The sequence below is a fragment of the Nocardia sp. NPDC051929 genome, from assembly GCF_044548645.1.
GTDB lineage: Bacteria > Actinomycetota > Actinomycetes > Mycobacteriales > Mycobacteriaceae > Nocardia > Nocardia sichangensis.
Window position 1 is genome coordinate 1 of the sequence record NZ_JBIUCG010000011.1, and the last position, 229,745, is coordinate 229,745.

At 66.5% G+C, this 229,745-nt stretch carries 203 protein-coding genes and 14 pseudogenes; 93 read left to right on the plus strand and 124 right to left on the minus strand.

Annotation, left to right across the window (positions count from 1 at the left end; all coding sequences use genetic code 11):
• Positions 1–148: 148 nt before the first annotated feature.
• Complete coding sequence (gene istB, locus ACIHAX_RS15755; protein ID WP_397278090.1) at positions 149–1,000, minus strand: IS21-like element helper ATPase IstB; 852 nt, start codon at positions 998–1,000, stop codon at positions 149–151.
• Positions 997–2,349 (minus strand): annotated as a pseudogene (locus ACIHAX_RS15760) (Mu transposase domain-containing protein). The gene istB and the pseudogene ACIHAX_RS15760 overlap by 4 nt, the downstream one beginning before the upstream one ends.
• A gap of 432 nt (positions 2,350–2,781) precedes the next feature.
• Here ACIHAX_RS15760 and ACIHAX_RS15765 point away from each other — a divergent pair.
• Positions 2,782–3,150 (plus strand): hypothetical protein, encoded by a 369-nt coding sequence (locus ACIHAX_RS15765; RefSeq protein ID WP_397278092.1) that lies wholly within the window; start codon positions 2,782–2,784, stop codon positions 3,148–3,150.
• Positions 3,151–3,533: 383 nt separating this feature from the next.
• Here ACIHAX_RS15765 and ACIHAX_RS15770 read toward each other — a convergent pair whose 3' ends face one another.
• Together ACIHAX_RS15770 and ACIHAX_RS15775 are read right to left on the minus strand one after the other, a co-directional pair.
• Positions 3,534–3,677: a hypothetical protein gene (locus ACIHAX_RS15770; RefSeq protein ID WP_397278094.1), complete on the minus strand. Its 144-nt coding sequence runs from the start codon at positions 3,675–3,677 to the stop codon at positions 3,534–3,536.
• A 430-nt stretch (positions 3,678–4,107) separates the two neighbouring features.
• Positions 4,108–5,409 carry a hypothetical protein gene (locus tag ACIHAX_RS15775; protein WP_397278096.1) on the minus strand — a complete coding sequence of 434 codons (1,302 nt, stop codon included), beginning with the start codon at positions 5,407–5,409 and terminating at the stop codon, positions 4,108–4,110.
• A 682-nt stretch (positions 5,410–6,091) separates the two neighbouring features.
• Here ACIHAX_RS15775 and ACIHAX_RS15780 point away from each other — a divergent pair.
• Complete coding sequence (locus ACIHAX_RS15780; RefSeq protein WP_397278098.1) at positions 6,092–6,310, plus strand: hypothetical protein; 219 nt, start codon at positions 6,092–6,094, stop codon at positions 6,308–6,310.
• Between the two features lie 235 nt (positions 6,311–6,545).
• Here ACIHAX_RS15780 and ACIHAX_RS15785 read toward each other — a convergent pair whose 3' ends face one another.
• Complete coding sequence (locus ACIHAX_RS15785; protein WP_397278100.1) at positions 6,546–7,094, minus strand: Imm21 family immunity protein; 549 nt, start codon at positions 7,092–7,094, stop codon at positions 6,546–6,548.
• 232 nt (positions 7,095–7,326) lie between these two features.
• Here ACIHAX_RS15785 and ACIHAX_RS15790 point away from each other — a divergent pair, with 232 nt between their 5' ends.
• From ACIHAX_RS15790 to ACIHAX_RS15805, 4 genes are all read left to right on the plus strand, one after another.
• On the plus strand, positions 7,327–7,956 hold the full coding sequence (locus tag ACIHAX_RS15790) for a glyoxalase (RefSeq protein WP_397278102.1): 630 nt from the start codon (positions 7,327–7,329) through the stop codon (positions 7,954–7,956).
• A 41-nt stretch (positions 7,957–7,997) separates the two neighbouring features.
• Positions 7,998–8,432, plus strand: coding sequence for a YdeI/OmpD-associated family protein (locus tag ACIHAX_RS15795; RefSeq protein ID WP_397278104.1), 435 nt, complete (start codon positions 7,998–8,000; stop codon positions 8,430–8,432).
• Between the two features lie 586 nt (positions 8,433–9,018).
• A complete protein-coding gene (locus tag ACIHAX_RS15800) occupies positions 9,019–11,313 on the plus strand; it encodes a molybdopterin-dependent oxidoreductase (RefSeq protein ID WP_397278106.1) in 2,295 nt (764 codons plus the stop codon).
• Positions 11,310–11,822 (plus strand): winged helix-turn-helix transcriptional regulator, encoded by a 513-nt coding sequence (locus ACIHAX_RS15805; protein WP_397278108.1) that lies wholly within the window; start codon positions 11,310–11,312, stop codon positions 11,820–11,822. The genes ACIHAX_RS15800 and ACIHAX_RS15805 overlap by 4 nt, the downstream gene beginning before the upstream one ends.
• A 256-nt stretch (positions 11,823–12,078) precedes the next feature.
• Here the strand turns inward: ACIHAX_RS15805 and ACIHAX_RS15810 are convergent, their stop codons facing one another.
• The gene (locus ACIHAX_RS15810) at positions 12,079–13,716 is read right to left on the minus strand and encodes an MFS transporter (protein ID WP_397278110.1); all 1,638 of its coding nucleotides are present in this window, start codon (positions 13,714–13,716) and stop codon (positions 12,079–12,081) included.
• 331 nt (positions 13,717–14,047) lie between these two features.
• On the opposite strand from ACIHAX_RS15810, the gene ACIHAX_RS15815 reads away from it, so the two are divergent.
• Positions 14,048–14,635 (plus strand): TetR/AcrR family transcriptional regulator, encoded by a 588-nt coding sequence (locus ACIHAX_RS15815; RefSeq protein ID WP_397278112.1) that lies wholly within the window; start codon positions 14,048–14,050, stop codon positions 14,633–14,635.
• Between the two features lie 69 nt (positions 14,636–14,704).
• Here the strand turns inward: ACIHAX_RS15815 and ACIHAX_RS15820 are convergent, their stop codons facing one another.
• Genes ACIHAX_RS15820 through ACIHAX_RS15840 form a run of 5 tightly spaced genes read right to left on the minus strand, consistent with a single transcriptional unit; the run spans position 14,705 to position 18,369 of the window.
• Entirely contained in the window at positions 14,705–15,109 is a 405-nt protein-coding gene (locus ACIHAX_RS15820) for a hypothetical protein (protein WP_397278114.1), read from the minus strand.
• Entirely contained in the window at positions 15,106–16,374 is a 1,269-nt protein-coding gene (locus ACIHAX_RS15825) for a molybdopterin-dependent oxidoreductase (protein ID WP_397278116.1), read from the minus strand. Before ACIHAX_RS15825 ends, ACIHAX_RS15820 begins: the two co-directional genes overlap by 4 nt.
• Complete coding sequence (locus tag ACIHAX_RS15830) at positions 16,371–17,027, minus strand: methyltransferase domain-containing protein (RefSeq protein WP_397278118.1); 657 nt, start codon at positions 17,025–17,027, stop codon at positions 16,371–16,373. Before ACIHAX_RS15830 ends, ACIHAX_RS15825 begins: the two co-directional genes overlap by 4 nt.
• Positions 17,024–17,713: a DUF2064 domain-containing protein gene (locus ACIHAX_RS15835; RefSeq protein ID WP_397278120.1), complete on the minus strand. Its 690-nt coding sequence runs from the start codon at positions 17,711–17,713 to the stop codon at positions 17,024–17,026. The genes ACIHAX_RS15830 and ACIHAX_RS15835 overlap by 4 nt, the downstream gene beginning before the upstream one ends.
• Entirely contained in the window at positions 17,710–18,369 is a 660-nt protein-coding gene (locus tag ACIHAX_RS15840) for a glycosyltransferase (protein ID WP_364425718.1), read from the minus strand. Before ACIHAX_RS15840 ends, ACIHAX_RS15835 begins: the two co-directional genes overlap by 4 nt.
• A gap of 124 nt (positions 18,370–18,493) precedes the next feature.
• Here ACIHAX_RS15840 and ACIHAX_RS15845 point away from each other — a divergent pair, with 124 nt between their 5' ends.
• Genes ACIHAX_RS15845 through ACIHAX_RS15855 form a run of 3 tightly spaced genes read left to right on the plus strand, consistent with a single transcriptional unit; the run spans position 18,494 to position 21,592 of the window.
• Positions 18,494–19,840: a hypothetical protein gene (locus ACIHAX_RS15845; protein ID WP_397278122.1), complete on the plus strand. Its 1,347-nt coding sequence runs from the start codon at positions 18,494–18,496 to the stop codon at positions 19,838–19,840.
• Between the two features lie 5 nt (positions 19,841–19,845).
• Entirely contained in the window at positions 19,846–20,556 is a 711-nt protein-coding gene (locus tag ACIHAX_RS15850; RefSeq protein WP_364425607.1) for a response regulator transcription factor, read from the plus strand.
• Positions 20,549–21,592, plus strand: a complete 1,044-nt coding sequence (locus ACIHAX_RS15855) for a sensor histidine kinase (protein WP_397278124.1) — start codon at positions 20,549–20,551, stop codon at positions 21,590–21,592. The genes ACIHAX_RS15850 and ACIHAX_RS15855 overlap by 8 nt, the downstream gene beginning before the upstream one ends.
• Here the strand turns inward: ACIHAX_RS15855 and ACIHAX_RS15860 are convergent.
• Entirely contained in the window at positions 21,576–22,634 is a 1,059-nt protein-coding gene (locus ACIHAX_RS15860) for an NAD-dependent epimerase/dehydratase family protein (protein ID WP_364425603.1), read from the minus strand. The genes ACIHAX_RS15855 and ACIHAX_RS15860 overlap by 17 nt on opposite strands.
• A gap of 385 nt (positions 22,635–23,019) precedes the next feature.
• On the opposite strand from ACIHAX_RS15860, the gene ACIHAX_RS15865 reads away from it, so the two are divergent.
• On the plus strand, positions 23,020–23,352 hold the full coding sequence (locus ACIHAX_RS15865) for a hypothetical protein (protein ID WP_364425601.1): 333 nt from the start codon (positions 23,020–23,022) through the stop codon (positions 23,350–23,352).
• Here the strand turns inward: ACIHAX_RS15865 and ACIHAX_RS15870 are convergent.
• On the minus strand, positions 23,343–23,828 hold the full coding sequence (locus tag ACIHAX_RS15870; RefSeq protein WP_397278127.1) for a hypothetical protein: 486 nt from the start codon (positions 23,826–23,828) through the stop codon (positions 23,343–23,345). The genes ACIHAX_RS15865 and ACIHAX_RS15870 overlap by 10 nt on opposite strands.
• 661 nt (positions 23,829–24,489) lie before the next feature.
• Positions 24,490–24,753: a hypothetical protein gene (locus tag ACIHAX_RS15875; protein ID WP_397278129.1), complete on the minus strand. Its 264-nt coding sequence runs from the start codon at positions 24,751–24,753 to the stop codon at positions 24,490–24,492.
• An 8-nt stretch (positions 24,754–24,761) separates the two neighbouring features.
• Between ACIHAX_RS15875 and ACIHAX_RS15880 the strand changes: the two genes are divergently transcribed.
• The gene (locus ACIHAX_RS15880; protein ID WP_397278131.1) at positions 24,762–25,148 is read left to right on the plus strand and encodes a hypothetical protein; all 387 of its coding nucleotides are present in this window, start codon (positions 24,762–24,764) and stop codon (positions 25,146–25,148) included.
• A gap of 443 nt (positions 25,149–25,591) precedes the next feature.
• On the opposite strand, the pseudogene ACIHAX_RS15885 reads toward ACIHAX_RS15880, so the two are convergent.
• Positions 25,592–25,795 (minus strand): annotated as a pseudogene (locus ACIHAX_RS15885) (recombinase family protein); the annotation flags it as partial.
• Positions 25,796–26,077: 282 nt separating this feature from the next.
• Positions 26,078–27,448 carry an FAD-dependent monooxygenase gene (locus ACIHAX_RS15890; RefSeq protein ID WP_364425595.1) on the minus strand — a complete coding sequence of 457 codons (1,371 nt, stop codon included), beginning with the start codon at positions 27,446–27,448 and terminating at the stop codon, positions 26,078–26,080.
• A 48-nt stretch (positions 27,449–27,496) separates the two neighbouring features.
• Here ACIHAX_RS15890 and ACIHAX_RS15895 point away from each other — a divergent pair, with 48 nt between their 5' ends.
• From ACIHAX_RS15895 to ACIHAX_RS15905, 3 genes are all read left to right on the plus strand, one after another.
• Positions 27,497–28,120 carry a TetR/AcrR family transcriptional regulator gene (locus ACIHAX_RS15895; protein WP_397278133.1) on the plus strand — a complete coding sequence of 208 codons (624 nt, stop codon included), beginning with the start codon at positions 27,497–27,499 and terminating at the stop codon, positions 28,118–28,120.
• A 678-nt stretch (positions 28,121–28,798) separates the two neighbouring features.
• Positions 28,799–29,416 carry a hypothetical protein gene (locus ACIHAX_RS15900; protein WP_397278135.1) on the plus strand — a complete coding sequence of 206 codons (618 nt, stop codon included), beginning with the start codon at positions 28,799–28,801 and terminating at the stop codon, positions 29,414–29,416.
• 610 nt (positions 29,417–30,026) lie between these two features.
• Positions 30,027–30,362 (plus strand): DUF732 domain-containing protein, encoded by a 336-nt coding sequence (locus ACIHAX_RS15905; protein WP_397278137.1) that lies wholly within the window; start codon positions 30,027–30,029, stop codon positions 30,360–30,362.
• A 1,025-nt stretch (positions 30,363–31,387) separates the two neighbouring features.
• Here the strand turns inward: ACIHAX_RS15905 and ACIHAX_RS15910 are convergent.
• A complete protein-coding gene (locus ACIHAX_RS15910) occupies positions 31,388–32,026 on the minus strand; it encodes a TetR/AcrR family transcriptional regulator (protein ID WP_397278139.1) in 639 nt (212 codons plus the stop codon).
• A gap of 86 nt (positions 32,027–32,112) precedes the next feature.
• Here ACIHAX_RS15910 and ACIHAX_RS15915 point away from each other — a divergent pair, with 86 nt between their 5' ends.
• The 4 genes from ACIHAX_RS15915 (at position 32,113) to ACIHAX_RS15930 (ending at position 34,731) form a co-directional block, all read left to right on the plus strand.
• A complete protein-coding gene (locus ACIHAX_RS15915; RefSeq protein ID WP_364425585.1) occupies positions 32,113–32,772 on the plus strand; it encodes a methyltransferase domain-containing protein in 660 nt (219 codons plus the stop codon).
• Positions 32,769–32,954, plus strand: a complete 186-nt coding sequence (locus tag ACIHAX_RS15920) for a hypothetical protein (protein ID WP_364425583.1) — start codon at positions 32,769–32,771, stop codon at positions 32,952–32,954. Before ACIHAX_RS15915 ends, ACIHAX_RS15920 begins: the two co-directional genes overlap by 4 nt.
• Before the next feature lie 157 nt (positions 32,955–33,111).
• A complete protein-coding gene (locus ACIHAX_RS15925) occupies positions 33,112–34,356 on the plus strand; it encodes an MFS transporter (protein ID WP_397278142.1) in 1,245 nt (414 codons plus the stop codon).
• A gap of 3 nt (positions 34,357–34,359) precedes the next feature.
• Entirely contained in the window at positions 34,360–34,731 is a 372-nt protein-coding gene (locus ACIHAX_RS15930) for a metalloregulator ArsR/SmtB family transcription factor (protein ID WP_355079489.1), read from the plus strand.
• A gap of 219 nt (positions 34,732–34,950) precedes the next feature.
• Here the strand turns inward: ACIHAX_RS15930 and ACIHAX_RS15935 are convergent, their stop codons facing one another.
• The 3 genes from ACIHAX_RS15935 to ACIHAX_RS15945 all read right to left on the minus strand — a co-directional run bounded on the left by ACIHAX_RS15935 (position 34,951) and on the right by ACIHAX_RS15945 (position 36,857).
• On the minus strand, positions 34,951–35,343 hold the full coding sequence (locus ACIHAX_RS15935) for an RDD family protein (protein ID WP_397278144.1): 393 nt from the start codon (positions 35,341–35,343) through the stop codon (positions 34,951–34,953).
• A gap of 95 nt (positions 35,344–35,438) precedes the next feature.
• On the minus strand, positions 35,439–35,753 hold the full coding sequence (locus ACIHAX_RS15940) for a hypothetical protein (RefSeq protein WP_397278146.1): 315 nt from the start codon (positions 35,751–35,753) through the stop codon (positions 35,439–35,441).
• Positions 35,754–35,834: 81 nt separating this feature from the next.
• Complete coding sequence (locus ACIHAX_RS15945) at positions 35,835–36,857, minus strand: YncE family protein (RefSeq protein WP_397278148.1); 1,023 nt, start codon at positions 36,855–36,857, stop codon at positions 35,835–35,837.
• Positions 36,858–36,945: 88 nt separating this feature from the next.
• Here ACIHAX_RS15945 and ACIHAX_RS15950 point away from each other — a divergent pair, with 88 nt between their 5' ends.
• Positions 36,946–37,446: a hypothetical protein gene (locus tag ACIHAX_RS15950; protein WP_397278150.1), complete on the plus strand. Its 501-nt coding sequence runs from the start codon at positions 36,946–36,948 to the stop codon at positions 37,444–37,446.
• Positions 37,447–37,508: 62 nt separating this feature from the next.
• Here the strand turns inward: ACIHAX_RS15950 and ACIHAX_RS15955 are convergent, their stop codons facing one another.
• Genes ACIHAX_RS15955 through ACIHAX_RS15975 form a run of 5 tightly spaced genes read right to left on the minus strand, consistent with a single transcriptional unit; the run spans position 37,509 to position 43,474 of the window.
• Positions 37,509–39,143, minus strand: a complete 1,635-nt coding sequence (locus tag ACIHAX_RS15955) for a bifunctional 3-(3-hydroxy-phenyl)propionate/3-hydroxycinnamic acid hydroxylase (protein WP_397278152.1) — start codon at positions 39,141–39,143, stop codon at positions 37,509–37,511.
• Positions 39,140–39,496, minus strand: coding sequence for a DoxX family protein (locus tag ACIHAX_RS15960; RefSeq protein ID WP_397278154.1), 357 nt, complete (start codon positions 39,494–39,496; stop codon positions 39,140–39,142). The genes ACIHAX_RS15955 and ACIHAX_RS15960 overlap by 4 nt, the downstream gene beginning before the upstream one ends.
• Positions 39,493–41,409, minus strand: coding sequence for an acyl-CoA synthetase (locus ACIHAX_RS15965; RefSeq protein WP_397278156.1), 1,917 nt, complete (start codon positions 41,407–41,409; stop codon positions 39,493–39,495). Before ACIHAX_RS15965 ends, ACIHAX_RS15960 begins: the two co-directional genes overlap by 4 nt.
• The gene (locus ACIHAX_RS15970; RefSeq protein WP_397278158.1) at positions 41,406–42,344 is read right to left on the minus strand and encodes a fumarylacetoacetate hydrolase family protein; all 939 of its coding nucleotides are present in this window, start codon (positions 42,342–42,344) and stop codon (positions 41,406–41,408) included. Before ACIHAX_RS15970 ends, ACIHAX_RS15965 begins: the two co-directional genes overlap by 4 nt.
• A complete protein-coding gene (locus ACIHAX_RS15975; protein WP_397278160.1) occupies positions 42,341–43,474 on the minus strand; it encodes a VOC family protein in 1,134 nt (377 codons plus the stop codon). The genes ACIHAX_RS15970 and ACIHAX_RS15975 overlap by 4 nt, the downstream gene beginning before the upstream one ends.
• Positions 43,475–43,607: 133 nt before the next feature.
• Between ACIHAX_RS15975 and ACIHAX_RS15980 the strand changes: the two genes are divergently transcribed.
• A complete protein-coding gene (locus ACIHAX_RS15980) occupies positions 43,608–44,267 on the plus strand; it encodes a TetR/AcrR family transcriptional regulator (RefSeq protein WP_364425560.1) in 660 nt (219 codons plus the stop codon).
• Positions 44,268–44,466: 199 nt separating this feature from the next.
• Here ACIHAX_RS15980 and ACIHAX_RS15985 read toward each other — a convergent pair whose 3' ends face one another.
• The gene (locus tag ACIHAX_RS15985; RefSeq protein WP_397278162.1) at positions 44,467–45,174 is read right to left on the minus strand and encodes a TetR/AcrR family transcriptional regulator; all 708 of its coding nucleotides are present in this window, start codon (positions 45,172–45,174) and stop codon (positions 44,467–44,469) included.
• 38 nt (positions 45,175–45,212) lie between these two features.
• On the opposite strand from ACIHAX_RS15985, the gene ACIHAX_RS15990 reads away from it, so the two are divergent.
• Positions 45,213–47,459, plus strand: coding sequence for a molybdopterin-dependent oxidoreductase (locus tag ACIHAX_RS15990; protein ID WP_397278165.1), 2,247 nt, complete (start codon positions 45,213–45,215; stop codon positions 47,457–47,459).
• A gap of 11 nt (positions 47,460–47,470) precedes the next feature.
• Positions 47,471–49,177 carry an FAD-dependent oxidoreductase gene (locus ACIHAX_RS15995; RefSeq protein WP_397278167.1) on the plus strand — a complete coding sequence of 569 codons (1,707 nt, stop codon included), beginning with the start codon at positions 47,471–47,473 and terminating at the stop codon, positions 49,175–49,177.
• 24 nt (positions 49,178–49,201) lie between these two features.
• Here ACIHAX_RS15995 and ACIHAX_RS16000 read toward each other — a convergent pair whose 3' ends face one another.
• Positions 49,202–49,474 (minus strand): hypothetical protein, encoded by a 273-nt coding sequence (locus tag ACIHAX_RS16000; RefSeq protein ID WP_364425552.1) that lies wholly within the window; start codon positions 49,472–49,474, stop codon positions 49,202–49,204.
• A 92-nt stretch (positions 49,475–49,566) separates the two neighbouring features.
• Positions 49,567–50,475: an NmrA family NAD(P)-binding protein gene (locus ACIHAX_RS16005; RefSeq protein WP_364425550.1), complete on the minus strand. Its 909-nt coding sequence runs from the start codon at positions 50,473–50,475 to the stop codon at positions 49,567–49,569.
• Positions 50,476–50,554: 79 nt separating this feature from the next.
• Between ACIHAX_RS16005 and ACIHAX_RS16010 the strand changes: the two genes are divergently transcribed.
• Complete coding sequence (locus ACIHAX_RS16010; protein ID WP_364425548.1) at positions 50,555–50,965, plus strand: helix-turn-helix domain-containing protein; 411 nt, start codon at positions 50,555–50,557, stop codon at positions 50,963–50,965.
• Positions 50,966–51,026: 61 nt separating this feature from the next.
• Positions 51,027–51,683 carry a hypothetical protein gene (locus ACIHAX_RS16015; RefSeq protein WP_397278170.1) on the plus strand — a complete coding sequence of 219 codons (657 nt, stop codon included), beginning with the start codon at positions 51,027–51,029 and terminating at the stop codon, positions 51,681–51,683.
• Between the two features lie 168 nt (positions 51,684–51,851).
• On the opposite strand, the gene ACIHAX_RS16020 is transcribed toward ACIHAX_RS16015, so the two are convergent.
• The 5 genes from ACIHAX_RS16020 to ACIHAX_RS16040 form a co-directional block, all read right to left on the minus strand.
• Complete coding sequence (locus ACIHAX_RS16020; protein ID WP_397278172.1) at positions 51,852–53,516, minus strand: regulator; 1,665 nt, start codon at positions 53,514–53,516, stop codon at positions 51,852–51,854.
• Positions 53,491–54,243: a cysteine hydrolase family protein gene (locus tag ACIHAX_RS16025; protein WP_397278174.1), complete on the minus strand. Its 753-nt coding sequence runs from the start codon at positions 54,241–54,243 to the stop codon at positions 53,491–53,493. The genes ACIHAX_RS16020 and ACIHAX_RS16025 overlap by 26 nt, the downstream gene beginning before the upstream one ends.
• The gene (locus ACIHAX_RS16030; RefSeq protein ID WP_397278176.1) at positions 54,240–55,628 is read right to left on the minus strand and encodes an allophanate hydrolase; all 1,389 of its coding nucleotides are present in this window, start codon (positions 55,626–55,628) and stop codon (positions 54,240–54,242) included. The genes ACIHAX_RS16025 and ACIHAX_RS16030 overlap by 4 nt, the downstream gene beginning before the upstream one ends.
• Before the next feature lie 63 nt (positions 55,629–55,691).
• The gene (locus ACIHAX_RS16035; protein WP_355079529.1) at positions 55,692–56,360 is read right to left on the minus strand and encodes a GntR family transcriptional regulator; all 669 of its coding nucleotides are present in this window, start codon (positions 56,358–56,360) and stop codon (positions 55,692–55,694) included.
• Between the two features lie 385 nt (positions 56,361–56,745).
• Entirely contained in the window at positions 56,746–56,970 is a 225-nt protein-coding gene (locus ACIHAX_RS16040; protein WP_364425536.1) for a hypothetical protein, read from the minus strand.
• Positions 56,971–57,211: 241 nt separating this feature from the next.
• On the opposite strand from ACIHAX_RS16040, the gene ACIHAX_RS16045 reads away from it, so the two are divergent.
• Positions 57,212–57,961: a hypothetical protein gene (locus ACIHAX_RS16045; protein WP_397278178.1), complete on the plus strand. Its 750-nt coding sequence runs from the start codon at positions 57,212–57,214 to the stop codon at positions 57,959–57,961.
• A gap of 221 nt (positions 57,962–58,182) precedes the next feature.
• On the opposite strand, the gene ACIHAX_RS16050 is transcribed toward ACIHAX_RS16045, so the two are convergent.
• On the minus strand, positions 58,183–58,737 hold the full coding sequence (locus ACIHAX_RS16050) for a VanZ family protein (protein ID WP_397278180.1): 555 nt from the start codon (positions 58,735–58,737) through the stop codon (positions 58,183–58,185).
• 580 nt (positions 58,738–59,317) lie between these two features.
• Between ACIHAX_RS16050 and ACIHAX_RS16055 the strand changes: the two genes are divergently transcribed.
• Both ACIHAX_RS16055 and ACIHAX_RS16060 read left to right on the plus strand, forming a co-directional pair.
• Positions 59,318–63,847: a HAMP domain-containing protein gene (locus tag ACIHAX_RS16055; protein WP_397278182.1), complete on the plus strand. Its 4,530-nt coding sequence runs from the start codon at positions 59,318–59,320 to the stop codon at positions 63,845–63,847.
• Complete coding sequence (locus ACIHAX_RS16060; protein WP_397278184.1) at positions 63,847–66,228, plus strand: SpoIIE family protein phosphatase; 2,382 nt, start codon at positions 63,847–63,849, stop codon at positions 66,226–66,228. Before ACIHAX_RS16055 ends, ACIHAX_RS16060 begins: the two co-directional genes overlap by 1 nt.
• Positions 66,229–66,456: 228 nt before the next feature.
• Here the strand turns inward: ACIHAX_RS16060 and ACIHAX_RS16065 are convergent, their stop codons facing one another.
• The 3 genes from ACIHAX_RS16065 to ACIHAX_RS16075 form a co-directional block, all read right to left on the minus strand.
• Positions 66,457–67,404, minus strand: coding sequence for an anti-sigma factor RsbA family regulatory protein (locus ACIHAX_RS16065; protein WP_397278186.1), 948 nt, complete (start codon positions 67,402–67,404; stop codon positions 66,457–66,459).
• Positions 67,401–67,748, minus strand: coding sequence for an STAS domain-containing protein (locus tag ACIHAX_RS16070; RefSeq protein WP_356964031.1), 348 nt, complete (start codon positions 67,746–67,748; stop codon positions 67,401–67,403). Before ACIHAX_RS16070 ends, ACIHAX_RS16065 begins: the two co-directional genes overlap by 4 nt.
• Positions 67,749–67,978: 230 nt before the next feature.
• On the minus strand, positions 67,979–68,608 hold the full coding sequence (locus ACIHAX_RS16075) for a hypothetical protein (RefSeq protein WP_397278188.1): 630 nt from the start codon (positions 68,606–68,608) through the stop codon (positions 67,979–67,981).
• A gap of 98 nt (positions 68,609–68,706) precedes the next feature.
• Between ACIHAX_RS16075 and ACIHAX_RS16080 the strand changes: the two genes are divergently transcribed.
• Positions 68,707–69,381 (plus strand): TetR/AcrR family transcriptional regulator, encoded by a 675-nt coding sequence (locus ACIHAX_RS16080; RefSeq protein ID WP_355079546.1) that lies wholly within the window; start codon positions 68,707–68,709, stop codon positions 69,379–69,381.
• A complete protein-coding gene (locus tag ACIHAX_RS16085; protein WP_397278190.1) occupies positions 69,378–70,016 on the plus strand; it encodes a polysaccharide deacetylase family protein in 639 nt (212 codons plus the stop codon). The genes ACIHAX_RS16080 and ACIHAX_RS16085 overlap by 4 nt, the downstream gene beginning before the upstream one ends.
• A gap of 606 nt (positions 70,017–70,622) precedes the next feature.
• Here the strand turns inward: ACIHAX_RS16085 and ACIHAX_RS16090 are convergent.
• The 3 genes from ACIHAX_RS16090 to ACIHAX_RS16100 all read right to left on the minus strand — a co-directional run bounded on the left by ACIHAX_RS16090 (position 70,623) and on the right by ACIHAX_RS16100 (position 73,103).
• Complete coding sequence (locus ACIHAX_RS16090; protein ID WP_397278193.1) at positions 70,623–71,483, minus strand: fumarylacetoacetate hydrolase family protein; 861 nt, start codon at positions 71,481–71,483, stop codon at positions 70,623–70,625.
• A gap of 85 nt (positions 71,484–71,568) precedes the next feature.
• Positions 71,569–72,255 carry a VOC family protein gene (locus tag ACIHAX_RS16095; protein ID WP_397278196.1) on the minus strand — a complete coding sequence of 229 codons (687 nt, stop codon included), beginning with the start codon at positions 72,253–72,255 and terminating at the stop codon, positions 71,569–71,571.
• Between the two features lie 5 nt (positions 72,256–72,260).
• Positions 72,261–73,103, minus strand: coding sequence for an alpha/beta hydrolase (locus tag ACIHAX_RS16100; protein WP_397278198.1), 843 nt, complete (start codon positions 73,101–73,103; stop codon positions 72,261–72,263).
• A 94-nt stretch (positions 73,104–73,197) separates the two neighbouring features.
• On the opposite strand from ACIHAX_RS16100, the gene ACIHAX_RS16105 reads away from it, so the two are divergent.
• The 3 genes from ACIHAX_RS16105 to ACIHAX_RS16115 all read left to right on the plus strand — a co-directional run bounded on the left by ACIHAX_RS16105 (position 73,198) and on the right by ACIHAX_RS16115 (position 74,768).
• Positions 73,198–73,845: a TetR/AcrR family transcriptional regulator gene (locus tag ACIHAX_RS16105; RefSeq protein WP_379252345.1), complete on the plus strand. Its 648-nt coding sequence runs from the start codon at positions 73,198–73,200 to the stop codon at positions 73,843–73,845.
• Between the two features lie 24 nt (positions 73,846–73,869).
• Positions 73,870–73,998, plus strand: a complete 129-nt coding sequence (locus ACIHAX_RS16110) for a hypothetical protein (RefSeq protein ID WP_397278200.1) — start codon at positions 73,870–73,872, stop codon at positions 73,996–73,998.
• Between the two features lie 416 nt (positions 73,999–74,414).
• Positions 74,415–74,768, plus strand: a complete 354-nt coding sequence (locus ACIHAX_RS16115) for a DoxX family protein (protein ID WP_355079559.1) — start codon at positions 74,415–74,417, stop codon at positions 74,766–74,768.
• 334 nt (positions 74,769–75,102) lie between these two features.
• Here the strand turns inward: ACIHAX_RS16115 and ACIHAX_RS16120 are convergent, their stop codons facing one another.
• Genes ACIHAX_RS16120 through ACIHAX_RS16130 form a run of 3 tightly spaced genes read right to left on the minus strand, consistent with a single transcriptional unit; the run spans position 75,103 to position 77,805 of the window.
• A complete protein-coding gene (locus ACIHAX_RS16120; RefSeq protein ID WP_397278202.1) occupies positions 75,103–76,008 on the minus strand; it encodes a LysR family transcriptional regulator in 906 nt (301 codons plus the stop codon).
• 50 nt (positions 76,009–76,058) lie between these two features.
• The gene (locus ACIHAX_RS16125) at positions 76,059–76,994 is read right to left on the minus strand and encodes a dihydrodipicolinate synthase family protein (protein ID WP_397278204.1); all 936 of its coding nucleotides are present in this window, start codon (positions 76,992–76,994) and stop codon (positions 76,059–76,061) included.
• A gap of 25 nt (positions 76,995–77,019) precedes the next feature.
• The gene (locus tag ACIHAX_RS16130) at positions 77,020–77,805 is read right to left on the minus strand and encodes an SDR family oxidoreductase (protein WP_397278206.1); all 786 of its coding nucleotides are present in this window, start codon (positions 77,803–77,805) and stop codon (positions 77,020–77,022) included.
• A gap of 313 nt (positions 77,806–78,118) precedes the next feature.
• On the opposite strand from ACIHAX_RS16130, the gene ACIHAX_RS16135 reads away from it, so the two are divergent.
• Together ACIHAX_RS16135 and ACIHAX_RS16140 are read left to right on the plus strand one after the other, a co-directional pair.
• Positions 78,119–79,132, plus strand: coding sequence for a zinc-binding dehydrogenase (locus ACIHAX_RS16135; protein WP_397278208.1), 1,014 nt, complete (start codon positions 78,119–78,121; stop codon positions 79,130–79,132).
• The gene (locus ACIHAX_RS16140; protein WP_397278210.1) at positions 79,119–80,279 is read left to right on the plus strand and encodes a DUF3500 domain-containing protein; all 1,161 of its coding nucleotides are present in this window, start codon (positions 79,119–79,121) and stop codon (positions 80,277–80,279) included. Before ACIHAX_RS16135 ends, ACIHAX_RS16140 begins: the two co-directional genes overlap by 14 nt.
• A gap of 94 nt (positions 80,280–80,373) precedes the next feature.
• On the opposite strand, the gene ACIHAX_RS16145 is transcribed toward ACIHAX_RS16140, so the two are convergent.
• A complete protein-coding gene (locus ACIHAX_RS16145) occupies positions 80,374–80,871 on the minus strand; it encodes a TetR/AcrR family transcriptional regulator (RefSeq protein ID WP_397278212.1) in 498 nt (165 codons plus the stop codon).
• 616 nt (positions 80,872–81,487) lie between these two features.
• Between ACIHAX_RS16145 and ACIHAX_RS16150 the strand changes: the two genes are divergently transcribed.
• Complete coding sequence (locus tag ACIHAX_RS16150) at positions 81,488–82,525, plus strand: MCE family protein (RefSeq protein ID WP_397278404.1); 1,038 nt, start codon at positions 81,488–81,490, stop codon at positions 82,523–82,525.
• 70 nt (positions 82,526–82,595) lie between these two features.
• Here the strand turns inward: ACIHAX_RS16150 and ACIHAX_RS16155 are convergent, their stop codons facing one another.
• The 5 genes from ACIHAX_RS16155 to ACIHAX_RS16175 all read right to left on the minus strand — a co-directional run bounded on the left by ACIHAX_RS16155 (position 82,596) and on the right by ACIHAX_RS16175 (position 87,989).
• Positions 82,596–82,793, minus strand: a complete 198-nt coding sequence (locus ACIHAX_RS16155) for a ferredoxin (RefSeq protein WP_397278214.1) — start codon at positions 82,791–82,793, stop codon at positions 82,596–82,598.
• Between the two features lie 12 nt (positions 82,794–82,805).
• Positions 82,806–83,990, minus strand: coding sequence for a cytochrome P450 (locus ACIHAX_RS16160; RefSeq protein WP_397278216.1), 1,185 nt, complete (start codon positions 83,988–83,990; stop codon positions 82,806–82,808).
• Positions 83,991–84,655: 665 nt separating this feature from the next.
• Positions 84,656–86,245 carry an FAD-dependent oxidoreductase gene (locus tag ACIHAX_RS16165; protein ID WP_397278218.1) on the minus strand — a complete coding sequence of 530 codons (1,590 nt, stop codon included), beginning with the start codon at positions 86,243–86,245 and terminating at the stop codon, positions 84,656–84,658.
• A complete protein-coding gene (locus ACIHAX_RS16170) occupies positions 86,242–87,138 on the minus strand; it encodes an alpha/beta fold hydrolase (RefSeq protein ID WP_397278220.1) in 897 nt (298 codons plus the stop codon). Before ACIHAX_RS16170 ends, ACIHAX_RS16165 begins: the two co-directional genes overlap by 4 nt.
• The gene (locus ACIHAX_RS16175) at positions 87,135–87,989 is read right to left on the minus strand and encodes an alpha/beta fold hydrolase (RefSeq protein ID WP_397278222.1); all 855 of its coding nucleotides are present in this window, start codon (positions 87,987–87,989) and stop codon (positions 87,135–87,137) included. The genes ACIHAX_RS16170 and ACIHAX_RS16175 overlap by 4 nt, the downstream gene beginning before the upstream one ends.
• Positions 87,990–88,101: 112 nt before the next feature.
• On the opposite strand from ACIHAX_RS16175, the gene ACIHAX_RS16180 reads away from it, so the two are divergent.
• The gene (locus ACIHAX_RS16180; RefSeq protein ID WP_397278224.1) at positions 88,102–88,812 is read left to right on the plus strand and encodes a TetR/AcrR family transcriptional regulator C-terminal domain-containing protein; all 711 of its coding nucleotides are present in this window, start codon (positions 88,102–88,104) and stop codon (positions 88,810–88,812) included.
• Positions 88,813–89,108: 296 nt separating this feature from the next.
• Here ACIHAX_RS16180 and ACIHAX_RS16185 read toward each other — a convergent pair whose 3' ends face one another.
• Together ACIHAX_RS16185 and ACIHAX_RS16190 are read right to left on the minus strand one after the other, a co-directional pair.
• Positions 89,109–90,404, minus strand: coding sequence for an amidohydrolase family protein (locus tag ACIHAX_RS16185; RefSeq protein ID WP_397278226.1), 1,296 nt, complete (start codon positions 90,402–90,404; stop codon positions 89,109–89,111).
• Between the two features lie 569 nt (positions 90,405–90,973).
• Positions 90,974–91,402 (minus strand): SRPBCC family protein, encoded by a 429-nt coding sequence (locus tag ACIHAX_RS16190; protein WP_397278228.1) that lies wholly within the window; start codon positions 91,400–91,402, stop codon positions 90,974–90,976.
• A 527-nt stretch (positions 91,403–91,929) separates the two neighbouring features.
• Between ACIHAX_RS16190 and ACIHAX_RS16195 the strand changes: the two genes are divergently transcribed.
• The 5 genes and pseudogenes from ACIHAX_RS16195 to ACIHAX_RS16215 all read left to right on the plus strand — a co-directional run bounded on the left by ACIHAX_RS16195 (position 91,930) and on the right by ACIHAX_RS16215 (position 95,842).
• A complete protein-coding gene (locus ACIHAX_RS16195; RefSeq protein WP_397278230.1) occupies positions 91,930–92,154 on the plus strand; it encodes a hypothetical protein in 225 nt (74 codons plus the stop codon).
• 22 nt (positions 92,155–92,176) lie between these two features.
• The gene (locus tag ACIHAX_RS16200; protein WP_397278406.1) at positions 92,177–92,608 is read left to right on the plus strand and encodes a TSUP family transporter; all 432 of its coding nucleotides are present in this window, start codon (positions 92,177–92,179) and stop codon (positions 92,606–92,608) included.
• Between the two features lie 252 nt (positions 92,609–92,860).
• A pseudogene (locus ACIHAX_RS16205) lies at positions 92,861–92,956 on the plus strand (zf-HC2 domain-containing protein); the annotation flags it as partial.
• A 33-nt stretch (positions 92,957–92,989) separates the two neighbouring features.
• A complete protein-coding gene (locus tag ACIHAX_RS16210; RefSeq protein WP_355079577.1) occupies positions 92,990–93,601 on the plus strand; it encodes a hypothetical protein in 612 nt (203 codons plus the stop codon).
• A 14-nt stretch (positions 93,602–93,615) separates the two neighbouring features.
• A pseudogene (locus ACIHAX_RS16215) lies at positions 93,616–95,842 on the plus strand (heavy metal translocating P-type ATPase).
• A gap of 39 nt (positions 95,843–95,881) precedes the next feature.
• Here the strand turns inward: ACIHAX_RS16215 and ACIHAX_RS16220 are convergent.
• The gene (locus ACIHAX_RS16220; protein ID WP_397278232.1) at positions 95,882–97,792 is read right to left on the minus strand and encodes a cytochrome c oxidase assembly protein; all 1,911 of its coding nucleotides are present in this window, start codon (positions 97,790–97,792) and stop codon (positions 95,882–95,884) included.
• A gap of 344 nt (positions 97,793–98,136) precedes the next feature.
• Here ACIHAX_RS16220 and ACIHAX_RS16225 point away from each other — a divergent pair, with 344 nt between their 5' ends.
• Together ACIHAX_RS16225 and ACIHAX_RS16230 are read left to right on the plus strand one after the other, a co-directional pair.
• Positions 98,137–99,303 carry an MFS transporter gene (locus ACIHAX_RS16225; protein WP_397278234.1) on the plus strand — a complete coding sequence of 389 codons (1,167 nt, stop codon included), beginning with the start codon at positions 98,137–98,139 and terminating at the stop codon, positions 99,301–99,303.
• A 151-nt stretch (positions 99,304–99,454) separates the two neighbouring features.
• Positions 99,455–100,471: a hypothetical protein gene (locus tag ACIHAX_RS16230; RefSeq protein ID WP_397278236.1), complete on the plus strand. Its 1,017-nt coding sequence runs from the start codon at positions 99,455–99,457 to the stop codon at positions 100,469–100,471.
• Between the two features lie 7 nt (positions 100,472–100,478).
• Here ACIHAX_RS16230 and ACIHAX_RS16235 read toward each other — a convergent pair whose 3' ends face one another.
• Complete coding sequence (locus ACIHAX_RS16235) at positions 100,479–101,654, minus strand: acyl-CoA dehydrogenase family protein (protein ID WP_397278238.1); 1,176 nt, start codon at positions 101,652–101,654, stop codon at positions 100,479–100,481.
• A 123-nt stretch (positions 101,655–101,777) separates the two neighbouring features.
• Between ACIHAX_RS16235 and ACIHAX_RS16240 the strand changes: the two genes are divergently transcribed.
• Both ACIHAX_RS16240 and ACIHAX_RS16245 read left to right on the plus strand, forming a co-directional pair.
• Positions 101,778–103,577, plus strand: coding sequence for a CoA transferase (locus ACIHAX_RS16240; RefSeq protein ID WP_397278240.1), 1,800 nt, complete (start codon positions 101,778–101,780; stop codon positions 103,575–103,577).
• Positions 103,574–105,226, plus strand: coding sequence for a class I adenylate-forming enzyme family protein (locus tag ACIHAX_RS16245; protein WP_397278242.1), 1,653 nt, complete (start codon positions 103,574–103,576; stop codon positions 105,224–105,226). The genes ACIHAX_RS16240 and ACIHAX_RS16245 overlap by 4 nt, the downstream gene beginning before the upstream one ends.
• 53 nt (positions 105,227–105,279) lie before the next feature.
• Here ACIHAX_RS16245 and ACIHAX_RS16250 read toward each other — a convergent pair whose 3' ends face one another.
• The 17 genes and pseudogenes from ACIHAX_RS16250 to ACIHAX_RS16330 form a co-directional block, all read right to left on the minus strand.
• Positions 105,280–106,050: a metal ABC transporter solute-binding protein, Zn/Mn family gene (locus tag ACIHAX_RS16250; protein WP_397278244.1), complete on the minus strand. Its 771-nt coding sequence runs from the start codon at positions 106,048–106,050 to the stop codon at positions 105,280–105,282.
• 8 nt (positions 106,051–106,058) lie between these two features.
• Entirely contained in the window at positions 106,059–106,901 is an 843-nt protein-coding gene (locus ACIHAX_RS16255) for a metal ABC transporter permease (RefSeq protein WP_364425498.1), read from the minus strand.
• Positions 106,898–107,533, minus strand: coding sequence for an ATP-binding cassette domain-containing protein (locus ACIHAX_RS16260; RefSeq protein WP_397278247.1), 636 nt, complete (start codon positions 107,531–107,533; stop codon positions 106,898–106,900). Before ACIHAX_RS16260 ends, ACIHAX_RS16255 begins: the two co-directional genes overlap by 4 nt.
• Before the next feature lie 128 nt (positions 107,534–107,661).
• A pseudogene (gene sigC, locus ACIHAX_RS16265) lies at positions 107,662–108,195 on the minus strand (RNA polymerase sigma factor SigC); the annotation flags it as partial.
• A gap of 391 nt (positions 108,196–108,586) precedes the next feature.
• Complete coding sequence (locus ACIHAX_RS16270) at positions 108,587–109,084, minus strand: hypothetical protein (RefSeq protein ID WP_397278249.1); 498 nt, start codon at positions 109,082–109,084, stop codon at positions 108,587–108,589.
• A 454-nt stretch (positions 109,085–109,538) separates the two neighbouring features.
• The gene (locus ACIHAX_RS16275; protein ID WP_397278251.1) at positions 109,539–110,174 is read right to left on the minus strand and encodes a hypothetical protein; all 636 of its coding nucleotides are present in this window, start codon (positions 110,172–110,174) and stop codon (positions 109,539–109,541) included.
• Positions 110,175–110,770: 596 nt separating this feature from the next.
• Entirely contained in the window at positions 110,771–111,211 is a 441-nt protein-coding gene (locus ACIHAX_RS16280; RefSeq protein ID WP_355078196.1) for a DUF1931 family protein, read from the minus strand.
• A 13-nt stretch (positions 111,212–111,224) separates the two neighbouring features.
• Positions 111,225–112,949: an FAD-dependent oxidoreductase gene (locus tag ACIHAX_RS16285; RefSeq protein ID WP_355078067.1), complete on the minus strand. Its 1,725-nt coding sequence runs from the start codon at positions 112,947–112,949 to the stop codon at positions 111,225–111,227.
• Entirely contained in the window at positions 112,927–113,193 is a 267-nt protein-coding gene (locus ACIHAX_RS16290; protein ID WP_083865197.1) for a UBP-type zinc finger domain-containing protein, read from the minus strand. Before ACIHAX_RS16290 ends, ACIHAX_RS16285 begins: the two co-directional genes overlap by 23 nt.
• On the minus strand, positions 113,190–113,642 hold the full coding sequence (gene trxA / locus ACIHAX_RS16295) for a thioredoxin (protein ID WP_379252338.1): 453 nt from the start codon (positions 113,640–113,642) through the stop codon (positions 113,190–113,192). Before trxA ends, ACIHAX_RS16290 begins: the two co-directional genes overlap by 4 nt.
• 14 nt (positions 113,643–113,656) lie before the next feature.
• Complete coding sequence (gene clpB, locus ACIHAX_RS16300) at positions 113,657–116,290, minus strand: ATP-dependent chaperone ClpB (RefSeq protein WP_397278254.1); 2,634 nt, start codon at positions 116,288–116,290, stop codon at positions 113,657–113,659.
• Positions 116,272–116,600: pseudogene (locus ACIHAX_RS16305) on the minus strand (chaperone modulator CbpM). Before ACIHAX_RS16305 ends, clpB begins: the two are co-directional and overlap by 19 nt.
• On the minus strand, positions 116,597–117,502 hold the full coding sequence (locus tag ACIHAX_RS16310) for a DnaJ C-terminal domain-containing protein (protein ID WP_397278256.1): 906 nt from the start codon (positions 117,500–117,502) through the stop codon (positions 116,597–116,599). Before ACIHAX_RS16310 ends, ACIHAX_RS16305 begins: the two are co-directional and overlap by 4 nt.
• A 6-nt stretch (positions 117,503–117,508) precedes the next feature.
• Positions 117,509–118,024, minus strand: a complete 516-nt coding sequence (locus tag ACIHAX_RS16315) for a nucleotide exchange factor GrpE (protein WP_364425480.1) — start codon at positions 118,022–118,024, stop codon at positions 117,509–117,511.
• An 8-nt stretch (positions 118,025–118,032) separates the two neighbouring features.
• A complete protein-coding gene (dnaK, locus tag ACIHAX_RS16320; RefSeq protein WP_364425478.1) occupies positions 118,033–119,916 on the minus strand; it encodes a molecular chaperone DnaK in 1,884 nt (627 codons plus the stop codon).
• Between the two features lie 3 nt (positions 119,917–119,919).
• Positions 119,920–120,422: pseudogene (locus ACIHAX_RS16325) on the minus strand (general stress protein).
• 566 nt (positions 120,423–120,988) lie between these two features.
• Positions 120,989–121,285: a putative quinol monooxygenase gene (locus ACIHAX_RS16330; protein WP_397278258.1), complete on the minus strand. Its 297-nt coding sequence runs from the start codon at positions 121,283–121,285 to the stop codon at positions 120,989–120,991.
• 346 nt (positions 121,286–121,631) lie between these two features.
• Here ACIHAX_RS16330 and ACIHAX_RS16335 point away from each other — a divergent pair, with 346 nt between their 5' ends.
• The 4 genes from ACIHAX_RS16335 (at position 121,632) to ACIHAX_RS16350 (ending at position 125,460) form a co-directional block, all read left to right on the plus strand.
• The gene (locus ACIHAX_RS16335) at positions 121,632–122,771 is read left to right on the plus strand and encodes a glutathione-independent formaldehyde dehydrogenase (protein ID WP_356964064.1); all 1,140 of its coding nucleotides are present in this window, start codon (positions 121,632–121,634) and stop codon (positions 122,769–122,771) included.
• An 81-nt stretch (positions 122,772–122,852) separates the two neighbouring features.
• Positions 122,853–123,266 (plus strand): heme-binding protein, encoded by a 414-nt coding sequence (locus tag ACIHAX_RS16340; protein ID WP_355078076.1) that lies wholly within the window; start codon positions 122,853–122,855, stop codon positions 123,264–123,266.
• Positions 123,267–123,376: 110 nt separating this feature from the next.
• Positions 123,377–124,672, plus strand: a complete 1,296-nt coding sequence (locus ACIHAX_RS16345; protein WP_364425475.1) for a DUF2254 domain-containing protein — start codon at positions 123,377–123,379, stop codon at positions 124,670–124,672.
• A gap of 422 nt (positions 124,673–125,094) precedes the next feature.
• Positions 125,095–125,460 (plus strand): MerR family transcriptional regulator, encoded by a 366-nt coding sequence (locus ACIHAX_RS16350; protein WP_364425473.1) that lies wholly within the window; start codon positions 125,095–125,097, stop codon positions 125,458–125,460.
• A 7-nt stretch (positions 125,461–125,467) separates the two neighbouring features.
• On the opposite strand, the gene ACIHAX_RS16355 is transcribed toward ACIHAX_RS16350, so the two are convergent.
• Positions 125,468–125,875, minus strand: a complete 408-nt coding sequence (locus ACIHAX_RS16355; protein ID WP_355078079.1) for an ATP-binding protein — start codon at positions 125,873–125,875, stop codon at positions 125,468–125,470.
• A 490-nt stretch (positions 125,876–126,365) separates the two neighbouring features.
• Between ACIHAX_RS16355 and ACIHAX_RS16360 the strand changes: the two genes are divergently transcribed.
• A complete protein-coding gene (locus ACIHAX_RS16360) occupies positions 126,366–126,569 on the plus strand; it encodes a cold-shock protein (RefSeq protein WP_067806012.1) in 204 nt (67 codons plus the stop codon).
• Between the two features lie 128 nt (positions 126,570–126,697).
• Here ACIHAX_RS16360 and ACIHAX_RS16365 read toward each other — a convergent pair whose 3' ends face one another.
• Positions 126,698–126,991 carry a DUF1330 domain-containing protein gene (locus ACIHAX_RS16365; RefSeq protein WP_364425468.1) on the minus strand — a complete coding sequence of 98 codons (294 nt, stop codon included), beginning with the start codon at positions 126,989–126,991 and terminating at the stop codon, positions 126,698–126,700.
• A gap of 188 nt (positions 126,992–127,179) precedes the next feature.
• Here ACIHAX_RS16365 and ACIHAX_RS16370 point away from each other — a divergent pair, with 188 nt between their 5' ends.
• The gene (locus tag ACIHAX_RS16370; RefSeq protein WP_364425466.1) at positions 127,180–128,082 is read left to right on the plus strand and encodes a LysR family transcriptional regulator; all 903 of its coding nucleotides are present in this window, start codon (positions 127,180–127,182) and stop codon (positions 128,080–128,082) included.
• 609 nt (positions 128,083–128,691) lie between these two features.
• Here ACIHAX_RS16370 and ACIHAX_RS16375 read toward each other — a convergent pair.
• Positions 128,692–129,921, minus strand: a complete 1,230-nt coding sequence (locus ACIHAX_RS16375) for an alpha/beta fold hydrolase (protein WP_397278262.1) — start codon at positions 129,919–129,921, stop codon at positions 128,692–128,694.
• A gap of 181 nt (positions 129,922–130,102) precedes the next feature.
• On the opposite strand from ACIHAX_RS16375, the gene ACIHAX_RS16380 reads away from it, so the two are divergent.
• The 3 genes from ACIHAX_RS16380 (at position 130,103) to ACIHAX_RS16390 (ending at position 133,467) form a co-directional block, all read left to right on the plus strand.
• Entirely contained in the window at positions 130,103–130,663 is a 561-nt protein-coding gene (locus tag ACIHAX_RS16380) for a TetR family transcriptional regulator (protein ID WP_379252323.1), read from the plus strand.
• An 817-nt stretch (positions 130,664–131,480) separates the two neighbouring features.
• Positions 131,481–132,860 carry a DEAD/DEAH box helicase gene (locus ACIHAX_RS16385; RefSeq protein ID WP_397278264.1) on the plus strand — a complete coding sequence of 460 codons (1,380 nt, stop codon included), beginning with the start codon at positions 131,481–131,483 and terminating at the stop codon, positions 132,858–132,860.
• Between the two features lie 154 nt (positions 132,861–133,014).
• On the plus strand, positions 133,015–133,467 hold the full coding sequence (locus tag ACIHAX_RS16390) for an excalibur calcium-binding domain-containing protein (RefSeq protein ID WP_397278409.1): 453 nt from the start codon (positions 133,015–133,017) through the stop codon (positions 133,465–133,467).
• A gap of 327 nt (positions 133,468–133,794) precedes the next feature.
• Here ACIHAX_RS16390 and ACIHAX_RS16395 read toward each other — a convergent pair whose 3' ends face one another.
• Positions 133,795–135,201: a selenium-binding protein SBP56-related protein gene (locus ACIHAX_RS16395; protein ID WP_397278266.1), complete on the minus strand. Its 1,407-nt coding sequence runs from the start codon at positions 135,199–135,201 to the stop codon at positions 133,795–133,797.
• 308 nt (positions 135,202–135,509) lie between these two features.
• Complete coding sequence (locus ACIHAX_RS16400) at positions 135,510–136,022, minus strand: hypothetical protein (RefSeq protein WP_397278268.1); 513 nt, start codon at positions 136,020–136,022, stop codon at positions 135,510–135,512.
• Between the two features lie 51 nt (positions 136,023–136,073).
• On the opposite strand from ACIHAX_RS16400, the pseudogene ACIHAX_RS16405 reads away from it, so the two are divergent.
• Positions 136,074–136,511: pseudogene (locus tag ACIHAX_RS16405) on the plus strand (TetR/AcrR family transcriptional regulator C-terminal domain-containing protein); the annotation flags it as partial.
• A 632-nt stretch (positions 136,512–137,143) separates the two neighbouring features.
• Positions 137,144–137,350 (plus strand): hypothetical protein, encoded by a 207-nt coding sequence (locus tag ACIHAX_RS16410; protein WP_364425452.1) that lies wholly within the window; start codon positions 137,144–137,146, stop codon positions 137,348–137,350.
• Between the two features lie 411 nt (positions 137,351–137,761).
• Here ACIHAX_RS16410 and ACIHAX_RS16415 read toward each other — a convergent pair whose 3' ends face one another.
• Positions 137,762–138,217 carry a DUF6802 family protein gene (locus ACIHAX_RS16415; RefSeq protein WP_397278270.1) on the minus strand — a complete coding sequence of 152 codons (456 nt, stop codon included), beginning with the start codon at positions 138,215–138,217 and terminating at the stop codon, positions 137,762–137,764.
• 362 nt (positions 138,218–138,579) lie between these two features.
• Positions 138,580–139,221: a maleylpyruvate isomerase family mycothiol-dependent enzyme gene (locus ACIHAX_RS16420; RefSeq protein WP_364425448.1), complete on the minus strand. Its 642-nt coding sequence runs from the start codon at positions 139,219–139,221 to the stop codon at positions 138,580–138,582.
• A 71-nt stretch (positions 139,222–139,292) separates the two neighbouring features.
• Between ACIHAX_RS16420 and ACIHAX_RS16425 the strand changes: the two genes are divergently transcribed.
• Both ACIHAX_RS16425 and ACIHAX_RS16430 read left to right on the plus strand, forming a co-directional pair.
• Complete coding sequence (locus ACIHAX_RS16425) at positions 139,293–140,219, plus strand: MerR family transcriptional regulator (RefSeq protein ID WP_397278272.1); 927 nt, start codon at positions 139,293–139,295, stop codon at positions 140,217–140,219.
• Positions 140,220–140,756: 537 nt separating this feature from the next.
• Positions 140,757–142,349 (plus strand): HD domain-containing phosphohydrolase, encoded by a 1,593-nt coding sequence (locus ACIHAX_RS16430; RefSeq protein WP_364425444.1) that lies wholly within the window; start codon positions 140,757–140,759, stop codon positions 142,347–142,349.
• 209 nt (positions 142,350–142,558) lie between these two features.
• Here the strand turns inward: ACIHAX_RS16430 and ACIHAX_RS16435 are convergent, their stop codons facing one another.
• The 3 genes from ACIHAX_RS16435 to ACIHAX_RS16445 all read right to left on the minus strand — a co-directional run bounded on the left by ACIHAX_RS16435 (position 142,559) and on the right by ACIHAX_RS16445 (position 145,470).
• The gene (locus ACIHAX_RS16435) at positions 142,559–144,337 is read right to left on the minus strand and encodes an ATP-binding cassette domain-containing protein (RefSeq protein WP_397278411.1); all 1,779 of its coding nucleotides are present in this window, start codon (positions 144,335–144,337) and stop codon (positions 142,559–142,561) included.
• A gap of 293 nt (positions 144,338–144,630) precedes the next feature.
• Positions 144,631–144,894: a hypothetical protein gene (locus tag ACIHAX_RS16440; protein ID WP_397278275.1), complete on the minus strand. Its 264-nt coding sequence runs from the start codon at positions 144,892–144,894 to the stop codon at positions 144,631–144,633.
• 378 nt (positions 144,895–145,272) lie between these two features.
• Positions 145,273–145,470: a hypothetical protein gene (locus ACIHAX_RS16445; protein ID WP_397278277.1), complete on the minus strand. Its 198-nt coding sequence runs from the start codon at positions 145,468–145,470 to the stop codon at positions 145,273–145,275.
• 788 nt (positions 145,471–146,258) lie between these two features.
• Here ACIHAX_RS16445 and ACIHAX_RS16450 point away from each other — a divergent pair.
• Together ACIHAX_RS16450 and ACIHAX_RS16455 are read left to right on the plus strand one after the other, a co-directional pair.
• Positions 146,259–146,744 (plus strand): hypothetical protein, encoded by a 486-nt coding sequence (locus ACIHAX_RS16450; RefSeq protein WP_397278279.1) that lies wholly within the window; start codon positions 146,259–146,261, stop codon positions 146,742–146,744.
• 19 nt (positions 146,745–146,763) lie between these two features.
• Positions 146,764–147,093, plus strand: a pseudogene (locus ACIHAX_RS16455) (Mu transposase domain-containing protein); the annotation flags it as partial.
• Positions 147,094–147,098: 5 nt separating this feature from the next.
• On the opposite strand, the pseudogene ACIHAX_RS16460 reads toward ACIHAX_RS16455, so the two are convergent.
• A pseudogene (locus ACIHAX_RS16460) lies at positions 147,099–147,227 on the minus strand (ATP-binding protein); the annotation flags it as partial.
• Between the two features lie 131 nt (positions 147,228–147,358).
• On the opposite strand from ACIHAX_RS16460, the gene ACIHAX_RS16465 reads away from it, so the two are divergent.
• On the plus strand, positions 147,359–147,919 hold the full coding sequence (locus ACIHAX_RS16465) for a helix-turn-helix domain-containing protein (protein WP_355078098.1): 561 nt from the start codon (positions 147,359–147,361) through the stop codon (positions 147,917–147,919).
• Positions 147,920–147,956: 37 nt separating this feature from the next.
• On the opposite strand, the gene ACIHAX_RS16470 is transcribed toward ACIHAX_RS16465, so the two are convergent.
• Together ACIHAX_RS16470 and ACIHAX_RS16475 are read right to left on the minus strand one after the other, a co-directional pair.
• Positions 147,957–149,078, minus strand: coding sequence for an alpha/beta hydrolase (locus ACIHAX_RS16470; RefSeq protein WP_397278281.1), 1,122 nt, complete (start codon positions 149,076–149,078; stop codon positions 147,957–147,959).
• 833 nt (positions 149,079–149,911) lie between these two features.
• Positions 149,912–150,382, minus strand: a complete 471-nt coding sequence (locus ACIHAX_RS16475) for an RDD family protein (protein ID WP_356964096.1) — start codon at positions 150,380–150,382, stop codon at positions 149,912–149,914.
• A gap of 594 nt (positions 150,383–150,976) precedes the next feature.
• Here ACIHAX_RS16475 and ACIHAX_RS16480 point away from each other — a divergent pair.
• On the plus strand, positions 150,977–151,570 hold the full coding sequence (locus ACIHAX_RS16480) for an RDD family protein (RefSeq protein WP_397278284.1): 594 nt from the start codon (positions 150,977–150,979) through the stop codon (positions 151,568–151,570).
• Positions 151,571–151,709: 139 nt separating this feature from the next.
• Here ACIHAX_RS16480 and ACIHAX_RS16485 read toward each other — a convergent pair whose 3' ends face one another.
• The 8 genes and pseudogenes from ACIHAX_RS16485 to cmdF all read right to left on the minus strand — a co-directional run bounded on the left by ACIHAX_RS16485 (position 151,710) and on the right by cmdF (position 159,022).
• Positions 151,710–152,198, minus strand: a complete 489-nt coding sequence (locus ACIHAX_RS16485) for a hotdog fold domain-containing protein (protein WP_364425435.1) — start codon at positions 152,196–152,198, stop codon at positions 151,710–151,712.
• 27 nt (positions 152,199–152,225) lie between these two features.
• Positions 152,226–152,873: an enoyl-CoA hydratase/isomerase family protein gene (locus tag ACIHAX_RS16490; RefSeq protein WP_397278286.1), complete on the minus strand. Its 648-nt coding sequence runs from the start codon at positions 152,871–152,873 to the stop codon at positions 152,226–152,228.
• Positions 152,874–152,884: 11 nt separating this feature from the next.
• Positions 152,885–153,502, minus strand: coding sequence for a helix-turn-helix domain-containing protein (locus tag ACIHAX_RS16495; RefSeq protein ID WP_364425431.1), 618 nt, complete (start codon positions 153,500–153,502; stop codon positions 152,885–152,887).
• Positions 153,503–153,930: 428 nt separating this feature from the next.
• Positions 153,931–154,191, minus strand: a pseudogene (locus ACIHAX_RS16500) (aldehyde dehydrogenase family protein); the annotation flags it as partial.
• Positions 154,188–154,419: pseudogene (locus ACIHAX_RS16505) on the minus strand (helix-turn-helix domain-containing protein); the annotation flags it as partial. The pseudogenes ACIHAX_RS16505 and ACIHAX_RS16500, both read right to left, overlap by 4 nt.
• Positions 154,420–154,586: 167 nt before the next feature.
• The gene (locus tag ACIHAX_RS16510; RefSeq protein WP_355078106.1) at positions 154,587–155,837 is read right to left on the minus strand and encodes a phophatidylserine decarboxylase associated domain-containing protein; all 1,251 of its coding nucleotides are present in this window, start codon (positions 155,835–155,837) and stop codon (positions 154,587–154,589) included.
• A 15-nt stretch (positions 155,838–155,852) separates the two neighbouring features.
• Entirely contained in the window at positions 155,853–157,403 is a 1,551-nt protein-coding gene (locus ACIHAX_RS16515) for an amino acid adenylation domain-containing protein (RefSeq protein ID WP_397278289.1), read from the minus strand.
• 2 nt (positions 157,404–157,405) lie between these two features.
• On the minus strand, positions 157,406–159,022 hold the full coding sequence (cmdF, locus tag ACIHAX_RS16520) for a tyrosine 2,3-aminomutase (RefSeq protein ID WP_355078108.1): 1,617 nt from the start codon (positions 159,020–159,022) through the stop codon (positions 157,406–157,408).
• A 637-nt stretch (positions 159,023–159,659) separates the two neighbouring features.
• Between cmdF and ACIHAX_RS16525 the strand changes: the two genes are divergently transcribed.
• Entirely contained in the window at positions 159,660–159,974 is a 315-nt protein-coding gene (locus ACIHAX_RS16525; RefSeq protein WP_397278291.1) for a hypothetical protein, read from the plus strand.
• A 129-nt stretch (positions 159,975–160,103) separates the two neighbouring features.
• On the plus strand, positions 160,104–160,274 hold the full coding sequence (locus ACIHAX_RS16530; protein ID WP_397278425.1) for a hypothetical protein: 171 nt from the start codon (positions 160,104–160,106) through the stop codon (positions 160,272–160,274).
• 191 nt (positions 160,275–160,465) lie between these two features.
• On the opposite strand, the gene ACIHAX_RS16535 is transcribed toward ACIHAX_RS16530, so the two are convergent.
• Positions 160,466–160,975 (minus strand): putative immunity protein, encoded by a 510-nt coding sequence (locus ACIHAX_RS16535; protein ID WP_355078110.1) that lies wholly within the window; start codon positions 160,973–160,975, stop codon positions 160,466–160,468.
• Positions 160,972–161,571 carry a putative immunity protein gene (locus ACIHAX_RS16540; RefSeq protein ID WP_397278293.1) on the minus strand — a complete coding sequence of 200 codons (600 nt, stop codon included), beginning with the start codon at positions 161,569–161,571 and terminating at the stop codon, positions 160,972–160,974. The genes ACIHAX_RS16535 and ACIHAX_RS16540 overlap by 4 nt, the downstream gene beginning before the upstream one ends.
• Before the next feature lie 571 nt (positions 161,572–162,142).
• Between ACIHAX_RS16540 and ACIHAX_RS16545 the strand changes: the two genes are divergently transcribed.
• From ACIHAX_RS16545 to ACIHAX_RS16555, 3 genes are all read left to right on the plus strand, one after another.
• Complete coding sequence (locus ACIHAX_RS16545; RefSeq protein WP_355078112.1) at positions 162,143–163,042, plus strand: AraC family transcriptional regulator; 900 nt, start codon at positions 162,143–162,145, stop codon at positions 163,040–163,042.
• 146 nt (positions 163,043–163,188) lie between these two features.
• Positions 163,189–163,569: a peptidase inhibitor family I36 protein gene (locus ACIHAX_RS16550; protein ID WP_364425428.1), complete on the plus strand. Its 381-nt coding sequence runs from the start codon at positions 163,189–163,191 to the stop codon at positions 163,567–163,569.
• 242 nt (positions 163,570–163,811) lie between these two features.
• Positions 163,812–165,053, plus strand: a complete 1,242-nt coding sequence (locus tag ACIHAX_RS16555) for a hypothetical protein (protein ID WP_397278295.1) — start codon at positions 163,812–163,814, stop codon at positions 165,051–165,053.
• A 578-nt stretch (positions 165,054–165,631) separates the two neighbouring features.
• Here the strand turns inward: ACIHAX_RS16555 and ACIHAX_RS16560 are convergent.
• On the minus strand, positions 165,632–166,516 hold the full coding sequence (locus ACIHAX_RS16560) for a hypothetical protein (RefSeq protein WP_397278297.1): 885 nt from the start codon (positions 166,514–166,516) through the stop codon (positions 165,632–165,634).
• A gap of 270 nt (positions 166,517–166,786) precedes the next feature.
• On the opposite strand from ACIHAX_RS16560, the gene ACIHAX_RS16565 reads away from it, so the two are divergent.
• Positions 166,787–168,292, plus strand: coding sequence for an FAD-binding oxidoreductase (locus tag ACIHAX_RS16565; RefSeq protein ID WP_397278299.1), 1,506 nt, complete (start codon positions 166,787–166,789; stop codon positions 168,290–168,292).
• Between the two features lie 89 nt (positions 168,293–168,381).
• Here ACIHAX_RS16565 and ACIHAX_RS16570 read toward each other — a convergent pair whose 3' ends face one another.
• Entirely contained in the window at positions 168,382–176,877 is an 8,496-nt protein-coding gene (locus tag ACIHAX_RS16570) for an amino acid adenylation domain-containing protein (protein ID WP_397278301.1), read from the minus strand.
• Positions 176,878–176,934: 57 nt separating this feature from the next.
• A complete protein-coding gene (locus tag ACIHAX_RS16575) occupies positions 176,935–177,312 on the minus strand; it encodes a hypothetical protein (protein ID WP_364425418.1) in 378 nt (125 codons plus the stop codon).
• Between the two features lie 325 nt (positions 177,313–177,637).
• Here ACIHAX_RS16575 and ACIHAX_RS16580 point away from each other — a divergent pair, with 325 nt between their 5' ends.
• The gene (locus tag ACIHAX_RS16580) at positions 177,638–178,387 is read left to right on the plus strand and encodes a TetR/AcrR family transcriptional regulator (RefSeq protein WP_397278303.1); all 750 of its coding nucleotides are present in this window, start codon (positions 177,638–177,640) and stop codon (positions 178,385–178,387) included.
• A 106-nt stretch (positions 178,388–178,493) separates the two neighbouring features.
• On the opposite strand, the gene ACIHAX_RS16585 is transcribed toward ACIHAX_RS16580, so the two are convergent.
• Positions 178,494–179,579: a protein kinase family protein gene (locus ACIHAX_RS16585; protein ID WP_397278305.1), complete on the minus strand. Its 1,086-nt coding sequence runs from the start codon at positions 179,577–179,579 to the stop codon at positions 178,494–178,496.
• Between the two features lie 448 nt (positions 179,580–180,027).
• On the opposite strand from ACIHAX_RS16585, the gene ACIHAX_RS16590 reads away from it, so the two are divergent.
• The 3 genes from ACIHAX_RS16590 to ACIHAX_RS16600 all read left to right on the plus strand — a co-directional run bounded on the left by ACIHAX_RS16590 (position 180,028) and on the right by ACIHAX_RS16600 (position 183,864).
• Complete coding sequence (locus ACIHAX_RS16590; protein WP_397278307.1) at positions 180,028–181,200, plus strand: hypothetical protein; 1,173 nt, start codon at positions 180,028–180,030, stop codon at positions 181,198–181,200.
• Between the two features lie 661 nt (positions 181,201–181,861).
• Entirely contained in the window at positions 181,862–182,245 is a 384-nt protein-coding gene (locus ACIHAX_RS16595; protein WP_397278309.1) for a GFA family protein, read from the plus strand.
• Between the two features lie 290 nt (positions 182,246–182,535).
• Positions 182,536–183,864 (plus strand): cytochrome P450, encoded by a 1,329-nt coding sequence (locus tag ACIHAX_RS16600; RefSeq protein ID WP_397278311.1) that lies wholly within the window; start codon positions 182,536–182,538, stop codon positions 183,862–183,864.
• Positions 183,865–183,950: 86 nt separating this feature from the next.
• On the opposite strand, the gene ACIHAX_RS16605 is transcribed toward ACIHAX_RS16600, so the two are convergent.
• Positions 183,951–184,238, minus strand: a complete 288-nt coding sequence (locus tag ACIHAX_RS16605) for a hypothetical protein (RefSeq protein ID WP_364425407.1) — start codon at positions 184,236–184,238, stop codon at positions 183,951–183,953.
• Between the two features lie 67 nt (positions 184,239–184,305).
• Here ACIHAX_RS16605 and ACIHAX_RS16610 point away from each other — a divergent pair, with 67 nt between their 5' ends.
• Positions 184,306–186,315 (plus strand): polyprenyl synthetase family protein, encoded by a 2,010-nt coding sequence (locus ACIHAX_RS16610; RefSeq protein WP_397278314.1) that lies wholly within the window; start codon positions 184,306–184,308, stop codon positions 186,313–186,315.
• A gap of 57 nt (positions 186,316–186,372) precedes the next feature.
• Here the strand turns inward: ACIHAX_RS16610 and ACIHAX_RS16615 are convergent, their stop codons facing one another.
• Together ACIHAX_RS16615 and ACIHAX_RS16620 are read right to left on the minus strand one after the other, a co-directional pair.
• Positions 186,373–187,173, minus strand: a complete 801-nt coding sequence (locus ACIHAX_RS16615; protein WP_397278316.1) for a hypothetical protein — start codon at positions 187,171–187,173, stop codon at positions 186,373–186,375.
• A 14-nt stretch (positions 187,174–187,187) separates the two neighbouring features.
• Complete coding sequence (locus ACIHAX_RS16620) at positions 187,188–187,793, minus strand: ABC transporter ATP-binding protein (RefSeq protein WP_355078198.1); 606 nt, start codon at positions 187,791–187,793, stop codon at positions 187,188–187,190.
• Between the two features lie 438 nt (positions 187,794–188,231).
• On the opposite strand from ACIHAX_RS16620, the gene ACIHAX_RS16625 reads away from it, so the two are divergent.
• Both ACIHAX_RS16625 and fxsT read left to right on the plus strand, forming a co-directional pair.
• On the plus strand, positions 188,232–188,678 hold the full coding sequence (locus ACIHAX_RS16625; protein ID WP_356964133.1) for a hypothetical protein: 447 nt from the start codon (positions 188,232–188,234) through the stop codon (positions 188,676–188,678).
• Between the two features lie 101 nt (positions 188,679–188,779).
• The gene (fxsT, locus tag ACIHAX_RS16630; protein ID WP_397278318.1) at positions 188,780–191,713 is read left to right on the plus strand and encodes an FxSxx-COOH system tetratricopeptide repeat protein; all 2,934 of its coding nucleotides are present in this window, start codon (positions 188,780–188,782) and stop codon (positions 191,711–191,713) included.
• 547 nt (positions 191,714–192,260) lie between these two features.
• On the opposite strand, the gene ACIHAX_RS16635 is transcribed toward fxsT, so the two are convergent.
• The 3 genes from ACIHAX_RS16635 to ACIHAX_RS16645 all read right to left on the minus strand — a co-directional run bounded on the left by ACIHAX_RS16635 (position 192,261) and on the right by ACIHAX_RS16645 (position 197,431).
• A complete protein-coding gene (locus ACIHAX_RS16635) occupies positions 192,261–193,175 on the minus strand; it encodes an SDR family NAD(P)-dependent oxidoreductase (protein ID WP_397278320.1) in 915 nt (304 codons plus the stop codon).
• A 1,254-nt stretch (positions 193,176–194,429) separates the two neighbouring features.
• Entirely contained in the window at positions 194,430–196,511 is a 2,082-nt protein-coding gene (locus tag ACIHAX_RS16640) for a trypsin-like peptidase domain-containing protein (RefSeq protein ID WP_397278322.1), read from the minus strand.
• 158 nt (positions 196,512–196,669) lie between these two features.
• Positions 196,670–197,431, minus strand: a complete 762-nt coding sequence (locus tag ACIHAX_RS16645; RefSeq protein ID WP_364425390.1) for a BTAD domain-containing putative transcriptional regulator — start codon at positions 197,429–197,431, stop codon at positions 196,670–196,672.
• Between the two features lie 370 nt (positions 197,432–197,801).
• Here ACIHAX_RS16645 and ACIHAX_RS16650 point away from each other — a divergent pair, with 370 nt between their 5' ends.
• The 4 genes and pseudogenes from ACIHAX_RS16650 to ACIHAX_RS16665 form a co-directional block, all read left to right on the plus strand.
• Positions 197,802–198,248, plus strand: a complete 447-nt coding sequence (locus ACIHAX_RS16650; protein ID WP_397278324.1) for a DoxX family protein — start codon at positions 197,802–197,804, stop codon at positions 198,246–198,248.
• Positions 198,245–198,796: a dihydrofolate reductase family protein gene (locus tag ACIHAX_RS16655; RefSeq protein ID WP_355078137.1), complete on the plus strand. Its 552-nt coding sequence runs from the start codon at positions 198,245–198,247 to the stop codon at positions 198,794–198,796. The genes ACIHAX_RS16650 and ACIHAX_RS16655 overlap by 4 nt, the downstream gene beginning before the upstream one ends.
• A gap of 261 nt (positions 198,797–199,057) precedes the next feature.
• A complete protein-coding gene (locus ACIHAX_RS16660; protein ID WP_364425386.1) occupies positions 199,058–199,789 on the plus strand; it encodes an alpha/beta hydrolase in 732 nt (243 codons plus the stop codon).
• A 184-nt stretch (positions 199,790–199,973) separates the two neighbouring features.
• Positions 199,974–200,072 (plus strand): annotated as a pseudogene (locus ACIHAX_RS16665) (SGNH/GDSL hydrolase family protein); the annotation flags it as partial.
• Between the two features lie 31 nt (positions 200,073–200,103).
• On the opposite strand, the gene ACIHAX_RS16670 reads toward ACIHAX_RS16665, so the two are convergent.
• Positions 200,104–200,952 carry a helix-turn-helix transcriptional regulator gene (locus tag ACIHAX_RS16670; RefSeq protein ID WP_364425384.1) on the minus strand — a complete coding sequence of 283 codons (849 nt, stop codon included), beginning with the start codon at positions 200,950–200,952 and terminating at the stop codon, positions 200,104–200,106.
• A gap of 138 nt (positions 200,953–201,090) precedes the next feature.
• Here ACIHAX_RS16670 and ACIHAX_RS16675 point away from each other — a divergent pair, with 138 nt between their 5' ends.
• Positions 201,091–201,870, plus strand: a complete 780-nt coding sequence (locus ACIHAX_RS16675) for an NAD(P)H-dependent oxidoreductase (RefSeq protein ID WP_397278327.1) — start codon at positions 201,091–201,093, stop codon at positions 201,868–201,870.
• A gap of 331 nt (positions 201,871–202,201) precedes the next feature.
• On the opposite strand, the gene ACIHAX_RS16680 is transcribed toward ACIHAX_RS16675, so the two are convergent.
• A complete protein-coding gene (locus ACIHAX_RS16680; protein ID WP_355078141.1) occupies positions 202,202–202,792 on the minus strand; it encodes a TetR family transcriptional regulator in 591 nt (196 codons plus the stop codon).
• 84 nt (positions 202,793–202,876) lie between these two features.
• On the opposite strand from ACIHAX_RS16680, the gene ACIHAX_RS16685 reads away from it, so the two are divergent.
• A complete protein-coding gene (locus ACIHAX_RS16685; protein WP_397278329.1) occupies positions 202,877–203,242 on the plus strand; it encodes a hypothetical protein in 366 nt (121 codons plus the stop codon).
• A 19-nt stretch (positions 203,243–203,261) separates the two neighbouring features.
• The gene (locus ACIHAX_RS16690) at positions 203,262–203,918 is read left to right on the plus strand and encodes a maleylpyruvate isomerase N-terminal domain-containing protein (protein ID WP_364425377.1); all 657 of its coding nucleotides are present in this window, start codon (positions 203,262–203,264) and stop codon (positions 203,916–203,918) included.
• A gap of 112 nt (positions 203,919–204,030) precedes the next feature.
• On the opposite strand, the gene ACIHAX_RS16695 is transcribed toward ACIHAX_RS16690, so the two are convergent.
• Positions 204,031–204,555, minus strand: coding sequence for a thioesterase family protein (locus tag ACIHAX_RS16695; protein ID WP_397278331.1), 525 nt, complete (start codon positions 204,553–204,555; stop codon positions 204,031–204,033).
• A complete protein-coding gene (locus ACIHAX_RS16700) occupies positions 204,552–205,448 on the minus strand; it encodes a hypothetical protein (protein WP_397278333.1) in 897 nt (298 codons plus the stop codon). Before ACIHAX_RS16700 ends, ACIHAX_RS16695 begins: the two co-directional genes overlap by 4 nt.
• Positions 205,449–205,735: 287 nt before the next feature.
• On the opposite strand from ACIHAX_RS16700, the gene ACIHAX_RS16705 reads away from it, so the two are divergent.
• On the plus strand, positions 205,736–206,383 hold the full coding sequence (locus ACIHAX_RS16705; protein WP_355078146.1) for an HAD family phosphatase: 648 nt from the start codon (positions 205,736–205,738) through the stop codon (positions 206,381–206,383).
• Between the two features lie 203 nt (positions 206,384–206,586).
• Here the strand turns inward: ACIHAX_RS16705 and ACIHAX_RS16710 are convergent, their stop codons facing one another.
• The 8 genes and pseudogenes from ACIHAX_RS16710 to ACIHAX_RS16745 all read right to left on the minus strand — a co-directional run bounded on the left by ACIHAX_RS16710 (position 206,587) and on the right by ACIHAX_RS16745 (position 212,833).
• Entirely contained in the window at positions 206,587–206,910 is a 324-nt protein-coding gene (locus ACIHAX_RS16710) for a putative quinol monooxygenase (RefSeq protein ID WP_364425370.1), read from the minus strand.
• A 45-nt stretch (positions 206,911–206,955) separates the two neighbouring features.
• Positions 206,956–208,179 (minus strand): acyl-CoA dehydrogenase family protein, encoded by a 1,224-nt coding sequence (locus tag ACIHAX_RS16715; RefSeq protein WP_355078148.1) that lies wholly within the window; start codon positions 208,177–208,179, stop codon positions 206,956–206,958.
• A 193-nt stretch (positions 208,180–208,372) separates the two neighbouring features.
• Complete coding sequence (locus ACIHAX_RS16720) at positions 208,373–209,398, minus strand: phosphotransferase family protein (RefSeq protein ID WP_397278335.1); 1,026 nt, start codon at positions 209,396–209,398, stop codon at positions 208,373–208,375.
• Positions 209,398–209,850 (minus strand): MaoC family dehydratase, encoded by a 453-nt coding sequence (locus ACIHAX_RS16725; RefSeq protein ID WP_397278414.1) that lies wholly within the window; start codon positions 209,848–209,850, stop codon positions 209,398–209,400. The genes ACIHAX_RS16720 and ACIHAX_RS16725 overlap by 1 nt, the downstream gene beginning before the upstream one ends.
• A 22-nt stretch (positions 209,851–209,872) precedes the next feature.
• Positions 209,873–209,950, minus strand: a pseudogene (locus tag ACIHAX_RS16730) (beta-ketoacyl-ACP reductase); the annotation flags it as partial.
• A 56-nt stretch (positions 209,951–210,006) separates the two neighbouring features.
• The gene (locus ACIHAX_RS16735) at positions 210,007–210,630 is read right to left on the minus strand and encodes a TetR/AcrR family transcriptional regulator (RefSeq protein ID WP_356964162.1); all 624 of its coding nucleotides are present in this window, start codon (positions 210,628–210,630) and stop codon (positions 210,007–210,009) included.
• A gap of 223 nt (positions 210,631–210,853) precedes the next feature.
• Positions 210,854–211,846, minus strand: coding sequence for a serine hydrolase (locus ACIHAX_RS16740; RefSeq protein ID WP_364425365.1), 993 nt, complete (start codon positions 211,844–211,846; stop codon positions 210,854–210,856).
• A gap of 66 nt (positions 211,847–211,912) precedes the next feature.
• Complete coding sequence (locus tag ACIHAX_RS16745) at positions 211,913–212,833, minus strand: NADP-dependent oxidoreductase (RefSeq protein WP_397278338.1); 921 nt, start codon at positions 212,831–212,833, stop codon at positions 211,913–211,915.
• 174 nt (positions 212,834–213,007) lie between these two features.
• On the opposite strand from ACIHAX_RS16745, the gene ACIHAX_RS16750 reads away from it, so the two are divergent.
• Positions 213,008–213,685 (plus strand): HD domain-containing protein, encoded by a 678-nt coding sequence (locus ACIHAX_RS16750; RefSeq protein ID WP_397278340.1) that lies wholly within the window; start codon positions 213,008–213,010, stop codon positions 213,683–213,685.
• 70 nt (positions 213,686–213,755) lie between these two features.
• Here the strand turns inward: ACIHAX_RS16750 and ACIHAX_RS16755 are convergent, their stop codons facing one another.
• The 4 genes from ACIHAX_RS16755 to ACIHAX_RS16770 form a co-directional block, all read right to left on the minus strand.
• Complete coding sequence (locus ACIHAX_RS16755) at positions 213,756–214,520, minus strand: glucose 1-dehydrogenase (protein WP_397278342.1); 765 nt, start codon at positions 214,518–214,520, stop codon at positions 213,756–213,758.
• Positions 214,521–214,597: 77 nt separating this feature from the next.
• Positions 214,598–215,443, minus strand: a complete 846-nt coding sequence (locus ACIHAX_RS16760) for a helix-turn-helix transcriptional regulator (RefSeq protein WP_355078156.1) — start codon at positions 215,441–215,443, stop codon at positions 214,598–214,600.
• 265 nt (positions 215,444–215,708) lie between these two features.
• On the minus strand, positions 215,709–216,926 hold the full coding sequence (locus ACIHAX_RS16765) for an NAD(P)/FAD-dependent oxidoreductase (RefSeq protein ID WP_397278416.1): 1,218 nt from the start codon (positions 216,924–216,926) through the stop codon (positions 215,709–215,711).
• 24 nt (positions 216,927–216,950) lie between these two features.
• Positions 216,951–217,499 (minus strand): AAA family ATPase, encoded by a 549-nt coding sequence (locus ACIHAX_RS16770; protein WP_397278344.1) that lies wholly within the window; start codon positions 217,497–217,499, stop codon positions 216,951–216,953.
• 212 nt (positions 217,500–217,711) lie between these two features.
• Between ACIHAX_RS16770 and ACIHAX_RS16775 the strand changes: the two genes are divergently transcribed.
• Positions 217,712–218,908: an Ig-like domain-containing protein gene (locus ACIHAX_RS16775; protein ID WP_364425354.1), complete on the plus strand. Its 1,197-nt coding sequence runs from the start codon at positions 217,712–217,714 to the stop codon at positions 218,906–218,908.
• A 73-nt stretch (positions 218,909–218,981) separates the two neighbouring features.
• Here the strand turns inward: ACIHAX_RS16775 and ACIHAX_RS16780 are convergent, their stop codons facing one another.
• On the minus strand, positions 218,982–219,929 hold the full coding sequence (locus ACIHAX_RS16780; protein ID WP_364425352.1) for a zinc-binding dehydrogenase: 948 nt from the start codon (positions 219,927–219,929) through the stop codon (positions 218,982–218,984).
• A gap of 88 nt (positions 219,930–220,017) precedes the next feature.
• Here ACIHAX_RS16780 and ACIHAX_RS16785 point away from each other — a divergent pair, with 88 nt between their 5' ends.
• Positions 220,018–220,470: a MarR family winged helix-turn-helix transcriptional regulator gene (locus tag ACIHAX_RS16785; RefSeq protein WP_379252260.1), complete on the plus strand. Its 453-nt coding sequence runs from the start codon at positions 220,018–220,020 to the stop codon at positions 220,468–220,470.
• Here ACIHAX_RS16785 and ACIHAX_RS16790 read toward each other — a convergent pair.
• The 3 genes from ACIHAX_RS16790 to ACIHAX_RS16800 all read right to left on the minus strand — a co-directional run bounded on the left by ACIHAX_RS16790 (position 220,467) and on the right by ACIHAX_RS16800 (position 222,108).
• Positions 220,467–220,595 (minus strand): hypothetical protein, encoded by a 129-nt coding sequence (locus tag ACIHAX_RS16790; protein WP_397278347.1) that lies wholly within the window; start codon positions 220,593–220,595, stop codon positions 220,467–220,469. The two genes, ACIHAX_RS16785 and ACIHAX_RS16790, sit on opposite strands and share 4 nt — an antisense overlap.
• 153 nt (positions 220,596–220,748) lie before the next feature.
• Complete coding sequence (locus ACIHAX_RS16795) at positions 220,749–221,165, minus strand: VOC family protein (RefSeq protein ID WP_355078161.1); 417 nt, start codon at positions 221,163–221,165, stop codon at positions 220,749–220,751.
• A 187-nt stretch (positions 221,166–221,352) separates the two neighbouring features.
• Positions 221,353–222,108 carry an alpha/beta hydrolase gene (locus ACIHAX_RS16800; protein ID WP_397278418.1) on the minus strand — a complete coding sequence of 252 codons (756 nt, stop codon included), beginning with the start codon at positions 222,106–222,108 and terminating at the stop codon, positions 221,353–221,355.
• Between the two features lie 442 nt (positions 222,109–222,550).
• Between ACIHAX_RS16800 and ACIHAX_RS16805 the strand changes: the two genes are divergently transcribed.
• The 4 genes from ACIHAX_RS16805 (at position 222,551) to ACIHAX_RS16820 (ending at position 227,631) form a co-directional block, all read left to right on the plus strand.
• Positions 222,551–223,480 (plus strand): universal stress protein, encoded by a 930-nt coding sequence (locus ACIHAX_RS16805; protein WP_364425349.1) that lies wholly within the window; start codon positions 222,551–222,553, stop codon positions 223,478–223,480.
• A 261-nt stretch (positions 223,481–223,741) separates the two neighbouring features.
• A complete protein-coding gene (locus tag ACIHAX_RS16810; protein ID WP_364425347.1) occupies positions 223,742–224,062 on the plus strand; it encodes a metalloregulator ArsR/SmtB family transcription factor in 321 nt (106 codons plus the stop codon).
• A gap of 93 nt (positions 224,063–224,155) precedes the next feature.
• Positions 224,156–225,982 carry a phosphoenolpyruvate carboxykinase (GTP) gene (locus tag ACIHAX_RS16815; RefSeq protein ID WP_397278350.1) on the plus strand — a complete coding sequence of 609 codons (1,827 nt, stop codon included), beginning with the start codon at positions 224,156–224,158 and terminating at the stop codon, positions 225,980–225,982.
• Positions 225,979–227,631 (plus strand): SulP family inorganic anion transporter, encoded by a 1,653-nt coding sequence (locus ACIHAX_RS16820; RefSeq protein ID WP_397278352.1) that lies wholly within the window; start codon positions 225,979–225,981, stop codon positions 227,629–227,631. The genes ACIHAX_RS16815 and ACIHAX_RS16820 overlap by 4 nt, the downstream gene beginning before the upstream one ends.
• Before the next feature lie 150 nt (positions 227,632–227,781).
• Here the strand turns inward: ACIHAX_RS16820 and ACIHAX_RS16825 are convergent, their stop codons facing one another.
• Positions 227,782–228,117: a spore germination protein GerW family protein gene (locus ACIHAX_RS16825; protein ID WP_397278354.1), complete on the minus strand. Its 336-nt coding sequence runs from the start codon at positions 228,115–228,117 to the stop codon at positions 227,782–227,784.
• Positions 228,118–228,369: 252 nt separating this feature from the next.
• Between ACIHAX_RS16825 and ACIHAX_RS16830 the strand changes: the two genes are divergently transcribed.
• Together ACIHAX_RS16830 and ACIHAX_RS16835 are read left to right on the plus strand one after the other, a co-directional pair.
• Entirely contained in the window at positions 228,370–228,897 is a 528-nt protein-coding gene (locus tag ACIHAX_RS16830; RefSeq protein ID WP_364425341.1) for a flavodoxin domain-containing protein, read from the plus strand.
• Between the two features lie 179 nt (positions 228,898–229,076).
• A complete protein-coding gene (locus ACIHAX_RS16835; RefSeq protein ID WP_397278420.1) occupies positions 229,077–229,724 on the plus strand; it encodes a response regulator in 648 nt (215 codons plus the stop codon).
• The last annotated feature ends 21 nt before the right edge of the window (positions 229,725–229,745 follow it).

The following is a 229,745-nucleotide window of genomic DNA, read 5'->3' on the forward strand; positions in this document are numbered from 1 at the left end:
AGCCATGTACGGCAGAGCACGATTCGACCTACTCCGGCTCCGTGTCCTGGCCACCTCGTAGCAACCGGACCCATCATCGAAAGTGGGACAGAGCCCCGAATCTCCCCAACCGGGCTCATCGAAATGCCTCACCCGTGGGCGGTCCCAATCATAGGGGCTGTCGGTTCCCGGTAGTCGCCCGCCGGAGGTTGTCCGCAGTCGCCTGGGGATCGCGCAGCCGGTAAGAATCGCCGTCGAGGTTGACGACCATCGACCGGTGCAGCAGCCGGTCCAGCAGCGCGGCGGCGACGGTGTTGTCGCCGAGGATCTCTCCCCAGGACCCGACACCCCGGTTGGTGGTGATCACGATCGAGGTCTTCAACAAGCGTTGCGATACAACCTGAAACAGTGCTGACGCCGCCTCCGCCGGCAACGGCAGATAGCCCAGTTCATCGATCACCAGCAGCGCCGGACCAGCGTAGAAACGCATCGTCGTCGCCCAACGACCCTCGATCGCGGCCCGATGACAACGCGCCGCGAGATCGGCGGCGGTGGTGAAGTAGGTGCGGTAACCGGCGTGCGCTGCCGCTCGCGCGAGCCCGGTCGCCAGATGCGTCTTGCCTGTGCCGGGCGTTCCGATGAGCAGGACGTTGGTGGCGGTTTCCAGGTAGCGGCAGGTGCCGAGCTCGTCGAGCAGCGGCCGGTCGATCCCTGATGCGGCATCGACATCGAAGTTCTCCAGCGACGCCGGGGTCGGCAAGTTCGCGAACCGCAGCCGGCCGGTGAGGCGGCGCGCTTCGGTGTCCTCGACCTCGATCCGCAACAGCTTCTCCAGTGTCGCTGTAGCCGAAAGGTTTTGCATGGTGGCGTCTTCCAGCACCTGTGGTAGCGCTTCGGCGGCGGCATGCAGCTTGAGCGTGGCCAGATGTGATCGCAGTTGCTGGTAGCGGGTCGCGGTCTCGTCAGCGCCGACCGCCTTGGTGGCGCGGCGGGGAGTTTTCTTCGGGGTGGGGCTGGTCATTTGCGGCTCCTGGCGGTGGCGGCGCGCTCGTAGGCGGCCAGATCGGTGACCGTCGCGGTGGTGGCGTCCGTGTCGACGGTCGGGTTGGGGTCGGCTGCTGCGCGCAGCGCGGCCGCGGCGGCTCGGGCGGCGTCGCCGGGTGGGATGCGTTCCTTGCGGCGGTGCGGGCGGCCGGTGTTCGCCGCCGCCATCGCGGCGGCGTCCAGCGCGACGACATGACCGTGGTCGCGGACGGTGGCGCCGATCCCGTCGGCGGCGCGTTCGTGGCGGGCGATCACGATCCCGGCGGTGGTGGCGATGTCGATGTGGTTGCCGCGCAACGGTTGCGCGACAATCACTGTCGCCGATGCCAGCTCGGGTGGAACCCGAGTAGCGGTTGCCGCGCCAGGACACCATCGCCTGCCTGGATGCGACCCGGGGTTCGGCGACCATCGCCGGATAAGGCTCGGCGGGCATGGGCCGCAACGGTTCCCGCGCCGCGACCGTCGCGACGCTCGCGCGACCGTCGGCGGTGGGGCGCAGCCGGGTATCGCCGCGCAGTGAGCAGAACCTGTCGAGGGAGTCTTGGGCTTGTTCGACAGTCACCTCGTCGGCGAGTGTGCGCCACCAGCGTTGCGCGGCAGTGTGATTGGCTTTCTCGACCACGCCTTTGCGGTTCCCCCGCCGGGGCGGGCAGATCGCCGGCACCACCGCGTAATACTTGACGACCGCGGCGAACGACGCGGTGACCTGCCCGCTGGCCGGGTGGCAGACCGTCGACATGCGGTCGAACCGCCACGACCCGGTCACTCCGCCCAGCGCTCGGGCGACGCGGTCCAAGCCCTCGATCAGATGCGGCTGATCGGTCGACGGGGCGAGGTAGCCGCGCCAGCGGCCGGAATGGGCAACGACCCGACGAGCAGGTGGGCGTTGGCGCCCCACCCCCAGGCTGCTGGTGGGTCCGGCAGATCAACCCAGTCCCACTGGGTTTCACCACCAGGCGCGTGCGGGATGACGGCGTTAGGGCGTTCGGTCGCGGTCCGGCATGCCTCGCAGACCGGCCGCAGTCCGCGGGCGCGGATGTTGCGGGTCAGCGACTGATACGACAACGGGAACCCTAGCGGCTCCAGCTCGTCCATCAGGGTTTGCGCCCACAGGTGTGGGTCCTCGGTCAGGCGGGCGGTGACGTAGTCGACGAACGGCTCGAACGGATCTGGCCGGTGGCGTTTGCGGACGCCGGGGGTTCGTTGCCCGGCCAGATACGCGCGAATTGTCTTGCGATCGCGGCCGGTGTGGCGGGCGATCTGGGAGATCGTCCAGCCTCGGGCGCGTAGGGCACTGATTTCCACATCTTCCTCACGTGTCAACATGGAAAAGCGGGCCTCCTCCGAAAGGAAACTGCTGGTCAGGTGTGGTAACCACCAGCATTGGAGGAGGCCCGCCCTTCACGGCGGAGCCACACGGGACAAATGGGGAATCTCGGTCAAGTCACCCAGGTGGGTACCTTTTCGGCTGGTGAGGATGAAAGGGTGCCCAGTGGGTGTATTTCTCCGAAATGTGTACAAAGTGGGTAGCTCTTTGATCTTGACGTCCTGAGCGCTCGTCTTGGAGGCTTGTAACGGGCGGAGTGCCGAATCAGTTTAGGTTGGGCAGCTTTCGTCTTCGAGACCGGACGGTTGGCGTCATGACACTGGCAAGCACGTTGGGCGCTGGGAAGCGTGGCTCCTGCTCGGATAGCGGTTGTGGAAGCTGTCGCGACGAAACGGCCGCCGCCCGGTCTGTCGCGAGTGAGGAATCGAAGCGTGAGCACAAGGTCTGAAGAATGGTCACCCGGGCGAGTACCGGCAGGCTGGGGCGTCTCGGAAACTGAGCCCGCTGCAGCCAGGCACCCGCGCCGCGCTGGTCGCCTGGCTGGCCGAACGCCGCCGCCTGCTACGCGGCCACCCGAACAGGTCGCGCTGTTCCTCACCGAACACGCCCCGCACCGGCGCCTGGCCGTGCGCACCGTCGCCGACGCCGGCCTCGACATCTCGCCGGGCACGGTGCGTGCCACCGCCGAACAACGCATGCTGCGCGAAGGCCTCCCGCCCACGGTCGTCGCCGCCCGCCTCGGGCAGCAAGCCCCCGACTCGGGTCCGGGCACTGCTCGGCGCCGCGCCGCGGCCGCGTAACCGCCTCGCGCTCACCGCCGGTGAGCAGCTCGGCATGTCGTGAATTCCTCCCGCCGCGAACCTGATGGATCAGTGTAAGACTTACCCTGGCTGTCACGGACAACCTAGTTACGTCGTCCGCGCACAGAAAACACGACACTGAAAAATGCCGTTCCAGAGTCTATGTGGATTTGAGCATGCTTGTTTTGGTCTGGTGTCGACAGCGGCTGCCCCGGCGGTTGGCGTCCGCCCGAGGCTATGATCGTCGGCAACCTGCACGGATGGGTCGCTCGCCGCAGCGGCGTCCACCTCACGGCCAGCAAGCCTGAAAGCACAATTCGCCATGTATGTCAGCGGGTGAACCGCCTGGCTGCGCACACCCTCGCGAAGCCCGTAGGCGACCGTCAAGCCGTCGAGCGTGCCCGCCTCGAACTCACCGCAGCGGCCTGGTGCTCCGTGACGAACGTCGAAAGCCCCGCCCAGGAGAGCAGTTTCGCGATCAACGGCCACTTGCGCAGCCGCAGCAGCGCGGTCGCCACCGCGAGCATGACCGCCGCGCCGACCTGCCCGACCGGCGAAGCGGCTCACCGAGACCGAGGTCACGGCCGGGTTCTACGGGGATCTGTTCCGGCCCCCTGGACAGCCCCTGTCGGGGCCAGAGCCCTGGTATGACGCCGACGACGTCGAACCCGGGTTCGAGCAGAAGCTACTACCTGCACCCATTCCGCATCACCGGTCACATTCCCCGCGCAGTTCCCAAGCCACCGTCGGCACGTCGCGTGGTGAGCTGGATCATGAGCGACTCCCTGTGCCGCTTCCGAAGACCGGCAGCGGCTCAAGGAGATCCTCGCTTCGAGCACCGAACTATCCGCTCTGGTCGCGTTGGACATCCCTCATGACCTACCGAGCCTTATTGTCGCCGCGTAGGTCATCGTCAGACACCATCAACAGACCCGCGGTTCGGAACGTCGGCGCGGTTCACGGCCGTCGAGGCTGTCTGTCCGGGTAGAGAGCTTCGCGAACTTTGGGTATGCAGTGTTCCAAGACGCTTTCGACATCACAGACGTTCAGGCCGGATGACATCGACCTGTCCCAGTGTTCTGCCTGGAACAATGGTCGTTGCAGCCGAGCCCGAGGGCTGTGATCCCGTGGCCGCTCAGCGACCTGGGTTGCCATGGCTACGGTAAAGGCGACCGCAGCAGGCCACAGCCGCTCGAACGCCACTCCAGCCATCCGATACATCTCGCGGTATTCAGCAGGTCCCGAATCGCCATCGAAGTCTCCGTAGCTATCGGAGACGAGTTCGTCCCGTACCGACTCCATGAAGCTGACGCGGCAGGTGGATTGCAGTTCTGGGAAACTTCGGCCGACTGCGGCGATGATGGCGTTCAATGAGGCACCACAACCGAGGTCGGCCAGCGCAATCGGTCGCTGAGCTGCGGGCGGCAGCCATATCCATGTTTGCAACGAGTCGGCCCACCACTCTTCGGGTACCCGCCAACCGGGGGATCGTTCTTTCCACTGCTGCTTCAACCATCCCAGCAGGTCGGCCCCGCCAAGGCAGCCCAGCAGAACCTGGGCCGCCGCCCAGCCAGCTGGTGCCGCCACACTTTCCGTGGCAGCGAAGTCGAGGTCATATGCGAGCAGCGCAGGATCGAGGTCGATATCTGCATCGAAGATGCAGCACGGACACACCTCGAGCCGGGAATCCAGCATGTCGCGCGCTTCGAATAATCCATCTGAGGGGTAGCGGTCCCCGCAGATGTCACACGTCGCGCGTTCCGGGATGTCACTCTGGTCGCGGTGACGGGCTTCGCTGATCAAGCTATTGATCTCGGTGACGATCTCGGTGAAGGGCTGGTTGGTGGAGACTTCCCTTGGTTCGAACCCGACGACACGCTGCAGCTCGTCAGAGTAGTTGTACATGCGCGGGGCGGTCACGATGATCTCCAGCGGCGATCCCAGATCAAATGCATTCGGATCGTCGGGGTGCTCGTCACCGGTCAAATTCCGTTGAACGGCGGCACTCACCTCCCGCCCAATGTTTACCGTGGCTGGTCCCGCGTAGATCCATAGTCTGCCGCCCATCGGGAACTGGTCGGCGATCACCGGCCAGCCAGCTGCTCGGAACTCCGCGACGAGGCTGTCGTGCAACGTCGTCGCGAGTGGAACCTCCGCTGCCTTGAGTTTGTTCAGAGAATTGGCGGCGTCCAAATACGTCTTGCCGGTCGCTGCGGCGAACGCGCGGGTTTCTTTCTTCCGCCGATGATTACGGGTCATGCCTGCCTCCTGATCCGGCACGGCTTCCCACGCTCCGCGCTAGAAAGTCACGGGCACAATGATGGTTTAGAGTGGCGCGATCAGCAGACCCTGACCGTGGAACACCGGCAACGGCGTGGGCGTCGATATCCGGCATGGCGCGGGCCAGCGCCGCGGCCCGTATACACTGTAGTCCACGACAAGCGATTTGCGCAGCGCGCTGCGAGGTAGACACACTCAGGCGGGAAAGCTCGCGGACGCGTTGCGTCCTCCGGTGTTGGACAAGGATCAGTTCGCGCCGTTGTTGGAGGAATCGGTCATGCAGAAGTTGACCGGCGATCCCCACGCTCGCGATTCGAACAGTCGAGCGAATGCCCGCGACGGCGGCCGGTCGCTACTGGTGTCAAGAAGTTCGGCGGTGTCTCATCTGTTCAGCCTCGCCCGCGAGCCACGGCAGACTTTGGCCTTGCCCGATCTGCCGTGCGGTGACTGCGGTCGACCACACCCCACCGGGTATCAGCGACCTACCCACTGCGGATTGCCGATCCCATGGATCACCCTGGTCGCCGAAAGCTCTCACGCGCAACTGCGACCGCACTGGCGTCGTGTTGACCGGACTAATGATCGGCACACCGTCGAGTATCCGTAGATCCGCGATACAACTCGATACAACTCATCACCTGTTCAGGAGCAAGGAGATCAGGTGTTCGATGCAGTTGTTCGCGATCTTGAGACCGTGTCGGCGCTGCCACGGTGGGGTCGGGTCGAGCAGGTGTACGGTTCCGTCCCGTGGCGAGTGGTCGACGATGCAGGTGTTGGGGTGGAACCGATTCGCCGCTATCTCGGGGAGTTCGTCGCGCAGTCCAGCAGCACGGGTTCAGTGCGCAGCTATGCATATGCGCTGCTCCGATGGTGGCGGTAGCTGCGCGTTATCGGGGTGGCGTGGGATCGGCCGACGCCCAGGGAGGGCCAGGATCTGGTGTTGTGGCTGAAGCAGGCCGCCAAGCCACGGAACTCGCCGCGCACGAAGTCGGTGGCGACGGCCGGTGCAGTCAATCCGATTACGCGGAAGCGTTACCTGAGCGATCGTTACGCAGGCCGCACGATCCGTCACTTCACGCAGTGAGATCTTGTCAAGAACTGTGGGTCAGTAAGGTTCAGGCAACCTCCGTTCCGGTGGTGTCGTTGAGGTGCTTGTCGACGGTTGGCTGGAGCTGAACGAGGATCATCCAGTTGCCCGGGTTCTTGATGTAGGTTGCCCGGACTCGGTAACGCCCTGGATCGAGGGCGATGTGAAGCTGGTTGTCGAGTTCGATCTCAGTTCCCGGCCAGGCCGAGTCGAAAAGCATGACGGGTTCTCGTATTTCCCAGACGAGGTCTTCGCCTGGATCCCATATGATGTGTTCTTGTAATGCTTGCCGCGCTGCGGCGACAAGTTCTTCTTCGGAGTCTGCCGCTGCCCATCGCAGGAACGTCCGCTCGGCTGGGAGATATGTCGTGCGAGCGGGTTCGTCTCCAAGGACCAATGCCTGCTGCGAGCCGACTGTGACCAGGCCGATGTACCCCTCAACCGAACAGGCTCGGCCGTAGTCGCCCCATGTTTCTACGGGTCCGTCCATGCCGGATGCGCCGCGCCAGTGACCAAGTTCTGATTCGGGGGCGATCAGCAGGGGGCCTCCAGCGGACTCGACCCATGTGTAAAGCATGACGGCTCACTCTATGTGCGTTTGTCTGTCGGCGGCGGCAACCATGCGGCGGAGTCCGCGCGACACTGACCTGAGCGACGTCATTTCCATGCGCACACCCCGAAGGTCTTCTGCTCGGTCATGGGGACCGGGCCGCCGCGGTCCACCAACGAACCACCTACTGGATTCTCCGTAGCGGGTTCCGTGGTCGGCACGGATGGCACCGGGGTGGCCCGTTCCTATCGTTATGGACATGGAGATCACCACGAAGACCAGCACCGACATCACCATCGAACTCGAAGTGGCCGACCCCCGAGCCGCCACCGCGATCTACGAGTCCGCCTTCGGGCTCGGTGACCGGATCGGGTTCCGCGCCTCGCAGACACCCAGCACCGGATTCCGCGGATTCCTGCTGTCGCTGGTCGTCTCCCAGCCCTCCGCGGTCGACAGCCTCGTCATCACCGCCCTCACAGCCGGGTTCACCATCGTCAAACCGGCCAAGAAGAGCCTGTGGGGATACGGCACGGTCCTGCAAGCACCCGAAGGCACGATCTGGAAGGTCGACACCTCCAACAAGAAGGACGTCGGGCCGTTCACTCGCGAGATCGACAACCTGGTATTGCTGCTCGGCGTGGCAGATGTCAAGGCCAGCAAGCAGTTCTACGTCGATCGCGGGTTCACGGTCGCGAAGAGCTTCGGCGGCAAGTACGCCGAGTTCGCCAACCCGGGTTCGCCGGTGACCCTGGCGATGTATCCGCGCAAGGCCGCCGCCAAGGACGCCGGGATGTCGCCGGAAGGCAGCGGATCGCACCGCATCGTGATGGACAGCGGCATTGGTTCGTTCACCGACCCGGACGGGTTCATGTGGGAAGCCACGGCCTGAGCCCACAAGTTGACCAGCGGCAGAACAACAGGAGAAGGCTCATGAAGTTTCGGACCCACGTCGAACCGCCCGAGCCCATGCGTGGCCTGGAAGTTCCGCCCGAAGTGGTAGCCGCGCTCGGCGAGGGCGCGCGGCCACCGGTGACGATCACGATCAACGGGCATTCCTGGAAGAGCCGGGTCGCCCTCATGCGCGGCCGCTACCTGCTCGGCCTCAGCAACGCCAACCGGCAGGCCGCGGGTGTCGAGATCGGCGAGGAAATCGAGGTCGAGGTCGAACTCGACACCCAGCCTCGTGTCGTCGTCGAACCACCGGACTTCGCCGAAGCTCTGGACGCCGACCCCGTCGCCCGCGCCGCGTACGACGACCTTGCCTACAGCCGCAAGCGCGAGCACGTGCACGCCATCGAGAGCGCGAAGAAGCCCGACACGCGTCAACGGCGCATCGAGAAGGCCATCGCCACCTTGCAGGGCTGAAATTCGGTAGCGATACTCCGCCGACTGGCTACACGGGTCAGAGGAACGCCACCAGTGCCAGTAACTGAATCCGCTTCCGACCCGACGGCACCCAAGGAAGCGGGGGAACCTCAATCACCGGATGAATTCGAGGCAAGCTACCATCACCCGGTTCCGGCTGGAACTTGATTACCCCGCCCTCCAACAATGCGGGGGAACCTCAGGGACTGGGCACGGTCCCACTGATCGACATGGCACCGAGCAGAGTGGTGGTTGCCTGGAATGAAGGTGACACCAACCCCCTGATCCGATCGTTCGTGCAGATAGCCACGATCGCATACCTCGATCCCCCACCTCGGCCGTCAAGGCGACCCGGTCCACTAGGCGAACGAAGAGCGCGCCTCGGGACGCACCGAAAGTGACCCGTCGCTGCACGAGCAGTGGCTGATTCGGTTCGCAGATCCGGACACAGCGTCTGGCTGCGCCACACCGCCGCCGAGTGCATCGACTTCACAACCGGGGCCGCGCCGAATGGGCAACACCACTGCCAGCGCCGTTTCCGCCGGTGTCAGTAGCGCTAGTGAACTCACTCCCTTAGTATGGCGAGATGACGGAGTGGCGGCCTACGGCCTGCATCCTGTGCGAGTGCAACTGCGGCATTCAGGTACTTGTCGGACCTGATGGCCGGACGTTCGAGAAGATTCGCGGGGACAAGCAGCATCCCGCTTCAGCGGGGTACACGTGCAACAAGGCGCTGCGGCTCGACCACTACCAGAACGGGCGCGCGGGCCGGCTCACCGCCCCGCTGCGCCGCCGCACGGACGGCGGTTTCGACGAAATCGATTGGGACACAGCGATCTCGGAGATCTCGACCGGACTGCGGGAGATCGGCCGCCGCTACGGCGGCGAATCGATCTTCTACTACGGTGGCGGCGGTCAGGGCAACCACTTGGGCGGCGCGTACGCTCCGGCGACCATGGCCGCCTACGGCATGCGATATCGCTCCAGCGCCTTGGCCCAGGAGAAGACCGGCGACTTCTGGGTGTCGGCGCGGATGTTCGGTCACCCGCTGCGTTCCGATGTCGAGCATGCCGAAGTAGCGCTGTTCATCGGCAAGAACCCCTACCAGTCGCACGGATTCCCACGCGCGAGATCGGTGCTCAAGGAGATCGCCCGCGACCCGAACCGGGCGATCATCGTCCTGGACCCGGTGCGCACCGAGACCGCCGAGATGGCCGAATTCCACCTGCAGTTGCAGCCCGGCACCGACGTGTACCTGCTGATGGCGATGGCCGCCATGCTGGTGCGCGACAACCTGATCGACACCGGCTGGCTGGCCGAACACGCCGAGGGGCTCGACGAGGTTCTGTCCGTGCTGCGCGCGGTGCCGATCGAGAAGTACTGCGTCATAGCCGATGTCGACCTCGAGCTGGTCACCGCCGCCACCCGGAGGCTGGCGCGCGCGGAGTCGGTGGCGGCCCTCGAGGACCTCGGCGTCCAGATGAACCGCTATTCCACGGTGGTGAGCTACGTCGAGAAGCTGCTGTGGCTGTTGACCGGCAACCTCGCCAAACCTGGAACGCAGTACGCGTTCACCGGGCTGACCGCGCTCGGTCACGACCGCGGACATCCGGCCGGACAGTGGCCGACGAGCCCGGTGGTGGGCGCACCCATCATCAGCGGCTTGGTGCCGTGCAACGTGATCAGCGAGGAAATCCTCACCGATCACCCGGCACGCTACCGCGCGATGTTCATCGAGAGCAGCAATCCGGTGCATTCGCTGGCCGATTCGGCGCGGATGCGCGAGGCGCTCGCAGCGCTGGAACTGGTCGTGGTGATCGACGTGGCGATGACCGAAACCGCGCGGCTGGCCGACTATGTGCTGCCCGCTCCCACCCAATTCGAGAAGTACGAAGCGACGTTCTTCAACTTCGACTTTCCCCGCAACATCTTCCACCTGCGCAGGCCGGTGCTGCCGGCGCCTGAGGGCGTGCTGCCGGAACCGGAAATCCACGCCCGCTTGGTCGAGGCGGCGGGCGCCCTCGGCGAACAGGATTACGCACCGCTGCGCGCCGCCTTGGCGCAGGGCAGAGACGCCTACGCGCTCGCGATGCTCACCGTGTCGGCCGATCCGGCCAAAGCCAAACTGGCTCCGGTTCTGCTCTACCGTACGCTGGGCCCGACCCTGCCCAACGACGCGGCCGCCGCCGCGCTGTTGTGGGTGGCCGCGCACAACTGCGTCCGCAAGTTCCCCGCGAGCGTCGAACAGGCGGGGTACGGGACGGGTTTGCCCGCAGGCGAGCGATTGTTCGAGGCCATTCTCTCCGGTGAACACGGCATCGTCACCACCGAGGACAGCTACGAAGAGACCTGGAACCGCCTCCGCGGCAAAAAGGTCCAGCTGGATATACCGGAGCTGCTGGAAGTGGTGGCGGGCCTGCCGGATATGTCCGCCGATTCCGACGACTGGCCATTCGTGTTGTCCGCCGGGGAACGCCGGGCTTTCACCGCCAACACGATCATGCGCGACTACGGCTGGCGCAAGCGCGACGGTGCCGGTGCGCTCCGCATCAGCGCCATCGACGCGCAGCGACTCGGGCTGGTCGCCGGCGATCGGGTCCGCGTCACGACTCCTCGCGGCAGCGCGGAGGTGGCGGTCGAGCCCACCGACCGGATGCGATCGGGGCACCTGTCGCTGCCCAACGGCTTCGGACTCGAGGTCGCAGAGGCCGACACCGAGACGATCAGTATCGGGGTAGCGCCCAATGAGCTGACCCGATTCGACTCCCGCGACGAATGGGTCGGTACGCCTTGGCACAAATACGTAGAGGCCAGGCTGGAGGTATTGCCGAACGACACGGCGACCGACACCACGACATTCCTGGATACGGTCGAGGCATGAAGCGCACCACCTTCGCCAACTGGCCGTGCACCGTAGCCCGCACCGTGGATCTGATCGGAGACTGGTGGACTCCCCTCGTTCTGCGGGAGGCCTACTACGGTGCGACGCGTTTCGAGGAATTCGAACGCTCCCTGGGCTTGAGCCGCAACGTCCTCAGTCAACGGCTGACCCGGCTGGTGGACGAGTCGCTGCTGGAGCGAGTGCCCTACCAGCAACGACCGGTGCGGTACGAATACCGGCTCACCGAGCAGGGCCGCGACTTCTTCCCCGTCATCACCGCGATGATGCGCTGGGGCGATCGCTGGCGCGCACCCAGCGAAGGCCCCCCGATCACGCTGCACCACAACAGCTGCGGGCACGACATCTACGCCGAGACGGTGTGCGCGCACTGCCGGGAACCCTTGCGGCACAGCGATGTCAGCGCTCGGCTCGGGCCCGGATTCCCCGAACGACTGAGGGAGACCGCGCTGGCGACCGGACGATTCGACGACAACCCAGCGCAGCCCTAGCCTCGACGCCCGAATCGGCTGCCGAATTCGAAGAATTCCGCTCTCGGCGACGTCCGCAGTGCTGGCGATTCGGTGGTCGCCGAGCCCGCTGTCGCCACATCAGTGACGCGGGCCGTCCCCGCTGTTCTGTGAACACGTCCTGCCCTACGGGGGCGGTCGAGTTGGACATGAACTCCCCCAAGCCCCCTCAGCGGCGGCCGAACCCTGAGCAGTTCGGGCGAGACCGATTCCCTTTCGGCGGTAGCAGAGGTCAAAACTACCTGGATCGCGTCCGAAGTGGCTTGGGCTTCTCCCTGTAGGCGAGGAGAACGGAATCTTCAGCGGGTTTCCATGGCAGGAAGACGGCGATGGCGGCCGCGACGAGCAGTGACGCCGAGACCGTCACATAGGATGCGAGCTGGAACCCCTCCATCGATGCGGATTTCATCGCGTAGATCAGATCGGCCTTCTGTTGCGCGAAGGCGGGGCTGGTCGGGCGCCTGACCATTTCCATCACCGCGATGACGCTCTCGCGAGCGAAGCTCTTCTCGTTCGGGGTCATCAAGAAGTCGGGGACGGCATCGATCCGCGGGCCGATCTCGGATGTGTACACCGAGGCCATGATCGATCCCAGCACCGCGACCCCGAGCGTCCCGCCCGCTTCGCGGGTGGTGTCGTTCACCGCCGACCCGGCTCCTGCCTCATCGAGGGTCACCGAGGACATGATCGATTCCGTTGCCGGGCCTTGCACGATCGCCAGCCCCAAGCCCATCAGCACCATCGAGACAAGCACCGGACCGACATACGGTGTCTGCACCTTCACCTGCCCGGCGATGAACATCCCGACGCTCATCACCACCAGACCGAAGACGATGACGGCAGTGGTGCCGACTCTCTGCGCGGTCAGCGTGGCCAGCGGGGCGCCGACGGCGATGGAGGCCGCGAACGGCAGTGAGTGCAAACCGAATTGCAGCGGCGACAGCTCCATCACTCCCTGGAAGTAGGAAGTGATCATGAACAAGAACCCGAACATGCAGAAGTAGGCGACCGCGATCGCCGCCGCGGGCAGGGAGAACCGGCGTATCCGAAACAGGTTCATGTTCAGCACGGGCGAGGCGGTGCGCGTCTCCCGTCGGATGAACACCGCGAAGCAGACCACCGCGAAGACGAAGCCCATCAGGCTGATCGGGGCGAGCCAGCCTCGATGCGGGGCCTCGATGACAGTCCACACCAAGGCGGTAACGCTCATCAACGACAGGGCGATACCGACGACGTCGAGCCTGCCGACGTGTGCGCCCTTCGACTCAGGGACCAGCATGCGGGCGAGCACGAGGAGGACGAGGGCCACGGGAATGTTGACCCAGAAGACCGAGTGCCACGAGAAGTGCTCCAGGAGCCAGCCTCCGGCGGTGGGGCCGATCGCGATGGCGAACCCGGCCATCGCCGTCCACGCCGCGATGGCGATGGCCCGTTCCCTGGTGTCGGTGAAGACGTTGATGATCATCGCCAGGGTGGCTGGGAACACCGCGGCGGCGAACACTCCCATCGCGGCGCGGGCGGCGATCACTTGCCCCAGATCGGTGGCCGAGGCGCCGGCCAGGGACATCACCGCGATGCCTGCCAACCCGAGAACCATGACCTTGCGGCGGCCATAGCGGTCTCCGAGGTGACCGAACGCCAGCAGCAGCCCCGCGAAGGTGAGCGTGTAGGCGTCGACCACCCACTGCAACCCGCTGAAGCCTGCGCGCAACTGCACTCCCAGTGAGGGCAACGCGACGTTGACAACGGTGTTGTCGAGCACCACGAGCAGTTCCGCGACACAGATGACGACGAGGGCAGCCCACCGGCCCCGTGCTCCCAGGTCTGCGGTGTCCACTGTCGGTGCGGGTGGTGCTGCAACAGATGAGTGGGGCATAGCGAATCGGCTCCTCGTGATCGAAACAGGGCGCCGCCTCGGAAGGCGCGGTGAACGGCCCGACTGTCCGCGGCGGCCGGGCCACCAGGGTCGGCAGCCACAGCGGCGCTGGCGGCGCAGCTCGGGACCGAGCCAGGCTTTCGATACGCGGGCGCCATCGACCACTTCTTGCAAATTTGCCCGTTACGGTCGGTAACACTTAGTCACGTTAGTAGAACAGCTGGTCTATTACAAGGCGCAGAGCAACGCAATATCCAGGCTGTCCTGCACAGGGGCTCGGGTCAGAGAAGACGAACTGGTCTAGTGTGGCCATCGCTAGGCTGGTTGATCTGTGCCGCAGGCGAGGAGGGCGCATGGCCGTGAACGCGCGAAGGCGTTTGATCGAGAGCGCGATCGAGCTGATCCGACGTCGGGGGTGGCCGGCACGGGAGTGGCCGACCTACTCGAACAGAGCGGCACCGCCCGGCAGTCGATCTACACACACTTTCCTGGCGGAAAGACCGAGCTGATCGAGGAATCCGTCCGGACCGCAGGGGCCTGGATCGAGCAGATGATCCAGCAGATGGCCGAGACGCTCACTCCACTGGAAATGCTGCGGGCTTTCGTCGAGTACTGGAAATGGGTACTGGTAACCAGCGACTACCAGTCCGGATGCCCGATCGCCGCGGGGGCATACGGTGGAGCGCCTGGGGCCCGAGAACTGGCCAGCCAAGCATTCCGGCGCTGGGAAGACCATCTGGCCGAGCAGGCCATCGCCCGAGGCGTAGCCGCCCATACGGCACACAGCCTCGCGACGACAACAATCGCAGCTATCGAAGGCGCAGTCATGATGTCGATCGCAGACCGCAGCATCACACCCCTCAACCGCACCTACGACCAGCTTCGCGAACTGTTCCAGATCCATTTCCAGGCGCACTGACCGGCCTCGATCGAGCGCCCACAACGCGACAGCGGAGGACACATCGTCGAACTTCGATCCGGATCGAGGTCATCGAAGGCATCGGCGCAAGAGCAGGATGACGACGACGAGCGACCATACGACGACCAGGGCGGCGGTCAAGTTGAGCAGGTAGGCGCGATCCAGCACGGTCGGATTGTCGGGCATCGCGTGTCGACGGCCGACAACTGGCGCGGCGATCACGGTGAGCGTGACGGTGCATACGGCGCCGCACGCTGCGGTCGCCCACCAGCCAGAGGGGAGTATTCGTCTCGCGCCGAGTCCGATGGCCGCCGACAGTGGAGCGAAGACGGCGTCGTGCAGCAGGATTCCGCCGCAGAACCACGCCACGACGGACAGCAGCTCCGCGGGGGCGAAGCTCAGCAGTGCGGTGATGCCGTACCAGCCGAGCCCGATGCCTGTTACGAGTAAGGCTGCCCGTGCGGCGGTGATCACGACAGCACCTCTATTCGGGAAAGCCATTTCGTCTGCAGCACGCCCGGTCGGTTCGGCGCGATGAGACGGCACGGGTAGCCGTGGTCGAGGTCGAGCGTTTGCCCGTTCAGCGTCAGCGCGATGAGCGTGTCCGGGTCGATGACATGATGCGCGGGCAGGACCGAGCTTCGATAGATTCCACCGGCTTCGAGGGAATCGAAGCGCACGTCTCCCCCGCTGTAACCGACCGCGGCGAGTAGCTCGCGCAGCCGGACACCGGACCAAGAGGCGGATGCCGACCACCCTTCGACGCACGCGATCGGCAGTCGGGCGCTGGTTTGCGGTAAGGCGGCCAATTCCTCTCGAGTGAACTGGTGTACCCGGTTACCTGCTGTGATGACCAGCCGGTAGCCCGGATCGCGTGCGAGATCGGCGACCGCGGCCGCAGCCGCTGATCTGTTGACGGGAACACCTTGCGGTCCTTCTCCGCTACGGGGCGCGAGGATCGCGGTCCAGCGCAGGAATGGGACAGTCTGGCCCGATATCGCCAGCGCGCCGACTGTCGCGGAAACCCATGCCGCGTTCAGGACCGCACGGCGGGAAATTCGGGAGACGTCGGTCGCGGGACCGACTGCGATCGGATTGTCACGTGCTTTCGCCGCGGAGAAGTCATTGGTCGATAGTGATGCGGGCGCTGACGACTGTGCTGAACTCACGTCGGATGCCGCATCGGCCGCCGAATCGAGCGGACGGCTCAACACATCGCGCACCACAGGCAGCTTCACCGCCAGATGCACCGCGAGGGCCCCGATCGCGACGTGTGCCATCGCATAGTGCGCTGTGGGGAAGAAGAATCTCCACGGATAGTACTGCGCGATGTTCGCAAGCCCTGTCGACAGTTGGAATACGACTGATCCCACCAGCAAGCCGATCGATCCACGTTCGGCGATCCACAGGGGCGATCGCAGGTTCGGTCGTCGGAACAGCCTCGGATAGACCGCCCAGAGCTTCACCAGCAGCAGCGGAATGGCGGCGACTCCGGCGATGACGTGCGCGCCCTGGCTGAGCCGGTACAGCCACACGGGTCGCGTGGGCCACCAGAACCAGATCGGTGGATGCTGGATCCAGTGGCTGACCAGACCGGTCGTGAAGCAGATCAGGATCGTGATGCCGAGTGGGATACCGACCCGGCCGGCGAGTTCCGGCCCGCGTGGTCCGGGGCTGAAACGCTCACTGCCGCTAGTAGATTCGTGCGGTCGCTGCTCGGCGGAGTCGCGTGCGGTCATGCGAGCGCCGCCGCTGCGGTGGTCCTGTCGCGGTCTAGCCAAGCAATGTGTCGCCCAGCCACCTCGACTGTCGTGCGCACCCGGAAGCCCGCGGCCCCGGCCAGAGGTTCGGCGTACTCGACGCCGACCCGGGTCCACGAGAACCACGGCCCCGCCGAGGTCGCGGTCTCCACGCGTATACGCTGGGTGACCATACCGCTACCGGGACGGTCGAATTCGATCACGGCGACCCCATCGCTCGCGAGCAGTTCACCGACTCGGCGCAGCAAACGATCAGGATCGGCGCCGATGCCGATGTTGCCGTCCGCCAGCAGCGCGTAAGACCATCGTCCGGCGCCGGGCAGCGGTCCGAACATATCGCGCTGCAGAGCGGGCGCGCCGCGACCTCGCGTGATCGCCACGGCCGTGGCGGAGATGTCCACGCCGAGGGCGATGACGCCGCGCCGCAGCAGCGTGGCGACCAGTCGCCCTGGTCCGCAGCCGAGGTCGATCGTCGGCCCGTCGCACTCTCGGGTCAGGGCGGTGTCGGCACGACGGTCGGCAGAGTCGGAGGAGTTCAGCCACCGTCGGGTCGGCAACGCGCGTCGGGTTCCGTCCCCGGCACGGATCCAGCATTCGGCGCCGGTAAGTGCCCGGTCGAACACTCCGCTCATCGGATCGCCAAGTGTCGGCCGCGTAGGCGGTGCACCGTCTCGGCGAACTGTCCTGAAGTGGACGCGGCGACGCGCAGGGCGTCTTCGAACAGGTCGACGTCGGAATGGGTGGGCAGCGTGCGCACATGAAGTCCGCATTCTCGCACGGCCTTTCGAGTCAGCAGGCCGGTGCGCGGGGTCGACATCGGCACGGTGATCAGGGCGCGCGCGGGCTGCGGTGTGGGCAAACCGAGGGCCCACCAGCCGCCGTCGGTGGCTGGGCCGAGGACGGCGTCTTCGGTGTCGACGAGTTCGCCTGCGGCGCAGGTCAGTTGATCGGCGCCGATCTGCGGTGTGTCCATGCCGATCTGCAGCACTGGCAGTGCGGCCCGGGCCGCGTCGGCGTGCGCGTTGGCCAGTCGCTCTCCGAAGGTGCGGCCGCGCTGTGGCAGGACCTGGACCCGGGTCAGCAGTTGCCGTAGTTCGCCCTGGCGCTCCGCTGCGGTCAGGTCGCCGGTCAGGGCGACAACACGGTGTGCGACGTTGCTGCGCAGCACGGCGTCGAGCGTGTCGAGCAACGACGCTGCGGCGAGGTCAGCGGCCTCGTGCGATGTGAGCGGCGGTGTGAGACGTGTTTTGGCGAATCCGGCGACCGGCGCCTTCGCCAGTACCAGCAGCGTCGCCGCTACGGTTGTCGGCCGTCTCATTTCAGGACCGCCCAAAAGTCGGCCGTGGCACGCACCGAGCCGCGCAAAGAGCCGGATACTTTCGACGCGCCACCGGCTCGTGGCCGGTAGGTGATGTCCTTTTCCACTATTCGCCAATTGGCTCGCGCCGCACCGATGAGTAGTTCCAGCGGGTAGCCGAAGCGGGTGTGCAGCGGGCCCAGCGCGAGCAGCGCAGAGCGTCGTGCGACTCGCATCGCGGCGATGTCGTGGACCGGCACACGATATTTGTGGCGCAATCGACCGGCGATTATCCGGTTGCCGAGGTGTGCGTGCCAGGGCCAGACGCCAGGGTGGACGGGTTTGCGTCGGCCGACCGCGAGGTCCGCGCCTGCCAGCACCGCCCTTACGAGCATCGGCAATTCGGCGGGGTCCATCGAGCCGTCTCCGTCGAGGACCGCGATCAACTCGGTCTGCGCCGCGGCAATACCCGCTTGAACCGCGGCGCCGTATCCGGGCTGTGGTTCGGCGATCACCCGGGCTCCCGCCGCGCGGGCGACGGCCGCGGTGGCGTCGGTGGATCCGTTGTCGACAACCAACGTTCGGTAGCTGCCGGGAATGGCCGCCAGAACGCCGGGCAACGCTTCAGCTTCGTCGCGGCACGGGATGACGACGGTCACTCCGTCTCGCTCGTCCATGGATTGGGTCACCGTGCCGACGCTAGGCGCAAGGACGCGTCGGAGGGCCTCGAAACTCGTGACGAAACTCTGACGTTATGCGAATCGCTTCCCTTCTCCGCTGATCCGGGAATCGCGCGAGCCTATGGTGACCTCTGTGCACGATCTCACCGAAGCCGCACGGGGCCATGCGGTCCGCCTGCGCGGCGATGTACTCGCCGGCGGCGCCGCCTGCGCGCTGGTTGCCGCAGCGTTCATCATTCCGCGAATTTTCAGCGAACAATGGCGCCGCTCGCTCTACGCGGGGACGGCCCCGATCTTCGGCGTATGGCTGCCACACGTTGGATGGGGCACCGTCCCGGCGATCTTGCTAGCCGGAGCGATCGTCACGTCCGGTCCTGCGGTCGCGGCCCGGTTGTCGTGGCGGCGGCTGCTGGGTGCGTCCTACGCTGCGTCGGTGTGCTGGGCGCTGTCGCTGGCGCTGATCGACGGATGGCAGCGGGGTTTCACCGAGCGTCTGATGGATCGCAACGAGTACCTGTACGAGGTTCCCGGGGTCACCGACTTGGCCGCGATGCTTCGCGGGTTCTCGGGACGAATTCTGGACTTCCAGCCTGACTCGTGGACCACGCACGTCTCTGGCCATCCTCCAGGGGCGCTGTTGTTCTTCGTGCTCTTGGAGCGGGCCGGACTCGGTGGCGGGACATCGGCGGCATGGGCCTGTCTGCTGATCGGGTGCAGTGCGGTGATCGCCGTGGCTGTCGCGCTGGACGCGCTCGGTGCTCGGGCACGCGCGCGGGCAACGTTGCCGTTCCTCGTGCTCGCGCCCGCGGCGTTGTGGATCGCGGTATCGGCCGACGCGGTTTTCGCCGCTGCGACCGCATGGGCTGTCGCATTGCTCGCTGTCGCGGCCCGTTCCGGCCGCGTGGCGGCTGCTGTCGGGGCGGGAGTGTTGTTCGGCCTCGGCGCGTATCTCAGTTACGGGCTGGTGCTCATGGCTTTTCCGGCTGCGGCCGTGCTCATCGCCGGTCGGACGGTGCGGCCGCTTCTTCCCGCGCTCGGGGGTGCGCTCGGGGTGGCTCTGGCGTTCACCGCCGCCGGGTTCTGGTGGCTCGACGGATACCACTCGGTGGTTCAGCGCTACTATCAGGGAATCGCCGCCGAGCGGCCGTTCGGCTACTGGTGGTGGGGAAATCTCGCCGCCACCGTGTGCGCTGTCGGTCTGGCCACCGTCGCGGCGATGCCGGGCGTGCTGGCCCGGTGGCGCTCGAGGGACCCGGCTGCGCTGCTGGTGGTCGCCGGGTTGTGCGCTGTCCTCCTCGCCGACGCCAGCGGTTTGAGCAAGGCCGAGACCGAGCGGATCTGGCTGCCGTTCGACGTGTGGCTGCTCGCAGGCACCGCTTTCCTGCCCGGGCCGTCGGTCCGGATCTGGCTTACGGTGCAAGCGGTGGGCACGTTGCTGCTGGTCCATCTGATCCTGACGAATTGGTGATTGCCATGTGCATACTTGTCGCCGACGACGACCCCGTAGTGCGGGAGGTGGTGCGCCGCTACCTCGAACGCGACGGCCTCACCGTGATCGAGACCGCCGACGGGGCAAGCGCCACGGCGGCGCTGGCCCGCCGCGACGACACCGAGCAGGTCGAGCTCGCGGTGCTGGACGTGATGATGCCTGCCCCCGACGGCATCGACATCTGCCGGTCCGTTCGCTCCGGGGCGCATCCGGACATGCCGATCATTCTGCTCACCGCGCTCGGCGAAGAAGAGGATCGGGTGCTCGGGCTGGAAGCGGGCGCCGACGACTACGTGACCAAACCGTTCAGCCCACGCGAACTCGCGCTGCGGGTGGCGTCGGTGTTGCGCAGGTCCCGGCTTCCGGTGACCTCTGGCCAACCGATATTGCGCGACGGCGGCATCGAGGTGCGCCCCGCGGCGCGATTCGCGACCGTCGACGGTGTGGCGGTGGACCTGACCCCGCGTGAGTTCGACCTGCTCGACTTTCTGCTCCGGCATCCGGGTACGGTGTTCAGCCGCGAAGATCTGCTGGCACGGGTGTGGGGTTGGGACTTCGGCGATCTGTCCACGGTCACCGTGCACGTCAAACGACTGCGTGCCAAGCTCGGCGACCAGCACCGGATCGACACCATATGGGGACGCGGCTACGCGTGGAAACGCGCCGGTGACGAGCGCGAGGCTTCGCATGGATGAGTCGACGGCGCACATCATCCTGTTCACCGCGGCCGGTTCGGTGCCGGTGGTCCTGCTCGGCGCGATCCTGCTGCACGCGGCGGGCAAGCGGTCGCTGACCAGCAGCATGGTCGTGCTGGTTCTGGTCCCGATTCTCTCGGCGCTGGCTGGTATGACCGTGGTCAGTGGTCTGATGTTCACCGCCGAACTGCATCGCACCCTGCTCGTGCTCCTCGTCGTCTCCGTGGTCACCGTGCCCGCGGCGGTGCTGCTCGGCCGGCAGCAGGCCCGCAAGACCGTCTGGGAGAAGCAGATCCGTGAGCAGGAGCGAGCCGCCGAACATGCCAGGCGTGAGCTGGTCGCATGGGTGAGCCACGATCTTCGTACCCCGCTCGCGGGTATCCGCGCCATGACCGAGGCGCTCGCGGATGGCGTGGTGGCCGACAGCGCCGACGTATCGCGCTACGCCGCTCAGATCGGCCGGGAGGTGCACCGGCTTGCCGGCATGGTCGACGATCTGTTCGAGATGTCGAAGATCAGCGCCGGTGCGTTGCGGCTGGAGCCGGAGCTGCTCGACCTGCGTGAACTCATCGATGAGGTACTCGCCGCCCACCGCGTGACCGCCGAGCGCGCCGCGGTCGCGCTCCATGCCGAGCACCCGGACTCCGCGATCACGGTGACCGCTGACGACCGGGCCCTGGGTCGTGTGCTGGCCAATCTCGTGTCGAATGCGATCGCGCACACCCCGCCCGGCGGTCAGGTGGCGATCTCGGCCGGATCCGACGACGGGCATGCCTGGGCGCGAGTCGACGACACCGGCCCGGGCATCGCCGAGAACGATCTGCCGCGCATTTTCGAGGTCGCCTACCGGGGCGCGTCCACCCGATCGCAAGTAGCCGCCGACGGCGTACCGGTAGGCAGCGGCATGGGACTGGCCATTGCCGCGGGCCTGGTCGAAGCGCACGGTGGCGACATCACCGCGCGCAATCGCGAACAGGGTTGCCGGTTCGAAGTGCGGCTGCCCTCTCCAGGGCACCGAGTCAGATCGTCGGCGTGAGCGCCCCGGTCGTCGCACGCAACGGCGCGAACGCGAACTCCGCGAGCCCCTCCCGCGGCCCTACTCGCGCACAGAACCCCAGCGCCCGCCGCGCTGCCTCGGGACTGGCCACGATATGGCGGACGTCGCCGGGCCTGAAGTCGCCGGTGACGACCGGAGGCAAGCCATCGCGGGCGCTCGCCAGTACCGCGGCGACCTCACCGATCGTGATGGGCTGTCCCGAGCAGATATTCAATGCCGAGAATCCGGGCAGCGGTTGCTCGACCGCGGCGAGATTCGCGGCCGCGATATCGGTGACGTGCACGAAATCCCTTGTCTGCCCGCCATCTTCGAACACGCGCGGCCGATGCCCCGCTTCCAGGGCCGACCGGAATATGGCCGCGACACCGGAATATGGCGTGTCCCTGGGCATATCGTCGCCATACACATTGTGATAGCGCAGCGCCGTGGCCATGCCGCCGGTGGCGGCGCTCCACGCCGCCGCATAGTTCTCCTGCGCCACCTTGCTGGCCGCATACAGGCTGCGTGGCCGAAGTGGAGCGTCCTCCGGCACCGGTTCCCAGTCCAACGCTGACCCTGTCTCCGCGCAGCGATGTTCGAACCGTCCGCGTTCGAGATCCGCCGGAGTACGCAGCCCTGCTTCCACAACCTCTCCGCGCGCGTTGCGGTAGCGGCCCTCGCCGTAGACCACCATCGACGACGCCAGCACCAGCCTGCGGCAACCGGCTTCCGCCATACCGGCCAGCAGAACCGCGGTGCCCAAGTCGTTGTGCCCGGCGTAGGCGGGCGCGTCCGCGACGCTCACTCCCGCCCCAACGACAGCGGCCTGGTGACACACCACGTCGATGCCCCGCAGCAACGGCTCGAGGCCGCGGCGATCGCGGACGTCGACCCGATGGACACCGTCAGGGGCGAGTGCACCGTGGCCATGTGCCGACGGCAACATCAAATCGACGGCGATCACCTCGTGACCGGCCTCCGACAAGGTCCGGCGCACCCGCGATCCGATGAATCCGGCAGCGCCGGTCAGCATGATCCGCATCGGCCTCACCCCTCGCCGACGCTGCTCGTGCGGGCTCCGCCCGCGAAATCCACGTCCATGAGGTGATTCTGTCCACATGACAGCCGCAAAAGTGTGTTCGACCATCGGCGCGTCACGGTTTCGTCACTTCTGCTACACAGCTCCGGCCGGGCTCTCCGGTGACCGCGCGGACCGATCCCCCGTCGAGCGACCTGGAGAGCACCCTCTCTCAGAAGAACAACCAGCCTGCTCCCGGTGGTATGGAGGTTGTGTTCAACTTGCTGAAGACACAGGCGTCCGTGTCAGGCCGACACGCACACTTCGACCCCACCAACGGCTGGCGCAACGCCGACCGCGCCGCGCCGTTCGATTCCTGGTTATCGGGCAACTTCGGAAAGGGGAGACCGTGCGCCACATCGACGACGCGATCGGCACCGACGAGACGGTGCTGCCGATGGCGGTGCACATCGAGGACTTCCTCACCGACCTGGCCAACGCCAACCGGCCTGCCGACACCCTCCGGGCCTATCGCGGAGACCTGACCGCCTTTGCCGAGCACTACGACGGAGACCTGGCGGGGATGGGCGTGAATCCGGTGCGCGTTCCTGTAGCTCAACGCCTGAGGTCCCCGAACACAACGAGAACCGGCCAGCGGATATCTGGCCGGTTCTCGCGTTCCACGGTCGCACGCTGCGCCGCAGTCCCGTGCGGACCGAGGCGGGCCGAGGACTATTCCTGAGTCAGAGTCAGGGTCCGGTTCTCGGTGGTGTCCTTCTGGATCTCGACCTGGCTCATGTCCTCGGCGTCAGGCGGCAGGTAGGCGAACGCGGCGGTGATCTCGACCGCACGGTCATCGTAGTAATACGTCATGAGTTCAATGCCGTCGCCGTCGTGAGCATCTGCGCGATTCGGGCCCTCGCCGTAGTCGTAGCCCAATGGCACCCTGACCTTCGTCTGCCGAGATTCGCCGTCACAGGTCACCCGATCCAGGGCCTCGTCTTTCATGCGGACGGGTCGGCCTTCCGGGCTTTTGAACCGTTCGGACTCGACCTTGACCCACAGGGCGTTGGCCTGGCCGGGTTCGCAGACGTAGGTGATCTCGGCGACGACCCACCAGCTGTAGTCGCCGTGTGCGTCTGGGAACGCTCTCCCGATCCATATGCTGGTCGTTGCGCTGGCCGGCCCGGCCACATTGACCAGTACAGCGGCGGTCAACGCGAGTATCGAAGCGAAAAGTCTTCCACGAACCACTATGTGCGCCTTTCGGTGTCGGTAGGTGGTGGAAAAGATCCGTCGAGCGGACAGCAGCCTAGACCACGCCACACAGCAGTTATGCACGAGTCCTATAAGTGACACCAGAGGGGTTTGCGCGAGTCCCAGGGTAAGCGCGAACCCCAGGTCGGCGACATGGTGCGGATCGGCTCCACGGCAGCGCATATTCCCCGCGCGGCCCGCGCGATGGGAGATTAGCGGCGACCCCAGTTGCCCAATCCGCCGCTGATCTCCGCCGTGGTCCTGTCAGTGCCCGCTGCGATGCTGGTACCCAACGGGTTTCGGCATGAAGGGCGGCGGTGAACGACAACGGCCAGGACATGCCAGGGCTGTTCTCCATCGAGATCGCCGCCGACCCGATGCTGGCCGGGTTCGCCGCCGCGCTGTCCGACCGCGACGACCTCGCCACCCGCTCGCGGGAGACCTACCTCGAACGCGTCGGACACTACCTGGGCTGGCTGGCGGCCGACCGCGGCCACGACGACGCCCTGCACTCCCCCGGCGGCCGCAACCGCGCCGTCGACGCATACCTCACCGCGGCCATCGAGGAACGCGGGATCGTCGGGCGCACCGTCAATCTCACCCTCACCGCGCTCACCGTCTTCTACACCTGGCTCGGCCTGAGCGCCCCGGCCACACCGCGGGTGGTGGTGGAGCCGATCAACCCCCGCACCCTCGGCCCCACCGAGCAGCGCGCCCTGCTGCGCGCCGCCGCGGCGCGCGGGCCGCGGGCGTTCGCGATGATCGTCCTCGGCTTGGACGCCGGGCCGCGGAAGTCCGAGATCGCCGCCCTAGCGTTGACCGGCCTGGATCTGGCCGACTGGCCCGGCACGCTCGCGATCACCGACTCCACCGGCAAAGTGCGCACCCGTCCCTTTGCAGCCGGGCACCCGCGCCGCGCTGGTCACCTGGCTGGCCGAACGCCGCCGCCAGCTACGCGGCCACCCCGAACAGGTCGCCCTGTTCCTCACCGAACACGCCCCGCACCGGCGGCTGGCCGTACGCACCGTCGACGACGTCATCCGCGCCGTCGGCACCGACGCCGGCCTCGACACCTCCCCCGGCACGCTGCACGCCACCGCCGAACAACGCATGCTGCGCGAAGGCCTCCCACCCGCGGTCGTCGCCGCCCGCCTCGGGCAGCAAGCACCCGACCGCGACCGGGTCCGCGCCCTGCTCGGCGGCACGGCGGCGCGCCCGCGTAACCGTCTCGCGCTCACCGGCAGTGAGCAGCTCGACTTGTTCGGCGACATCGCGATGTAGACGCGTGGCGCCGAACAGCGCGCTACGCGTCTGTTGCGGGTACGAGGGAGTCGATACGGACGCTGAAGGGGTAGCGGCCCGGTGCCTCGAGGACAGACTCGACGAGGGCGTGGGTGTCGTCTTCGAGTACGAAAAGGGATTCCGGTAGCTTTCGCCGAAAATCGGGCGGATATGCCGTAATCGGCTGGTAGAGAGCAGTTTTCGTGTTGCGATCCGGGTGGGACTACGTCCGTGGTGTGGGGCCGCTGGCGATGCGATGGTGGAGCGGCCGACGCTGCATTCCTCGGCGAGGTCGGCCAGGCTCGCGTCGTCATCCGGGTCGTGGTAGCGGCGGTGGATTGTTTTGCGTGCTGCCAGAGGCAGTTTCGGCTGTTGCCCTTGAGCCGGCCTTTCGCGCGGGCTTTGGCCATGCCCTCGCGGGTGCGCAGGTGATTCAGGTTCGCCTCGAACTCGGCGACCATGGCCAGGGTTTGCAGAAACACCTTGCCGAACGGGTCGTGCCAGTCGTAGATCGAGTTGCCGAGCCCGAACACTATGTCTTGCTTCCGAAGGCTGGTCAGGATCTCGCTGGCTTCGGCCATGTTGCGGGCGAACCGGTCGAACTTCGCCGTGGTCAGCACCACCTGGCGTTTGTAACTGACCGCGGCGGAGGAGGTGACCGCGGCGAGTGCGTTGTCGAGCCCGGTGCGGTTGCGGCGGGTGGTGCCGCAGGGGGTTCATCGGAACAGTTCGCGGAACAACCTCTACGGCACACCGTGACCAGGGCCGGAGTGCAGCGGCTGCGGTGTTCCGCTGACCGATCGGCCAACGGAACACCAGGCCCAGCGACGTCGTTCGTACTTCGGTCGGGATGGGATGGCCGCGTGTTGAACACCGCGTAGGAGAAGAAGGGCCTCCGCGATATACCGACCACCTGCCCGAAGGCGGCGCTAGCTGTACGAGCTGCTCACGAAACCGTCGGGGCGGACCAGCACCGTCCCGTATGGCCAGCTATCAACGAGGTGCACTGGAATGTCGGCCTCCACGCCGGGATCGGCCGTGAGTACACACCACTGCGATCCGACGAGATCCAGCGTGGACACCCCGTCGGCCACCCACATGTGCGGCAGGCGAGATCCTGGGGACCCGTCGAGGTCGAGGGCTACGTCCTCGGTGGAGGGGAGTTCCGCGCCGCCGTACCGGTAGCCCAGGTGCACCACCGGCGCGTTGATCGCCCCTGCTTTCTTGCGCGCCTGTGCCATGTCCTTGCCCCAGTGCAGGGACGGATCGTTGAACCGCAGGCGTGCCTGTTCCATCGTCATGAGGGCCACCGGATGGCGTTCGGCGTGATAGGTCTCCAGCAGTTCGGGCCCGGCCTCACCGCGCAGCACGTGTGCGAGTTTCCACGCCAGGTTGTGGGCGTCGGCGATGCCGGTGTTCAACCCGAACGCGCCCAGTGGGGGGATCGCGTGCGCCGCGTCGCCCACCAGGAAGACCCGGCCGACGGACAGGCGATCGGCGACCTGGCCGCGTCCCCGGAACCGAAGCACACTCCGGATCTCCACTTCGATGGACGGGTCGCCGAGCGCGGTGCGGATGAGTTCGGGAGTCGGCTCGGTGTCGAGGCCGGTGAGGAACACCCACTCGCGTGCGCCGTCGACGGTCACCAGCAGGCCGGTCGCGTCCGGATGCTCGATATTGCACATGGCGAACGGCTCGCTCGGACGCAGATCAGCGCGGAACAGGACACTCGTCGTCTCCCGACCCATCACACCGGGACCGGTGAGGCCGACACCGAGGACCTGCCGGACCCGGCTGCGCACCCCGTCGGCCCCCACTAGATAGCGCGCCCGCACGACACGCCCGTCGGACAATGTCGCGGTGACGCCGCCGGAGTCCTGCTCGAAGGAGTCGAGCGCCACGCCGAACTCCACGTCGCCGGCCTTGGCGATCAGCACGCGGTCGAGAAGGTTCTGACCGCACGTGCCGCGGATCCGGGCCGGGGTGTAGGTGAGTTCGGCTGCGGTCTTCGCCTTCCACTCCACGCCTTCGGCGAAGTCGGCCTCGGCGAGCGTGCGCCCTCTGATCTTGCCCGCCCGCAAGTCGACCGCAGCCTCGTTGACGGCGTGATCCAGGCCGACCTCGCGCAAGATCTCCATCGACCGCGACCCGATGCCGGTGGCCCTGGGGTGGGGCGAAAGGTCCGGCTTCTCCTCGACGACCAGGGGCTCGACGCCGTGGTGGCGCAACAGCACCGCGAGCATCAGCCCGACGGATCCGCCGCCCGCGATCAAAACATCCGTGGATACAGCCTGCTTCATAGTTCAGCCCTTCGATACAGTGAATTACGAAATACACTGTATCGAAGTATGCGATGTATTGTACGAGCTGCGATCCGGCTGGCCGACGCGGGCGGGCTGGCGGCGGTATCGCTACGCAAAGTTGCCGCCGATCTGGAGGTCGGGCCGATGCGGCTGTACGGCTACATCGCCACCAAAGAGGAACTGCTCGATCTCATGGTCGATGCGGTCTATGCCGAGATGCGGCCGGTCGGAGACGGTTGGCGAGCGGTGCTGCGGTCTCTGGCCGAAACCACCCGGCAGGCCGCGCACCAGCACGAATGGTTCGCCGACCTGATCGGTGGACGGCCCCAGCTCGGGCCGCACGCGCTGGCCAGAGGAGAAGCTGTGGTGGCCGCGATGAGCGGCGTCAACGTGGACATCGTGATGCCGGTGGTCGCGGCGGTCAATGCCTATGCGGTCGGTGCGGTGCGCCGGGAGATCGCCGAGCGGCGCGCCGAGCGGGCCACCGGGATGAACGAGAAGCAGTGGCAGGCCATCTCCGGGCCCTATCTGGAGCGAACCTTTGCCACCGGCCGATTCCCCGCGCTGGCCACGGTCATACGCGACGCCGCCCACCTGGACGCCGACCAAACTTTCCGCACCGGCCTAGAGTTTCTCCTCGACGGCATCCAAGGCCACATCGCGAGCTGACACTCAGCCGAGAGACCAAGATAGGCGCCGCCCATGGCACCAACTCGGCGTTGACGCGCTGAGACGACGCGACTTCCAACGCCTGAAGTCACTATTCCGCGGCGGTGACGGCCTTCTCGACAGGGTGGCCAGCCCGACCCCGGCGCGCGTTCTGCCGGATCACGCGGCGGCTGCGAGGCCGGCGCCGGTGGGGTGGGTGTCTGGTTGTCGCCGGTGCTCCCCGCAAGCAACGCTGATGAACCACACAACGCTAGCCGAAAACCCCACGGCCTAGAGTCATTTGAACACTGCAAATGGACACCTGCGTAGACACGGTGGTGCGGGAGCAATTGACGGCTGCCGTTGCGGGCGCGTCACCGCACAGCCAGGCCAGAGCACCTGAGCGCAGCGGCCAGATGGGCCAGAACCTCACACTATCGAGTGGATTCCGAAGCTCGGATGAGGGTGGTGTTCCGGCGGGGACCATGGGGCCGCCTGGTTCCAGAGCAACCACCACGTGTAGTCGCTGGTCTCCGCGCACCACCACTCCGGCGGATGAACGCCGGACAGTTCTGCCCCGCCCTGTATGCCAGAAAGTCCCGAATGGTGGAGCTATCGCCGCCTGGCTGTCGGAGGGGAACGCTACCGTCCCCTCATACGCGCCTGCACCGAAACGGGCGACAAGAAAAGGAGCCACCATTGGACGAAAAGCTCTCCCCCGCTGACCAACTGGCGTCCGACTTGCGGAGGCGTACCAGGCCGTCGAACGAGCTTCCCGCGATCGTGGCCCTCGACGCTGTGCTCGCGCGCACCGACGACATCGTGATCGCGCTCAGCGGTGCCCGCGCCTACACCCAGGGAATCGAACTATTCCTCCGGCTGCACGTTCGCCAGCCCGGCGCTGTGTCGGCTACCGCGGCCTTCGCAGGACTCCACGGAGGCGGTAGCGACCAGTATCTACTCGGTGTCGAGTTCGCCGACGGCCGCACCGCGACAAACATCGACGACTCCCCCTCGAATGACAACAGCACAACCGCGGTGTTGATGTCAGGTGGTGGCGGTGGCAGCCCCGACTTCAGCAGCTACACCTACTACCTGACACCCGTCCCGCCACCGGGACGCCTGTCGATAATCGTCGCCTGGCCGACCGCTGGAATCGATGAGCACCGCGTCGAACTCGACGCAGAACCCTTCCGCAGCGCCGCCGAACGGGCACAGGTCTTGTGGCCGGAACAACCCACCTCGACGTGGAACCCACCGTCCTCCCCACGCCCCGATCTCGCACCCGGCGGCTGGTTCGCTCACGCACTGAACTGACCACCAGTACGGGCTACGACACGGGGCCGGAGCAGTGTTGACGAGTTTCATCGCAGGTACGGGCGTCAGTGAAACACGTTGTTCAGCGACTCGACCGGCCTCCGTACGGGTCGACGGGATTGGCTTGCAGCCCTCGGCTAGCGTCCCCTCGCACCCACCGGCAGACTTGACATATACAACTCGCGCAGTCCTTACTCCCCCGCTGTCGTAGTAAGGTCCCGCACGCCAAAATGCAGATCCTCCCCGGGACCAGGCTGCTCGGAGCCGCCCGGCCTTCAGCGAGTTTGGGTGCTCCACACCGCAGACGACGCTTGAACAGTGCGACACCCAACCGATGTCGTCACTGGAGCACATTGAATCCTCCCGGCATGTCCGGAGACCCCCGCGGGACATGCTCGGCGAGGCCAGCCCGCCCTTGGACGAGCCGGAATGAGAACAGCCGTCATCGATGACAAGGTAGCGCGCCCCCGTCCGCGCACCGGGCCTTTCCCGTGCGTCCAGCGCGCCGCAGGGGGTGGCCGACTCATCCCTGGGGTGGCTACTTCCGGGCGCGCCGGGACGGAATCATTAAATCCCACAGGCACAACACCTCTCGAACAGGAACCACATCATGGGGATCACCCGCAACCGCTTCCGCACCTTCGCCGTCGCGACCGCCCTCACCGCCGCCGCGCTCGGCGCAACCGTGCTGGGCGACACCATCGCCACCGCCGACCCGAGTGCCGAGGGTTCCTTCCTCGAGGAGATCAGCCTCAACAACGCCACCCTGCCCGGCAAGAAGGCCGACGAGATGGTCGCCGCCGGGTACGCAACCTGCGATCACCTGCGCGGCGGCACCTCGGTACTCGACGAGATCTCCGCGGTCGAGACCACATACCAGTTCCACCAGGGCGTGCTCTTCGTCAGCGCCGCCACCACCAACCTGTGCCCCGGGTTCGTCGGCTAGCTGTGATGTCCGGGCGCTCCTTGTCCGTCGTTGGGGCCAGCGGCCGAAATGTCGGCCATACGAGTACCAGTCCCAGCAGTTCGTCGAGGACGGCCCATTCGTTGGGTTCGGTCGGCATCGTCGTCCCTCTCGCCGGAGTGTTCGCGGAAATGTCGAAGCCGAAGCGCAAGCAGTGCCCTGGCCGCGTCGTTGGTCAGCGCGGGTGGGCTGTCGGGGCAAACCACTTCGATGATGCCAGGCTCATCGCCTTCTCTGTTAACCCTGCGATTGTTGGGTCTCAGCAGACATGCTGGGACGCCACGCTTTCAACGCCCAGTGCTGGACTGAAGATGGCAGAACGCGCAGTCGCCTCGGAAGACTCAGCGCATGTCCGCAGAGAGGATGTGCGGACTAGCCGAAGCAGCGTACGGGCGCGCATCGAAAGCCGATGGCAGTGGACCGAGGGCGAAAGAGTCTGTCCTGCAGTCATTACGGAAGCAAGCCAGCGATGTGGACGAAACCCGAACTTGCAGCGCACTCCGCTGAAAGCAATGCCAGCTACGCCCGGATGCGTCTCGATTGTCCCACTAATCCTTGCGATTCGGTGGACTGCACCCTGCGACTCCATGGTCGTACTCGAAACTGGCTCGGTCGGAAAGAAACAAGACCAGCTTGGCGGCACGCGCGAGGGAAGCGATGAACCAGGCATGGACATGACAGTCTCCTGACTGCCTGTCCGCCGATTCTCCGGAATCCAGGTTACCGCAGCAGGAACACCGCCCCGGACACACCGGGCGACGTGGTCACCACGGCTGCTGGCAACCCCGCGACGAAGGCCGGAGCACTACACCCGCCTCCAACTCCGGGGACTGTGGCAGCCGGCCGGGCGGCCCGTCCTCGCCGATGACTCCCGGCGAATCAGGAGCCACGACTGGCAAGCCCGCTACGGTGCAAAACACCGCCCAACCCGGCGGTGCCGCAGGACTTGGTGGCCATCCGCGACCGCAACCCCTCGCGCCGGATCGGAAGCGCCAGGGAGGCCGATATCAGACTTTGCTGGCGCCGTCGTCGAGTAGTGCGCGCAATGTCATGTGGGCGATGTGGGTTTCGAGTCGTTGCCGGTCGGGCATGACGGCGGCACGGAAGCGGTGTCCCGCTAGGAAGGACAGCACCGCCCATGCGGCCGCTTGCGGGTCGAGGTCCGCGCGCAGTTCCCCGGTTCGCCGGCCCCGCGTGATCATCTCGGCCAGGACGTCGGCGAGTTCGCCCATGTGGTGGCGGACCGCCTGCTCGACAGCGGGCTCGGCCGTCATGGTCATGGCGTCGGCGAAGATCACTCCGAGCGAGCCGGGTGCGTGGAGTTCATCGATGTGGCCGGGGCTGAGCAGGTGGGCCAGCAACGTGGCGACGGAGTCGGTTTCGGAGGCGACGGTGCGCATCATGGCGCACATATGCCTGGAGGCGTGTGCCACGACAGCGGCGTAGAGCGCGGCTTTGGAGCCGAAATTCTGGAACAGCACCGGCTCGGTGACACCGACACGAGCCGCGATCTGCGCCATGGTGGCGCGCTGGAACCCCGACTCGGCGAACATCACAGTGGCGGCGCCGATGATCGACGCGCGCCGGTCCGCGGCGCGTAATCGAGTGCGCCGCTGTTCGGCGGGATCGGAGGATGCGCGTGCCATGCAGTCATCGTATCCGCCCTTGCCCAACAACTTAGTTACGACTAAGTTATTCACCATCTTAGTCGTCACTAAGTTAAGGAGGGGCCATGGGCCTCGGACATTTGATGCATCACACCCCGAACCCGGACACCGCGGGACTCACCATCGACCACGGCGGTACCTACGACGTGTTCGGCGCGGTGTTCTTCGGCGGACGACGCGACCGGATTTATCGCCGCCTCGCCGAGTTGAGCGGCGCCCGCCCGAGTGACCGCGTGCTCGATATCGGTTGTGGGACCGGATATTTGACGCGCCGCTTGGCCGCGGTAGCCGATGCGGGGACGGTGGTCGGTGTCGATGCGTCGGCGGCGGTGCTCGAGCGCGCCCGCAAGATCACCACCGAACGGAATTGCACCTACTCCGTCGGCGTCGCCGAATCGCTTCCCGGCGAGGACAGTTCGTTCGATGTGGTGACCAACTGTTTGATGCTGCATCACCTGCCGGAGGATGTGCGCGCGACAGCGCTGGAGGAGATGTGGCGGGTGCTGCGTCCTGGGGGCCGCCTGTTGATCGGCGAGTTCCGGCCACCGGCCAACCCTCTGGGCCGCCATCTGGTCGGTGCATTGACCGGTCCTTCGATGCAGCACAATCCCATCCATTTGCTCGAGCCGATGGTCGCTGAAGCGGGTTTCGAGCAAATCGGCTCAGGCGACCTGCATCCCTGGATCCGCTACATCACAGCCCTGAAGCCGGGAGCCACTCGATGAGGCACTCGACGGGCGTGCTGCGGGTCCTCGCTGTTGTGTTGATCGTCATCGGCCTGGCCGTGCATGTGGGGCTGGGCAGCATGGCCGGGCTCGGAGCCGCCGCCGTGGGCCTGATACTGGTCGCGCATCTGCTGCTCGCCGCCGTCGGGCGCCGATGGCTGCACCGCCTCTCCTCGAGATAGCCGCGTCAACGGCTCGGGGATGAACCGCGCCATCCCATCCGCCGCGACCAGCCGAAGGCGTGTGACCGTCCGCGGTACCCTACTCGCCAATAGGTTCGCATCTGCGCACCTATTGGCGTAAGGTCGCCCTTAGTCGAGCGAGTTCGGGAAGGTCAGCGTGATCGAGGTATTGCGGCGGCGCCGGTTCCGGCGGTTGTTCACCGCGCAGGTGGTGGCGCTGGTCGGGACCGGTTTGCTGACGGTGGCGCTCGGGCTGCTGGCCTACGATTTGGCCGGTAGCGACGCCGGGGCGGTGCTGGGTACCGCGCTGGCGATCAAGATGGTCGCCTACGTCTTCGTCGCGCCGGTGATCGCGGCGGTTGCCGACCGCGTGCCACGCCGGGTGCTGCTGGTGTCCGCGGACGCGATCCGGGCGGTGATCGCCGTGACACTGCCTTTCGTCACCGAGGTGTGGCAGATCTATCTGCTGATCTTCGTGCTGCAAGCCGCCTCGGCGACATTCACCCCCGCCTTCCAGGCAGTGATCCCGGCGGTGCTGGTCGACGAGGACGACTACACCCACGGATTGTCGCTGTCACGGCTGGCCTACGACCTGGAATCACTGCTGAGCCCGGTGCTGGCCGCCGCATTGCTGACGCTGATCGACTACAACCTGCTGTTCGTCGGCACCGCCGCCGGGTTCGCCGCCTCCGCCGCGCTGGTGGTGAGGACCCCGTTGCCGCGCCTGGTGCCCGGTGGCCGAACCGTGCCGCTGATCGAGCGGATCACCCGCGGCGCTCAGGTCATGGTCGAGCGACCGGTGCTACGCGGCCTGCTGGCCATGAACCTCGCCGTCGCCGCCGCGACCGCGCTGGTTGTGGTGAACACCGTGATCTACGTCCAGGACCTGCTGCACGGCTCCGCCGCCGGTGTCGCCCTCGCCCTGGCCTGCTACGGCGGCGGCTCGATGCTCATCGCGCTCACCATGCCGCGGCTGCTCTCACGCTTCAGCGACCGCCGAGTCATGCTCACCGGCAGCGCTGCGCTGCCGGTGGGGCTGCTCGCCGCCGCCGCGATCGCCGCGATTCAGCCCTCCGCCGAGCGTGGCTGGTTTCTGCTGGCCCTGGCATGGACAGCGCTCGGCGCGTGCACCTCGATGATCAACACACCGTCCGCGCGTCTGCTGCGCGCGGAATCGACACCGGAGAACCGCACAGCGGTCTTCACCGCCCAGTTCTCGCTTTCCCATGCCTGCTTCCTGCTCACCTACCCCATCGCGGGATGGGTCGGCGCCGGAGCGGGCCAGCTCACCGCCGCACTGACCCTGGCCACCATCGCTACACTTGCAGCAACCACAGCCGCCCGCGTCTGGCCCGCGACCACGCCGACCGAACCGGAGGCGGTGCCAGCAGGAAGGCGGTGAACGATGGCAGGGCCTCCGAATCCGGCCGCTGACCCTCCCGTGCCCAGCCTCCTGCACCCGATCAGCCCCGACCAACCGCGTCTGGACGCCGCGACCGGCGCCTTCCGCATGCTGTCCGACCCCACCCGGCTGCACATCCTGTGGATCCTCGCCGACGGCGAAGCCGACGTCACCGCCCTCACCGAAGCAGTCGGCGCCTCCCGCACCGCGGTCAGCCAACACCTCGCCAAACTCCGCTTCACCGGCCTGGTCGACACCCGAAGAGAAGGCCGCCGCATCATCTACCGCGTCCGCGACGGCCACCTCACCCGACTGGTCCGCGAAGGACTCAACCTCGCCGACCACATCGTCACTGGCGAACCACCACACGCCTGACCGATTCGGTCCGGACCGACTTCGCCATGCCATGGCCTTCGCCGATCAGGCTGGACACGACAGGTGCGCACACTTCACATCGCAGCCACAGTGCAGCGGGCACAGCGGTACCAATTGTCGGGTCGACAGCATGAGCCGCCTGATGCCGCCGAAATATCCGGCGTACGGCCGAACTCATCATGCGAGCTGCGGTCACCGAGACTGCCGTGGTGCATGCGGTCAACGATTCGCTGCCGACTGGCCGACCGGGTGGCGCTGGTCGCGTCGACGCACTGTGCGCAATCCGAAGGCTTGGCCCACGCTCGCGCCTTCGAGCAGGTATTGCAGTCCTATCACCACGAATCCGAACAGCCATCGTGCGACCGTCTGCCACAACCGGGGGCGTCGGCCGTCCTTCCATCGGAGGACCCGCATTCCGAACAGCAGCTTCGCGACACTCCCCCGCAGCAGCAGTGTGCCGAGGACGTGGTTGGCGAATGACAACGCGAGCACACACGGAATGAACGCGCCCAGGAACTCCACGACACCGTCGAAAGCATGAAAGGCACGTTGCGACAATGCGAAACCCACGACCAGCGCGACGAAGGCGTCGGTCACCGCAGCCAGGGCCAAGCGGTTCTCTCCCGCCTGCTCCGGGACACCGACCCCCCGAGGTTCGGGCGACTGGGCGGGTGATCGGCTCTGGTGAGGACCAGGGTGCGTTGCGTTCACGCGACGTATTGTGCCGCCACCCACCAGCTCTCCCCAGGGATGTGGAGGTCGCACCCGTGCGGGACGCTGAAAAACGACAATACGCCCGCGGTGGTGACCTGCAGATCGGTGCGCACCGGCGGGATGCGGTAGGCGGTGTTGTTGTCACCGAACTTGCCGGTGCGCCCGAAAGTGTCGGTGACCGGTTTCCAGTCCGCTTCGGTGGTCGCCACCGGTTGGCGCCCGGACGCGGCGGAAGTGGTCGCGGGTGTGGGCGAGGTGTCGGCGCTCGAGCATCCTGCCGCCGCGGTGAGCGCCAGCAACGCGGCCATTGTGGCCGCGCGTAATGGGGGTCGACGTGTCGAAACTGCCATGGCATGTCCATGTCGTCGAAAGATGTTGTGCCCGACGGTTCAGTGGGTGGGTTCGAACTCCCACAGCACCGGCGCACCGTCGGCGCCCCGGGGGACCGGGAAGTAGGTGTGGTGGGTGGCGGGGTCCAGCGCCAGCGAGTGGGCCCCGTCGGCCAGGTGCGCGGAGCCGACGGCGAGGGTGCGGCCGTCGCGGCGGTCGAACACGCTGACCCAGCCGCTTTCGGCCGCGAGGTAGACCCGGTGCGCGCCCGGGTCGTAGACCAGCACGTCGGGAGTCTCACCGACACGGTCTTGTCCGGTGACGGTGCGGGCGGCCAGGTCCACGGTGACCATGCTGGAGTTGGCCTCGCAGCCGACGAACATCACTCGATCGGCGGCGTCGAGGGCTTGGCCGTGCGGATGGTCGCAGCCCGGCGTCGGGATCCGGTCGGTCACCACGAAAGTCGCGGGATCGATCACCGCCAAATCGTCGCGCCCCTGGACCGCCACGACCATGCGGTCGGTGACCGGGTCGTAGACGACGTTGCCGACCTCACCACCCAACCCGACGGTGGCGCGCACCGCGCCGGTGTCCGCGTCGACGACGGTCTCGGTGCCGGCGTGCTCGTTGGTCGTCCACACCGCATGACGGACCGGGTCATAAGCGAGCCCGTCGGGGTAGTCACCGGTCGGCGCGGTGAACACCACCGCGCCGGTGTCGGCGTCGAAGGCGACCAGCTGGTTGCGGCCGGTCGCGGTGGCATACAGCCGGTGGGTGTCGGGGACCACGATCACCCCGTGCACGTTCGGTACATCGGGGAGGGTGCGGACCACCTGGTGGGCACGTACATCGACCTCGATGACCTCACTGGCACCCATATGGGCGAGGAACAGCCGCCCGCGCCTGGCATCGAGGCTGGTGTAGTCGAAGCGCACCGGCCCGCCGGTCAGCGCCACCTGCGCGACTTGCCGCAGCGGCAGCTCACCGGCATACGGGGGTCCCGCCGGTGGGGAGGTCGAGCATCCGCCCACCGCTACGGCTGCGGCGCCCAGCAGCGCCGCGAGTGTGCGCGTCGGGGGCATCACCCACCTCCCACTCGATGTAACCGTGGTTTCGAAACTACGCTGGGGGCAGGTGCGGTGAAATGCCACCACCGGACCGGAGGATTTCGTGCCCGACTCGCCAGCGGCGACGCCTGGGCAATGGGTGATGCTGTCGTATCGCATGCCTCGTGAGCCGTCCACGCCGCGGATCGCGTTGTGGCGCAAGCTCAAACGCCTCGGGGTCGGGCAGATCTCCGACGGCCTGGTCGCCCTACCGGCGGATGCGCGCACGCGTGAGCAGCTGTTCTCGAGCATGAGCCCGGCCGAAGTGGCGGCGATGACCGAGCGCCTCGAGTTCACCGATGAACCGGTCACCCCGCCGATCGAGACCGGCCCGGGCACCGAACCAGTCCTCATCCCCCGATCGGTGAAGCTGACCCGTGACCTCGCTCAGGCGTGCAAGCGCCGCGCCGCGAACCTCGGCATGTCGCAGTCGGCCTATATGCGTTCGTTGATCGAACGCGACGTGACCGAGGCCGGAACCAGCGAGCAGCGACCGGCGTGGGTGCGTGAACTCCTGGCCGTGATCGCTCAGCACGAGAACGACGAGCACCGCAAGGCATCCTGAGCCGAGTTCGGCGGTCGAGGTCGACCAGTCGGGATGACCCGTTCGGCTGGTCCCTCGCCTAGCTAGGAGTCGCTCACTGTCAGCGCATCTGCCTGCACAATGCCGCCGGAACTGGGCGGGCGACTGATGGGTTCGACGCGTTCAGCGGCTTTCGGGGTTGGCGAGCCGGTCTGCGCCGGACGTGCACTCGGCGCGAAACTCGGCAGTGACGAGTACAGATCCGACAGCGTTCTCCCGCAGGTCTGCACGGTGCCGTCGGGGCGGACGAGCACGGCGTCGGCGCGCCCGCCGCGCAGCCAGCGGTGCAGCGCGGTGCCCGGCACGGCCCGCAACACCACACCGCCGCGCTGTTCGACGGTCGCCGCCTGCACCGGTGATGGGGCCGATGTCGTGATGATGGCGTAACGCCCGGCGATGAGGTCGTCGACCCGGTGCCCGTCGGCCATCCGTTCGTTCGGGACCAGCCGTCCGGCCAGACCTCGGCGCAGCGGCGGTGCGGTCACCAGCGCGGAGCGGTGCAGCGGCGGTGACTCTCCGCTGATGATCGTCCGCGTCAGCCCGGGCAGCCGGTGCAGTCGCGGAGCGAGCAGGCCACGCAGTCGATTGCCCAGTTCGCCGCCCTCGGTCATGGTCGAACCCATGAGTTTGGCCAGCCGGATCATCATGTGCGCGTGCGGTTTCCGCTCGGTCTCATAGGTGGCGAGCACCGGCTCCGGAAGCTCGCCGCGCAGCACCCCGGCCAGCTTCCAGCTGAGGTTGGCGGCATCGCGCACGCCCGCGCCCATGCCCTGCCCGATGAACGGCGGGGTGAGGTGGGCGGCATCGCCGAGCAGGAATACGCGTCCGGCACGCCATCGGTCGGCCAGTTGCGCGCGGAAGGTGTACTCCGCCACCCGGACCAGCTCCAAGCCCTCACGGTCGACGTCGGCCAGCCATGGGGCCAGCAGGGGCCACAGTCGAGCCAGATCGCGGTAGTCGTCGGCGGATTCGCCGGGCCGCAAACGGAATTCCCATCGGTGGCGAGTCTTGCCGATGCGCATGTATGTCGCGGCTCGATGCGGGTCGCATACCTGATGCACGCCTCCCCAGTGCCCAGGATCGACCGTGGTCGCGAGGTCGACGACCAGCCAGCGCTGCTCGAATCGCAAGTCCTGCATGCGCGCGCCGATCGCGGTGCGCACCAGACTGTTCGCGCCGTCGCAACCCAGCACGTAGCGGGCGCGCACCGACTCGGACGCGCCGGTCGCGCGGTCTTCGAAATCAACCCGGATACAGTCCTTCTCGACCGTCAGCCCGGTGACTTCCACACCGCCGCGCAGCGAGACGGCCGGATGCAATGCCAGATTGGCCCGCAACAGCGCCTCCAGCTCCGGCTGGTCGAACAGGTTGGCTTCGGGGAATCCGTTGCGGCCCCCAGCCGGATCGCGGTCGAATTGCGCCAGCACCCGATGCCGCGGATCCACCAGGCGCAACCCCGGAGCGGGCCGGGTGATCGCGTCGAACCCCCGTCCGATGCCGAGAAGTTCCACGATCCGCCGGATCTCACCGTCGAGATGGACCGCGCGCGGCTGCGGGTAGACGCCCTTCCACCGCTCGAGGACCAGCGATTCGATGCCATATTGGGCGAGCAGCGTGGCCGCGGTGAGCCCGGATGGGCCCGCTCCGACGATCACCACCGGAACTGTCGGCGAAGTCATCGGGATCCACCGATCAACGTGGCCGCGTAGGCCGTGGCGACCACAGCCGTACCGGCCGCGGGCGCGATTTCGGTCGTGCCGTCGCCGTTTCGGAGATGGCTGGCGACCGCACCGGTCATCAACAGCACCAGCCCGGCCACGGCAGCCCGGCCGATCGCAGGGCGAACCGGTCCCAGCAGCACCCCACCGGCCGCGAGGAGTTCGACCGCGCCGATGCCGCGATAAGCGGTGGTGGAGTACCCGAGATGCGCCGCACGCTCGCGCATCGCCGCGACGGCGGCGACCTTGGCCGTCCCGAGGTATAGGAATTCGGCCGCCAGCACGCCCCCGAGCACCTTCGCCACGGTTGTCATTGCCGCACCTCGATTCTCGCGTCGATCGCATAGTGGCCCAGGATCGCCTCGGCCGCGGCTGGGTCGGCATCGGGGTCCAGTACGACGGTGGCGACGATCGCGCCGTCCTCGACCGCGGCGGAGATACCCGCCACACCGGTGGTCTCGGCGAGCGCGTCGAGCAGTTCGCGGCGAGTGGCATCGGCGCGCAGGCTCAGCTTGTACGGCTTTCCGACATCGGTGACGGGCAGCGAGTCGAGGATGGTGACCGTCTTGGGGGCGGCGGCGCGCTCGTGCACCCGCTCGGCCGCCCACGCCACCAGTTCGCCCTCGGTGGCCTCGGCGCCCGCGGTGAGCGCGACGTAGGCGACCGGGACCTCGCCGGCGTGTACGTCCGGGCGGCCCACCGCTCCGGCCGCGCTCACCTGCGGGTGGTTCAGCAGCGCGTCCTCGATGCTCGCGGGATCGATGTTGTGGCCGCCGCGAATGATGAGATCCTTTGCGCGACCGTGCAGATGGATGAATCCCTCCTCGTCGATATGGGCCATGTCGCCGGTGCTCAGCCAGCCGTCGACCACGGTGCCCAGTCCATCGAGGCGGTGACCGTGTTCGTCGCGGCCGGTCACGTATCCGGCGAAGACCGTGGGGCCGCTGATGACCAGGACGCCGGTCTCCCCGTCGGGGAGTGTCTCCCCCACCCCGTCTTCAGCCGTGCGGACGACCGCGACCTGCTGATAGGGCATTCGCTGCCCGACCGCGCCGGGCCGGGGAACATCCGGGAAGCTGCGTGCGGTGGCGCACGTCGCCTCGGTGAGGCCGTAACCCTCCACCAGCGTGACCCCGGTGTGCAGCTGGAAGTTTTCGCGGACCGCGAGCGGCAGCGGGGACGCGCCGACCATCGCGTAGCGCAAGCTGGTGATGTCGGTGTCGATCGGGCATTGGGCAAGTACCGCATACACCGTCGGCACGGCGCTCATCGCGGCAATCCGGAAGTGCGCCACGATATTCCAGAACTCCGCGTAGAGCGTGAAGTCCCGATATCCCAGCGGACCGGCCCATACCACCGGCTGACCGCGGAACAGCGGCGCGAGCAGGGTGACGACCAGCGCGTTGACGTGGAACAGCGGCAGCGCGGCGAAGACCACCGATTCCTCATCGAGCAGCGAGTTGGCGGCGATCATCCACGCATTGGAGACCTCACCGGAATGTCGGTGCGCCGCCAGTTTCGGCACGCCCGTCGTGCCGCCGGTGTGGAACAGCGACGCCAGATCCGATGCCGCCGGCGCCTCTCCGTGAAAGCGGATCGAATCCTCCTCGGCAGCAAGGGTATCGAGGTAGCCGATCCGGATGCCGCCGATGCCTGGCAGGGTCGGCGGCGGCTCCGGAGCTGCCGTCGGACGCAACACCAGCAGGGCATCCAACAGACCGCGCGCCGCGAGTTCGCGTGCGGTGGTCCAGGTGTCAGGCTCGAGTTCCGGACCGGCGGCGATCAAGACCCGAGCGCCCGAGCGGCGCAGCAGCTCCGCGACGTGCTCGTGCGACAGGCCGCCATTGATCGGCGCGCCGATGCCCGCCAGCTGTGCGGCGAGGGTTGCCGGGATCAGCTGTGCGCAGTTGGGGGCGATCAGTGCGACCGCGTCGGTGCGGCGCACACCCAGCTCGTGCAGCAGGTTCGCGTACTTGTGCACGTCGGCGAGCAGCTCGGAGTAGGTGCGCCGCAACGGCTCTCGCCATCGCGCCGCATCCGGCAGCACGGTGATCGCGGTGCGCTCCGGCCATCGCGTCGCCGCGCGGACGAGCAGGGCGTAGCTCGATTCGGGCAGGCCGCGCGCCTCGAGCGGTATCGCTTCGATGGCGGCCAGGTCCTCCGGGCCCGTGTACCGGGGCCAGAGCAAGTCCTCGGTCGAGGTCTCGAGGGTCGTGTTGTCGGTCATCGGGCGTACCTCACGACCGTGCGCTGGCGGCCCAGGTCGAGGGCGCCGTCGTCGGTGCCGATCGCGGCCTCGACCACGTCCCCGTCCTTCAGGTACTTCGGGTTCTTGGCCTGGCCTCGGAAGAACATCTTCCACTTGACCTTCGGCGGCAGCAGCGAGCCGATGATCTCCACCGGCTTGGGCGGGGCACTGAGCGCGGTGCCGATCGGGGTTCCGGTGAGTAGCAGATCTCCGGCGTCCATGCGCTGGAATCGGGTCAGCGCGCGCAGCGTCTCGACCGGCCGGTAGATCATGTCCGCGACCGTCATGTCCTGCCGCAGCTGGCCATTGACCCACAGCCGCAGCCGCAGATCTCCGAACCGCTTCAGCTCATCGGCGTCGAGCAGCACCAGCGCCGGGCCGACCGGGGTGAAGGTCGGATACGACTTCGCCTCGTAGAACTGCGTTTTCGGCAGCTGCACGTCGCGCGCCGAGATGTCGTTGGTAACTACCAGGCCCGCGACGCAGTCCGCGAGGTTCTCCGCCGAGACATCAGCGCCGACCGGCATCTCGCGACCGAACACGAGGCCGATCTCCACCTCGTAGTCGAGCAGCTGCACATGCGCGGGCCGGATGACGTCGTCGTGGGGTCCACTGATCGATCCGGACGCCTTGCGGAAGAACGTCAGCGGCACCGTCTCGGGGTCCATCCCCGAATCCTTCACGTGCGAGGCGAAGTTCGTCATCTGCGCAACCACCCGACACGGCGCGGTCACCGGGGAGATCAACGAAAGGCTTTGCACTGCCACGGGTTCCGCGCCGGACGCAGCCGCGGCGATCGCCTCACGGTCGGCGAGCAGTTCCCGCGTGGTCGTCGCGGTGGTATCGATACGGGCGGCACCGGCGGGGGTCTGCACCCACCAGGCGTCGGCGGTGCGGAGGATGGATGTGCTCATGAGTTGGCCACTTTCAACAGGCCGCGCAGGCGGCGGATATCGAATTCGTTGTCCTCACGCAGCGCGTCGACGATCGAGCGCAGTTCGCGCAGCGATTCGGCTCCAGGCTTGATGCCGAGGAAGTCCTTGGTCACGGGCGGGCCCCACTGCGCCAGACCGGAAGCGCTCATCGGCGCCCAGCCCGGCTCGAGGGTGCAATCGAACATGTCGCCGTCACTGAAGTGCTCCACCATGAACCCGTCGGGATCGCGCCAGTAGTCGAAGATCTGGCTGCCATGGATATGGCGGCCGATCCCCCACGATCGGCGATAACCCTGTTCGCGCAGGTACTCTCCACCCGCCGCGAGTGCGTCCAGGTCGGCGACCTGATACGCGGAGTGCACATAGCGGTTCGACGGCCCGAGCGTCAACGCGAGCGTGTGATGGTCGGTCGGCACCGAACCCTGGTCGCAGCGAATGAAACTCATGACCGGACCACGCTCCCGCTGGCCCGGGTAAAAGAGGAAGTCGCTGACGATCAGGCCCAGATTCCGCAGATACCAGTCGAGGGTCTCGCGGTATCTCGTCGACTGGATCACCACGTGTCCGAGCCGACGCACGCGTGCCGGTGCCTGCAGCGGTCGCTGCGTGGCATTCACCCGCGCCACCTCGTGCCCGAAGTTGAAGATGTGGGGCTGCTGCGTCGGCAAAGCCTCGAGTTCGTGCGTCTCGGCGACCACTCGCACCCGCAGGCGGCTCGGATCGGAAAGGTCGACGGTCAGTCCGCCCAGTGACTCCGGCAATGGCATGGCTCGCGCACCGGTCGCGGCGGCCAGTCGCAGCAGATCGGCGGAATCGGCGGCACGAAAGGCCGGACCGACGAAGCGCGAGCGGACACCACGCCGGATGAGCACGCATGGCGCGCCCGGATCGGTCCCGCGCAGCTGCAACTCGTCGGCCGTCCGCATGGCGGTCGCGAACCCGAAGGCGTGGGCGAAAGCCTCCGCCCCGTCCAGGTCGGGCTTCTCGAACTCCAGCCACGCCAAGTCCAGCACCTTGATCACGGGATTGCGCGCCCGGCCCGGATGCTCACCCGCGTGCGCCCCCTGCTCGCTGTGCAGACCGCTGTGTACATCGTGATGGCCGCTCATCGACCACTCCCTTCCAACAACTGACGATATCGTCACTCACGAGAGCGGCGTCAGTCAATACCATCTGACGATTCCGTCAAAATTGAATCGAGCGGCTATGATGGTGAGCCTGTCCAGTAGGAGAGATGCATCGATGACCACGCACAATGGGTCGGCACCCAATCGCCTGGAACGCCGCAAGGCCCGCACGCGCGCCGCGCTGGTCGGCGCGGCGCAATCACTGCTGGCCGAGGGCAAGATCAATGTGCCGATCCTCGAGATCACCCAGGCCGCCGACGTCGGCATGGGATCGTTCTACAACCATTTCCAGAGCCGCGAGGAGCTGTTCCATGCTGCCGTCGAGGAGGCACTCGACCGGCACGGAGCACTGCTCGATCTGCTGTGCGAAGACGTCGAGGATCCGGCTCAGGTCTTCGCGCAGAGCTTCCGCCTCACCGGCCGCCTGCACCGCCTGCATCCCACCCTCAGCAAGGTCTTGCTCAATGACGGGCTCGGCGTGGCGAACTCGGACCGCGGGCTCGCGCCTCGCGCACGCCGCGACATCGAGGCCGCGGCCGAAGCCGGGCGCTTCGACATCCGCGACCCGGAACTGTCGATGACCATCGTCGCCGCCGCGGCCCTGGGCCTCGGACGCCTGCTGCACGACCATCCCGAACGCGACGACGCCGAGGCCGCCGACCAGGTGGCCGAGGACCTGCTGCGCATGTTCGGGCTCTCCTCCGAGGAAGCCCACGAGATCTGCCGACGCCCGCTACCGCCGTTGGACCTGCCGCGCGTCGGCTCGACTCCATAGACTCAGCGGTCGTCAACGGCGGGAGCCTGCGGCAACCATCTCGAGGGGGCAACGCTAGCTGGGCCATCGCGGCCGGAGCACCGCATGCTCTACCGGGGCCGGCACACCACCGAACGCCGGTCGGTGGGCCACGCGCCGCGCGACTCCAGCCGCTGGTCAGGGGGAATAGTGCTGGCGCGCATACGCTGCATGCGCGCCGCTACGACGACGCCTGCGCGCTCGGTGAAACAGCCGAAGCCATCGGCTCGGCATGGACCATCTGCTCACCGAGCCCGATCGGCTCGTCGTGCCGGCGGGCGGCCGCATAGACCTGCAAGTAGCGAGTGATGGCGATCCGACCCTCGTCGGTCAGCGCGTCACTCTCGTCGCCGCGCTGGTGGGCCAGCTCGAAGACGTGGTCACCCAGCTCCACGGCCACCTCGACGACGCGTCGGCTGGTGCCGGGCGCGAGCAGGCCGGTGGCAAGCAGGTGGCGGTGGAGCAGGTCGGTGAGCCTGCCGAGGTGTTCTCTGATGTCGTCGCGGAGAGCCTCGTTGTGCCGGGAGGCGTAGTAGAGCGCGACGAAGTCCGGGTGCGACATGTAGTGGCGGCCGTGAAAGGCGATGAACGCCTCGACGGCGGCCGCGATGTCCGGGTGTGGCCGGGCGGTGGCGAGGGACTCCTCCAGTTCGCTATCGAGGCGCGTGAGTTCGCGGGCGAGCAGCTGCTCGAAGATGGCGTCGCGGTTGGTGAAGAACTGGTACACCGTCGCGGACGGGACACCAGCACGTTCCGCCACGGAACGGACCGTCGCCGCGTCGGTTCCCTCGGCCGTGATGATCTCCACGGCGGCGTCCAAGATCCGCTGGACGCGCTCGCGGCTGCGCTGCTGGACCGGTTCGCGGCGGAGGGGGCTGGCGTCGGGCACGGCATCCATGGTAGACACGAAAAAAATAACATGACGTCATGTTCATGTTTCAGCGGATCTCTTGCGGAGGCGACTACACCATGAGTGCGACCGGGGCAGCCGTCGATGCGTTGACCGAGGCGGGGCGGGCGATACGCGGCTCCGGGGGCGGCGGCACCGCGAAGGCCGCTTGCAACTTGTGCGAGGCGATTTGCGGGATCGAGATCACCATCGAGGGCGGGAGGGCCGTCGGTGTGCGCGGCGACCGCGACGACCCCCTATCCCGCGGCCACGTGTGCCCCAAGTCCGTAGCGATGACCGACGTGCACAGCGACCCGGACCGGCTACGGCGGCCGCTGCGCAAGATCGACGGAGAATGGGTGGAGGTGGACTGGTCCGAGGCGATCAACGCGGCGGCCCGCGGACTCGCTCAGGCCCGTCGGCGGCACGGCGCGAATGCGGTGGCGGTCTACCTGGGCAACCCCTCGGTCCACAGCCTCGGCGCGATGACCCACGGGTCCGCGTTCGCCTCATTGCTGCGAACCCACAACCACTTCTCGGCATCCTCGGTCGACCAGTTGCCGCACCAGGTCGTTTCGGCACTGCTGTACGGGCACCAGTTCCTGCTGCCGGAGCCGGATCTGGACCGGACACAGCACCTGCTCATGTTCGGTGCCAACCCGCGTGCGTCGAACGGAAGCCTGATGACCGCGCCGGATATGGCGCGGCGGCTGCGGGAAATCCGCGAGCGCGGCGGGCGGGTCACCGTCATCGACCCGCGCCGCACAGAGACAGCCGCGGACGCCGATGAGCACGTATTCATCCGGCCCGGCACGGACGCCGCGGTGCTGTTGGCCATGGTGCACGTCGTCTTGCGAGACCGGGCACCGCGCCTGCCCGACTACATCACGGGTGCGGACGCGCTCCGAGACGCGGTCTCCGAGTTCACGCCGGAAGCCGCCGGCCGTTTCAGCGGCGTGCCCGCCGCCACGATCACCCGCCTCGCCCACTCCTTCGCCGACGCGGGTCCCGCCGCCTGCTACGGCAGGTTCGGCGTGTCGACCCAGCGGCACGGCACTGTGTGCCAGTGGGCCATCCAGGTGCTCAATATCATCACCGGCAACCTGGGGCGCGAGGGCGGGACGCTGTTCACCGACCCGGCCATCGACATGACACGGCTGCTGAGCCCGGGCCATTTCGGCCGACGCCGCAGCCGTGTGCGCGGGCTTCCTTCCTTCGCCGGGGAGTTTCCGGTCGCCGCCCTTGCCGAGGAGATCACGACGCCGGGCCAGGGGCAGGTCCGGGCGCTGTTGACGATCGCGGGAAACCCGGTGCTGTCCACTCCTGCCGGAGCCGCACTCGGCACCGCGCTCGGCGGCCTCGACTTCATGGTGGCCGTGGACTTCTACCTCAACGAGACCACTCGCCACGCCGACGTCATCCTGCCGCCGACCAGCGCGCTGGAACGAGACCACTACGATTTGGTTTTCCGGTCCTTCGCCGTCCGCAATACCGCGAAATACTCGCCCGCGGTGCTGCCCAAGCCGCGCGGCGCGCGGCACGACTGGGAGATCTTCCGCGACCTCGGCTCGGCCTACCAACGCCACCTCGGAGGCGGCCGGATGCGGGTATTGCGCCGTCGCCTCAGTAGGCCCGCCGTGGCCACCGAGATTCGGCTGCGGACACCACCGCGCCGGCTGGTGGACCTGCTCCTGCGCACAGGTCGCTACAAACTGAGCGTGCGGCGACTGCTCGCTCACCCGGCCGGGCTGGACCTGGGCCCGCTGCGGCCGGGCGTCGAGCATCGCCTGCGCACTCCCGACCGCCGACTACACCTCGTGCCACCGGAGATCGCGGACGCCCTCGACACCCTGCGCTCCGACCTGGGTACGGCTCCGGCGGACCCAGGGTCGCTGCTGTTGATCGGCCGACGGCACCTGCGCTCCAACAATTCCTGGATGCACAACTACGCCCGCCTCGTCGCCGGTCCGCAACGGCACCATCTGCTCATGCATCCTGCCGACGCGGCCCGCCTCGGACTGGCCGACGGGCCCGCCGTGCTGCGCTCGCGCACCGGCGCCGTGCGGGTGGACGTCAGGCAGACCACCGACATCATGGCGGGCACGGTCAGCCTGCCGCACGGGTACGGGCACGCGGCGGCGGAAAGTCGGCTGTCCGTGGCCTCCCGCGTCGCGGGCGCGAGCGCCAACGATGTCACCGACCCGCTGTTCCTGGACACCGTCAGCGGAAACGCCGCCCTCAACGGAATCCCGGTCACCGTGGAACCGCTCCCCGACTCCCGCTAGCAAGGAACGCCATGCCCCACGTCATCACCCAGCCGTGCTGCAACGACGCCTCCTGTGTGCCGGTGTGCCCGGTCGGCTGCATCCATCCCACCCCAGACGAACCGGGCTTCGCCTCCGCCGAAGCCCTCTACATCGACCCCGCCAGCTGCATCGATTGCGGCGCCTGCGTCGCCGAGTGCCCGGTCGGGGCGATCACCCGCGACACCGCGCCCGCCGCAGGCCGGTTCTTGGACCTGGCGGAGGCCTATTACCAGCGAAACCCGCTGCCGCCCGGCATCCCCGACGCCTCGCCGCCCGCTGCGCGGGCCGAGATCGAGGAGCTTCGAGTCGCGGTGGTGGGCTCCGGGCCCGCGGGCGCGTATGCCGCACTCGAGCTGCTCGAGCATCCGGGCGCGACAGTCACGATGTTCGACCGGCTGCCCACACCGTGGGGTCTGGTGCGAGGCGGCGTGGCCCCCGACCACCCGTCCACCAAATCCGTCACCGAGGTATTCGAGCGCGCCGCCGCCAATGGCCGCTTCCGCTTCCACCTCAACGTCGAGGTCGGTACCCACATCACCCACGACGAGCTGGCCGCAGCGCACCACGCCGTCGTCTATGCCTATGGGGCCTCCGGTGACCGCCGCCTGGGGATTCCCGGCGAGGACCTGCCGGGCAGCGCGTCGGCAACCGAGTTCGTGAACTGGTACAACGGCCACCCGGACTTCATCGACCGCACGTTCGATCTCTCCTGTCGCCGTGCGGTCGTCGTCGGCAACGGCAACGTCGCCCTCGACATCGCCCGCCTCCTGGTCGCCGATCCCGCGGAGCTCGCCGCCACCGATATGGCCGACCACGCGCTGGCCGCCCTGGCCGCAGGCACGATCGAGGAAGTCGTGGTGCTCGGCCGGCGCGGCCCCGCGCAGGCCGCGTACACCACTCCCGAGCTGCTCGCCCTGACCGACCTCGACGGCGCCGATGTCCTCGCCTTGCCCGACGAGGCCAGGTTGGATCCCGACCAGCTCGCCGCACTTCGATCGGACCCGATCGGGCTGGCCAAAGCGCAGGCTGCCGCGGAACTCACCACACGCCACCGCAGCGCGTCGCGCCGTATTGTCCTGCGCTACTTGTATTCTCCGCTGGAGATCTCAGGCGATCAACGAGTCACCGGGGTGCGGGTGGCCCGCAATCGGCTCGAACACGGCCCCGGCGGCGGCGTCCGCGCTGTCCCGACCGGAATCGAAGAGACCATCGAGGCGGGCCTGGTACTCCGGGCGGTGGGCTACCGCGGCGCTGCGCTGTCCGGCCTGCCCTTCGACCATGACCGCGGTGTGCTGCCCAACGACTTCGGCCGAGTCCTCGCCGGCACCGGCGAACCCATCCCCGGCGTTTACACGGCGGGATGGATCAAGCGGGGCCCGTCCGGAGGCATCGGCGCCAACAAGAAATGCGCACTGGACACTGTCGCCGCACTCCTCGCCGACCATTCCGCGGGATTGCTTCCCGCCCCGGCAACAACCCCGCAGGACCTCGACGCACTGGTCCGGCAGCGCCGGCCCACCGCCGTCGGTGTGCACGAGTGGAGGGCGATCGATCGGACCGAGCGCGACCTCGGCGCGGTTCAGGGACGGCCGAGGCGCAAACTCGCCTCGTTCCCCGCCTTGCTCGCCGTTGCGCATGGGGAGGACTCGATGCCGACGATTCCACTGCCGATCGACGCAGACGGGTTCCGCCTCTAACCGATCCTGCTAATGCTGCGTTCCTCAAAGGTGGTAGATAAAACGGCGGCGTAGGGTCCTGGGTTTCGGCTCTTGCAGCTTGAGCCAGCATGCCCCGACCAGGATGAAGGCATGTTTGATCCGGGGGTGACCCTCGAGCCATTCGCGGGCGGATTTGCTGTTGTGGCTGGAGAGGTTGTCGGTGATGACATAGATATCACCGGTGGGGTTGGCCGGTTCGAGCATTTCGAGGAAACGCTGGTAGTTCACGCTGTTGCGCGAGGATGCGGTGAGTGTGGCGGCGTGACCGTCGCGCACGCGGATCGATCCGTGGACCCAGATCTTGTCGGGAATGCGCTACAGCGATATCGCACAGGAGCTCGACATTCTTGACTCGCCCGGCCTGCTGTTCAGCGCGACGCGTTCACCGATGCCGACTGAAACCCGCCCGCCTGCACCGCGTCGGTGATGAGCGTCCGAACGTCGCGCGGTGCGCCCGCCAGCAGCTCGAGGAGGTCGGTGCTAGATGCCTCGAGCAGTCCGGCACCGAGATTCGCGAACAACGAGAGGGTATGCGTGATCTGGTACGGCTCCAATCCACTGCCCTGCAACATATCCCGCGTTTCGCCGAGCGATATCGGCACGTATCGCACTGGGCGATTGAGGGATTCGCTCAGGATCTCGGCGATATCCGGGCCACCGATCGCGGTCACACCCTCGAGCTCGTATACCTTGCCCGCATGTCTGCTGGGCCGCCCCTCAGCCAGATCACGCTCGGATTCCGCGGCTACCCGAACGGCTACCTCGGCCAGGTCCTCGCGCGCCACCACCGAGATCCGGCCGGTGCCGAATGCCGCCGCGAATACACCCGATTCGGCCGTGGAGGCGGCACCGGCGACGGCGAGGCCGACCGGCACCTCCGCGTAGAGGCCATTGCGCAGGACGGTCGCGTCGAAAGGTGCTGCGGCGAGACGTTTTTCGGTCCAGCGGTGCGGCAGGGCGATGGTCATCAGATCGCCGGATCCCGCGAGACCGGTGTAGATCACGTGCCGGACACCGGCCGCGCTGGCGGCGTCGATCACCGCACCGTGGCGGGCCAACACCACATCGTCTTCGGCGTATCCGGCCGAAATCAGGACCAGGACATCGACATCCCGCAGTCCCGCGAACAGCGTCGCCGGGTCGTCGAAATCGATACGACGCGTGGTGATGTCGTCACCGGAGCGGCTGCCCGCCGCTACGGTCAGGTCGTCGAGGGTGGACAGGCCGCGGTGGACGAGGCCGCCGAGGGCTCCGGAGATGCCGGTTACCAGGATCATCGCAACACTCCCGTTGTTGTAGTTGCTGGATTCGACCCAGCATCGGCGGCCGCGGCGCGCGGCATAAGGAGGCACTTTCATGTCGGTCACGAACACTGCGGTCACCGCGCAGGTCGCGGGCACTATTCCCGACGGGCCCTGTGGCGATGACGACTGCGGCATCCGCGATGTGCTCGACCGATTGGGGGATCGGTGGACGGTATTGGTGATCGTCGAACTGAGTAAAGGGGTGCGGCGTTTCCGTGAGTTGGAGCGGGCGATTCCGGGCATCTCACAGCGGATGCTGACACTGACCACCAAACGCCTGTGCCGCGACGGCATGGTGGAGCGGATCGCGTACCCGACGATCCCACCGCAGGTCGAATACCGGCTCACCGAGACCGGCCAGAGCCTGGCCGCGGCCATCAGCGCACTCGCCGATTGGTCGCGCGAGCACAAGGACCGCATCGCCGACGCGCGCCGACACTGGGATGCCGAGCACGGCGACTGAACACCTGTCGCGGGCGGGCGGACAGCGCTTGAATGGAAGCATTCCCACAGGGAGGTTCCCGATGACCCTTACCGCTCGTGACCTGCTCTACGGGATCCAGGCCGAGCTGGCCCCGCACGACGACGACAATCGCATGGTTCCGCTGATCTCGGTGGGCAAGGCGCCACGCGCGGTATTCGCGGCGATCGCCGCCGAGGAACAGCGCATCATAAGCAGCGACTGGCGCAGCTTCCACGCCATGGCGGCGCGAGCGGACGACCCGCACGTCAGAGCGTTCCTCGACGGCCTCCCGCCCGGCGAGCAACAGGCACTGGCTCTGTTGGACGCACTCGTGGCGGCGGCCGGACCAGATCAGGGCATGGAGCCGCCCAGAGCGGGTTGTCAGGCCTATCCCGCTTATGTCGCGTGGCTGGCGCTCAACGCCGAACCCTCCGCAGCGACTGCCGGTATCTACGCGAATGTCGCCGCATTCGGCCGCTACTGCCGTGTGGTCGCCGACAGCATGCGCACCAACTACAAGTTCGACGACCCGGCCTGCGCATTCTTCGACTTCTTCGCGGCCGATAGCCCGGAATATGAACAGCGGGCCCTCGCCGCAATCCAGGCCGGAATCGACACCGACCGACTGAATCCGAACGACGCCCACCTGTACGCCAGACTCTTCCAGAACTACGAACTCATGTTCTGGAACACCCTCGCCGACGAGTTCGCCGGATAGCACCGCAACCGTCAGTGTTCCTCCGAGCCGACCGCTCGTCGGCAGCTGAGCTAGCTCGCACCGTCGTAGACCACTGCCGATCGGCGAATCTCGATATGTTGATCAACAACGCGGGCCGCCCGCTGCAAGACCCGTCTGACAATCCCGTGGCACACAGAACGGGTTAGCTCAGTCGAGCGGCGTCGCGGCGGGCTCCGCGGCCACCGGCTCGGGCTGCGCCGGTGTGGCCGCTGCCGGTCGCGTCGGCCGTTCGGGCGCTGCCGGGACCGCCGCGAGCGGCTTCCGAGCCCCGGCCAGCCGCGAGTAGGCGAGGCAGACCAGCCCGCATAACAGATAGCCCAGCGCCACCTTCGGTGCCGCAGCCCAGGCGATCTGGGCGGCGTGGATGAGGCCGATCCAGCTCAGTGCCGCGGCGGCGGCGCACGCGGCGGACGCGGCGACGAAGCGCTTGTCCAGGATGAAGGTCACGACCGCGCCGAGCACAAGACCGGCCAGCACGCCGCCCGAGCCCAGCGTCTTCAGCCCGTCGTACACCACGCCCGCTTGGCCGAGCGCGGCGTCGCCGACGTTGTCGGCGGTGGTACCGGCCGCCGTCAGCGCGTTGTCGATCTGGCCGACCGCCCACTCGGCGAGGTTCGGGATCAGCGCCGCGACCACCGCCACGGCGTGCAACTTGGGCACCGCCTGGAACGCCTGTGCGCCGATCAGCAGGCCGATATACAGCAGAATCGGCACGATCGCCGGGATCGGCAGCAGGGTGGCGAGCACCCCGAACAGCCCCAGCAGGCACATCACGCCGATGGTGACGCCGCTGGCCAGCGAGTATCCGGTGCGCCCGCCGGCGTCCTTCCAGCCCGGATGGCCGATGTAGACCGCGGGCGGGAACGGCGAGCCGAAGCCTGAGCCGACGACGGCGCCGAGCCCGTCGGCGAGCAGCACGCTGCGCAGGTTGTAGTTGTCGCCCGCCGCCGCGGCGCTCTCCACGTTGCTCATCGCCTCGGTGAAGTTGTAGACGCCCAGCGGAATCGCCGTGGCCAGCAGCGGGCTGAGATTGCCGAGGCCGGTGAACAGCAAGTGCAGGTGCAGGGTCGGCAGCCCGATCGCGATGTCGTGCGCGGCCTTGCTGACGTCCGGCACCGACATGAACCCGCCGATCCAGCCGATCGCCGTGCCGATCAGCAGCGCCACCAGGCCGACCGGGACGTTGCCGGGCAGCCGCACGTCGGTGAAGAAGCCGATCAGGATGATCGCAAGCACGGGCAGCGCGATCCACGCGGCCTCCCACATCTGCGCGGCCGGGCGCATGGAGATGAACGTGATCGAGATGCCCGCCAGCGTGCCGAGCATTGCCGCGCGCGGGGTGATGCGGCGGATGTAGGGGCCCACGAAGCCGCCGATCATGACGATCACGCCGATCAGGAACGCCCAGGCCAGGCCCGCCGACCACGCCTTCAGCGGATCGTGGCTGCCCAGATAGATCGGCAGCATGACCACGAACACCACGATGAACATGTGCGGCACGCTGGGTCCGTACGGCAGCGCCGTCACCGTCGCCCGCTGTTCGCGGCGAGCGAGGCGGCGGGCCAGCAGCACGTAGTAGAGGTTGCCGAGCACCAGGGCCACCCCCAGCGCGGGCAGCACGCTGCCCAGCACGTCCTTGCTGGAGATGTTCACCACCGTGATGGACAGCGTGGTGAGGGTGAGCACGTTGACCAGGATGTTGAAGCAGAGCCCGAAGTAGGCGTTGGTGTCGCCGCGCGTCCACCAGGGCAAGCGGAGGGCGGCGGGTTCCTCGGCGGGTGCAGTGTCACTGGGTTGCGTTTCGAGGGACATCGGCTTTCCTGTTCACTAGACCGGGCGTATCGGCGGAAGGAGCGAGCTGGGCGGGGGTGGTCAGCCCGGCGACGACCGCGGCCGAATCGGCGACCCAGCCGAAAATGCCGCCCTGTGCCGCGATCATCTCCAGCCCCACTCGCTGGAATTCGGGGAAATAGGAACCGACGCAGTCGGACACGACCAGGCACTCGTAGCCCCGGTCGTTGGCTTCGCGCACGGTGGTGTGCACGCACACCTCGGTGGTGACCCCGGTGACCAGCAGGGAGCGGATGCCCCCGCGCTGCAGTTCGTCGGCGAGGCCGGTGGCGTAGAAGGCGCCCTTGCCCGGCTTGTCGATCACGACCTCGTCCGGCAGCGGTGCCAGCTCGTCGACGATGTCGTGGCCGTACTCGCCGCGGATCAGGATGCGGCCGAACCGCCCCGGGTCGCCGATGCGCTGGGAGGGGTTGCCGCGCAACAGCTTCGACGGGGGGCAATCGGACAGGTCGGGCCGGTGACCCTCCCGGGTGTGCAGCACCGGCACCCCCGCCTCGCGGGCGGCGGCCAGCAGCGCGCGCAGCGGCTCGATCACCGTGCGCAGCAGTCCGACGTCGTTGCCGAGGCTCTCGCCGAAGCCGCCGGGCAGCAGGAAGTCGCGCTGCATATCGATGATCAGCAGGGCCAGGGTGCCCGGCTCGTATCGGAAGGGTCCCGGCCGCGCCGGAATGGACTGTGTGGCGGTCACTGTCGCTCCTTCGCTGCTCGGGCGGCGGCCGTGGCGGTCACCACCGTGCGGGGTTCGTCGAGGATGCGCGCCGCGGCCGCCAGCACGGTGTCGTCAGCGAGCGCGGGACCGGCCACCATGACCGACAGCGGCCGCCCGTCGCCGGTCACGCCCACCGGCACCGCCACGGCGGTGAGGTCGAGCAGATTCCCGAAATGGGTGTAGTGCCCGAGCACGGTGTTGGTGGCGACAGGATCGGCCAGCACCTGCGCCACGGTGAAGGTGGTGCCGATAGCCGGCAGCACCAGCACGTCGAAGTCGGCCCACATCCGGGCCACTCGCGCGCGCAGCCGTTGTAGCCGCTGCTGCGCCCGGAACACGTCCACCGCGTCGAACCGGTAGCCACCGGTGAGGATTTCGCGCACTGTCGGCAGTATCGAGTCCGGATGATCGGCCAGGAAGTCGCCGAACTCCACCAGCCGCTCGGCCACCCAGGGGCCCTGATAGAGCAGCTCGCCCGCCGCCAGGAACGGCTCCAGAGTGGTCGTCACGCAGTCGAATCCGAGCCCGGACAGGCGCTCCCGCAGCGTCAGGTGCGCATCACGGAACACCGTGTCGCCGAAGAACTCCAGCTCCGCCGCGGCGGGCAGCCCGGCGCGCAGCCGACCGCCGCGGTGGCGCGGCCCGCGGGGGCGGCTCCAGGGATCGTCCGGGTCCACCGCCGCGATCACGTCGAAGACCCGGTCGAGGTCCTCGATCGAGGTTGCGGTGAGGGTGACGCAGTCCAGCGACTTGCACGCCGGGACCAGCCCGACCGCGCTGATCAACCCGCGCGACGGCTTCCAGCCGACGATGCCGTTGAGCGCGGCCGGGACCCGGCCGGACCCGGCGGTATCGGTGGCCACGCAGAACGGCACCTCGCCCAGGGCCACCGCCCGCGCGGAGCCGGAGCTGGACCCGCCGCAGACGAGGTCGCCGCCGAAGACGCTGCGCGGGATGGTGTATGGGGTGCGGGTGCCGTTCAGCCCGGTGGCGAACTGATCCAGGTTGGTCTTGCCGACGAACAGCGCGCCCGCGCCCAGCAGGCGCTGCACCGCCGGGGCGGTTCCGGTTGCCGTATAGGCGAAGTCGGGGCAGGCCAGGGTGGTGGGCCAGCCCGCGACATCGATGCTGTCCTTCACCCCGAACGGCACGCCGTACAGCGGCAGCGTGCGCGCGCCCGGCCGCCGCTCGATCTCGGCCGCCGCGGCCAGCAGTTGCGCGCGGGGCACCGGCGTGATCCAGGTGCCGTCGTCGCCGTTGGCGGCGATCGCGTCGGCGACCCGCGCCGCGGTGTTCGTCGGTGAGCCGCTACCGCTTTCGTGTGAATGCAGGATCTCGGCGATGCTGGGTCCCGTGCTGCGCATTTGTCGATTGTCGACAGAATGCGTGAAGCCCGGTGTGTTCGTGTGTTTCGGCTGTGTTGCCGGTCAGCGGAATTCGAGATCGAGGTAGGCCAGCTCGCCGTGCGTGCGCATCTCCTCCAGCACGATGTCCCGGTCGTTGGTCTCCAGGGCGGCCAGCAGCGCGGCGTGCCGGCGCACCCCGTCGCGGCGGTGCGTGGCCCGCGCCTCCTCCCGCAGGTTGCGGGCCATCGGCAGCTGCAGCTTCAGCAGGATCGGCGCATAGGCCAGATCCAGCTGCCGATGGCCGGCCAGCGCGACGATCGCGGCGTGGAAGCGGCGGTGCGCGTTGTCCCGCTCGAAGTCGTCGCCGCAGCCGTCGGCCGCCCGCATGTCGGCCAGCGCGGCGCGCACCGCGCGCAGCGGATCTCCCGTGGCTGGCAGCGGAAACGCGCTCTCCACCGCGTGCCGCTCCAGGACCCGCCGCAGCTCGAACAGTTGCCGCACGTCCGTGGCCGACCACACCACCACCCGGAAGCCGCGGCGCGGCAGATGCTCGATGAGCCCCTCCTGCACCAGCAGCCGCAGCGCCTCCCGCACCGGTGCCCGGCTGGTGCCCAGCCGGGCGCACAGCGCCTCCTCGCCGATCCGATCGCCCGGCGCGTACGCCCCGCTCAGTACCTCCGACCGCACATGCCGCACCGCCAAATCCACCAGGCTCGGCGGCAGCACGGTCTCCTCAGCACGCACCGTCATGCTTCGAGTCTACGAACGGGGTGTTCGGCGGCCGCTGCCCCGGACCCGCCCAGGACAGGAAGGCCGCCGTGGTCACCGTGACGTCGGCGGAGCTGTAGTACCAGCCGTTCCAGGTGTCGGCGACGATCACTGGATGCCGTGCCCGCGCGCCGTGTCATTGGCGGGCAGCCAGATCCCGTTGCAGCCTCGACCTTGTTCCACTGCCTCGGGGAGCGCCACGTGCGGCATGAACAATCTGAAGCGGTTCACCGAATTCGACACTGGCGCCGCGCGCATCGGCGGCCACCGCTACCGAACGAGGACTGCGCTGATGCGCTGCGCGAGCACTCCGAGTCTCGGCTTCGAACGCGCTGTGTTGTCGCGACCCGGGCGGTTCAGCGCCGCCTCAGAACAGCCGATCACCCGAAGGCTCCGGCACGGGCGTCGTTCCCACGCGTACGCGCTCCTCGTCGTCGATGACATCCTCGATCGCGTCGATCTGGTCCTGAACCACCTCGGCGCGGGCCACCAACTCGATCCGGTCGGGCTCGGTGAGGCTCTCGGCACCGAGCTTCTCGAAAACGCAGGAGAGCACCGACCGTAAGTCCTCTAGCTTGCTGTCTGACTCCACGGGACCTCACCCTACGTCCGAACTCGACGAACATCCGCTTCTGCCGATTATCGAGTGGTAGACGCCGATCAGCTCTGGGACCATCGGGTCAGCGTTCGACATTGATGCCGATGGAAGGAAATCGCGGATGACCACGCCGCGGCGGTACTGGATCAGATTCGACCCACAGCAGTGCTCCGACCCACGGTTCCGGCAGGGCGTCGGCGTGACTGGATTCGACGTACCGGATTGCCTGTCGATGGTGGCGAAGCTGTTCCCCGACGAACCGATGCCACCTGTGCGCCGAATTACGGCCGACATCTCACTGGCCGAGCCACTGCCGGTGAATCCTCGCTATCTCGGAGTCCCGGTGTGGCGCGGCGTGTGGTATCCACCCGTGAATCTTGAAACCGGGCCGACCCGCGCCATCGACCGAAGAGGCGCGCCTTCCGAATACCCGGCACCCGTCACAGCATCGGGCCGCCGAATGCGGGTCAGCGAGACACTGCACACGAAAACCACATGGCGGGACGAAATCCCGCATATCAATGGGCTGCTGTGGCCGCTGGTGACCATGCACCACGCCGAGTACGGCCGCGGAATGCGGCTCAGCGCCCCAGCGCTTCGCGCCGTCTGCGCCACGGATCCGACCTACGGGGACATGGTGCGCGAAGCTCTCGACTACATGATCGCGTGGCGCCCGACACCGGATGAATGGTTCGACGCGACCGAAACCAGGTTCGCCGATCAACGGGACCTGGACGAGTACCTGCGAGCCTTCCGCGACTACCTATTCGGAACTCGCCCGGAGCCGCTCTATCCTCCCGGCAGCGAACCGCTTTCACCCGAGGACGAGTACATGCGGGCCATCCGCCGCTTGGTCATCACTCGCCCGGAGCCCATCCACCCACCCGGCAGCGAACGGCTTTCACCCGACGGGGAACAGAGTTTCGCTCGCGCTGCACGTCAAACCCCTGTTGAGAGCTCAACTCTTCGTTCCGAAGCCGAATAATCTCTACACGCGGCTCACGGGTCCAACCGCCGCTCGGCAACACCTCGGAACCACTCCCCCGGCCGATCACCGAGCTGGCTCTAGTGAACTCGAGTGCGCGCTCATGCCGATTTCCGTGCATCCAGCGGGATCGGTCTCCAGTGTGGGATCTGTTGATCGGGGCAGCTCGTCGCGGATGGCTGGCATCGCCCCAGCGGCCACGCACTTTCTCGATGATCTCCCTACTCGGGGAAGGTGGGCTGGAGGACGCCGTATCGCTCGGAGACGATGCCCCGTGTCGGCTCTTCGGGTAAAGCCGGCTCGGAACGGTCGGTAATTGCGCGCGACGCCCACAGATGTCGTGAAAGCTGGCCCGCCAGGCATGCACCGACCGCGTTCAACAGTACGTCGTCGACGGATGAGTGACGGCCGATAGCGAGGGCGAACTGTGCAGCCTCCACCGCGATCGAAGCTGCTGCTCCCGCCAACAGGATGCGGTACGAGCGGGCGAACCAGGGTCGGCGCACCGGCAACAGGAAGCCGAGTGCGGCGAAGACCAACAGATTCCCGCCGAACTGCTCGATCACCCGGTCGTCGGCCAGTTGCTCGGCCAGATCACGCAGCGGCACAAGATTCAGCGAACGACCCGTTCCGGTCGGCGTGAGGATCATCCACAACCACGGCGCCGTACCCGTCACCATCCCGACATCGCACAGCGCCGCCCGCCACCCGCGCCGCCCCACCAGCCACCAGGCCACGAGACCAGCTACCGGTATCGCGGCGACCGCGGCCACCACGACCCCACCCCACGCCTCCCACGTCCCGTTCACCCCGCCAGTATCACCCAAATCACCAGCGCCACAGACTTGGCCGAAATCGCCACCCGCACAGCTCCACCCATCGCCACCCATGCCCGGCGGAGGTTCCTGAAGTCGGGTGAGCGGCAAAAGCCCTGACACCAGTCTTAAGTAGCCGCTGTGCGCGCTGAGCGAAGCGGTCACGGGGCGGTGCCCGGCCCCCAACTCAGCTGGATTGAACGAGCCTTGGCGAAGGTCCCTCTCTCGACCGATCTCGCATGCTTACCATTGGCGACTTCCGTCCCCTTGCATGCCGCGCACGCATCACAGCCGCATGGCTGGATGCAGCGCTCCTTTCGCGTGCCGAACCTGATGGCCATGCTGCTGCGGGCTGGGCCGTTGGGCCCTTCCAAATCGCTTCCGCTAAACCGGACGCCGGGCATCGCGTCTCGTGAATGATAGTTTCAAAGCGATATGCGCGGGTGTCTCTGTGTTCAGCAGCCAGCACAGCACCGCTGGTCGGCGATCCCGTCGTGCGCGGCATCGCGTCCGAATGGGGTGGGGCAGAGCGAGGATGAGCATGACAGACACGGCGGCACCTGCCCGCACCGCATCGAGGCAGGCTGTCACGGCCGCGGATCAGGTCGAGTTGCGCCAGCTACTGGCCGGATTGACAGCCGTGCGCGACGGCGATTTCGGCACCCGGTTGCCGACGGACGCCGACGGGTTGCTCGGCGAGATCGCGACGGTGTTCAACGGCATGGTGGACCAGCTGTCGCTGTTCACCTCGGAAGTCACCCGGGTCGCGCGCGAGGTCGGCACGGACGGGCGGCTGGGTGGTCAAGCCGAGGTGCCCGGCGTGTCCGGCACCTGGAAGGACCTCACCGACTCGGTGAACGCGATGGCGGGCAACCTCACCAGCCAGGTGCGCGACATCGCCCAGGTCGCGACCGCGGTGGCGCGGGGCGACCTGTCCCAGAAGATCGACGTGGACGCACGCGGTGAGATCCTCGAGCTGAAGAACACGGTCAACACGATGGTGGACCAGCTGTCCGCGTTCGCGGACGAGGTCACCCGCGTCGCGCGCGAAGTCGGTTCTGAGGGCCGGCTCGGCGGTCAGGCGGAGGTGCCCGGCGTCGGTGGCGTATGGCGCGACCTCACCGCTTCGGTGAACTTCATGGCGGGAAACCTGACCGACCAGGTCCGCAACATCGCGCAGGTGACGACCGCGGTGGCGCGAGGCGACTTGAGCCAAAAGATCACAGTGAGCGCCCGTGGCGAGATCCTCGAGCTGAAGAACACCATCAACACGATGGTCGATCAGCTGTCGTCCTTCGCCGACGAGGTCACGCGGGTATCGCGCGAGGTGGGCACCGAGGGCATCCTCGGTGGCCAGGCGGATGTGAAGGGCGTCTCCGGCACCTGGCGCGACCTCACCGACTCGGTGAACTTCATGGCGGGCAACCTGACCGCGCAGGTGCGTTCGATCGCTCAGGTGGCAACCGCGGTGGCGCAGGGCGATCTGTCGCAAAAGATCAGAGTGGACGCCCGTGGCGAGATCCTGGAGCTGAAGAGCACCATCAACACGATGGTCGACCAGCTCTCGGCGTTCGCCGACGAGGTCACCCGCGTGGCCCGCGAGGTCGGCACCGAGGGCAGGCTGGGCGGGCAGGCGGACGTGAAGGGCGTCTCCGGTACCTGGAAGGACCTCACCGAGTCGGTCAACGTCATGGGCGACAACCTCACCGCGCAGGTGCGTTCGATCGCCCAGGTCACCACCGCGGTGGCCCGTGGCGATCTGAGTCAGAAGATCAGGGTGGACGCCCGCGGCGAGATCCTGGAGCTGAAAGAGACCATCAACACGATGGTCGATCAGCTCTCGGCATTCGCCGACGAGGTCACCCGCGTGGCCCGCGAGGTCGGCACCGAGGGCAATCTCGGTGGCCAGGCGACTGTGCGGGGCGTGTCGGGCACGTGGAAGGACCTGACCGACAACGTCAACGTGATGGCGTCGAACCTGACCGGCCAGGTGCGTTCGATCGCTCAGGTCGCCACGGCGGTGGCGCGCGGTGATCTGAGTCAGAAGATCACCGTGGAGGCGAAGGGCGAGGTCGCGGCGCTTGCCGGGGTGATCAACACGATGGTCGACACGCTGTCCGCGTTCGCCGACGAGGTCACTCGCGTCGCCCGCGAGGTCGGCACCGAGGGCATGCTCGGCGGCCAGGCACGCGTGCCGAATGTGGCGGGCACGTGGAAGGACTTGACCGACAACGTCAACTCCATGGCGAACAATCTGACCAACCAGGTCCGCAACATCGCCCAGGTCACCACCGCGGTCGCGCAAGGCGATCTGACCCGCAAGATCGACGTGGACGCGCGCGGCGAGATCCTCGAGTTGAAGACCACGATCAACACGATGGTCGACCAGCTGTCCGCGTTCGCGGCCGAGGTCACCCGCGTCGCCCGCGAGGTGGGATCGGAGGGGCGGCTGGGCGGCCAGGCCGAGGTCGAGGGCGTCTCGGGCACATGGAAAAGGCTGACCGAGAACGTCAACGAGCTGGCGGGCAACCTGACCCGCCAGGTCCGCGCGATCGCCGCGGTCACCAGCGCCGTCGCCGAGGGCGACCTGACCCGCTCCATCACCGTGGAGGCCTCCGGTGAGGTCGCGGAGTTGAAGGACAACATCAACGCGATGGTGGAGTCGCTGCGCGAGACCACCAAGGCCAACCAGGATCAGGACTGGCTGAAGACCAATCTCGCTCGTATCTCCGGTCTCATGCAGGGTCAACGCGACCTGCACGTGGTGGCCGGGCTGATCATGGACGAGCTGGTGCCGTTGGTTTCCGCGCAGTTCGGCGCGTTCTACCTCGCCGACGACAGCGACGAGCGGCCGGAGCTGCGGCTGATCAGCTCCTATGGCAGCCCGGAGGAACCGGGCAGCCCTTCGCGGTTCGCCTTCGGCCAGTCCCTGGTAGGCCAGGCCGCACGCAGTCGCCGCACGATCGCGGTGGAGAATGTGCCCGGCGATTACGTCACCATCTCCTCCGGGCTCGGGCAGACCGCACCGGTCAACCTGCTCATGTTGCCGATCGTGGTGGAGGAACAGGTCCTCGGCGTGATCGAGCTGGCTTCCGTGCACCGCTTCACCCGCATCCACGGGGATTTCCTCGACCAGCTGATGGAAACGGTCGGCGTCAACGTCAACACCATCATCGCCAACGCCCGCACCGACGAGCTACTGGTCGAATCCCAGCGCCTGACCACCGAACTGCAAGCCCGTTCCGAGGAATTGCAAGTGCAGCAGGAGGAACTGCAGCGATCCAACGCCGAGCTGGAGGACAAGGCGGCACTGCTGGCCATGCAGAACCGCGACATCGAAGCCAAGAACCTTCAGATCGAGCAGGCGCGGCAGGAACTCGAGACCCGTGCCCAAGAACTCGCGCTCGCGTCGAAGTACAAATCGGAATTCTTGGCCAACATGAGCCATGAGCTGCGCACCCCGCTCAACAGTCTGCTGATCCTCGCCCAGCTGCTGGCCCAGAACCCGAGCCGCAATCTCACGCCCAAGCAGGTGGAGTACGCGGGCATCATCCACTCGGCGGGCTCGGATCTGCTCCAGCTGATCAACGACATCCTCGACCTGTCCAAGGTGGAGGCGGGCAAGATGGACCTCACGCCCGAACGCGTGTCGTTGCGTCAGTTGCTGGACTACTTCGAGGCCACCTTCCGGCCGATGACCACCCAGAAGAGTCTGCGCTTCCGCGTCACGACCGCACCCGGCCTGCCGTCGGACCTGCTCACCGACGACTCGCGGCTGCGGCAGGTGCTGCGGAACCTGCTGTCCAACGCGGTCAAGTTCACCGAGACCGGGTCGGTACAGCTGCGGATCGAACCGGCGGAGGCGAGCGAGTTGCCCGCCGCAGTGCGCCAGCACGGCCCGGCCGTCGCGTTCCGGGTGATCGACACCGGGATCGGCATCGCCGAACACCAGCTCGAGTCGATCTTCGGCGCCTTCCAGCAGGCCGACGGCACCACCAGCCGCAAGTACGGCGGCACCGGCCTGGGTCTGTCGATCAGCCGGGAGATCGCCTACCTGCTCGGCGGCGCCATCAGCGCCGAAAGCACGCTGGGCGAGGGCAGCACGTTCACCCTCTACCTCCCGGTCGCGCGGCCGGACTTCCAGGAGGCGCCGCCTCGCGAGCGGGACGACACGCAGCAGGCCGACAGTCGGCCGGAGCGCACCCCTGCTCCCACACCTCAACAGCACCGCAGGCTCCTGGTCGTCGAGGAGCGCCCGCAAGGCCTGCTGTCGCTGGTCGCGCAGAGCGCTGTCGCCGAACTGGCCGACAGCAACGACCCGCGTGGTCCGGTTCAGGTCGTCACTACGGTGGGGGTGGAAGAGGCGGTGGCGGCGATGGCCGCCGAAGCGTTCCATTGCGTCGTGCTCGAGCTGGACTTGCCCGACGGCGCCGCGCTGCGGTTCCTGGAGACGATGGACGGGGACGTCGCATTGAGAAGCGTCCCAGTACTGGTTCACAACCGCCGGCTCGACGCCGAGCAGGAACGCATGCTGCAACATCGCGCCACAAGCCAGCCGCTGGAGCTGCTGTCCAGCCTGGACGATCTGCGGGAGCGGATCGCGCTGCACGTCACCGCCGAGGCACCCGGCGACTTGCTGCCCTTGGTCCGTCGCGAAGATGCATCCGCCCCGGCGCCACAGCGGCCGGACGGCAAGCTCGCCGGCCGCACGGTGCTCATCATCGACGACGACGCCCGCAACCTCTTCGCGCTCAGCAGCATCCTCGAACTGCACGGCATGAGCGTTCTACACGCGGAGGACGGGCGGGAGGGCATCGACAAGCTCATCGCCCACCCGGAGACGGACCTGGTCCTGATGGACGTGATGATGCCCGAGATGGACGGCTACACCGCGACGGCGACGATCCGCGAGATGCCACGGTACGAGAGCCTGCCGATCATCGCCGTGACAGCCAAGGCGATGCTGGGCGACCGCGAGAAGAGCCTCGCCTCCGGAGCCAACGACTACGTCACCAAACCGGTCGACGCGGACGCCTTGATCGCGTGCATCCAGCACTGGCTGGATGCCTGATGACCGACCTGGACAACCCCTACACCGAGGCCGGCGCGGCAGCTGACGCTTCCTCGCCCGTTGGCCCCGCGGTCCACCGCCTCGCGGCCACCGTAGAGCGGCTGCGTGCGCAAATCCAACAGGCCCAGGCCACCGCCGACGGACGCGCGCTGATCGAGATGGCCAAAGGCGTTCTGGTCGAACGGCTGCACTGCGGGCCCGCGCAGGCGGCACGGCAACTCGAGGCCCTCGCCGAGCGAGCGGGCATCACACCGCTCGAGTTGGCCGCCGAACTGGTCGACCAGTCGGCCCAGGACAAGGTCAGCGCGGTGGTGGGCGAGTTCTTGCTGCGCGCCGCCTCACCGGGAGAGCCATCCGCGGCCGTGCGCTTGCGTACGGCCGAAAGCGGGCTGCTTGCAGCCGGTGACAGTCAACGTGTCGCGGAGTCGGTGCTGGAGCACGCTCTGACGCCGCTGGGCGCCACCGCCGTGGCGATCTGGTCCGCAGGCGCCGACGCGTCGCTGACCCTGTCCGGTTTCGCCGGCATCGGCCCCCACGAGGCCGAGCGCTGGCGATACGTGCCGCCCGGTGTGGTGACTCCGGCCCGGCAGGCGCTGATGGAGCGCAACGCGGTATGGATCGATGACCTGAACCGGGCCGGGCCGCCGTCCATCGGTGACCGCGAGGGCGGCAGGGCGGCGATTCCGGCGGGCGCGGGGGGCAAGCTGCTCGGCGTCCTCGAGGTGTGCTGGCCGCAACCGCTCGAACCACAGCCGCCGCAGGTGCTCCGGCAGTTGGAGGCACTGGCCGAGCTGTGCGCACACACCTTGGAGGCGGACCTCGCCGCCGTGCGGGCGCCGGACCGCCCCGGTGTCGCGGATCTCGTGCGACTCGCGGACGGCCTTTTCGACCCGGCGCTCGTGCTGCTGCCCCACCTCGGCGAGGACGGCGCACTCGCCGACTTCCGCATCCACCATGTCAACAGTTGCTTCGTCGACCCGGCCGGGCGTCCGCGCGGCCTGGTCAACGGCGCGTTGCTGCTCGAGGCGTACCCCATGGCGGCGAGTGACGGGCAGCTGTTCGAGCGGATCGAGCACGTCTTCGCCACCGGCGAGACCTACCGTGCCGACCGAATGATGCTGACCGAACTGGTCGGCCAAGTACCGCTGACCGTCTCGACCGCCCTCAGCATCAGCCGCCACGGCGACACCGTGCTGCTGGTATGGCGGGTGGAGGACGAGACGGCGCGGCTGGCGGCGCTGCTGCAGCACGCACAGCGCCTCGGCCGCGTCGGCGGGTTCGAAGAGAACGCCGCAAGCGGCGAGATCACCTGGAGCAGTCAACTTTTCGCTCTCTACGGGCTCGCGCCCACCGCGGAGCCGATCCCGCTCGCGCAACTGCCGGGGCACGTCCACGACGACGACGTGAATGCCGTCGACCGGTTCCTGCGGACCTTGCTGCGCTACCGCCGCTCGGCTTCCACGGCCTTCCGGTTGATCCGGCCGGACGGCGTGACCCGGCACATCCGGATCGTCGCCGAGCCGGTCCTGGAGGCAGGTCACCTGGCCGCCATCCGCGGCGCCTATCAGGACATCTCCGCGCAGCACTGGACCGAGGTCGCGCTGTCCGCGACACGCGACCGGCTGGCGCACAGCGAGCAGCACGCCGCCGAACAGAGCCAGCTGGCCCGGCAGCTCCAGCAGGCGATCATGCCGGACGCGCAGCCGTCCATCGAGGCGTTCGGTCTGCGCATAGCGGTGCGATACCGGCCCGCCGAGCAGGAATACACCGTCGGCGGAGACTGGTACGACGCGGTCGTGCTGCCTTCCAAGCAGATCCTGGTGTCCGTCGGCGACATCACCGGCCACGGCGTCAAGGCAGCCACAGGCATGGTGGTGCTCCGCAACGCCCTGCGTGGCCTCGCCGCCACCGGCGCAGGTCCAGGGCAGATGCTGACGTGGCTGAACCTGGTGGCCCACCACCTGACCGACAACATCTTCGCCACCGCCATCTGCGGGCTCTACGACCCACAGACCCGCGTCCTGCGCTGGGCCCGCGCGGGCCACCTGCCGCCGGTGCTGGTGCGCGCAGGCCAGGCGTCCAGCTTGCCCCTGCTCCAAGGGATGCTCCTCGGAGCTGTGGCGGAGACGACGTTCGAGGAAGCCGAACTGCAACTGGAGCCGGACGACACTCTCCTGCTCTACACCGATGGGCTGATCGAGCGCCGAGACCGGCTGCTGGACGACTGCATCGAACGGTTGCTCGTGAGGTCGGCACAGCTCAGCGGAACCCTGGACGAGCGCCTGGACGAATTGCTCGACGGCAGCGATGCCGATACCGACGACGACACGTGCGTGGTGGGTATTCAAGTGGGGCCGGGTCAAGACTCCCCGGGCAGCTGAGACCGGCCGACCGAGGACGCCGGTGCGAGTCCGGTACGAACTCGGCACGCGGCGACGGTGGAAAGTTCTGCCTCCGAGACCTTTCGCGAGGCCGAAAGTGCAGTGAACTCGTCACGGGCCGGTCCGCCGACCGCCCTTGCGCGCTCCGGCTCGCAGAGCGGCTGGGGCGTCGGCGCGCCGCAAGGTGCTGGTGCGCACGGACGGTGCCGCCGGGTGCAGAGCGCGGTGCTAAGGCGAATCGCGATCCAAGTCGAAGTGGAGCTGGATGGTGGTGCCGTGCGGGGTGGTGTGGATTCGGACGAGGTCGGTGAGCTGGTTGACCATCAGCAGCCCGCGGCCGCCTGGGCGATAGGACTGTGCGGGCAGGCGGCCCGCGAGGCGATTCGTGATGTGTCCTTGATCGCTGATCTGGTAGCGGATCTCGTTCTGCTCGGCCCACATCGTGAGCCTGCCGTGCCCACCGCCGTGGACGACCGAGTTGGTGGTGGTCTCCGCGATCACCAGTTCGAGATCGATCTCGCGGTGCTCGGGCATGCCGGCGTCGCGGGCGTAATCAATGGCCAGGCGCCGGATGTGGGGCAGCGACGTCGCGTCGAAGGCTACGGTTGCGGAGGCCGCGGGCGGGGAGGGCAGTTCTCTGTTGTAGAAGTCGACGATGTGGTCGGGGTTGTAGGCGCTGCTCGTTCGCCGGCCCGCGTGATCGATGAGCACAGGGTGGGTAGCGTGCGCGTCGTTCAAGACCTGGGTCGAAAGACGCTCGGTGTCATAGGGACACAGGATGCTCACTTCCCGCCCGGTGAATGCCGCGTTGATCAGAGCCTCGTGCTGAACGCAGGCTGGATACTCCAGCGACGAGCGTCCGGCCCAGATCGGTTCGCCGATGATTCGCACGCGTCCGGCGGGGTACTTGTCGGCGAAGGCGCGAAGCACGCCGGGAATGATGCGGCCCGGGTTGCGGCCTTCGACAGTCATGTCCATCAGCTGGACCGAGGCGGCGTCGGAGCCCAGTGCAGTGCGCAGAAGCGACAGATTGGGACCGGGGACCGCCACCGCGACCGGTTCGCCGTTCTCGAGTCCTTGGCGGATGAAGCCGAGGGTGCCCGCGAGGTACTCCGCCGTGTCGCGGTAGAACAGCGCGGGGTGCACGAATGGGTCGGTAACGCCAGGCAAGCTCATGTGTGCACTACCTCGATCGTCTGTAGAGAGGGCCAGAACACCGCGAGTACCCGAAGCATCATCGCCGGGGGCCGATGTACCACGATTCGCCGAACCTCCGAGGATCGGGTGGCGGCTTCTACCAAAATCGAGGTTCCGTAAGTGTCGATGAACGTAAGGCCGGACAGGTCCAAGTGGACGTCGTGGTCCCTGGCAGTCAGTTCCGAGACAGCCTCGCGCCAGGTTTCGCGGGTGGTGAAGTCGACCGAGCCTGCGCATCGCAGGCCAGGGGGACTGCAGATCCGAGACGTCCGAAGCGTCGAGGGACCCGGGGCAGCCCGACTGAGCCGGAGCGCGGGATCCACTGGCTCACCGACCTCCCATCGGCCATCACGAACAGGACGCGCAGGATCTTACGCTTGCGTTCGCAGCCGCCGGTCGCGGGCTCGAGCGCGGATTGGCCGAGGCGTCGGCGTATCGCTAGACGAAGCTGTCGCCGATGATGTGTTCTTCACGTTTCGTCGCCGTCTCCTTCCGGAGGTCGCCGTGCCGTTGTCGAGCCGCTCACCGTGTTCGCGGCGAGGTGGCGGGCAGATCAGGAGCGCGGTACGTCGAGCACAGATCCGGGCCGGCCGGACTCGGTCCGGTCCGTGGTGTCGATGAACGCCGAACTCCACTGGCCGTCCTCACCGGAGGTGTGGTTCGCCTGTTCGCGCGCCCAGGCGAAGTGGTGGCGCGCCGATGCCAGCAGCAGCGGCCCGGTGAGCAGACCGGCCGCGACGAATCTCAGGTCGGCGCGCCGTGTCTCGGTCAAGACCGCCCCCACGCCGCCGATTCCCCACAGCCACAGCACCGTGTTGTAGGGAGGCAGCAGATTCTGCTCCATGCCCTCGGCCTCATCCAGCCAAGGGAAGATGCCCAGTCGGCGCGACCACGGCCAGTCCACGAAGTGGACCACTACCGATGCGATCGATACCCCGGCATTGAACGCCAGTACCGCTTCGTCGGCTCGCCCGCGCGGACGAGCGCTGCGCAGCAGCAAGGCCGGTGCCACTGCCCACAGGACGTTGGTGGCCCGCCTGCCCAGCCACGGTTCCAAGAAGACTCCGACCCCGGCCCAGCGTTCGAACCAGTTGTGCCCGGTCCCGCCCAGGGTCGCCAGCACACCGAATGGCCGAAGCGCGGATCGCTGCGCACGCGGTCGACGGCTACGTTGCCGTGTCATGGTCCATCCTCCTAAAATTGATGATCATCAACTAACTGGGACAACCCAGATAGGCGGAAAAATTGATGATCGTCAATATTTTGTTCTAGACTGGCCGCATGACCACTGCCAAGCGCCGCGGGCGCCCCTCGTCGGCGGAGGAATCACCCGCCGCGACGAACGACATCCTGGCTCGGGCGCTGGCGATGTTCGCCGAGCAGGGCTTCGAGGGCACCTCCGTCGCCGCGCTCAACCGGGAGCTGGGCGTAAGCCACAATCTGATCCATCAGCGCTTCGGTTCCAAGGAGGGACTGTGGCGCGCGGCGGTGGACCGGGCCTTCAGCGCGGTCGCCGAGGAACTCGATCTGGAGTTGGAGTTGGCCGCGGTCGGCGTTCTCGACGCCGCGCGCCTGGCGATCGTGCGATTCCTCGAGGTGCACGCACGCCACCCCGACATCCTGCGCCTGGTCTCCGTGGAGGGCGCGGCGGCCAGCGCTCGATTGGACTACCTGTTCGAGGTGCACGTGCAACCGCTCTACACGCGACTGACCGCGCCACTGAAGGTGCTCGTCGATGCCGGGGTGATGACCAGCGCCGATGTGCGCAGTCTGCATTTCCTGGTCGCGCACGGGGGGACCTCGCCGTTCAGCCAGGTGCCGTTCGCACGGATGCTCGACCCCCTCGACCCCATGGGTCCGGATGCGGTGCGGCAGCACGCGGAGTTCGTGGCGGACATGATCGTGGCGGGACTGCGCGCCCGGGGTGCCTGGAACAACGATGGGACTATCGCGTGAAGCTCACCCTCAGTTTCGACAACGGGCCGACCGAGGCGACGGCCGAGGTGCTCGACGTTCTCTCCGAGCGCGGTATCAAGTCGAGTTTCTTCGTCATCGGTGATCGGCTCGTCGGCGAGGACGAACGTGCGCTGGCGGAACGCGCTGCCCGCGAGGGACATTGGATCGGCAACCACACTATGAGCCACTCGGTGCAGTTCGGCGACAGCGACGATCCTGATCTGCCCGACCGCGAGATCGGCGCGGCCCAGCAGCTATTGGGTCCTTTGGCGCATCCGGGCAAACTGTTCCGTCCCTACGCCGGTGGTGGTGTGCTGAGCCGCCGGGTGTTCAGCACGCCGGCCATCGATTACCTGTGCCGACACCGCTACACCTGCGTACTGTGGTCGGCGATCCCGCACGACTGGGATGAGCCCGACCGGTGGGTGCGGCGCTGTCTCGACCAGATCAGCAACCAGCAGTGGAGCTTGGTCGTCATCCACGATCTGCCGACCGGCGCCATGAAGCACCTGCCCGAACTGCTCGATCGTCTCGACACCCTAGGTGTCGAGGTCGTCCAGGAATTCCCGCACACCTGCATGCCGATCCGGGACGGCGTGCTGACCGGCGACCTCACCGCCGTTACCACGAACTGACCACTCACCGAGAATTCGATCGAAAGAAGCCCCCCGGCATTCCGACTCCCCCATCCGGCGAATCTCGTCGATTCTGATCACTGCTCACTGAGACAGAACCGCCGCCGCGGCGGACGGTATCCGCTCGCACGCTCCCGGAAATAACGTATGCCGATAAGAAGGCAGCAAAGCGAGCCGTCGACGCGTCACACGTCCCGGTCGGCGAATGGTTCCTGGCTGCGGTCGCCGCAGGACGAAGCCACACGGCATGACTCTCTCCACCGCGGACTAACACAGCAGATGCTCGGCATGGGGATGGTCCATACTCGGAAATCGTCAGTGGACTGGTTCGCTGCGCACCGGAATCTCGATCCGAAAGGGCGGTTGTCGTCGGTGACGCTGCTGCGCCGCCTCGGCAACCAGTCCCGGGAAACCGTCTCTGCACGGCGTCCGGGAACTGGGCCGAGTTGTCGGGACACTCACGTTGCCGCGGTTCCGGTCTGCATCGACGTTGCGAGAGCAGACCATGGCGGTCACCAACCGGGTGGAGGCGCTCCCCAGGTTCGCCGCGCGAGTTGACACCGCATTTGCATCCCGTGTTGGCGGTCTGTCGAGGTCTTCGCGTCGCTATGCGACTGTGCAGGGGTTGCGCAGCTCGCCGAGGCCCTCGATCGTCGAGCGCAGCGTGTTGCCCGGGGCGAGGTACCGTGCCGGGGTCTGGGAATAGCCGACGCCGGCCGGGGTGCCGGTGAAGATCAGATCGCCGGGGTACAACTCGCAGATGCCTGACAGGTGGGAGACCAGCGCGGCGACGTCGAAAATCATCTGCTTGGTGCGACCCGATTGCACGGTCTCGCCGTCGAGGACGGCTTCGATGGCCAGATCGTTGGGGTCGTCGAGTTCGTCGAGCGTGGTCAGCCACGGGCCGATCGGCGCGAACCGCTCGTAACTTTTGGCGAGGCTGAATTGCGGTGGGGTTCCGGCCATTTGTGATCGACGCTCGGAGATGTCCTGGCCGATGCAGAATCCGGCGACGTGGTCGAGGGCCTGTTCGGTAGCGATGTGACGTCCGCCGCCACCGATCGCGGCGACGAGTTCCACCTCCCAATCGCAGGTGCCGGTAGGCAACGGGATCGCGTCACCGGGGCCGGTGATCGCGGAGGCGAATTTGGTGAACACCAGTGGGTTTTCGGGCAGGGCGAGCCCGGTTTCGTCACTGTGGTCGGCGTAGTTCAGCCCGACGGCGAAGATCTGGCGCGGCGCACGCACCGGCGGACCGAGCCGCGTCAGATCGGTGAGCAACTGTGCGCCTGTCACACGGGCATCGACACGGGGCCGATTGCCGCTGAACCAAGCGCGGATCTGCCGTATGTGCGCGACGGCCTGATCGGGATCGCTGGGCAGGACGCCGTCGGAGGCGTTGGCGAGGTCGATGATGCCGGTATCGGTGACGAGCGTGGCACGGCCGTCGAGATTGGCGAGCTTCATGAGAGGGGCGGATGTCCTTTTCGGTCGGGTGGGCCGTGCACCGCGGGGACGGTGCGGTGCACGGTCGGCCATGGGGTCGCCGCGATCAGTCGAGGCGGACCGGCGGATCGGTCTGGCTGGCCATCTGCCACACCAGCTCGTCAGGCATGGCGATGATCTGCCGGTAGACCTCGTCGGGATAGGCCATATGGGGTTTGGTCTCGTCGTAGGCCGGTTGGGCCACCGGCTCGGCCGGTCGGATGAATGGTGCGGGGTGCTTGTAGGTTTCGAGTTCCTCGGCGCTGATGCCGTTGAGCTCGACCACTTCCGGGTCGATCCAGGCGCGGTCGTCGATGGCGTCGCCGGTGGTGAGTTCGACCAGCAGACCTTCCGGGCCCGCGAGGTAGAGCGACCGGCAGAACCCGTGGTCGATCGGGCCGAGCACGACGATTCCTCGACTGCGGATGCGGTCGCGCAAACTCAGCAGTTCGTCGAGATCGCGTACATGCAGTGCGACATGCTGCATGGCACCGGGGGCGACCGGTCCGGTCGGTTCGGCGGCGTGGGTGACCCCGAGCTCGCGAGTGTCGGGGTTGTCGGGGTGGTACACGAACGCGATGTAGGAGGTGGGGTTGAGTTCGACGAACCCGTGCCAGGCGCCTTCGGCTCCGTGCATGCGGTACAGCGCCTTGAGCGGCAGGCCGATGACATCGGTGAAGAACGCGATCTGAGATTTGATGTCGCGGGTGGCGATGGCCAGGTGGTTCACGCCGATGGGTTGGGTGGCGGTCATGATGGTCAGTCCTTTTCGGTGGCGGAGTCGAGCAGCTGCTTGTCGCACCAGGTCCGCACGACATCGGCGTAGTCGGCGGTGTGGAACAACATCAACTGGTGCACCCCTTCGGGGTGAATGTGCAGTTCGACGGGGCCGGTGGTGGCGTCGACGACGGCCTGGGCCGCGGCGGGAGGGAAGATCGGATCTTTCTCCCCGACGGCGAACAGGATCGGTTTGGTGTTGGCCGACAACGGCACGGCGGGGTCGTAGCGCAGGATCGACGCCCACGAGGCCAGGTCGTAAGTCCAGGTGTTGAGCGGATCCTGATGCTTCTGCTTGCCCGCGCCGCGGAACCCGTAGTCGGTGTCGAAATCGATGTACTGGTCGATATCGAAACGCAGCGCCGGACCGAACAGGGCGACCATCTGATCGAACGCCTGTGTGCGGAAGGCGTTCTCGGTCGGGATCAGCGGTGAGGACGGGATGGCGAATCCCATCAAAATCGCGCCCGCGAGATCCTGCGACGCGGCGTAGGCGCCGTAGGCGGCGGACGCGCCGAGCGAGGAGCCCTTGATGAACACCGGCAGCCCGGTGGCGGCGCGAATGTGATCGGTCAGCCGCAGTGCCGCTTCGATCCACTCCTCGATGGTGAACTGGCCGGCGCGCCGGTCCACGCACGAGCGGCCGTGGCCGGGAGCATCCATGCACCAGACCTCGGCGCCCAACCGGGCATAGTGTGCGGCGAAATTGTCGTAGATGCCGCCGTGACCGCCGATTCCGTGCTGAACCAGCAGCACGTGGTCCGCGGCCGGATCAGCGAATCGATAGGCGAATGTGTTGCCGACTATCTGTTCTTCTCTGCGCATCGGCCACCTCCCTGTGTCCCTCGTCATAAAAGTTGATGACAATCAATAAACCACACAAGTTGATGGTCGTCAACATATTGTCTAAACTGGGCGGATGGCGACGCAGACACGAAAAGGACGACCCCCGGCCGAGCTGTCACCAGCCTCGTTGACCGATATCCTGGCCGCGGCGTTGCGAGTGTTCGCCGAATGCGGATTCGACGGCACCTCGGTGGCGGCGCTCAATCGCGAACTCGGAGTGAGCCACAACCTCGTCCATCAGCGGTTCGGCTCCAAGGAGAGGCTGTGGTACGCCACGGTCGACTGGGCGTTCGGCGAGATCGCCGACCACATGAGCGTGGATGCGGAGTTGGCCGAGCGCGACCTGCTCGAAGCGGTACGCGTGACGATCGTGCAATTCCTTCAACTGCACGCCACCCACCCACAGATCCTGCGGCTGGTCACGGTCGAAGGCGCCACCGAGGGGCCTCGGCTGACGTATCTGTTCGACGCGCACGTCGGACCGTTGTATCACCGGATCACCGCGCCACTGAAGGTGCTCGTCGACCGCGGCGTGCTGGCCGAGGAAGACATCCGCACCGTGCATTTCCTGGTTGCACACGGCGCTACCGCGCCGTTCAGTCTGGTCCCGCTGGCGGCGAGGCTGAACCCACTCGATCCGCTCGACCCCGCGGCGGTTCGCAGGCACGCCGAATTCGTCGCCGGCATGGTCGTGGCCGGGCTCCGAGCCCGCGGCGCCTGACCAGCGAGGGCAACTGCGACGAAGGTGACGCTCAGTTTCCTGCCCCGTTTTCTGCAACGGCTCGATGCCCTCGATGTCGAGATCGTCCAGGAATTCCCCGACTCCTGCGTCCTATCCGGCGCGGCCGCCTGCAGTGCTCGCTCGATCACCTGATCACAGCGCCCGACAACTGAGCATCTGGACAGGATTCACGGCCGATCAACCTGGGCCGGCGCACTCATCGATGACTTCGTCCACCCGACTCGGCGTGGTCGCGCACTGCTCGCTCACGCTGCCGTGCCCGCGATGGGCACCTGATGCGTAGCCCCCATCACCAAATGTTGACGGTAATCAATAAAGCGCATTATATTGATGGCTGTCAACATTTGAAGCTGGTGTTGGGGCACGTCAACGAGGACGCGTCGACGATCGTGCGGAAAGCGTCGATTGCCGACCGCGCTGCGGCGGTGCCGAGACCCACGCGGCGGGAGTGGACCGGTGCTGAGCGAGGACTGGTTCTCCTCGCGCGGATTCGAGTGGCACCCCTACCGCGCTGGAGACCAACACGTCTGAGAGAGAAGGAGCGATCGATGACGATCGCATCAATTGTCCTAGCCGCCTTGCTGGCGCTCGAGATGATCGCCGTGGGAGCACCGAAGGTGCTCGCCGTCCAGGCCATGCGTGAACGCGCAGCCCACGCCGGGATCCGCGTGTCCGGCTTCCGAGTCATCGGGGCCTTGGAAATCGTCGGTGCAGCAGGGCTTTTGATCGGTATCGGCTGGCATCCGATCGGCCGGCTCGCTGGGGTCGCGATCGTGCTGCTGATGGTCGGAGCGCTCATCACCCACGTCCGGACCAAGGACAAGCTCGCCGACATGATCCCGGCCATCGTCACCGCCCTGTTGGCGGTGACCTACCTCGTCGTCGCATCACTCGCCCGCTGAGCGCCGGTCACCGAAGGCGCTCGGGCGTCCTCGCCGACGTCTGGGATGCCACACCAAATGCGCCTTCGCGAGCTGACCTGCCACGGGTTTTTTCTGGCCGCTGGGTAGCGGGCCGGATCCATGCTCGCTGCCGCCAGCGGATCGGTGGCCCACGTAGGTGCTCTCGGGGACGATGAGACCCACGTCCGAGGCCGCGTCGTGGCGTACGACGCGACGTCCGGCTCAGGTATTCCGCCCGGGTAGTGCATGCCGGTCATCGGCAACGCCGGGGTCAGGCCGTGGTGGTGAAGGGAAGCGCGAGGATCTCCGCCGGCCCGGACGATGACCCGGCTTACTAGCAGCGCAAAGCGCCTGCGGGAAGCTCCGTGGCCGAGGTGAGGGGCAACTCGAGCGACGTGAGCAAGTCTCGATACCGCTGCGTCAGTTGCGTCGGCGCGCTGCGGCTGTAGACGACGATCTCCCGGTAAACCCCTGGCCCGATCCTTCTGGCGTGCCGTATCCAGCCGCCGGGTACGGCGTTGTGGGGCACCAGCGCGACTCCCAAGCCCTCCATGGCGAACAGCAGTGCGGCCGCCACCTGTCCGGTGCGCGCGACGGCGCGTGGGGTGAATCCGAGGGCGGTGGCCGTCCGGTCCACTATCTCGCTCATGCCTTGCTCGGGTTCGTAGAGAATCCAGTCGGCTGCGGCTAGTTCGTCGAGTTCCACCGTGGAACCCGTGTCTCGTCCTGCCGGGCCGACCAGCACCATCTCCTCATAACCGAGTGACACGACAGGCCCCTCCCACAGTTCGGGCCGCGGTCCGACCGCGATGTCGCCTTGTCCGCTGCGGACCGCCTCCTCGAGAGCGCGGCGGTGCGAGAAGTCGTGCACCCGGAGGACGGCCGTAGGGAATAGGGAGTGCCACCGGACGGCGCTCGGGGGCAGGATGCCGGAGGCGATCGACCGGACGGTCAGCACGTGCACGTCGCCGCTTCGCCCCTCGACCACTTGGCGCACGGCATCCGCGGCTTCGCCGACAGCCCGCAATACCCGCTCGGCGTGCGGCAGGAAGGCCCGTCCTGCGGGCGTGAGGGCCAGGCCATGGCGGCCCCGTTCGAGCAGTTGCGCGCCGAGTTCCTTCTCCAATAGACGCATCTGCTGCGACAGCGACGGCTGTGAGACATACAGCCGTGCCGCGGCGGCGCTGAACGATCCGCTTTCCCAGACGGCAAGAAAGTACTCCAGCTGGCGCAGTCGCATCGGAGGAGGTTACCGCCGTCGCCGTTGGCCGCAGACGCAGAACGAGCGCGTCATGCGACCCGATTCGCCCGGCTGTCTCGGCGAGCGAGCCGGGCGAGCAGATGGTCGACCTCCGACCGTGCTCGGCTCGAGAGCACGCCGCGGGGCGCGCGCTGGTAGTCGGAGGCGAGCAGGCCGCGCCGTTGCATGACGTATTTGCGCACCGCCAAGCCCACACCCGGCTGCTGTTCGTATCGCAGCAACGGCAGATGCGCATCGAAGATGTCATGGCTTTCCTCGGAACGACCCGCCGCGGTATGGCCGACCACATCGACCAGCATCTCGGGGAAGCAGTATCCGGTCATGGCGCCGTCGGCGCCCCGCGCGCTCTCGAAATCGAGGAAGAGTCCCCCGTTGCCGCACAGGATCGACAGTCGTGGCATTTCGCCCTCGGCTTCGAGGTGCCGTAGTGCGCTGATCTTCTCCAGTCCGGGCCAGTCTTCGTGCTTGAGCATGACGCAGCTGGGCACGGCGCGGGCGATACGCGCGATGACCCCGGCGCTCATGACCACCGAGAACGACAAGGGGTAGTCCTGAACGACGAGGGGAACCGAGTCGCCGAGCACGGCCGCGACGCCCTCGTAGTAGCCGACGATCTGGTCGTCGGTGCGCAAGGTGTTCGGCGGTGCGACCATGACGCCTGCCGCTCCCGCCGACATGACCTCACCGGCGAGTGCGCGCATCGCGGCGTAGCCGGGAGCGGAGACTCCCACGACGACCGGAAGCCGGGTCCTGCGCAGCACGTGCCGCACGATTCGGGTCGCCTCGTCATGAGCCAGTTTCGGCGCCTCGCCCATTTGGCCGAGCAAGGTGATCCCGGTGACGCCGACCGATTCGTAGAAATCGATCAAACGGTGCAGCGAGTCGAAGTCCAACGCTCCTTGCTCGTCAAAGGGAGTGGGCGCGATGGCGAAGACGCCGCTCGCCTCTCGAGTGAGCACGGCCATGGTTGAGATCCTTTGTCTGTGAGTATCAGAGGCTGGGAATGAGACCGCCGTCGACGCGCACCACCGTGCCGGTGATGTACGACGCCGGAACGCTCGCCAGGAACGCCACCGTCGCCGCGTATTCGTCCGGGTCGCCGTAGCGGCCGATGGGGATGGTGGCGACGCTGTCGGCTCTGACCTGTTCGACGGTTCGGCCTTCAGCTTCAGCTTTGATCCGGTCGAGATGCTCGACGCGACGGGTGCCGATCCGACCTGGCACGACGATGTTGCATGTGACACCGTCCGCGGCGACTTCCCGCGCAAGCGTCTTGGACCAGCCGAGCAGTGCGGCACGAAGACTGTTCGACAGGCCGAGACCGGGAATCGGAACGACAATCCCCGAGCTGGTGCTGGTGATGACGCGCCCCCATCCGCGCGCCCGCATACCCGGCACGAGTTCGTCACTGATGGCGATCACCGAAAGCACCATGGAACGGAAATGGTCGAGCCACACGGTAGAGGGCCGGCCCAGGATCGGCGAGGGCGGCGGCCCGCCGGTGTTGTTGACCAAGATGTCGACCGGGCCGAGGGTTCGCTCGATCAGTGCGACGTTGCCTTCGATGACATCGAGGTCGGCGATATCCCACGCCACCGCTATGGCCCGGCCGCCGGCCACGGCAATCTTTTCGCAGCGGGATTCGGCAGCTTCGCGATGGATATCGGCCACGGCCACCTCGGCGCCCTCTGCCGCCAATTTCTCCGCGATGGCGCCACCGAGGCCACCGCCCGCGCCCAGAACCAGTGCGGTTCGACCGGCAATCTCCAGATCCAAAAGTCCACTCCTCGACCGAACGCCGATGATTCCGGCAATTTTCAGATATTCCGCACCGTAACACCACGCCGCCGAATGCTCCCAATACGAATATTCACCGCACCCTATAGGGAAACCTTATACATGCAGCAAGGGGGCATGATCGGCAAGGATTATCCAACGATGACTGCCTCCGCGTCGTTGGACAGGAAATAAATCGCTCACATAGCCTGCCGATGGACCATAAGACGACAACGAAAGCAATGTGATGCCCTTTCCGGAAACAATGCTCGCGGCAGTGATCGGTGAGCCGGGAATTATCAGGACCAAAACCATGCCAGTGCCCCGTCCGGGCCCGGACGACGTTCTTGTGCGGGTGCACCGGGCGTCATTGTGCGGCACCGACCTCAAGGTCCGTAGCCGTCGCTTCTTCCACGGAGCCGGCCCGGCGCCGGACACCTTCATCCCCGGCCACGAGTACGCGGGCGTCGTGGCCGCGGTCGGCAGCGCCGTCGACGAGTTCGCCGTCGGCGATCGCGTCGTCACCGAGGCGCATCGGGGCTGCATGCGATGCGTGAACTGCCTGTCCGGCTCCTACACGGACTGTTTGAACTACGGCAACCAGGCCAAAGGCCATCGGGTACAGGGGATGACGGTCAACGGCGGCTTTGCCGAATATGTCGTCAACCACGTCTCCACGCTGTACCGGCTTCCCGATGACATCGACTTCGACTCGGCCGTCGTGCTGACCACCGTCGGCACCGTGATGCACGCTTTCGACGTACTCGACTCGCTGCTGGTGGGCGCCGGGGTCGCGGTGATCGGTCCCGGCCCTATCGGATTGATGGCCGTCCAGGTCGCGCGCGAACTCGGAGCCGACCCGGTGATGCTCGTCGGCACCCGCAACAGCCGACTGGAGATCGGGAAGCAATTCGATGCCGACTATCTGATCAACTCCCGCGAGGAGGACGCCGTCGCCGCGGTGCGGGAGATCACCGGCGGACTCGGCCCCGACATCGTCGTGGAGTGCTCCGGGGCTGCCGGCGCCGTCGACGACGCGATCCACATGGTCAAGCGCGGCGGCAGAATCGTTTTGGCGGGATTCTTCGAACAGCCGGTGACCGCCGACCTCAACCACGCTGTCATGAACGGAATCTCGATCAACACCATCCGCGGCGAAGGCGCGAACTCGGTGGCAAGGGCCCTGTCGCTGGCATCGCGGGGACGACTGCACACCAGCGCCCTGGTGACTCATCATTTCCCGCTGAAAGACATCGCCGAAGCGTTCGACACCTACGCCGAACGGCGAGACAACGCGATCAAGGTCATGCTCGATGTCACCGGATGAGGCCACGTTTGCTCCGGTCCGCGAGCTGGTCGCCACCGACATGGCTGCCTGCGCGGCAGCATGGCTGGAATCGCTCGCCCCGGATCAACTGACCCGAGCGCAGTTCGACTCGCCTCTGGCTCCGGACGCGGAGGCCGAGCGGCTTCGTTGGTTCTACACCCCGACCGACCACGGTGGACTCGCCCTGCGCGACCAGACCGCACGTCAGCAGGGCTTGGCGATGCGACTGGTCGCCTCGGGACTGTCCGAGGCCGGGTACGCGACCGTCGCCACCGTGATGGGCCTGGAGAACGTCCTCGATCAGGTCGAAGGATGGCAAGTCCGCTGGGGACGGCAACGAGGCCGAGACCCCGGCCTGTACTGGCTGAGGTTGTTCGGCCGACCGGGCGACTCGGTCTGGGCATGGCGGTTCGGCGGCCACCACATCTCGCTGAACAACCTCGTCATCGGCGGGCGCGTCGTCTCGACGACACCGTGCTTCATCGGAGCCGATCCAGCCAGCGCCGCCTTGCTCGGCGGCACGCTACGGCCGCTGGGCGGGCCGGAGGAGGCAGCGCGGCGCCTGGCCCTGTCCCTGGACTCCGACCGATACCACAAGGCATTACTACACCCCAGCGCCATATCCGACATCGTCTCCGGCAACCGGCCGACCATCGCCCACGGCGACGCGATGATGCACATGCAGGATCTCTGGCGCGGCACGTTCACCGACCCAGCGCTGCGAAAGCTGGTCGACGACATCGACATACGCGCCGAAAGCGGTAGCGGATACACCGCAGCCGACCATGCGGCCATGACGATCTCCATTCCCCCCAAAGGTCTGGCCGCACGCGACCTCGACCCAGAACACCGGCACGTATTACGGCAGCTGATCAGCCTGTACACCGGTCGCGCGCCGAGCGCACTCGCCGATGTCCACGACGCGCACTATGCAGCCGACGACGTACTCGACGAGGTCCACTTCGGATGGGCAGGCAGCCTCGAGGCCGGAGAACCGCACTACTACCGAATCCAAGGCCCCGACCTGCTCATCGAATACGACAACACCCAGCGCCAGGCCAACCACGCCCACTCGGTCTGGCGCAATCCGCGCTCGGATTTCGGGCTGGACAGTCTGGCCGAACACCGCCGGCGCTCCGCGCATTGAGAAGAGCAGCGGGGAGCGCGGGCAGGAACGGCGGCGGAGACCGGTCGACGGGCTCCACCTGATTCCTTCAGCACGACGTCAGTTCGCTGCGCACTCAACGGTGGCCTAGCGAATTGAGCGCCTGCTGCGCGAGGGTATCCATCCATGCCGCTGTCAAGGCGGCCGGATCGCGCTGCGACGTTCGCAGCATCGCCAGGACGACTCCGCCGAGCAGATCGAGAGCGGCGCTCAGATCGTGGACGTGGAAGCGCTCCGCCGACACCCCGGACCGAATGCCCGCGGCCAGACGTGATCTGATGTCCGGGTCTTCGAGGATCCGGTATCTCATCGAAAAGACGATCGCGGCGATATCAGGGTGGCCGATGCCGACCCCGCCGAGCGCATGTAAATGCGCGTGGACAATGCCGACGGGGTCATCGATACCCGCAGCAGCGCTGTCGAGGCTCCCCGCCAACTCCTCGATCACCTCGGCGATGACTGTATCGAAAAGTTCGTCTTTGCTACTGAAGTGGTTGTAGAAGGATCCGGTCGCGACACCGGCCTCCTGCGCCAGGCCTGCGATGCCGATCCTCCCGGCCAGATCGCTACCCAATGCCCACCGCCCGGAGCGGATCAGTGCCGCACGTGTACGAAGAGCGCTGCGCGCCCGCGCGTCCGACCGACCGGCGATCTGCTGCGGCAGTGGCGCGCTGGTACTTCCGTCGAGGGCCCGGCCCCGAAGGACTGGGTCCGGGCCGATCTGCTCACCGACAGCAACGCGTCCACCCATAATGGTTACAGTGTCTCCGTTATAGTTGCGGCCGTCAATGGACGGCCGCCGCAACGTTGCCGCCCGGCTCGGCGAGCGCGCAAGATTCGATCGCCGCTCCACCGGCGCGGCCGCGGGCACAGCCGGGGCGGGGCGACCCGCTGCTGCGATTTGCGTCGACGAACCCTTCAGCAGCTTGGCAACGCCCGCTAATTCGGATACAGTGTAGCCGAATCAGTTGGACCGTCGAGCGAGAGAACACTCCCGCCCCGAGTGTCCGAGCACAGGAGAAGGCACCCGGCAGAATTCCGCAAGATCGCTCCCCTACAACCGAGCAATCTTCATCCCCAAAGGGGGTGCGTATCAGGCAAGACAGTGAGGCGTGTTCGTGCTGAAGTTCCATTCGGCGATCAAGTTCGGGCCGGTCAAAGCTCTCGCGATCAGCGCAACGGCGATTACGATGGGCAGCTGCTCGCTACTGCCGAACGCGGCCGTCGACGCGTGGCGGGACACCACGCACATCACCGCTGATTTCGACAACATCGCTGGCATCTACGAAGGAAACCCGGTCACCGTCCTCGGACTAGAGGTCGGCAAGGTCGAGAAGGTCACCCCGAAAGGCACGTTCATCGAGGTGCGCTTGTCGATCGAACCTCAGGTGAAGATTCCGAAAGACGCAGTGGCGGCGATTATCTCGCCGTCCATTGTCACCGATCGCCACATCGAGCTCACTCCGGTCTACACCCAGGGCGAGACTCTCTCCGACGATGCTCACCTGCCGCAGTCGCAGACCAAGACACCCGTCGAGTTGGACACCATGATCAAGACCATCGATCAGTTCGCGGCGGCACTGAAGCCGCAGGAAGGAGCTGAGGGCCTCGGCCCGATGTCGGGTCGGGTGCTCTACCCCATGCTCGACGGCAACGGCGCAAAGATCCGGGACACCCTCGAAGCGCTGTCGGCCGCACTGAAAGTCGGCGTCGACAACAAGGACGCGGTCTCGAACATCGTCCTCAGGCTCAACGAGCTCACCACGATACTCGCCGAGAATGATCAAATGATCCGCGATTTCAGCGACCGGATGACCCAGATGTCCGGTCTGCTCGCCGAGCAATCCCCCGGTTTGCAGGCGACACTCGACCAGCTGGCCGCCTTCCTGGCCAATACCTCCGGCGCGCTCGGGCAGTACCAGGACCAACTCGCGGGCACCTTGACCGGACTTACGAGCGTAACCCGCCAGCTTCGCGACAACGCCTCCGGTCTTACCGAAGTCGCCGACCTCGCACCCATGGTGCTGCAGAACTTCGACAATCTCATCGACCGCGAGAACCGTCGTGCGCGAGTTCATTTCATTATTCCCACCGCGCTCAACGGTGAAATCATCAGCTTGTTCTGCGAGCGTATACAGATGAAGGCCGACGGCTGCCGTACCGGGAACATGCAGGACTTCGGTCCCGACTACGGTCTGACCGCCGCGCTGCTCGGACTGACGAAGTAGCGTCGCGATCGTCGCCTTCCATAAGTCACGACAGTCGATCCGGCATCGCCGAGATTCCAGCCGAACGGTTTCATGACTGTTCTCGCAGGGCGGCTACCGGGCAGGAGTCGACGGCTGCTCGGGCAACCGTGACGTACTCGCCGGGGACGTCGGTGCCTTCGAATCGGTTGATCAGTTCGGCATCGTCGTCGAGGCCGAATACAGCCGGGGCCTGTTCGACACACAGGCCATGGCCTTCGCAGCGGAGGTAGTCGACGGAGATCTTCATCGCGAGTGCCTTTCAGGCGGGAATCAATCGGAGGGGAAGGTGTTCGAAGCGATGGATGATGTTGTTCACCGCCCATTCGCCCGGACCGGCGAGCTCGATGCGTTCGACGCGGTCGATCAGCGCACGGAGCACGGCTTGGGTTTCCAGCCGAGCCAGGCCCTGTCCGGCGCACCCGTGGGTGCCGTGTCCGAAACCGAGTTGACGGGAAGCGTCGCGGCGGATGTCGAACGTGTCCGCGTCTTTCCACTCGCGTGGGTCTCGGTTGGCGGAGGCATAGATGACGACCACCCGCGCGCCTGCGGGGATCGTGGTGCCGGACACCGTCGTATCGCGAATCGCCTGGCGCGAGAAGGCGCGCAGTGGTGACTCGTACCGCACCACCTCGTTCACGGCGTTCGGAACCTTGGCCGGGTCCGCCCGCAGCATCTGCCATTGGTAGGGGTGGGTGGCGAAGAGATATAAGGCGCTGGCGATGGCGCCGATCGTGGTGTCCAGCGATGGAGCGAGGTAGTCGATCAGCAACGCCGGGCATTCCGAGCGTTGGACCTTGCCTTCATCGGCAGCCCGCAGGACGTCCTCCCCCGCACTACCGGGGAGAAGGTCTCGATCGCGGGCGAGCCGCCGGGTGAAGCGCATCATCTCCGCGCTCGCCGGGGCGGTCCGGATCGATCGGCCGTTGATCGGACCCAACGAGTCGAAGGTCGCACCGGACCATCGCAGTAGGTGCTCGCGACCATGTTGTGGCCAGCCGACCAGATCCGGCACGACCGACATCGGGAGGGCCGTCGCGAGTTCGACACCGTCGATCGCACCGCGCGAGACCGCGGCCTCGACCGCCGCCACTGCCTGCTGGTCAACCGTTGCGCGCATCGCGCGCAGCGCCCTGGGTGTGAGTCGGTGCGCCAGTAGGGCACGCCGACGGCTGTGGTCCTCGCCGTCACTGTTGAGGGTGGTGCCGCGGGAGAGCCGGTTGGCCACCGGATTCAACGCGACGCCCGCGCCGGAGACGAAGGTCTCGTCATCCAGCAGCACGGCTTTGCATTCCGCGTAACGAGGCAACGCGTAAGCACGCTGCTTGGCGAGCCACACCACCGGCCCGAGCTCGCGCAGCCGCGCATAGTGCGGATAAGGGTCGTGTATCGCCGCCCGGGAGTAGAGATCGGGCTCATAAGCCGGGGCCGCACTGCGATTACGCATCGAAACTCCTCCAAAATAGGACAGTCAACGGCCGGTGGCGACCGAGCCCGGCTCCGCGCGACTTCGGAGCCCGCTGGCCGCTGCGCTCGGCGCCGGAAATTCGGCGAGTCACCTGGGTGCCGATGCACGTCGACAACCAGCCCTATGCAGCCGCGGCCGCCAGGTCTACCAACGAGCAGTGGTCAGTTCAGACCGACTCCAGCGGCCTCCTCACGGCCACCGAATTTCGCGCGGGATCGGGGTGGCGCACCTGTCGAGCCGCCCGCACAGCCCGGCATTCCATATGCCATCTCGCACAGTGTCAGAGTCGATGGCTGCTGCGTGTGGGATCCGCTGCGCTCTGTACTGGGTACAGTCTCTGACACGGCATCGCTGGATAGCTTTCGTCCACATGCTGGTCGACCGCGGCCGCGCGCGCCCAACCGCCTTCGGTGGACTCGCGGGCGAATGCGACGGCAGCCTCGCGCGAGGCGACGAAATGCAGGGGTGCGCCCAGTCCGAAGTCCACCGCTAGATGCCACAGCATCGAGGCCCCCACCTGCACGCGTCCTCTTCGGCGAAGTCGAAGACGTTCGAAGAATCAGCCGTGGCCGAAATGATCGCCGTATCGCTGTCCTCGCACCCCCACCTGGCGAGAGGGCGATCCCAGCGAATGACGTTGCGAGTCATGCCTGCGTCTCCGGGGTACGCAGCGCAGAGGTAGCCGCCAACTCCGGGGTCATCGCGCTGAGGGCCTTCAGCGTCCGTGACGTCCGGTCTGTGGTGGCGATGGCGCCGATGTAGCCGTCGGGGCGGATCAACAGCAGCGTGGACTCACGCACGCCGTAGATCCGAGCGAAGGAATCGGTGATGTCGATAAGGGCCACATCGACCGCCGCATGCTCCCCGCAGTCGATGGCGACTCGTCTCAGTTCCGCACCAGCCGCGGGCCAGGGTAGTGCTGCCAGGTCCTCGGCCGCAGAGGGACCGTAAGCGAGCGCGGTGAAGTGCGGACCGGAGAAAAGGTCGAACAGCCGCTGCGCTCCCCCCGTCGCGTTCAGCAGTCTCGCGTCCGGAGCACGGTCACCGACCTGCAGGGTCGCGGTCCGTTCGGCCTCGGCCGTTGTCAACGGTCCACCACGGTAATGCAGGCCGAGTTGGCGTTCGTCATTGCCGCGTTTGACCGACGACGGGTCGAGTTTGGACAGCCCCTCGTATTTTTTGGTCGACAAGCCCAGTACACCGGCCGCGATCGGCTGCCGTTCGGCCTCATAGCTGTCCAGGAGGCTGTCGGGCGCTCCCGCGAGCACCTGAGCGAGTTTCCAGCCGAGGTTGTAGGCGTCCTGCAGGCCGGTATTGAGTCCCTGCGCACCCGCCGGGGTGTGTACATGAGCGGCGTCGCCGACGAGGAGTATCCGTCCCGACCGGTACTGCTGGGCCAGACGGATATTGGGGCGGAACACCGTCTTCCAACTGATCTGCGACAGGCGAATACGTGTGTTCCCGGTGTGGGCGCGGATGCGCGTGTTCAGGTCGTCGTCGTTGAGGGATGGCTGCTCGTCGGGCGCCAGCCGTATCATCCACTGGAACTGCTCGGAATGCGGTAGCGGGCACGCACCGACGAATCGACCACCAGGCCGGGGCCACACATGCCAGCGGTCCCGGGAAAGACCTTCCACCACGGCATCGACGATGATCATCCGATCGGACTCGTCTGTCGAGCCCTCGAACGCGATACCCGAGTTCTTGCGGACTGCGCTGGCTCCGCCGTCGGCGCCGACGAGATAGCGGGCGGCGATCTCGTGCACGCCGCCGGGTCCGGCTACGGTCGCCACCACCGCATCCGGACGCTGCTCGAATCCGAGTAACTCGCACTCTGTTTCGACAGTTCCGCCCAGTCGCCGCAGCCCGGCGCGCAGCGCGGCGTCGGTGCGGAACTGGGGGATCAGCCACGTGTTCGGATGTGGCACATCGGATGTCACCTCGTTACGCGACTGCATGTGCCAAGGGATGGTCACGGGACCGGCATGGATGCCCAACGGTGGGTAGGTGGCTCCTCCGGCGAGGATGTCGTCGAGGACGCCCAGGTCCTCGAGCACTTCCAGGCTGCGCGGCTGGATGCCCTTGGCGCGTGAACCGTCGAAGGCGTGCGCAGCCTTGTCGATGATCCGTATCGCCAGCCCGCGACGGGCCAGATCGATCGCCAAGCCGGTGCCGGCGGGCCCGGCGCCGACGACGAGGACGTCGACGAGACCTGTATCAGGCGATGTCGTCATCGCTGTACTCCGTCCTTGACGCCGTGGACAAAAGCGGCGAACTTTTTGCTCATTTCGACCGGCTCCTCGTAGGGGACCATGTGCCCGCACGGCGAGAGAATGTGCGACTCGGTGGGAGCCAGCAGCGCACACACCTCGTCGTAGCTGGTGATGGGTGTGACCTGGTCTTCGTCGCCCCACAGCAACATGCGCGGCACCGGTAGGTGTCCGGTACTCCGGTAGAGGTCGTGGCGGGCGGACAGCGGGAAATCGGCGAGCGTGGCCGCCAGGGCATAGATCGAGCCGTCGAACTGGTAGCACTCCCGCACCATCGCCGTCAGTGCCGCAGATCGTTGCCGGTCGCGAACATTGTGCGAGAGGTGCCGGTCGAGCATTCTGCTGCCCAGAATTCTGGCCAGGACGGTCCCCCACCGCTCGTGGCGCAGCAGCCGTGCGGCGGCAGGTTCGGGCTGTAACCCAGCCGGGCCCGCCAAGGTCAGTGTCGCCAGCCGGTCGGTGTGCTGTGCGGCGAAGGCCATGGCGACCAACGCCCCCATCGAGGTTCCGACGAGGTGGTAGGGCTCGTAAAGCCCTAGTCGTTCGGTCAGATCGGTCAGTTGCCGCACGAACAGTGATTCGTCGTAGGCGGCTCGCACACGCTCGGAGTAACCGCGTCCGTAGGCGCTGTAGGTGAGGGTGCGAAATCCGCGCCGCAGGAGTTCGGCGGCGAGGTCGTCCCAGTAGAACAGGGGGATGGTCAGCCCACCCACGAAGACGACAGTCTCAGCTCCGATGGGTCCGGTCAGCTCGTAGTGGGTGACTCCGTCGCGGCATTGGAGGAAGTCACCGCGCAGTCCGGCGCGGCTGCCCTGGTTCAACCGGCGGGTTTCGCCGCGGGCCACGAAGTACTTCATCGCCTGCCTTTCGTCGCCGTGGTCGGCTCGGTGGTCAAGAAGTCGAGGACAGCGCCTGCCACCCACTCCGGGTCTTCGTCGGGAAGCAGATGCCCGCCGCCGGGGTGCACCTGCTCGCGGGAGCCGGGGATGTCGCGGGTGAAATGCTGACCGTCGATCGACGCGCTGCGCAGTACCAACGTGGGCGCGGCGATGGCCGGGATCTCGGCGGTGCGGTCGATCTGGTCGGTATTGGCGAAGTCGATGAAGGCCTGCTGGTTACCAGGCCGGGTCAGCATGGCGTGCACCCGGTCGACCATCGCGTCGTCCACCACCGACGACCGCGACCCCACCGCGGAGCGCAGATTGCGTGCGGTGGCCGCGCGAGACGACAAGCGCCGCAGCAACACCCGGCCGACAGGGTTCCTCGCCAGACGCAGCGCCACCGGAAGCGATTTACCCGGATAGCCCGTGGCATTGATCAATACCAGACGATCCACCCGTCGCGGGTAATCCAGAGCGAAGTTCCAGGCGATGTTGCCACCCAGCGAATTGCCCACCACCGAAGCCTTCGGCACCCCCAGCGAGTCCAAGAACGCGGCGACCGTTCTGGCGAACGTTCGCACCGTGTAGTCGCGGTCTACACGCGGCCCCGTGAGGCCGAACCCGGGCAGGTCCAGCCGGATCACGTCGAAGGACGACGACAACGCCGAAGCCACCTGGTCGAAGCAATGCAGCGATGAGCCGCTGCCATGGAGCAGCAGCACGGAGGGCCCCGCACCAGCCCGCTTGTAGTGCAGCTTGCGGCCCTCGACGAGCGCGAAGCGCGAATCAGGGTCGATGTAGTCATCGACGGCTACTCGTCTACTCATAATGGTAACAGTGTTGCCGATAACTTTCCCTTGGTCAACCCGTAACGGCAACGACGTGCCCGATATTGCGGCAGTCGGATGCCTCAGTCCGCCGGTACGAGAGAATGAGATTGTGACCGCCTCCGATTCAGATACCGCAGAGACTCCGGCACGCCGCTCCCCCGGCCGCCCACGGGTGCCGTTCGACCGCATCGTGGCCACCGCGACGCGCATCGTCGACGAGGAAGGGCCCGACGCCTTGTCGATGCGCACCCTGGCCCAACGTCTCGATACCGGCACGGCGGTGCTGTACCGGGCCGTTGCCAATCGCGCCGAACTCATCGGCCACGTGGTCGACCGGGTGCTCGGCGAGGTGGAGATCGAGGACAACGCACCGGAGGGCGACTGGCAGCGCGCGTGCGCGGCCGCCGCCGAAGCCATGTTCTCGACCCTGCACCGCCATCGCGGTGTCGCACCCCTGCTCATCGAGCAGGTACCGACCGGCCCCAATGCGCTCATGTTGCGTGAGCGGATCTTGGCGATATTGCTCGCCAACGAATTCCCCCCGGAACACGCGGCATTGGTGTACGCCACCGTGGCCCGCTATGTCATCGGGTTCGCCGCCCAGCTACACGGCCACAACACCGAAGCCAACATCGAGCCCGCCGGCCTCACCGCTCTGTATCGCCGGCTCGATCCCGCGCAGTTCCCCGCCACGGTCGCCGTCGCCGACTGCCTACCCACGCAGACATTGGAAGACGAGTTCCACTTCGGCCTGCGATTGCTCGTCGCAGGCCTCGTGGACCTGCACGCCACAGGAAGGGACTCGACTGGCTCAACCTGACGCGGGTGCTCGTTTCCGCGTTAGAACGTCACCCGAGTCGGCAGTACTCGCCGACAAATAGCCCCGGCAGCGAGACTGCAACGACCTCCGAAGACGCCGAGAACCGGTGCGATGCCAGAGTCGACGAGGTGCGTCCATGCTGCCCGCCGCGAGATCGCGCGACGGCGGCGCCCCTGTGTCAGATCAGCGAGGCCGATTCGCGGGTACAGGCTGCCGCCCAGGGCGCATCAGCGCCGCGCGTGTACGCAGTATGCCGAGCGCCCGGCCGTTCGCCCGCTGGTCGTGCGAATGCACGCCTAGCGCTGTCGGCAACCGGTTAGGAGGACATTTGCTGTGCCGGAGCGTCGCACGATACCAGCCGCCGATCGATGTAGGTGCTCGAGCACGTCCTCCACATCCACACCGACCAGTCGGCCGCCCCGTTTGACCACCCACCCGTCGACGATGACCGTGTCGACGTTGCTTGTGTCCATCAACTGGACGATGGCGCCGGGTGCGTGGTTGATCGGGCCTGCGTTGAGCGTGCGTGCGTTCAAGACGATGATGTCGGCTCGTTTACCCGGGGTGAGCGAGCCGACGAGATGGTCGAGATGAGCAGCCTGGGCTCCGCCGAGCGTCGCCATCCGAAGGATGTCGCGGGTCGACACCGGTGACATCGTTTCCGACGCTTCATCCACCAGTGGCGGGATGCCGCTTCGCTGCAGCACGTACGCCGCGCGCATCTGCGAGAAGAAGTCCACGGGCGCAATGCTGACGGCGTCCGTGCCGAAACTCACCGAAATTCTGTGGTCGAGTGCGGCTTGCAGCGCAGGCCGTCCCATCGCGAGGGACTGTTCGGCGACGGCCGAGACCGATACCTTGCCACCGGTACGCTCGATCACCCGCCACGCCGAATCCTCCAGGCCGAGGCAATGGATGTAGGTGATCCATGGCCCGAGGAGGCCCTGCTTCTCGAACTCTTCGAGTGCACGCCCCCAGTTGACATCGTTGACATGCGCGAAGACGGGCAGCTGTAGTTCCTTGGCGAGTTGGAACAGGTCTTCATCGACGTGATAGCCCAACGCCATGCGAACAAGGTCTCCGTCCCTTGTAGCGGCGGTCTGTTGCAGACGATGAATGTCTTCCGGATGGGCGTACGACGGCGAGGGTTCATGGTCGCCGAAACACGGCGAGAAACTGAAAACGCAACGGATGCCGGAGCGGCGGATGCCATCCAGCGCCGCGTCGGTGTGTTCAGGAGTGTAGGAGCATTGCGAGGTATCGACGACGGTCGTGGTGCCCGCTGCCAGATTCTCCAGCGCTCCGCCGAACTCACCCCAGTACACGTCCTCGGGCGTGTACTGATGGAACAGCCCGTCGGCGCCGAAGCGTGACTGCAGGAAATAGTCGGAGTCCAGCGCATCGGACCAGTACGACCGTAAGGCGGTCTGAAACATGTGATGGTGTGAGTTCACGAACCCGGGAAGGACAATCTTCCCTTCGCACTCGACGACCGTGACGCCGTCGGCGCCCAGATCCGCCCCGACACTTGCGATCCTGCCGTCTTCGATGAGCACGTCGGCGCGTTCGTAATCGCCGAGATCGGCATCCATGGTGAGAACGATCCCGCCACGCAACAGCAGTCGATTCCCGGTTGTCATCGCTCGTCCACCACCATCGCCAGACCCCAGCCGCTACTGGTAGCACCACCCGAAGCCCGCCGACAACGAGTCGTGCCGTACGGCAAGCGGTGTAGCGAGAGCGTTCGGCCGTCCAAAGTTCTCCTCCAGTTCGGATACAGCGGGGCAGTTGCGTGATGTCCACGCTCCCTCGGCCGAGCCGTGCGCGTCGGCCGAAGGAGGGTGAGGGCAAGCCGAGGGGACAACGGAGGTCATCCATGCCGGTCAGCACCGGCGAGCCGGCGAGTTGCCCGGACCGGATAGCCGATGCGGTGACTCGCCGACACGACACCTTGGCCTCCGGTCGTCCTCGCGAGCGCAGGCCAACTATATCGGCAACGGTGTTACCGATACAAGTACCGGCGCCGAGAACAGTTCGGCGCGAACGAGGAGTCGACTACAACCGTCGCTCTCGATCGCCGCGGTCGCCCGCTCGCGCAATCCTCGCTCGAACCGGGTGGCAAACTTCGCCCGGCGACCACATCGAGGGCACTTTGCACCGCCTACAGAAGCGCCTCGGCCTTCTTCAGGGACTTGTCGAGCGCGCCGACCAGCGATCGCTTGAACATGCCCCCCATCGGCCCGTCGATCATTCCCCCCTCGATATTTGCCGTCATGGCGACAGTCGTGCCCTCCGACTCGGCCCGAAGATTGACGGCCAAGGCCAGCTTGACGCCAGCCCTGGTGGTTCCGCCCAGCACGAGGGAGTGCGGCTCCATGGCATCCTCGACCGTCCAATCGATGGAGATCGGCATATTCATGACCGTCGCAGCCGCCGTCACCGCATCACCTCTGGTGACCCGATTCGGGACGTCACTCTTCCACGCCTTGTGAATCATCAACCATTCACTCCAGCGGTGCAGATCGCAGAGGATCGCCCAAACCTCCTCCGGTCGGGCCCCGTACCTGGCGTTCACTTCGACAGTACGCATGCCGATCACCCTCTCCTCGAACTTCAATTATCGGCAACATCGTTGCCTATATTACTGTAGGGTTGAGAGGGTAACGGACGGACCGTCGTCGGCGCGGCGGATGTCGATGTCACGGCGGGCGATGTGTCACTGGCCATCGCAGGCTGACCCTGTCGGCCATTGATACGGGCCTACTGCATCAGTTGAATGTGGGGGTGATCGGGTGAGATTGGGCAGACGCGAAGGATCATGTTGTAACCGCGAGCAATTGTGACGTCGGGGCCTGTGGTCGTGCTGTAATCGCCTGCGAGGGCCCGATCTTCGTAGGGTATCCAGCTGTGGGTTCCGGCGTCCCATTCGGACGAGGCGACGGTGAGCAGCGGTTCGGTCTCGGTACCGCAGGTGGGGCATGGCTGTGGAAAGGGGTCCGTGGTGCCCCACCGGATATGGCCGCCGACCTTCCACCCGGGTGCAACGCGAATGTTGTCGATGAACCAGCTCTCGATGTCATCCGGATCGATCCCGGTGTGCGCTGCGATAGTCCGAATGTGGATTTGGGATCGGTGCTGTCGGGGTTCGTGGCGGGGTTGCTGGTGTCGGTGGTGACCACGCCCGTCGGCGTGTCGGGAGCGGTGTTTCTGCTGCCGATCCAGCTCAGCGTTCTCGGGGTGCCCAGCCCTGCCGTGACACCGACGAACCTGCTGGCTAACGTGGTGTCCATCCCCGGCGCGCTGCTGCGCTACGGCCGCCGCAGCTCCCTGCGCACCCGTTGACCCGGCTCCTGCTGATCGCACCCTGCCCGGCGCCGTAACCGGCGCGCTCATCCGCGTGTTCGCCTTCCCCGCCGCGGCCACGTTCAAGCTCGTCGCGGCAGCGCTGTTGCTGGCGCTGGGGCCGTGGCTGTGCCTGCGCACCGCCAGTGGTCCCCGCACCGAGAAGCCGCGCCCGTCGGTCCGGTCCATCGCCACTCTCGCGCTGGTGGTCGGCGTCGTCGGCGGCATCTACGGCATCGGCGGCGGATCGCTGCTGAGCCCGATCCTGGCCGGACGCGGCGTCCCCTTGGCCGAACTCGCACCGGCGGCCAGAACCCCAGACTCGGCCCCCGGCAGGTGGGGCTGGATCGGCAGATGTACGACAAATTCGATGAACGCGACAAACGTCGCTCCACCGTCGACCAGATCGCCGCCGAGTTCGGCGTCACCCGGCCCACCATCTACCGCCACGTGAACAAGAAGGGTTCGTGTTCCGGCTTTTCAGGCGGGTCGGTCAGCACGATTACACCGCATCCGACGACGCGCCAGGGCATGAGACCGGCTTCATGCGCTACCGCCTCACCGACGAAACGATCTACCAACTCTTGCCCTGGATCGGCGCCACACACGCCTCCGAGCCGAGTCCACTCTGAGGCTGCGGTTTCCCGCGGGACGGTAATCGCGGCCTTCGGGGAACTCGAGTGTCGGAGTGGACGACAATCTGCACGTGGAGTGCGAAGTTTGCCGGACAGCACTGTCGGCTCGGATCGACGGTGAGCCCGAAGCCGTCCCCTCGACGCGGGTGGATGAGCACCTGGAGCAGTGCCGAGAGTGCTGTTCCTGGTACCTCACGGCCGTGGAGGTTTCGAAGCTCGTGCGCGGGAGCCGGTCGCGCGCACCCGACCTCACCGACGTGATCTATGCCGCAGCCGAACTGCAACGGCCGAGGCGATCGGTCTCCTCGACATTGCGCGCAATCGTGCCGAGTTCGCGGGTCGAGCTGACGAGACTGCTGCTCGGCGCGCTCGGTGTCGTGCAGGTCGCCCTCGCACTGGCCCAAATCGCAGGCCTCGACTTCGGAATGAGCCACCACGGTGCCGAAATGACTCGCCACCTGCTCAACGAGAGCACCGCGTGGAACCTGGCCATCGGGGTCGGACTGCTCGCCTGTGCGATACGTCCATCGGCGGCCGCGGGAATACTGCCCGTGCTCGCCGCAGTCGTCGCCGTACTCAGCGCCTTCGTTGTCGCCGACCTGCATTCCGGCGTGGTGCCACTGCCGCGCGTCGCGTCGCACGGCGTACTGGTCGTCGCGCTCGCACTGGTCACCATCGTCCACCGCACGCGACGACCTGACACCTCTCCTCCGGTCGGCGACCGCGCACCCACTGAATTCGTCCTGCCCACAGGCGCCCGACTGGGCAGACGCGCAGATCATCTCCGCTCGACCCAAGATCCCGCCGCATAATAAGAGGGACTCACATGACCATCGAGCTCGACTCGACAACCCACGCGCCCAACCGGATCTCTCTCGCCGTCACCGGAATGAGCTGCGCCGCATGCGCGAACAGAGTCGAACGCAGGCTGAACAAAGTCGACGGCGTCACCGCATCGGTGAACTACGCGACCGGAGTCGCCACGATCGATGCCGCCGACCATGTCACCGCCGAAGACCTTTGCGCAGAAGTCGACGCCGCGGGATACGGCGCGTCACCCATCATCGACCACACCGAGGCGATCAGCGCCACCCCCGAGGACGCCGAGGTCAAGGACCTCCTGCGCCGCCTCGTGGTCGCCCTGATGGCGTTCTTCCCTCTGGCCGACCTGTCGGTGATGTTCGCGACTCTGCCGTCCACCAGAATTCCCGGCTGGCAGTTCATCCTCACCGCGCTGGCCCTGCCCGTCGTGCTATGGTCGGCGGCGCCGTTCCACCGGCGCGCGTTCACGGGCGCGAAAGTCGGCGCCGCGAGCATGGACACCCTGGTCTCGGTCGGCGTACTCACCGCCACCCTGTGGTCGCTGGACACGATGTATCTGCACCCATCCCGGACCGGAACCGCGCCGGACGGAGTGTGGGCTGCGATCTGGGCCAGCGACGCCATCTATCTCGAAGTCGCCGCGGGCGTCACCGCGTTCGTTCTCGCGGGGCGATACTTCGAGGCGAAGGCGAAGCGCACTCGGCGCCCGCGAGGTCACTGTGCTGACCCGCGACGAGCGCGAGATGCGCATTCCGATAAGCGAACTCGTGGAGGGGCAGCGATTCGTGGTACGGCCAGGTGAGACGATCGCCACTGATGGACTGGTCGTGTCGGGCGAATCCAGCATCGACGCCTCCGCCATGACCGGCGAATCCCTTCCGGTCGACATCACGCCGGGTATGGCGGTGATCGGCGGCACCACCGCGCTGACCGGGCGGCTGATCGTCGAGGCCGCCGCGGTCGGTGCCGACACCAAACTCTCGGGCATGATCCGGCTCGTCGAGCAGGCTCAGACCGGTAAGGCGCGCATGCAGCGCGTGGCCGACCGTGTGTCATCGGTCTTCGTGCCATGCGTATTCCTGCTCGCAGGCGTGACCTTCGGCGTGTGGTGGATGACCGGGAGCGGAGGTGAGCGTGCGGCCGCGGCAGCGCTGGCGGTGTTGGTCGTCGCCTGTCCGTGCGCGCTGGGCCTGGCCATACCCACCGCGCTGCTGGTGGCATCCGGCCGTGGTGCGCAGCTGGGCATCTTCATCAAGGGTCATCCAGCGCTGGAAGCGACTCGCGACGTCGACACCGTGGTGCTCGATAAAACCGGCACCCTCACCCACGGGGTGATGAGCGTCGTCGCCGTAACCGTCGAGGGCACGCGCACCGACGGCGAGGTGCTGCGTTTGGCCGGGGCCGTGGAATCGGCCTCCGAACATGCGGTCGCGGCCGCGATCACCCGGCATGCACGACAAATCCACGACACCCTGCCTACGATCGAATCCTTCGAGGCACTACCGGGACTGGGTGCACGCGGCATCGTCGAAGGTGCGCAAGTGCACGTGGGAAGGCTCCGTCTCTTTCACCAACAGCGCATCGACGTGCCCCGGGCCTTACTGCGGGAGCTCCGCCGTCAGGAACGAGTCGGCCGCACCGTTGTGCTGGTCGGGGTGGACCGGGTCGCCGTCGCGCTCGTCGCGGTGGCCGACACCGTGAAAGACAGCGCGGCTCCTGCTGTCGCCCGACTGCATCGACTCGGTCTGCGCGTGTTCATGTTCACCGGCGACAACGCGTATGCCGCGCAGTCCGTCGCCGACGAGATCGGCATCGACGAGGTGGTGGCCGAGCTACTGCCCGAAGGCAAGGTCGAGCTGATCGCACAGATGCAGGAGCGCGGACATCGAGTCGCCATGATCGGCGACGGCATCAATGACGGCGCGGCGCTGGCCACCGCGGACCTCGGCATGGCGATCGGCGCGGGCACCGATGTCGCGATCGCCGCCGCCGATGTCATCCTGGTGCGCGAAGACCTCGCCGCGGCCACCGACGCGATCGAGCTGGCGCACGCGACTTTGCGCACCATCAAAGGGAACTTGTTTTGGGCCTTCGGCTACAACATCGTCGCCATCCCGGTGGCCGCGCTGGGTTTGCTGAACCCCCTGATCGCGGGCGCGGCGATGGCTTTTTCGTCGTTCTTCGTCGTCTCCAACAGCCTGCGCCTGCGCCGAGCGCGGCTGGGCGGGTGATCGGGTACCGGGCATCTTGGTCAAACGGCTCGGGCAAGATCACCTACGGCTGCGTGCCAGCTGCTCCAGCATCGCGTTGTAAGCGGCGAGGTCGGAATCGCCGTACTCGTCGTCCTTGCGGTCGGTGCGCACCGCGGTGCGCCGATCCTGGGCCGCCCACTGCGTCAGCAACGCGCCCACCACCAGCAGAATCGGGACCTCACCGGACACCCAGGCAATGCCGCCCCCGGCGTGCTGATCCGCCAGCAGATCGATCGTCCACGGCAACTGGAGATTGCCGTAGAACCGCTGGCCCACAACGGAATTCATCGACATGATCGCGATGCCGAAGAACGCGTGGAACGGCATCACCGCGAACAGCATCCCCAGCCGCCCCAGATGAGGCAGTCTGCGCGGACCCGGATCGATGCCGATGATGCCCCAGTAGAACAGGTACCCGACGATCAGAAAGTGGACGTTCATCAGGACGTGGCCCCAGTGGTAGCGGGTCAGGTTTTCGAACAGCGTCGTGAAATACAGCCCGTACAAGGAGACCACGAACAGCGCGATCGCTGTGCCGGGGTAAGCCAGGACAGCGGTCGGCTTGGCATGCAACAGCGCCAGCACCCACTCGCGCGGCCCGTGCACCGCGCCCCGCGCCGCCGACGGAAGAGCTCGCAGCAACAGCGTCACCGGCGCGCCGAGCACAAGAAGCACCGGGACGAACATGTTCAAAGCCATATGCGTGATCATGTGCATGCTGAACATCGCGAGACCGTAGGTGCCGATGCCCGAGGACGTGGCGATCAGTAGCGCTAGACAACCACCCATCCATGACAGAGTGCGCCATCGCGACCAGCGGTCCCCACGACGACGCAGACGCCACACGCCGAGGACATACGCCACAACCGCGACCGACGCCGCCGTCCCGAGCACGAAATCGAAACGCCACGACGCCAGCAGCCGCCACAAGGCGGGCCGATCCGTCAGTTCGAAACCGAGGAACACCTCCTGCGCGGTGAACGACCGGTCGGCGAACGCGGGCGCCGGTTGCACCGCCATCGCCACCAGTACACTCAGCACCACTGCGGAAAGCGCTGCGCTACAGGCGTATACGAATACATTCCCATCATCCGGCACCCGGGTGCGGTAAGAGCGCCACAGCGTCCACCCCGCCGCGACGAGCCCCAATCCCGCGAACAGTGCCAACCGTCCGTATCCGGTCGTGAGCACACACGACCACGGTAACAGCACGAGTACGAGCACCAGCCCGCCGGCCGCCGCGGTCACCGTGCACAGCATCCCGATGACCACGGCGCGCCGAACTGCGACCGCCGTGTCCGAACCACCGCGCCGCAGCTGCTCGGCCACACACCAGAACAACCCCGGCCCCACCGACACCGCGACCTGGAAGAGGATCATCGCGCCCGTGCCGTAATCGTGGTTCGGCCCTTCACCCGCGTTGCCGACCAACGCGGGCGGCAGCACGCCCACAGCCGCCACCAACGTCAGCAAGACGACCCCGCTCCAGGACAACGTCAGCCGTGCACCGAGACTCACCACAGCGGCCAGCGCGGCGACGACAACCCATGCCTTGGGTTTCTCGCTCGCATCGAGTAACGCTCCGAGCGCGCCCGCGCGCACCAGGCCCGACAGGCTCAACCCACCGACATCCGCTGCTGTGACCGGTATCAATACCAGCGCCGAGACGAACCAGACCAGGCCGGCACGCTCGGCCAGCCGCAAGCCCGCATAGCCGTCGACCAGGATCCGCCCCTGTGCGGAGACCCGCGTACAGCACACCGCGTAGACCAGAGAACCGAGCGCCACCGCGCCCGCGAGCGCGGCCACCGTCCGCAACAGCGCGTAGCCCAACGCGGACGCAAGCCCGGGATACGTCGTGCCGGCCGCGCGGTAAGGAACCTCACCCATCGCCAGCACGGCGCCGGTGACGAGCGTCAGCGACACCACCACCGCGACGATCCCAATGCAACGGACATCTCCGCGATTCACGTCCACCGTTGGATCCACCCGACCTCCGACCAGAAAGTACTGCCCTCCAGAGGAAACAGCTCGCGCATAGTGGTCGGATCGCACCGACGGAAAGTTCCCGACATCGGTGGACCGGACGCCACCGTCGCCGACGCTTCCGATCGGTAGGGCCGGGCTCCGCTACTCGCCTGCTGGCGGAACCGAACCCGCACGCCGCGCGACTATCTGACCTCAGGGCCGCTGATGGGCGGCGTGGCATGGCTGGGAGGACGGCAGTGCAGACACACCCCGCGGTTGGACGGGACCGGCTGACGACAGCCTCGGTGACCGGCGTACTGACAGCAGCCATGGCCTTCTCCATGCTGCAATTGTTCGTCCTCGGCGCGCTGGGCCCGCGCCTCGTTCCGGATCTCGGGATGTCCACCACCGCATTGGGATTGACGACGACCATGGGCTTCGGAACAGCCGCGCTGCTGTCGCCGCTGGCCGGTAGCGCGGTGGATCTGCTCGGTCCACGACGATGCCTGATCGCGCTGCTGCTGACCGTCAGTGCGGCCCTCGGCGCCATCGCCGCCGCACCGGCCTACGGCGTCCTCCTCGCCGCGGTGGCCCTGGGCGGCGTGCCGCAGGCACTGGCCAACCCCGCAACGAACAAAGCGATCCTGGCTGCAATCCCGCCGACCTATCGCGCAGGGGTGACCGGCGCCAAACAATCCGGTGTCCAACTCGGCGCCATCGCCGCTGGATTGCCGCTCACCGCGCTGGCCGCTTCGGCGGGCTGGCGTACTGCGGTGTGGACGGCGGCGGGTATCGCGCTGCTAGTAGCGCTGTGGGTGTGGCGTACCCTGCCCGCCGACCCGTCGCGACAGCATCACGGCGCGTCCAGCTCGGGCATCGGTGACAAGCCGCAACCACGCGGGAACGACGGCATCGTGTACTGGCTGGCCGTGTACTCCCTGTTTCTGGGAGCCGCCATGGCATCGATCAACACTTACTTGGCGCTGTTCGGCGAACGACGGCTCGGCCTCGGCGCTGCGGCAGCGGGGACCCTGGTGGCCGTGCTCGGCGTAGCGGGCATCGCAGGTCGCATCGGCTGGGCACGTGTGGCGGGGAACCCGCGCGCGGCAGTCGTCCTGCCCGCCGGATTGGCGTTCGGATCCGGCATCGCGGCGCTGCTGCTGGCCGCCTCCGCCCTGATGACCGGGGTGGTGTGGATCGCGGTGATTGCCGTCGGCTTCTTCGGCATGGCGGGCAACGCGGTGTCCATGGTGTTGGTGATCCAGCGCTCGGCCCCTGGACGAGCCGGACGCAACTCGGCATTGGTGTCGGCGGGGTTCTTCGCCGGATTCGCGATTGGCCCGCCGTTTTTCGGCACCGTGGTGCCCTCGATCGGATACAGCAACAGCTGGCTGATGGTCGCGGTGGAATTCGCTGTCGCGGCGTTGTGGGCAGTGCGCGATCGTGAGGCCCGCGTCGAGGAGCGGGCGTGAGGAATATGCATGACAAGCGCCGCTGTGAATGCACGAAACGTGCGCCGCGACAGCAGTTTTCATTACGTACAGTTCAACAGCTGCATACGACGGAATGGTGCGGGGGCGCAACATGGTGACGGATTGGGCGTGCGAGGCATTCGATGCCCTCATGAACCGCGTATCGAGCACACAAGCCGCTGTGGGCACCCGGTTTCCGCTCTACGCCGACAGCATTTCCGGCGAATGGACAACCACCTCCCGCGGATCCTGGACCGGCGGCTTCTGGGCAGGCCTGCTGTGGCTGCGCGCATCAGCTAGCGGTCGGCACGAGCATCGCAACGCCGCCGCAGAGACGACACAACGCCTGGCCGACTGGGTGACATCGGACACTTCCACCCGCGGGTTGATTCTCTGGTACGGAACAGCCCTGGCAACCAGGCGCGGGGAAGACTCCCGCGCCTCAGCGCTCCGCGAGAGTGCCGCACGCCAGTGCCGTTCGGACTTCGATCACAATCTCCGTATACTGCCATGGGGTTCAGCGTTCGGTGGCCCACGCCTCCTCGCTCGCGTGGACGGAATTCCCGGCCTAGTACCACTTCTGGCCACAGACAAAGACCCCCGCGGCGCGGATATCGCCCGCGAACATCTCTCAACACACCTGCACCTCTGGCGGACAACACCGATCGGCACCCCAGCATGGGCCTGGTCGGATGGCACATGGCTTCCCTCGCCGCAACCGCAGCGAGGATGGAGCCGAGGCAGGGCCTGGCTCCTGCTCGCACTGGCCGACGCATGCCGGTACCTGTCCCCGGAATTCCTCTTCGATGCCTGTGCACTCCTCGATGCCGATCAACTCCTGGTACCAACCGCCGAAAACCATCCTGACGCGCCACCAGACACCTCGGCCGCCGCGATCGAGGCGGTAGCGCTGCTGAAACTTGCTGCAGCACAAACGCGTACAGCACGGTCCGCAGCGATGCGGCTGCGAGCCACCGAGATCACGCGACGGCTTGCCACGGACTTCATGAGCGGTCCCGGCGCGCCGCAACCCGGGGGCAGGCTGGGTGGCGGATGCTACGACTTCGGCCGCGGGCTTGCCACCAACCACGAGCTGATCTGGGGCAATTTCTTCTTCGCCGCGGCTCTGGCCATACAGACCGGGTTGATCGCTCCTTTCGACACCTGACGCGGCCTCAGCGCAACACCGACCTGGCCACGGAGGTGATATGCAGTTCGTCCGGACCATCCAGCAAGCGCGCCATCCGCCCCATTCGCAGCAGTCCCGGCAGCGCGGTATCCGGTCCCAGCCCGGCAGCCCCGTACACCTGGATCGCGGAATCAGCCACTTGTTGCAGCGTCCGCGCCGCGGCCACCTTCGCCAAACCGGATTCCACGCGAGCGTCATGACCTGCGTCGAGGAGCGCGGCCGCCTTGTGCACGAGCGGCCGGGTGCTCCGGATGGCCAACAGCGACTCGAAAACATGCTGCTGCACCAGCTGGCGTTCGGCCAGCGTTCCCGATGACTGACCGCGCGTGCGAGCTCGCTCGCACATCAGGTCATAGGCCCGCTGCGCCTGGCCGAGCCAGCGCAGGCAGCGCAACGTCCGGCCGAGCTGCAACCGCTGCCGCGCGATCGGCAACGCACGTCCCCGCTCGCCGATTAGATGGTCTTTCGGCAGCCGCACCTCGTCCAGGGCGATCTCCCACTGCCCACCAACGCCGAGGACCGGCAGCTCACGCACGAGCCGGAAGCCCGGAGCGTCCGTCGGCACCAGCAGCAACGACAGCCCATCCCGGTCCGACGCCCGCCCGTCGGTGCGAGCCAGCACCGTGATCACATCGGCGTCCTGGGCGCCGCTGACGAACCATTTGCGACCGGACAGCACCCACGAACCGTCCGGAGCCTCCGTCGCTCGGGTGGCCGTCAACGTCGGATCGGTGCCTGGTGTGTCGGGTTCGGTCATCGCGTACGCCGCATGCAGTTCCCCGGAAACCAGTCGCTTCAGGTAGGTCTCCCGAACGCGGTCACCGGCATGACGCTGCAACATCCGCACATCCAACAGCGAGGCCGAGCCGAGCACCGCAGGCCCGTGGTCACTGGCGCCTTCGGCCTCGGCCAAGCACACGTACTCGGCGAACGAAAGTCCCCGACCACCAAGTTCCCTCGGCAGCGGCAACCCCCACAGCCCTTCCGCCCGCGCGGCGTCGGCCAACTGCGAACGGGCTGCCGCAGCATCCGGGCCACCTGTGTCCAGCAGGATCTCTTGTGGCATCACTCGTTTCGCCACAAAGGCTTCCACACGCTCACGCAGCGACGTGCTGTCGATCGCGGCGGCGGACATACGGGTGTCGGATGCATACGGGTCCATGGCTTCTCCTCGTCTGCCGGGAACTCGACGTCCCCGCGCTGCGACTGCTGTTGTCCGCGGGAGTGGTCGGCGGCGATCGCCACCGAGTTCCCGCGGCGGTCACTCTGTTCGAGAAGGAGAGCCATGACACTCGGCGCTACGCGGACCTCCGACAACCAACTGACGGCGAAACCATTGGAGGGGGTGCAGCTCGAGACCGGTGGACCGCCGGGTCCGGTCTCGATCGCGGCGCAGCACCTGCGGTTGCTGGGCGCCGAACCTTCCACGGCCGACCATGACGCGCTGACTCTCACCGACCTCGACGGCGCGAGAGTCGAAACCCGCCTGTTCTGGGGCAGGCCGGACAGCGAGGTGTGCGATGAGGCGACCGCGCAGGCCGCCGCAGGACTGATGCTCGTGCACGGACGTCGCGACGGCTCACCCCGCGGACTGGCCGTGGACTACGTCTCGACCGCTTCCGGTGTGCTCGCCGTCCAAGGCCTGTTGGCCGCGCTCATCGGCCGCGCGAGGGGCACCTTGGTCACCTCGGCGGATGTCTCGCTCGATCGCGTGGCGCTGCTGACCGTCTCGCAGTACCTCGCCGCAGCGTGCGCCGAGGACGATGAAGCCAGCCCACTGGCGCCTGGTGGGCCACCGTTCACCACTGCCGACGGCGTTCGATTCGAACTCGAAGCACTGGACGTCGCGGTGTGGGCCGAATTCTGGCAGGCCATGCGGGCACCGATGCAAGCCGCACGAAAAGGCTGGCGACCCTTCCAGTTCCGCTATGCCACCGCCTGCGCTCCGATCCCCGACGAGCTGCATCACGCCACGCTGGCCAGCACGTGGGCACAGGTACAGGCAGCCGCGGCCGAATCCGGCGCCGACGTCTGCCGATTACACACCCTCGCCGAACGCTCGGCAGAACTGCACGACGGCGGAGAATCGACGCTGCCCTGGGAACTGGCCACCTACCCGGGGATCCCCGCGGCGATACCGGCACGCGGCCGATGTAGCGACGAGCGCCCTCTGGCGGGGTTCACCGTGCTCGAGGCAGGGCGTCGAGTCCAGGCCCCACTCGCCGCGCACCTGCTGGGGCTGCTCGGCGCGACCGTCGTGCGAATCGAACCGCCAGGCGGTGACCCGCTGCGTGGCATGCCACCCACCTGCTCGGACATCTCCGCACGCTGGCTGGCCCTCAACCGGGGCAAGGACACGATCGAAATCGACATCAAGTCCCCCTCCGACCGACAGCGGTTGCTCGAACTGGCAGCCGACGCCGACGTCTTTCTACACAACTGGGCGCCCGGCAAAGCCGAGCATCTCGGGCTCGCCGCCGACACGCTGTCGGCCGCCAACCCGAGCCTGATCTACGCCTACACCAGCGGCTGGGCAGGACGGCTCCCCGACGCCCCCATGGGCACCGACTTCATGGTGCAAGCCCGCACCGCCGTCGGAGAGGCGGCCCGCCCAGCCGACGAACCACCGACACCGTCACTGATGACCCTGCTGGACGTGCTCGGCGGCATGCTGGGCGCCGAAGCGATTCTGGCCGGATTGCTGACCCGCGAACGCACCGGCCGCGGCGTGCGCGTGGAATCCTCCCTGTTGGCCGCCGCGCAACTACTGACCGCGCCGGCTCTGCGCCGGGCGCATGACGGTCTTCCCCTCCGTCACCCCGCCGGATTCCGTCGCCCGTTGCCGACCGCTGACGGGCTCATCGCACCCGCTGACGAGCACGCCGTCGCGGCAGCCGACACCGCGGCACAGGTGCGTGCGCTGTCCACCGACGATGCCTGCGCGATGCTTCGCGGCCGAGGCATCATCACCACCCCGGTGACCACCGATCTCACCACCCTGCCCACCGATTCTCGCTTCGCAGGCGCCATGACACGCGACGAACACGGCGCCGTCGCCGTGTCGTCGCCTTGGAGGTTCCGATGAGCGTCGCACTACACGATCTGGTCCCCCGCAAGCTACGCAGAACCTGGGCGGCCGACGGCAGCTACCCCGACCTCGACCTGTATTCGCTGTTCCGGGCACGCCGCTGCCAGCACCCGCACCGAACCGCACTGGTCGACAACGAAGGCGAGGTCAGCTACGCGGAATTGGACGCCCTGGCGCGGCAACTGGCCGCCGGTCTGGCCGCCCGAGGCGTACAAGCCGGCGATGTCGTCGGCATCCAGCTGCCGAATTGCCGCGCCGCTGTCATCGCAGACCTCGCTTTGGCCGCACTGGGCGCGGTAGCCCTGCCGTTCCCCGCCGGCCGCGGCATGCGCGAGGCCGAGTCGCTGCTGCGGAGATCGGAAGCCGTCGGTGTCCTGGCCGCCGCCCAGTTCCGTGGACACCACCACGCAACAGATCTCGCGCAGTTGCTCGGCCAATTGCCGACATTGCGTTTCGTAGTCTCCGTCGGTATCGACTTCGCGCCGAAAAGCTGTGTGCCTTTCGCCGAGCTGTTCCCTGGCGACTATGACGATTTCGTCCCGGATCGCCCCGATCCGGACGCGGCCGCTCGCATCCTGGTGTCCTCCGGGTCGGAGTCGGAACCGAAGATGGTCGCCTACTCTCACAACGCGCTGGCAGGCGGCCGCGGCAACTTCATGGCATCGCTGTTGACCGACGACCGACCGCCCCGCAGCCTGTTTCTCGTACCGCTCGCCACGGCGTTCGGCAGCAACGGCACGGCTGTGACGCTGGCCCGCCACGGCGGCGCGCTGATTCTGCTGGATCATTTCTCGCCAAGGGAAGCGTTGGCGTCGATCCAACGGCATCGTCCCACGCACGTGCTCGGCGTCCCCACCATGATCCGGATGATGCTCGAAAACGGCGCAGCCGAGACCGACACCTCCGCACTGACGGCACTGGTGCTCGGTGGTTCCCAACTCGACGCCACCACCGCCCGGGAGGCACAACAAGCATTCGGATGCACGGTAGTGAACCTCTACGGGTCGGCCGACGGCGTCAACTGTCACACGGACATCGACGAAATCGATTCCGGCGAAATCAATTCCGACGACGGGACTTCGGGAGTGCTGGTCGGGCGACCCGACCCGCGGGTGGCGCAGATCCGCATCGACCGGGTCGACACCGGCCGGACCGCGGCGCCGGGTGAAACCGGAGAAATAGTCGCCCGGGGCCCGATGACGCCGCTGTGCTACGTCGGGGACCCGCAATTGGACTCGCGTTATCGCACGAGCGACGGCTGGGTACGCACCGGTGACCTCGGCGTCCTCGACCCCGCAGGCCGACTGCACGTGGTCGGGCGGCTCAAGGAGATCGTCATTCGCGGTGGCGCGAACATCAGCCCCACCGAGGTCGAACGCATGCTGGCCACGCATCCCGATGTCCGCGACGTGGCGTGCATCGGCGTCCCCCACGACGTGCTCGGTGAGCGACTCGCGGCCTGCGTCGTGCCACGGCCGGGCAGCATGCTCGACTTGGAAGGGCTGTGTGCTCATCTGGCGGCCAACGGCATGGAGCGAGGCAAACACCCCGAATCGCTCCTGCTGCTCGATGCCCTGCCGTTGACCCCTGCGGGCAAACCCGACCGCGCGGCTCTGCAAACACGGTTCACCGCCGTCAGGCACTGAAAACACTGCGGGGCAGCCATTTCCACGGCTGCCCCGCCTCACGATCCGCCTGGTCAGGACCCGGAGAGCGCCTTCTTCAACGCGGTTGCCGCACCCTGATAGACGGACAGAAGATCCTGGCCCTGCTCGGGATAGTTCACGATCGATACCTGTTCGACGCCCGAGTCCGGCAGCACGGCGCCGGTGGACATGTGCGCGTTGTCGAGCACGAACTGCGGCTTCTTCGCACTCAACTCCGCCAACTGACCGGGCGTCACGGGTTCAGGACCATAGGTGCCCACAATCTGCGCACCTGCCAGCTCGGCCGCCCACGTCGAGAACACCTGGGCGATGACCGTCGGCTGCCTTCCACCCGGCCAAGCCGAGCGGACGTCCCCGCCGAGCTTGTCGTACTCGGTGCTGAACGTCGCGGTCCACGCCTGCGCCGCCGCGGTGGTGCCGAAGCGCTCGCCCAGCGCCTGCACTTGGGCTTTCACCTTGGCCGCGGAGTTGTCCAGATCGACTTCGATCACTTCGGCCTTCGATCCCGCGGCTTCCTTGATCTTGGCCGCGAACGGCTCGAACGGCGCGTAGAGCACGAAATCCGCTTCCGCCACCGCGGTCAGATCCGACGGTTTGGGATCGTAGTCCGGAGCATGGTGAACCGACGGCGGAACAATGACTTTCACGTCCGCCGCGCCTGCGGCTTCGGCGAACGCAGCCTCCCAGGTGGTGGTCGCCACGACGACCGGGTGGGTGTGTCCATGGTGGTCGTGCTGTTCGCTTTCGGAGCTGGAACACCCGCTCAGCAGCACGGTTGCCGCGACCACAGTCGTCAGGCTCATACCGGCGGTCAATGGTCGAAAGCGTGCCATGAGAATGTTCTCCGTTCAGGAATCAGATGGGCCGCGAAGGCGACTGCCCCCGCGGTGAGGACCAGCACCGGCCCAGGAGGAAGATCGAAGGCCAGCGCCAGCACGAATCCCACGGAATTCACCGCAACGCCGATACCGACAGCCCAGACGATGATCGAAATCAGCGAGCGGCCCAACCGCCGCGCGGCCAAAGCCGGCAGCAAGGTGAGCGCATCCACGAGCAGCGCACCGGTCAGCCGGATCGCTCCGGCCACCGCAACCGCGATCAGCACCAGCAGAATCAGCGTGAGCCGCCCCACCGCCACACCGGAAACCAACGCCAGCTCGCGATCGTGCAACAGCAGCGCCAAATCACGTCTTCGCCACCAGAACAGCGCAGGCACCACTACCGCGAGCACCGCCAACACGACGACGTCCTGGACCCGGACCGCGAGAATCGAACCCCACAGCAGCGAAAACGCCGCCGAAGCGTTCACTCCGGCCACCGCAAGCACCAGCAGCGCTGCCGCGACGGCCGAACTCATCAGCAAACCCATTGCGCCGGAGAGGGTTTCCGGCGTGCGCGCCAGCGGAGTGATCCCCGCCCCGGCCACCGCACACGCGAGCAGACCACACAACGCCGGATCCCATCCGGTCAGCATGCCGACCGCGGCGCCCAGCAGCGCGACGTGCATCATCGCGAACCGGACCGGGATGATCTCCAGCCCCACGATGGCCACACCGACCACCGGCAGCCCGATCGAGCCCACCAATAGCGCCACCCCGGCACGCTGCACCGACCCCATTCCGAGCAGATCGAACAGCTGCGCAGGCCCGTTCACGACAACTCCCGCAGTCGGCCTGCGGCCATCTCCAGCACTCGGTCGCAACGCCGCGCCATGGCGCGGTCATGGGTGACCACGACGAGGGTGACAGGCAGCTCCGTCAGGACATCGGCGGCTTCCTCCTGACCAGCGAAATCCAACGCGGCCGTGGGTTCGTCGGCCAAAACGACGCTCGCACCAGCTGCCACGCACCCCGCCGCGCGGGCCAGGTGCATACGCTGCAGTTGCCCACCCGAGAGCGTGTCGAGTGGTCGGCCGAGCAGCTCGCCCACACCCAGCCGTGTCGCCATCGCCTGCGCCTGACGGACGTCTCCACCGCTGGCCAAGAGCTCACCGGCCAGCAGCGGAAATCGGCCCGCCGCGGGCCGCTGGGGAATCCACCCGCACACCCGCCGCCGCCACGCATAGTCCGCCGATGTGCGACCACCACGGCCTCCCACGGAGATCTCGCCCCGCACAGCCGCGTGCAGGCCGATCACCGCGCGCAGCAGCGTCGTCTTGCCCGAGCCATTGGTACCGGTCAATGCGACCCGTTGACCGGCAGAAATGTCGAGGTCGACATCACTGACCACGTCGACACGTCCGTGCCGGCACGACACCCCCCGCAAGCGCAGGTTCAGCCCCGCCATCACCCCACCTCCTTACCGGCCGTCACCCGCACGCCGACCGGTGTGCCCGGAAGTAGTCGCACCACCACGCCTATCGGTTCCGCGACATGATCACCGTCGGCGGCGGACCCGTCGATCCCCCGCACCACCGAGACGAGGGTTTCGCGGGCACGGGCCACCCGAGAACGAATCGTGCCGACCGGACAACCCACCGTCTGCGCCGCCTCGGCATAGGACATACCCAAGACCTGGGTCAACACGAACGCCTCGCGCCGCTCTTGCGGCAGACTGCACAGCAGGTCGTTCAACGCCACCTCCTCGGCGAAATCCGGCGTGCGCCGATCAGGCCGCTGCTCGAGAATCTGCGACCATTCCGGCACCTGAGTCGTCTTCGGACGAGCGGCGACACTGCGGAACCGGTCCACCACCACGCGGCGAGCGATCGACAGCAGCCAGGTTCGTGCGGTCGAATTCCCGGCGAACCGCGGCAGACTGCCCATGGCCCGCAAGAACGTCTCCTGTGTCAGGTCGTCAGCGGATTGGACATCGGTCAGGTGCGCGACGAAACGCCACACATCGCGCTGCGTCGATTGGATGAACTGCTCCAACGCCTTTCGATTGCCGGCACCGGCCGACAACGCCAGCGCGGTCAGGAGTTCGTCGGACATCCGCGGCCTCCACATCGACGCATCCGGCACACGAGAAAGCGCCCAGCGCTTAGAGCCGATCGAGGAGAAGGACCGTCGCCGCGGCAGGCAGCCGACAGCGGAGAAGGAGAAAACATTCGCACAATTTCTGTTCGCGACACCACCATTCGGCGGTGCGGAGAGACCGGCAGCCGGACTCGCACGGTGCGCACACCGGCGTAGAGGACCGACTGCCGCTGGACGGGGGCCGGGTGTGCGCACCGGCGTCGCGGCAGACCCTGACGGCTTGCTCACGCGCATCGATGACACGAGCGGCTACGTTCGCCCCCGGAATACCGGCAGCGCCGAATCGCGCCGATCGACGATCGGCCGGGCAGCACTGCCTCCACCGGCAGCACAAGGCGTGACTGCCTCCGATGGCGAACTCTCAGAACCGAACCGCGCCCACCGGAGGCCCACGCCGCGCCATCACATGACGCAGCACGCCCGCGCGCAGCGTCTCGATGCGATGGTCGGCTTCCACCACGGTTCGGGGCTCGCTGTCGACCGACGGATGCACCAGAACCAGAAGCAGAGGCGCCAGAATCCGTGTATACAGCGTCGCCAGTAGCGCGAAGAAGGCGAGTTCCCCGCGCCACAGCCACACCGCGCACACCAGCGCGGCCGCCGCGTGCGCAGCGAACATGCCCGCATCACTGTGCGGATCAATGGTTTGGGAAGCGGCGTGAGCGGCCGACATCGATGACATGCCGAACCACACGTGCAAGACCGCCTGCATCACCGCAAGCCCACCGCCGATGGCGAAGAAGCCACGCTGACGATCGGCCAGCGCCCACGCCATCGAACCCGTCGCGGCAAACGCCACGATGAAAGCCGACACCGACACGCTGTGCCCCGCCGAGGCCCCATGCCCCAGCGCCGACAACAACACCGCGATTCCCGCGAACACGATGGCACGTGCCGCCCGCGCGTTCCGGGGCGCGGGCACAGTGTTCATAACGCCGTCCATCATGACACTCATATGCCGGCACTGTCCCGCGGGGTTTCGATCACGGCCTCGTCGCAGGCTGCGAAACCGACGAGCCGAACATCAAGCGGCCGAGCATGATCAGGACCTGCGACGAGCCACTCCCATACCGAGTGCCACAAGCAGGCCCAGGGCGCCCAGCACAATGCCGATCCCGCCGAGCCAGCGCGCGGTCGTATCGCTCGACGAACCAGAACTGGAGGACGCCGACTGGATGTCACCATGGTTGTCGGCGCCACCGGAATGCTTGGCGGCCAACGTCAGCGAAGGAGCTGGACGCTCCGGCTCGGACCCGAGCTCGGCGTCGTGGAGGGTCCGGCACCCGACCACGACTTCCGGACCTACCGACTGCTCAGTGGGTGTCGTTCCAGAACTGGATACCGGCTGCGATCAACGCCGGGACGCCGACGATTACGGTGCCCGCGACCGCGCCCATGCCTGCCAGTGCGGCGCCGGTGATGAGGCAACCGCCGATCGCCGCCGGAACCGCGAGCAGACCGATCGACACCACACCCCCGGTCGCTCCACCGACGATGCCGCCGGCGACGCAGCCGATGCCGCCGCCGATCGCACTACCCAGCAGGCTCCCGACAGTCGCCGCAGCCATCATCGACATGCTGAAGTTGCCGAGGGCCGCGTTGTAATTCGGATGAGACAGTGCATCGATCTCCTGAGCTGTCGCCGCGCTGATCGGGCGCGCGTCGGCGGGGTCGGCGCTCGGGGTCAGCGTGACCGTATCGCCGTCCAGCTGCGCGGCGATCGGCATCGCGCTGCCACCGTGGACGTAGGTCAGCGGAAGAGTCGCGACGGACGTTCCGCTCCGATCGATGAACTGCAGATGGTCATCGCTGACGGTGAGCGCCCCGGCATCCACGGTGAGCACAACCGAGCGGTCGACCACGTTGGCCTGGAAATGGACATCCGGAGTCTCCTGCGTGGGATTCGCCGTCGCGGTTCCCGCCGAGATACACAAAGCCGAGATAGCCATGGCGGCCACCGCAGCGCCCTTACGAAACATCACTGTCGTCTCAACTCTCGATTTCCTTGTGGCAGCGTGGGTTCGCAGCCGACAAAAGGTCGGAGAAGTTGTCGAACCAGTTCCTGATATGACGCACAACACATACCGACAGGAGGAGCGCGATCGCCGAGACCCGCTGTCACCCGTGCCGACGGTCACGGCCCCAGCTTCTGGGTCAGCTCCGCTCACGCTGTGACTTCGCAGTGAACCACGCCGATGGTAGCGGGCCAACGCGCCGGGGACGGACACCACGTTGAACAGCAGATTGCCCATACTCACCCTGAGAGCTACTATAGCCGCCCGCGTCGCATTCCCGGGGCAGATCCAGTAGCAGCATGCGGGATTGCCAGTCGCCGATGGGGCGGGTCACTTACAACTCTATGCGGCGGTTAGGTGCCCGTCGCTGACCGCTCGTCTCGGGTTGACATACCCGGAACTCAATCTGCGCGAGTTTGTTTGCTCTACCAACGCACGCTCAAGGGATACATTGCCGTGCAGACTATTTCGCAGCAGATGAGCCGTCGCGGCCAGCGGCGGTCTACTGGTTCGCCGGGCACGGGCGGTGGTCAGAGCAGGAGATGGAAGATGTCGAAGGCGATGTTCCATTCGGCGGTCCCGGGGTTCTTACGGTCCGGTTCGATCGTGACGAATGTGTGCGCCAGCGCCACGCTCAAGCCTCCGGCAATCAGCGGCAGTCGCTGCTCGGTCGCCTCGGAAAGGGCCATGTCCAACGGCGGCCGGGCCGCCAGTTGATCGAGCACAGACTGTAGTTCGATCTCCTCATCCAGTTTCTCGAACCGGTGGATGCTCTCCTGCAGTCCCTTGGTGATCGGCAGGTCCCACGGTTCGATCACGTCCCTCAGGTTTGCCTTTGCCGAGGCCTTGCCGATGAGGATCAGATCGTAGATCTTGTCGTCGATGAAATCCGTGTAGCGCTTGACGTCGTTCCGGTCGACTTGCAGGCCGGCCGCTGCCCGGAAGAATTGCTGGAATTTCACGGTACCCATCACTGGCATGTCGTCAGCTCCTGTCGAAGTATTCATGGATTTGGCGAACCGCCATCGCTCCCTCACCGACAGCGGAGGCGACACGTTTCACGGAGCCGGTGCGGACGTCACCGGCAGCGAACAGGCCGGGCAGGCTTGTTTCGAGCGTCCTCGACGGCCGGTCGCCAGTCCGCCGGTTGCCGTCCTCACGGGCGTAGACCGCGTCCATGCCCGTGAGGACGAAGCCGTGGTCGTCGAGTGCGATCGCGTCGGCCAGCCACCCGGTGTGCGGCACCGCCCCGATGAAGACGAACAGTGCGTGTACCCGGAGGGTGTCCTGTTCGCCCGTGTGATTGTTCTCGACCACAATCCGGTCGAGGTACTTCTCGCCGTGGACCTCTCGAATCTCGGTATTCCGGTGGACGGTCACGCGTGGATGGCGTTCGATCTGGTCGACGAGGTACCGGGACATGCTCTTTCCGAGGTCACCGCCGCGGATGAGCAGGTGAACCTGGGAGACACGGTCCGCGAGAAAGACGGTGGCCTGTCCGGCGGAGTTTCCGCCGCCGACGATGGCCACCGGGTCGGTGCCGCACATCCGCGCTTCCTGATGGGTTGCGGCGTAGTACACGCTCGTCCCCTCCAGCACCTCGATTCCCGGAACCGCCAACTTGCGATATCGCGCCCCGGTGGCGAGCACGACGGCCCGGCCGCGAACCGTGCCGCCGTCCGCCAGCCGGAGCACGTGGTGGCCGTCCTCGGACCCCAAACCGCTCACCTCCGCCGACACCAGGATTCGGGCGCCGAACTTGCCGGCCTGGATCACGGCTCGCTCCGCCAATTCGGCGCCGGAGATCCCTGCCGGGAAGCCGAGGTAGTTCTCGATCCGTGAGGAGGTACTGGCCTGGCCGCCTGCGGCGAACGACTCCAGTGTCACCGTGTTCAACCCGTCCGAGGCGCCGTACACGGACGCGGCCAGACCGGCCGGTCCCGCACCCACCACGACGAGGTCGAACACGTCCTGGGCTGCGTCGTGGACCGAGTCCGGGACCGGAAGCCCGACGATGCGGGCGAGTTCCGCATTCGTGGGATTGCGCAGCACCTTCTCGCCGTGCCAGATCACGACGGGGGTGTCCTCGGGGGCGACGTCCAGGCTGCGCAGCAGCTGCTCCGCCCGTTCGTCCTGCTCCACATCGATCCATCTGTGGGGCAATCGGTTTCGAATGGCGAACTGCCGAAGCCGCAACGTATCCGGTGAATAGCAGGAGCCGATGATCCGGAATCCCGAACCGAGCCCGATCAGCAGGTGCCGGCGCACCAGGTAGGCGCGCAGGATGAGATCGCTGAGCACGGGATCGTGGGAAACCAGCTCGCGCACCCGGTCGGCCGGGACGACGAGTATCTCGCCGTCCTCGATCGCCTCGGCGGTGAAGAACGCCACCTGGCCTTCCAGCAGTCCTAGCTCGCCCAGGAATCGGCCGGGACCATGCACGCGCAGTAACCGGCGTTCGCCGTCTCCGTCGCCCTCGTCGATGATCGCGACCTTGCCCGAGAGGATGACGAAGAAGTCGTTGCTGGGTTCGCCCTCTCGGATCAGCACCTCGCCGGGGCGAACCGCTCGACGCGTGCCACCGACCTCGAGTGTCGCGACCTGGTCGTCCGTCAGCCGCGGGTATCCTCCGAGCTCATCCGGAGTCTCGTCGAGCGGCGGAATGTCGCGGACGGGAGCGGCGCCCTCAGACGAAGTTCTGGTCGACATAACACCAGCGCCAATCTTCACCTGGCTCCATCGACTGGACGATCGGATGGCCGATGGCGTGAGCGTGCGCGCTCGCGTGCTTGCCCGGCGAGGAGTCGCAGCAACCGACGTGTCCGCACGTCAGGCACAGCCTCAGATGTACCCACGGGGTGCCGAGGCGAAGACATTCCTCGCAGCCCTGCGGAGTCCGGGGTACGACGGGACGGATCGCGGTCACGTGTGGGTCAACATGGACAGATGTCATGGCTTCGTCTCCTTGCCTGCTTTTTCCGAAAGCGCCTGGTCGAGCCATGTGCGCAGTTGTGGTACCGGAGCGGCGCCCGCCTGACGAGCCAGGATCTCGCCTCGGTCCATCACCAGCAGAGTCGGTACGGCGCGGACGGTGAATCGTTCGGCCGTCCTGGGCGCAGCATCCACGTCGATCTTCACCAGCTTGATTCGACCCGCGCGTTCCCTGGCGAGCTGCTCGAGCGCCGGACTGACCATGCGGCACGGGCCGCACCACGTCGCCCAGAGGTCGACGAGCACAGGCACCGAGGATTTCTCGGCGACCTCCGCGAAGTCGTCGTCCCCTGCCGAGGCGATCCAGGGCAGCGGCTCGTGGCAGTTCCCGCAGCGCGGTTTTCCTTCCCCGGCCGCCGCCACCCTGTTGACCTTGCCGCAGTTCGGGCACTTCACCATTTCGGATCCCACGACGGCACCTCTTCTCAGGCCGCCGCGACGGCGGGTTCCGCATACGCGACGGCGAGTTCGTCGCCGTCCACCGTGACACGGATGGTGCCACCCGGTTCGATCTCGCCGCGCAACAGCGCACGACCTATCTTGGTCTCCACCTCGTGGGCGATGTACCGCCGCAGCGGCCGCGCGCCGTAGACCGGGTCGAAACCGTGTTCGGCGATGAGCCGGCGCGCTTCCGGCGTGATATCCAGATGTATTTGCCGCTGCGACAATCTGTTGCGAAGATCGGTGAGTTGTAGCTCGACGATGTGCTCGATCTGGGGCAGCGTGAGCGGGGTGAACAACACGATGTCGTCGACCCGGTTGAGGAATTCGGGACGGAAGTGCCCGCGCAGCTCGGCCAGCACGCGCTCCCGGGCATCCGGTTTGATCTCGCCGTCGGCTGTGACTCCCTCGAGGAGATACAGGGATCCGATGTTGGAGGTCATGATGATCACCGTGTTCCGGAAATCGACCTGCCTGCCCTGAGAATCGGTGATCCGGCCGTCGTCGAGCACCTGCAGCAGGGTATTGAAGACGTCGGCGTGGGCCTTCTCGATCTCGTCGAAGAGCACCACGGAGTACGGCTTGCGGCGTACCGCCTCGGTGAGCTGGCCGCCCTCGTCGTAGCCGACGTACCCGGGGGGCGCACCGATGAGCCTGCTCACCGTGTGCCGCTCTTGGTACTCGCTCATGTCCAGGCGCACCATGTTGTCTTCGCTGTCGAAGAGGGCACTGGCCAGCGTCTTTGCGAGCTCGGTCTTTCCCACGCCCGTCGGGCCCAGGAAGATGAACGAACCGATCGGCCGGCGTGGGTCACGGATACCCGACCTCGCCCGGATCACCGCGTCTGCGACCAGTTGCACCGCCTCGTCCTGACCGACGACCCTCTCGTGCAAAATCTCGTCGAGCTTCAACAGCTTCTCCCGCTCGCCTTCCTGCAGCCGGGCGACCGGGATACCCGTCCACGCGGCCACGATCTCTGCGATCTCGTCTTCGGTGACCACCTCACGCAGCAACGGATTCCGGCCCTGCCTGGTGGCCAGTTGCTCCTCCGCCGCCCTGAGTCTGCGTTCCAGCTCGGTGATCTCGCCGTATCGCAACTCGGCGGCCCGGTTGAGGTCGTAGTTGCGCTCGGCCTCCTCGGCCTCGTGGCGCAACCGTTCCAGCTCTCCCCGCAGCTCCTGCACCCGCCGGATCGCCTGCCGCTCGGCCTCCCACTGAGCGTGCCTGGCGTCGGCCTCGGCCCGTAGGTCGGCCAGCTCCTTGCGCAGCTCTTCGAGGCGCGCCTTGCTGGCCGCGTCCGTTTCCTTGGACAGCGCGGCTTCTTCGATCTCCAGCCGGGTCACCTTCCGGGTGAGCTCGTCGAGTTCGGCGGGCATCGAGTCGATTTCGGTGCGTTGCCGAGCGCATGCCTCATCGACCAAGTCGATCGCCTTGTCCGGAAGGAAGCGGTCGGTGATGTACCGGTGCGAGAGGGTCACGGCGGCGACCAGGGCGCCGTCCTTGATCTTCACGCCGTGAAACACCTCGAGGCGTTCCCGAAGTCCGCGCAGAATCGAGATCGCATCCTCGACACTGGGCTCGTCGACGAGAACGGTCTGGAAGCGACGCTCCAGTGCCGCATCGGATTCGATGTGCTTGCGATATTCGTCGAGAGTGGTGGCGCCGATCATGTGTAGTTCGCCGCGGGCGAGCATCGGCTTGAGCATGTTGCCGGCATCGAGAGACCCGTCGCCGCCGACTGATCCCGCGCCCACAACGGTATGTAGCTCGTCGACGAACAACAGGATGCGCCCCTCTGCCGCCTTCACCTCCGACAGCACCGCTTGCAGTCGCTCCTCGAACTCGCCGCGGTACTTCGCGCCGGCCACCAGGGAACCCATGTCGAGCGAGAAGATCGTCTTGTCGCGCAGGCCCTCGGGCACGTCGCCGCGGACGATCCGCTGGGCGAGGCCCTCGACGATCGCGGTCTTACCGACGCCGGGGTCGCCGATCAGCACCGGATTGTTCTTCGTCTTCCGGCTCAGGATCTGAGTTACCCTGCGGATCTCGGCATCTCGGCCGATGACCGGATCGAGATTGCCTGCCCTGGCCTCGGAGACGAGATCGCGTCCGTACTTCTCCAGCGCCTCATAGGCCCCCTCCGGGGTCGCCGAGGTGACACGCTGGTGGCCGCGCACGGTGGTCAAGACGGTGAGGAAGGACTCTCGCGTGACCCCATGACTGGCGAGGACCCTGCCTGCCGCAGTGGCCGACCCCTCCTCGGAGAGGGCCATCACGAGATGCTCCACCGACACGTAGGAATCCTTGAGTCGCTTCGCCTCCCGTTCCGCCGCGTCGAGCAGCCTGGCCAGGCGCTGGGTGATCATCACCTGACCGGGCGTCGCACCCGGGCCGCTGACCTTCGGCCTACGCGACAGTTCACGTTCCAGATCGGATCGCAGGGCATCGACGTTGGCGCCGGCCTGCTCGAGCAGTCGGGGTACCAGCCCTTCCCGCTGATCGACCAACGCGAGCAGCAGGTGCTCTCCGTCGACCTCGGTGTGACCCATTCTGGTCGCTACATTCTGGGCTTCCTGCAGGGCTTCTCGTGACTTTTCAGTCAGGCTGCCGGTGTCCATGGGGTGCCCTCCTTCCGCGGGAAGCTGCTTCGAGTTTCTCGATTCGATCCAGCAGATCGAGTACGAGCCCGATTGCCGAGTAGTTCAGGCCCAGACCGGTCCGCAGCCGTTGGATGCGGGCGGCATGGGCCACTTCGGATGGTTGGAACGACATCTCGCCGCCGGCGTCTCGGTGGGCGTCGAGCAGGCCGAGCGCCACAAGCCTTCGTGCCAGGTCCGGGTGTAGCCCGGTACGTTCGGCGAAGGCATCTGGCGACAATCCGGGACGGCGAACCAATACGTACCGGGTGACCGGGGTCGGGGTGCTCATGTATCTTTCCTCGGATCGAAGTTCGATTCGGTGGCCAACTGCTCGAACAGCTCACGTTCGCGTGCTGTCGGTTTCGACGGCACCATCACCTTGATCTCGGCGTAGAGATTGCCGTTGGGGCCACGCGGATTGGGCATTCCTTCTCCGCGCAGCCGCAGCTTCCTTCCCGTCGACGAGCCCGGCGCCACTTTGACTTTCGCCTCGCCACCCGGGGTGGGAACGACGACGGTCGACCCGAGCACCGCCTCCCATGGCGATACGGGCAGGTCCACGTAGATGTCGCGACCCTGTATCCGGAAGCGGGAATGCGGCTTGATGCGCACCACGAGGTACAGATCCCCGGGCGGCGCGTCACCGTTGCTCCGCCCGCCTTGCCCGGCCAGCCGGATTCGCTGGCCGTCCAGGACACCGGCGGGAATGTCGACGTCGTACTGGCGTCCGTCCAGTCTGAGTGTGCGTTTGCCGCCCCGATACGCCTGTTCCAGAGTCAGTTCCAGTTCCGCTTCCTGGTCGGCCCCGGGAATCGGCCCGTACCCGCCGGCGCCGCCGAACATCTGCCCGAAGAGGTCCTCGAAGTCGACGGCGCCCTCGCCACCGAAACCTCGACCGAAGTGCACCCTTCTGCCCCCGCCGCCGTACCCACCGGCGCCGGCCCGGACCCGTTCGTCGTAGTCCTCGGGCACACGCCGGAAGTCCGCACCGAATCGGTCGTAACGTTTCCGGGTGTCCGGGTCGGACAACACCTGGTAGGCCTCGTTGGCCTCCTTGAACTTGTCCTCCGCAGTGGGGTCCTTGTTCACGTCGGGGTGATACTTGCGCGCCAGCTTGCGGTACGCCTGCTGGATTTCGTCGGTGCCTGCGCCGCGCGGGACACCGAGCACTTCGTAGTAGTCACGCGCCATCGGTGCTCACCCCTCGGGTCGGCTGACGACCACCGAGGCGGGACGTAACTGCCGACCGTCCTCTCCATAGCCCGGGCGCAAGACCTCGATCACGGTCCCGGAGGGAACGTCCGGTTGGGCCACCACGCTGACCACTTCGTGTAGCTCCGGGGAGAACGGCACACCGACCTCGTCGTGGCGCTCGAAGCCGAACTGCGCCAGCACCTGCACCGCCTGGTCCCGGATCGCCTTCACGCCCTCGACGACGGCCTGGGGATCGCTGCCAGCATGGGCCAGCGCGAGCTCCAAATTGTCCAGCACCGGGAGCCACGCAGCGGATACCTTCGCCACCTCCGCGGCGCGGGCACGGTCCAGATCCTTGGCAAACCGCTTGCGCAGGTTGTCCAGATCTGCAAGGGCCCTGCGCCAGCGGTCCTCGAGTTGAGCCAGCTCGGCCCCCGTGTCGGTGCGATCCGGCGCCGTCTCGGTCTGATCCCCGTCGGTAGCCGACTCGGTCGTCGAATGATCTGCGGACCTTTCCATCGTGTGCCTCAGCTTCGATCGAATTCGGCGTCGATCACGTCGTCGTCATCCGACGACGCCGCTTCTCCGCCGCCTGCCCGGTGTCCGTCTCCGCCGCCGGACTGGACCGGTGCGAGCCCGTAGAGCAGCTGCTGCAGCTCCGAGGTGAGTGGCTCTACCTCCGCGGGGGAAGCATTGTCTTCCACAGCTTTCCTGGCATCGGCGATCAGCATCTCGGCGCGTGCCTTGTCGTGCGGTGGAGCACTGTCACCGAGTTCGGCGAGTCGCCGTTCCACTTGATAGGCAACCGAATCCAGCGCGTTGCGCGCGTCGACCGCCTTTCGCAGCGCCTCGTCCTCGGCGCGGTTCCGTTCGGCCTCCGCGAGCATGCGCTCGACCTCACTCTGGTCCAGATTGCTCTGCTCGCTGATCGTGATGCTCTGCTCCTTACCGGTGTCCTTGTCGCGGGCGGTGACGTGGAGAATGCCGTTGGCGTCAATGTCGAACGTGACTTCGACTTGGGCCTCGCCACGGGGTGCGGGGCGGATGCCTTCCAGCCGGAAGCGACCGAGCACCCGGTTGTCGGCGGCGCGTTCGCGTTCGCCCTGCAGGACCACGACATCCACTGCGGGCTGATTGTCTTCCGCGGTGGCGAACACTTCACTGCGCCGGACCGGGATCGTCGTGTTGCGCTCGATGATCTTGGTCATCACCCCGCCCTGGGTCTCGACGCCGAGGGACAGCGGGGTGACATCGAGCAACAGCACATCGGAGACCTCGCCCTTGAGCACGCCCGCCTGGACTGCGGCACCGAGCGCCACGACCTCGTCCGGGTTGACGCTCATGTTGGGGTCCTTGCCGCCGGTGAGCCGGCGAACCAGCGCCTGCACCGCCGGAATACGTGTCGAACCACCGACCAGAATCACCTCGTCGATGTCGTTGGCGGTGACCTTGGCGTCACTCATCGCCTGCTTCACCGGGTCGAGGCAGCGTTCCACCAGATCCGCCGTCAGATCCTCGAATTTCGATCGCATGATCGTGGTGGTGAGGTGCTTGGGACCGTTCGCGTCAGCGGTGACGAAGGGCAGGTTGACCTGGGCCTGCGTCACCGAGGACAGCTCGACCTTGGCTTTCTCCGCTGCCTCGAAGAGGCGCTGCAACGCCTGGGCGTCTTTGCGCAGATCGATGTTCTCCGCCCGTTGAAATTCGTCGGCGAGGTAGTCCACCAGACGTCGGTCGAAGTCGTCGCCGCCGAGGTGGGAGTCGCCGGCCGTGGCACGAACCTCGACCACTCCCTCGCCGACGTCGAGCAGGCTCACATCGAAGGTGCCGCCGCCGAGGTCGAAGACCAGTACGGTCTCGTGGGTCTGCTTGTCCATGCCGTATGCCAGTGCCGCGGCGGTCGGCTCGTTGATGATTCGCAAAACCTCGAGGCCCGCGATCCGGCCGGCGTCCTTGGTGGCGTTGCGCTGCGCGTCGTTGAAGTACGCGGGAACGGTGATGACCGCTTCTTTGACCTTCTCACCGAGGAACTTGCTCGCGTCGTCGACGAGCTTGCGCAGCACGAGGGCACTGATCTCCTCCGGCGCGTACTTCTTGCCCCGCACGTCGAAGCGAGCCTCACCGTTGTCACCCGGCACGACGTCGAAACTGACCGCTTTGGCCTCCTCGGAGACCTCGTCGTAGTGACGTCCGATGAAGCGTTTCGCGGAGTATATTGTGCCCTTCGGATTCAAGATCGCCTGCCGTCGGGCGAGCTGACCCACCAGCCGCTCCCCGCTCTCGGTGAAGGCCACCACCGACGGCGTCGTCCGCGCTCCCTCGGCATTGGAGATCACCCCCGGCTCGCCGCCTTGCCAGCTTGCGATGACCGAGTTCGTGGTGCCCAGGTCGATACCTACAGCGGTCGCCATGACTCATTCCTTTCGATCGGTCCGGCCGGTGAGCAGGCGAACGGCTTCGTCCGTGACCTCGACGTCGGCAAGGACTTCGTAGTGACGTGGTTGTAATGACTGGATTGAGGTGAAGTCGCGCCGACCGCCCCGCAGCGCGTACATGAATAGGCCGAGCAGGACGCCGACAACAGCGCCGAACACCAGCCCGTAGCAGGCGAGCACGAGGCCGATGAGCAACGGCTGGACCCAGTCGAGTAATCCGAAGATCCAGCCGAACAGTGCGCCGTCAGCGCACCCGCGGCGGCGCCTCGCAAAGCGGCCCAGCCGTAGTTCAATCGGCCGACGACCTGCTCGGCCAGCTCGATGTCGCGTCCGCCGACGGCCAGTTCGTCGACTGTTGAATGCTGGTCGGAGAGGTAGTCGACGGCGCTTTCAGCGTCGGCGTAGTCGTCGAACGTTGCCATTACCTGGCGGGCAGGTTGGTTCAGACGTATCGGCGAGGTTCCGCGATCGGACTCTGACATCACGCCCCCTGGGCGTCGATGATTCGGTGTTCGCCGAGCCTGCGTGAACCAGTTCGGCGTCTGGCCGGTCGGTCAACCGCTTGAACTCACGGACGGCTCAACCGCTGAAAGTTCTTCATCCGCCTGTAGGCGTCGACAGAACGGGAGGCGGTGGCGTCCACACCCCGGCTGGGGCATAGGAGTGCCGGAACCCGCTCGAGGCGGCCGGTGCGCGCACTCCGGGCATCAGCCACTACTTCAGTGCTTCCACGAGTAGAACTCCGATACGAAAGATCGGGACTGCTGAGCGGTGTGACAAGGTCCCAGCAGGTCGGAAGTGGAAGCCAACTACGCCACACAGTGTAGCCACGGGAGCACCGGGAGTCACGGCTCCGTGCCCGCTCGCGCCAGGAACAGCGGTCACCTGCGCGAGGACTTCACCGACGAGGCATCGTCATCTGTTGCGCTCACCTCGTCGTTGCGCACCGAGAATCCGACAGGTTCGGCGGACTCGCGTACCAAAGTTCGCGGTCAGGTGGGTGACGCGGTTCTGTCGAGCTTTCGGGGGGCTGTTTCCAGTCGGTGGTTCAGAGCTTGTTGGCGAGCACGTCGAGGTTGCTGATTTCGGGCGGCGCGGCGAAGAGTTCGTCGGCGCGTTCGCCGAGGGCCTTGCCGACCGGCCCATTGAGATGTGTTTCGCGGGCGGCCTGGTCTGGGAATGCGTCGACGATGCCGAACGTCGAGGGGCCGAACCGTACCGCGAGCCAGGGCTTCGTGCCGGGCTCCTGCTCGACGAGTGGCAGCGCCGATCGGAGGAATTCCACGACCGCGTTTTCCTTGCCGGGTTTGGCTTCGAGTCGGACCAGCAGCGCCTTGGTGGCCATGGCGGGTCTCCTGTTCGAGGTGGTGGACATTATCCAGCATCACATCATCGACCGGTGAAGAGAAGGAGCCGAGCCCACAAATCAATCACCAATCTCGACCCCCTAGCGATCGCGGAGCCGAAAGAGGAGACTCCAGGGTGGAGAACGCGACGCCTGGAATGCACCCACTGCTTGTTGTTCATGACGCGAAACATGGTGGTGTGCCTTAGTTTTGGTGTGTTCTTCCGTTGCGTGCGCTGTCGCCTCGGCTGCTCTAGCAGAACGGTTCGTTCGGTCTGTCGCGCACACGTAACCGCCTGTGGCCGCCGGGCGTCGACCGGAAACGCCGCATGTCAGGAGTATCGAGATGAAAGCGCTTGTGTACGACGGACCCCGTGAGGTTCATGTGAAGGATGTGCCCGATGCGAGGATCGAGCAGCCGACCGATGTGCTGGTAAAGATCACCAGCACCAACATTTGCGGGTCGGATCTACACATGTATGAGGGCCGCACCGATCTGGAGCCCGGGATGGTCCTCGGTCACGAGAACCTGGGGATCGTCGCCGAGGTGGGCAATGCGGTGGTAAAGGTCACCTCCGGGGACCGGGTGTGCCTGCCGTTCAACATTGGTTGCGGTTTCTGCCGAAACTGCGAGGAAGGGTTGACCGCGTTCTGCCTGACGGTGCATCCGGATCCGAAGATGGCGGGCGCCGCGTATGGTTTCGCCGGGATGGGACCGTTCTGGGGCGGACAGGCCGAGTATTTGCGGGTGCCGTTCGGCGACTTCAACTGTCTGCGGCTGCCTGAGGATGCTCAGGACAAAGAAAACGACTATGTGATGCTGGCGGACATTTTCCCGACCGGTTGGCACTGCACCCGTCTGGCCGATATGCAGCCCGGCGATTCGATGGTGGTCTACGGGGCCGGCCCTGTGGGCTTGATGGCGGCATATTCGGCGATGATCCAGGGCGCGAGCAAGGTGATGATAGTGGACCGCCATCCAGACCGGTTGCGCCTGGCCGAGCAGATCGGCGTCATACCGATCGACGACTCGAAGGGCGACCCGGTAGAGCAGGTGCTGGAGCAGACCAACGGGCACGGCGCCGACAAGGGTTGTGAGTGCGTCGGCTATCAGGCCCATGACCCGCAGGGAAATGAGGATTCGGCGATGACCATGAACCGGCTGGTCGATTCGGTGCGGTTCACCGGGCACATCGGCGTGGTAGGCATCTTCTTGCCACAAGACCCCGACGCGCCCGACAAGCTGGAGAAGAAGGGCAAGATCGCCTTCGACATGGGCAAGTTCTGGTTCAAGGGTCAAAAGGCCGGAACCGGGCAGGCCAACGTAAAGCACTACAACCGCCAGCTTCGTGACCTGATCCATGAAGGCCGGGCCAAACCGTCGTGGATCGTCTCTCACGAACTCCCGCTGGCTGAGGCCGAGTCCGGCTACCAGCATTTCGATGCCCGCGACGACGGATGGACCAAGGTCGTAATGCATCCGTGAGGCGGCCCGGACCGATAGGAGCGCAACGATGGCGAATGCACTGCAGGGCAAGCAGTTCGCGAAGACCGGGACAGGTGCGTGATGACAATGAACCAGACCTCGGTGTCCCTCGACGACGCGCAGCGGGTGATTGCCGCCGGGCAGGCCAAAGCCGCCGAGATCGAATCGCCGTCGAATATTGCGGTGGTCGATGCCGGCGGCAACCTCGTAGCCCATGTGCGGATGGACGGCGCATGGATCGCCAGCATCGACATCTCGATCAACAAGGCCTTCACCGCCCGAGCGCTGGACATCTCGACCGAGGACCTCGCGGCCGATGCGGGTCCGGGCAAGCAGTTCTACGGGATACATACCTCCAACGGTGGGCGCATCATGATCTTCGCCGGCGGTGTGCCGCTGCGGCGCAACGGCCAAGTCGTCGGGGCGGTCGGCGTCAGCGGCGGCACCGGAGAGCAGGACAAGGCTGTCTCCGAGGCAGCCGCAACGGCGATGTGAGCAGGGAACTACGTCGACACGGCACCGTCGCGGACAGCCTGACAAAGCGGCCCCGCTGCCCGCCGGCCGCACCGCGATTTTCGGCCACGGCCGGAAGAGAAAGGCGTTTGATGGTGTGCCTGCGGTTCCGTCATCGGCTGCGGTCCAGCTTGTGGATCACGCCGTTGCTATGCGTGCTGGCCTCGATCGGGCTGTCGTTCGTGACCGTGGCGATCGATCGGCAGTTCGGCGATCGGCTGATCCCGGTGGCGATCACGGGCTCGGCGGACGCGGTGTCCAACATCCTCAGCACCATCGCCGCCGCGATGGTCACCCTGACCACGCTCGTGCTCACGGTGACGACGGTGGCCGTCCAGCTCGCGATGGGCCAGTTCTCGCCGCGCATCGTGCGGGCGTTGCTCCAGGACCGCAGCAGCCAGCTGGCCTACGGGCTGTTCGCCTCGACGTTCATCTTCGCGATCCTCGCGATCCGCGAAGTCAACGCCGTGGGCGAGGGTACGGTGCCAGGCCTGACCGTGTCGGTGGCCTACCTGCTGATGCTGGCCAGCATCGCCACGTTGTTCCTCTACATCCACCATTCGGGAAACGCGCTGCGCGCCTCTGGCCTGATCGACCTGGTCGGCGATCATCTGCACGAGCAGCTGGACCGCAAGTACCCAGCGAAGGGGCCGCCGCACGCCCAGCCTGATGTCGTGGTCTCGCCCGAACCGGGGCTCGTTATCGACCTGGATCGTCCCGCGCTGGTCGCAGCAGCGTCCGAGGCCGGCTGCGTGATGGAGATGGTCCCCCTCATGGGCGACTTCGTACCAGCAGGCGCGCCACTGTTCCGCGTGCACGGCGACCCCGTCCGTCTCGACCACGCCCGTGTCGCAGGCCTCGTCGTCCTCGCCGCGGAGCGGACTCACGGCGATGACCCGGCGTACGGCTTCCGCAAGCTGGTCGACATTGCCGAGCGTGGTCTGGCCCAACCGTTCACCGACCCGACCACCGCCGTGATGGTGATCGACCGACTGCACGACTGCCTGCGGCAGCTCGCCAACCGCGACTTCCCCTCCGGCCGGCACCACGACGACGGCGGCGAGGTTCGGCTCATCGAGCGCACGCTCAGCTGGGCGGGCTACGTCCGGCTCGCGTTCGACGAGCTCTGCCTCGCCGGAGCCGCCTCCCCCCAGGCATCGCGCCGGTTACGCGCCGCACTGGAAGACCTCCTGACGGTCGCACCACCCGAGCGGCACCCACCGCTCGAGCGGCAGCTCGACGTGCTCGTCGCCGCCGTACACCGCAGTTACGACGACCAGCGCGACCGACGTGCGGCGCTGGTCGCCGATCAGCAGGGCATCGGTTCGGGCGCCGACCTCGCAGCGGAGTCCGAGGCGGCGACCAAGCGCGCCGGCGCGGGAACATGATCGACAGGATGTACGGCGTGCAGAAAAACCCTACCCGTGATGCAGAAAAATCTGTATCGCAGGGTGTAGACATTCGGGAGGGCGGGGTGTACTTTATCTTTCGTTGGAGATGAGATGTCTGGTTGGCCGGGCAGGTGAACTGCACCGGAAGCAAGATCCACATCCCCTCCGGCGGAGAAGAGAATCCGGTGCAGTCGGCCGGACCGCCGGAGGGGATGACGAACTTTCGCAGACAGGTCCGGCAACTCAGGAGGTGGTGACTGAACAGCTCTTCCCAGATTCCGCGTCCCGGGCTGTTGCCGGGCGTGGTTCCCGCGGTCGGCTCTACCGCCCGACCGGCGGGATCGACGTGAAAACCCCCTCGATCCCAGGCCCCGGCGCACCACGCGCCGGGGCCTGACGACGTTGACCCCAGAGGTGTTGTGCAGCAATCGAACGACCCCACCGACCCGACCGACGCTTCCAGTGCCGCCGACCGGCTGGATGACGAGGACTACCCCGCCTACAGCATGGGTAGGGCCGCGGAAGTCCTCGGCGTCACCCCCGCCTTCCTGCGCGGCCTGGACGCCGCCGACCTGCTGACACCGCAGCGTTCACCGGGCGGGCACCGCCGCTACTCCCGCTCCCAGTTGCGGATCGCCGCGCGGGTCCGCGCGCTGGTCGATGCGGGCACACCGCTAGAGGCAGCGTGCCGCATCACCGTCCTCGAAGACCAACTCGCCCAAGCCCACGAGCTCAACGCCGAACTCACCCGGCAAAACCCGCCCGCGCCGGACCACGGCAGCTGAGCTCCGATCAGCCGGGGCCGCGGGTGCCGAGTTCGGCCCACACCGTCTTGCCGCCGCCGTGGTAGTCCACACCCCAGCAGGTGGCCAGCTGATCGACCAGGATCAACCCGCGCCCACCCGTGTGATCCGGTCGGCGGATCCGCGCAGGCACGGGCGAAGCATCGTCGACCTCCACACGCAACCAGCCGCCGTGGTCGGCCACCATCAACCGGCAACCACGCGGGGCGCGGGCATGCACGACAGCGTTGCCGGCCAACTCGTCACACACCTGCACCGCGTCCTCCACCCCGATACCGGCGAGCGGGGCGAGCAGGCGCCGCACCGCAGCCCGCAGCTGCCCCAACGACACAACCTCGAGATCCCACTCGACAACAGCGCCTTTGGCGCGCGCCTGATCCAGTGTCGAAATTCCCACTCTGCACCCCTCCTTCCGCTCGCTCAGTACCGGCCTCTACGCGGACAGCACTACATCGGCGACATACCCTCACCACACCCCGGCGAAAACACCGCATCCACGCTGACTGCGGACCGTGTGAGGTGTTGGGAATCGTTCGGTTCTCCGGTACCCCGCATCGATCGGGAGTGCAGAGCACGGCCTGGTCCCGCCAGCCCGCCGCACACCCGGCGTGACCGGCTGCGGTCCCGCGGTCCACATCCGAGGACAAGTCCCGCTTCGCGGGGTTGCCGAGCGGGGCGAATACCCGCACGGGTCGGCGCCGGGACGGGAATCGTCTGCGGCGGTCGGTCTCGGCGTGACGTTCAGCCGTCCGCAGCCCGTAGGCCCGGCCCTCCGATCACTGCGTGAGGCGAGCGAACGGCGACGGTTGTGGCATAGTGAGAGGTTGAGTACGGGCTTTTCACCAAGAATTTGCTCGGCTCACTACAGAAAAGAAGTTGTTTACAGCATGGCTCAAGGCAGTGTGAAGTGGTTCAACGGTGAAAAAGGCTTCGGCTTCATCGCTCAGGACGGAGGCGGCCCGGACGTCTTCGTGCATTACTCGGCCGTGAGCGGCTCGGGTTACAAATCCCTCGACGAGGGTCAGCGTGTCGAGTTCTCGGTGGAACAGGGCCAGAAGGGTCCTCAAGCCCAGGACGTCCGCGCCATCTGATTCCGCGCGCTCGCGTTTGTTTGTGAAGAGCTTCGCACCGAGGTCGGTGCGAAGCTCTTTTCGTTGAACCTCGTTCAGCACCGTGTTTGTACAGGTGACGGATGCTCAGCGATGGCTGGGCCCGCCGGTCAGTCGATGCCTTCGATGATGCGGAAGTCGCGCTCGATGCCGTCGGGTAGGGCCACCAGCGCCTTCTGGTATGCCTCGCTCTCGTATGCCGCGACGGCCTGTTCAAAGCTGTCGAACTCGATCAGAACTACGCGTTGCGTGATTCCGGCCTCGTGGGCGACGACTCGACCGCTACGGGACAGGACGCGCCCGCCCCCAGCCTGGACAGCCGGACGGGCCAGCTTGTTGTATGCAGTCAGCCTCTCAGGGTCGGAAATGGCGGGGTAGACGCTGACCCAGTAGCCCTTAGCCATGGAAACCTCCTGTGTTCGGCCGGACACGTCCGACTTCGAGTCGATATTCAGATCGATCGATCCCGGCGACGGGTACTGCGGTCAGCCGAATCGTCATATGCGCAGGTTAGGGCTTGATGCGCGGTCGAGGGAAAGACCGGTACGCGATAGACTCAGAACGGATCGTTATCAATCGGCGGGGAGGGCATGTGGCGCCGGATACGGTGAGCCTGCGGTACTTTCTGGTGCTGGCGCAGGAGTTGAACTTCACCCGCGCGGCCACACGGATCGGGATCGCACAGCCCGCACTCAGCGCCCGGATGCGCCGATTGGAGGCGGAACTCGGTACTGCCCTGCTGGTTCGCAACACGCGTAGCGTCGTATTGACCACGGCCGGTGCGGCTTTGGCGGAGTCCGCGCCGCCCGCGCTGGCGGCGCTGGACCGGGCATGGGACATCGCCCGGAATGCGGGGGCCGGTGAACTGGGCACGCTCCGCATCGGATACAGCCTCAGCGCGGGGGCCGAGACGGCACCGGCCCTGGTGGACAGGCTCATTCGCAGCAGCCCGGGACTCGAGGTCGGCGCGGTCCCGATGGCGACACCGGAGATCTCTCCCGCGGTCGCCGACGGCCGCATCGATGCGGGGATCACCCGCGGTGAACAGCCGGGTCGTGGCGTGCGCCGGTTCCTGCTGCGGCGTGTGCGCGTCGGGGTCCAATTGGCACAGCATCATCCGCTGGCCGAACATCCGGAGATCGAGATCGCCGATGCGGCCGCGTATCCGCTGCGACTCCCCGACCGCGCGGCCAATCCCGTGATCCACGATCAGCTGTCCGCACTTTTCCGCGAGATCCGGCCGACCCCCCGATTCCACACGCTCGCAGTCTCTTTCGACATGTCTCAGCGCGACCTACGCGACGGGCTCACCCTCGCCCCGGCCGGAGAAACCGCGGTCACGGCACAACCAGCCGGTCTCACCTGGCGACCGCTGCGGGGCGCGCCCAGCCTGACGCTCCACCTGGTCCTCCCACGCGAGCAGTCGCCGCTACACCGCCGCATCCGTGCCGTCGCCAAAACCCTGGCGCACGAGCTGAACTGGCTGCCGAACTGACGCGCACCAGGTCGCGCAGAGCGCGTCCCATGCCTTCACCGCGCCGTCCTGTCATCCCTCCCCTCGCGATAAGTATCGGCGGCACTCCCCTTCCAGGTATCGAACAACGCCGGAACCTCACGGTCCAATGCCACCGATCCCGATCTCAGCTGCTGCGCCATGTCAAAGGCCGCCTGCCGACCGCCGTCACCGCGTCGCGAACGACATTTCCGCGGTTGATCGTTTGTCGCCATGCTCTCCCCCGGCCCCAGACCATCGCCCTGACCCCACCCGCCCTTCCCGGCGCTCATCAGGTCTGGGCCTGATCGAACTGGCGCCATCGACGCGGCACCAAGCTCGTCTATCGCCCTACCGGCGGCAAACCGGCTCGCAGAGAGTTGCTTCGGAGCTGCCGACGGCACGTGGGACGGAATCACACTGCAGTCACGCCGCGCGCTGATCCGAGCCGAAGAGGTCGGCCATATGCTCGAGGCGCGATTTCACCTGGAGGAGAGCCGGTCGGCGAACAAGTCGGCGAGGCACCAGCGTGCGCCTCTCAGCTGCGGTGCCGGCGCCGTCGAGGACGGAATCTCGCCGAGCACCCAGACGGCTTCGAGCAGCCGGTTGGGCTCACTCGACGCTCGCTCGAGCGAGCGCTTCATCGGCAAGCGCTACCGCCGCCTCGACCGGCGCGTACACAGCCAGCGCGGCGACGAGGTCACGGATATCGCTGCGAATGGACGGTGCCAGCCGGGCGTGGCGGGCGACGTCGAGCTCGTTTGCGATGGTCAGGACGGCGAAATCACGGAGTTCCGTTCCTCCGATCGTCTTCGAGCCGCCGCTGAATCTGTCGGTCACGGGCAAGGGCCGTCGGCCGAGCTCGCGGTAGGTGCGCGAGCGATCGCATGCGCCGTAGAGGTATACCAGCGCCGCCGCGTCGGGGCCGATGACGTGATCCAGCCGCTGGCGATCCGTGATCGGCAGCAGGGCATGCGGCAACCCATCGGTGCCGTATGACGCGTGGCAGATCGACGCCAGCCGGGTTCGTGGCGCTGAGTTCCATTCGACCGTGAGGGCGTGCACCCGGCGAAGGTGCTCGAACAGGGTCCCGCCTGGGTGATCGATCTGCTCGGCGCCGAGCGTGCGCTGTAGCTCGAACGCGCGGCGGACGACGTCGTCGGTCCCGAGCCACTTGGTGGCGTGCGCCGAAACGATGCGCGCGAGTTCCGCAGGGGCGTCGCGAGCGACGAGGTGCCCGGCGTCCGGTACGCGGGTAACGGTGACACGCCGGTTGGTCATGCGGAGCCGGTCCACGTCGGCGTCGCCGAGCGGAGACCGTGGTCCTCCCCGCACGAGCAGGATGGGCAGGTCCGATGCCGCGATGATCGCGTGGAGTTCGGAGCGGGACGCGAGAATGTCGTCGACGAGCTCGGTATCGCGGGCGAGGAGTCCGTGGTCGTCGAGCCAGCGCCGGGCGCGATCCGCATCGATATCGGGGACGACGTCCACGAGCACGAGGCCGACGACACGCTGCGCGACGGACGACTCCGCGAGGGCGGCGACGGCGGCCAACCCTCCGAGGGAGGCGCCCACCACGACGATCGGCGCCGGTTCGCGAACCACCATCTCGATCACGTCGTCGGCGATCACCCGCAATGCGGTCGCCCGCCCGGAGCTCTCGCCGTGCCCGCGCAGATCGAAGGCCACCGTCCGCAGTCCGCACTCGGTCATCCCCTCCGTGACCGGCGCCCAGACGTCGCGACGCTCTCGGCCCGCGTGAAGCAGCAGGACCGTGGGGCCCGCGCCGGTCACCGTGGCTCGAAGTGTGACGTCGGGCAGCGTGAGGGTCATGTCTGTCATCGCCGATCCACCTCGGTGCCGAATCTCCTTCTCAACACCATGATTTCGACCATCGACATACCTTCTCCGATTTACCTTGAGCAGTCGAGGTAACGATACGCAGTGAAACCTTGGCTAGTCAAGGTACGATTCCGGGGTGAGCAATTCGAGAACGCGCAGACCACCGGACGAAGCCCGTCGGTTGATCCTCGATGCCGCGGCTTCGCTGCTGGCCGAGGGAGGCGTCGCCGCTGTACAGGTGCGCGCAGTGGCAGCGCGGGTCGGCATGACCGACGCCGGCGTCTCCCACCACTTCGGCAATCGCGAGAAGCTGCTCGCCGAACTCCTTCGCCATGGTGGACGTCGGCTTCGAGCCGCGCTCCACGACGTCATCGCCGCATGGCTGGAGCATGGCACCGATGTCCTCGAGCTCGTCGAGTCGCTCGAGTCCGTGTATCGGGGCGGCTACGGCGAACTCGCGGTGGCGCTGCACGCGGCGGGTTGGCGCGACCGCGGTGGCGGCATGCTCGACCCGGTCGTCGACGCCCTGCATCGGAGTCGGCCTCCCGGAAGTTCCCTCGACGAGACACGGCTCGCGGTCGCCGCCCTCCACCAGGCGATGGCAACCGAGCCCCTCTACGGGGTCGATTTCCGTCGGAGCGCCGGCCTCACCGGCGCGGCAGCGCAAGACTCGACCGCTCACCTGCGCTGGTGGGCTAGCCAGCTTCAACGCGCGCTCGACATCGAACCAGCGCGCCATTGACCCGAGCGGCGGTCAACACCCTCGGCATCAGCAGTGCACTCCGATTCCGGTGTTCCCGCGTAATGACCAGCGGCGGAAAGCCATTCGCGACGAACACACACCGCACGCGGGCGCGATAAGCGGATCAGCGCCGTGCCCGATGCGGTAAAGATCGAACCCTCAGTGTTTGGCACAGATAGTCATGCGCCGGACATCCAGTCGAGGACCGCCCGCACGGCCGCACGAGCAGCGTCCGGGTCGGAGGCCGCCAGCGCCACGGCCACTCTTCCGGAGTTCGGCGCATTCGGACGTGAGTGTCGACTGTTCGGCCCGGCGGTCAGTGGGGTGGGTTTGCCACTCGATCAGTCGCAGGGCCTCGAGTTTGTCGATGATGACGGTGGCGTTGGACGGTCCGCGAAGTGGCCACCACCAGCGCCTTGTCCGGTTCCGGAGGAGACGCAAGCTTGCCGGAAGCCTTGTCGAGGAAGATCTGCTCGCGCCCGGCGACGGTAAGCGCGTCATGCGGGGCCTCGGGAGCTGATCGCGGGTGGAGATTTCGAACACGAGCCTGGCGACCCAGCCCTGGCCAGAAGCGAGAAACCTCACCCGATGAGTACGAACCGCCCATCACAGGCTATTGTTGATCAAGTGCGTGACATGTCACGCCAAGCGTCGTAGATCGCATTCGCTTCGCAACCAGCGCTTGCCGCATCCGCTCTTCTTACGGCGATCGATTTTGCCCATCGGCAATCTCGCCACTTCGTGCCCCCGGCGCGGACCCCGAAGGTCCACAGACGGCTCGGGCACCACCTGATGTCCGAAAGGCACCGCAACATCTATGAGTTCTGCTGACATCTCTTTCGCCGCGCTCGGTGTGAGCGCACCGCTGGTGAAGGCGTTGACTCGCGCCGGGATCACCGAACCTTTTCCGATCCAGACCGACACCCTGCCCGATTCGCTGGCCGGACGTGATGTGCTGGGCCGTGGCCGGACCGGCAGCGGCAAGACGCTCGCCTTCGCCATCCCGATGGTCGACCGTCTCGGCCGCGGTCTCGCCGGTAGGCGCGCACCGAGCCGCCCGACCGGCCTGGTGCTGGCGCCGACTCGGGAATTGGCCACCCAGATCACGGCCGCGCTGGAACCCCTCGCCGCGGCCTATCGCATGACGGTCACCACGATTTTCGGTGGGGTCCCGCAGAACCGGCAGGTCCGGGCGCTGCGCGCCGGTGTCGACATTGTCGTCGCCTGCCCCGGCCGGCTCGAGGATCTGATGAACCAACGTCTGATCTCCCTGGACGCCGTCGAGGTCACCGTGATCGACGAGGCCGACCACATGGCCGACCTCGGGTTCCTGCCAGGCGTGACCCGCATTCTCGCGGCCACCCCGAATGACGGTCAGCGCCTGCTGTTCTCGGCCACCCTGGATAACGGCGTCAACAAGCTGGTCAGCCGCTTCCTGCCGGATGCCGAGCTGCATTCCGTCGACGAGGCGAACTCCCCGGTCGCCGCCATGACCCATCACGTTTTCGAAACCGCGAGCGTCGAAGCCAAGCGTGAGGTCGTACACCGGCTCGCCTCGGGCTCGGGTCGGCGAATCCTGTTCATGCGCACCAAGCATCAGGCTCGCAAGCTGGCCAAGCAGCTGACCCTCGCCGGAATCCCGGCCGTCGATCTGCACGGCAACCTCTCGCAGGGCGCCCGCGACCGCAACCTCGCGGTCTTCGCCGCCGGTGATGCCCTGGTGCTGGTGGCGACCGATGTGGCCGCGCGCGGCGTGCACGTCGACGGTGTGGAACTGGTCGTGCACGTTGATCCGCCCGCCGAACACAAGGCGTACCTGCACCGTTCGGGCCGTACCGCGCGGGCAGGCAACTCCGGTGAAGTGATCACCCTGGTGCTGCCCGGCGAACGACGCGACCTGGCCGACCTCATGCGCAAGGCCAAGATCACTGTGACCCCGCAACGAGTCACCGCCGATTCGCCCGTGGTGGCCGAGCTCGTCGGCACGGTCGCCCCATTCGTCGCGCCCTCCTACAGCGACCGGGCGGCACGGGAAGACGACCGCCGCAGCGGCAGCGGAGCGCACCGTAGCACTGGCGGACCGCGCAGGGGCAGCGGCGGACCGCGCCAAGGCGGCGGCCGTCGCAACGGCGGTGCGGCGCAAGGTCAGTCGCGCGCCAAGCCGCGCGCTCACTCCGCGCGCGGAACGGTCGCATAGGGCCCGTTTTGGTCGCTCCCCCAGGCAAGCCCATGCCGAGATCGCCGCGTCGCTGAGCATGGCCAGCGGAATGCCGGGCGTCGAATGCTGGTGAACATGGCTGATGACGCCGGCACTGGCGGGCAACCCATCGAGCGCGAGGCAGTCGCGCCTGATGGGTTGCCGTGCGATTGCGCGGCCGCGGAATCTGCAGGCGTGGCCAAGAGGGTTGGGACACGAGACCGATCCAACCCTCCCCTCCGATTCCACGCGAAGCTGGATTGGCCGGACATCACCGACAGGGACGGACACCGACCGTCCGCGCCCAGCTCCGCGCGAAGTGAGGGCGAACCCGTGTCCAGCACAGCGACTCCGAGGTGTCAGACGTGCGGTCTCATCGTCGGGACTGGTAGATGGCTCAGAGGCAACCGCGCCTGCCCCGCCCGCGGCAGTGGTACCGACACCTCCGGCGCCGGCCGTGCCGGTGCCACCGCGACCGGCAGCTCCCAGCGTCTACTACTCCAACTGCGCCGCCGCCAAGGCCGCGGGCGCCGCGCCGCTACGGCGGGGAGAACCCGGCTACAGATCAGAACTGGACCGCGATAAGGACGGCATCGCCTGCGAATAGGACAAACCGACGCTGTTCGTGCCGGCGCGGCAGAGGATGGCTCTTGATAATCCGGCTCGAGACCACGGGCGGCAGAACAGAACAACCACGTCGACTTCGCGTTGCTGACCACCCAGAAGCAGCCCGGCCGAGCATGCCAACCGACACGACGATCCTCCCGCTACACCGACGAGGCTGCTGAGTTCAAACCCCAAGGCGCTGGGGCTTTCGGCGAGCACCTCTGGGGACGATGTCCTAGCGCCAACAGCGTGTCCGAGGTTGAACGTGTGGGACACTTCGCCGACCGGGCATACGCGGTGGAGATCCAGGGGTCCCCGCTCGACCCGACTACTGGTAGCAGTAGGAGTCGGAGGAGGCGTCGCCGCCCTGGAGGCGCACCTGGTGCACCCGCAGACCTCGAAAGTCCTCGTCGTGCGGGAAGAACGACTCGTCGATGGTCATTCCGCCGTCGGGACCGATGCGCATCACGGCCATCCAGGCGCCAACCCCATCCGGGTAGAACTGGTCGTCCCATGCGCCATAGAGCGAGTTGGTGAGGTAGACCCGCCGACCGTTACGGCTGATCTCGACCATCTGGGGGCCGCCGGCAAGCGGCTGGTTCGGCGCGGCCGGGTGGGCGGTGCGGCCCACGATCCCGCCGAGCCGGACCGACCCGGTCTCTTTCGGGTCAGCCGGATCGCGCACGTCGAACTGTTTCAGCTCCCCGGTACCCCAGCACGAGACGTAGAGGTATGCGTCGTCGACCGACAGGTCGATGTCGGTGACCAGCGGCGGCACCGCGCCGAACGGTTTCAGTGCCGGCGGCAGCAGGTCGGGATCGGCTGGCTCGGCCGGGATGGTGATCACCTTGTCGACCGCCCACACGCCGCTATCGCGGTGCCAACGCCACACGGAGGCCGACAGATCCTCGGTCGAGATCACCACGCCGACGAACCCCCAAGCGGCGTCCGGATCGTGCGACGGGCGCAGCTCGAGTGCCATCTGGTATCGCTCGCCGAGATCGATCCGCTGCTGGTGCCGACCGGCGCTGAGGTCCCAGAAGTGGATCGCGTGGCCGTACTTGTTGGCCAGCAGCAGCTCCGGGTTCAGCCCGTTCTCGATCATGGCCGGGGTGCCCCACTCGCTGCTGATCAGCGTGTTCTGGTTGAGATGCCACCAGGCGTCGTACGCCAGGTATTGCGGCCCACGGTCGGTCTCCCATTGCCGCAGCACATCGAACGTGCCGTGATCGAGCAGCGCGATCCCGCCCGGCCCGTCCGATCCGTCCGCCCCGCCGAGGCAGGTCATGAACACACCGTCCGGCCCGCAGTGCAGCGTGTGTGGACGGGAGTAGCCGGCCTTGGCCGCGAGCTCGGAGCTGTCCACGATCTTGGACAGGGTGGGCTGGCGTGGGTCGGGCTGGGTGTCGAACACGTACAGGCGCGACGAGCGCAGACCCGGCACGATCAGGTACCGCCGAGCCAGTCCCTCAATCTGGTGGCCCTCGTGCTTCAGCGCGCTGCTGCAGGCGTTCCAACCGAAATGGTGCAGCTCGTTGCCCAGGTGGGGTACTTCGGTCCAGCCCACCACCCGGCCGTAGGTAGCCGAGCCCGGATCCACATCGATTACTGACAGCGCATCTGGCTTCTGTGCCGCGCGGTCGAACGCAACAACGTATGCGAGCCGCTCCGGTGGCGCGGCCGCCGCCTCCGCTGCGCTCCGATAGAAGGTCGGGTCCAATTCTGAGTGATTCATTTCCAGCCTCCTTTATGTCGATAGGCGGAGACCCACGCACCTCGCCCGATCTGGCGGTTCCGAGGCGAGCGCGACCCGTGTGGTCGCGTGCCGTATGGCGCGGGCAGGCAATTACAGTCTCGGCCTATCGACGCAGATCCACCAGCTACCGCCGACGCGGCGGCAGAGTGCGCGGTAGGGCGCAGTTCCGTCGAAGAGCGTTAGCCGGAGAATCTGGATGCATCGTCACCGTGCGGCCCACGGATTGCCTTACCCATGTCCGGATGGGGCTTCGAGGTCAGCCAGAGTCAGCACACCTTCGGTTTGTGTCAGGTCGGTTCTGTCTGCGGGGCGATGGCGGGCAGCGCCTGAGGTTGAAGCGGACGGCCTCGGTGCCGCATTCGAGCATCTGGCGCTCGTAGTCGCCGATCGCGCCGAGGAGTCGCGGCCGCCGGTGCGGCAGCGGCGGAGCAGGTCGGCGTCGCGCAGGCGGTGTTGGCGTCGTTGCCTCCGGTCGGTGAGGTGGCGTGGATGGCATCGCCGAGCAGCGTGACCGGACCGGGCGCCCAGCGTTCGCCGGGCTCGACCACTCGGATGGAGAGCAGGCTGCTGTTGTCCGTATCGGCCTGTTCGATCAGCGCCCGTAGGTCGGGGTGCCGGCCCGGCATCCTGGACAGCACGGCCTCCTGTGGGGTCGCGGCGCCGAGTGAGCCGTTCGGCGGCACGATCGTGGCCCAGCGCACGTAGTCGCGCATATCGGGCAGGGTCACCTCGGGTGCCAGCGCCTCGGCCGCCTCCTTCGGCGGGGTACGGAAGCGCATCGCGCCGAGCAGCAGGCTCACCCGTCCCCGTCAGCAGGCTCAGCGCAGCGATCGTAATTCCCGAACCGGACCCGGCCCACGTGGCGCAGTCAGCTGCTCGACGTGTTCACCGAGATCCGCGACCAGTACCTGGAATACCCCGGCGTCTCGCGCGCCGCACTGGCCATGGTTCCCACCAACCTCGAGGCGTTGCGGGGCCGGGAGGGGATGTTCGCGAGCCTGCTCGCGGGCGGGATCGAACCCCGGATTGCCGCCTGGACGCTGGACGCACTGTCCCTGTACGTCAGCGCCTACGCCCTGGAACAGTCACTGGTCCAGCACCGCCGGAAATACCCGGATCAGGAGTACGTAGTCAGCCGCGCGGAGCTGGTGCGCCGGTTCACCGCGCTGCCCGCCGGCACGTTTCCGCAGGCCCGGCGCTATGCCGCCGAGCTGACCTCCGGCACCGAGCCCGACCGCTTCGCGTTCACTCTCTGCCTGATCATGAACAACCTCAGCCCGTCAGCCTGACAAGTTCTCCAGCCGGGCCAGGATGCGACGGAGGACACACTTCTACCAGTGCTTCCGTCCTTCTCGACGGTCGACCGCGCCGTGGGCGATCAATCGGTTGCTGGTGCACCTGGTCCGCCTCTGGGCGTTGTCGAGAAACACCCGCCGAGCACCGCGGTGCACAGCATCCGCCCGGTCGATGCCAACGGCCGCGTGATCGACAAAGCCGTGTTGACGGCGCTGGACTGGCGGCCCGGGATCTGCTGTCGTGGCGGATCGCCGGCGGGTTGATCGTGATCACCCGCCCTGGTTACGGCCGCCGCGGTGTCAGCAAGTAGGGGCACCTGTCGCTGCAGGCGCCGGTCCGTCGCGGCGCGGGCATCCGCATCCACGACCGGGTCCTGCTGGCCGCCGACCCCCACCAGGCGCCGTTCGGCCGCGCTGAGCCGACCCGTGATCACTCCGTGGAGGACCTGTCGCGGCAGGTACTCCACGCCAGCCCTGCAATCAATGCCACAACTCCGAAAACAACCGTGCTGTCACGGTCAACACAGTCCTTCTTCGGCCACCTTGTCCTCGACACCGACGGAACCTGCACCTGGCCAACGTATTTCAGGCGCGGCGCAGTAGTGTCACGCTATAAACTCCCCGTCATGGTGAAGTATCTGATCAGTGGGGCGATGATCGCGGCCTTCTCCTTCGGCGCGGCCGGTTCGGCGGCGGCCGATGAAACCGTTGACTACTACCCCACTCACGGAGCCTGTGTCGCGAATGGGGTGGCTAAATTCGGTCAAGAAGAGCTGGGTAAGACCTGGTTCTGCCGTCAAACCGGCAGCCAGTTCGAACTGTTTCGCCGCTGAGGGGGATACGGTATCGGGGTGGTTCCGCGCCCGCGACGAGATCGATTCGACAACCATCCGCGTGGTGTCGTGCAACGAGTGTCGGCGCAGTTCCGACGTAGCCCAACCCGGCGCTGCCGCACCCTCCCTCAACGGGATGGCTTGCCAACCGATCTCAAAAACTCCTCGTCCGCGAACCCCCGCGTCGCCACGAAACCCGAACTCCAGCACACCGACCGATCTCATCGGCAGACCCGCCGAGCGCCGACCAAGCCCATCCGCAGCCCGAGCCGCTGCAAGATGTCTTCGTGGTCAAGCCATCGTCGTTCTTTCAGTCACAGCTTTCGCATCCAACCACTGCAGCTGTGCTGACTCATGAGGTTGGTTCCGCGATGGCGATCTCGAACGTCAACTGTCCGAAGGCGGCACCGCTCACATGCCCAGCCGCCCCTGATCCGTCCTAATCCACTCCGAGGTTCCGTCCGGGTGTCGATGGAACTCCCAGGCGGTATAGTCGCCGTCCTTCTCCACCACCTTGACGTGATCGGCGAAGCCGTCGTGATCGACGTCGGTCCACACCTGCATGGCATCGTCGCCGGTGATGGTCACGCTGTCGAGCAGACCGTCTTGGTCGATGTCCTGGGTGGGATGGTGCAGCTCGACGGCGCCGAGGCCGCCTAATTCGGAGTGCGCGTCGATATGCGGTAGATCCAGTCCCGGCAAATCACCCGACGTGACCATGGCCCCTGCTTTCTGGCGCCATGCCTTCGAAGAACTCGGCCAGCATCGGCCCAGAGTATCGAGGTCTTGCTCGCCATTCAACACCTGGTATGACTGATCGCCGAATTCCAAGCCAGCCCAGTTGCTGCCCGCGCTGTCGACCCACAACGGACTCCACACACCCACCGCCGATACCACCGAGCGGCGAGGCCTTCGACCGCGAACTGCTCTACCCGCCAGCGGTATTCGACACCTTCGGCCAATTGTTCGGACGGCTGCACGACGGCAGGGCGCCGAAGAGGAACGGACCAAAGATCCTGTACTCCCGGCCCCTGATCACCAGCCGGTGCTCGCGTCCTTCTGGACTGGTTCCCACCACTCGGCGAGGGCACGCGCCAGCCATTCACTGGCTGCGGTGCCCTCCCCGATGTCATGGTGCACAGCGTAAGTGCCATGCAGACGCGTTCGTATATTCCGATACTCTGCCCCTGCGACGGGCGCGGAAGACACGAGCTCCGAATTGTCGCCGGCTACCGAAGGTTCAGTCGCGGGACGCCCTCGCCCGTGAGGTGCTCCCGACCGGCGCGGCGACCGGTGATCAGTAGGAGCAGGGAGGCGGCCGGGCCTTCGACGAGGGGTCCGGTGCCGACGGTCCAGCCGGTGTCGGTGTCGATGAGGCGATACCGGGACAGCTCACGGGCTCGGAACCCATTCGTTTCCCAGATTCTTTCGAGAGCCGATCGCGCGGCATCGACGGGCATCGGCCGATTGAGGCCGAGGGGCACCGCGATGTCCTGGCCGTGAACCAGCAGGTCCATCAGTCGGTCGGCGGCGGTGGTGCCGATCGGCGTCGCACGCAGCATCATCCCCTCGCGCAGCACGGCGAGCAACTGGGTGGACGTGGCGCGGTCGGCGAGACGGATCGCGGTCTCCCGGATGGCGCGGTCGAAGTTTCCGCGGGCACGGAGCACGTTGACCAGAATCCAGGCGAGGCCAGGGTTCGCGGAGAGCACGATGTGGGCGACGACATCACGGACCCGCCAGCCCTCGCACAGGGAACTGTGGTTCCAGTCGGACTCCGACAGAGTTTCCAGAAGCTCGACGAGGCTCGCCCGCTCGGCGGCGACCGCTCGCCACATCCGGTCGTTCGTCATCGTTGTGCTACCGGTCATCGGCTTGCTCCTTCTCAGCGGGGGTGTGCCAGTACGGTAGGAACTCCACCCGGGTGGAGGTTCCAGCAATCGTGACCGACGACACACGACATACCGGCTCGGTGAGCATCGGGGAGTTGTCGCGGCTGACCGGTGTGCCGGTCCGCACCATCCGCTTCTATTGCGATCACGGGATCTTGGATTCGCACCGCACATCCGGCGGACACCGGATCTTCGATTCCGGCACCGCAGTCGATCGGCTGCTGCTGGTGCGCCGGCTCCGTGCGCTCGGGGTGTCCTTGCCCGCGATAGCGGACGTTCTCGCCGGCACCGTCCCCCTTGCCGACGCGGTCGCCGCCGAACGTCGCGCGCTGGACACCGAACTGGCCGCGTTGGCATGGCGGCGTGCGTCGTTGCGGGCTGTCGAAGACGCCACGTCGGCCCAACGGGCCGCTCGCTTGGAAGTGCTGGCCGCAGTCCAGGACCGCCACCGCACACACGACGCGATCGTGGCGTTCTGGCGACGCGTACTCGCACCCATCCCACCGGGGCTGTTCGACGAGTTCATCGCGATGAACGTGCCCGACCTACCGCACGACCCACCTGTCCTCCACATCGCCGCCTACGCCGAACTGGCATCTCTCCTCACCGTTCCCGCGCTCCACACCGGGATGTCACGCCAGTTCTGGCGATCGGACCGGACTGCCATCCGCCACCAGCGCGAGCTCCTCGCCGGCGTCGCTCAGGCATGCCAGGCCGCAGGCCACCGGCTGCTCACCGGTCAGCCGCCTCGGCCCGGCCCCGAGCTCGACCAGTTCGTCGACGCCCACGCCGCCGCCCGCGGCACCCGCGACACGCCACAGTTCCGCCAGGAACTACTCAGCGGCGCAACCGACGCCGATCACCGCGTCCTCCGCTACTGGCGCCTCACCGACCGGATCACCAACACCCCCACCGTCGGCGCCGCGCACCACTGGCTCTACCTCGCACTCACCCGATCCGTCGACTCACCCAGCTGACGACACGGCGCCCGGAGCGCCTTCCACGTCCGCGCATTGCCTCGACGCAACGCCGCCGTTTTCGCCCCCGTGGAACTCCGGCGACCCGACAGATGAGGGGCGACGCCGAGACGTGCGCGGACGCGGACTATCCCAGGGCGGGATACGGGACTTTCTCGCTAAAAGTGTTCCGGCGGTTTCCCTGGGAGTGTCTGATCTCCGGTCGATCTGATCTCGGTCTGACTGGCCGAGCCTGAGGGTCACCTGCTCCCCACCGCCCACACCCGCCATCCGGCTCCCAAAAGTGGCGGCGGCCGAAATCGTCGAAACGCTGCGCCAGTGGGGCGCCCACTCCCAGATCGTGGACGGGCAGCCGTAGAGGGCCTGGTAGAGGTCTGCTTTGTCGGATCGGGCAGCTGATTCACGACGTCGGCGTGTGTAAGGCACGTCCCTGAATCGGCATCGGATGGCTTGATCTTGCCGTGGGGCCCGCGGGCTGATCAGGCCGGTGTCTCGTCTTCCGCCGAGATGACCGTTGTTCGGGTGGACAATGGGAAGATGCACCCGCACGGGACGCTGCCCGGCTCGCGGAAGGGTCTGAGTAGAGCTGAACTGCTGGCCGCGATATCGCTTGCGATCGACCTCGGTCTGGGTCAGCCGATGGAACACATGCTTCGGTCGTCCTTGATCGCGACACGGATCGCCGAGCGGATGGGGCTCGACCTCCAACAGCGAGCGACCGTGTACTACGCCAATCTGGTCGGGTGGATCGGTTGTCACGCCGATTCCCACGAACTCTCCGCGCTCTTCGGCGACGACATCGCCTTCCGGGCCGACACCTACACGGTGGACATGACCGGCCTGCCGTTTCTGCGGCTGATGATGAGTCATGTTGGACGCGGATTGCCGGGCTGGGAGCGCGGCCTCCGTGCCACCACCTTTCTGGTCGCGGCTCGCGGCCAGGTCGCCACACTGATCCAGTCGCATTGCAGTTCCGCCCGGGTTCTCTCCGATCGGATGGGCTTGGACGGGCAGGTCGGAAAGGCGCTGGCCTATGTCTTCGAACGCTGGGACGGCCGGGGGTTGCCCAACGGTTCTCGCGGCGAGGATATCCCGGTCGAGATCCACATCGCTCACGTCGCAGACGTGATCGAGGTACACCTGCGGACGGGTGGGCTCGAGCACGCGAAGGATGTGCTCCGTTCTCGGCGCGGCAGTCAGTTCAGTCCAGCCGTGGCGGCGGTGTTCGATCGTGACGCGGCGGCCATCGTGGACGGGTTACTCGAAATCGACGTATGGACCCACGCGTTGGCCCGAGCACCGGATCGTGACCGAACCTTGACCGCCGAGGAGAGCGACGAGTTACTCGAGGCTATGGCTGATTTCGTCGATCTCAAATCTCCTTTCACACTGGGGCATTCGCGTGGCGTCGCGAATCTGGTGGCCGCGTCAGCCCGACACCTGGGCATGTCGCCGTCGGACATCACGCTTCTCTACCGTGCCGGCCTAGTGCACGGCCTCGGCAAAATGGGAGTGTCCAATCAGATCTGGGAGAAGAAAGGGCCGCTCACTACGGCTGAATGGGAGCGGGTACGGATGTATCCAGATCTGACCGGCCGGATACTGAGCCGAGTTAACGGCTTGGAGTCGGTGGTGCCCGTCGCGATGAAGCACCGGGAACGGATCGACGGGTCCGGCTTCCCCCGGGGGATCGCCGGCGCGGAGTTGACCGCCCAGGACCGGCTGCTTGCCACGGCGGAGGCTTATCAGGGACTGCTAGAGCCGCGGCCCGACCGGCCGCCGCTCGATCCTCGCGACGCTGCCGATCAGTTACACAAGGAGGCACGTGCCGGACGCTTCGACGCCGAATCGGCTGCGGCCGTGCTTGCGGTGGCCGGTCCGCGGATATCGCGGCGGACGCCCTGGCCGGCCGGGCTGACCGACCGCGAGGTGCAGATTCTGCGACTCGTCGCGCAGGGCCGCTCGAACCGAGAAATCGCCGCCGAACTGTTCATCGCCGAGAAAACGGCACGGAACCACGTCGAACGCGTCTACACCAAGCTCGGTGTCAACAACCGCACGCAGGCCAGTCTCGCCGCGATCGATCGGGGTCTGGCTGGCTTCCCGGTCAACGCGGCCGTGGAAGATTGAAGCAGTCGGACCGATCACCGGTTGGCCGAGCTGACAGCGCGCGTCCGGTTCGTGGCCCAGGCAGCGACTCGGTGCCGTTTCGGCCCTGCACTCGTACCGACGGGCCGGTCTGGACGTCAGACTGTGCACGCGGAAGTGCGGAACTGCCGCACGCCCGGGTCCCGCCGACATCTGTTCAGACATATGGCGGGACCGACTGCGCTGGGCCTTCATCGCCGGGACGCGCCGGGCCGGGATCGACGATCCAAGACCCATACCGTGGCCAGCATGAGGCCACCGGCAAACGAGGCGAGCGCGATGAGACTGGCGCCGGTGCCTCCGTGGAAGGTGTCACCGTAGGCGGACATGGCCGGCAGCGTGGCGGTGTACCGGTCGAGATCCAGGTCGCGACCCAGCGCTTCGAATGCGTGGCGGTTGGATAGGCCGAGACTCATCAGGCGTCCCGGGAAGGCCATCTCGTCAACGGGGACTATGGCGCCACCGAACAGAACCTGAGGGAAGCAGAGCATCGGCAGGGCGAGGGCGGCCTGCGCGGCGTTGGAGACCGCGGCCGAGGCGAGCAATCCGAGGGCCAATGCCGAGGCCGCCTCGATCACAATCGTCAGAAACAGGAAGGCGGACACGTCCCACCCAACTGCGGGGAGCCGACCGAGCGCCCGCAGCACACCGAGGAGCACCGCGCTCACTCCTGCCAGCACCGGAAGCAGCGATGTCACCTTGGATGTCACGTAGGCGCCGACGTTGAGTCCGGCCAGGCGCTCCCGCCGGAAGACGGCCATTTCCCCGACGATCTGGAGCAGGCCGTACGTAAGGCCGAAGAAGAAGCCTGCAAATGCGATCCAGAACACGATCTGGGCCGGGCCGAGGTCGGCTTCGCTATGCGGATCGAACGCGCCGCGCTTGAACAGCGTCGCCATCATCGCGGTGACCAGCACCGGTGACCCGAGCAGGACCGCCAGGGTCAGCCGGTTGCGAACGAGAACATCGACATTGCGTTGGGTAAGTAGCCACCATTGCCGGACCGGGCCCGTGCGCTTCACGTCTGAATTGGTGGCAGGTGCGGGCATTAGAGCCGAGCCGAGCGGGGCTTTCGACTGCCCACCGCTGTCCGCGAATCGCTTCGCCCAGATCTTGGGGGTGTGCTCACGAGCCAGCCGGTCGTACACCTCGGCGAGATCCTCCACGCCGAAGTAGCGCCGAGCCTCGGCCGGGCTGCCGGTGAAAGCCAGGTGGCCGTCGCGCGCCAGAAATACCACCCGGTCACACCGGTCGATGCCGGCCGGCTCATGCGTCGTGAGGACGACTGTGACTCCGCGCTGGCTGAGTCGGCGCAGCAGGCGCATCACGTCGGCGGCGGTCGATGGATCGAGTCCGGAGGTGGGTTCGTCGAGGAAGAAAAGGTGCGGCCGGGTCAGTAGCTCCACGGCGATACTGGCCCGCTTGCGCTGGCCGCCGGAGAGCGCACGGACCGGCACCTCGGCCCGATCAGCCAGGTCGAGATCATGCATAGTCTCTTCGACCACCTGGTCCGCCTCGGCCGCCGATGTGCCTGCGGGCAGCCGCAGCCGCGCTGCGTAGCGCAGCGTGCGGCGCAGGGGCATCTCGAGGTGGATGATGTCCTCTTGGGGCACGTAGCCGATACGGGAATCGGCGCTGACTCGGGCCCCGCGCACGACGCCGTCATGCCGAACCTCCCCGGCAGATGGTGGTCGAAGTCCCGCGAGGATCTCCAGCAATGTGCTCTTTCCTGCGCCACTGCCGCCGGCAATGGCGACCAATTCGCCTGGTTCGATCGACAACGACAGCTCCTGGAGAATTTGCCGCGTCCCGACCTTCCTGCTTACGTTGACCGCATCGACCCGCCCGCCGCCCGGCACGCCGAGTGCGTGATCTGAAGTACGCTTACCGCCTCGCTCGACGGTCGGTGGTTCGAATGTCGATTCGGTCGTGACCGGTGATCTCCGTGATTCCTGAACTTGCTTTGTCATGCCCTGATCATCGGTCCGCCGCCTCCATGGTCGCATGAGGCGTTTGCCTCAAATACGCCCACCAAGAATCGATCACCCCACCGGGCAGCGGGCCCACGCGCTAGCCCGAGCGACAGGGTGTGCGGGGTGGTCGGGTCGGGCTGAGCGTGGTCAGCTGCCCCAGCAGCAGTCTGGACCACCTCACGTGGCTGATACCCGACCTGACCGCCTGTACACGCTCCCAGCTGATCATCCGTCTCCAGCACCCGGCCGGGGTGAACGTCTGCTCGGGCGACGCTATCGGGCGCGGATATCTAGGCGCGCTGTTCGACGTCCAGGACGTACTCGAGGTCGCGGATGCGGTCGGCGGCTTCCGGCGAACAGCAGATGACGACGCGATCGGCGCCGCAGAGCTCGACGGGCTCGGCATCGACGGTCTGCAGCCAGTCGAAGAACACCCCTCGAACGCCGCCGTGTGGCGCACTCTCGTCGCGCAGGTATGGGTCGAGGCGAACGAGGTAGGTCCGGTCGCGCACCGCCATGACGCTCTCCTCCGATCGTCCGACAACAATCGACATGCAGCGTCCGGTTGTCCCTTCAGGTGACTCTCATCCGTCCGCTGTTCGCCGTTTTCGGTGTTCGAGTGTGATACCCAGTTCATGCGGCCGCACGCGATCGGCAGCAGAATGCCCGGAGGCGGCCCAATGCCAAGAGAACGGATCGGTGGTTCAGTCTGGCTTGACGGCATCCCAGGGCACCACTGCCGGACACCTCAGTCAAACCTGCCTGCACCGGTGGAGTGCATGTATTCGATCTGCACTGTTCGTCGACGGCGCGATCGAGGACGGCAGCGACGCCGAGTTCGGCTCGACCGGGTAGCGACCTCTGCGGGTGCGTCACAGGTCGTTCTCACCCGGATCATGCCCCGGGCAGCGTCCTTGGGTGCCGAGTTTGTTTCAACGCACACCTACCGCACCCTGCTCGACCACCTCGTTACCGGTGCGCTCTCGTTCCTGCTGTCGGCCGGACATATCCGCTTCTCCCAGGCCGCCGAGGCGCGACGGCGCGTTGCCGAGGATCGCCCACCCGGCCGGGTCTTGCTTGATGTTGCGGCAGCTGGTCTGGTTCACCGATCGCGCGGCAGGACACGCCATGGAGCTTGCTCGGTGTCGGTTGTTGCCAGAGGTGGGCAGTGCAACCCGCTGGCGGGCCGCGGTGAGTGTTTACGCTGCAGCCAGCGGTCCGCAAACGAGGCGCCGAAGCGCTCGAAACCTTCCCGGGCCAGCCTATGAGAGCCCTGGCGGTGACCAGGAGAAAGAGGGTCTGAAGTGAATTTCTTGTCGATTCTGTCGCTGCTGCTCAGCGCCGGAAGCAGCGTACTGTCCCTCGGCAGCAGCGGGCTCTGACCGCAAGGATCCGACCTCGCTGACACACCGATCCGACTGGGGCCGGATTGCCCGACATCAATCGAACGAACTGCTTCCGCATGGTGCCCGGCCGGTGAGCGCTTCCGCGCCGTGCGGCGTGGGGGTGGGTCCGGCCACGGTCGGATCGGGCCGGGTAAAGGTTGCTGCTGGTAACCGGGTGCCGGGACAGTATGAGGGACCAGAGTGCTTCTAGCCGCCTGCGACGTGGTGCGAGCACCAGTCCGTTTTCGATCAGGTCGGTGGCAATCACCATCGTCCGGCGAACCAACATTCCTGGTCGCGCGGCGACGCTATGAGGTGACGCCGCCCTTCCGCGACAGGATGGGACGCACCGGCATTCGGTGCACGCGGCGCGTGAGCGCCTGCGACGACAACACTTTCGAATGAGTGCCAGCATTCCTGGTACCCGCGATGGGCGAAGCGATCCCGACCAGTATCCATGCCAGACGTTACAGTGACTCTACTAACGCGACGACTGTTGTAACACCGGCTGCCGGTGATCCGACAAACCGGACATGTCTCTCAATCGCAAACCGCCGCAACGGTTTTTGGCTCGCGCAGGTGTCACCGCAGCGTTGACCGCCGCCGGGATGGTCGGGTTCGCCGCGCCATCTCCCGCGGTACCGCATGACCCGGGCTTTCCGTTCTCGCCGACGCTGACGCGCCTGGTTCCGACCAGCTGCTCGGCGATCATCGACGCGGTCACCGTGCGACAGGAGAAGGCCGGCACATTCGGCGTGCGGGTGAACGTCACCCAGACCGGGGAAAACTGCTCGGACTGGAAGGTCGCTGTGCGCTTCAAGAACCTCGATACCGGGTACGCGGACGGGCAGCAGCACCGCGTCGTGAACGGTGTCGTTCAAGACACGGTGGACGGCGTCATCGTCGGTTTCGGCACCGCTCCGGGCGTCGGCCGGGTGGAGGCTCGAATCGTCGCGCTGGACTCGAACAACAGGGAGATGGAGCAGATCTCGGGTACGGCGACGTTCACACTGAACTGAGCGCAAGTGCCGTCTCCAGCGCCGGCATCGTCGCCTGGGGTGCCGGCCGGTGGACCGGTGGCCCGCGGACCGAGCGGCGATGCTCGAGCTGCCACCGGTGGATCCGGTGGTCGGCTGGCGGACCTCGACCCGGCGGCCGCGGGATCATTATGTGCGCCTGGACTCCAACGACTATTCGGTGCATCCGGCGGTGATCGGCCGCCACGTCGATGTTCGCACCGACCTGAGCGAGGTCGTGATCACCTGCGGCGGCGCCGAAGTCGGGCGCCACCACCGTTGCTGGGCTGCGCATCAGACGCTCAGCGCTCCCGATCACGTGGCCGCGGCGAAAGACCTGCGGCGTTCCCGGCATCTGGCCTCGGATTCGAACGGGATATACCCCACCTCATCGATAACGAGCAGCGGAATCCGGCCCAGCTTAATCAGCTCTGCCCGCAGTTTTCCGGCCGAGTGAGCCTCGGCCAGCCGCGCAACCCATTCGCTGACCCCGAACGCGCGATATGCGGCATTTGAGGATGTTCGTCGGACCGCCTGCTTGACCGTTCGCCTGCCGGGGCCGTTCTTGGGGGCTGGTCAAGATAGCATCGGGGGCTGGCACTAGGTCAGGACTGGAGATGCCTCGCAACAGACGTCCGCAGGATCGGGAAGAGAAGCGCGCGGAGATCGTGGTGGCTGCTCGGCGGTTGTTCGTCGAGCAGGGATACGACGCGGCGTCGATGTCGCGGATCGCCCGCGACGCCGGAGTCGTGTCGAACACGCTGTACTGGTACTTCCAGGACAAGGACGCGGTGTTGATCGCGGTCCTGGACGCGGTCCTGGCCGACTCGATGGCCTCCTACAGCGAAATGCTCGGCTCGGGGCTGGCTGATCGGCTGTTGTGGCTGGTCGAGGAATTGGAGCAACTGGGCCGGTTGGTGAGCACGGTGCACACGCGCGCCAAGGAGTCCGCGTCCATTCACGAATGGCACGAGCAGTTCCACGCGCTGGCCGAAGGATTGTTCCGGGCAGAGCTGATCGAGCTCGGCGTGCCCGCTGACGAACTGGATCCGCTGGTCGCGATCGGCGTCTTCGTTGTCGAAGGCTTGCTGACGCATCCGACGGAGCAGGCCCAGCGGCGCGCGGTGATCGAGACGTTGCTGAACAGCGCTCGCAGTCTCGCCGCAGCCGCCGACTGAGTGCCTGCTCTCCGCACGCCCACGAGCCAGGGGCGACCTACTGCGTGTTGTGTGCAGTGTTTTCGAATTGTGTTGCCAGGAAATAGATTTGGTCACGCACGGCGCGTTCGAAGTGCTCGCCCAGGTAGATGCCGAAGTGGTCGCAGGGGTAGTTCTGGACGTGCACGTGTGCCAGGCCCTGCGCGCGACGCTTCGTGGTCTTCGCGGGCGCGGCCGCGTCGTTGTCGCAGACACACAGCAGCGTCGGAGTGCTGAAGCGAGCCAGCGCGCGACCGGGCCGATCGAGCGGGAGGTGCAGCACCAGCCGTGCGGCCAGGGCGTTGGCGGCATCGAATTCACCGTCCGGGCCGCGCAGTACACCCCATATGCTGTCGCGACCGACACCGGTCACGGGTTCTTCCCCACCGTCGATCTCGGTCAGCGCGATGTTCTTCGACACCTGAGCCCGCACCGACGGCAGCCGTTTCAACAACGCGCTGGTGCGCCGCGAGAGCCGGGTCCCCGCAGGCAGGAGTGCGGAAGCACCGGCGAGGGCGTCGGGTGAGGCCACGAACGCGGGCATCCAGGACGTCCCCGCCATCGGCAACAGGAGCGGCTTCGCGCCGAACCAGGAACCGACCGTGTCGAGGATGCCTGCCACTGTCAGCGCTACCACGCTCAGCGGGCCGGTCCGGATACGCGAGCGCAACGACGCCGGTCCATCGGTGAAGGGGCACTGGGCCACGACCGCCGCGATGCGGGTGTCTTCGGAGGCGACCTGAAGGACATGTCCGCCGCCGAAAGAGCTGCCCCACAACGCGATGCGGTCGACATCAACCTCCGACAGTGTGCGTACGAAGGCCAGGGCGGCATGCCAATCGGCGCGTTGGCGGCCGATATCGAGGAGTTGGCGCGGTGCTCCGCCGCTGGCCCCGAGGTGACGGTAGTCGAACACCAGCACCGACCACCCCGCGTCGGCGAACCGTTGCGCGTAGGCATCCAGGCGCATCTCCCGCACCGCCCCGAGCCCGTGTCCCATGATCACCATCGGGCGCGGACCGTTCAGGTCAGGCGCGGTGTACAACCAGGCCGCGCACTCGTCCTGGCCAGAGGCGAACGAAACCTCACGCCGCCGCACCGCTACCGCCTCGCGCCGATCGGCCGGCCCACTCATTTCCATGACTCGCGTCCTCCCGCTTCACCACCACTCTTCTTGGACGCCATCCAAGAAGCAGGTCGCAGCTACGGTAAGGACTTCTTGGGCGCCAGTCAAGAAGGTGGCGGGGTCACTGATCCACGTTGGCGGCAACTCAACCGCCCAATTGCGCTGTAATCCGCATTAGCCGGACGCCGTCGGACTCGGATGGGTCACCGTTGAGCCGGAAGAGATGGGTCACGGTTGGGCCGGAGTTGACAGTTCGGCGTTGGATTCACGCGCTGCGGCCCGCGGGATAGCCCGACCATCCACCTCCCGCCGCGTTCTGCCTCGGCGCCATCACCGAGAGGGGCCTCCGAGGTGGGCAAAATCGGGCGGCAGCCGTGACAATCGAGATCGGCCGACCGCCAGGCCGAGCAAAAGCCGGGCAGGCTGCTGATGGGGGCACGGGGATGGGAAGACGACGTGGTCGCCGCGGGTCGGATGCGGCGGCGTTGATGTTCATGGCCGCGGTCGCCGCGATGGTCGCTGCACCCAAGGTCGCGGACATCGCCGAACGGCAAGCCGTGGCACTCGCATCTGCGGGGGTGTGCGCGCCGGCCGTCGCCGGCTGCGCGGCTGCGCGGCTGCGCGGCTGCGCTGGCGGTATGGCATCGCCGCCGGGTACGTGCTCGTGATGACGCGCGGGTGCTGGCGGCGTTACGGCAGAACTCGCTGAGTCCCTTTGAGTTCGAGGAGGCGCTGGCGGCGTGTGTCGGAGGGACGGCTGCACCGATGTCCGGGTCGTCGGCGGATCCGGCCGATCCGGGCGCCGACGTGATCGCACCGTCCGGGGGAAGGCAACCAGCGCGCTCGCGTCAGCGCTTGACCACCTGCGTGCCACCCGCGAAGTTGTCGTGCCAGCCTTGCTTCGTCGAACTCGCGGTCACTGTGACAGCGATCGCGATGGCCGCGAAGAACCAGAAGATACCGCCGACCCACGGAATCAAATTGAACAGCATGTACGCGTTGCGTTTCGCCGATTCCACGACATTCGGCTTCGCCGCGCCACCGGCCCCGGTGACATGCAGTCCGAGGACCTTCTTGCCCGGCGTCGACCCGGTCACCACCTCGAAGAATACGAAGTACAGGAACCCGAATCCGGCGCCAGGAAGAATCGAAACCCATCCCGGCAGGTCGGATACCCGCTCGAGCACCCAGAACAGTAATCCGCCGATGATGCCGGCAATGATCCAGTCGATGAATCTGGCCGCGGCACGGCCTCCGATCCCGGCCGCAGCGACACCGACCACCTGCCCCGGATTCTGGCCGTACCCACCCGCAGTCATCATTCCTCCTCATATCGATCCCATGTCCGACCGCACACTCACCCGCCGGACTGGCGCGTCGCCCGAAAACCTGTCACTCAGGACATTGCACAGATCGCAGCGACCACTGTAGACCGAGAGTACCGACTCCAGTGCACTATCGCCCGTTCGCCGGACGTGAATTCATCTGCTGCGCAGCACTTCTGAAATTGGATACTGGGCCCGCCCAAGTCTCCTCGCCTCGGTGGCGGCGTTCAGGTTGCTCTTGTGACCTGCCGCCACGGCGATCCAGTTTCGGGCGATCCACGGCTACTGCTGTTTCGGAGCGGCTGCGCAGTGTCCGCCGCGCCTCGCGACCGAACGCGTCACCACCGGACAGACCCTGCTGGATCAGCCCTATACGCCTCGCCGACGGACAGCACGCCGTCCATGGCCGGATCGATCAGCGCATTGGATTCGATCGCCACTCGCGGCTGCCTTGACCGACCTTTCAACTCACGCTCCCTTTGTCAGTTGAGTAACGAAGCGCGGGGGCGCGGCGATTGCGACACAGTACCCAGAGCCGCTCTCGCCGAGGGCAACTCGCCATCGAAGAAAAGTCACAGATGAGGTCAGATGCCCTACGAATCCGCTCCGTTCTTCCGGCGTCTCGCCGCAAGGCTCCTCGACCTTGCTTTCTGCCTGCTACTCACATTCGTCGTCGCCGTACCCGTCGGAATTCTGTTGGTCCCGGTCGCCTTGCTGACGACCGAAGCCCATGAAGCGGTGGTCTACGGATCAGCGGCGTGGTTGTGCTACTTCATCGCCTACGTTGGATTGGAGGTCTTTCTGTTGATCCGACGCGACGGACAGACTCTCGGCAAAGGGCTTCTCGGACTTCGGGTAGTACCTTCTGGAGAGTGGGCTCGGCCAAGGCTGGAATTGCTGCCGGCAGCCTCGCGCATGCTGATCATCTTCCTGCCGTTCGTATTCATGTCCCTGTCGGGATCGAATCCGGAATCAGCCATACTCAATGGGATCGCCGTTGTCGGCTTCCTCGCGCTCATTGTGAGCTTCTTCCTCGCGGCGAATCCCGCGGGAAAACGCCTGACCCTGCACGATCTGGCAACTGGCAGCCGGGTGGTACGCGCGGCCAAGCGAAAGATCGACTGGAAGAACGACATCCCCATGGTACTGCCGGGCCGCGTGGACATGCGAAAGCGACCGTAGGCCAGTCCGTTTCGGCCTCGCAATCGCTGAACCGGAGCACAAGAAATTGTGCACTCCAACCGAAGCGGTCTCGAGGCGTCGTTTCTGGTCACCTGGTTCGCGCAGCGTGGTGCCAGGGGCTTGTGAGCCGGTGTGGGCGTCAGCGTTTCTTGGAAACGTGCATGGTGATCCGGGCGGTGACGAAGGCTTTGCCGTCGGCGTCGAGGATATCGACCGGGACGACGAGTTCGGTGGGTTCGTCGCCGAAGTCGGGAATGGGGTCGAGGGAGGCGACGGCGGTCACTGCGGTGGTTGCCTTGGACTTGTATTCCACGGTCATGCCGACCGGGATCCACCGGTGGGTGGCGGGGATGGTGGCGTCGGTCATCATGCCGCCGGCGAGCTCGGCCATGTTGCACGAGGCGATGGCGTGGTAGGTGCCGAGGTGGTTGTGGACGCTGCGCCGGTTGGGGGCGCTGACCCGGCACAGTCCGGGCCGCAGCTCTTGGAGAAGGGGGTGCACGCTGCGGAAATAGGGGGCTTTGAAGCAAAGCGCCTGGGTGAAGAACCAGTTGCCGAATGGCAAGCGCTGCAGTGTGTTCCAGAGCGCGAGATTGGTGCCGGCCGGCTTGTCCGTGGTGATTGTCATCGACGGTCTTCCTCGGTTCGAGCGGTGTCAGCGCAGTGCGGTGGTGACCGCGCTGTACATGGTGGTCTTGATGGCGGCGAGGGTGGCGGGGTCCTTGCCGAGAATGGGGGTGAGCCGGGTTATGGAGGTGGTGAGGACCTCGGTATCGGCGGCGGTGGCGTCGACGAGCCCGGCAGCCAGGGCGTCCGGACCGTTGAAACGGTAACCGGTGGTCATCGCTGTCACGGCGGCCTGGGGGCCGAGCTTGGCCTGGATGAGCGCGGCCATGCCTGGAGTGAAGGGGATGTTGATGTCGACCTCGGGAAAGCAGTAGTAGCCGCGGTCTTCACGCATGACGCGGTAGTCGTGGGCGGTGGCCAGCATGGCGCCGGCGCCGAAGGCGTGGCCGTTCACCGCGGCGATGGTGGGCAGCGGGAAGGTGAGGATGCGGGCGAACAGTTCCTGGACGCGGCCGACGTACCATTCGGCGCGGTCGCCGTTGGCCATCAGCCAGTCCAGGTCGAGACCGTTGGAGTAGAACTTGCCGCTGCCGGTGGTGACCAGCCCTTGCGCGTCGCGCTCGATAGCGTCGAGGTGGGTGTTGACGGTGTCGAGCCAGTCCGGGGAGAAACGGTTTTCGTCGTCGCCGAGGTTCAGTACGGCGATCTTGTCCTGGTAGTGCAGGTTCGCGGTCATGGTGTTTCCTTTCACTTCGTTGTGGTGGGGTGCAGGGGTACGGCCAGTACCGCGCGGACCGCCGCGGCGAGGCGTTGGCGTACTGCGGTATCGGGGCTCCGGCGGCCGCGCAGCAGCAGCGCGGTGGGCAGTTCCACCACGCAGTCACGGATGACGGCGACGGCCTCACGGTCGGCGCGGTCGAACACGCCGCGCGACAGATTTACGAACAGCTCGGTCAGGGTCTGATCGAGTCGGCGTAGTTGCTCGGCGATGTCGTCGGGGATCTCGCTGGAACCGAGGAGTTCCCGGCGGGGCACGGTCAGCAGGAAACGCCCCGAAACCGGCTGCTGCACCAAGAATTCGGCAGGGGCGTCGGCGGCCGCGACGACCGCCTCGACGGCACCCCCGTGCGCCAGTGCATGATCCGCGGCCTCACGCTGCAAAGTCAGAAACCGCTGCGCGGCGCGCAGCCAGACACGTCCCATCAGCCCGGCGCGGGAGCCGAAGGCGTGATAGATCGCGCCATTGGACACCGACGCGGCCTCCGAGAGCGCGCGGACGGTGACCGCAGCGGGTCCGGAGTCGACTGCCAACCGTTCTGCGGCATCCATGAGCTGATCCAGAGCGTGTACACGAGGACGGGGCATGGCCGGAGCATAACAGAGCATTCGCTCCGTAACTACCAGGGAGTGTGGTCGATATTGGATTTCCCAGCTCAACGAGCCGCACAGCGGCCCAGCGCGCACATGGCGGCGCGGCTCACCCAAGAATTCGAGCACATGCTCTGTTTTAGTTATGGAGCATGTGCTCTCATATGTGAGAGTTCGCACCCGCTCCCGCAGTCCGAGACCTCACTGATCAACCGGGCGGGCGAAGACGGCGCCAGCCCGTAGCGGGCGGCTCTCGCCGGTTTGGCTCACAACCCGATATCCACCATCCGAGACGAAGGTGAACACCACCATGCCCTCCGACACAGCTACCGAAGACGGCTCGTGGCACAAATCGGCGTGCATTTTGTGCGAGAACAATTGCGGGTGCAGATCCTCACCGCCGAGGGGCTGCGGGTCTCCGCGAGATCCGTGGGGACAATCACTGCGACGGGACCGAAGACCTCCTCGCGCGTGACATGTGCATACGGATCGACCTGGTCGATGACGGTTGGCGGGTAGAAGTAACACCCGCCCTCCGGCACCGCACCGCCCAGCGGCACCCGGCCTCCGTCTGCGACCGCAGACTCCACTGCTGCGGCGACGGTATCGCGTTGTGCTGCAATGACCGATGGACCCAGCGTCACTCCGTCCTCGTAGCCGACGCCCATTCGAGCCTGGCTCATTCGAGCGAGATCCGGCGAGCAGACCATTCCTTGGTCCGGCGCAACAGTTCGATCCGGGCCACCACGTGTACTGAGGTGGCTGACGATGCCCGATGCGGGGGTGCTGGACCGGTCGGGCAGTCCGAGCTCGCCGTGCTGACGGAATCTGTTGATCCACTTCGACGCACATTGCCAGGAGATACCCATCTCGGGAGCGACATGGGCGATCGGGCGCGTCCCGCAGCGGTCCACGAGCCGGTGACGGCCCTCGACAGTTAAAGGGCATCACGGTGAGACACGGCGGTTCTTTCGGTCGCGTGGCGGATGTGTGAGTTGGCGCTTCACATCCTGCCGCCGAAAGAACCGCCCCTTTCAGCTCACCCGATGCCCCGCGTCACCAAGTTCACGACCCAGAACAACTAGTGCACTGCGATTCCCTGGCCGGCCCGCAACTCGATCCCCCGCACACCGAGCTCGGTGCCGGTGAGCTCGGTGTCGATGGTGAATTCGCGGATCGCACGGGGACGGAAGACCAGGCACACGCTGCTTCCACCGTAGCTGAAATACCCGAGCTCTGCGCCCTTGCGCACCCTGCTGCCCACCTCTACGGACATCGAGATGGACGATACTTCGGAGATACCAATAGCGACCAGGCAGAATGTCCCGATGCCAGGATGCTCGGCATTGATGGTGACGATGGTTCTGGTGTTTACACACGACATGTAGGCCTGGGAGTATGTGCCTGCGGTCGTGTCACCCCCGAGAGCATCGACACTACTGAACATCAGCCCAGCCACGGTCTCGATCTTGGTCACGGTTCCCGCGGTCGGTGACCAGAAGCGATGATAGTTCCGGCCGTCGAGAAAGCTCTGGAATACGGTCCCTCCTACGAATTTCCATGAAATACGGTCACCGTTGAGCATGTGATAGATCGAGTAGGGCTGGGACTTGATCCAGAATCGATCGAAGCCTCTGACGTCCTGGGCTACCTTGTAAAGCGTGCCGTCATTGGGGGACACGATCACTCGCGAGTCGTCCGGGGCGGCGACAGGGCGCCTGTCTGTCCGGATCTGCCTGTGGAAGAAGTCGTTGAACGACGCGAAGCCCCAGTGAGGATCCGCTGGGTTGGGAATGATGTATTCGTGCAGATTGTTCTTCTCGTACGAGGATGCGCACAACCACCCGTTATCTCCGGTATGCAGCACACCGCGTGATTCCGGGGAGTCGAGGTACCCGCACCAGCTCGCGAGGATTCGCCGCAATCCGTCGTTGAACGCAGTGTTGCGACAGAGCACCCGGCCTGCCGGAGTCTCCATCATGTGCACGAACAGCGTCGAGGCCGGGAAGAAGTTCGACCGCCCTGGGTGCGGATTGTATTCCGGAGCGCGTGTCGACAGCAGGTCTAGTGCCCGGACCAACTCGGGGATGTCGGAGACCGTGCGGTTCGGCTCTGGCACCTCGTCGAGCATGGCCTGCGTGTACATGTGTACGATTGGGTCGCGCCTCAGCAGGTCGGCGAACGCTCGCACCGGAGGGGACCACTGGCCGGGTCCGGTGCCCGATCCGCGGAGTTCCCGCACAGTGTCTGCGAGGAACGTACTGATCTCGAAACCTATATGCGACGAGTAACCACGAAGTGGCGAAATCGATTCGGTCCCATCCAGGTCCACGACTGGCCTCCTCGATCAATGTACCGGGCGCTGGAGGCGCGCGAGATCCACCTTTCCCCCACTGTTGCGCGGCAATGCCGGTAGCACGACAAACTCCGACGGCATGAGATCCGCGTCGAGTCGCCGGCGCAGGTGTTCGCGAATATCCTCGGCCGACAGCGAATTCACCCCTGCAGCGACATAGGCGACCAGAAAATCGACCAGCCCATCGGTGCCCGCAATTCCGACCACGACGCAGTCGATGACGGCCGGATGCTCGATCGCCGCGGATTCGATCTCCGCTGGCTCCACGCGCGTCCCGCGGAGTTTGATCTGGCGATCCGCGCGACCACACCATTCGAGGAGGCCGTCAGTTCGCCATCGGCCCAGATCGCCGGTGCGGTAGCACCGCAGGGACTCCGCCGCGCCGGGCGGGGAAAAGGGGCCAAACCTCGCAGCGCCGTCCGCATCGGCGCCTGCGGTGTAGCCGTCGGGGAGGGACGGCGCGCAGATCACGATTTCGCCGACGGAGCCGTTGTCGCAGAGTCGGTCGTCGCCGTTGACGACGAAGACGCGATACCCGGGAATCGCGCGGCCGACCGGCACGGTCTCGGACCATCGCGCCTCCGGCACCTCCATCCACGTCGCCAGGATGGTCTCGGTAGGCCCGTACAGATTGATCAGCCGAGTGGCTGGCAGGTGCGCCCGCAATGCGGCCGCCAGGTTTCCCGGCAGCGGTTCTCCTGTCAGGAGCAGACACGACAGTGGCGGCAGCCCACTCGACGCGCTGCCGTTGTCGAGGGCATGGACGATTTCGCGCGCGAAACTCGGAACGGTTTGCAGAACGTGCACGTCCTCCTCGGCCAGAAATTTCACGATCAGGCGTGCGTCGTATTTGACCTCGTCCGGCAGGGGAACGACAGTGCCGCCGGCAACGAGCGTGGCAGCGATCTCGCAGAGACTCGCGTCGTAGTGTGTCGAGGCCCACTGGGCCCATTTCATCGGAGGCGCCAACCGGAATTCCCGGACCATCCAGCAGACCAGATCGATGAAGGCCCGATGGGACTGTGTGACGGCTTTCGGTCGCCCGCTCGAGCCCGAGGTGAACACTGTGTAGCAGGGAGCGTCCAGATCGAACTCGGGTTGCCGAATAAGGTTGTCCCGCAGAGCATTCTGGGCGGGGCGCGAGGGGTCGAACGGCGGGACCGGACGCCGATCCTCGGATGCGGCCCACCCGGTGGACACGGACGGGCAGTCGGCGGAGACGACGACAATTCCCGGGGGCGAGTCGGTCAGGACCTCGCGGTCCCATCCGGTCGACGACACCGCCAGCGGCACCGTGACAGCACCGGCCCGCATCAGCGCGAGGAATACCACGACGAACTCGGGGCCGACCCCGAGCCGGGTGGCCACTCGATCCCCGGGCCGGACGCCCCAGTCGAGCAGGGTGCCGACGACCTGATCCGTCCAGGCGTCCAGGCGGCCGTAGGTGAGGTCGCCAACAGCCGGAGCATCGGGACGCGTCGCCGCGTGTGCGCGCACGTGCTCCGGAATGAATGCCGAACGCATTCCTGCCGTCTCTGACATCGTCACTGCACCGGTGCGAAGCCGGAGAGACGACGGGAACCTGCACAACTCGGCAACGACGGAAGCAGATCGTCCACGCCCGGGTCGAGAACCGTCCGGCGCACCGTGGCCAGGAATTCCGAGGCGACACCCGCGTCGTCGCGGAAGGCTGGGGTCGCCTGTTCGAGCCGCTCGAGCAGACCCCGGGTACCGGGACTGAACTTCTCGATACCCACCATCGTCGCGGCCTGATAACAGGCCGCGACGAGCACCGAGACGATCGTGTACACGTTGTCGATGAGCGTGCACGACTTCCGGGCGGCGATCAGGCCCATGCTCACCACGTCCTGGTTCTGCCCGTTGGAAGGGATCGACTTGACTGACGCCGGAGCCGCGAGGTCCAGGTTCTCCGAGGCGATGCTGGTCGCCAGGTACTGTGAGCCCTGCAGACCGGAGTTCAGCCCCTCGTCGCCGAAGGCCAGGAACGCGGGATACGAACGGTTCAGGTGAGGATCGAGTATCCGGTTCACCTGACGCTCGGCCAGCACCCCGATTTCGCATACGGCAACATTGAGGAAATCGCATGCCATGGCGACATACTGGCCGTGGAAGTTGCCGCCGTGGAAAATGGTCTCGGGCGAATCGAAGATGAGCGGGTTGTCGTTGCACGAATTCAGTTCTTCCTCCACCAGGCGCCGACAATATTCGAGAGTCTCGACGATGGGACCGACGATCTGGGGAATGCACCGCAAGGTGTACGCGTCCTGGAGATAGTCGTGAACCTTGGTTACCCTCCCAGAGTTCGCCGCCTCCGCCTGGATGAGCTGCATCACCTCACCGTGGTCTCGGGTGAGTTCGCTACCACCGAGCAGCCCGAGGACCACCTCGGCCACCTCGCACTGTCCCGCGTGATTCTTCAGCTCGTGACCGCGCGGCTCAAATGCCCCGGTCGAGCCCTGCATCACCTGCAGGAACGTGGCCGAGGCCCACAGCGCCACCCGCAGCAGGCGACGTGCCCGGACGAGTGAAACAGAGGCAACGCCCGTCATCGCGGAAGTTCCGTTGATCAGCGCAAGCCCCTCTTTGTATCCCAGGCGCGTCGGCTGCAGACCGGCGTCGGCCAGTGCGTCGGCAGCAGAGTGAATCACCCCCTTTCGGCGGACCTGCCCGGCGCCGATGAGCGAGATCGCCAGATGCGCCAGCGGGGCCAAGTCACCACTGGCGCCGAGTGATCCCTGCTGCGGCACCAGCGGATGGATACCGGCGTTCAGCAGGTCGGCCATCAATGTCAGCGTCTCGGGGCGAACCCCTGAGTAGCCCCGCATCAGGCAGTTGAGCCGGGTGACCGAGATGGCCCGCACCGTCGTGTCCTCGAACAGCGGGCCGCCACCGGCCGCGTGTGTACGCAGGAGGTTGCCCTGCAGCGCCGTCTCGAACTGCGGTGGGATGCTTCTCGTCACCATCTCGCCGAACCCCGTCGTGACCCCGTAGATCGGATGCCCTTCGGCGCCCCATCGCTGGATCCGTCGATGCGTGGCATCGACCATCGCGAGCTGATCGGCATCGAGTTCCACCGGCTCTTGCTTGACGGCGATGTCGTAGACGTCGTCAATGGTCAATTCGCTGCCCCGAATCAGCATGCGACACTCCTTGAAGTCACCGTCAACAACGCACGGCCGCAGCCTGATTCGTTGTATCGAGTCTCGCTGGCCGCGCCTATAGAAGCCTGACACGGAGGCCGGGGCCGCCGGTATCAGCCAATCGGCCTACCTTCGGGCGGGGCCGTCCTACGCCCTGGCCCGGATTACGACGAGCTGGGTCAACCATCCTGATACGGTGGTCGGAGAGCCGACGGTCGACGAACTGCAAGCAGTCATCGATGGAGGCGCAGGCCGCCCAGCTGATCTCTGAGTTCATCGCGTCGATGACAAAGTTTCACGTCCAGGCCGTTCCCTTGTTCGTCGAGCATGTCGACCGCGAGTTGAAGAGTGGTACGAGGTACCCGGTCGTCGCAGTAATAGCAACGCATGATTTCCGAGCGATGGTGGGGCCTATTGTCGGTGGTACAGAACACGTACGCTTGGCCGTCCTCGATCACGTCCCAGTAGCCGCCTTGGCTGCAGACCAACCTCCGAGTCCCTTACGGCGCGGCGGCTGCGTCGTTCGCCCTGCGGAGCCTTCGTCAGGACCGGGTACCCGCGTCATGACGAATCACCGTGGGCGGCAGGCCAACTTGCACCGCTCACATTGGTTCGGTGCGATGGCATGATGTCCGATATGGCCAGCCCTACCAAGATCATGATCGGTGGCGAGCGCGTCGAGATCACTGCCGACCAAGTCTTTCTTGCCACGCGTGACCAGACGCCGGACAAACCGCACACTTATGGCGTGCTTGTCAACGGTGTCCTCTGGCCCCCGCTCCAGCTGATCGCACTGGCGACAGGCGTCCCGGGCAACTCCGGCGAGACGCGCAACTACAATTCGCACACGGCGTTAAAAGCCCTGAATGAACTGGGATTCTCCACCTTCGAAGAAATCACGTACTCGGGCAACGGCAACGTCGTTGTACGCGAGAACCGCAAGCGCGGCTAACTGGCCGCCGCAGGCCCCAGCTATTCCAGCACGGACTTCATTGCGTCTTCGGCGACAGCCGGATGAGCGTGCGACCGAGCACCGCGCCCGTGTGGTGCCATACCGCGATCTCGGCATCGCCTGGCCGTCGTGCTCTACGCCGCCGCGCTGCGCCGCAGCGAAGCTGTCGGCCTGAGCCTGGGCGACCTGACCATCGTCGACGGGCCGGACAACGATCAGCGGCTGCGAATCCGTCTGCGGGGTACCCAAGATCAGCCAAACCGAGGTCGAATACCTATATCTGAAGCGTGGTTCTGGTGATGCCCTGTGGTGCGCGCTGCAGCGGTGGCGGGCCGGTAACCCGCTCGCTGGACCCCACCGGACGTGGCCGGGCACGATGGGAGATGAGGTGGAAGCCCGCAGGCACCGCGTTCGCGGTCCCTTCGAAGACCGGATCACCCTGACCGGAAACTGCCAGGACAGCGGTCGATACGGCGGAGATGCTGTGCGGCTCAGTCGGAGAAGACCGACCAGCAGATGCTGTTGCGCCGGGCCTGGTCTTCGAGGACCAGGGCGCGGATGGGGTCGGTGAGCTGGTCTCGCTGCCAGTCACGCTCGATCCGGCCCGCCTGGGGATTGCCGGGATGCGCGCTTCGAACGGCTTTGATCGCGTAGGCGGCGGCACCGAGGTCGTGTTCGGCGACGTGTCCAACGCATGCGGCTTGTCCGGCGGCGTAGGCGGCGAACCGGGCCGCGCCGGTCAGCGGGCGGGCGGCGCCCATCGCGTGTCCGCCTGCTGCCCGGGCTTGCATCATCGGCATGTCGCCTCGCGCCCACGCTCTGGCGGCGGCGATGGCGTCTCGTGGGCGTGGATCGTCGGGCTGTTCGTGCTCGAAATGGCCGAGAACGTGCTCGGCGCATGCCGCCGCCCACAGCGCGAGCAGCTGATGGTCGGCATCGGTCAGGCGGCCACCCCGACGGATCGTCACCATCCGGGGGTCTCGGACCTTGGGCAGGATCATCGCCGCTCCGCCCCTCGCTCGTGCCGCGGTGACGGGGTGCGCTCATCTCGCAGGCGGTTGTCGAGCTGGTGCACGAGCTGGCTGACCCGGTTCGTGCCGGCGCCGATCCTCGGATAACGACGGAGGACGTCGATCACCAGTGGCGCCGCGAGGTCGACGATGCGCTCGACCGAGTCGCCGTATTCGTCGCTGGGGCGCAGCTCGAATACTCGGATGGTGTGCGCAGACGCGCGCAGGATGTGGTTGACCTGAGCGGCATCCGCCAGCGGATGCAGATACGCCGATGCGGCGGCATCGCCCGCGGCCATCGCGGCGTGAAACGGCACGGGCGCCGCCGCTTCTCGCCCAGCACGGTGGGCGGCAGGTGCCGTCACCCGCTGGGCGCGAGAGCGGCGGCCTCCGTGGACGAACGCGGCTGCGGCGGCGAGCGCGTCGCGGGGTCTGCTGTCATCGGGGTGACATGCCTCGAACAGCGGAAGTACCTGCTCTGCCGAGGACATGGCAAAAGCCGTCACTGCCCTGATCTCGTCCATGGTCAACGCGAAGTCTGGGGTGCGTTGCTTGCGCCGGAGGGGAGGCTCTGACCGGAGGTTCACACCCTCCGATCGTAACCTTGAACGTTCGATTGAACGTTGTGGTCACCTAACCAGGGGATGCGACCGTAAACCCTCAAAGCGATGCCACCTCAGCCGCGAAGGACCGGACCGCCGAAACGAGTATCCCCACACCTGAGACGGGCCCACCCGTCCAGCGCCGCTTCCACGCCATCGGACCATTGACCCCTGGTCGGAGGTGTCTACGGTCAGCTTCACGTTCGGGTTGAGGACGCGCAGGAGCGCTTCGAATCGCCGCCCAGGGAAGGCTTGGACGATTTCTCGATGATCACGACCGAGGCCCGTCGGCTGATCTGTGGCTTGGACGTTGCGACGAGCCCGGCTGGCGATCATCTTGGTGGCATCGGTCGATCTACCCAAGATCTCGCCGATTTCCTGGAATGTGAAACCGACTGCGTGCGCGCAGGTTTCGGCGGACAATACCTTAGATATCCACTGATCCAGGCCCGTTCGCGCGGTGCCTGCTGCTTGGAGGGCAGTCGGGATGTTCGTAGAACCGCTGTCGAGGCATCGCTATTTTCGGACCGCCGACCCCGAGGTGGCCCGGGCGGGGATGAGCGGCATTCTGCGTGAGCACCGGCTCGATCCGAGCGCCTCCACCATGGAGGCCAGCTGCAATGTCGTCCGGTACGGCGATGTCGGCCTGGTCTACAAGCATTACGGGGTTCAAGTTCGGATCCGGACCGAGCCCATCGAAACCTTCCGCCTGGTTCAGATACCGCTGGCCGGGTGGGCCCGGGTGCTCAACGGGACCGCGGATATCGCCTCCGACCCTGCGGTGGCCTCGGTTCCGGACCCGGACGCGCCCCTGGACATGAACTGGCACGAGAGCAGCAGGCAACTGCTCGTCCGATTCGACCGTGCCGCGTTGGACGACCATTTGCGGCGGATGCTGGGCCGGCCGCCGGATCGTCCGCTGCGGATGGCCGTCGCCATGCAATTGCGGTCACCCGCCGCCCGGACCTGGTTCGAATCGCTGCGCATGCTGCAGGACGACGCCGAAGGCCCCGGCCTGTTCCTGGATTCGCGGCTGCGGCCGCAGATCGAGCAGCTGATGATGTCCCAACTCCTGCTGGCCCAGCCGAACAGCTATACCGAGCTCCTGCTCGACGACGCACCCGGAAAGTCGACGCCGCGTCCCATCCGCCTGGCCGAACAACTCATCACCGACCATGCGCACGAAATGCTCACCATCACCGACATCGCTGAGGCAGTGGGACTTTCGGTGCGGAGCCTGCAAGAGGGCTTCCGGCGATACCTCGACACCACACCGACGGCGCGATTGCGTGAAGCCCGGCTGGTGGGCGTGCACACCGCGCTGGCCGCCGCGGACCCCACCATGACCACGGTCGCGGCGGTGGCCGCGGACTGGGGGTTCTGGCATCTGGGCCGTTTTTCAGCCCTGTACCGACGGCGATGGGGTGTGCCGCCGTCGGTGACGCTGCGCGCCTGAAACGCCGCGCCGCGCCGAACCCGCCGCGCAGCCCGGATAGAACTCGCGCGAGGTGGATAGTCGCGGGCGGTCCGGTCCACCCATCATGAGTGCGGCGCATTTCCGCCGCACCGATACTCGATCCCATCGGCTTCGAAGGGTCAATCATGTTCTCACTCACATTGTTTCGTCGTCTCAGCGTCGCGGCGGCGGCTACCCTCGCGGTCGCTGGATACGGCGCGGCCCTCGCGCCGGCACCGGCGTCGGCGGCTTACGACTGCCCGGGCGGACTGTTCTGCGGCTACGACCACCGCAACGGCACCGGCATGTTCGTGCAGGTCGACAGCAACTGCCTGCTGCACGACATCGGCAACGAAGGAAATGGAGATCGTCTGAGCTCGTACTGGAACCGCACCGGGAAGACGGTCGGCGTCTACAACTGGACCGGTCAGGAGTGGCAACTGCTCGTCTCGGTCCCCGACAACAGCAAGGGCAATGTGCCCGCCGACGGTGACAACAAGGCCGATGCCCTGTGGGTCTGCGGCTGAGTTGAAATTTACAATAATCGGTAAACCCTCTCGGCGCGCAGCCGGGAGGTTTACCGACCGTCCGCGGGCGACGACGTCAGGTCGCGGACAGGCAGATTATTCGCCCGCAGGTGTGGTGGATCGTCTAGACTCCTATACACAGCTACCGGTTCGGGATGTTCTGTCCCGACTTAGCGTGTGAATTCGCGTCACCGCTTTCTCCTCTCTGTTTCGGATGAAACTCATACGGTAAGGAGCGGTACATGACTGCACAATCCACGACGATCAATGAGCCGTCTCTGCAAGACAAGATCACATACCAGCTGTGCGAGTACGCGAATCTGGTCAACAGCATCAGCAAAGAAGACGGCGACCTGGAGGACACCCTCTCTCAGAAGATCCAGCAGTATCTCGACACCAACCGGGACGTCATCGGAGGGTGGGAGATCGTCTGGGGTCCGGGAGTCGCGCTGTTCGACACCGACTTGTACGCGGTCAACGCCCTGTACATGGCGCGAAGCACAGAGGATCGCTCCCGGTACGTGATCGCGATGGCCGGCAGCACCGACGCACTGGTGTTCGACTGGCTCGTCGAGGACTCCTTCATTCTCCAGACGCCGTGGTTCGCGAATAATGCCGCCTGGCACACGATCGGCACTGCTATCGGGGTGAAAACCCTCCTCAATATCAAACCCTCAGGCCAGCGTCCCGGCGCCGGCCACACGTTGCCCGAGTTCCTGAGTTCGCTCGGCGACAAGGCGATCGACCTGACCGTCACCGGCCACAGCCTCGGCGGTGCCCTGTCACTCACGCTGGCGCTGTTCCTGCGCGACACCCAATGGCTTTGGGACAATTCCGAAAAAGCCAGGATCAGCGTGCTCTCGACCGCCGGACCGAGTTTCTGCAACCAGGAATTCGTCAACTACACCACCCAACGCCTGCAACGAGTACGGCGCTACGCCAACGACCTCGACATCGTCCCGCACATGTGGAACCCGCCCGACATCGATGGCGCCAAGGCTCTCTACTCCAAGAACAACCAGCCTGCTCCCGGTGGTATGCAGGTTCTGTTAGAGGTGCTCGAGATACAGGCATCCGTATCAGGCCAATACGCACACTTCGACCCCGCCAGCGGCGTATTCCACGGCACGTTCAACAATAAGATAAATCAAACGCAAGGCTCGACGCCGGACGATTTGTACTTTGCGCAGGTCGGGTACCAGCACATAGGCGGCTACCATGAGTTCTTCGAAATCGGAGGCGTGCAGTGGCCGCAGGGCGTCGTAGCCCTCCCGCCGGTCGGCACCGACGCCGTGATGAACCGCGTCTTGGCCTTGGCCGGTCTACCGCTCGGCGACGGTGCCGGAAAGGTACTGGCGAACCATCGGCCGGCGACCGTCCCGCTCAACGGACAGCCCGTGGAGCTGCCCACCGACCACGACAGCCCCGAAGCCAAGAACTTCGTGGACCGCGTCACCGCCGAGTTCAACCCCACCTCCGCATGAACTGATGCCCGTGCCCCGCACTCGGTGGCACGCGAGCTCCGATCCGGTACAGCGCGAAAGCGCTCCAACGGGACAGGGCGTGGCGGTCGATTCCGGCAGGCGGTCTCGGCGACTACAGGTCAGTCGACGAGGTCCGGCGTCGGCAGTCGGCCGCCACGACCAGCTTGTGTCCCCCAATGATTCGAGCCACTCGATGATGAGGGCCAGGACGAATCCGTTTGCGATTGGCGAGCTGGTCGCGGCATTGGGAATCACAGTTCGAATGTGTTCGCGGCACAAGAGAGTTCGATCCGACGCTGCGGCATCGCATGTGCGGCCAAGGTCGGAGTCCCGCCCGTCCCAGCAAGAGCACTCGCAGCCTGGGATCGCAGACCGGGCCTACTCCCTGGGACTGCCCGAAAAATCGGCGTCGAAAAGCTGTGAACTCTTTTGAACCCGCAAACTCCTGCAAATTCTCCGCGTCTGAGAACGGATGTTCTCCAGACTGGAGGTGTTGGGTCTGGCGGCTGGCTGGCCGACACCACCCGCCAGGCCCAACCCCCTCGGCTGCACGCCCTGGTCGAGCTCTCGCCGACATCTCAGTCCTTCGGCGCGGAGTTAATTGTGTCGCCGTACCAGCTCAGATCCGAATTCTCGGCGACCTCGAAGGCCTCGAAACGATCGTCGGCCACAACCGCGTCGATCAGAGCCCGTGAGCCGGCCACGATCGTGGAGTCGAAGTCGATCTCGCTGGCCACGACCCATGCGTGGTCGGCGGGCCAGAGCAGCTGGGGCGTCACTCCGGGGAAGTCGGTCGTCCATCCCAGGCCCGCCGCATGCACCCAGCTGGGGTCGGCGAGTTCGGAGAGACTGGTGTCGAACAGCATGAAGTCGCGTCCCGGCCACCGCAGGAAAGGCCCTGTCCGGACCGCTCGTCTGACCTGTGGCGCGACAGACGCTGCCAGCTCGGCGTCGATTCGAGCTCGCTCGCGCTCGAGGTTCTGCGGATCGCCGTCGGTGGACGCGACGAACACCGCACCCGAGGATGTGTTCAGCTCGCCGAATCCATTCCACACTCCAGCCGTCACCTCTTCCGGTGCCTCGGTGGCTGCGCGAAGGTGGACGGTGAGCGCGGCCAGCAGACTCGGGTCGAACCACCCCTCGACGGTCTGGCCGACTTTCCAGCCGTCATCGAACGACATCGCCGCTTCGTCCTCGTCGTCGGTGAGGTTGCGCCACTGCACCAGCGGATGCATCACTCTGCCGTTGCGCACGGCGACCTCGGCCCACGGCCACTTCGCCTCCTCCACGATCTCGGGACTACCCCACTCGTCGGTGACCGTGACATCGCGGCGGGTCGCCTCGACCGGGTGCAGGATCCGCGCATAAGCCTCGAAGCCGGTACCAGCGACGCCGCCGACCCCGTGTTCGCCGACGCGCGCCAGCAGCCACCCACCACGCTCGAAATCCGTTGTGAACTCCACCCAGCCAGCCTAATGAGCCACGCCTGTCGGGCAGCTCTGTCTCTGGACGCTGAGTAACACGCCAAAGGGACGCGCGTAACCGACACGGCCGTAGTCCGAATCTTACTGAGTCACGCCTTCGGGCGGTTGTGATCGTCCTCGATTGGCGGGTCGGAACGCACCGCCACGTCACCCGTTACCGTTCGGAAATCGAGAACGAAGGACTGCCCGGCGGTTGGCGGGTAAGAGTTCCATGGGGAGCCCGGTATTGGCGTAGCCGATCGAGAGGACTTGGCCTTGAGTGATCTTTCTCGCCGTGACCTGCTCAGGACGTCGACGGCCGTCGGCGTAGGAGCAGTCGTTGTTTCGGGCCTCACAGGCGCAGACACGCCGGATATCGCGGACGCGAGCGTCCCCGAAAAAAGCCCGGGATGCCCGCCCGCGACGCTGACCGGCCACATCGTCCGACCCGGTGACGTGTCGTACACGGAGGCCCGACTCGGCTGGGATCAGCTCTTTTCGCACTATCCGCTGGTCATCGTCTTCGCGCAGGACACCCAGGACGTGGTGAACGCCCTGACGTGGGCGCGGCAGCACAACGTCGCGTTGCGGGTACGCAGCGGCCGCCACGCCCTCGAGGGCTGGTCGAACGTCGACAACGGCATCGTGATCGACGTCAGCCGGCTGAAGTCGGTCCGGATCGACCCTGGCGCTCGTATCGCGACGGTCGGCGCCGGGCTGAACCAGCTGGAAGCGGTGACGACGCTCGCGAAGCAGAATTTCGCGATCACAACCGGAAGCGAGGGCAGCGTAAGCGTGTGCGGTGCGACGCTCGGCGGTGGACTCGGGCCACTCAACCGCTGGCTCGGCATGGCTTGCGACAGCCTGATGGCGGCCGAGGTCGTCGTCGCGTCGGGTGACGACTGCGCCGAGGTGATCAACGCGGACTCGCAGCACCACTCGGACCTGCTCTGGGCGCTTCGCGGCGCGGGCAACGGCAACTTCGGGATCGTCACCCAACTCACCTACAAGGTGTATCCGCTCGAGCATCTCGCCTATGTGCAGGCGACGTGGGATGGACTCGGGGACCTGTACGGGGTCTTCGAGGCGTGGCAGCGTACGGTACCGTCCGCCGACAGCCGTCTGGGATCCGAGCTCGAGGTCCACAAGTCCCAGATCCTGCTGTCCGCGTGGCTCGTGGAGGGGGCGGCGGCACAGGCCACAGAGATGCTGGCCGCGATCCTGTCGGTCGGTAGCCCCGATGTCACGGTGCAGGTCGGTAACTGGGGCGATATTTTCGCGGGAGCCCAGGTCCCGCTCCCGCAAGAGCCCGCGAACTGGAAGTTCTTCTCGCAGTTCGTCAAAGAGCCGTTCCCGAAGGAGGCGATCGACATCATCGGCGACTTCATGAGGAACGCTCCCACAGAGGACAGCAACTACTTCGTCGATGCCTTCGGTGGGGCGATCAAGACGGAACCCCCTGGCGGCACGGCGTTCGCGCATCGCGACGCTCTTTTCTACGGTGAGATCGGCGCAGCTTGGGGGACTCGTTCCACACAACCAGGCGCCAGCGACCCGCTGACCTCGCAGGCCCAGGCCTGGACCGCCGAGTTCAGCCAGGCGCTGCGGCCCTACGCGAACGGCGCCTACGTCAACGTACCGAACGTCGGAATGCAAGAGTGGGGAACCGCCTACTGGGGTGGACAGCACTTCGAGCGGCTGCGCGCGATCAAAGCGAAGTACGACCCCCACAACATTTTCCAGTACGAGCAGAGCATCCCGCCCGCATCACACTGATCGACAGTCAGTCATGACTGTTCCGCAGACCCGGACCGACCCAACCTATCTCCGCGAGCTGCCGTGACATGCCGGCCTGTCCTGAAGGTTCATCTTCGACCGGCCAAATGCTCGTCGAGTACGCGCGCGATGATCGGCAACACGTGTCGTGCGGTCAGTTCGTCATGGGTGACTCCGATATCGTGATCGACGATCTCGCCGGTCACGTAGGGCCGCCATCCACCGGGGCCCGAGTTGCCGGAAGCGTCGACGGTCGCACTGAAATACACTGCGTCCCCGCCGAATACGGGACGATGATATCCGGTTCTGATCTGTGCCACTATGTTGTACCACCGCGTCAGACGCTCGATTGTGCCCGCGTCGATCGGCGAAACACCGCCCAGTCGGGCACGAATCAGATCGGCGGCATCTTCCGCGGACGCATCGGCGGGCACACCAGGAATACCCAACATCGGGCCGAAAGTACTGACGAAGCCGCCGGCGGAAAGCTGCTCGATGCTGTCACCATCGATGTCCGCGGAGTCCGTGTCGAGTAGCACGAGAAGTCCTACATGCTCACCGGCGTTCCTCAACTTCGTGGCGATCGCGTGCGCGACGAGCCCGCCGAACGACCACCCGAGCAGGTGGTATGGACCCGTCGGCTGCAGAATCCGGATCTCGTGGATGTACCGATCGACCAACTCTTCGATCGATCGCGCTAGTGCTTCGCTGCCGCCCAGGCCCGGTGCCTGTAGCCCATAGATCGGCCTGCCCGGCGACAGCACATCCGCGAATCCCGAGTAGGGCCAGGCGACTCCGGAGGACGGAGACACGCAGAACAGCGCGGGTTCGCTGCCGCCGAGCCGGATCGGCCACACGACGTCGAGCATAGGTCCGGCGTCGACTGGAGGCAGTTCATCGGCCATGCGCCCGGCGGCCGCGGCCAATGCGGCGATGGTGCGGTGCTGGAACACCTGAAACGGCGTGCGGTGGACGCCCTGCCGCTCGGCCCTGGATACCAGCTGGAGAGCGAGGATACTGTCGCCGCCGAGAACGAAGAAGGAATCGTCGGCGCCGACTTTGTCGACACCGAGCAGCTCCGCGCAGATGTCGGCGAGAATTGCTTCGGTCGGTGTCGAGGGTGGCCGGTACCCGGCCTGCCCGTCCGCGAATTCAGGTGTGGGCAAGGCGGTCCGATCGAGCTTGCCGACCGCGTTGAGCGGAATCGTATCGAGCACGACGAACACGGAAGGGACCATGTACGCGGGCAGGGCAGCGGTCGCGACCATACGCAGATGCGCGACGTCGACCGTGACATCTTCGGCAGGCAGCACATACGACACCAGTACGGTTGCCCCTGTCGGCCCGGCGCGGCCTGTCGTCACCGCATACTCGACCTGTTCATCGCGGCACAGCACGGAATCGATCTCGCCGAGTTCGATCCGCAGGCCGTGGATCTTCACCTGAAAGTCGTTGCGGCCCAGAAACTCCAGCTCGTATGTATGGTCGGCCCCGATGACCCATCGCACCATGTCGCCGGTGCGGTACATCCGCTCCCCCGGCTGGCCGTAGGGATCGGCGACGAAGTGTGTCGCGGTCGCCTCGAAACGGCCGAAATAGCCGCGGGCGAGCGCGGGACCGGCCAGGTACAGTTCACCGGCGACGCCGACCGGCACCGGACGCAACCAGGTGTCGAGCACCATGGTCGCGGCGCCACGGATCGGCCCGCCGATGGTGATCGGTGCTGCCGCGGCGAGATCGCGGTGACAGGTCGCCCAAGTGCTGAACTCTGTCGGACCGTACAGGTTCACCATCCGACACTCGGGCGACCACCGCTCGATCAGTTCAGCCCTCGCAGGCTCGCCCCCCACAGCAAGCACCCGCAGCTGATCGAGTCCGCCAGGATCCATCGTGGCCAGTACCGACGGCGTGATCGACGCATGGGTGACCCGTTCGGCGCGCAGCAGTCGATCCAGCTCTCCGCCCGCACATACGTCAGGCGGCGCGATCACGAGTTCGCCGCCCGCGCCATGTGCTGTCAGCAGTTCGAAGATCGACGCGTCGAAGCTCGGTGACGCCACATGCAGGACGCCGACCGCCGGATCCAAGTCCAGTGACTCGGTCAAGTCGGCCACCAGATTCGCGAGCCCGCGATGGCTGACCAGCACAGCCTTGGGTTCGCCGGTGGAGCCCGAGGTGTAGATCAGGTACGCCGCGTGGTCGATGCGGATGGGACTCCCACGCTCCGCGTCGGTGATCGGTGCTGCGGAGACCTTCTCGACCCGGCGGCGCGTAACGAGGTCATCGAGCAGCAGCCAGTCGATGGTTCCCGGTAGCGCCTCGCGGGTCACCGTCACGCCGATCTCCGCCTTCGAGTCGGCCAGGATGTGCTCGATCCGCTCGATCGGATAGCAAGGATCGAGCGACACGAACGCCGCGCCGGTCTTGGCGACTGCCCACACCGCCACCACCGATTCCAGCGATCGACCGAGAGCAAGCACGACGCACATTTCCGGCCGCGCGCCTCGGCGCAGCAGGACGCGGGCAAGACGATTCGACCAGGCGTCGAGCTCGCCATAGGACATCGTTGTCTCGCCCGCGCGAACAGCGATGGCACTGCGGTCGATCCGTGCTCCGGCACAGAGAATTTCGGGCAGTGTTCGCGGCGGCATCGACGCCGGTCCACGCACCGACAGCAGCGTGGCGCGCTCCGCGTCGTCGCAGCACTGTAGCTCGGACACCAGCGCCTGTGGGTTGCCTACGAGTTGAGTCAGGAACCGGATCAAGCGATCCAACAGTAGGCGCGCTGTTTCCGGCACGAACTGGTCGGCGTGGTACTTCACGCTGATGCGCAGCATGGCCTGCCCGTCGCTGCCGGGCAGCGGAACCACCATGAGATTCAACGGATACGGCGTGGCATCGGTGCCCTCGACGTCGACTACCCGCATGCCCGCGATGTCCGGCAGCGCCGACAACGCGCCTCGGTCGAGCGGATACGACTCGAAAACGGTGAGCGTATCGAACAATTCGGCCAAGCCCACCGTCTTGTGAATCGCGGCGAGCCCGACTTGCTGATGATCCATCAGCCGTGCCTGTTCACTCTGCATGCGAGCCAGTAGGTCGGCGACCCGCTCCGCGGGATCGAACCGTACACGCACCGGCAACGTATTGATGAAAAGACCGACCGATTCTTCGACACCGGCCAGCTCGGGTGGCCTGCCCGACACCGTCGCGCCGAATACCACGTCGGATCGGCCCGTCAGCACGGCCAGCAGCATCGCCCAACCCGCCTGCACTATCGTGTTCGCCGTGGTGCCCGAATCGCGCGCGGCCATTTGCAGACGTGCGACGATGTCCTGGGACAGGTCGGCGGACACCGTCCCGGTCCCTGTCGCCTCCGTGCCGGTCGATGTCGAGACCGCCCGTGTCGGGATGTCGATACCTGCCAAGTACTGTGCCCACGCGGCGGTCGACGCAGCATGATCCTGCTGGCGCAGCCAGGAGAGGAATTCGCGGTAAGAGTGCGCGGGCGGCAGCGCGGAGGTGTCGCCCGCAGTGGCATAGAGCGTGAGTAATTCCCGCACCAGCAGCGCAGTGGACCAGCCGTCCAGCACAAGGTGATGGTTGGTCAGCACGAACCGGTACTGCGCGGGAGCGGTACGCACGAGCGTGCAGCGCACGAGCGGCGGGCGGGTCAATTCGAACCGGCTGCCCGCGTCCAGGGCGATCAGCCGGTCGAGTTCTCGCTGTCGTTGCTCGGCTTCCGCGATTCCGGTCAGGTCGATCTCCCGCCAGCAGATGTCGGCGTCGGTGACGACGAGTTGGCGGGGCCCTTCATCGGTCTCCACGAACGCGACCCGCAGGATGTCGTGCCGTGCCACCAGCGTCTGCGCGGCGGAGCGTAGTCGCGCGGTGTCGACGGTACCCGTCAGCGTGAGTAGCGACTGCACCGTATAGACGTCGGCGCCTTCGGGATCGTACAGCGCATGGAAGAGCAGGCCATGCTGCAATGGTGACAGCGGCCAGACATCGGTGAGAGTCGGATAGGTGCGTTCCCAGGCGTCGATCTGTGCCTGCGTCACCGCGACGAGGTCGAAGTCGCAAGGAGTGTGTCCTCCGGCTCCTGGGCTGCCGCTGTGATCGGCCAGTGCCCGCAGCGCGGCAGCCCAGAGATCGGCGAACTCTTCGACGTCCACGGCCTCGAGCAGCCGAGCTGCGTATGCCCACGTCACTTCCAGCCCGGAGTCGGTCAGTGCGGCATTGATATCGACGACCGCGGCCAGCGGCGCTCGCTCGTCCCGCGTTGCCGCGAAGCGTTGCGGCAACCAGGCCCCGGCCTCGCTGTCGGTCGGCACCCGGCCCAGATAGTTGAAGCTGATCTGCGGGGTCGGCGCGTCCACGAGCGCATTCTTGGTGTCGGCGTTCAGATACCGGAGCATGCCGAAGCCGACACCCTTGTCGGGCACCGCGCGTAACTGTTGCTTCGTGGTCTTGATCGCGGCGCCCGCCGCGGGGCCACCGGTGAAAGCGTCTGCGAGGTCGACGCCCGTCAGATCGATGGCGATCGGATGGACCGTGGTGAACCAGCCCACGGTGCGCGCGACATCGGCGCCGGGCAGGACGGCCTCCGTGCGTCCGTGGCCCTCCATGCTGAGAAGCAATGACCTTCGATCACGCCAGCGGCATGCCGCCATCGCGAGCGCGGTCAGCAGCACATCGTCGGCACCGCAGTGGAAAAGGTCCGGCACCGTGGTGAGTACCGAGTTCGCGACATCCGGAACGACGATGGTCCGGAAAGTCCCCGCGGTGGCGGCGATGTCGAGGGCCGGGTCCCAAGCGCCCGTGCCGATCGGCGGATCGGGCGTCGCCAAAATGTTCTGCCAGACCGGCAGTTCGGCGCTGCGGCCTGCCGCATGGTCGACTTGTCCGTGCGCCCAACGCCGAAACGAGGTGCCGACCGGAGCCAGGGCGAGGCCCTCGGCCGCGGTCGCCAGATCCGGCAGCAGGGTGCGCCATGACACCGCGTCGATCACCAGGTGATGCAGCACGATCCAGCACAAGGAAGGAGCATCCGCTCGTTCGATCAGCACGAAGCGTGCGACGACTCCGGCCTCCGGATCGAGCAGGTCCGCGGCAGCTTGCAATTCGTCATCGAACGTCGGATCGCCATTGCGATCGGCGCTCACGACGTCCACCAAGGTGCCTGCCTCGACCGCACCGGCTGGTGCGACAACCCATTCCCAGCCGTGATCGGTGTTTCGCATCGAGGAGCGCAGTAGGTCGTGATGGTCGAGAATCACTTGCACGGCCTCGACCAATCGTGTGTGGTCCACGTCGGCCGGTAGACCGACCAAAACCGCCTGGCCGAGCCTGCGCCAGGTCTGTCCTTGGTCCAGCATCGCCTGCACGATCGGTGTGAGTTCGACGGCGCCGACGCCACCGCCGGGCAGCTCGCGTGCCACCGGAGTGCGCGCCTCGGTGGCCACCGCTGCGAGAGCGGCAACGGTCTTGCGCTCGAATACATCTCGTGCGCTGAGGCCGATCCCGGCGGACTTCGCCTTCGAGACCAGTTGAATGGCCGAGATGCTGTCGCCACCGAGTGCGAAGAAGCTCGCGTCGGCGCCCACCGAATCCAGCCCGAGAACCTCGGCGAACAGTGCGGCCAGTGCCTGCTCCCGTGGGGTCGAAGGTGGTCTGCCCACAGACGCGTCCGAGCCGAACTCTGGTTCTGGCAGTGCCGTGCGATCTACCTTGCCCAGCGGTGTCAGCGGAATACTGTCCAGTATTACCACCGCGGCGGGCACCATATAGGCCGGAAGCGCCTTGTCCGCAGCCGCTTTCAACGCGTCCACAGAGACCTTGGCACCTGGTTCGGGCAGCACGTACGACACCAGCGCGGTGGAACCCGAGTCGGTCTCCTTGCCGAGGGTGACCACGAAGTCGACGCCGGGGTGCTGTCGCAGAACGGCATCGATTTCGCCGAGCTCGATACGGAAGCCGCGCACCTTCACCTGGAAGTCGCTGCGACCCTGATGATCCAGCTCCAGTCTCCCGGAACTCTCGGTCCAGCGAGCCAAGTCTCCGGTGCGGTACATCCGCTCGCCACACGCGTAAGGGTTCGCAACGAATCGGCAGGCAGTGAGGCCTCTACGCTGATGATAGCCGCGCGCCACACCCGCCCCGGCGAGATAGAGCTCCCCGATCGTCCCGGGAGCCACCGGCCGCAACCAGGAATCGAGCACGACCGCTGAGAAACCGCGACCCGGACTTCCGATCGTGACCGGCCCAGCGGGTCTCAACGCGTCGCTCAAGGTCGCCGTGACCGTGGTCTCGGTGGGCCCGTACCCATTGAGTACAGAACGACCGGACCACCTGGCCACCAACTCGCCTGGGCAGCTCTCACCACCGACAACGACAGTGCGCAGGCTGGGTAGTGTCGCTGGGTCGAGAGATCCCACGACCGCCGGTGTGGCGTCCAGGTGGGACACACCTTCCGCGCGCAGAACCGCCGCCATCTCTTCACCGCCGTACGCCGATGGCGGAACAACGACGAGCGTCGCACCGGCGGCGAAGCTGACCAGGATCTCTTCGACCGAAATATCGAAGCTCGGCGAAACAACATGTGCCATCACGGAATCCGCGGCGACGCCGAAACCCTGCGCGGAGTTTGCGACCAGATTCGCCAAGCCACGGTGTGTGACCAGGACGCCTTTGGGCAATCCGGTCGACCCTGAGGTGTAGATCATGTAGGCGACCTGATCCAACAGCACCGCAGCGTGCCGCACCGTATCGTCGACCGCGGCCGCACTCTGCTCCGCGATGTCCCGGCCGGTCTCGTCCTCGTCGAGGATCAGCCAGTCCACCCGATTCGGAAGCAGACTTCGCGCGGTCGTTACGGTGAGGCCGATGCCGACGCCGCTGTCGTCGACCATATGCTCGATCCGGTCCGAAGGGTAGGTCGGGTCGATCGGCACGAATGCGGCGCCTGTCTTGGCCACGGCGAGCATCGCGAGCACGGAATCGATCGAGCGCGGAATCGAGATCGCCACACCGCGTTCCGGCCCGACACCGGCGGCGATCAGGATGCGTGCCAGCCGGTTGGTGTATTCGTCCACTTGGCGGTAGGTCAGCCGAGCTGACCCGCTATGGACAGCGATCGCTCCGGGGTCGATTCCCGCACCCGCGGCGAGAATTTCGGGCAACGTGCGCGGCGCGACGCTCGTCGGTCCGCGTGCCGGTGCGAGCTCGGCGAGCTCGTTATCAGGTACGACGGGAATCGTGGACAGTGCCGCGTCCGGTCCAGCGGTGAGGAACCTGCGCAGGAACCGCAGAAATCGGCTGTGGTGAGCGATCAATTCGGTATCGCTGTACAGGTTAGCGTTGCCCTGGAAGTCGATGTGGGTGCTCTCGCCCCCAACGCCCGGATACAGATTGACGTAGAGGTCGTCGATCAGCCCGGCCGTCAGCACATGCGCTCGTCCGGTGACCGCACCGAGTTGAACCCTGGTGTCCACCATCATCAAATTCACCGACGGACCGAAGGTCGCTACCTCGTCCATCGGCCAACCGAGGTCGCGGAAGATGTCCTCTTGGCGGTAGCGCTGCCGCCGCAGCGCGCCGGTCAGCTCAGCCTGTGCTGCCCGGATCAGTTCACCGACGGTCGTGGTCGGCCGCAAGCTCAGTCGCACCGGGACGACGTTGGCGATCATGCCGCCGGAGCGCCGCATCGTCGCCGTCGTGCGCGCAGAGACCGGCAGGCTCAAGACCACCTCTGGAGCACCGGTGATCGCAGCCAGATAGGCGCCGAAGGCTGCGACCACCGTAGGCGCCACACCGGACGACGCCGCCTTCGCGACCATCTCCAGCAACGCAGCCGTTTCCTGCGTCAGCGCCGCCTCCACACGTCTGGGATGCGCGTCCACTTCGGCGGTACGGCCCGCCAGACTCACCGGGTCGGCGATCCCGTCCAGGTGCCGAAGCCAATACTCCCGGTCGGCCGCGAAACGGTCGGAGCTGCGGTACGCCTGATCGGCATCGACGATCTTCCTCAGGTCCTCGGCCTGTGCGGCAGGGGGCGGCCTCCCCTCGATCGCCGCGGTGTAGAGCTCGCCGGTGCGGCGCGCCATGGCCGAGACCCCCATGCCGTCCAGCGCGATGTGGTGCATCCGCCAGTAGCAGAACCAGCGGTCGTCGGCGATCCGCAGCATGACGACACAGGCCAGCCGATCGTTCATCAGATCGAGGGGCGCCGAGTATTCGTGGCGCATCCAGGCATGAGCCGCGCCCGCGGGATCGCGCTCACCTCGGAAGTCGACAACGCGTGCACGATCGTCGAGCGTGGTGTCGACGCACTGGAACGGATAACCGTCGCTTTCTATCAGGCGCAGATACCCGGTGCCGAACTCGCGCCCGGCTCGGCGCGCTGCCGGGGCGAGCAGGTCGAGGTCGATCGATCCCGCCAGGTCGACGTACTGGGCAATAGAGATCGGGACATCGCCTGCGACGTGCTGGGCGAACCAAATTCCGCGTTGGGCCGCCGAAAGCGGGAAAACTCCGTCGGACAGCCTATTCCCGGTAGCGATCGGTCTAGCGGAAGACTGTTGCATGACAAGACCTTTATTCTGACCGGTGTAGCCACTCGGGCCATTCCTCACGATCAAGCACTACGGATGTCGTATTCCTTTTCTCTCAGTCTGAGCCAGGCTCAGGACGGCGTCCGCGCCGACACAGGTTCCGTCGACGCATCGGCCGCAGTCCGGGATGTAAGACGGCAGACGTCGACCGCTCGATTCGGAAGGCCATAGACGCCGCGACTTGCTGGATACCGCCAGATCGGCGGCAAATGTGAACAGCCCGCCGACTTCACGGTGCACTGGCGGACCACTGATGATCGACTCGTTACCCACGATGAAGCTCAACTCGGGCGAGTTGGCATCTGCCCCTGCCAGCCGGACCAGCGCGGTGGCATCGACCGCCGCGACTGGCTTCGCGAGCGGCGGCATGCTGAGGTTGTCGGCGAGCGACGCGGTCGGTGCGTGCATGTCGTATCCCAAGGCCACAGCCAGGAGGTCTGTTGTGCACCCCGACCATGGCCTCCAGCAGGGACTTCAACGATAACTCCGAAGCGAGGGCCGGTGCAGGCTTTCGGTCGGCGGAACTCACCACTTTCTCGACCTGCCTCGACGCCTGCACGGCGGTTCCGAGCCATCACGCGCTCAGCTGCCGATGACCGACGACCAAGTCCACGCGGTCACCCCGAGCTGGCCGCATCGACCGCCACGGCTCCATGCTCGCGGCTGTGGCCGGGCAGGTTGATCGGCACAATCCAGTAAACCCACAACGTGGGAAATATGCCAGAGTGAAGCCATGAACCCCGCACCCGCGACGCCACCGACCTCGACCCGCCAGGCCTCGGCCCGTCGCGGGCGTCCACCGAAGGCGCAGGGTCGGCTCTCCCGTGCGGCGATCCGAGAGGCAGCTCTGGCGGTGATCGACGCCGAAGGTGTCGGTGCGGTGAGCATGCGGTCGGTCAGCCGCTCGCTGGGTGTAGACGCCAAGAGCCTCTACCACTACGTGCGGGACAAGGACGACCTGCTCGACGCGGTCGCCGAATACCTGCTCGAGCAACTGCGTCCACCGGAGGAGACCGGCTCACTGGAAGATGACCTCCGAGCATGGGCGCATGAGTTCCGCAGGATCACCCTCGCCCACCCCCAAGCCGCCACTCTGGTCCTGACCCGCCAGCTCTCATCGGCCGCAGGCCTGGCTCCGGTCGAGGCCGCTCTCGCGGTACTGCGCCGCACCGGCTGCAGCCCCGAGGACGCCGTTCACTTGATGCGCGCCTTGCTGGCCACCTTGATCGGAACCTTGCTGCGCGAAGCCTCCGCCGGGCCCACCTACGGCACCGCGGACCCCGGCGAAATCGCCGAACGGCAGAGCACCCTCGAGTCATCCGGACTGCCCCAGGTCCGCCTTGCCGCTGCCCACCTCGCCCGCTTCGACCGCGACCGCGAGTTCGACTTCACCGTGGACCTGATCGTGGGTCTGGTCAGCGCACGCGTCGGTGGCGTCGGCGCGTCGGCAAACAGCCAGAACGACTCCGAATGGTCCGCATAGTTGGGAAAGAATCCACGCCTTGTCGATGAACGGGGCCGGAACACCCCATGTCCGTCATGTCGATCGGTGTTCGCCAACTACACGTTCGCTCCGAGGACACGGTGGGTCACCTAACGTCAGGGCTCCGAAAGGCCTGGCCGCCCAGCAGGCAGCGGATCTCCTGGTCCGGGTACGGGGTGCTCCGGCTCTCCTGCTGGAACGCGCGCATGAACGCGGACATCGCCGCGGCGATCGGCGCGTGCCGGGTGATGACCGTGGCGGCCTGCCCAGGGATGCCCTCCGGCGGCTTACCCTCGGCGAAGGCGCGCACCATCGCGGCGCGCGCCTCCCGGTCCTCCCGCCGGAGCCCGTACAGGGCCGTGACCAGCCAGTTCACCAGGTAGGTTGCGGTGTAGCCGCGGTCGTAGCTCCGGTGCTGGTCGAAGAACGCGGCCTCCTCCGGCGAGAGGTCGAACGCCGAGGAGAGCGAGAGGCCGTAGTCGCCGAAGTAGAGGCGTCGACCGTCGGTCAGGATGTTCCAGAAGTGCGCGTCGAGGTGCAGCAGCCCGCGGCTGTTCATGAACGCGGTGCCGGCGGCCAGTTCCCGCTCGACCATGGCGCAGGCCCGGTCGGTGGCCTCGTCGCCCGCCTCGATCTGGGCGTTGAGCCACTCGTGCAGGTTCTGCGGGATGTATTCCAGGAACAGCGCGATGCTCGCCGAAGAGTTCTGGAGGGCCTCGATCCGGTGGCGTACCTGCGGTCGGCCGTCCCAGTAGGCGACGGCACGGTCGATGGCGGCGAGCTCCTCCGGCAGCGGCGTCGTGTCCGGCAGCACCCGCCAGTGGTACATCAGCGGGAAGCCCTCGTGTTCGGCGGCAAGCACCCAGTTCGTCGTCATGGTGTGCACGGCGAGTTCGCGCCAGGCTCCGAAGCCCGGCCCGCCGATGAGGCCGACGCCGTACTGGCAGAAGAGCGGCATGTCGAACAGGTTCGCCGTGGACCGGACGTGCTCCGGCTGCCGTTCCAGGTCGGTGAGGGGCACTCGCTTCATGAAGACCGGGGTTCCGGCGACCTCCAGCAGCGCCGACTTCCCGCCGATACCGGCGCCGATCGGCGTGGCCGTGTCCACGAGTTCGCGCAACGCGTGATCGCTGTGCAGCGCCAGGGCCGTGGAGACGGCGCTGTGGGCGTGCAGACGCGCTGGGCGCGCCATGTCGCGGGTCGTCGCCGCGCCGCGGGATATCGCTGCGCCCGGTGAGGAGGACGTCACTGCGTCAAGGGAGTTCGCTGCGGTCTCCACGTGGGCGCCGACCTCGATTCAGCCATGGCCACGCGGTCGTGCCGGCGGCCTCCGGAGCGGGCAGGAGGCCGGTCCGGAGGAGCACCCGACGGCGGTCCCGGCTTGTCCCCCCGAAACCGCACTCTACGTCACGACCTCCATGTAGGCGTCAAGCAACGGTCCGAGGCTACGGGGCCGCTGGCCTTCGACATGCCGCCGATCCGCAGCACGGCCACGGACCATACGGTTGTCCGACTGCACTCGGAAATACGCACAGCGCCCGTCGCGCCGCATGCCGCCGCGCTGGTCCGGCATGCAGACTCCCCCTGACCGGGAACGTCGCCCTCGGGCCGAGACGTGCCTCGCGTGCCAGGATGACGCGATGAGCACCGTTTTCAGGCGGCCGGTCAGCGAGGAAACCGTGATTCTGTTCATGGATTACGGGCAGTTCCGCATCGACGGTGGCGTCGAGAGCCCGGTCGAGGAACTCGAACTGCTCGACCGGGCGCTGGCGGCGCACCCGTTCGCCTCCGATGGGCTGGCGGTGGTGGTGTTGAGCCCGCACCAGAACAACTTCCATATGCCGGTAACGGTTCAGGTTTGGGACGAGCGGCCGCCCGGCGATCACGCCGAGTGGCAGCAAGTGTGTGAGACCCGGTTGCGAGTCGGACCGGAGGGCACACTGTGCCTGTCGTCGCCCACCGACGGCGCGGTCGACTGCCCGGTTCCGGAGGGCCAGTACCTGATCGAGATCAGCGGCCGTGGATTCGTCAACTACGGCTGGCCCGGGTCGACCGAACCCGGCGATGTGTGGCGTATCCGGCTCTGGCCGGACGACGGCAGCGAACCGCTACCGGCCATGCAGTGGAACATGCCCGGATACGGTGTGCCCGAGAATGTCCCGCTACCCGAGGTCACCGCGTCGGTCGACGCGGAGGAATGGGTCGTCGTAGTCGACGACAAAGGCTCTCGCCGCCTGCACATCGACGAACTACCGGCGCAAGCGGCCGCTTTCCAGCGGCAGCGTTGGGGCGGGGAGCCGATACCCCGGCTGGAAGATCACCCGGGCGCGGAAGACCTGGCACGCCATGACCGCGCGATCGCCGAGGCGATCGCCACCATGGGTGATCCCGAGTTGCGGCGCCTGGCGCGCTGGTCGGCGGCCCAAGCCTGCGCGAAAGCAGGCCTCAGCGACCGGCCATGGGTGCGGCCCGCCTTGGCGGCGCTGCGGGACGGCCGACCGCTACCGCCCCCGTTCGACGACGTAGACGCGGCCATGACCCGACTGCACGATGAGGACTTCGGCCCGCCGGATGACGAACACGTCGGCGCAATGGAAGCAACGATGGTTCTCGGTTCGGCCGGTACGACGGCGAACCCCTTCGACCTGGGTCCGATCCACCGTCCGTCCTTCGCACTGCCCACCATCATCGACGCGAACCGACCCGACGCCCTCGATGCCGCGATGACGACCCTGTACGCCACGGGATTGGTCTTCGGCCCCGAGGTGGACACGCTGTTCGCCGCGCTAAGAGCGGAATTCGAGACCGGGTGAGCCGAACGGCGAGGACGGATCCGTATGGTGGGATCCGCAGCAGTGACTGCTGTCGGATACACCGCTGGCACCAAACACACCCTGGCCTACCAACCGACCGACACCACATCGGCGAACGCAGTGGCCTGGGCAGAGATGCGCAACCGCGAGGACGGGACCTCGCCGGCGCGAGGGACGTTCGAGTACTGAGCCCGCTGGGCACGCCGCCCAACGAGGTCGCCGGCAACGAGCTCATGGCCAACACGACGGACACCGCGCCCCCTGGGCCCGGGGAGAACGTTGGGGGCACCGAATTCGAAGGGCGGACCCGCGACGCGAACGGCCAGTGGTACAATGACGGCTACCCCACCAGTCACGACCGCGACGCCAACCCGGCAACTGAGCCGCGGTCCGCGCCGAGCGCGGGACGGTGGGCCGTCCGGCCCGCAGTGTCGGACTCGGCATCGGCATCCGAACGTCTCTGCATGGCCGCCACCGGGGCACGCGACATCAGACTCTTTCAGTAGTCCGCGGTGTTCTGACACATGGCTCATGGCACAGCCGCAAGTCCCCGCTCGGCCCGCCGCGTTCCATTACGCTGACCGGGGCGGACGTCAAGGCTGTCACGCGTTGCGCGAATTAGCTGTATTCACAACTCTTTTCGGTAGAGAGGGGAAAGCCGATGTATGAGGGTGGCTGTCTGTGCGGGCAGATCCGGTTCCGCGCCTGTGCCGAGGCTGGATGGCCGCACCTGTGCTCGTGCCCGCACTGCCAGAAGCTGGCCGGCGGGCCGGTCACAGCCTGGATCGATTTCCCGCTCGAGAAGTTCGAATGGACCGGTGCGGGCGGTGAGCCGACCTGGTTCGCAACCTTCCCGACCACCAAACGCGGCTTCTGCCCCAATTGTGGCTCCCTCGTCGCCGCGATCGACGACGGCGGCACCGCCATGGGGATCACGATGATGGCCCTCGACGACCACAGCGCGCTCACCCCGGTACACCAGTCCTTCAAATCCCACGCGGTGCCGTGGCTGCCGGTGATCGAAACCGTCGACGGTGGTTCGTAGTCCTGGGCGCTCACCGCGCCGAGCAGGTTTTCGGCCGGTCGTGGCGGCCGACGATGACGGCGACGGGGCCGGGGATCCAATCGGCGCCCCACCGAGGACCGACGCCCGGGCCCACGTCAGCGGGGCGCCGGGTGGCCTTCGCGCGGTGATGCACTGAACACTCGAGTACAAGATCCTTACCGGCACGTCGACGACTTCGCCTGTGCGAAGCGGTGATAGGCCCGGTATCTATTGCCACTGCGGGGATTTCATGTTTGCGAGTCGCCGAGCGACGGGTTAAGGATGGCTACATGTCGCATGCCACGCTGTCTCTGCGTGAACTCCCTAGGCTACGCACCCGCCACATCGCGCAGATCGGTGGACTGATGCGCCCCGGCACGCACCGTTCCCCCTTGCTGGAATTCGGCGAACGGTTCGTCGTCTCGCCGCCAGGATTTCCGACCATGCTGGTCACTTACGACATGGACGATGTGCGAGGACTGTTCGCCAACCACGACGACTTCTCGGTCGGGCAGGTGCTGAGCCGCTTCTCCAGCCACGACATGATGTTCGGCAAGCAGACGTTGATCTTCCTCGACGGTGACGAACATCGCCGCGAACGTAAGCTGTTCGCACCGCCGTTCCAGAGCAAGGCACTCCGGTCCTACGAGGACCTCATGGTGGAGGTGGTCCAGCGCGAACTGCCGAGCTGGCCTGTCGGTGAACCGTTCGAGTTTCTGAAGGTCGGCTACGACCTGGCCATCGGCGTGCTGCTCGGCGTCGTCTTCGGCGACGTGGCCGCGCCGCGCAAGGACCGGCTGAAACAGGCGGTGAGCCGGTGGTTCGGGGAAATAGAAAGTCGCGGTTTTCTCGCCGTCACCTTGCTCACCCCGCTGGTCGGCGGCTACACGTTGCCCTACCCACCGCTCAGCCGCCGCCAGGCCGAGGTCGACGCCCTCATCATCGAGGAAATCGCCGCGCGCCGGTCCACGCCCGGTGACAGAAACGGCCGGAAGGATGTGCTGTCGCGGTATGTCGGCACCGAACTGGATCAGCACGACGACGCCGCATTGGCCCGCAATATGCGTGGCATCCTGCTCGGCGCCTACGAGACCACCGCGATCACGCTCGGCTGGATCGCCGCCATGCTGGCCGTCCACCCGGCAGCCATGGCCGAACTCGATGCAGCGGTCGACGCAGGCGACTCCGCCCGGCTCGACGCATACCTCGACGCCGTGGTCGCCGAAACAATGCGAATCCGCCCGGTGTCACCGTTCACCGGGCGGCGCGCACTGCGCGACACCGTGGTCAACGGAGTCCACGTCCCCAAGGGGGCCATCGTCATAGTCCCGATTCTCCTCATTCACGAATCACCACGGCATTACCCGGACCCGATGACCTTCCGCCCCGAACGCTTCCTCGACGAGGCGCCGAACGGCCGCACCTGGCTGACCTTCGGCGCCGGCGCGCATCGCTGTCTGGGTGCCCAATTCGCCTTGGCGGAAGCGCGCATCCTCTTCCGCACCATTCTCGAGCATCGTCGCATCGGTGCGGCCACCGGCCCCGTCGAGCCCCCACGTCGCTATCACACCGGCCTCAGCCCCGCCTACAACGCCAGGATAACCCTGCATCCCCGCTGATCAGACCTGTACCGCGGCACACTGATTCGCCGTCGCCGGAGTCTTCGAGCAACTGGAGTCGTGCAGGTGCCAGCGCGGCCGCGCCATCACCAGAGCACGCTCAGCGGAGAGGCCCTGCTGGTGGTCGACGATCGCGAACGATCTGCGGGCCGAAAGACAGCGTAGAAGGTGAACGTCGCCTGCCAGCGCGCCGCGTGAACGTCGATCCAGGTACCGGCGGCGGTCTCGCGCAGCATGACCTCCTGGAACAACTCCCGCTGTAAATCGGGCATCGCTCGATGCGCGGCGCACCCTCCCGATGTCCGGTCGAGCTGCACCGCACTTGCGGATCGGGCCTCAATTTCGGCCGATACCAACATGTTCCGCAGCGACATGGTGTCTCATTGCCATTGATCGGCGGTGTTCTGGATGACCGATGCAACCAGTCAGGAGAGTGCCCGCGTGCCACGTGAAATCGATTCGGCTGTCTTCCCCCATCTGGATGCGGACCTGGACCGGGTCCGTGACGTTCTCGGACCCGTTCGGCTGGAGGGTAGGCCTGAACTGGCGGCGCTCACAGCGGAAGGCCCGGATACCTCGCGCCGCTTGGTCCGTCCCACATTGACCCTATTGTCGTACTACCTGCTCACCGATCCCGCGGCCCCGGCCGACGACCGGGCGGTGCGCGCCGCCGCTGCCGTCGAGTTGCTGCATCTGGGCTCGCTCTACCACGACGACGTCATCGATCACGCATACGAGCGTCGAGGCCGTCCCAGTGCCAATGTGGTGTGGGGTTCGCATATGGCCGTGTTGGGTGGGGACTCTGTGATGCTCACAAGTGTGCGCATGCTGGCCGAACTCGGCGGGCGGGAAGTCCTGGCGGGGGCAATCGCCGGTGAGCGGATGTGCGCGGGCATGGTGATCGAGGCCGCCGACCTCTACGTGGCCTCCCGCAGCGAGCAGTCCTACCTGGACGCGATCGACGGCAAGACGGCGGCCGTGCTCTCGCTGGCATGCCGGGTGGGCGCGATGCAGGCCGGCAGGCCCGACGATCAGCAAGAGGCGTCGGCCCAGTTCGGCCGGTACTTCGGACTGGCCTACCAGCTGTATGACGACATCCTCGATTTGACCTCCACCGCCGAAGAACTGGGTAAGCCCGTCAACGCGGATCTGTCCGCGGGCATTTACACACTGCCCGTGATCCGCGCGGCCGCCCGCAACAGAAGCCTTGCTCGCTTGTTGCAGAGCAGAATGACGCTCGAGCAAGCCGCGCGCGCCCGCGAGATCGTCATCGCCTGCGGCGCCGTGGACGAAGCACAAGCGGTGGCTGATGAGTTCATGGACCGGGCCGCCGGTCAGCTCGCCACTCTGCCCGTCGATCCGGGCGCTCGCCACGCGATCACCGCCTACGCCCGGTCCATACTCGACCGGCGAACTCCTGGTCGCGCGGTCCCCCGGCGGTCGACGCAGCCGCCTCGAACCCGCGGCGATGGGCTTCCGGCGCAGCTCGGGCGATGGTTGCGGAACTGGCTGGTGGACACCGGCCTTGCCGTCTCCTCTACCGAGGCGGACTACCACCGGTGGACGGGGGCGATCCAGATCCCGGCGCAAACATTGGCCCCAGCGGCGAACGAGGCCCGGGAACAGACCGCCTACGGCATGGCCGTGCTGGTCCTCGCCTGGGATGACCTTTTCGAGGATCCACAGCTGAGGGACCCGGAAGCCGTGACCGCCTTGCGACGTGGCATGGTGGCGACGTTGCGCCAGGACCCGGAGAAACCGTGGCGGCCCGGCGCGATTCCGACGGCTTGGGCGAGCATATGGCCGCGCCTGCGCGAGGGCCGGACCATCCGCTGGCAGAAGCGGTTCCTCGACGGCATCGAGGAGTGGTTCGAAGCCGCCGAACGCGAAGCCCATCATCGCATCAGTGGCTACGTCCCTTCCACGGCCGACTACCTGCCGATGCGGATGTCGACCAGTGGGATCGAAACCGCCATCGCCTGCATGGAGGTGTACCACGACCGGGAACTGCCATCGACGCTGCGGGAACACCCCGTGATCCGCCGTCTCGAGGAGCTCGCCTTTTGGGTCACCTTCGTGGAGAACGATCTGGTGGGACTGGATCAGGACGAGGCAGACCGAGTTCCCTACAACCTGGTGCGGGCGGTCCGTCACGAAACCGGCTGCACTCGTGACGAAGCCGTGGACCAAGTGCGGCGCCAAGTGGCGGATCAGCGCGCCCAGCTCGAGGCGGTAATCCACTACGTCCCCGCGCTCCTGCGCGTTCTTCCCGGCTTGGCGGGGCAGGGGAAGGACTACGCGGAGATGTATGTGAACATCACGAGCGTGGGGCTCTGGGGGCGTGAAAGCAACCGGTACACGCAAACCCCCGCTGCCGCAGCGCCGGATCTCGAACGCTTGCGCCGTGAGGTCTACCTCCCGGCCGACGAACCGGCTCCTACGCCGTCGTAAGCCCCGCAGTCGGCAAGAGTCCCGCACCTCCACCGTGTGGTCGTGCGAGATGCATCCTCAGTGCATCACCGACTGTCCGGACCCCTTCGGGCTCCAGATGCGCATCCACATCGTAGGTCGAAGAGAGGAACGGGTGCGCCGATGGAAAGCGATCAGACCGACGAGGGCGCTCGCGATGAACCAGGCTAGTTGTACGGCGAATCCCGTCAATGGCGTGGCGTCGGAGAAACCGGCTGTGGTCGAAGCCTGCATGGCTCCATAGGAGGGCAGCCAGCGCACGAAATCGCTGTCCGCCCCAGCACTGGCGATGGGGTTCTGTACGGCCATGTCGAAGCAGCTGATCATCGCGATGGCGAACATCCCCTCCACCTCTCGGCGCAGCAGCGCGCCGAAAGCCACACCCAGCGCCCCGTATGTCATCGCCGCGCCGAAAAGCGCCGCGGCGAGCAGGACAGGCTGCCGCGGCGACCAGTAGCAGCAGATGACCGCCGTGGCGTACACGCAAACCACCACCGAGGCCACCACCAGGCAGGCGATCTTCGCCAAACCCGAAGAGACCCGGGGGTACCCCGCCATCGAGAGGCGCCGGTCGAATGCGCCGCTGCTGAAAGTGGCAGCGAACATCATGAACCCTATGATCAGCGAGACCGCCATCAGGGCGCCGCTGACCTGAGCGAGCTCGTTACCGTTGGCGCGCAGAACCAGACCGGTGTCTCGAAGCCGGAACGGCACCTCGAGGTCCGTGACGGCCACGCGGACCACGGTGATCAATATGGGAAGGAAGAAGGCCACCAACAGCATGGCGAAACGGTTACGCGCGTGCTCGATGAGACCGTAGCGCGTGGCGATCACGAACAAGCGCACACGATCACTCATCCGGCATTCTCCTGTCCGCCTCGTAAGACGCCGTCGCGCAACCGCCACACCTGGTCCAGCTTGTCGGTGTCGTGAGCCAGATGCGAGACCACCAAGACCGACCGGTCGGTGTCACGGAATTCCGCGACCAGATCCCAGAAACGCAGATACGTCTCCCAATCGAAACCCTGATACGGCTCATCCAGCAGCAAGACCTGTGGATCATGCATCACCGCCAGCGTCAGGTTGAGCTTTTGCCGCGTACCGCCGCTCAGCGTCCCGACCCGCTCACCGGCGTACTCCGCGAAACGCAAGATCTCCATGGTCTCCTCCGCGCGGCGCAGGTCCGGGATCGCATAGGCCTCGGCGAAGAAGTTCAGGTGCTGACGCACTGTGAAGGCGTCGTTCAGGATCACCTGCTGAGGGCAGTAACCGAACCGCCCACGGTGGCGGACCCTCCCCCGGTCCGGTCGCAGCTCTCCGGACAGAACCTTCAGCAGCGTCGACTTACCCGCCCCATTCTCACCGACGATGCCCACCAGCATCCCCGGAGGCAACACTATGTCGATGCCACGCAGCACCGACCGTCTGCCGTACGCGTGGTGGACGTCCTCCACCTCCATCAACGCCCCCGATCCAGTGGCCCGACAGCGGCTCGAATGCTATCAATCGACAACGAAACCCGGTGCCGGAACGCCAATTTCGCGACACCGAACCGTCGCGCGGAAGGTGACTTTCTCCGGGCTGTGGTATCCGAGTCCGCATATCCGATCGGCGGCCGGGATGAGTTGCCGGGCAGCCCGACAAACCGGGCATGGCTCCCAATCGCAAACAGCCGCAACGGTTTTTGGCTCGTGCCGGTGTCACCGCAGCGTTGATCTCGGGTAGCGCGACGTTCACACTGAACTGAGCGCAAGTGCCGTCTCCAGTGATCGCTGGGAACGGCATGCTCAGCGGCCGGTCCCGGGCAGCACGCAGAATCATTCACGGAAAAGGTTGGCTTTGCCGCGATCGTGCACACTTGAGCTACTCGTCCGAGTCGCCACAGAGGGGGAATTCGAATGGACCCGGCCACCATAGTCGCCACCGCGGTCGCGGTCGGCGCCGCCGCCGGTCTCACCGATACTGCCAAGCAATCCGTGACCGACGCGTATGCGGCGTTGAAGGGTCTACTCACCCGCCGCTATCGCGATGTGGATCTAGCACAGGTGGAGGCGGACCCGGACGCCGCCGCCGAACGGGAAGCCCTCGCGGGCGCGCTGGAGGCGTACGGCGCCGCCGATGACCACGAATTACTCACCACAGCAACAGAACTCATTTCCGCGGCAGCGCGAGCGGACGTGGGAGCCGCCGGCGTCGACCTGGAGATGGTAGAGGCCGCCGCGTTGCGGATCAGCCGCGTCACGGCAACCGGCACCGGTGTGCGGGTGCACGGCGGACGATTCAGCGGGGATATCCACATCGAGGACATCGATGCGGGGGCCGGTGACTCGTCACACCCCGGCTGAGCGCGGCGGCCTCGACCGACGCCCCCGCGCTGACCACCCATATCGTCACTACGCTCTCCGACGTTCACGCCCGCGACATCTATCTCACAGCAGGCATTCGCGTGTCGTCTCCGGCTACGAGCGTGGTAGTCGTCGGCCGGATCCCCCGGCAGCCACCACGATTCGTCGTCCGCGACGAGCTGGCACGTCTGCGTCGAGCACTGGAGCGCCCTGCGGCGGCCGTCGTCGTCACCGGACTGCGCGGCGCGGGCAAGACCCACCTGGCGGCCGCTCACGCACGCTCACTGTTCGATTCCGGACAGGGTCTGGTGGGGTGGGTCAATGCCGAAACGCCGGACAGCACACTGTCCGGACTCGCCGATATCGCCCAGCGGCTGGGCGTCGCCGACCCCGACGGCGACTCGGCGGTGTCGGCCCGGCGGTTACGCGATCACCTCTCCGGAGACACCGTCGCGGCGCTATTGGTGTTCGACAACGCCACCGACGCCGACCACCTCCGGGAGCTGTTGCCGACCGGCGGCCGCACGCGCATCGTGATCACCAGCGTCGACCGGTCCTTCGCGGCCTTCGGCGATGCGGTCGACGTCACCTGTTTCACTCGCCCTGAATCGGTGCGCTACCTCGCCGACTCGACCGGACTCGGCGACGACGGTGCCGATCAGGTCGCCGAGGACCTGGGTGACCTGCCGCTGGCACTGTCCGCCGCCGCCGCGACGATGGTCGGTCGCCGCCTCGGCTACGCGCAGTACCGGCAGCTGCTGCACGACAGCCCATTGCCGACCGTATTGCGGCGCACCGCCGGTCACGACTATCCCCGGTCGGTCGTCCAGGCGATCTCGTTGTGCATCGAAACCACCGAGGGCGTCACCGGCGATTACCAGCTCGCGGCCGACGTCGCCTGGCTTCTGGGTGCGATGGCCATGCTCTCGCCCGGTGGCGTGCACCGATCCCTGCTCGCCACCAGCCCCAGGCGAATCGACGAGGCACTGGAACGATGTGTGGCTGGTTCCCTGCTGTCCTGGTCGACTTCCGGCGAGGCGCTGATCATGCACCGGCTCGTGAGCCGCGTGCTGCGCGAACGCGGTTCGAATACGCAGTCCATCAGCTTGTTCCGGCGAGCGACCGCGGCACTTCGTAATCGGGCTCCTGCCGCGCGGTCCACGGTCGAACTCGTCCGGTCCGCACTCGCCATCATCATGCGAAATACGTTTCCGCCCTCGCAGGCGTGGGCGCGCCGGCAGGACGGCGCGCATCTCGTCGATCAGATCGACGCGCTGTGGGACACCGGAATGGTGCACAGCAGCACGAGAAAACATGCCGCGGCAATGATCGCCGTTCGCAGATGGGCCGTCGAGCAGCTGACCGAGGCCGCCGACACCGCCAGAGCGCTGACCCTCGCGCAGGATGTCGTCATCTCCAGCGAGCAGATCCTCGGCGGCGAGCATCCCGATACGTTCACTGCCCGATATCTACTGGCCCGGGCCCACGCCGCCTGCGGCAGGCTCGATGAAGCAGCCGCCCGGCTCGAGGCGTACCTGACCGACGCCGGGCAGGTTCTCGGACTTGCCCATCCCGTCACGCTGGCCATGCGCTTTCAACTGGCGGACACGTACCTCCAGGCCGGGTTCCTGGACAAGTCCAGGGCCCTGCACACCGAGAACATCGCGCACAGCCAGCAGGTATTCGGTGCGGACGCGTACCAGACCCTCAACTTTCGCGGCGGGCTCGCTCAGGTCCACCTGTCGGCGGGTCACCTCGCGGACGCGATCGCCATCTTCGAGGATCTTCTGCCCGTCTACCTGCGGGTACTCGGTGCCGATCACGTCGATTCGTTCCTCTGCCTGCACAAACTCGCCCGCGCTTACGGGGCGGCAGGACGCACCGACGAGGCCGTCCCGCTGCTGCGGAAGAACCTCGACGACGCCATGCGGATCTTCGGAGGTGATCATCCCGTCACGCTGGCCTGCCGCAACAATCTCGCCGAGATCTACGAGGCCATCGGCAGAGCCGACGACGCCGTCCGTCTCGGCGAAGCAAACCTCGTCGAGCGGCTGCGGGTCCTCGGGCCGGAACACCCGGACACACTCATAACCCGCCACAACCTCGCCTGTGCCTTGCAGACGGCCGGGCGGCTCGCGGACGCCATCGCACTTTTCGAAGCGAATATCGCCGATTTTCCCCGGATACTCGGTTCCGACCACCCGATCACCCTGCTCACTCAGGGCGGGCTCGCCATCGCCTACAGCGCGTCCGGACGCTGGGACGAGTCGATCGCCATACAGGAAGCCTCCCTGCGGGATCGCCTCCGGATTCTCGGTCCCGACCATCCCGACACCCTGAAGGCGCGCAACAACCTCGCCGACGCCCTGGGAGTGCGGCAACCAGGACGGGCCATTCCATTGCTGGAGGCCAACGTCTCCGCCAGCGCGCGAGAACTCGGTCTCGACCACCCCGACACCTTGACCTACCGGTACAACCTCGCCGCCGCCTACCACGCGGCAGGCCGCATCGATGACGCCCTCACCAACCACCGAACCACCTTGACCGACCGACTGCGCGTCCTCGGACCAGACCACCACGCCACCCTCGCCTCTCGCGACAACCTCGCGGCCGCGTACCGCTCAGCCGGTCACCTCGACACCGCGATCGACTTGTTCAAGACGAATCTCGCCGAGTACCACCGCGCTCTTCCCGGCCATCCACGGCTCCGGAGCACCCGCAACGCGCTTGCCGACACCCTCCGAGCCGCAGGCCGATTCGAGGAAGCCATTCCCCTGTACGAGGCGAACATCGACCAACAGGAGTTCGGCCCCGACGACTCCCTCACCGGGCGCTCGGTCAACGGACTCGCGCTCGCCTATCACGCGGCAGGCCGATTCGAGGAGGCCGTGAAACTCTTCGAGACAATGTTCGACCAGACGACGCGAGCCCTCGGCAGCGACCATCCACTGGCTGACGTGGTGCGCGACCATCTTGCCGCGGCCGAGCAGGTAGCCGAGACCCATCGGCGGCATCCTACGAACCCGCCGGCCTGAGCTTCGATTCAGCCACATCCCCCTGCGGCGCAGCAGCAGGTCAACCCAGGAAACGATGCAGTTCCAGGCTCACTCCGTCTGATCAGGCATCAAGTGGACGACGGAGCCTTGACCGCCCGCCCAGTTTCAACCCGCGGTAACGGTCACCAGCGTCCCGTGGCAGCTGCGCTCCTCACGCTCGCGTGACCTGTCGAAGATCGAACACTCCACCAGCGAAATTCGGCGAGGCATCACGCACGTCCCATGACGAGGGGCGACCCCGCGATCACGCGCATCTGATCCCATTGCGATAGCCACGATCTCTCCACTACGCCACATTCCTGCAGCTAGTTGTGGCACTGTGCGAGTGTCGGATGAACGTCCTAACCTGTGATACGGCAAGCGATACCGGGACAACTTGTGCTGCAATCTGTCTCGTCGCCGCGTCGTTGGGGCAGCCCCTGGCCGCCCCCGCCGGCGCGGTGCAGCAGTGCAGGTACTGCTAGAGGTGCGTGGACAGGCCTGGGGAGGTTCTTCGTCGAACGACCTTCCGGCCGTGCGGTGACGATCAGACGGGGAAGGTGACTCCGGTCAGTTCCTCCGAGGCCGTCCACAAGCGTTGCTGAATCGCCAAGTCATGGGATCGGGCGCTCGATTCGACGATCTTCGGGTAGCCGCGGGTCTCCAGGAATCCGCCCGGCCCGTAGTACTGACCGCCCAGCACGCCGGGATCGGTGGCCGCGCGGAGGACCGGCAAGGCCCCCATCGCTGGGCTTTGCGTGACGATGGGCGCGATGACAGGCACGAGCGCACGCAGCGCAGTGGGCATGTTGCGCATGAGGTCGGTGTTCGCGGCACCGGGGTGTGCCGCGACCGCGATCGTTTTGCCGTTGCCGGACAGACGACGTTGCAGTTCGTAGGTGAACATCAGATTCGCCAGCTTGGACCGGCCGTAGGCCGCCACCCGGTTGTAGGACCGTTCGCCTTGCAGATCGTCGAAGTCGATTCGCGCCCGGATTCGATGCCCGACACTGCTGACCGTGACCACCCGCGAGCCCGGCACCGGCAGCATTCTGTCCAGCAGCAGCCCGGTGAGCGCGAAGTGTCCCAGATGATTCGTCCCGAATTGCAGCTCGAACCCGTCGCTGGTGGTCTGTCTCGGCGGGTACATCACCCCGGCGTTGTTGATCAAGAGGTCGATCGTGGCGTGAGCGGATTTCAGCTGTTCGGCAGCAGTCCGTACAGATGCCAGCGAGGTCAGATCCAGCTGTTGGATGGTGGTGTCCGCGCCGGGAACGGCACCGGCGATACGGTCTGCGGCGTGTTTGCCCTTGTCGACATCCCGAACCGCCAACACCACCGACGCACCGTGCGCCGCGAGCGCTCGGGCCGTCTCGAACCCCAGCCCGCTGTTGGCGCCGGTGACGACCGCTAGTCGTCCCTTCTGGGCTGGTATGTCTTGCTCGGTCCACCTGTTCGCCATTTTTCCTCCCAACGATCGGACGGTCCGTCGCATTGTCCGACGAGCCCGGCGGGGGGCACACTCACACCGTCGCGCTCCCGCCGCGGTTGCGCAAGAGGGCGGCGAGACATCGATCGGGAGGTCCTTGCGTGGCCGACGACGGTCATGGTGTCGCGGGTGTGCGATGGCCTGAAAGGTCTGCCGGATGCGATCACCACCGTGTGGCAGCGCGGTCGTGCACACCTGCGTGCGCAACAACATTCCGGTATACCCGCCAGTCTCGCGGCGGCCCGGGCCTGGCTCCGGTGCCCAGCGGTTTACCTATTGAGGGAGAATACGGACGTGAGCGACGCACCGGAACCCTTGCCAGGGCCCAGCCGGAAGGGGTACGACGAGCTGGAACGGTCGCGCGGAAACAGGAAGAAGGGATGAAGGCTGTGGAGACTCCCGGAGCGGGAGACGGCACGTCGAAAGTCACCCGACTACCACGTCGCCCGCGGCGCGTGGCAGAAGAGGCCGGCGAACGTCTCCCAAAGACTCGACGCTCGGACGGTGGCTCCGTCTATGATCCTGCACCGACCAAGCCCGTACTGCGATCGGAACTGCAGCGGGAGACAGGGTGGTGGCCGGTCGACCCCGGAGCGGCGCGGCACCCCGCTCCGAAGGATGATCCGGGCAGTGCCGAGCCTGATGCCAGTGTCATCGATCTCGACGCGTTGCGGCGGAAACGAGCTGGTGACGATGCTCCGGCCGCCGGTATTCGGCGCATGGTCAAACCGCGCCGAGTTGGAAAGAGTGCAAGCGAGAGAGCAGGCACCGAAGGTCAGCCCGACAGTGGTCGCAACGGTGACCCCGGCCAGGTGGATGGACCTGCTGGGCCACGCTGAACTCTTCGCTAGGCCGTCGCCGCACCCAGCGCCCACACATATCCGTCGGCAATCCACATTGCGTGCACCGGTGCGAAAAGCTCATACCGTTGGGGGCGACTCCGGCGGCACCGACAGCAATCCGCCACCGGTCCGCCGACATCGAACACGACTATGAGCAGCCGGTAGAAATCCTGCTGGAATAAAGTTCCAGCAACTCCGCGAAGTATCCGCGCAGTCCTCAGGCACAAACTCGGTCATTGCCGACGACTGCGAACTCGCTCGCCACCGTTCCGCACCTGACGGCCAGGTTGAGCAAGTGACCGGGATGGCCCTGGCACCGCCGCTCTCACCGGCCGCGTCCGACGTGTCACGCGGGTGCCGGACCATCACGAACCACGGACTCCCGTCATGGTCCCGTCGTCGGCGCGACACCGTTGTGGATGGCTTGCGCGACAGCTGGATGGGCAAGGTACTCAGCGATGCTGTGGGCCCGTTCCTTGGGATTGTCGACGGGAATCTCCCGCAGCTGTCCCTTCCAGATATGGCGCAGCGGGCATCCGATGGTGATCGGATCCACCACGGACCAGGCATTCAGCCAGTCGCCGACACGCTCCGGCCGGTGCGGTCCTGGGACCAGGAGTTTGTTGTAAACCGCGTCCAGCCCCAGGGGACTGCCGAGAGTGAGCAGCACGGCGACGTCGAGCTGGGGCTGGAGCCGGGTGAGCAGATCCATCGCGACCACGGTGCCGAGGCTGTGGCTGACGAGGGTGAGCCGTCCCGATGCGGGAGCGGTCTCGAGGACACAGTCGAGTACCGCTTGCCGGATCTGCTCGTCGGCGAGGTACGAAGCGACGTCCCGGAAGACTTGGGCGATGATGAGCTCGTCCAGGTCGGTACGGGCGGCCAGCCAGCTGAGCTGCCGCTGCAGCCTGCTCGCGATCGCGCTGCCGATCGAACCGAGTCCTTCCGCTTCGACCCGGTCGGCCGGTTGCCCGTCCTCGGCGGGCATGCCCGCGTCCGCGGCCGCGTTCTGCAGGATCTGTTCGTACAGACGGCGAGCCTGCGGCGTCGTCGGCGCCATTGCCAGCGCATGATCGACGGCCATGGTCTCGGGCGCGAGTGCCGTTTCCTCCGTGGGCTGCAGCAGGGCTGCCAAACGGTCGCCGTAGAACGGGAAGAAGGCATCCGCGGGATCGAACGTGCTGAGCCCGGCGAGGGTGAGGCCCTTGTTGAGGCCGGCGGTCCACTCGCGGCGCAGAAGTTCGGGATCGCGACCATGCTGGCTGCGGCCGTGCAGGAACAGCAGGTGACGTGTGCCGCCGAAGGCGCCTGCTCGGGCGGTGACGCCGTGGCGGAGTTCCGTGCTTTCACGCGGCGCCGAAGCCGGACCTATCAGTTCGGTGCGGTCCTCGGCAGGTGCGAGGCGGGGGCGGATCGCCGATGGTCCGCCGACCGGCCCGGCGTTGGGACCGAGTTCGGCGAGAAACTCCTGGTCGCGCGCCGAGCGCTGCAGTCCGGCCAGGTGCGTGAGTATCGCACTGATGCGCACTCCCTCGTTGGCCCTCCAGGCAATCGCGTCGTCACCGTCGCCCTCGTGCCAGACTGTGCCGTCACGGCGCAGAATCCGCCCTTGCTCGTCGGTGCGCGGAACGCCGGAGTGGTGCAACGCGACGACCTCCCACTGGTCGTTGAAGACCGGCGAGCCGGAGTTCCCCGGTTCGGTGTCGGTCGAGTAATGCAGGAAGTCATCGAGCTGCAAGTCGAGCTGGTTGCGGCGGATGCCGATCTCCTTGAGCCTGCCCATCGGGTGCCCGACGATGTTCATCGCCTCACCGATGACGATCTTTCCCTGGTCCATGATCAGCCGGTTCCACCAGCCGACGGCGTCGCCGGGCGGCTTGCCGTCGGCGCCGGGACGAACCGGCACCAAAGTGAAATCCAGGTGCTCATCGGTGACGAAGAAGTCGGGGTCGAGACGGAACCGCACAGGAAGGCGAGGGTCGTTGTCGATCGTCGTCTCGGCGCCGAACTCGATCACGACCTGCCGCGCGGTGTCCTGATCGGGAAGTACGTGATTGTTGGTCAAGAGCAGCCGGGGCGACACCAGGAACCCGGTGCCCAGCGGTACTTCTCGGCCGTTGCGGCTCAGCGATATCCGCGCGACCGACGCCGCCGTGCGAGCACCGCGGGAAAGGAAGTTGGCCGGTTGGAGTTCGTTGCTGACGCCGATGATCCGCTCGAGCGTCGTGACCCGGTCGGAGGGCTCGATCCGGCCGACTTCGATCATGGCCTCGACCGGCATCTCGCCGCTGGTCGCGAGCCGCTGCGCCCGAGCGCAGATCTGTTCCGGAGAGTCGACAACCGGACTGTCCTTCATTTTGCGACGTTGCTCGATGTCTTCGCGCTTGGTCTCGGTCGCGACGTAACGTTCTGCGGCGGCCCCGATCTGCTTCAACCACGCCGCTTGGACTTGTTCACGAGAATTCATGGTGCAACCGCCTGGAAACAGAGGTTGATGTGGTCATGTCCGCTACTGGCGGAGTGTTCCTCAGGCGCGTCACACCACCGTCACCTCAGCGTTTCGCCCAGCGCGGCAGTGCCCGACAGTGTTCGTCGTCTATCGTCACCGCGCCCGTGCGACTCGTGTCAGCGATTCCGGAGCGACTCGACCGCCGGGGCGTCGCACTTCTGGACGCGGAGGAGGAGTTCGTCGAATTCCGGCGACGGCCCGGTGTCGAACTCGGCCCACAGCAGGTCTCGGTATCGCCGGTATTCCCGAAGGGCGTCGATCTTGTTGCCCTGCGCGAGATGGATTCGCATCAGAATCCTGCGGGAGCTTTCCCGGAGCGGCTCTGCCGCCGCCACCGCCGACGCGGCCATCAGGGCGGCGCCGACCTGCCGACGCTCCAGCAAGGCTTCGGCCGCCGCTTCCAGCGCCGCGACCCAGGCCAATCGGTACCGTTCCCGGTCGACGACCACCCACTCCTCGTCCCAGTCCGCCAGCAGCGCTGCGCGATCCAGCAGCAGCGGGACGCGCGCGAGATCCTCCGAGCACGGCTGGTGAACCAGTTTCTGCGCCAATTCGGTCAGATACGCCAGATCGACGACCACGTCCGGATGGAGGCGAAGACGGTCGCCGTTGATCTCCACGACCGCGTCCTGGATACGGCGCAAGCGCCACAGGGCGGTTCGCAAACGCTGCGCCGCGCAGTGATCAGCGCACTCCGGCCACAGCGCGCCGGCGAGGCGGCCACGAGAGACCGGCCGGTTCAGCAGTGCCAGATAGGTCAGCACCCGCTCCGCCGCGTGCGGAATGGAAAGTCGGCGGTCGCCGCTGTGCAGGGCGAATTCTTCGACCAACGTGAGCTGGAAACACGTCGCATGCGTGGCATTATGGATGAGCACCATTTCACTACTCGATCGCGGCGTCGGTCTTCATTTCGCAGGCGTACGTCGACCGGTCGATCTCGGCTATCGCACACCGGCCATCATGCCCAGGTCACGAACTGTCGGCACGAGTAGCCGACTACGCGATCGCGAGACAACGAACGTCGACGAATGACTCTCGTCGCCACGCCCAGAACGAACCGCCGCGTAGCGGACTACTCGCATGCGGTATCAACGGAGTGAGACCCACGATCTCGCACTATCGAAGCAAAACTCCTCCACGTAAAGCGGTCCGGAGAATCTTCGTGGACAGCGATGAGTTCTCCGACGGTGCTCCGTCCTATCCGGTGAACGCGCTGCCAACGCGGCGCACCAACCAGAAGGACCAGGAATGACCACCGCCAACCCCACCACCAACTTCTCCAGCGACGTCACCGACCGTCCCGGCAAGGTCCGCAACCGCGTCCTGTGGGCCCTGCAGATCCTGCTCGGCCTGTTCTTCATCATCGCCTCCGGCGGGCCGAAACTCGTTATGCCGAGCGCCCTGACGGACAACGCCCCCGAGAATCTGACCATCCCCCTCGGGTTGCTCGTCTTCATCGGAGTTGCGGAGGTGGCGGGCGGTATCGGCCTGATGGTGCCACGGCTCAGTGCCCTGGCTGCCGCAGGTCTGTCCGTTCTCACCGTGCTCGCCGCAGCGACGCAGGCTTTCATCGCCGACAAGCCCTTGATGGGAATCTTCCCTTTGGTGCTTGCCGCGATCTTCGCCTGGATCGCCTACGAGCGCCGCGCCACCATCACGGATCCGCGCAACTCGCTGTCGTCTACCCCGTCATGAGGAAACTGATCTACGGGTTCAGCGTGTCCCTGGACGGCTACATCAACGACCGCGACGGCAGCATCGACTGGACCAACCCTGACGAGGAGCTACACCAGTTTCACAACGACCGTTACCGCGAAATCGAGGTCTCGCTGCACGGCCGTCGCCTGTACGAGCTGATGGCCGAGTACTGGCCGCATGTGCCCGCGGACGCGCCGCGCATCGAGCGGGAGTTCAGCAGGCTCTGGACGGAGAAGCCGAAGGTCGTCTTTTCCCGGACGCTCACCGAGGTCCACTGGAACAGCACGTTGATCAGCGAGAACGCGGTCGAGGAGGTCCGCAGGCTCAAGGCGGGAGGCGATGGCGTCATGGAGATCGGTGGCGCGAGCCTCGCGGCTTCGCTGATACCACACGGGCTGATCGACGAGTATCAACTGTTCGTCTTGCCCGTGGTGCTCGGCGGCGGCACACCGCTGTTCCCATCGTTGGACAAGCGCATCCAGCTCCGATTGGTCGAGACGAGGCACTTCGACACCGCAGTGATGCTGCGCTATCTCGCCGACTGAGCTCCGTTCGACCGCAGCACCCTCGTCACCAGACACGGCGGACACCGTAAGCGAGCGGCTCCGCGGCACCGGCCCCGGAGCCTCCGCAAAACCTGTTGGTCGACCGCGGCGACCACTGCTAGCCTTCCGGAAGCCGTGCAAGTGAACGAGGAGGTGGTACCCGTGAACACAGTATCTACATGGGTGCTCCCCTCTGGGGTCACGGTCGGGCGATAGATCGTCCGGGAGCGCCGTTCAAGAGCACTCCCGAAAGGCACCACCGTGCAATTCATTTCTGAACAGCGCCTCGACGACGATATCCTCGAGCGCGAATTCACCCTTGGCGAGATCCCCGGCGTCCTGTGGACGCCCGGATCAGCATCCGCGCCGGCACCGCTGATCCTGATCGGCCACCCAGGCGGACTGGACAAGATGTACCCCCGACTGATTGCCCGGGCCCGGCACTCCGTGGCGGAGGGCTTCGCCGCAGCCACTATCGAGCTCCCCGGCAGCGGTGACCGGCCCCGTTCGGCTGCCGCCGAGCAGGTCCGCGCCGACCTGCACCGGGTGCTACGGGCTGGCGAGCCGGTCACCGACGACATCGTCGACCGGCTCGTCCTCCCGCTGGTCGACCAGGCGGTCCCAGAATGGCGGGCCGCCCTGGACGCCCTTCTCGCGCTGCCCGAGATCGGCGGGCCGGTCGGGTATTCGGGCGGGGTGATCTCCATCGGCACCCGGCTGGCGGCGGTCGAGCAGCGCATCGTGGCCGCCGTTCTGTTCGCCGGGAGTTTCGTGCCGCGCGCCATATTCGAGGAGGCCCGGCAGGTCACTATTCCACTGCATGTCCTGCTGCAGTGGGACGACGAGAGAAACGACCGGCAGATGGCCCTGGACCTGTTCGACGCCTTCGGCTCCAAGGAGAAGACGCTGCACGCCAACATGGGCGGGCACACCGGCGTCCCGCAGTTCGCGGGAGAGGAGGCAAACCGGTTCTTCGCCCGGCACTTGAAGTGAAGCCGGCCCGACAGGCCGACATGGAGGCGGATAGCGGCCGACTCGTCGAATCCGCGCATTCTCGGGTTATGGGGGTGACGGCTGCTTCAGACTGAAGTGTTGGGCCCGGCGATGATCAAGTGCATCTCCGGGCCCGACTCAGCTCCCCACTCGCCTCCCGAAACTTCCTCGGATAGCACCCTGAGCTTCCGTGGCGCCGCAGTACGAGGCGCTTACTCCCGACACCACGCTCGTCACCGTGGGGATCGGCGGCAACGACATCGGACTGGTCCAACTCGCAGCCAGCTAAGGTGTTTCCGGGGGCCGGCGTTGAGTTACTCGCGAACCTGAGCGTTCATCGTGGGTTGCGTGTCACCGCTGTCCGCGTCCAGCCCCGCGAGCAGACGCAGCCCGTCCTCGGCGGGGCTGCCGGGGAGCGCGGACAGCACCAGCAGCTCCATGCCCGTTTCGTCCGGTAGTGCGAAGTTCTCCTGATGCAGTTCCAGCAATCCGACCAGCGGGTGTCGGTACGCCTTGCGTCCATGCGTGCGGGCGCGCACGTCTGCGCGGGCCCAGAGGCGGCGGAAGCGCTCACTGCCCATCGCCAGCTCACCGATAAGCGAGGCCAGGCGGGGGTCCTCGGGGTATTTGCCTGCGGCCAGGCGCAGGTGCCCGACCACGTCGAGGGTGCAATTCTCCCAGTCGGCGTAGAGGCCGCGCTCGGCCTCCTCGAGGAAGATGTGCCGGGCGGTGTTCAGGCCCGGCATCGGTCGGCCGTAGAGAAGGCCGGCGAGCCGATTTCCGGCGAGCACGTCCATGCGGTGGTCCATGATCAGCGCGGGTGCGTCGGCGACCAGGTCGAGGACGCGTAGCAGCTCCGGTCGGACCCGCCCGCTCGGCGCCTTCGCGCGGCGGCGGCGCTGCCGGGCGAGCCGGTAGAGGTGCCCGCGTTCGGTCTCATCGAGGCCCAGGACGCGAGCGAGCGCGTCGAGGACCTGCTCGGAAGGCTGGGTCGCACGGCCCTGCTCCAGGCGCACGTAATAGTCGACGCTGACCCCGGACAGGTGCGCGACCTCCTCGCGGCGAAGCCCTTCGACCCGGCGGCGCCTGTCGATGGGAATGCCGGCGGTCGCCGGGTCGACCCGGGAACGCCGGGTCCGCAGGTAGCCCGCAAGATCGTCCACGTCCCCAGTATGGCCTCGGTGGTGCTCGCGAAGGTGGTCCTGCCGTTACCAGGAAGTCCCGTCCGGCGGAAGAAGCGTCTCTGAACACCGGGCGCAGCGGTGCTCAGGATCGAAGGCACCTGATCCGAAGGAGTTCCCATGAAGGCGCTGATCGTCTACGCCCACCCCGAGCCGAAGTCGCTCAACAGCTCGCTGAAGGACCTCGCTGTGTCCACATTGGAGACAGCCGGGCACGAGGTACGAGTGAGCGATCTGTACGCGATGAACTGGAAGGCGGTCGTGGACGCCGCAGACTACGGGCCCCACGCCTCGAGTCCGCTGAAGGTCGCCCTGGACTCCGGCCGGGCCTTCGACGCCGGGACGCTTACCCCGGACGTCGCGGCCGAGCAGGAGAAACTGCTGTGGGCCGACATGATCATTTTCCAATTCCCGCTGTGGTGGTACTCGATGCCCGCGATCCTCAAAGGCTGGGTAGACCGCGTGTTCACCTACCACTTCGCATACGGCGTCGGCGAGCACAACGACACGAAGTACGGTGAGCGCTTCGGCGAAGGCACACTCGCGGGCAGGAAAGCTCTGCTGTCGGTGACCGCCGGCGGCCCGGAGTCGCATTACGCCGCCCGCGGCATCAACGGCCCGATCGAGAATCTGCTGTTCCCGATCCACCACGGCATCCTCTACTACCCGGGCATCGAAGTGCTGCCGCCGTTCGTGCTGTACGGGACCGACCGGATGACCGGCGAGGACTACCCGGATGTCGCCAAGGCTTGGCAGCAACGCCTGCTCACCCTGGATTCGACCGAGCCGATCGCGTTCCGGCGGCAGAACTTCGGTGATTATGAGATCCCCTCGCTGCAACTGAAGGAAGGGCTGGAGCCCTCGGGCCGCACGGGTTTCGGGCTGCACGTGCGCGGCTGACCGAAGGGGTGACCCGCGCCTGCCGCCCTCCTCGCCGGTGCGGCGCTGATGTCCCCCGCTCCGGCGCAGGCCCAGTCCGCCTTCGCGGCCTAGGTGATCGACAACAGCGGGATCTCCAGCAGTCCGGCCGAGCCCGATGCACCCCGAAAACCGTGTGAGGCGGCGCGTCGCCTCAGCGAGGCTCTGGTCGGGTACCTGCCCTGAGCGCCCCGGAGGGGCGATAGCCGAATTCCGGCAGCGCGCCGCAGATTGCGCGGACACCGCACCGATAGGTCCTGGGCCTGCTGGTCATTCTGGGGTTGGTCATGTCGAGCCGAAAACGACCGCCGTCTCAGTCGTGGGGATACAGGGTGCGCTCCCAGATGACGGCGACCGTGTCGACGGCCGCGTCCACCGACTCGGGTGCGGCGCCGACGACCTCGTCGAGCAGATAGTGCACGTTCATCGCGACCAGGGCCCGGGCAACCGACACAGCGGGAAGCCGCTCGTCGGCTCGCGTGATCGTCTCGGCCGCAACCTCTTCCAGTGGAGCCAGGAACTCCTGCCACAACTGGGCGGCCTCCGCGTCCCGCTGCGAGGCCACGGCCAGGGTGCGCAACAGGGCGCCGTCGCATTGATACATCCGCGCAGCCGATTCCAACGCGGCACGCGCGGCCGGGCGGGGATCGGCTGCAGTGCGCCACCGGGCGATGGCGGCATCGGTCTCGGCGCGCAACGGAGCGAGTAGTTCGCGCAGCAATGCGACCCGATCCGGGAAGTACACATAGAACGACTTCCGCGACAATGTCGTCCGGGCCATGATCGCGCTCACGGTCACCGCTTCGGATGCCTGCTCACGCAGCAGCGCGCCAGCCGCTCCCAGAATCTCCGCACGAGCCTCCGCCACGGTGCGCCTACGCCGTTTCACCTCCGCTATTGCCACAGTGGCAGTATAAGCAATACAGTTACTGCCACCATGGCAATAAGGAGTCTCGTGGTTGCCCATACCTTTCGAAGATCAGCGGAGATGACTGCCACACAGTGGTATTGCTCCGTCGTGGGACTGTTCCTTCTCATCCGGTCGCTCACCACACTGCTCGGCGCTCCGGCATTCTCCCTTCCTGGATCGGGATGGCGCGCGGCCCTGCAAGCGGTAGTCGGTATCACCCTGCTCGCCGGGCTGCGCACCCGACCCATCCCGGTCGTCACCGCAGTCGGAATCCTCTACGCGATCGAAACCGCCCTGGGCATCGTGGGCGGCGACGCCATCCTCGGCGTCATCCCGGTCGACATGCGCGACCGCATCGTGCATCCAACCCTCGCGATCACCGCCGCCCTCGCGGTCTTCGCGACACTGCGTCGCACGAAGCGCCGAGGGCCGGTCGTTGCCTGACGCGCCTACGGATGACCTCGTGGCCCGGGCCTTCGACGAGGAGTGCACCGCCTGGGTGCGGGCCACCGCCACACTGACGGCACACCAGTTCACATTGCCAACCCCATGCCCACCATGGACAGTCGCCGAACTCATCGCGCACGTCACAGCCGCGATCGCTCGCGTCCCCGACGGCTTGGCCGCTCCCCCACCCGCCCGCGCGAACCTCGATGCCGCCGGCTACTACCACCCGCGCATCTTCGACGCGACCGCCAACGCCGCACGCGTGTCGGCGGCCCAGGACGCCGCAGCCGCACATCCGAATACAGCGGCGCTCGTCGCCGCCTTCGACCATCAACGCCGCCGCGCTCTGCGCGCCATCGCCGGACAACCGCCCGAGCGGCTCCTCGTCACTCGATGGGGCGACGGCATGACTCTGCGAGAATTCCTGCTCACCCGCGTCGTGGAACTGGCCCTGCACGGCCTCGACCTGGCCAACGCCCTCAGCACCCCCGCTTGGACCACACCCGCGGCCGCAGCCGCCGTCACCGACTTTCTCGGTGTCGGCACAGCCGCCACGCGCCTTGGCTGGGACCGCACCACCACATTGGCCAAAGCAAGCGGGCGTGCACCACTCACCGCCGACGAACAGTCCGAACTCGCCCGCGCCCGGATACCCTGGCATCAATTCGGGTAGGGACGTCCTCCACCCACTCGTCCACCGATGACTTTCGCGGCACGAATGCCACTCTCCGAGAGGAATTTCGAGGTATTGCTCCAGTCGAGCCGATGAGCTCGGCCGGAGCTGTTCAGTCCCGCTCGCGAACCAGCGAGGGACGCAATTCGAGCACCCCGTCGTCGGGGCCGAAACCAAGCGATCGAGCGCGCGCGATTGATTCGTCCAGGGCGGCGGCGACCGTGTCGGCGAATTCCGCCGGGCGGCGAGACACCCGATCGACGTTCATGCTGAGGAACTCGAACGAGCTCGCGACCTCGCCGACGGTGCGATTGACCAGATACGAGATGCCGCGCGCGACCTTGTCGGTGCGCCCGAGATCGCAGACGTGCACCGAGACCTCATGTCCCACCAGCACTTCCCGGTAGTAGGCGACGTGCTGCTCCATCGCGAACAGACCGAACTTCCCGGACTCGGTGTAGCCGAGCGCACCGTGTTGCTGCCACATCGCCTCGCCGTGCAGACGAAAGTAGTGCATCACGTTCATGTGCCGGTTGCCGTCCTCGAACTCCGGCGGAATCTCCCTGATGAACGCGGCGGGGACCGCGAGTACCCGGCTGATCTCCGGCCGCACCGCGGCCACCTTCGCCCGGCTCATCGAGATTCGGCCTGGATCGCCTGCCGGTAGCGCTCCGACAGCACGGACGGAAATCCCAGATCGCCTTCGATGACCCGAACCGCCAACGACGAGGCCAGAGCGCGCAGACGTGCGCACCCGTCTTCGCCGATCGCCTCGTACGGATAGACCGCCAGCTCGTCGGTCCTGTCCTCGATCGCCCTGCGCCGGGCGGCGCCGTGCTCGCTCAGAGCGAGAGCGCCGTTCGCCAACCACCCGCGGGCACGAAGCCGGTCGACGCCGGATGCCCAGTCCTGCTCACTCCAGGATCGGCCGAGGCGCAGTACCTCGGCGGCGACCTCGCCGGTCGCGCTGTGCGTGATCAGTGCTTCGATACCGTCCAGTCCCTCCGTCGCCAGTAGCGCCACATGGCCGTCACCTCGATACTCCCGCAACAGTGTCTGCGCGTGCCAGAGCACCAGATGCGGTTCGTCGGGCCAGGGCAGCGCCGCATGGGCCGCGAACAGCGCGCGCCCTTGGGGCCGCTCGCGAGCGCGTTCGGCGGCACGCCGTGCCAAACCGGCGGCCTCGCGGACGTCGGCGTCGGCGATGTCACCGTTCCACGCCTGCCGCAGCGAACGGTCCACGGCGAGCAACCTAGCGCGCAAGATCGCTGCGGGGGATGCGATTTCCCACGCGGCAGGCAGGGCGACACGCACCGCGGCCGGATTGAAGTTGAAGAACGCGGCGACGGTGACATCGGCCGCCACCGGACCGAAGGCAGCGGACCTGGAGGCGAAGTACATCATCCGCGGATCCGTCAGACCGAGGTCGCGATACATCTCGGGGCCGTGCGGGGTGAAGTAGATCATGCCGTGGATCGGCTCGAGGGCGCGGAAGGTCAGACGAGCACTCCGCGGGGAGACCGTGGTCAAGAGACTGCTCCGATATCTCGTGGTGCTGAAAAGTCGACTTCGATAGTTACCCGAATCCGATGTCACGTTCAAGATACGGCTAGGCGTAGGGGCCGCTCTTCATCGGCGCCTCATGCGGTTAGCCCAGCGTTTGATATTGAACATGAACTCAGATTCAACTATGCTCGGGTTGCGAAAGCATGCTCGGACTGCCGGACATCGCCCAGTGCTCGGCCGCGCCGCCGACAACTGCACGCACTCGACAACGTGACGCCGCGTCCGGCGGCACGGAGTGGAAAGGAACTCTCATGACCGGTCCCACCTCCGTACCCGCCGAGCACCGGGCGACCGCCGTGCTGTTCGACTTCGGGGGTGTGCTGACGTCCAGCGTCTTCGAGGCGTTCCGAGAGTTCGGCGAGTCGATCGGCTGCGATCCCCGCCTACCGCTGCGCCTGTTCAGCGATGACGTGGAGGCCCGGGCACTGCTGGTCGCCCACGAGGAGGGACGCATGGGCGAGCGAGAGTTCGAACAGGGCTTCGCGGCGCGGCTGCGTGCGCACGGGGTCGAGGTGGACGGAGCCGGGCTCGTTCACCGCATTCAGTCCGGCCTGCGAGCCGACAGCGCCATGATCGAGCTGGTGACCGAAGTCAGGAATGCGGGATTCCGTGTTGGGCTGCTGTCGAACTCACTCGGCGACGACTGCTACGCCGGATTCGACCTCGCTTCGATGTTCGACGCCGTCACCATCTCCGGCGAGATCGGTGTACGCAAGCCATCGCGGCGCGCGTACGACATCGCCTGCGCCCGTTTGAATGTGGAGCCGGGAGCCACGGTAATGGTGGACGACCTGCCACAGAACATCGTCGCGGCCGAACACGCGGGGCTCACCGGCGTCCTGCACCGCGACGCGGCGGACACCATCGAGCGGCTGTGGGCCGCTCTCGGCCCGTCGTGAGTTCGGCGTTCCGTCGATCTACGCTCGCAAGCACCTGTTCAGCGAGAACAACGAAGGGCACCCCGAATGAGCCCGAGCACCAAGGAATCCACCGACATCGTGCTGGCCGAGAACGCGAGCCCGGACGCATCCAATTCAGAGCATTAGCACGAACTTTCCGATATTCGCTCCGGTGAACATCGTGCCGGGCAGTCGTTCGTGCGTCAGAGCGCTCCCAGTTCGGAATCGCCCGCGGGCAGCGCGTCGAAGACCAGCACCTCGGCCGGATGACTGAGCGCGTCGCCCAAGGCCTCGTTGACCTCACGCAACACCGCGCTCTGGCCGTGGGCGCGCAGCGCTTCTTTCGACGCCCATTTCTCGATCATCACGAATCGACCGGGTTCGCCGATCCGTCGATGCAGTGCGTAGAGCAGACAGCCCGGCTCGGAGTGCACCGCGGGCGCGGCCGTCCGCAACGTCCGCTCCACCAGCTCTTCCTGGCCCGGCTTCGCGATCATGGTCGCCACCACCACACAGGGCTCGGCCATACGTTCCTCCTCTTGAAGTGGGTTGTGCCGCTTCGTCCTGTCCGGCTACGGTCGCTTGCCCCATGAAGGGTCGCGGCGGCGCAACTCCATCTGGGCGATCGTGCGCTTGTGCACCTCGTCCGGCCCGTCCGCCAGACGCAAAGTGCGCAGATGCGCGTACATGTTCGCCAAAGGGAAGTCGTCGGAGACGCCACCACCGCCGTGGACCTGGATGGCCCGGTCGATCACCTTCAGCGCGACTTGGGGCGCGGCCACCTTGATCGCGGCGATTTGGACGCGCGCGTTGCGATTTCCGACGGTGTCCATCAGATAGGCGGCCTGGAGTGTCAGCAACCGCGCCATCTCGATTTCGATGCGGGACTCGGCAATCCAATCCTGAATGTTGGCGCGGTCGGCCAGCGGCGCGCCGAACGTCGTCCGCGCTTGCGCTCGGTCGATCATCAGGTCCAGCGCCCGTTCGGCCATGCCGATCGCTCGCATGCAGTGGTGGATCCGTCCCGGCCCGAGCCGGGCCTGGCTGATCATGAACCCGTCGCCCTCACCGGCCAGCAGCGCGGTGCGCGGCACTCGGACGTTCTCGAACACCACCTCGGCGTGCCCTTCCCGGTCCTGATACCCGAAGACGGGCAGGTTGCGCAGGACCGTCACGCCAGGGGTGTCGATCGGGACGACCATCATGCTCTGCTGACGGTGCACGGGCGCATCCGGATCCGTCTTGCCCATCACGATGAGGACCTTGCAATTCTTGTGCAAGGCGTTGGAGGTCCACCACTTTCGGCCGTTCAGCACGTACTCGTCGCCGTCGGGCCGCATGCGCAGCTCGATGTTGGTGGCATCGGAGCTGGCGACCGCCGGCTCGGTCATCGCGAACGCCGAGGCGATCTCGCCGTCCAGCAGCGGACGCAGCCACGTCTGTTTGTGCTCGGGCGTGCCGAACAGCGTCAGCACTTCCATGTTCCCGGTGTCGGGAGCGTTGCAGTTGGTCGCCTCCGGCGCCAGATGCGCGCTTCGTCCCATGATCTCGGCGAGCGGCGCGTACTCCAGATTCGTCAGGCCCGGACCCCACTCCGGGTGCGGGTGGAACAGATTCCACAGACCGCGCTTGCGCGCTTCCGTCTTGAGTTCTTCGAGAATCGGCGGGTGGAAGTGCGGATCACCGGACTCCGTCATCTGTGCGTGGTAGACCGCCTCCGCGGGGTAGACGTGCTCGTCCATGAAGGCGAGCAGATCCTCGCGGTATCGGCGAGATCGCTCCGAGAGCTCGAACATGGCGACTCCTCGTACTGACTGACGGCTGCCTACGCACCGTATTTGAATTCGACTTCAGATTCAACTTTGCCCATTGCCGGGTCCGCCCCGCAATGCCGACGACGCGCGCGATCTGCCCGGCTGCCGAGCCGACCGGCGCCCGCCCACGACGGTCTCACCGGGGGCGTCGAGAGTGTGCCGGTCATCGGTTGTTCTACTCGAGTGCTTCGATCCCGATGCGCAACAGCGGTTCGACCCCGGATCCCACGGTCTCGAAGCCGGATCCCACGGTTTGCCCGTGGAGATGGCGGTAGTGGATGCCTTCGAGGATCGCCGCGAGTTTGAAGGCGGCGAGCCCCAGATAGAAACCGAAGTGCGCGAGGTCGCGGCCGCTGTGTTCGGCATAGCGGTCGAGCAGTTCGGCCTCGGTGAGGAACCCGGGCGCGAGCGCCACGTCGCTGACACCGGTGACGCCGATCTCGCCGAGGCGGCGATACAGCAGCAGGAGCGCCACATCGGTGAGCGGATCACCTAAAGTGGCCATTTCCCAATCGATTACGGCGACCACGCGGTCTTCGGAGTCCATCAGGATGTTGTCGAGCCGGTAGTCGCCGTGGACGATTCCATCCGGAGACTGCGGAGGCTGGTGGGCCGCGAGCCTCCCGTACAGCGCGTCCGCACCCGGCAGTTCCCGGGAGTAGGAGGCGTCCAACTGCTTCTTCCAGCGGTGCACCTGCCGCACCAGGAATCCGCTCGGACGTCCGAAATCCGCGAGTCCGGCTGCCGCGGGATCGACGGCGTGCAGAGCGGCCAGAGCGTCGACCATTCCGGTCGAGATGGTTCGCGTCCGGTCGGCGCCGATCGCTGCGAGTTCGGCCGCCGTGCGGTAGGGCGTCCCGATCACCCGCTCCATCAGATAGAAGGGCGCGCCGAGGATATCGGGATCCTCGCAGAGCGTGTAGGTGGCGGGAACGGGTACGCCGGTGCCGGCCAGCGCGGTCATCACCCGGTATTCCCTGGACATGTCGTGTGCGGTTGCCAGCACGTGACCGAGCGGGGGCCGCCGCACGATCCACGCCGACCTACCGTCGCTGATCTCGTAGGTCAGGTTGGATTTCCCGCCTGCGATCAGGCGGCCGGTGAGCGGCCCTGCGAGCAGATCCGGCTCGACATCGGCCAGCCATGCCGCCAGGCGATCCAGGTCCAAGCCGGGCAGATCCTCGCGGTTACGGTCGCTCATCAAGGCACCAGCACCGCGACCGTCTCGGCGACACACGCGGGCTTGGCGGCGCCGTCGATGTCGACGGTGACGCGGCTGACTGCCTGGAATCCCAGGTTCGCAGGCGCGAGCGAGAGCAACTCGACTCCCGCGCGCAGCCGGGACCCCACGGGAACGGGCGCGGGGAACCGCACCTTATTGGCGCCGTAGTTGACGCCCATCGACAACCCTTCGACGCGATAGATCTGCCGGGACAGCATCGGAATGAGAGACAGCGTAAGAAATCCGTGGGCGACGGTCGTGCCGAACGGTCCCGTCGCCGCTTTCACCGGATCCACGTGAATCCACTGGTGATCGCCCGTCGCGTCGGCAAAACGGTCGATCTGCTCCTGGGTCACGGTGTACCAGTCGCTGTATCCGAGGTGAGTTCCGATGGCCTTCTCCATCTCGGCCAAGCCCTGGAATACTTTCATCGGTCGCTGTCCTTCCGTCCTTGTCCCGAGGTCCGCCGGCCACATAGACGACCTGGCCGGACACGAATCCCGCTCCCTCGCTCACCAGGAACGACACCGATGGCGGTCTTTCCTTCGAACGATCGCTTATCAACGCTGCCCACCCTGCGCGATATATCAGTCCGATTCGAGCTGCAGCGCGTTGACCCACAGCTGCGTCAGGGTGGTGACGAGCTTCTCGAACGGGATGCGCTGATTCTGGACGAAGACCAGGTAGGCCATCCGGCTCACCATCACCGACAAGGCGTGCGCGGTGATCATGGGATCGAGGTCCGCGCTGGCCCGGCCGGATTCCTGCAGCGCGCTGATCATCTTCGCGTTGCGCTCCGCGAAAGCCTTGCCTCGTTCCATCCGCAGCTCGCGGAAATCCTCGTTGATCAGGGCGACCTCCTCGAGCACGGCCATCAGGCGCGCGTTGCGCTTGTAGGAGCGAAGGTAGTCCCGATTGGCCGCCTCGATGAGGTCGCGCGGGTCGGTGACGCCCGTGCGCCCGCGAACGTGAGGGTGCAGCATCTCTTCCTGCACCTGCTCCGCCACCGCCGCGAAGATCTCTTCCTTGCCGTCGAAATAGGTGTAGAACGACCCCGACGCCGTCCCGGCGGCCTTGGAGATATCGGAGATCTTGGCATCGAGGTATCCGTCGCGCTCGAATACCTCGCGCGCCGCGGCGATCAGCGCGGCGCGTGTGCGTTCGCCGCGCTTGGTGCGCGGAAGTCCTTTACGAGACTCGGCCTCACTCACAACGGACTCGGACACCAACGCTGGCCACTCACTGTCGGTCGACGGGACGTTTGTCGCGTTCACGGTATCACCGCGAACAGCGCGAACAGGTGGTCGAGGCGGCCCGCACGGCCACCACCGGAGGGCACTTCGTCGCCGAACGGATCCGGCCCTCGAAGCGGCATGACCACAGCTGGAGGCCGACATCGGAACCGGATCAGCAGAGGGCTCACCGCATTCGGCGCTAACTGATCGGCAGCGCGCTGAAGATCGGGTTGTAGGCCCAGTTCACCATGCGCTCGGCGTCATCCTTCGCGGCAGCGCCGCTGTCGGGTGAGCTGTGCAAGACCACACCGATCAGCGGTATTCCTGCCCTGACCGTCTCGAACAGCAGGCAGGTTCCCGCAGCGTCGGTGTATCCGGTTTTGATGCCGATAGTGCCGGGATAGTCGTGCAGCATCCTGTTCGTGGTCTGCCAGAGGTGAGCGCGGTTGCCCGGGCCGGCGGGCACGTGATAGCTCTGCGAACTGACGATCTCCCGGAACACCGGCAGGCTCATCGCGCGCAGGCCGAGGGCGACCAGGTCCGCCGGTGTGGAGTAGGTGGAGTGGTCGGTGGGGACAGGCAGCCCGCTGGGGTCGGCGAAATGTGTTCCCGCCAGGCCCATCTGACGCGCGGTGTCGTTCATTTTGGCGATGAAACCGTCTTGTCCGGGCCCGTAGGCTTCGGCAAGGGTATAGGCGGCGTCGCAGCCGGACGGCAGCATCATCGCGTACAGGAGCTGTCGCGCGGTGAGCACCTCGCCGGGGACCAGGCCTGCGGTGCTTCCGTCGTACTCGGTGTCGTAGGCGATGATTTCCTGCGGCACGGTGATGGCCCGGTCGAGGTCGCCGGCATTGATCACGACCAGTGCCGTCATCACCTTCGTGATGCTGGCTATCGGGACCGGGGTGTTCGGCTGTCGCGACCACAGCACCGTGCCGGTGATTCCGTCTGCCAGCGCCGCACCCGACGCCTGCACCGCATCCGGCCCAGACGTCAGCCAGGGCAACTGAATATGGGTGTCGCTCGCGGCGGGGGCGGCCGCGACACCCTGACCGGCTACCACAACCAGCGCCCCGGCGACGACAGCGTGCAACAATCGAGCAAATGTCCGCATCGCCACATTCTGCCGTGGCATTTCCGTGTTTAACGGCATTTCATCGGTCGAGTTGCCGCGTGACTTCGGCGACAGCATCTAATGAGCTAATCCAGGCGCCTCCGAGCTGGACGCTTCGGTCGACGGCCGAAACAGCTGGTCTCGTCAGTCCGTGGTCACCTTGACGATCGTTCTGCCGCGGGTGCGCCCGTCGGGGCTGAACGCCGCGGGGGCGTCGGCCAGGGAGCAGACGCTGCTGACGAGCGGGATGAGCCGGCCATGACGGAGGCGGGTGGCCAGTTGGGCCAGTTGCTCGCGGTTGGGCTCGACGACGAAGAAGATGACTCGGCCGTCGTGAGGGTGGATGGTGGGTGGACCGGCGATGGTGACGAGGGTGCCGCCGGGGCGTAGTAGCGCGGTAGAGCGGTCGCGGATGTCGCCGCCGATCACGTCGAGTACCACGTCGACCTCGCCGACGTCCTCCAGGAACTCTCCGTCCAAGTCGACGAACTCGTAGACGCCGAAATCTCGGGCCGCGTCCCGGTCGGAGGCTCGGCCGGTGCCGATGATGTGGGCTCCCGCCTCCTGGGCGAGTTGCGCGGCGACGGAGCCGACGGCGCCACCGACTCCGTGGATGAGGACGGTTTGGCCGGTTTCGAGGTGAGCGTGGTCGAACAGGGCTTGCCAGGCCGTCAGACCGGAGATCGGTAGCGCGGCCGCGGCGACGTGGTCGACGTCAGCGGGGAGCGGGGCCAGGTTGCGGGCTTCCACGGCGGTGTACTCCGCGAGCGAACCGTTGCGGGCCCAGTCGGTCGGCCCGAAGACGTGCTGGCCCACCGTGAGTCCAGTGGTGCCGTAGCCGAGCGCGACGACTACACCTGACAGTTCGTGGCCGGGGACGCTCGGGGTGCGGTCGCGACCGGCGCGATCGGTCCACGTCCCTGGCCAATCGAGCTCGCCGCGGGTGAAGCCGGCGGCGTGGACTTGCACGATGACGTCGTTCTCAGCGGCGTGCGGGTGGGGCAGATCGGTCAGGGTCAATCCGCCGATGCCAGCCCCGCGATCCCGGACTGTGATGGCTCGCATGAAGGTCCTTCCGGTCGTCGGAGTACTGGTCGGCTTCGACGTTACGCACTTCAGGTCCACAATCGGCGGGCCAGTTGAAGGTGTAGCCGATGGCCCGCCTTCAGTAGTGATGGCCGACGATCGGGCCGTCGGAATGGATCAAGAGCACGGGCCGCCACGCCGTACTGTCGAAGCATGAGCGTTGTGGACCACCTCGTGATCCCCGACACGGCCGCCTCATCGGCCGCCCTGGAGGTAGCCGCCGCCTACCACTCCGCCGCCCTGCTGAACCACTCGCACCGCGTCTACATCTGGGCGGCCGCCTACGGCAGTCAACAGGGCATCCGCTACGACACCGAACTGCTGTTCACGGCTGCCATGTTCCACGACATCAGCCTCGTGCCGGAGTTCGACAGTCACACCGTCTCCTTCGAGGAGGCCGGCGGCCATGTCGCCCGGGTGTTCGCCGCCGGCGCCGGTTGGCCGAGCGAGCGCCGCGAACGCCTCGGCGAAGTCATCGCCGGGCATATGGGGCCTGACGTGGACGTGGCCGATGATCCCGAAGGGCACTTGCTGTCGCGGGCCGCGGCGCTGGACATCGTGGGAAAGAACATCGACGATTTCAGCCCCGCCTTCCGTGCCGAGGTACTCCAGCGGTACCCCCGGCTCGGGCTCGCCGGCGAGTTCCTTGCCTGCTTCCAGGCTCAGGCCGACCGTAAGCCCGGCAGCTCCGCCGCACGCGCAATACAGTCGGGCCTCGCGGTCAGAATGGCCGCGAACCCCCTCGACGCCGGTTCCGAGCACACGCCCGATGAGAACCAGGGTCGGCTGAGGTCGTCGACTCAGCGCGGCGATCTTCGAGGGCATACGTGATACGCCGCCCTCGAACGCGCCCGCGGTCAGCACGGCCGTCTTCGGACAAGCTTTTCCTGCCGAAGCTCGGCTACAGCACCGCTGCCGGGATGACCGAGATCAGTCCGCCGTCGACGAGGATGTCCTGTCCGTTGATGTAGGACGCTTCGTCCGACGCGAGGAAAGCGACCGCCGCCGCGACATCCTCCGGGGTGCCGACCCGGCCGGCGGCAACCGTGGTGGCGATCGTGGACTTGATCTCGGCGGATGCTTCGGCCTGGAAGGCTGGGGTGTCGATGTACCCAGGGCTCACGGAGTTGACGCGGATGCGCCGGGTTGTCAGATCGGCGGCGAGGGTCCGGGCCAGACTCTGCACCGCGGCTTTGCTCGCGGTGTAGAGGGCGGCGGCGGGCGCGCCGCGATACGCGGCGAAGGACGCGTTGATAACGATCGCCGCACCGTCCGGCAGGAGGGGCAGCGTCTTCTGGATGGTGAAGAACGCGGCCTTGAGATTGGTGTCGAGGACACGGTAGAACTCGTCTTCGGTGACCTCCTCGATGGTCTGGAACGCGCCGATGCCCGCGTTCGCGAACACCACGTCCAACCGGGCGAACCGGTCGCGGATAGTCGTCACCAAGGTGTCCAGATCGCTGAGGTCGGCTGCATCACCGGCAATCCCGATTGCCCGATGCCCGAGTTCGTCGACCGCTGCGTCGAGCCGGGCCTTGTCGCGCCCGGTGACGATCACCTTCGCTCCTTCGGCGATGAGCCGCCGCGCGGTGGCCGCCCCCATGCCGCTGGTGCCGCCGGTGACGAGTGCGATCTTGCCGTTGTATCGGGAACTGTCGTGCGTCATGGCTCCAGCGTGCCGACCCAGCCCCGAAGCAAACAGTGCGCATTTATGGTGGGTGTGGCACCACCACCTTGCGGCCGTCAGGCGGGCGAGGCGACGCGCCCGCGGTGTAGCCGTTCCAGGCGCTCGCCGGTCGCGGTGCCCGGCCTCGGGTTGTACAGCACGAGTTGCCATTCGGGATGGTCCGCGACCGTCAACGTCGTCGCGTCGAAGAACAATTCACCGACGTCGGGATGACGCAGCGCGTTCACCGCCTGCTCCGGAACTCCGACTTCCTGCCGCTCCCACAGTTCGGTGAATTCCGGGCTCATCAACCGGAGATTGTCGACCACCCTGCGGAAATCGGTGTCGCCGGGGCAAATGCCCGCGCTTGCGCGATACGCGGCAACGATGGCGGGTGCGTTCGCCGCCCACAGCTCCTCCATGGCGCGATAGCGAGGATTGGTGAAATACGTGAGGAGGCAATTGTGTTCGCCGTCGCCGTAGCCGAACACCATCCGGGCGGTGTCGTTGAACCTCAGCACATTCCAGTACCGATCGCGCAGTACCGCGGGCCGCCCGTCCCAAGCATCGATCAACTGCTGCACTTCCGGCGTGACGGCTGTTACGGGCGCGCACTCCAGGGTGGGCGGATTGAGTCCTGCCAGCAGGTACAGATGGATTCGTTCCGGTTCGCTCAGCATCAGGACTCGGGCGATCGCATCGAGCACCTCGTCGGAGACGGTGATGTCGCGCCCCTGCTCCAACCAGGTGTACCAGGACACCCCGACTCCGGCCAGCACGGCGAGCTCCTCTCGCCGCAATCCAGGCGTGCGCCGCCGGCCCGTCGCCGGAATCCCGACATCCTCGGGCCGCACCCGCGCCCGCCTGGCACGCAAAAAGTCACGTAGCAACTCGCGGCGTCGTGGCACGGCTTCGCTCGTCATAAGCCACGGTAACAAGCGCCCCCGGCGTCGCGTCAGACCACCACCGCAGATATTCCGCCGTGGGCTACCAGACCCCAGCCGGATACACGTCCATCTGCAATCACCGATGACCGGCTCAGCAGCGAATATCGGTGCACTCATGCAGCATGTGCGGACTCCCACGAATTGGGATTGTTGCCGTTGTCCCCGAACTGCTGCGGGTCGGCTCTATTCGCTGGACCCCAATATCGCGGCTTGGCCTTTCTCTCGATCGGGATACCGAACCTTAGTGTCCGTACTCGGGTGCGGCCTGCAAGTCGGGTGCGGCGGCGGCCAGCAACGCGTCGCGGTCGCGGTTCAGCGGAGGGTAGATACGGCGAGTGTTGATGGCGCGCTTGGTGTCCTTGGCTGCCTCGCCGCATGCGACCACATGGCGGTCCCAGCCCTCGGTATACACCGCTCCTGCCGGTCCCAGATCGAGAACCGTTACATACCAAGGGATCCGCAACGGCTTCATGGGCTCGCCCAGAAGATCGCCGATGACGTTGTATCCCGCCCATCGGCCCATCGGGCGGCTGTGCTGGCAGGACATCACCGACATATGCTCGTCGTCCATTTTCGCGGCAGCGACGTCACCTGCGGCGAATACCCCGGGCACACCGCAGACACGCAGATAATCGTCGACGGGCAGTCGCCCCAGCCGGTCACGGTCGACGCCGAAGTCCGCGGTCAGCAGGCTGGCCCGCATGCCCGCACACCAGACGACAGTGGCGGCGGACACCATTTCACCCGAGGAAAGCGTCACGCCGCGTTCATCGATGGACATCACCCCGACGCCCAACTTGGTCTCGATCCCGCTGGAGGCCAACGCCGCCTCGATGACCGGTCGGGCTGATACACCCATGTCCGAGCCGACGAACGGGTTGCGGTCGACCAGGATGACCCGCGGTGCGACGGCACGCGGGGCAAAGACGTCGGCGAGCATCGCGGGCAGCCCGGTCGCCTCTTCGATCCCCGTCAAACCCGCCCCGACTACGACTACGGTGGCGGCCGCCGGGTCAGCGGGACCCTCGGCGAGCCGGCGCAAGTGAGCCTGCAGTCTCGTCGCTGCGTCGTGGGTATCGATGTCGAACCCGAACTCCCGCAGGCCAGGGATATCGGGCTTGACCACCTGGCTGCCCAACGCGAGCACCAGCCGGTCGTAGCCGTGAGCGCCCGCGGTGGATTCCACGATTCGCGCCGCAGCGTCGATCGCCGTCACTTCGCCGGTGATGTGCTCGATTCCGACCGGATCGAGAAGAACGCCGAGCGGGATGCGGGATGTGCTCAGATCGGTCTCATAGTCACGCACGCGGATGTCGTGGTACGGCGTGGAACTGATCATCGTGATATCGACGGTCCCGCCCGCCACACCGAGCTCGTCGAGCCGCCGGGCCGCCGCGAGCGCCGCCCACAGACCCGCGAACCCGGACCCGAGGACCGCGACACGCGACGGATCGGTCACTGCAGCGCGCTGCACATCGTCATTCTAAACTTCGTGATCGTTGCTGCCGCTGGTCAGGACGCTGGACGTCCCGAGGTGACGGAGGCGCCCGAGCAGGCGGCGCAACGACTGATCGGGTCTCTCGCCAGCCGTGTCGAGGATGATGTGGTCCCGATCCCACGGCTGATATTCGCGGTCGAGCACCTGCTGCCATTCCGGCAGCGGCAGGTCAGGGATGTCGACCGATCGCGAAACGACCCGGTGCCGATGCTCGGCCGGATCCGAGCAGATCACCTCGATTTCCACCGCGGCGACACCGGCATCTCGGGCAGCGCCCAGCCAGCTGTCGCGAGTGATCGACAGTGGGTTCACGGATTCGGCGATCACGGTCAAACCCTGCCGAAGATGCTCCCCGGCCAGCGCGTACCCCACTATATAACCGGCAGGCCCCACGGGATGCTCGGCCAGACCTGATCGAACGATCGCCTGCTCGATGGTGTCGACCCGCAGATGCACGCCACCGATCCGCGCCGCCAATAGGCGCGCCAACGTGGTCTTACCTGCCCCCGGAAGTCCGCCGATGACGATGAGCATGCGACCTATCCTGCCAGCGCCCCACAGCCGACCAGAGCTGCCGGCAATCGCTGCCGATCCACACTCGGGAGAACCCCGATCAATCGAGGAACGGTATCGGTTGTGCGGCGGATCGGTGGAGATGCTGGTCGTCGGTCTCACGGCCGGCGCGTAGCTGTCGCATGCTGGCGGACAGAGGTCGGCCCCAGCACCCCGGAGAAGGGAGATAGACGGTGGCATTGGGACGTCGTCGGCTGTTGATCGGCTTCGCCGGTGCGGGTGGTCTCGCCTTGGCCGGATGGGGGTGGGCGCGAGAACTCGCGCCGCCACCCACACCTGCCACAATCCGATTCGACCCCACCCCCGGCACCCAGGATGTCGAACCGCGCAGTCTCGGCACGGTCACCGTCACCGACGGGACGCTGCGATCGGTCGAATGGATCGATGAAACGGGCAGATCGCTGCCGGGCGTATCGGCACCCGATCATCGAACCTGGACCAGTGCCGAACCACTCGGCTACGGACACACCTACACCGCGAAAGCCGTCGCTCAGGGCGAAACCGGCGACGTCGCCGCGACGACAACCTGCACCACGGTGCGACCGCAACAGATCATCGACGTCTCACTACGCTCGTCCAATCTCGTCGAGCTGGCCGAAAACGACACCTACGGAGTAGGTTTCGTGCTCGTCGCCCATTTCGACGAACCCGTGGACCGGACCGCCGCGGAACGCTACCTGAAGGTCACCACCCAGCCTGCCGTCGCCGGCGCCTGGTACTGGCTCGACGATCAGAACGCACACTGGCGGCCGGAGCACTATCACGCACCGGGAACCAGGATCACGATCGCGGCCGAGTTCTTCGGCCGCGCGCTCGGCGACGGCCGTTACGGCTCGCGTGACCAACAAGTTTCAGTGACCATCGGACCTGCGCACGTCGCGGTCGCCGACGACGACACCAAACAGATCGAGGTCTTCGACAACGGAAACCTCGTGCGCACCATGCCCACATCGATGGGCATGGGCGGCACCGCGGTCGTCGGCGGCAGAGTCATGTCGTTCTGGACTCGCCCCGGCATCTACACCGTGCTGGACCGAAACGACCCGGTGATCATGGACTCCGCCACCTACGGCCTGCCCACCAACTCCGCGCTCGGCTACCGCACGAGCATCAACCACGCGGTCCGCATCAGCCACGACGGAATCTTCGTGCACGAATTGGCCGCGAGCATGTGGGCGCAAGGAAACACCAACGTCTCACACGGCTGCCTGAACCTCTCCCCCGCCGACGCCACATGGTTCTACGACTTCGTCATCCCCGGCGACGTGGTCGAGGTCCGCAACACCGGCGGCGAACCCCTCGATATCTGGCACAACGGCGATTGGAGCATCCCGTGGACCGACTGGCTCCGCGGTGGCGGCCACACGTGACCCGAACGAGAAAAGGCGGCTGATCCAGCGCACGACACTCGAGCAGGTGTCCCGGCCGGATCCCTGAGGTGATTCATCCGATGCGGACGACGCTCTTGCCGCGAGTCACTCCGCCGGCCAGGTTCGCGATCGCGGTCTCGACGTCGGCAAGCGCGTATTCGGCGGTGATATCGATGCGCACCGACCCGTCGGCGACCAGCGCCATCGCGCGAGTGGCGCTGTCGGCGAGTCGCTGCGGGTGGGTCTGGCTGCCCAGATTGCTGTTGTAGGTCATCAGCGACTGGCCGTGCATCAGCAGGTCGTTGGCCGAGACGGTGACCGGTTCGAAGGTGGCGATGTTGCCGTAGACCACGATCCGGCCATGGGCAGCCAGCCGGGCCAGGCTCGCGACCCGCGTCGGTCCTCCGATCGGGTCGAGGATCACGTCGAAGGTTTCCGCACCGATGCCATCGGGGAACTGTTCTCGCGTCAGCACCTCGTGGTAACCGAACTGACGCGCGTAATCGAGCTGACCGGAGTTGCCGACCACGCCGACTATCCGTTCCGCGCCGGCGGCAGCGGCGAACTGCCCGGCCAGTGATCCGACACCACCGGCTGCGGCGTGGATCAGCACACGGTCCCCGGCCCGGACCCCGCCGACGGAATCGATCAGGTCGTAGGCGGTCGGAGTCACCCATCCGAACCCTGCCGCGGTGCGTGCGTCGACGCGCGAGGCATTGATCGCCAGCACCGAAGGCGCGGTCGCGACCTCGGCGTAACCGCCCCCGCCGACCAGCGCGACGACCTGCTCACCGATCCGGCCTTCGTCCACGCCCTCGCCCACCGCGATGATCTGGCCTGCGGCTTCGAAGCCCGGCACGAACGGGCGCGGCACCGGAAAGTGCCCGCCACGCACCAGCACGTCACCGTACTGCACCCCCGCATAGGCGACGCGGATCGCGACCTCGCCCGGCCCGGCCACGGGCTCGTCGATCTCCGAGATCCGGAAGGTGTCATCGGTGTCCAGCACAACAGCCTTCATCACATACAACTTTCTGTGTTGACTCAGTATCCTGATACTGAGCACTTAAGCAGTATCAGGATGCTGAGTCAACTTAGGAAGTTGTGATATGGTCGACGTGCCCGTCGAGGAATACGTGTGCACGCGCATTCGCCGAGCCGAGCAGGCGCTCATGGCCCACCATGAGGCGGTGCTACGCGGTTACGGACTGACGATGACCCAATACACGGTGCTGCTGATCTTGTCCCGCGACGACGCCATGTCCGGTGCCCAACTGGCCCGCGCGTGTGGGGTCACGCAGCAGAGCATGGCTACTGTCTTGACCGGCATGCAGAACAAAGAGCTCATCGACCGGCAACCGTCGCCCGTCCACGCCAAAGTCATGATCGCCACCCTCACCCCGACCGGCCGCGACCTGCTCGACCGCGCCTATCAGGAAGTCATCGTGCTCGAACGCGCCCTCACCGATCGATTCACCCCCGACGAGCACAAACAGTTCTGCGAATTCCTCGACCGTGCCACGGCGACCCTCATCGAGCAGACCCACACCACACTCCGCTAGCTGAGCAGGTTCAGTAGCACGTGGGGGTGCTCGGACGATGCCGGGCATGCGCCGATGACCAGGTCCCACAGGTCATGGATCGTGATCTTGGTGGGGTTGCCGCCGACCAGACTGTCGGCGGGCACTGTCGTGGCACGAGGGGCTGGTCGGCACACCACTTACGACGAGCGCCTGCGGCAAGTCGAAGACGTCGGCGGGGTGTTCGTTCGAGGGCGCCGGGATATCGACACGGTCCTGGCCATCCCAGTGTGGAGCGACCGCTGCAACGGAAGTGGCGATTACTGTTTGCGCACAACCAATTCCAGCGCGATGTTGTCCGGATCGCGGAATTCCAGAATGTACATGGGGCCCAGGTCTTTCACTCCCGCGTGCGCGATGCCGAGTTCATCGAGCAAGGCAGCCGCCGAATCGAGATCCGACCGAGTGGCGAGGGCGAAGGCGAGGTGGTCGAGTCCTACTCGATCTTCGTCGAACTCGTCACTGGCGACCGGGCGAAGTCCGAGCAGTGCATCACCCATCTGGTAGATCACACCGCCGAAGAGGAACCCATATCGTGCACGGGTGGCCTCGTCCGCGTCCGCGGGACACTCCCAAGCGATCGGCCATCCGAAGACAGCGTCATAGAAGGCCCGGGATCTGTCGATGTCGGTCACTGTCAAGCGGACATGGTCGAACGAACTGGTGGAGATCGGCATGATCGAGATCATGTCATGATCACCCGGCTCGGTTCAGGCGACCAGACCGCGCGATCTTGTCACTCCGCCGCTGGCGATCTCGCGCATCCACCGTGACGCCCCGAGCGAGGTCCGCAGCCGGCAGGCGAGCGGTCTACGGCTGAGGTATCGGCAGCCGGCTCGCGCCCGGCCGCCGATACCTGTCCCGTCAGGCCGGTGACGTGTCGACCTGGCCGAGATGCCGCGCGAAGAACTGTGCCGCGCTGTCGACCTCGAACCTCGGTACCTCGAAATGCCCGCCCGCGTTGGCGTGCAACGTCTTCTCCTTCGAGGCGAAGGCATCGAACAAGGCAAGACCGGATCGACGGTCGAGCAGCTCATCGTCCCACTGGAGCAGGAACTCGATCGGGACGGTGATCCGAGCCGCCGCCTCGATCAGGGATTCATGGCCCAGGCAGCCGAAGACCGCCGCGGTGATTCTGGGTTCGACGGCCGTCAACGGCACCCCGATCCCGGTGCCCTGCATGATGCCCCAGAACCCGACCCGCCCGTCGGCGCCGATCTGCGGCAGTACCTGCAGGGCGTCCAGCGTCACCTGCCATTCCGGCACGGCGCGCTCGGCCAGGTAGGTGTGCAATTCGACGATGATAGGGCCGATCGGCTCGCCCGCAGCCTGAGCACGCCGGAGGACTGCGATCCGCTGCTCGTCCTCCGTCGTTCGCGGCCGGTCGCCGTGCCCGGGTGCGTCGATGGCGGCGGCGTGGAAACCGTAGCCGGTCACGAAGTGGTGCGCCCGGCCCACGATGCCCGGCGCCCTCTTATGCTGGCCGCCGCTGTGCGCCATGAGCACCAAGGGTGCGGGGCCGGAGCCGGATGGGGGCGAGAAGAGCACGCCGGGTACCTCACCCACAGTGAAGTCGCGTTCGATGACACCGTTCAACGATGTCTCCGCAGTGAAATTCACAGAATGCATAGGTATTGCCTTTCGGGATTGCCGTGTTCGCGGCGCTCCCGGCGACACCTACGTCAATCGCCCAACCGTGAAGAAGATGTGGAGCACCCACTGGATACAGCGTTGATGGGTCTCACCTCCTCGGGCAGTGTCACGGACTCCGGGACGCTACCAGCCGGGCGGCACGGCGGCCAACCTTTATAGCGCCTGCGGTGGCTTCAACCACTGATGTCGCTCCAGTGCGGCGTCGTTCCAGTAGCGGGCGAGTCAGGTCACCATTGTGCGCAACAGATCTCCGATCTCGTGGACGGCCGATCGGTGTCTGCGGTGTGCGGAAGATGGTCTTTCGGCCCCACTCGAGGTGACGATCAGCCGCACCGAAGCCCGCCACACCGGTCATACGCTTCGGGGGTGCCCGCCGGGGCACGCCACGATCAGGGACAAGGAGAATTCCATGGGCCAGCAGCAATTCGACGATCCGCATCATGTCGCCACCGCCAAGGTTGTCGTCGGCGTGGATGGTTCGGCGGGTTCGTGGACAGCCCTACGGTGGGCAGCGGAATTCGCCGCCGACCGCGGGCGCGAACTCGAGATCGTGCACGGGCTGGACCTGGTCGGTACCAGCTGGATACTCGGCGACTACGAGGTGCTGGTCCCGTCGATTGTCGACGCAGTCCGCGAGCAGGGAAACCAAATGCTCACCCGCGCAGAGGATGTCGCGCTGTCGATCGCACCCGGCCTGCGTGTCTCGAGGCGTACGTCCACCGACACCGGCAGGCAGCTGCTGATCGACCACAGCGCCGAGGCCTACGCGGTCGTGCTCGGCGCGACCGGCGACACCGGGACATTGACGCACCTGGGCTCCACTTTGCTGGCTGTGACCGCACACGCCGAGGGCACGGTGATCGTCGTGCGCGCAGACTCCGCCACACCGGAAACGGTCCATCGTTCTGGCCCGGTGGTGGTCGGTGTGGACGGCAGCCCGGTCGGGGAATCCGCCATCGCGGCCGCTTTCGCAGAGGCCGCCGCCCGTGATGCGGAGTTGGTCGCCGTGCACGTCTGGAGCGATTGGGATTCCAGCCGGTTCGCCGGCGAACTCGGCCGACTCGACGCGGTCCGCGAGGACATCGAGCGTGCGATCCTTGCCGAACGGCTGGCGGGCTGGCAGGAGAAGTTCCCCGGCGTGCGCGTCACCCGTAAGGTGGAGATGGCGGCCCCCGGTCCGCATCTGCTGTCGTGGTCGAAGGATGCGCAGTTGCTCGTCGTGGGCAGCCGCGGACGCGGCGGTTTCGCGGGCATGCTCCTCGGCTCCACTGCCAACAACCTCGTTCAGCATGCCTCCTGCCCCGTCATGGTCGTTCATCCCGCCTCGGCCGGCGACTGACGAGAAGCGTTCATCCAGAACCATCGGATCTCACACTCGTCGTTTCGCACGCCGTGCGGGTTCACGGTGAACCCGCTGTCGGCACTGTCCCCCGGAAATCTGTCCAGCGGCGAGCCGCGATATCGTCCGCGGCGGAGCCTCTCGCCTGGTGAGGAACAGTCGTCCCCACAACAGTGGTTATGCTGTTTGCTAAACTCTGCAAACAACGTGCGATCGTGGGTGCCGAGATGCCGTCGGTAGGACTGGAAGGATTGGTCGTCGATGCCGGGACTGCAGCGCCCGCTCTATCAGATGAAGGCCGACTTCTTCAAAACACTCGGGCATCCCGTGCGGGTGCGGGTGCTCGAACTGCTCAGCCAGCGTGAGCACGCCGTTTCGGAGATGCTGGCCGAGATCGAGATCGAGGCGGCCAACCTGTCTCAGCAGTTGTCGATCTTGCGACGCGCCGGCCTGGTGACAGCTCGCCGCGAAGGGCTGTCGGTGACCTACGAGTTGACAACCCCCGAGATTGCCGAGCTACTGGCCGTCGCACGGGCCATACTCACCGGCGTCGTCGCCGGCCAGGTCGAAGCTCTCCAATGACCGCCTGACCGTGGCCATGGGAGGGCGATGCTCGACACTGATTGCATATTTTCTAAACTAGACACCTAGCAGCTTTCGAAGGAGTGATATATCGTGACCCGTCACCTGAACGCGACCGCGCAGGCGCCGACCGACCATGAGGGCATCCTGGCGTGGGTCGCCGAAGTCGCGGAGTTGACCGCACCTGATCACATCGTGTTCTGCGACGGCTCCCGGGCGGAATGGGATCGGCTCACCGGATTGCTGGTGGAAAAGGGCACCTTTGTGCCGCTCGCGGCAAAGCCGAACTCATTCTGGTGCGCGTCGGATCCCGACGATGTGGCGCGAGTGGAGGATCGCACCTTCATCTGCTCGGAACATCGCGAGGACGCCGGCCCGACCAACAACTGGGTCGATCCACTGGACATGCGCACGGTGATGACCGAGCACTATCGCGGGGCCATGGCGGGACGGACGATGTATGTGATCGCGTTCTGCATGGGGCCGTTGGATGCCGAAGACCCGAAATACGGTGTGCAGTTGACCGATTCAGAGTACGTGGCGGTGACGATGCAGATCATGACCCGCTCCGGCGCGCTGGTGTGGGACAAGCTCACCGATGGGACAGGCTTCGTGAAGTGCCTGCACTCGGTCGGCGCGCCACTGCGAGAAGACGAGGCGGACGTGCCGTGGCCATGTGATGCGACCAAGTACATCTCACATTTTCCCGAGCGCCGGGAGATCTGGAGTTACGGCTCTGGGTACGGCGGCAACGCGCTGCTGGGCAAGAAGTGTTTCGCACTGCGCATCGCCTCGGTGCTCGGGCGTGAGGAGGAATGGCTGGCCGAGCACATGCTGATTCTCAAACTCACCTCGCCACAGGGAAAGGTCCACTACATCGCCGCCGCGTTCCCGTCCTCGTGCGGTAAGACCAACCTCGCGATGCTCGAACCAGCCCTCCTGGGCTGGAGAGCGGAGACGATCGGCGACGACATCGCGTGGATGCGGTTCGGAGCTGACGGCCGACTGTACGCGGTGAACCCGGAGGCTGGGTTCTTCGGTGTCGCTCCGGGAACCGGAGCGCAGACCAACCCGAACGCGATCGCCACGATCGATGCCGGAAATTCGATCTTCACCAACACCGCACGCACCGATGATGGTGACGTGTGGTGGGAGGGCTTGACCGACACTCCGCCCGCGCACCTGACCGACTGGCAGGGTCACGACTGGACCCCGGATGCGGAAAGCGCGGCCGCTCATCCTAATTCCCGCTATTGCACCCCGATCCAGCAGTGCCCGTCGGTCGCGGCGGAGTGGGACGACCCGGCTGGGGTGCCGATCTCCGCGATCTTCTTCGGCGGCCGGCGCAGCTCGACGGTGCCACTGGTGACCGAGACCTTCGACTGGGCACACGGGGTGTTCACCGCATCGGTGCTGTCGTCGGAGACCACTGCGGCGTCGACGGGAGCGGTGGGTGTGGTGCGTCGGGATCCGATGGCGATGCTGCCGTTCCTCGGCTACCACGTCGGCGATTATTTCGCGCACTGGCTGAGACTCGGCGCCGCCGCCGATCCCGCGAAGCTGCCGAAGATCTTCCAGGTCAATTGGTTCCGCCGCAGTGCCGACGGTACCTTCCTGTGGCCAGGATTCGGCGACAACGTGCGTGTCCTCGAGTGGGCCCTCGATCGCTTGGACGGTACCGCCGGTGCCGTGGAGACCCCGATCGGGTTTGTCCCAACTGCCGAGGCCCTGGACTTGACCGGCCTCTCGGAACGAGCCCGGGAACGGGTCACCGCGGCGCTGGCGGTCGAGATCGACGAATGGGTAGCCGAGACCGCATCGATCGATGAGTGGTACGCCACCATCGGCGGCAATCGGCTGCCCGACCAACTGCGTGCACAGCTGGCCGCGCTGAAGTTGCGTCTGGCCAGAGCACTGTGAACGCGCTCGCGCTACTGCCGCGCCGGTCGGACTGGAAACCCGCGCTCCGCTCGCCCGGCACAGACCTGGTGTCGGGTCTGATCGTCGCCTTGGTGGCGCTGCCCCTCGCGCTCGGCTTCGGAATCTCCTCCGGGCTGGGCGCGGCCGCTGGACTCTCCACCGCTGTGGTCGCGGGCGCGATCGCGGCGGTGTTCGGCGGATCCCGCTTCCAAGTGTCCGGGCCCACGGGCGCGATGACGGTGGTCCTGGTGCCGATCGTCGGCCGGCACGGCGCGAGCGGGGTGCTGACCGTGGGGCTGCTGGCCGGCCTTGTGCTGGTGGTACTGGCCTTCGCCGGGGTCGGGCGGGCTGTGCGCTACATGCCCGCACCGGTGATCGAAGGCTTCACCGCCGGCATCGCGGTTGTCATCGCGCTGCAACAGGTCCCGTCCGCGCTGCAGGTAGCGCACGCCGAGGGCGAGAAGGTGTGGCAGTCGGCATTCGACGCTGTGGGACAATACATTTCGCACCCGCATCATTTGGCGCTCGCGACCACGCTGACGGTGGCCGCGGTCGTCCTGGCCGGTGGGCGGTATCTGCCGAAACTGCCGTTCTCGTTGATCGCGGTGGCCACCGCAACCCTCGCAGCGCAGGTGCTCGATCTGGATCTGACCCCCATCGGAACCATTCCCTCCGAATTGCCCGCGCCCACACTCGGATTCGTACACTTCGATCAGTTGGGGTCGCTGGTCGCGCCGGCACTGGCAGTGGCGGCGCTGGCCGCACTCGAGTCTCTGTTGTCGGCGACCGCCGCCGATGCGATGGCCGTGGGAACCCGCCACAACCCCGACCGCGAACTGCTCGGGCAAGGCGTGGCGAACATCGCAGCTCCCCTGTTCGGCGGGGTGCCTGCCACTGGTGCGATCGCTCGCACCGCGGTCAACGTCCGTTCCGGTGCCCGCACGCGTCTGTCCGCGCTGACCCACGCCGTCGTGCTTGCCGCGATCATCTACCTCGCCGCACCCCTGGTGGCGAAGATCCCACTGGCAGCCTTGGCAGGTGTGCTCTTGGCGACGACCGTAAGGATGGTGGAGACCGCGTCGCTGGCCGCGATCGCCCGCGCCTCACGCGGGGATGCGGTCGTCATGGCGATCACCTTCGGCGTCACCGTCGCCCTGGACCTGGTGACCGCGGTCGCCGTCGGCGTCGGCATCGCCGTCGTGCTCGCTCTGCGGTCGGTGGCGAAAGAAGCCCGGCTCCAGCAAGTCCCTCTCGAGCATGACGACAGCGGCCACTTGGCCGAGGAAGACGACCTGCGGCACGACCACATAGTCGCCTATCGCATCGATGGCCCCGTGTTCTTCGCCGCCGCCCATCGGTTCCTGCTGGAACTGGCCGACGTTTCAGATGTACGCGTGGTCATCCTGCGCATGTCCGGAATCACCGCCTTGGACACCACCGGCGCACTCGTGCTGAAAGACGCCATCGGCAAACTCGAACAGCGCCACATCACCGTCCTGATGTCCGGTCTACGCCAAGACCATCGACGCCGCCTGGCCGCGATCGGCGCCCTGCCCGCAGACGGCGACGCGCACATCTTCGCCCACACACCCGAGGCGATCGCTCACGCCCGCGGATACACACGAAGCCCCGCCGGACAAAACATATGAGCCGGTCTGGCCTACGCCGACACTCGCGCAGCGCATCCCCGACATGCGCGGCGCGAGGCCGTCGGGATCGATGTCGGCGTAGGTGCTCGACGACCCCGGCGCGACGGCATCATCGCGCTGCCATCCGTCGACCCCATGCGGCCCGGGCGGCTACTTCGCCTGGATCTTTGCGATGCGAACACCGACGACGAGAGCGGTGACCGCCACGACGCCGATCACCGTCGCCAGCCGATTGACGTCGACAGCAGGCGTCCAGCGCACATGACCGTTCTTGACCACGAAGGCGCCGACCGGTTTGGCCCCCAGACCGAAACCGCCACCCGCCCCTTCCTGCCCCGAGTTGTCGGTGCCTTCACCGGAGCCGCGGCCACCGGAGATCGCGGCGGCCGCGATCACCGTGGTTCCGTCCCGCTCGACCGGCTCCGCATACACCCGCGTGACCGTCAAGGAGTCCTTCGCCGTGGCCAGTACATCCGCGACCTTCATCTGCCTGATCTCCGTCCGTCTTGCTGTCGAAACGCCCGCGCTCGGGCCACTTCAAGCTTCGAGAGAGGCTCAGGCCGGGCAAAGAGTCCTCCGACCCCCTCGCTGGGGCGCAATGGCATTCGTCGGTAGCGCGCTCTCCTCGAAGCGACCGTGGTCGAAAGTCCCTCGGCGCGAGGCGCTTCGGCACTGCTGCCACCGACGCCTTCTCCGTAACGTCGAGGTTCCGCAGGTAGGCCCTTGGAGGAGATCGAGATGCTGGCGCGAGTCGTCTATGAATCAATGTTCGGCAACACCGCCGCCATCGCCGGGGCGATCGCCGAGGGTCTGGGCGCATACGCCACAGTGGAGGTCATGGACGTCGCTACGGCCGCCCAAATGAGCGCGGTACAGGTGGATCTGCTGGTGGTCGGCGCGCCCACGCATGCCTTCGGACTGAGCAGACCACGCACCCGACGCGACGCCGCCGAGCGGACCACAGCAGCAGTAGCCGTCGATATCGGAGTCAGGGAATGGCTCGACGCGGCGTTCACCGTTCCGGCGGGCAGCAGAGCTGCGGCGTTCGGCACCAAAGCCGCAACTCCAGCGTGGCTGCCGGGGTCGGCCGCGCGCGGCGTGGCGAAACGGTTGCGCCGTTCGGGTTACGAACTCGCGGACGATCCGATGGATTTCCTCGTCACCGACGTGACCGGGCCACTGGCTGATGGCGAACTCGAGCGGGCACGCGCATGGGCGCAACGGCTGGCGTGCGCCGAACTCGACCGGGTCGCTCACCCCAGCTGATATCGAGAGCTGCACCGCATCCCATATCCGGGTCCGCCGCTCGACCGGTGCCGCCGGTGTAGGGATCGGAATCCCGTACGCCCGCTGCGGGGTGATGCGGCGGCCGAAGCCGTGGTGGCAGAGCCTCGATTCGTACACTTCAGGAGAACAGCATGACCGAGCGACGAAAGGGGCCATCCATGGTCAAGGTCTTTCTGGTCGATGACCATGAGATCGTCCGCCGCGGCGTCGCCGACCTCGTCGACCTCGAGCCGGACCTCAAGGTGATCGGCGAAGCGGGCAGCTACTCGCAAGCGCTGGCCCGGATCCCTGCCCTCCGCCCCGACGTCGCCGTGCTGGACATGCGGCTGCCCGATGGCAACGGCATCGAACTGTGCCGCGAACTGCTCTCGGCCGCCCCCGACCTGCGTTGCCTGATCCTCACCTCCTTCACCGACGAACAGGCCATGCTCAACGCCATCCTCGCCGGAGCCAGCGGATACGTGGTCAAGGACATCAAGGGTCTCGCGCTCATCGATGCCATCCGCGCCGTCGGCGCTGGTAACTCGCTGCTGGACAACCGTGCAGCCGCAGCGCTCATGGCGAAGCTGCGGTCGGAAGCGGAAGCCAAGACCGGACCGCTCGCCGGTCTCACCGACCAGGAGCGCACGTTGCTCGCCCTGCTGGGCGAAGGGCTCACCAATCGGCAGATCGCAAGCCGGATGTTCCTCGCGGAGAAGACTGTCAAGAACTACGTGTCACGACTGCTGGCCAAACTCGGCGTCGAACGCCGCACCCAAGCCGCAGTGCTGGCCACCAAATTGGAACAGCCGCGACAGCCGTCCTGAATCTGCGGTGCGGTCTCCCCC

Bases quoted from the DNA above. Each gene is read 5' to 3' on its own strand.
- ACIHAX_RS15890 (WP_364425595.1), bottom strand. From the start codon at position 27,448: ATGAAGCAGGCTGTATCCACGGATGTTTTGATCGCGGGCGGCGGATCC.
- ACIHAX_RS15800 (WP_397278106.1), top strand. From the start codon at position 9,019: ATGACGGAGTGGCGGCCTACGGCCTGCATCCTGTGCGAGTGCAACTGC.
- ACIHAX_RS16005 (WP_364425550.1), bottom strand. From the start codon at position 50,475: ATGATCCTGGTAACCGGCATCTCCGGAGCCCTCGGCGGCCTCGTCCAC.
- dnaK (WP_364425478.1), bottom strand. From the start codon at position 119,916: ATGGCGACCGCTGTAGGTATCGACCTGGGCACCACGAACTCGGTCATC.
- ACIHAX_RS16170 (WP_397278220.1), bottom strand. From the start codon at position 87,138: ATGAAGTACTTCGTGGCCCGCGGCGAAACCCGCCGGTTGAACCAGGGC.
- ACIHAX_RS15785 (WP_397278100.1), bottom strand. From the start codon at position 7,094: ATGCTTTACACATGGGTCGAGTCCGCTGGAGGCCCCCTGCTGATCGCC.
- ACIHAX_RS16230 (WP_397278236.1), top strand. From the start codon at position 99,455: ATGAACCGCGTATCGAGCACACAAGCCGCTGTGGGCACCCGGTTTCCG.
- ACIHAX_RS16710 (WP_364425370.1), bottom strand. From the start codon at position 206,910: ATGGCCGAGCCCTGTGTGGTGGTGGCGACCATGATCGCGAAGCCGGGC.
- ACIHAX_RS15835 (WP_397278120.1), bottom strand. From the start codon at position 17,713: ATGAGACGGCCGACAACCGTAGCGGCGACGCTGCTGGTACTGGCGAAG.
- ACIHAX_RS15840 (WP_364425718.1), bottom strand. From the start codon at position 18,369: ATGGACGAGCGAGACGGAGTGACCGTCGTCATCCCGTGCCGCGACGAA.
- ACIHAX_RS16445 (WP_397278277.1), bottom strand. From the start codon at position 145,470: ATGGCGTGTCCTGCCGCGCGATCGGTGAACCAGACCAGCTGCCGCAAC.
- ACIHAX_RS16600 (WP_397278311.1), top strand. From the start codon at position 182,536: ATGTCGCATGCCACGCTGTCTCTGCGTGAACTCCCTAGGCTACGCACC.
- ACIHAX_RS16715 (WP_355078148.1), bottom strand. From the start codon at position 208,179: ATGTTCGAGCTCTCGGAGCGATCTCGCCGATACCGCGAGGATCTGCTC.
- ACIHAX_RS15895 (WP_397278133.1), top strand. From the start codon at position 27,497: ATGCGATGTATTGTACGAGCTGCGATCCGGCTGGCCGACGCGGGCGGG.
- ACIHAX_RS16620 (WP_355078198.1), bottom strand. From the start codon at position 187,793: ATGGAGGTGGAGGACGTCCACCACGCGTACGGCAGACGGTCGGTGCTG.
- ACIHAX_RS16125 (WP_397278204.1), bottom strand. From the start codon at position 76,994: ATGGCCGTGCTCACTCGAGAGGCGAGCGGCGTCTTCGCCATCGCGCCC.
- ACIHAX_RS16605 (WP_364425407.1), bottom strand. From the start codon at position 184,238: ATGTCGCTGCGGAACATGTTGGTATCGGCCGAAATTGAGGCCCGATCC.
- ACIHAX_RS16740 (WP_364425365.1), bottom strand. From the start codon at position 211,846: ATGCTGTCGCCGAAGTCACGCGGCAACTCGACCGATGAAATGCCGTTA.
- ACIHAX_RS16640 (WP_397278322.1), bottom strand. From the start codon at position 196,511: ATGAATTCTCGTGAACAAGTCCAAGCGGCGTGGTTGAAGCAGATCGGG.
- ACIHAX_RS16155 (WP_397278214.1), bottom strand. From the start codon at position 82,793: ATGAAGATCTCCGTCGACTACCTCCGCTGCGAAGGCCATGGCCTGTGT.
- ACIHAX_RS16020 (WP_397278172.1), bottom strand. From the start codon at position 53,516: ATGTCCCTCGAAACGCAACCCAGTGACACTGCACCCGCCGAGGAACCC.
- ACIHAX_RS16285 (WP_355078067.1), bottom strand. From the start codon at position 112,949: ATGTCGACCAGAACTTCGTCTGAGGGCGCCGCTCCCGTCCGCGACATT.
- ACIHAX_RS16160 (WP_397278216.1), bottom strand. From the start codon at position 83,990: ATGCGTAATCGCAGTGCGGCCCCGGCTTATGAGCCCGATCTCTACTCC.
- ACIHAX_RS16315 (WP_364425480.1), bottom strand. From the start codon at position 118,024: ATGGAAAGGTCCGCAGATCATTCGACGACCGAGTCGGCTACCGACGGG.
- ACIHAX_RS15965 (WP_397278156.1), bottom strand. From the start codon at position 41,409: ATGACCGACAACACGACCCTCGAGACCTCGACCGAGGACTTGCTCTGG.
- ACIHAX_RS16650 (WP_397278324.1), top strand. From the start codon at position 197,802: ATGACCACCGCCAACCCCACCACCAACTTCTCCAGCGACGTCACCGAC.
- ACIHAX_RS16245 (WP_397278242.1), top strand. From the start codon at position 103,574: ATGAGCGTCGCACTACACGATCTGGTCCCCCGCAAGCTACGCAGAACC.
- ACIHAX_RS15980 (WP_364425560.1), top strand. From the start codon at position 43,608: ATGACCACGCACAATGGGTCGGCACCCAATCGCCTGGAACGCCGCAAG.
- ACIHAX_RS16785 (WP_379252260.1), top strand. From the start codon at position 220,018: ATGGTCGACGTGCCCGTCGAGGAATACGTGTGCACGCGCATTCGCCGA.
- ACIHAX_RS16140 (WP_397278210.1), top strand. From the start codon at position 79,119: ATGTCACCGGATGAGGCCACGTTTGCTCCGGTCCGCGAGCTGGTCGCC.
- ACIHAX_RS16475 (WP_356964096.1), bottom strand. From the start codon at position 150,382: ATGACTGCGGGTGGGTACGGCCAGAATCCGGGGCAGGTGGTCGGTGTC.
- ACIHAX_RS16330 (WP_397278258.1), bottom strand. From the start codon at position 121,285: ATGGCCACCAAGGCGCTGCTGGTCCGACTCGAAGCCAAACCCGGCAAG.
- ACIHAX_RS15990 (WP_397278165.1), top strand. From the start codon at position 45,213: ATGTTCATGTTTCAGCGGATCTCTTGCGGAGGCGACTACACCATGAGT.
- ACIHAX_RS15910 (WP_397278139.1), bottom strand. From the start codon at position 32,026: ATGGCACGCGCATCCTCCGATCCCGCCGAACAGCGGCGCACTCGATTA.
- ACIHAX_RS16035 (WP_355079529.1), bottom strand. From the start codon at position 56,360: ATGACGGTGCGTGCTGAGGAGACCGTGCTGCCGCCGAGCCTGGTGGAT.
- ACIHAX_RS16420 (WP_364425448.1), bottom strand. From the start codon at position 139,221: ATGACCGGTAGCACAACGATGACGAACGACCGGATGTGGCGAGCGGTC.
- ACIHAX_RS16165 (WP_397278218.1), bottom strand. From the start codon at position 86,245: ATGACGACATCGCCTGATACAGGTCTCGTCGACGTCCTCGTCGTCGGC.
- ACIHAX_RS16755 (WP_397278342.1), bottom strand. From the start codon at position 214,520: ATGACGCACGACAGTTCCCGATACAACGGCAAGATCGCACTCGTCACC.
- ACIHAX_RS15905 (WP_397278137.1), top strand. From the start codon at position 30,027: ATGGGGATCACCCGCAACCGCTTCCGCACCTTCGCCGTCGCGACCGCC.
- ACIHAX_RS16175 (WP_397278222.1), bottom strand. From the start codon at position 87,989: ATGAGTAGACGAGTAGCCGTCGATGACTACATCGACCCTGATTCGCGC.
- ACIHAX_RS16095 (WP_397278196.1), bottom strand. From the start codon at position 72,255: ATGACCGCCACCCAACCCATCGGCGTGAACCACCTGGCCATCGCCACC.
- ACIHAX_RS16345 (WP_364425475.1), top strand. From the start codon at position 123,377: ATGGTGTGCCTGCGGTTCCGTCATCGGCTGCGGTCCAGCTTGTGGATC.
- ACIHAX_RS15860 (WP_364425603.1), bottom strand. From the start codon at position 22,634: ATGCGGATCATGCTGACCGGCGCTGCCGGATTCATCGGATCGCGGGTG.
- ACIHAX_RS16825 (WP_397278354.1), bottom strand. From the start codon at position 228,117: ATGAAGGTCGCGGATGTACTGGCCACGGCGAAGGACTCCTTGACGGTC.
- ACIHAX_RS16550 (WP_364425428.1), top strand. From the start codon at position 163,189: ATGTTCTCACTCACATTGTTTCGTCGTCTCAGCGTCGCGGCGGCGGCT.
- ACIHAX_RS15845 (WP_397278122.1), top strand. From the start codon at position 18,494: ATGGTGACCTCTGTGCACGATCTCACCGAAGCCGCACGGGGCCATGCG.
- ACIHAX_RS15970 (WP_397278158.1), bottom strand. From the start codon at position 42,344: ATGAGCACATCCATCCTCCGCACCGCCGACGCCTGGTGGGTGCAGACC.
- ACIHAX_RS16065 (WP_397278186.1), bottom strand. From the start codon at position 67,404: ATGAGCTTGCCTGGCGTTACCGACCCATTCGTGCACCCCGCGCTGTTC.
- ACIHAX_RS16490 (WP_397278286.1), bottom strand. From the start codon at position 152,873: ATGACCGCGAACCTGCACTACCAGGACAAGATCGCCGTACTGAACCTC.
- ACIHAX_RS16410 (WP_364425452.1), top strand. From the start codon at position 137,144: ATGGTGAAGTATCTGATCAGTGGGGCGATGATCGCGGCCTTCTCCTTC.
- ACIHAX_RS16100 (WP_397278198.1), bottom strand. From the start codon at position 73,103: ATGCGCAGAGAAGAACAGATAGTCGGCAACACATTCGCCTATCGATTC.
- ACIHAX_RS16580 (WP_397278303.1), top strand. From the start codon at position 177,638: ATGAACCCCGCACCCGCGACGCCACCGACCTCGACCCGCCAGGCCTCG.
- ACIHAX_RS16385 (WP_397278264.1), top strand. From the start codon at position 131,481: ATGAGTTCTGCTGACATCTCTTTCGCCGCGCTCGGTGTGAGCGCACCG.
- cmdF (WP_355078108.1), bottom strand. From the start codon at position 159,022: ATGCTGATTCGGGGCAGCGAATTGACCATTGACGACGTCTACGACATC.
- ACIHAX_RS16240 (WP_397278240.1), top strand. From the start codon at position 101,778: ATGACACTCGGCGCTACGCGGACCTCCGACAACCAACTGACGGCGAAA.
- ACIHAX_RS16290 (WP_083865197.1), bottom strand. From the start codon at position 113,193: ATGACATCTGTCCATGTTGACCCACACGTGACCGCGATCCGTCCCGTC.
- ACIHAX_RS15920 (WP_364425583.1), top strand. From the start codon at position 32,769: ATGAGGCACTCGACGGGCGTGCTGCGGGTCCTCGCTGTTGTGTTGATC.
- ACIHAX_RS15850 (WP_364425607.1), top strand. From the start codon at position 19,846: ATGTGCATACTTGTCGCCGACGACGACCCCGTAGTGCGGGAGGTGGTG.
- ACIHAX_RS16185 (WP_397278226.1), bottom strand. From the start codon at position 90,404: ATGGATGCCGATCTCGGCGATTACGAACGCGCCGACGTGCTCATCGAA.
- ACIHAX_RS16555 (WP_397278295.1), top strand. From the start codon at position 163,812: ATGACTGCACAATCCACGACGATCAATGAGCCGTCTCTGCAAGACAAG.
- ACIHAX_RS16655 (WP_355078137.1), top strand. From the start codon at position 198,245: ATGAGGAAACTGATCTACGGGTTCAGCGTGTCCCTGGACGGCTACATC.
- ACIHAX_RS16075 (WP_397278188.1), bottom strand. From the start codon at position 68,608: ATGACACGGCAACGTAGCCGTCGACCGCGTGCGCAGCGATCCGCGCTT.
- ACIHAX_RS16805 (WP_364425349.1), top strand. From the start codon at position 222,551: ATGGGCCAGCAGCAATTCGACGATCCGCATCATGTCGCCACCGCCAAG.
- ACIHAX_RS16340 (WP_355078076.1), top strand. From the start codon at position 122,853: ATGACAATGAACCAGACCTCGGTGTCCCTCGACGACGCGCAGCGGGTG.
- ACIHAX_RS16590 (WP_397278307.1), top strand. From the start codon at position 180,028: ATGAGCACCGTTTTCAGGCGGCCGGTCAGCGAGGAAACCGTGATTCTG.
- ACIHAX_RS16105 (WP_379252345.1), top strand. From the start codon at position 73,198: ATGGCGACGCAGACACGAAAAGGACGACCCCCGGCCGAGCTGTCACCA.
- ACIHAX_RS16450 (WP_397278279.1), top strand. From the start codon at position 146,259: ATGTCTCTCAATCGCAAACCGCCGCAACGGTTTTTGGCTCGCGCAGGT.
- ACIHAX_RS16395 (WP_397278266.1), bottom strand. From the start codon at position 135,201: ATGAATCACTCAGAATTGGACCCGACCTTCTATCGGAGCGCAGCGGAG.
- ACIHAX_RS15940 (WP_397278146.1), bottom strand. From the start codon at position 35,753: ATGGCCGCGTTGCTGGCGCTCACCGCGGCGGCAGGATGCTCGAGCGCC.
- ACIHAX_RS16375 (WP_397278262.1), bottom strand. From the start codon at position 129,921: ATGACAGACATGACCCTCACGCTGCCCGACGTCACACTTCGAGCCACG.
- ACIHAX_RS16545 (WP_355078112.1), top strand. From the start codon at position 162,143: ATGAGCGGCATTCTGCGTGAGCACCGGCTCGATCCGAGCGCCTCCACC.
- ACIHAX_RS16485 (WP_364425435.1), bottom strand. From the start codon at position 152,198: ATGACAATCACCACGGACAAGCCGGCCGGCACCAATCTCGCGCTCTGG.
- ACIHAX_RS15790 (WP_397278102.1), top strand. From the start codon at position 7,327: ATGGAGATCACCACGAAGACCAGCACCGACATCACCATCGAACTCGAA.
- ACIHAX_RS16465 (WP_355078098.1), top strand. From the start codon at position 147,359: ATGCCTCGCAACAGACGTCCGCAGGATCGGGAAGAGAAGCGCGCGGAG.
- ACIHAX_RS16440 (WP_397278275.1), bottom strand. From the start codon at position 144,894: ATGTCGATTGTTGTCGGACGATCGGAGGAGAGCGTCATGGCGGTGCGC.
- ACIHAX_RS16280 (WP_355078196.1), bottom strand. From the start codon at position 111,211: ATGGGTACCGTGAAATTCCAGCAATTCTTCCGGGCAGCGGCCGGCCTG.
- ACIHAX_RS16525 (WP_397278291.1), top strand. From the start codon at position 159,660: ATGGCCAGCCCTACCAAGATCATGATCGGTGGCGAGCGCGTCGAGATC.
- ACIHAX_RS16720 (WP_397278335.1), bottom strand. From the start codon at position 209,398: ATGAGCGACCGTAACCGCGAGGATCTGCCCGGCTTGGACCTGGATCGC.
- ACIHAX_RS16725 (WP_397278414.1), bottom strand. From the start codon at position 209,850: ATGAAAGTATTCCAGGGCTTGGCCGAGATGGAGAAGGCCATCGGAACT.
- istB (WP_397278090.1), bottom strand. From the start codon at position 1,000: ATGACCAGCCCCACCCCGAAGAAAACTCCCCGCCGCGCCACCAAGGCG.
- ACIHAX_RS16745 (WP_397278338.1), bottom strand. From the start codon at position 212,833: ATGCGAGCCATCACAGTCCGGGATCGCGGGGCTGGCATCGGCGGATTG.
- ACIHAX_RS16830 (WP_364425341.1), top strand. From the start codon at position 228,370: ATGCTGGCGCGAGTCGTCTATGAATCAATGTTCGGCAACACCGCCGCC.
- ACIHAX_RS16645 (WP_364425390.1), bottom strand. From the start codon at position 197,431: ATGGTGCTCATCCATAATGCCACGCATGCGACGTGTTTCCAGCTCACG.
- ACIHAX_RS16135 (WP_397278208.1), top strand. From the start codon at position 78,119: ATGCCAGTGCCCCGTCCGGGCCCGGACGACGTTCTTGTGCGGGTGCAC.
- ACIHAX_RS16365 (WP_364425468.1), bottom strand. From the start codon at position 126,991: ATGGCTAAGGGCTACTGGGTCAGCGTCTACCCCGCCATTTCCGACCCT.
- ACIHAX_RS16360 (WP_067806012.1), top strand. From the start codon at position 126,366: ATGGCTCAAGGCAGTGTGAAGTGGTTCAACGGTGAAAAAGGCTTCGGC.
- ACIHAX_RS16635 (WP_397278320.1), bottom strand. From the start codon at position 193,175: ATGGCGAACAGGTGGACCGAGCAAGACATACCAGCCCAGAAGGGACGA.
- ACIHAX_RS16010 (WP_364425548.1), top strand. From the start codon at position 50,555: ATGTCGGTCACGAACACTGCGGTCACCGCGCAGGTCGCGGGCACTATT.
- ACIHAX_RS16685 (WP_397278329.1), top strand. From the start codon at position 202,877: ATGACTGCCACACAGTGGTATTGCTCCGTCGTGGGACTGTTCCTTCTC.
- ACIHAX_RS16015 (WP_397278170.1), top strand. From the start codon at position 51,027: ATGACCCTTACCGCTCGTGACCTGCTCTACGGGATCCAGGCCGAGCTG.
- ACIHAX_RS16695 (WP_397278331.1), bottom strand. From the start codon at position 204,555: ATGAGCCGGGCGAAGGTGGCCGCGGTGCGGCCGGAGATCAGCCGGGTA.
- ACIHAX_RS15810 (WP_397278110.1), bottom strand. From the start codon at position 13,716: ATGCCCCACTCATCTGTTGCAGCACCACCCGCACCGACAGTGGACACC.
- ACIHAX_RS15955 (WP_397278152.1), bottom strand. From the start codon at position 39,143: ATGACTTCGCCGACAGTTCCGGTGGTGATCGTCGGAGCGGGCCCATCC.
- clpB (WP_397278254.1), bottom strand. From the start codon at position 116,290: ATGGACACCGGCAGCCTGACTGAAAAGTCACGAGAAGCCCTGCAGGAA.
- ACIHAX_RS16535 (WP_355078110.1), bottom strand. From the start codon at position 160,975: ATGATCCTGCCCAAGGTCCGAGACCCCCGGATGGTGACGATCCGTCGG.
- ACIHAX_RS16030 (WP_397278176.1), bottom strand. From the start codon at position 55,628: ATGCGCAGCACGGGACCCAGCATCGCCGAGATCCTGCATTCACACGAA.
- ACIHAX_RS15855 (WP_397278124.1), top strand. From the start codon at position 20,549: ATGGATGAGTCGACGGCGCACATCATCCTGTTCACCGCGGCCGGTTCG.
- ACIHAX_RS16190 (WP_397278228.1), bottom strand. From the start codon at position 91,402: ATGCGTACTGTCGAAGTGAACGCCAGGTACGGGGCCCGACCGGAGGAG.
- ACIHAX_RS16835 (WP_397278420.1), top strand. From the start codon at position 229,077: ATGGTCAAGGTCTTTCTGGTCGATGACCATGAGATCGTCCGCCGCGGC.
- ACIHAX_RS16705 (WP_355078146.1), top strand. From the start codon at position 205,736: ATGACCGGTCCCACCTCCGTACCCGCCGAGCACCGGGCGACCGCCGTG.
- ACIHAX_RS16390 (WP_397278409.1), top strand. From the start codon at position 133,015: ATGGGTTGCCGTGCGATTGCGCGGCCGCGGAATCTGCAGGCGTGGCCA.
- ACIHAX_RS16795 (WP_355078161.1), bottom strand. From the start codon at position 221,165: ATGCCGATCTCCACCAGTTCGTTCGACCATGTCCGCTTGACAGTGACC.
- ACIHAX_RS15770 (WP_397278094.1), bottom strand. From the start codon at position 3,677: ATGCTCGCGGTGGCGACCGCGCTGCTGCGGCTGCGCAAGTGGCCGTTG.
- ACIHAX_RS16150 (WP_397278404.1), top strand. From the start codon at position 81,488: ATGGGCAGCTGCTCGCTACTGCCGAACGCGGCCGTCGACGCGTGGCGG.
- ACIHAX_RS16080 (WP_355079546.1), top strand. From the start codon at position 68,707: ATGACCACTGCCAAGCGCCGCGGGCGCCCCTCGTCGGCGGAGGAATCA.
- ACIHAX_RS15975 (WP_397278160.1), bottom strand. From the start codon at position 43,474: ATGAGCGGCCATCACGATGTACACAGCGGTCTGCACAGCGAGCAGGGG.
- ACIHAX_RS16595 (WP_397278309.1), top strand. From the start codon at position 181,862: ATGTATGAGGGTGGCTGTCTGTGCGGGCAGATCCGGTTCCGCGCCTGT.
- ACIHAX_RS15775 (WP_397278096.1), bottom strand. From the start codon at position 5,409: ATGACCCGTAATCATCGGCGGAAGAAAGAAACCCGCGCGTTCGCCGCA.
- ACIHAX_RS16810 (WP_364425347.1), top strand. From the start codon at position 223,742: ATGCCGGGACTGCAGCGCCCGCTCTATCAGATGAAGGCCGACTTCTTC.
- ACIHAX_RS16310 (WP_397278256.1), bottom strand. From the start codon at position 117,502: ATGGCGCGTGACTACTACGAAGTGCTCGGTGTCCCGCGCGGCGCAGGC.
- ACIHAX_RS16575 (WP_364425418.1), bottom strand. From the start codon at position 177,312: ATGCACGCACCGACCGCGTCGCTCGCCGACAACCTCAGCATGCCGCCG.
- ACIHAX_RS16235 (WP_397278238.1), bottom strand. From the start codon at position 101,654: ATGGACCCGTATGCATCCGACACCCGTATGTCCGCCGCCGCGATCGAC.
- ACIHAX_RS16780 (WP_364425352.1), bottom strand. From the start codon at position 219,929: ATGAAGGCTGTTGTGCTGGACACCGATGACACCTTCCGGATCTCGGAG.
- ACIHAX_RS16260 (WP_397278247.1), bottom strand. From the start codon at position 107,533: ATGGCGGGGCTGAACCTGCGCTTGCGGGGGGTGTCGTGCCGGCACGGA.
- ACIHAX_RS16335 (WP_356964064.1), top strand. From the start codon at position 121,632: ATGAAAGCGCTTGTGTACGACGGACCCCGTGAGGTTCATGTGAAGGAT.
- ACIHAX_RS15825 (WP_397278116.1), bottom strand. From the start codon at position 16,374: ATGACCGCACGCGACTCCGCCGAGCAGCGACCGCACGAATCTACTAGC.
- ACIHAX_RS16120 (WP_397278202.1), bottom strand. From the start codon at position 76,008: ATGCGACTGCGCCAGCTGGAGTACTTTCTTGCCGTCTGGGAAAGCGGA.
- ACIHAX_RS16250 (WP_397278244.1), bottom strand. From the start codon at position 106,050: ATGAGCCTGACGACTGTGGTCGCGGCAACCGTGCTGCTGAGCGGGTGT.
- ACIHAX_RS16435 (WP_397278411.1), bottom strand. From the start codon at position 144,337: ATGACAAAGCAAGTTCAGGAATCACGGAGATCACCGGTCACGACCGAA.
- ACIHAX_RS15805 (WP_397278108.1), top strand. From the start codon at position 11,310: ATGAAGCGCACCACCTTCGCCAACTGGCCGTGCACCGTAGCCCGCACC.
- ACIHAX_RS16585 (WP_397278305.1), bottom strand. From the start codon at position 179,579: ATGGCGCGCCCAGCGCGTCTGCACGCCCACAGCGCCGTCTCCACGGCC.
- ACIHAX_RS16760 (WP_355078156.1), bottom strand. From the start codon at position 215,443: ATGACGAGCGAAGCCGTGCCACGACGCCGCGAGTTGCTACGTGACTTT.
- ACIHAX_RS16625 (WP_356964133.1), top strand. From the start codon at position 188,232: ATGGACCCGGCCACCATAGTCGCCACCGCGGTCGCGGTCGGCGCCGCC.
- ACIHAX_RS16675 (WP_397278327.1), top strand. From the start codon at position 201,091: ATGAAGGCGCTGATCGTCTACGCCCACCCCGAGCCGAAGTCGCTCAAC.
- ACIHAX_RS15830 (WP_397278118.1), bottom strand. From the start codon at position 17,027: ATGAGCGGAGTGTTCGACCGGGCACTTACCGGCGCCGAATGCTGGATC.
- ACIHAX_RS16055 (WP_397278182.1), top strand. From the start codon at position 59,318: ATGACAGACACGGCGGCACCTGCCCGCACCGCATCGAGGCAGGCTGTC.
- ACIHAX_RS15945 (WP_397278148.1), bottom strand. From the start codon at position 36,857: ATGCCCCCGACGCGCACACTCGCGGCGCTGCTGGGCGCCGCAGCCGTA.
- ACIHAX_RS16060 (WP_397278184.1), top strand. From the start codon at position 63,847: ATGACCGACCTGGACAACCCCTACACCGAGGCCGGCGCGGCAGCTGAC.
- ACIHAX_RS16515 (WP_397278289.1), bottom strand. From the start codon at position 157,403: ATGTCAGAGACGGCAGGAATGCGTTCGGCATTCATTCCGGAGCACGTG.
- ACIHAX_RS15995 (WP_397278167.1), top strand. From the start codon at position 47,471: ATGCCCCACGTCATCACCCAGCCGTGCTGCAACGACGCCTCCTGTGTG.
- ACIHAX_RS16115 (WP_355079559.1), top strand. From the start codon at position 74,415: ATGACGATCGCATCAATTGTCCTAGCCGCCTTGCTGGCGCTCGAGATG.
- ACIHAX_RS16480 (WP_397278284.1), top strand. From the start codon at position 150,977: ATGCCCTACGAATCCGCTCCGTTCTTCCGGCGTCTCGCCGCAAGGCTC.
- ACIHAX_RS16090 (WP_397278193.1), bottom strand. From the start codon at position 71,483: ATGAAGCTCGCCAATCTCGACGGCCGTGCCACGCTCGTCACCGATACC.
- ACIHAX_RS15915 (WP_364425585.1), top strand. From the start codon at position 32,113: ATGGGCCTCGGACATTTGATGCATCACACCCCGAACCCGGACACCGCG.
- ACIHAX_RS16750 (WP_397278340.1), top strand. From the start codon at position 213,008: ATGAGCGTTGTGGACCACCTCGTGATCCCCGACACGGCCGCCTCATCG.
- ACIHAX_RS15930 (WP_355079489.1), top strand. From the start codon at position 34,360: ATGGCAGGGCCTCCGAATCCGGCCGCTGACCCTCCCGTGCCCAGCCTC.
- ACIHAX_RS16470 (WP_397278281.1), bottom strand. From the start codon at position 149,078: ATGGAAATGAGTGGGCCGGCCGATCGGCGCGAGGCGGTAGCGGTGCGG.
- ACIHAX_RS16495 (WP_364425431.1), bottom strand. From the start codon at position 153,502: ATGCCCCGTCCTCGTGTACACGCTCTGGATCAGCTCATGGATGCCGCA.
- ACIHAX_RS16430 (WP_364425444.1), top strand. From the start codon at position 140,757: ATGCACCCGCACGGGACGCTGCCCGGCTCGCGGAAGGGTCTGAGTAGA.
- ACIHAX_RS15960 (WP_397278154.1), bottom strand. From the start codon at position 39,496: ATGACAACCGTGGCGAAGGTGCTCGGGGGCGTGCTGGCGGCCGAATTC.
- ACIHAX_RS16770 (WP_397278344.1), bottom strand. From the start codon at position 217,499: ATGCTCATCGTCATCGGCGGACTTCCGGGGGCAGGTAAGACCACGTTG.
- ACIHAX_RS16275 (WP_397278251.1), bottom strand. From the start codon at position 110,174: ATGGCTATCTCGGCTTTGTGTATCTCGGCGGGAACCGCGACGGCGAAT.
- ACIHAX_RS15795 (WP_397278104.1), top strand. From the start codon at position 7,998: ATGAAGTTTCGGACCCACGTCGAACCGCCCGAGCCCATGCGTGGCCTG.
- ACIHAX_RS16570 (WP_397278301.1), bottom strand. From the start codon at position 176,877: ATGCAACAGTCTTCCGCTAGACCGATCGCTACCGGGAATAGGCTGTCC.